Raw genomic sequence first — 222513 nt, forward strand, 5'->3', positions numbered from 1 at the left:
AAAGGCTCGGCATCAGCGAAGTCGACGACGGCATTTGGCTCGTCTCCTTCATGCACTATGATCTGGGATATATCGACTTGGAACAGAGGACCTTGCAGACCATCGACAACCCGTTCGGCACGAGGTTGTCACCCATGTCTTAGGTACATTCTGTTACCTATGTCTCCGGGCCGTACATTTGTTTTTCTGGTCGGAGTGGCAGGATTTGAACCTGCGACCCCCTCGTCCCGAACGAGGTGCGCTACCAGGCTGCGCTACACTCCGTGACCAGACGCGGGCTTATAGCCGCCGCATCTGGTTCCTGCAAGCGTCAATGGCAGCACTTCTGTCGCATTTCGCCAGCTTTCTTCGCGAGCCTGTTTCAGCGCCTCGAATAAACGCCGCTTAAAGGCTTCCGTGGTAGGGCACCCCTCGGCAAACGTTTGCGCGATTTGTGTTTCCAGCCGCCCGGAGATTTTCAGTCTTGACCCTCAGGATCGTTGGCGAAGCACGGCTCGACAGGTTCGGATTGCCGGAGCTTGTCGTGGTGGTGGAGAGCCCGGTATCGTCGCAGCGGCGCCGGCAGACGTTCGACGCCGTGCTGCGCCGTAGTCCGGAAGTCGGCGCCTACAACCAGATCTTTTGACAAGGGCATCATGAGCCAGCGCATCGTCAGTTTCGTCATGAGCGGCGGCGTCGGCTCGCGGCTCTGGCCGCTGTCGCGCGAGGACAATCCCAAGCAGTTCCACGACCTTTCGGGCGACGGCTCGATGCTGGCAAAGACCTTGCGCCGGCTGGCGTCACGGCCCAGCGGCGATACGCCCATCTTCATGATCGCTTCCGAACGCCATGCCGAGCGCGTCCATGCCGATCTCGCCGGCATAAACCTTGCCGGCGGTGGGCCGCTGTTCGAACCTACCGGCCGCAACACCGCCGCGGCGGTGGCGCTGGCAAGCCTGCGCACGCTCGCCGAATTCGGTGACGAACTGGTGCTGGTGGTGCCGTCCGATCACGAGATTTCGACCGCGCGGCAATTCTGGCAGAGCGTCGAGGCGGGCACCGCCGCTGCCAGCGCCGGGCGGCTGGTGGTGTTCGGCCTCAAGCCGACACAGCCGGAGACCGGCTATGGCTACATCGAAGTCGCCGCCGAAAGAGCAGGCGTGTTCGATGTCTCGCGCTTCGTCGAAAAGCCGGACCTTGCCACCGCCCAGGCCTATCTCGAAGCCGGCAATTTCCACTGGAACACCGGCATCTTCCTGTTTCGCGCCGGCGCCATGCGTGATGCTTTCGCAGCTTTCGAGCCGAAGATCTGGCAGGCGACCGAAGCTGCCTACAAGGCTGCGACATCGGACCTTTCCGGCTTCTACATGCCGCTGGACCTCTACGGCGCCATTCCTTCGGTCTCGATCGACTATGCCATCATGGAGCGGGCAAAGGACATCGCCATGGTGCCGGCCAGCTTTCGCTGGAACGATCTCGGCTCCTGGCAGTCGCTGCTCGATGTCGGGCCTGCCGATAGCCAAGGCAATGTCATCGCCGGCGACGTCGTCGCCATCGATTGCGAGAATTCCTACATTCGCAGCGATGGCCGGCTGCTGTCGGCCATCGGCATGAGAGATGTCGCCATCGTCTCGACATCGGACGCTACCTTCGTCGCCCCGGTCAGCCATAGCCAGCACGTCAAGAAGATCGTCGAGCAGCTCGAAAAATCCGGCCGGTTGGAAACCCGCTTCACGCCTGCCCACGACCGGGTCATCGAAAGCGGCGCTTGGCGTCGCCGCGTCCATCACTGGCTGTTTCAGGAGACGCTTCCGCTGTGGTCGACATCAGGCGTCGACGAACGCTATGGCGGATTCCACGAGGCTCTTGGCTTCGACGCCACGCCGCTGATGAAGCCCAAGCGCATGCGCACGCAGGCCCGCCAGGTCTACGCCTTTGCGGTCGCCAAGCAACGCGGCTGGGACGGCCCGGCCGACCGGCTCATCGCCCACGGCATCGACTTCATGGCCGGAAGCGGCCGAACGGCAAGGGGCGGCTGGGTGCGTACCCTCGACATCGACGGTTCGGTCGCCGACCCGGTCGAGGACGCCTACGATCATTCCTGCGTGCTTCTGGCGCTGGCGCATGCCCACATGTCGGGCCATCCGGATGCGCTGCGGCTCGGCGAAGAGACCTTCGCCTTCCTCGATGCCCATCTCGAGGATAGCCGCATGACCGGCTTTCTCGAAACCTCGGACGGGCAGGGCGAGCGGCGCTCCAATCCGCACATGCATTTTTTGGAAGCCTTCCTCGCCTGGCACGAGGCGACAGGCGAGCGCGCTTATCTGCGCCGCGCGGCACGCATCATCGACCTGTTCCGCAACCACTTCTTCGATCCCGAAAGCTGGACGCTGGGTGAATATTTCGACGCCGGCTGGAGGCCCGTGGCGGGCGAGAAGGGTACCTGGACCGAGCCCGGCCATCATTTCGAATGGGCCGCGCTGCTTGTCGATTTCGCCGCTCTTAGCGGCCAGGCCGAACTGAGTGGCTTCGCCAGGAAACTCTATGCCTCGGCCATCGCCAATGGCCTCAACCGCGCCACAGGCCTTGCCTATGGCGCCGTCTCCCGGCAGGGTCTGCCGCTGGACCTGGTCTCGCGTAGTTGGCCACAGGCCGAAGCGGTCAAGGCGGCGATTGCGTTGGACGGTTCTGGCGGACCCGATCTCAAGCCGGAGATCGAGGAACGCGTAGGCCGGCTGTTCCGCTGGCACATCGACCCGGCGCCGCTGGGTCTGTGGATCGACCGCGTCGACGAGCGCGGCCGCTCGCGGGCATCAGATGTGCCGGCCAGCATTTTTTATCATCTCGTGTGCGCGCTGACGCAGTATCTGGATGGGACTGCCGAGAAGGGCGGCTGAGAAAGAGGCGCTGTCCCGACGACATTTTGCTCAATACGGGCTGGCCACATCCCCGGTCTCGACATAAACCGCCTTCATCTGCGAATAGAGCGCCAGCGCGGCCAGTGAATTTTCTCGCCCGATGCCGGATTGCTTGATACCGCCGAAGGGGATTTCGACCGGGGTCAGGTTGTAGGCGTTGATCCAGCACGTGCCGGCCTGCAGCTCGGCGATGACGCGGTGGGCGCGCGACAGGTCGCGCGTGAACACGCCGGCCGCGAGACCGAACTCGGTGTCGTTGGCGCGCTCGACCACCTCGTCCTCGCCGTCGAATTTCAGCACGCTCATGACAGGCCCGAAGATTTCCTCGCGCGCGATGCGCATGCTGTCGCTCACCCCGGTGAACACCGTCGGCTCGACGAAGAAGCCGCCTTCAAAACCTTGCAGCGAGGGCACGTTGCCACCGCAGGCGAGCGTGGCGCCTTCTTGCTTGCCCGCCGCGATGTAGGAGACGACCTTCTCCTGCTGTGCCTTGCTGACCAGCGGCCCCATCTGGGTTTCGCCATCGAGCGGATCGCCGATGCGGATCTTCTTGGTTCGCTCGACGAGCCGGTCGACGAAGCGGTCATGGATGCCCTTCTGAACGAAGACGCGCGTGCCGTTGGAGCAGATCTGCCCCGTCGAATAGAAATTGCCGAGCATGGCGCCGCCGATGGCATTCTCGAGATCGGCGTCGTCGAAGACGATCAGCGGCGACTTGCCGCCGAGTTCCATCGTCGCGTGCTTCATCTTCGAGCCGGCGAGCGACAGCACCTTGCGGCCGGTCGGCACCGAGCCGGTCACCGACACCTTGGCCACGACATCGTGGCTGACCAGGCTGGCGCCGACATCGCCATAGCCTTGCACGACGTTGAACAGCCCGTCGGGCAGGCCTGCCTCGCTGTAGATCTCGGCCAGGGCCAATGCCGACAATGGCGTGTTTTCCGATGGTTTGAACACCATGGCGTTGCCCATAGCGAGCGCGGGCGCGGATTTCCAGCCGGCGATCTGGATCGGGTAGTTCCAGGCGCCTATGCCGACGCAAACGCCGAGCGCCTCGCGCCGCGTGTAGGCGAAGGGCCCGCCCAGATCGACAGCCTCGCCATTGTAAGCTGCAACCGCGCCGCCGAAATATTCCAGGCAATCCGCGGCCGATGGCGCATCCGCCACCAGCGTTTCCTGAATCGCCTTACCGGTGTCGAGCGTCTCGAGGCGGGCAAGATCGGCGTTGCGGGCGCGCAAGATGTCGGCGGCGCGGCGCAGGATGCGGCCGCGCTCCACCGGCTTCAGCCGCGCCCAAGCCGGTTGCGCGGCACGCGCAGCCTCGATGGCGAGTTCCAGCACGTTCGGCGTCGCCGAGCGCAGCAGGGCGATGGTCTCGCCGGTTGCCGGATAGATGACCGGCAGTGGCGCGCCTTGCTCGTCGTCTATGTAGCGTCCGTTGACATAGTGCGATGCCGTTGGCTGGGCGCGCATGGGCTTCTCCAAATCGTCTTAGCGGCATGCCGATCGTGCGGTTGCACGATCATGCTCTATCTGTCGGACGCCTGCCAGCGGGGATTGATCCATGGTTCCTGGTTGGAAGGCGCCAGCGGCGTGCGGCCGAGAATGTGGTCGGAAGCCTTCTCGCCAGTCATGATCGACGGCGCGTTGAGGTTGCCGTTGGTGACGCGCGGGAAGATAGAGGAATCGGCTACCCGCAGGCCCTCGACGCCGATCACGCGGCATTCCGGATCGACGACGCTCGTGACCTCGTCGGCGCGGCCCATCCGGCAGGTGCCGCAGGGATGATAGGCGCTTTCGGCGTGATCCCTTATGAAGATGTCGAGGTCGTCGTCCGATTGCACGTGGCTGCCGGGCGAAATTTCCTGGCCGCGGAAGCCGTCGAAGGCCTTCTGGCCGAAAATCTCGCGCGTCAGCCTGATGCAGTGGCGGAACTCGCTCCAGTCGTCTGGATGCGACATGTAGTTGAAGTGGATCACCGGTTTCGAATTCGGGTCCGGCGAGCGCAGCGTCACCGAGCCGCGCGATTTCGAGCGCATTGGCCCGACATGCGCCTGAAAACCATGCGACTTCGCCGCCGCCTTGCCGTCATAGCGCACCGCCGCCGGGATGAAGTGGTACTGGATATCAGGATAGTCGACCCCGGCGCGCGAGCGCACGAAGGCCGCCGCCTCGAAATGATTGGTAGCGCCAAGGCCGGTCTTGAAGAACAGCCACTGCGCCCCGATCATCGCCTTGGAAAACGGGTTGAGTACCGAATTCAGCGTGATCGGCTTTGTCGATTCCTGCTGGATATAAAGTTCCAGATGGTCCTGCAGGTTGCGGCCGACGCCGGGTCTATCGGCCACCACCGCGATGCCGTTTTCCCTGAGATGTTCTCCAGGCCCGATGCCCGACAGCATCAGGATTTTCGGCGAATTGATCGACGATGCCGCGACGATCACCTCACGTCGCGCCTTAACGACTTGAATCTGTTTGCGAGCTTCGATTTCGACCCCGATGGCGCGTTGATTCTCGATGATCACCCGTCGCGCAAAGCCCTTGACCAGGCTTACGTTTTTGCGCCTGAGCGCCGGCCTCAGATAGGCTGATGCCGCCGACCAGCGGCGGCCGCCGAAAATGGTCTGCTCCATCGGGCCGAACCCCTCTTGCCTGGAGCCATTATAGTCGTCGGTCAGTTCGAAGCCGGCTTGGCGGCCCGCCTCGACGAAGGCGCCATAGAGCGGGTTTTTCCGCGTGCCGCGCCGCACGTGCAGCGGCCCACCACGGCCCCGCCAGCCGTCCTCGCCGCCCTCCGCATCTTCCATGCGCTTGAAATAGGGAAGCACGTCGGCGAAACCCCAGCCGGCGGCTCCCTGTTCGGCCCAGTGGTCGAAGTCGCGGGCGTGGCCGCGCACATAGACCATGCCGTTGATCGAGGACGAGCCTCCAATCACCTTGCCGCGCGGCGTCGCCAGCACGCGGCCGCCGAGATGCGGCTCGGGCTCGCTGGCAAAACCCCAGTCGTAGAGGCTCATGTTGAGCGGGATCGACAGCGCCGATGGCATCTGGATCAGCGGCCCGACATCGGAGCCGCCGAATTCGATAACGATGACCGAGTGCTTGCCATCCTCCGACAGGCGATAGGCCATGGCCGAGCCGGCGGAGCCGGAGCCGATAATGACGAAATCCGCTTCAAGCATTGTTCATATGCGCCCATCGTTCACATGTGTGATGAAATCGGCGAGCGAGACATTGCCGCCGGTAGCCACCACAAGGACGGTCTTGCCGGCCACATCCACCTTGCCGCCGAGCAGTGCCGCCAGCGAGGCAGCTCCGGACGGCTCAAGCACCAGCTTCATCCGCTCGAAGGCGATTTTCATTGCCCGCCGCACCAAGGCGTCGTCGACAGTGATGCCGCGAACGCCGGCGGTTCTGACCGCCGCGAACGGCGCGTCGCCGGGCCGCCGCGACATCAGCCCGTCACAGATCGAATTCGGGGCGAGCGGCATGGTCTCGATGCTGCCATGCGCCAACGAGGCGCCCATGCCGTTGAAACCTTCGGGCTCGACGCCGATGATTTCCGTGGCCGGCGACAGATAGTGGAAAGCGAGCGAAACGCCGCCGATCAGGCCGCCGCCGCCGACCGAGCAGAACAGCACGTCCGCCTTCGCGCCCTTGGCAGAAAGCTGCTCCAGTGCCTCCAGCCCGGCACCTGCCTGGCCGGCCACGATTTCCGGATCGTCGAAGGGATGCAGCAATGTCAGCCCTTCGGTCTCGGCGATCTCGCGCGCCTTGGCGGCAGCGACTTCCTCACGCGCGCGCTCGCCGTGATCGGTAAGTACCACGCGCGCGCCGTAGCCTGCTGTGGCGTCGCGCTTGGCGGCCGGCGCGTCGATCGGCATGACGATGGTGACGGGAATGCCGAGCGCCTGGCCCGCAGCCGCCAGTCCTTGCGCGAAATTGCCGGAAGAATAAGCGACGACGCCCTTCTTGGCTTCGTCGGGCGACAGCCGCTTCAGCCGCCAATAGGCGCCCCGAACCTTGAACGATCCCGCCCATTGCAGCGATTCCGCCTTGACGAAGACGCGAGCGGCGCCGGTTTCCCTGGCGAGCGCCGCCGATTCCAGCAGCGGCGTGATCTGCGTCGCCTTGGCGGTGACCGCATAGGCTTGCTTCAGGTGGTCGAGTGAGGGGACAAGCGTAGTCATCATTCGCCTCGCGGATACCGCTTGCTCTCTTCGAGATTGTCGAGGTTCATGTGGTTGCGCATGTAGCGCTCGGACGCTTTCTGCAGCGGCTGGAAATCCCAAGGGTAGTAGGCGCCGTTGCGCAGCGCCCGATAGACGACCCAGCGGCGCGCCTGGCTTTCGCGCACCGCAGCGTCGAAGGCGGCCATGTTCCAGCGCGCCCGCACCTTGTCCATGAACGCCGCGACCAGCGGTTCGTTGGCCGGATCTGCCGCGAGGTTTTCCCGCTCCAGCGGATCGGATTGGAGATCGAACAGTTGCGGCGCATCGAGCTCGCAATGGACGAACTTGTATCGGCCCTCGCGGATAGCCACCAGAGGCGCGTATGAACCCTCAGCCGCATATTCCATCAGCACAGGCGCGCTGCGCCGCTCACCGTCGATCAGAGGCAGCAGCGATTGGCCATCGGTCCATGGCGCGACGGCATCGATGTCGATGCCGGCGAGGTCGCAAAGCGTCGGCGTCACGTCGAGATTGGAAACCGGCGCTTCGATCAGCCCGGCCGCAACGCCCCTGCCGGCAATCATCAGCGGCACCCGCGCCGAGCCCTCGAAGAAGCTCATCTTGAACCATAGGCCGCGCTCGCCGAGCATGTCGCCATGGTCGGAGCAGAACAGGATGGTGGTGTCGTCAAGCATGCGCGTTCGCTTGAGGACGTCCAGGAGCTCGCCGAGCTTGTCGTCGACATAGGAAATATTGGCGAAATAGCCACGCCGCGAACGGCGCACCTGCTCAGGGGTGATCTGGAACGACGGATAATCGCTGGCGACATACAGCCGCTGCGAATGCGTATCCTGTTCGTCATACGCAATGAAATTGGTTTCCGGGTCGAGCGCCTGGCAATTTTCGTAGAGATCCCAGTACTGCTTGCGCGCGACATAGGGGTCGTGCGGATGTGACAGCGAAACGGTCAGGCACCAGGGCCGGCGCTCCTCATCATCCTGCTCCCGCGAAAGCTGGTAGAGCTTCTGCGTGGCGAGGAACACGACCTCGTCGTCATATTCCATCTGGTTGGTGGTTTCCGCAATGCCGGCCCCGGTCACCGAACCCAGATTGTGATACCACCAGTCGATGCGCTCGCCGGGCTTACGATAATCCGGCGTCCAACCGAAATCGGCGGGGTAGATGTCCGTGGTCAGCCGTTCCTCGAAGCCGTGCAACTGGTCCGGCCCGACGAAGTGCATCTTGCCCGACAGGCAAGTATGGTAGCCGGCGGCGCGCAGATGATGAGCGAAGGTCGGGATCGACGAGGCGAACTCGGCGGCGTTGTCATAGACTCCGGTGCGCGACGGCAATTGGCCGCTCATGAACGAGGCACGGCCCGGCGCACAGAGCGGCGAGCCGGTGTAATTGTTGCGGAAGCGCGCCGAGCGGGCGGCCAACGCCTTCAGATGCGGCGCGTGCAGGAAGTCAGCCGGCCCGTCCGGAAAGAAAGTTCCGTTGAGCTGATCGACCATGACGATCAGGAAGTTAGGGTGCTTGCGTGTCACTGCGTCTGCCGTCCGCTGAGTTTCGTTTCGAGATAGTCCTCGACCAATGCGATCGCGGTCGCGGCATCGGGCACGCCGTCCTTGAGCGCGCGCCTGATATAGAGCCCGTCGATCATCGCCGCCGTCGCTTCGGCGACGCGGTCGGCCTCGGCTCGGGACAGGATGCCGGCCAGCCCGCTCATCAGGTTCGAATGCAGCCGCCGCGCATAAATTCTGAGCAGCCGGCGCAGCGCAGCCGATTTCTGCGCCTCGACATAGAAGGCGAGCCAGGCGGCGATCGTTTCGGCACGGAACTGGATCTCGGAGAAGTTGACGGCCACGACCGCCGAGACGCGTTCGCGTGGGGAACCGGTGGATTGAAGCGCGCGCCGCATGTCCGTGGTCAGTTCGGCCAGGATATGCCGCATCGTCGCGAACAGCAGCTCATCCTTGACGCCGAAATAGTGATGGGCCAGCGCCGACGACACGCCGGCGCGCCCGGCGATCTCCGACATCGTCACGTCAAGCGAGCCGCGCTCGCCGATCGCCGAGATCGTCGCGTCGATGAGCGCTTTGCGGCGCAGTGGCTCCATTCCGACTTTCGGCATGCTGTTCCCATTGTTTCGGTGAAGATTATTTTTTATTGACGGGTCAATCAACAAAAATTCAGCCCAAACAACAACCGATTGTCGGCTCTGGCTCATCCCGCGGACTGGAAAACGGTTCATTATTGAACAATATTGAGTGCTCAGGCCGCGATATGACGTGTTAGGATCCGCGGCAAATGGAGGTTGCCATGACCGCATGCATCGTTGGCTGGGCGCATTCGCGCTTCGGCAAGCTTGAAGGCGAAACATTGGAGAGCCTGATCGTCAAAGTGGCAACCGAGGCGCTCGACCATGCCGGCATTGGCCCGGACGACGTCGACGAGATTGTGCTCGGACATTTCAACGCCGGCTTTTCCGCACAGGATTTCACCGCCAGCCTTGTCCTCCAGGCCGACGACCGGCTGCGCTTCAAGCCGGCGACGCGCGTCGAGAACGCCTGCGCCACCGGTTCGGCCGCTGTCCGGCAAGGCGTCCGCGCCATCGATGCCAATGCCGCCCGCATCGTGCTGGTGGTCGGCGCCGAGCAGATGACGACGACGCCCGGCCCCGAGATCGGCAGGAACCTGCTGAAAGCCTCCTATTTGCCCGAGGATGGCGACACACCGGCCGGCTTTGCCGGCGTCTTCGGCAAGATCGCACAAGCCTATTTCCAGCGCTACGGCGACCAGTCGGATGCGCTTGCCATGATCGCCTCCAAGAATCACAAGAACGGCGTCGACAATCCCTATGCGCAGATGCGCAAGGATTTCGGCTACGAATTCTGCCGCCAGGAGAGCGAGAAGAACCCCTTCGTCGCTGGCCCACTGAAGCGCACCGACTGCTCGCTTGTCTCCGACGGTGCCGCTGCTATCGTCCTCACCGACACAGCGACGGCACTGAAGATGCGCCGCGCCGTCACCTTCCGCGCCAATGAGCACGTGCAGGATTTCCTGCCGATGTCGAAGCGCCACATCCTGACCTTCGAAGGCTGCGAGCAGGCCTGGAGCCGGGCGCTCAGGAATGCCGGCGTGACGCTTGATGATCTCTCCTTCGTCGAGACGCATGACTGCTTCACCATCGCCGAATTGATCGAATATGAAGCCATGGGCCTGGCGAAGCCTGGGGAGGGCGCGAGGCTGGCGCTGGACGGCACGACCGCAAAGGACGGGCGGCTGCCGGTCAACCCGTCCGGCGGCCTGAAGGCGAAGGGTCATCCGATCGGCGCCACCGGCGTGTCGATGCATGTGCTGAGCGCCATGCAGCTCGTCGGTGAGGCCGGCGGCATCCAGGTGCCCAACGCCAAGCTTGGCGGCATCTTCAACATGGGCGGCGCGGCGGTCGCCAACTACGTTTCCATTCTCGATCGGATTCGGTAAAAGCGACCCGCATCCGCGGGGGCAACATGACAAATCCGGTTCTGATCGAAGTTCTGCGTGGCGCCATCGTCGAGAGCGCGCACCGAGGCGCGGTCGCGGTTTTCGACGCCGATGGCAAGCCGGTTCTCGAGATCGGCGACACATCGAGGCCGGTGTTTCCGCGCTCCGCGGTCAAGGCGATCCAGGCGCTGCCGCTGGTCGAAAGCGGTGCTGCCGATGCCTACGGCTTCGGTAACCGCGAACTGGCGCTGGCCTGCGCCTCTCATTCGGGCGAACCGGCCCACGTCGAACTGGCGCGGTCGATGCTCGCGAGGGCCGGGCTGGACGGGTCGGCGCTTGAATGCGGCGCGCATTGGCCGTCGAGCCATGACGCGACGATCGCACTCGCCCGCGCCGGCGGTTCCCCGAACGCCCTGCACAACAATTGCTCCGGCAAGCATTCCGGCTTTCTTTGCACCTGCGTCCATTCAGGCATCGAGCCTCACGGCTATGTCAGGGCGGATCACGCCTTGCAGGAGATGGTGCGCGATGCCATGCAGGCGGTGACAGGAGCTCGCCACGGCGCCGACGAGCGCGCGACCGACGGCTGTTCGATCCCGACCTACGCGGTGCCGCTCAGGAGTTTTGCGCTTGGCTTTGCCCGCATGGTGACCGGCAGGGGCTTCGCGCCCGAGCGCGCCAGGGCGGCAAAGCGATTGTTGTCGGCTTGCATGGTCGAGCCGTTCTTCGTCGCCGGCACAGGCCGCGCCGATCTCGCGCTGATGCAGGCGGCGCCTGGCCGAATATTTGCGAAGGGCGGCGCCGAAGGGGTCCATTGCGCGGCGCTTCCCGAGCTTGGCCTCGGCATCGCACTCAAATGCGATGATGGTGCCGGCCGGGCCGCCGAATCCATGGTGGCCGCAATCATCGCCCGACTGCTGCGCGCGGACGAGGTTTTGGCGGCGAAGCTGCTCGAAATGGCGAATGCACCCATCGAAAGCCGGATAGGCGCCAAGGTCGGTGCGCTCAGGCCGACGGCGGCACTGGCCTGAGCCGGACGCTCTCAACTGACATGATTGCGCTCGACGGTCAGATGCGGAAAGCCGGTGTCGGCTGACGCGGCGAGATCGCCCGTGGCCGGGTCGGCCCAGCGCTGCCCGACAATGGCGCCATTGCGTGCGCCGTCGATGACATTGTCGGAGATGATGGCGGTTCCGGCACCGTCGACCACGCTGACGACGATGCCGGTGCCCGCTTTGCGGATGATGTTGCCGGTGGCCACGACGTTGCGCAGATACGGTCCCCAGCCGATCGACATGCCGTAGAGCGGCGCATTCTCGATGACGTTGTTGGACACGGTGGTGTCGGCCTCGACGCCGATGCCGACGCCGAATCCCGGCGGGTCGGCGGGGTAGGGGCCTGATGTCGACAGGTTGCGCACGATGTTGCCCGAGCAAACACCCATGCGTCCGCCTTCGTTGAAATTGACGATCGAGATGCCGTTGGCGGCACCATCGACGATGTTGTTGCTGATAACGGCGCCCTCGAACGAGAATTCGGAATAGACCGCCGTTTCGCCGGAACGCATGCAAGTGTTGCCCGATACTTGCAGATTGCTGGCGCTGTTGGCGCGGATGGCGGAGAATGCGCAGTCCGAAACAATATTGCCGGAGACGATCACGTTGGCGGCGCGGAAGGCATTGATGCCATTGCCGTTCTGGCCAGTGCCGCCGCCGCGCGCCGCGATGCGTTCGACCCGGTTGCCGGTGACGATGGTGCCGTCCTCCGCCGCTTGCCAGCGGTGCACGAGGATGCCGCCATTGGCGCAGTCGGAGACGGTGTTGCCTGTGATCGCCAGCCCTGCGGCCTCGACCGAATAGATGCCGGCGTCCGCCGCTCCGGATATTTCCGTGCGCTCGACCCGGCCCGCCGCGTGCTCGAGCGCCAGCCCGTTCTTGCCGCTGCCGGTTATCTGGCAATTATCGACGATGAGATGCGCCACGCGGCGCAGATCGAGCAGTCCTTGCGCGTAGTCGCCCATCGAGCGGTTTGAGCCGTCGAGGACCAGGCCGCTGAGCTCGATGTGATCGGCTTGTTCGGCCATGAACAGGTGGCCGTCGCCACCATAGACGATGCGCGTTGCGCCAGGCACGCCGGTAAGGCGCACCCGGCCGGGCAGCGTCAGGTTGGACACGACATAGGTGCCGGGCTGCAGGAAAACCGGCATGTCGCGATCGCTGGCCTCGCGCAGCAGCTTGGCGAAAGCCTTGCTCTGATCGTCAAAGGTGCCGGGTTGCACGCCAAGCTCGGTGGCGTTGATCGATCCGCGCATCGAGGCTTTCTCGACGCCGGGCAAGCTCGCGGCGGCTGCCTTGCCCAGCGAAAGCCCGAACACGGCAAAACCGGCTGTCCGGACAAGCAGCTTGCGTCTGTTCAACATCGGCACAGGTCCTGGCTTTTGCCCATCTAGTGGCAGGATTCGTGCCAGTCAGGCACCTGCGTCCCCGGCGAGGGCAATGACTTGTGAAGTCGTGAGGGCGGGCATAAGTTCAAGGAATGAGCAGAGCCTTTACCCGCGAGGAAGACAGCGAAAACGCCATCGCAGGCGTCGGCGAACGGCCGATCAGTCAACACCGCAACCTGGTGACGGAGCGTGGCCTGGCAATGATCGACGAGAATCTGGCCGATCTGCGCGACATATTGGCCAAAGCCGAGCGGCGGGGAGACCGCGAGCGCATCGCACTGGTATCTCGCGACCTGCGCTATTGGACCGCGCGGCGCGAAAGTGCCGAGCTTTCGGTGCCCGAGCCCGGGAGCGACGTCATCCGCTTCGGCATGGGCGCCACGCTCGAAGCCGACGACGGCAAGAAGGTGCACTGGAAGATCGTCGGCGAGGACGAGGCTGATCCATCGAAAGGCAGCATTTCCCATGTATCGCCAATGGCGATTGCTTTGTTTGGCAAGAAGGTCGGCGATGTCGCCACCGTCAATGGCAAGGAATGGGAAATCGTCAAGCTGAGCGCGGGCGGCTGAACCCCAACATCAGTCCTCGGTCTTCACGATGTGGTCGCGAAAGAACGCGACTGCACCCGCTTCATCGATCTCGCCGGCGGCGATAGCCATCACGAATTCATAAAGCGTGCCGTTGTCCGCCGTCAGGACCTGACCGTTGACGATCAGGAAGGCGCCGGCGGCGACAATAGCCGTGCGTTTGTTGCCGTCGACAAAGGCATGATTTCTGGCAATGCCGAAGACATAGGCTGCTGCAAGATCTGCAATCGACGGAGTGCCGTAATTAGCCTTGTTCTCGGCCCGGGCCAGTGCCGATTCAAGTGCATTTTCATCCCGCAAACCTTGTGCGCCGCCATGCCGGCGCAATTGTTCGGCATGCATCGCCTCCACCGCGCGGCGCGACAGGAACTCCCAGTTCATTCGGCGAGCTTCTGAAGCGCGACCTTGTACTTGTCCATGACCTTGCGAGCAGCTTCCATCTGCCGCTCGAAACTATCGTCGACCGGTTTGAGGACGATGTCCTTGTCTGTTTCGAGAACCTGAAGCTGATCACCGGCTTTGAGATTCAGGCGGTCGAGTAGCTCCTTGGGCAGGATCACACCTTCGGAATTGCCGATCTTGCGAATGGTGGTGTTCATGCTGGATTGCTCCTGTTGCAACGTCAATTATAACTCGACCGCCGCACCGTTGCAACAGATATTATAACTTACGAATGGGAGGAAGGCCCGGACACACTCGTTGCCGATAACTCAGGACGCCAGCAGCCGGTCGATCAGCCGCTCCGCTGCTTGCGGGATCACGGTACCGGGCGGGAAGATTTCCGCCGCACCCGCTTGCAGCACGGCATCATAGTCCTGCGGAGGGATCACGCCGCCGGCAACGATCAGCATGTCGCTGTGGCCGAGCCTCTTCAGCGCATCCCTGAGCTCCGGGATCAGCGTCAGATGTCCCGCCGCCAGCGACGACGCGCCGACAATGTGCACATCCTGCTCGTGGGCGAGCTTCGCGATCTCCTCCGGCGTCTGGAACATGGCGCCGACGGTGACGTCGAAGCCGAGGTCGGCAAAGGCTGTGGCGATCACCTTCTGGCCGCGGTCATGTCCGTCCTGTCCCATTTTGGCGACCAGGATGCGCGGCTTGCCGCCGGTCTTCTTTTCGAACGCGCCGATCTTCTCCTGCAGCCGGTCGACGGCCGGATTGTCGCCGAGCGCCTGGCGGTAGACGCCGGAAATCGTCTGCACCGACGCGATGTGGCGGCCAAAGACCTTTTCCAGCGCCAGCGAAATCTCCCCGACCGTCGCATTGGCGCGCGCGGCGTGGATGGCGAATTCGAGCAGGTTCTCGCCGCTCTCGGCCGCGCGGGAGAGCGCTGCGAGCGCATTCTCGAGCACCGCGACGTCGCGCGTGCCCTTCAGCCGCTGCAGCTTCGATAGCTGCCGGGCTCTTACCTCGGCATTGTCGATCTTCAAGACGTCGACTTCGATATCCGCACCGGGCCGGTGCGCGTTGACGCCGACCAGCACCTGCTCGCCTGAATCGATGCGCGCCTGGGTGCGGGCGGCCGCCTCTTCGATGCGCAGCTTGGGAATGCCCTTCTCGGTGGCCGCGGCCATGCCGCCGAGCGCCTCGACCTCCTCGATATGGGCAAGCGCACGCGCTGCCAGATCATGCGTCAGCCTCTCGAGATAAGCCGAACCGCCCCACGGATCGATGATGCGCGTGGTGCCGGATTCCTTTTGCAGGATCAGCTGCGTGTTGCGGGCGATACGGGCCGAATGATCCGTCGGCAGCGCCATGGCCTCGTCGAAGGAATTGGTGTGCAGCGATTGTGTATGGCCCTGTGTGGCGGCCATCGCCTCGATCATCGTGCGGATGATGTTGTTGTAGGGATCCTGCGCCGTCAGCGACCAGCCAGAAGTCTGGCAGTGGGTGCGCAAGGACAGCGAACGCTCGTCCTTCGGCGAAAAATTGTTCATCATCAGGCTCGACCACAGAAGCCGCGCCGCCCTGAGCTTGGCGACTTCCATGAAGAAGTTCATGCCAACAGCCCAGAAGAAGGACAGGCGCGGGGCGAAGCGGTCGATGTCGAGCCCGGCCGCGACGCCGGCGCGGGCATATTCGATTCCGTCGGCAATCGTATAGGCGAGCTCCAGGTCCGCCGTCGCGCCGGCCTCCTGCATATGGTAGCCGGAGATCGAGATCGAGTTGAATTTCGGCATATGCCTGGATGCGTAGGAGAAGATGTCCGACACGATCCGCATCGAGGGCTTCGGCGGATAGATATAGGTGTTGCGGACCATGAACTCCTTCAGAATGTCGTTCTGAATGGTCCCTGCGAGATCCTTCTGCGCAACCCCTTGTTCCTCGGCCGCCACGATGTAGAGCGCCATGATCGGCAGCACCGCGCCGTTCATGGTCATCGACACCGTCATCTCGCCGAGCGGAATGCCGTCGAAGAGCTGGCGCATGTCGAGGATGGAATCGATGGCCACGCCCGCCATGCCGACATCGCCGGCCACCCGCGGATGATCGCTGTCATAGCCGCGGTGCGTGGCGAGATCGAAGGCGACCGACAGGCCTTTCTGGCCGGCGGCAAGATTGCGCCTGTAGAAGGCGTTGGACTCTTCCGCCGTCGAGAAACCGGCATATTGCCGGATCGTCCACGGCTGCTGGACATACATGGTCGGATAGGGTCCGCGCACGAAGGGCGGCATGCCCGGATACGTGTCGAGTTGCGGCAGCCCCTTGAGGTCGCCCTGATTGTACAGATGTTTGACGGCAAGGCCTTCCGGCGTCATCCGCTGGCCCTTGATCTCGACCGGCGCCCGCCGCGGCGGCGCCCAGCCGACCTGGCTGAAATCCGGAATCAAGAAGCGGCTCCGATCGATTGATCGATGCGGACCGGAAACAGCGGCTCGCACATGACGATGCCTTCCGTGAACGCAGGTCGCCGCTCCGCGGCCAGCGTCTCGACAGCGCGCTCGGTTTTCTGCGGATAGAGCGTGGCGCCGACGATGGCGCGCTCGCGGGATCGGAAGGCGGCAGCACGCTGGGCGGCGGCGGTGCGAACACGTTCCTGTATGCGTCCGTCCTGAAGGCTGGACAGCACGCCGCCCTCGGCCTCGATCGCCTGCAACTCGGACCAGGCCGCTTCGCAGAGGCCAGCGGTGAGCGCTTCGACGCCACCGGAGCCGCAGGCGGGATCGGCGACCTGATCGATGTGGCTTTCATTGGCCATGATCAACTGCGCATTACGGGCCACGCGGCGTGCGAAAGGCGCCGGCAGGCCATGCGCGACGGTGTGCGGCAGGATGGCGATCGAATCGGCTCCGCCCGCCGCCGCGGCGAAGCAGGCGATCGTCGTGCGCAGGATGTTGGTCTCCGGGTCCAATGCCGTCATCATCCGAAACGACGTCTCGGCGTGAATATTGGCCGTCGAAGTCGGGATCGAGCAGGCTTCCTGGACGCGAGCCCACAGCCTGCGCAAGGCCCGGACCTTGGCCATCGACAGGAACTGATCCTGGTCGGCGCTCAGCGCAAACCCGATATGGGGCGCTGCGTAGACGAGCGGTTGCCGCGCTTTCTCGAACATCCTGAGATAGGAGACGGCCGAAGCGAGCATGATGCCAAGCTCCTGCGCCTCCGTGGCGCCGGCATTGTGGAACACCCGCCCATCCGCCTCGAGCAGCACGCCGGGCACGCCCATCGAAAAGAAATGTGCCAGCGATTGCGGCATGGATTCCTGCAGCGCCTCGATCGACATGCGCAACCGGCCGGTTCCGGCCAGGATCGCCGCCGGATCGATCCCGAAGGAGAGGTTGAGCTTTGCCGGATCGGAGCGGCGCTTGCCAAGGAACGCCACCAGCCAGTCGGCCATGGGGCGGCTCCATGGGTGGGCGTCGATCCGGATCTGGACGCGGTTTAACGGGATGCCGTCCAGAACCGTCTCCAGCGCCTGCGCCGTTCTCGGCAGGCCGTAGCCGAAGGCGTTCGGGGCACCTTCGAAGACGAGCGACAATCCCGTCGCGCCCTGCGCGACGTCCTCCAGCGCCTGGGCTTTGGCGCGACCAATGTCGGGATCGTCGATGCGCTGGCTGACGATCCACGGCGATCCGGGGTTGGCGCGCACGATCGGCTCGGCCGCCGCCGCGCGCTCATAAAGCGGTTCCACGCGGATGCCGTCATCGGTGTGCGAGACCAGTTTTTCCTCGAAAGATGCGCCGGCGAGCGCCTTTTCAGCCAGGGCCAGCCATCGCTGCCGGTCGGCATTCGGAACTTCGTTATCCCTGGTCAAGGCTCCGGCGCTCATCCACTGTCCTCGTCACTATGCGGCCGCATCAGCCTGGAGCACTTCAGTCTACGGGTCCCGGTGCGATACCGCAATGCAATGCGCTTCCAAGACTCGAATTCGATCCCTCGAGCGTACACCAGCCTTCGAGCACGAAGCATGAACGATTGCCAAACATGGGCAAAATCCGCAAGCTCCAAAAAAGGCCATTTTCGCTGATCGCCATTGTCGCTGTGCAAGGGCCCCACTATACCTTCGGGCAAGGGGCTGGTTTTATACACAGCAGTTTGCGGAGACCGGACATATGGCTGACGACACCATTTTCATAGGCGCCAGCCGCAAGCCCGACGACAGCTATCAGCGTCCCGAAAACCTGCTTTTGCACTATGGCAACCGTCACGGCCTGGTGACCGGTGCCACCGGCACCGGCAAGACGGTCACCTTGCAAATATTGGCCGAGGGATTCTCCAATGCCGGCGTGCCGGTGTTCTGCGCCGACATCAAGGGCGATCTCTCCGGTATAGCCATGATCGGCACGGCGCAGGATTTCCTGGTCAAGCGCGCCGAGCAGGTCAAGCTCGACCCCTATGACTTTCAGGAATTCCCCGTCATCTTCTGGGATCTGTTCGGCGAACAGGGCCACCCCATCCGCGCCACCATCTCCGAGATGGGCCCGCTGCTCTTGTCGCGGTTGATGAATTTGTCCGAAGCCCAGGAAGGCATCATGAACATCGCCTTCCGCATCGCCGATGAGGAAGGCCTGCTGCTGCTCGATCTCAAGGACCTGCAGGCGCTGCTCGCCAATATCGCCGGGCGCGCCGAAGAGATCAGCGCCCGCTACGGCAATGTGACGAAACCCTCGGTCGGCGCCATCCAGCGCACGCTGCTGGTGCTGGAACAGCAGGGGGCGGCGAATTTCTTCGGCGAGCCGGCATTGCGCATCGCCGACATCATGCGCACCACCCGCGACGGCCGCGGCGCCATCAGCGTGCTGGCCGCCGACAAGCTGATGATGAATCCGCGACTCTACGCGACGTTCCTGCTTTGGCTGATGTCGGAACTGTTCGAGGAGCTGCCCGAAGTGGGCGATCCCGACAAGCCGAAGCTGGTCTTCTTCTTCGACGAGGCACATCTGCTTTTCGACGACGCGCCGAAGGTGCTGATCGACCGCGTCGAGCAGGTGGTGCGTCTGATTCGCTCGAAGGGCGTCGGCGTCTATTTCGTCACGCAGAACCCTCTGGATATTCCTGAGAAGGTTCTGGCCCAGCTCGGCAACCGGGTCCAGCATGCGTTGCGCGCCTACACGCCGCGCGAGCAGCAGGCGGTAAGGACCGCGGCCGAGACGTTCCGGCCAAATCCGGATTTCGATTGCGCGACCGTGATCACGCAACTGGGCACCGGCGAAGCGCTGGTTTCAGTGCTGGAAGCCAAGGGCATCCCGTCCATGGTCCAGCGCACGCTGATCCGTCCGCCATCGTCACGACTTGGGCCCATAACCCCAGCCGAGCGGCGGAAGCTGATCCAGGAAAGCCCGGTGATCGGTCAGTACGATGAGGGTGTCGATCGCGAATCGGCTTTCGAGATGCTGCAGAAAAAGGCCAAGGACGCGGCGGATGCCGAGGCACAGCAGGCCGACGCCGGCCGTTCACGCTGGACCATTCCGGGCTTCGGCAATGATGCTCCGCCGCCGCAACCCGGCGGCAGACGCCCGCCTCAACCGCGCCCGTCCAACCGCCAGACGGTGGCGGAAGCCGCGATCAAGTCGGTGGTGCGCTCTGTCGGCTCGTCGGTCGGCCGCGCCATCGTGCGCGGGATACTCGGGAGTCTGTCGAGGGGCAGATAGGGAAGCGCGATCGCGCAACGGCCATGCAGGGATAGGCTGATGTGGAGGTGAAGGCGGCGAGTCGCCGCATTCACCCTCGCTCCCATCAGAAAATCGCGTCGGTCACCGCTTTCACCGGGCCAAGCAGCACCGATCCGTCCGGCACGCCGGCATCGATCGGGATGGCTTTGTGATTCGCGGTCGCCACCATGGGCTGGCTGGCGTCGCTGGTCACGATGACCGGGGTCTTCGAAGGCACGCGATCATATAGGTCTATAATGTCCTGGTTCATCAGGCGCACGCAGCCCGACGACACCGACTTGCCGATCGAACGCCATTCCGGCGAGCCGTGCAGCCGGTAGAGCGTGTCGACGTTGCCCTGGAAGAGATAGAGCGCACGTGCACCGAGCGGGTTTTTCAGCCCGCCCGGCATACCGCCATTGTCAGCGCTGTATTGCCTCAGTTCCGGCTGCCGGGCGATCATCTCGTCCGGCGGCGTCCATTTCGGCCACTTCTGTTTCCACTGGACGACGGCATCGCCCGACCATTCGAAGCCGGCGCGGCCGAGGCCGACGCCGTAGCGGATCGCCTGGCCGCCCGGACGAATCAGATAGAGGAAGTGGCCGGTCGTATCGACGACGATGGTTCCCGGCTTCTGGCCGGTCGGGTCGGGCACGATCTGGCGCAGGAATTGCGGATCGATCCTGTCGACGGGAATGGCCGGCACTTCGAAACCGCCATCGCTGACGGCGGCGTACATCGTCACGTAGTCGGCGAGCGGCGGCTCGACATAGGCCGGTGGCGGTGGCTCGACTGGCCCGGACCCGGTGGTGGCGCATGCGGAAACCGCGATCGAGGCGGCGCCCAGGGCTGCGGCATTGAGAAAGCCGCGACGGCTCAGGCGATAGGATTCGATTTCGGCTGGGAACATGGTTGCCTTCTTTAAGTCTGAAATCGCAACAAAGCATGAATATGCCGACCGTTGCGAGGGTGCCTGATCAACACTTGGGCGCGATAGGCGGTTCCGAATCTGGCCTCAAGGTGGACAAACAAAGGCGAAGCTGTGACCGCGTCGCCACTGTGGCGCTACGGTCACAGGAGCGAAAACCAGGATTACTTTTGGGCCGCATGCGTTAGCCACCTGTGACAAGGGCATCGAGCGACGGCAGGATCAGGGCCGGTGGAAAATCTCGATACTCCTCCGGCTGGTTGGAGCGGTTGATCCACACGGTGCGGAAGCCGAACTTGGTCGCGCCGGCAATGTCCCAGCGGTTGGACGACTGGAAGGAGACCGCACCCGGATAGAGGCGCCAGCCTGTCGTGACCATGTCGTAGACCGACGGATCGGTCTTGAAGCGCCGTACCGCATCGACGGAATAGATATCGTCCAGCACCTGATCGAGCGCCGCGGATTTAACGGCTGCCTCCAGCATTTCCGGTGAACCGTTGGACAGGATTGCCAGCTTGGCGCCGGACGCCTTCAGCGCCTTCAGCACGGCGGGCACTTCCGCATAGCAGTCCAGCCGCCAATAGGCATCCAGCAATACCGCCTTGAGGCCGGGATCGGCAGAGGGCACCTTGTGCAACGCGAAATCAAGTGCCTGCTCGGTGAGTTGCCAAAAATCGGCATAGGCGCCCATCAACGTACGCACCCAGGAATATTCGAGTTGCTTGGCGCGCCAGATCTCGGACAGCAACTGGCCGTCCGGTCCGATGGCGTCGGCGTGGCGGCGCACGGCGGCATGAACATCGAACAGTGTGCCGTAGGCGTCGAAAACATAAGCGGCGTATTGCATGGCAACAGTTTTGAGGCGAGGCGGGGCAAGGTGCAAGTCTTGATTGCAGCGCGCCGTCCGTGGCCTCAACAAAACTCCCCGATGCTGGTTGACGACGCCGGCCAAAGCGTCATCCAATGCTGCAACACGAGATTGGTCGGAACGGGACAAAGCAATGACACTGGCGGCTGCCGCACTTTCCGCGACATGGACTTTCGTCGACGGCGACTGGTACGAGGGCAATGTCGCCGTTTTGGGCCCGCGCAGCCACGCAATGTGGCTCGGCACCAGCGTGTTCGACGGCGCCCGCTGGTTCGAGGGCGTCGCTCCCGATCTTGAGCTTCATGCCGCGCGCGTGAATGCCTCGGCGATCGCGCTCGGTCTCAAGCCTTCGATGACGGCCGAGAAGATCGTCGGACTGACCTGGGACGGATTGAAGAAATTCGATGGCAAGACGGCTGTCTATATCAGGCCGATGTATTGGGCCGAGCACGGCGGCTATATGGGCGTGCCGGCCGATCCCGCGTCGACCCGTTTCTGCCTGTGCCTCTACGAATCGCCGATGATCTCGCCGACCGGCTTTTCCGTGACGGTTTCGCCGTTCCGGCGCCCGACTATCGAAACCATGCCGACCAACGCCAAGGCCGGCTGCCTCTATCCCAACAATGGCCGCGCCATCCTCGAAGCCAAGATGCGCGGCTTCGACAACGCCCTGGTGCTCGACATGCTGGGCAACGTCGCCGAGACCGGAACCTCGAACATCTTCCTGGTCAAGGACGGCCACGTCCTGACGCCGGCGCCGAACGGCACCTTCCTGTCCGGCATCACCCGCTCGCGCACGATGACGTTGCTTGGCGAGTACGGGTTCAAGACCACCGAAAAGGCGCTGTCGGTGCGTGAATTCCTCGAGGCGGATGAGATTTTTTCGACCGGCAACCATTCCAAGGTCATTCCGATCACGCGCATCGAGGACCGCAGCCTGCAGCCCGGGCCGGTGGCCAAGAAGGCGCGGGAGCTCTATTGGGATTGGGCGCATTCGACGTCGGCGGGCTGATCCGTCCAGACTTTTCGTCGCAATGCGCCCGGTTTCCGGAAACTGTGTGACAGTTCTCCGGAACCCGCTTAGAAAGAGCACCCGGCGCTTCACTTTTCGGAGTTGTCCGAACCCAATCCAGACCTATCTTAGTCCGGTATCGACACCGGATTTTCCTTGAGGGAGTACCTTCCATGGCTTTTGAATTGCCCGCTCTGCCTTACGACTATGAGGCCTTGCAGCCCTACCTGTCGAAAGAGACGCTGGAATATCACCACGACAAGCACCACAAGGCCTATGTCGACAACGGCAACAAGCTTGCCGCCGAAGCCGGCCTTGGCGATCTGTCGGTAGAAGAGGTGGTCAAGCAGTCGTTCGGCAAGAATGCCGGCCTCTTCAACAATGCCGCCCAGCACTACAATCACATCCATTTCTGGAAGTGGATGAAAAAGGGCGGCGGCGGCAACAAGCTGCCGGGCGCGTTGCAGACGGCTTTCGACAGCGATCTGGGTGGCTACGACAAATTCAAGGCCGACTTCATCGCCGCCGGCACGACCCAGTTCGGTTCCGGCTGGGCCTGGGTTTCGGTCAAGGATGGCAAGCTGGCGATCTCGAAGACGCCGAACGGCGAGAATCCCCTCGTCCATGGCGCGGCGCCGATTCTCGGCGTCGATGTCTGGGAGCACTCCTATTACATCGACTATCGCAACGCCCGGCCGAAATATCTCGAGGCCTTCGTCGACAGCCTGATCAACTGGGATCATGTTCTCGAACTCTACGAAAAAGCGAAAGCCTGATCGAGATTCAGAAAGCCCCGGCACTCCCGGGGCTTTTCTTTTTGTGTGCCGAGATCCCACAGCAGTAAAGGTCTGGCAAAATCGTTGGGGGAAGGGAATATTCCTCCCTTCACGTCCGTTAACGTCCTGTCCCGAAATGCCTTCATCATGGAGCCAATTGAATGAGAAAGCTTGTCGTCGCCATCTCTATGCTCGCGTTCGCCGGTTCGGCGGCCTTTGCCGACCCGATCCTCGACCGCCAGGCCCTGATGAAGGAGCGCGGGAAGATCGTCGGCGGCCTGTCGAAAGTGGTCAAGGGTGAGGAGCCCTTTGATGCCGCCGCCGTACTGACTGCGCTGCAGGCGCTCCAGGCGAACGCGGAAAAATTCGACGCCGACGTCCTGTTCCCGGCGGGCAGCGACACGGGCGACACCACGGCGGCGCCGAAGATCTGGCAAGACATGGCCGGCTTCAAGGCGACGGAAGACAAGTATCTTGCCGACGTCAAGGCCGCGGTCGCTGCGGCCCCAGCCGACGTGGAGTCCCTGAAGACGCAGATCGGCGTCATCGGCTCCGACTGCGGCACCTGCCACAAGGGCTACAGGGTCAAGAAAGGCTGATCGCCGGCCATGGCATGGCTGAGGAAGTTTGTCGGCGCCGCACTCGTGCTCGGCGGCGTCGGCGCGGTTGCCGCGTGGACGCTTTCGGCGCCGGTGAAGCTCGACGCGGAAACTATGGCCAAGCTCGCGCCTGGTGACGCGGCCAGAGGCAAGCGCATTTTTGATGCCGGCGGCTGCACCTCCTGCCATGCAAAACCCGGTTCGAAAGGCGATGAGCGGCTCGAACTTGTCGGCGGCCTTGAACTCAAGACCCCGTTTGGCACGTTTGTGCCGCCCAACATTTCGCAAGACCCGAAGGACGGCATCGGCGCGTGGTCGGCCGAGGATCTCGCCAATGCCATGCTGAAGGGTGTCTCGCCGTCGGGCGAGCATTTCTATCCGGCATTTCCCTATACGTCCTACGCGCGCATGAAGCCCGCCGACATTGCCGATCTCTATGCCTTCCTGAAGACGCTGCCGGCGGTTGCCGGCCGAGCGCCGGCCAATTCATTGAGTTTCCCGTTCAACATCCGTCGCGGCATCGGCTTGTGGAAACGGCTCTATCTCAGCGAGCAGCCTGTTGTGTCCCTGCCCGAAGGCGCGCCTGGTCCTGTGATTGCCGGTCGCTACCTGGTCGAGGGACCGGGTCATTGCGGCGAATGTCACACACCGCGTGACCTTGCGGGGGGGACAAAGAAGAGCGAGTGGCTGGCTGGAGCCACAGCCGCCGAAGGCAGCGGCATCGTCCCCAATGTCACCTCCGGGGAGGGCGGCATCGGCGACTGGTCGCAGGCCGATATCGCCAACTATCTCGAAACCGGCTTCACGCCCGATTTCGATTCCGTTGGCGGGGCCATGGTCGACGTGCAGAGGAACATGGCCGAACTGGCGCCCGAGGACCGCGCGGCGATCGCGGCCTATCTCAAGGCGGTTCCGCCGCATCCGAACGGCTATCCGGCGCGCAAAAAACCGGCGAGCTGACTACGGGTGGCGATCGCCCAGGAAGTCGAAGCCCGCCGCGAAGAAATGATTGTAGTTGCAGGTCAGTTCCTCGCCGGCCGCGATGTCGCGCAACGCAAAGCTTTCCTCCGGCGAGGATACGTCGCAATTCGGCTCGTCGGCGTGGTTCATGTAGCGTGCATCGTCGGCCTCGAAGACGATGTAGTTCGGATCTCGCCTGTCCGGATAGGCATAGCGATCGAGATAGCTCTTCACCGGTCCTGTCTGGCTCTCATAGGTCTCGACCTCGATGAGCCGGTCGAATCTCGGATCCAGCTTCCAGATCATCGTGCCGCGGGAAATGGGATTCTTGGCAAAGACACCAATGCCCTGGATGGGGGATTTGTCGAGATAGACGTCGACGAGCAGCATGGCAGGCCCTTGTGCGATTGTGGGCTGTCATGGCCCGGGACAAAACGCGCCTTGGGTAGCGCGCGGGCATCGCAATTGCGAGCGAAAACCAGCAACACGGAATTCAAAAACCAATGATTGCCCGGCTCGCCGAGAAGGCCGCGCCGGTCACCGTTTCGCGTCAGCGCTGCTGAAGCGCCAGCCGCACGCCCAGGCCGCAATAGATGCCGCCGACAATCTTGCCCTGCCATTTTAACACCGTGGGATTTCGACGCAGGAAAGTGCCAAGCCCGCCTGCGCTCACCGCGAAAACCACTGTGCTGAAGAGGCCCAGCAGAACAAAGATGATCCCCAATACCGCCAGCTGGAGCATTACCCATCCGTTTTCGGGCCGGACGAACTGTGGCAGGAACGCGAGGAAGAAAAGCGCCGTCTTGGGGTTGAGCATCTCAGTCAGTATGGCTTGCCGAAATGCCTTGCCCGCTGAGATTGGGAACCTGCCGGCGGCGAGATCGGCCGGCGTCTTTTCCATGATCGCGCGAATGCCGAGATAAACGAGATATGCCGCACCGAGATACTTCACGGCGCTGAACAACACCGCCGATGCGGCGACGATCGCCGAGATGCCGACCATGGCCGTGAAGGTGTGAAACACGTCGCCGGCCGCGATCCCTGCGCCGGTTGCGATGCCGGCTTTGGTTCCCGAACTCGTTGCCCGCGCGACCGTCAGCAGCGTGGCGGGGCCGGGAATAAACACAAAACCGAGCACCACGGCGACATAGGTGGTCAATGTGGCCAGGTCGATCATTGCTCGCATCCTCCTCGGCGTTCGTCGCCGATCAAGTCACGCCAGGGGCCGAAGGGCAATGACCGCTTCAGCCCTGCGGCCCTGTTGCCTTGCCTGTCACTTTCAAGGCGAATGAATATGTGTAGGCGATCTCCTCCAGCCGGGAAAACCGGCCGGACGCGCCGGCATGGCCCGATTCCATGTTGATCTTGAACAGGACCGGATTGTCGCCCGTCTTGCGCTCGCGCAGCCGCGCCACCCATTTGGCCGGTTCCCAATAGGTGACGCGCGGGTCGGTGAGACCGGCTAGCGCCAGGATCGGTGGATAGCAGAGCGCGGCGACATTGTCATAGGGCGAGTAGGCGGCGATCGTCCGGTAGTCGTCCGCCGACGCGATCGGATTGCCCCATTCAGGCCACTCCGGCGGGGTCAGCGGCAGGCTGGCGTCGAGCATGGTGGTGAGCACGTCGACGAAAGGCACCTCGGCAACGATGCCGCCGAAACAGTCCGGCGCCATGTTGGCGACCGCGCCCATCAGCATGCCGCCGGCGGATCCACCTTGCGCGACGATGCGGTCATGCACAGTGTAGCGTTCGGCGACCAGATGGCGTGCACAGGCGATGAAATCGGTGAAAGTGTTCATCTTGTGCGCCCGCTTGCCGTCATCGTACCAGCCATAGCCCTTGTCCTTGCCGCCGCGGACGTGGGCGATTGCAAAGACAAAGCCGCGGTCGACCAGCGAGAACCAGTTGGTGTTGAAGGCCGCCGGCACCGTGATGCCATAGGAACCGTAGCCGTAAAGCAGGCAAGGCGCGGAGCCGTCCAGCGGGGTATCGCGGCGGTACAAGAGCGAGACCGGCACCAATTCGCCATCAGCCGCGGGCGCCATCAGCCGACGCGTGACATAGCGCTCCGGGTCGTGGCCGGACGGCACCTCCTGGGTCTTGAGCAACACGCGCTCGCGGGTGCGCATGTTGTAGTCGAAGACCTGCGCCGGCGTCGTCATCGATGAATAGGTGAAGCGCATGATCTCGGTGTCGTATTCCAGGGATCCCGACAGGCCGAGCGAAAACGCCTCCTCGTCGAAGGAGATCAGGTGTTCCTCGCCGGTTGCACGGTCGCGCACGACGATGCGCGGCAGGCCCTCCTTGCGCTCCAGCCTGACCATATGGTTCTTGAAGCCGATCACCGACAGGATCAGCCGGCCGGCCTCGTGCGGAACCAGTTCCTGCCAGTTGGCGCGGATCGGATCGCTCGCCGGCGCCGTCATGATCTTGAAGTCCTTGGCCCCATCGGCGTTGGTCAGGATGAAGAAAATGTCGCCGCCTTCCTCCATCTCGTATTGAAGACCGGTCTCGCGCGCCGCCACCAGCTTCGGCTCGCCAAACGGCTCGTCCGCGCTCAGCAGCCGGTATTCCGATGTCTCGTGGTCGTTGATGGCAACCATGATCCATTCATTGGAGCGCGTGCCGCCGACATTCATGAAGAAGCCGGGATCATTTTCCTCATAGATCAGCCGGTCGCTTGCCGGATCCTGCCCAAGCGCATGGAACAGCACCTTGGAGGGACGGTGGTTGGGGTCGAGCCGGGTGTAGAAAAACCCGTCATTGGCGGCGTTCCACACCCCCGAACCGCCAGTGTCTGGAACCGTGTCCGCGAGTTCCTTGCCGTCGGAGAGGTCGCGCACCCGAAGCGTATAGAATTCGGAGCCCTTGTCGTCGAACGCCCATAAAAGCTTGCCATGGTCGGCCGAATGATCGACGCCGCCAAGCCGGAAATAGGCCTTGCCTTCGGCCTCGGCATCGCCGTCGAGCAGGATATGCTGCGCGCCGCCGTCCCGCGGCATGCGGAAATAGCGCGGCTGCTCGCCGCCGAGTTTGAAGGAGGAGCCATACGCGTAGGGTCCGTCCTTCATCGGCACGGAAGAATCGTCCTCCTTGATGCGACCCTTCATCTCCTTGAACAGCCGCTTCCGCAAATCGGCCGTGTCGGCCATCAGTTTCGACTGGTAGGCGTTCTCGGCTTCGAGATGGGCGCGGATGCCCGCATCGAGCAATGCGGGGTCCCTGAACATCTCCTGCCAATTGTCGGCCCGCAGCCAGGAATAGTCGTCCGTTCGCGTGATACCGTGATGCGTGTCGAAAACCGGCCGCTTCTCGGGCGTTGGCGGGGTGACATCCGGGAATGCAGAAGTTTTGGTCATTGCGTCTCGCTTTGGAAATGTCCTGAATGGCCAATGAACACGCCGATCAGCGCGGGTTCAAGAGCCGGGTCTTATTGCTGCGCCGGGCTCCAGAAAGCGGGCCAGGAGGAGAAATAATGTATATCTATGCTCGCACCGTCGCGGCTCTCGCCGTCGTTTCCGCAACTATGGCCATCGCCGGCCAATCTCATGCGACCGTATTCGCCGCTTGGCAAGTGGCCAACGTGCCGTTCGGCGACACGCTCGACGTGCGCAAATATCCCTCGGGCACGTTCCAGAAACAGGCCGCATATCCGAACGGCACCGTTTTGCAGATGACCGGGCGATGCACCGGCGGGACGAACCTGCTCGATATCGCCAATCAGCCGGCATGGAAGCAGCAGCAGGCGGTTCGCTATCGCTGGTGCGAAGTCTGGCATGATCCGGCGAAGAACGGCGGTTTCGTCACCGGGTGGGCCTATGGCAAATACATCGCCCCGTATTGAGTGATCCGAGCTGGTCGGCTGCACGACGCGTGAGGGCCGGCAATGGCCGAGGTGGGGCAACCTCTGGTTTTGCGAAAGGGGGTGAGCAACCAAGATTGCCGGCGCGATCTCCAAGCAAAGCAAAGCACTCGGAGATGCTTTGTGAGTTAGCGCGAATGTAACGGTTAGCTAACGCTGCGTCACCGGTCGCTGGTTTCGCCTGCGAAATATCGAAAAATTACATCGTGCACGAAAGATTGAAGCTGATCCGGAAATATTTGATCAACATCGTTCAATATAGTGCAAGGATCGAATTGACTTACTTGCTAGGTAGGTTCATTGATGCCCCCGCGACACGAATCGCAGAAGCTCTGTCTGCACAAAATTCGTGCAATGCCTTGCCTGTAAAAAAGGGCGCACTAAACTAACTCTCGTTGGGGCCTGAAGACCATGGATATTGTCGAAACACCTTCCAGAAACAGCGACGCGCTGATCGAGCTGACCGCCGACGTGGTGGCCGCCTATGTCAGCAACAATCCCGTGCCGGTCGGCGAACTGCCGAACCTCATCTCCGATGTCCATGCTGCTCTCGGGCGTGTGGGCGGAACCGCCGAACAGCCGCCCGCCGACAAGCAGAAGCCGGCAGTGAACCCGAAGCGCTCGGTTCATGACGACTACATCGTTTGCCTTGAAGACGGCAAAAAGTTCAAGTCGCTCAAGCGTCACCTGATGACCCACTATGATCTGACGCCGGATCAGTATCGCGAAAAGTGGAACCTCGACCCGAGCTACCCGATGGTTGCTCCGAACTACGCGGCCGCCCGCTCCCAGCTCGCCAAGAAGATGGGCCTCGGCCGCAAGCGCAAGGCCCGCTAAGCATTTGCTGCCAGGGGAGTACACTTGGTATCGCAGAATGCGGCTCAAACGATAGATAGAGCCGGACGGACAGTTCAACCGGATCGATATCGGCGCCTTCGGGCGCCGTTTTACTTTGCCGGCCGGGCCGGGACAGAGCTGGTAACAGTGCGCGGTACGATGCGATCGGCTGATCGCGGAGGCGGTATCAGGCCGTCTGCTCGAGCGCGGCCTCTGCGTCGCGCCTGATGCGCTTGACCATCGAGCGAAGGCCGTTGGCGCGCTGCGGCGACAGGTGCTCGTCCAGGCCGAGCGCCTTCAGCGTCGCTTCCGCATCGATTTTCTGGATTTCGCTGGCGGTCTTGCCGGAGAACAGCGCCAGCATGATCGCCACCAGCCCGCGTACGATATGGGCGTCCGAATCGCCCCTGAAGGTGATGACCGGATCGCCGCCCGGTCCCCGTTCGGTGGTCAGCCAGACCTGGCTGACGCAGCCCGGCACCTTGTTGGCGGCGGTGCGTTCCTCATCCGGGAATGGCGGCAGCGCCTCGCCGAGTTCGATGACATAACGATAGCGGTCCTCCCATTCGTCAAGGAATGAGAAGTCGTCGCGGATCGTCTGGATCGTGGTCGTCATGACAGGGATATAGTCATCCACCGTCGCCGCGTCACGGAAAAACAAGGACACCGCGGGCGTCGAGAGGCAGACTGCCCGCGGTGCGCCGTCGAAACGGCTTAATTCTTTACCGGCAGGTTGACCGTCTCGGGCAAGACGACCTCTTCGGGAACGCTGCCGGTCATTGTGGAGATGTCGGGGCCTGCGGACTTGTCGTCCAGCATGGCGGCCGCGATCTTGGCTGTCTCCTTGGCCCTTGCGGTGATGGTGTGCATTGCCGACTTGCCGGTCTCACAGACATCGGGCTTGCGTTCGCAAATACCGGCGATGTCGCCGACCGCGTCGCGGGCTGCGAACAGGGCCTGGATCGGTCCTACGCTTTCCTGGCCCGGCTCGCCGGGACCGACGCCCAGCGGCAGTGCCAGCAGCACCAGCGAAAACCAGAAAGCCATTCTCATCAGGAAGAACATGCTCGCCTCGTGTCGTGACCGGATCATGCAGCCATGAGCATGACCTCTTTTGTGGGCGGGATATTGGCACACAGGCGCAAAGGACGGCTTGCGGGTTAGCCGAGAATTTTCTTCAAATTTGAGGCAAATTCGAAACGAAGCGTTTTGCTGTCGATTTGTCTCAGATTGGAACCATTTTTCTTATCATCCATCAGCCATATATTCCTTTGTTTCTATTGCGTTTTCCACAAAATCAGGCGGTCGGTGCGCTGCGGCTGGCCACGCTGCGGGCGGCCCCTGCGGATAACCCTCCGTTTACTATGGTGGCATTTGCCCGCCTTTTCGGGCGCTCCCATCCCGATATTCGCCGTGGGCCGGGCCTTGGGTCGGCCCTGCCTTATCCATTCTTTAAAGGCTGGGTGCGAGTTTCAGAGTCAATCAAAACGATCTGCAAAAGCAGAGCTGTTCACGACGAGTGCGGGTGCGTTGAGTTGATGCCGATCAAGGCCAGATACGTTGAATTGCCTGGGGCAATGGCCGCCGGTTGTGAACGTATGGTCCATCCCTCCATTCTTGGGCTGGACGACCGCGAGCGTCAGCGTCGCTTTATCGGCGCCATGCTGGCCGCTCCGTTCTTTGCCGCCGGTGCCGCGGTCACGCTCGTCACGTCAGGCATGGGCGCAGCCGTCACCGTGGCCGCCATCTTCGCGGCCTTTGGTCTTTGCTGGTTCATCGCCTTGCTGGTGGCCGCGACCGGCAGGATGGATCTGGCCGGCCGGGCCGCGCTGGCGATCGCGGGAGTTGCGCTCGTCGGTCTTGTTGCCGCTGCCGGCGGGCTGAGCTCTCCGGTCGCGATGCTTTTCGTGGCGCTGCCGTTCGAAGCCTGGTGGATCGGCGCCTCGCGCCGCGCGGCGCTGTGGGGGGCCGTCTGCGCCATCGTCGCCATTATGTTGCAGCCTGTGACGGCAACCGTCCTCCCGCACGCCGCGGCGCCGGTCGCCGCGTGGCACTGGCTGCTGCCATTGGCCTGGGCACTGACGCTGGTGCCGCGTATATCGGCGGTTCGCAACGCGGCGGCTGCGGCCGACGTAGGGGACACCGGCGATCGTCTGGAAGACATGATCGACGCGGTGGTCCTGCGCGTCGCCCGCCATGGCGAGGTTATCGATGCCTCGGCAAAGGCGCGTACGCTGTTGAAACTGCCCCCGGAACTGCTTTGCGGAACCGGGCTTTTCGATCGCGTGCATCTCTCGGATCGCGTCTCCTATCTTAGCGCCTTGGCCGACATGCGAGACGGGGCGCTGTCGCGCAGGCTGGAGTTGCGCGTCAGGCTGCCGCAGGACGGCAATGGACAGAATGGCAATGGCCCGGCAGACAACTATCGGCCGTTTTCGCTCGAACTGATGCGCGCTCAGGAGCAGGGCGACGTTTTCACGCTTGTGCTGCGCGAGAACGACGAGGTCGCCCGGTTGCGCGAAGACCTCGGCGCCGCCAATGACGCGGCCGCCGCCGCCGAAGTGGCGAAAGGGCGCTTCCTGGCGGTGGTGAGCCACGAACTGCGCACGCCGCTCAATGCCATCATCGGATTCTCCGACATGCTGCTGCACGAGATGTTCGGCGCCTTCAAGGATCCACGGCAGAAGGAATATGTCGGTCTGGTGCGCGATTCCGGCCAGCATCTGCTTGCCGTCGTAACCTCCATTCTCGACGTGTCGCGGATCGAATCGGGCGTCTATGCGACCGAACCGGAGCCATTCCGCTTCATGGAAGCCGTCGACATGTGTCAGCAGATGATGCGGCTCCAGGCGCAGGCCAAGAACATCGATCTCAAGGCGCAGATCGCGCCGGACGCCGGCGAAATCAACGCCGACCGGCGCGCCGTGCAGCAGATCCTCATCAATCTCGTCTCGAATGCGATCAAGTTCACGCCCGATGGCGGCGATGTCGTCGTCGGTGCCAAGCGGATCGGTTCGCGCCTGCATTTCTGGGTGCGGGACACCGGCATCGGTATCGCCGAGGAAGATTTCGCCAATCTCGGCAAGCCGTTCATGCAAATCCAGAACGACTATACCCGTCGTTTCGAGGGGACCGGCCTTGGCCTGTCGCTGGTCAAGGGACTGGTGGCGCTGCACGAAGGCACCATGTCGATCGAAAGCATGCCGGGCGAGGGCACCACGGTCACCATCAGCCTGCCGGTGAACGGGCCGAAAGGGCGGCCGGCGGACAAGGCCGGGGTGCTGACGATGCCGCTGGCCAGGGCGAAAGGGGACGGAAATGGCGCGCTCCGCAAAACAGCCTAAGGCGGCCAAGCGCCGCAGCAACGCCTTCCAGGACGGAGCCGTCGCCCTCGGCGGCATGATTTCGCGCAATCCCGTCCTGGCGGGAGGGTCGACGGCATTCCTGGTGACGCTGTTCTACGTTTCGGCGAATGCGCTGTGGTACCAGCCTTTTCCGCATGCCGGCGCCTTCTTCGCGACCCGCAGCATGCAGGGCGTTCCGCACGCGGCCGCTGATGAGCCGGAGACCACCTTCAACATCGTGCGGCCAGGTACCGCGCCGGCGCCGGTCAAGGGCGATCCGGTGGTGGAGCAGGTGCAGGGCATATTGAAGGATCTCGATTTCTACGCCGGCACGGTCGACGGCATTTCCGGACCCAACACGCGCAAGGCGATCCAGGCCTATCAGCAGAAGGTTGGGCTCAACACGTCCGGCGAGATCGACGCGCTGCTGCTCGATCAGCTGGGCGCGACCCCGAAAACCGCCGCCGTGCCGAAACCGCAACCGCGTCCCGAAGTGTCGCAGGCGGTTCCAGTGTCGCTGCAGACCGATACGGCTTCCCAAGCGCCGGATCCTCGCATTGTCAAGATACAGGCCGGGCTCAAGGCCTTCGGCAATGACGACATGCAGCTCGACGGCGTCGTCGGCGCCCGTACCAAGGCGGCCATCAAGGAATTCCAGTCGCTGTTCGGCCTGCCGCAGACCGGCGAGCCCGACGAACTGGTCTATGTCAAGATGCGCGAGATCGGCCTGACCAACTGACGGCGCAAACAACGGCTCGCCCAGCGGTGTAAATACCGATAGATAGCCCGCATGCTGTCCGGACTTTTCTCATGCGCGTGACCACGGATCTCTGGGTATCGGCCCTGTTGCGTCGGGTTTTCGGCGCGGGCGGGTTTGCCGCCGTGGTCAAGCGCGGCGCGACCGAAGCCGGCGCCGTGTTCGTCCTGACGCGGAGCCGGCTTGGTGAAATCGCTCTCTATGGGCCGGCGCCACAGACGAGCTACGATTCGGCCAAGCCCGACGACCGTTTCTTTAGCCTTCTCGCCACCGCCGCCGATGCTTCGGTGCTGGACGCCAGGCTGGAACGCGAGAAGAAATTCGATCCCGACATCTGGGTGGTTGAGATCGAGGCCGGCGCTGTTCCTGTCGAGGAGCTTATTTCCGTGAAGATGTCCTGAGGCCAGGGAAGGCCGCTGCATCGTCACTGTTCGACGCCTCGCGGCTGGCGCTGTTGGTGGGGGCGGCGTCGCGAACCACATCGGACAGGGTCACGGCCTTCCATTCCCGCACCTTGTCCAGCGCCGCGTCGCGGTGCAGGAGCCGGTAGCGATCGAGGAAGGTTCGGATCGCCTGCGGATGTGGAAACTCGCGGGAGTAGACGGCAACCGTGATCAGGAATGCCCGGTCCTCGCTGAGGTCGAGCGAGCGCAGCGCCGCCAGCAGCGGCATGTAATTCTGGTTCGCCGTCAGCAACCTGGCCGTCGAGAAATCGATATCGAGCGCATCGGCGAGCGCGGTCTGGAAGAAGGCGGCGTTTCCGGTCAGCGCCGTCTCGCGCAATTTGGCATAGGTGTCGGCTCCGGTGAACGGATCGACCTGCGCCGCCTGCGCCTCCTCGCCGGTCCGCATCATGGAGCGCAGTCTGCGCCGCGCATTTTCGGCACCAACGCCCGGCGTCTGCTGCTTCGCCGCGCTGTCGGCGGCCGGCGCCTTCGAGGGAGCGGTTTGTGCCGGAGAGGCTTCCGCTTCCGGATCGCGCACCCGCACCAGCGTCGGCCTTTCCAGTGCCCTGATCAGATCGGCGATAGTCGGATTAAGGTTCTTGCGGCGCGCGATCGCGCGCGCATGCGGCAGCCCGTGCCGGCCGATCAGCGCAATGAGGTCGATGTCACTGACTGCGCGCGAGCGGATGAGCAAGGGGGCGGCGATGCCCACCGGCTCCTCGCACAGGCGCCGCACCAGCCCGGCCGGAGCATATTCGCATTCAGAGAGGGCCGCCGCCACGTAGCGGCGCGATTCGGCGGACACGTTGTCGAACAGCGGCAGCGTCAGATCTTCGAGCTGGCCAATTTCACGGCGGGATGGCCGGGTGAGCGAGCAGAACGCAGACACCGCTGCGCGGAACAGCCTTTCGGCCTTTCCTGATTCCGTCCCTGCCGCGATTTGCCTGAAGTCCGAAGATGACACGAGGGATACGCCCGATACTCTATACACGCTTGACCATGCTCGACCGGAACCGTGTCGGTTTCGCGATTGCCTCGGTCAGGATGTCCTGACCTTAGAACAAAGATCAATTTAGCCGGGATCCGTTAGCGCTCCGTTAACCCTCTGCCGGCCTTAACAGCGACCCGTATTTGAAGAAAAAGTAACGCTAAAGCTTAGCATGTTGTGCCGGGTCGCCTTGCCCGGCGTGCCGATTGGATCGTATTTCACGCGAACAAAAGAGGAACATTTTCCTTGCTCGCCAAGACAGTTCGTGCGATCTATGCACGCATGAACGACGATGACCTCCAGCTACAACGCCGAGAGTTGCGGCATGCTCCGACAGTACTTTCTAACGTACACCCCACGATAGTGGGGAAGGGCTGCGCACGTTCTCGTAATATTCTATTGCGCGCTATGACATCCGGTCTCTACGATAGCTTACCGAGTCAAATACATTTGGCGGTAGGCATGAGTAAAAAATTCTTTGAAGAGCGCGGCGACCAGTCAGCAGTCAAGGCGGAGATTATTCAAAAATATTTCGCAACCTGGGCAAATATCATTCTGCCGACCGCTCAGCGATACGGTGGCGGCAAGATAGCCTATATCGATCTTTACGCCGGCCCCGGTCGATACAAGGACGGGGCGGCTTCAACTCCGCTGCTGGTGCTTCAAAAAGCGATAGAAAACCCCAGCCTCAGCGGTGCCTTGGTTGCACTGTTCAACGATATGGACGTCAACAATACCCAGACTTTGCAGTCGGAAATCGATGCACTGCTAGGAATTGAAAAATTAAAGTATAAACCAGAGGTGAATTGCAACGCAGTAGACCATGACGCCGAGGAGTATTTCGCGACCACGAAGCTTATACCTTCGTTTACGTTCCTCGATCCTTTCGGATACAAAGGACTGTCGCTACGTCTTGTAAACGGGGTCATTAAGGATTGGGGCTGCGACTGTGTGTTTTTCTTCAACTACAATCGTATCAGCCTCGGTATCTCCAACCCCATGGTTCAAAGTCACATGGCGGCGCTTTTTGGCGACGATCGAGCGGCCGAGCTCAGGAAGAACGTGGAAGGGGTGAAGCCAGCGCTTCGAGAGCAGATGATACTCGAAGAGTTGACGCAGGCTCTGACTGAGATGGGTGGGAAGTTTGTCCTGCCGTTCCGTTTCCGAAACGACAAGGGGCGGCTGACGCATCATTTGGTCTTCGTGTCGAAGAGCTTCAAGGGATATGCGACGATGAAGGGGATCATGGCATCCGCAAGCTCGAAAGCGGATCAAGGAGTCGCATCTTTCGCGTATTCGCCTGCCGATAGCTCAATGCCGCTATTGTTCGAGCTTACGCGCCCGCTCGATGACCTGGAAGGTTTACTGAAAAAGGAATATGCGGGCAGAACAGTGTCCATGCTCGACATCTACGAGAGCCATAGTGTTGGTCGGCCATATCTGAGCAAGAATTACAAAGACGTTTTGAAAAAACTTGAAGATGCCGGCGACGTTTCGGTCGTCGACCCAGATGGCAAACCTCGCCGTAGCAACTCATTCGCCGACCGTCTGATGGTCAGTTTTCCCAAGGTTAAGAAGTAGATGGCCAATAACTCACGGATTGAGTGGACCGAGGCTACGTGGAACCCCGTCGCAGGGTGCACCATCGTGTCGCCGGGCTGCACGAATTGCTATGCCATGAGAATGGCGGAACGCTTAGATTTGATGGGCCAAGCGAAATATCGGGCGCTCACAAGGCGGAGCGGGGGCCGGGCCAAATGGAACGGAACTGTACGCGTAGATGAGCATGCGCTGACGATCCCACACTCTTGGAAGACTGGACGAATGATATTCGTTAATTCCATGTCTGACTTATTCCACGAGGGTATTCCCATCGAGTTCATTGGCAAAGTCTTCAAGGTGATGAAAGACTGTCCGCAGCACACGTTTCAAGTTCTTACAAAGCGTTCGAAACGGCTCCTAGAAGTTGCTGACGGGCTTGAGTGGCCCGCTAACGTGTGGATGGGAGTGAGTGTAGAGAACCACCAATACGTCAACCGGATTGATGATTTGCGCCGCACTCCCGCAGCAGTAAAATTCCTGAGCCTAGAGCCCCTCGTCGGCGATCTAGGTTCACTTAATTTGTCGGGGATCGATTGGGCCATTGCTGGAGGCGAAAGCGGTCCTAGCGCTCGTCCGATGGATCCAGCGTGGGTGCGCTCGATCCGGGATCAATGCGTAGATGCTGATGTCGCGTTCCACTTCAAGCAATGGGGCGGAGTCAATAAAAAGCGAACAGGGCGAGTCCTTGATGGTAGGACGTGGAATCAATTTCCGCAGTCAGCAGCAATTTAAAGCGGGACGAAGACGCGCTCAAGGAATAACCTTGTTTTAGTCCGTCACACCAGCATCATGATGGCATCAAGGATGGCTTCGTAAACGCTGCCAGTGCCTTCCTCAATTTCGCTGCTGGTAATCCCTGACGCCTTTCCATCCTCAAATAGCTGCTCGGTCAGTTCGGCAACCGAAATCATATCGGCTGTTGCATGAACCTTGGTGGACAACCACTCGTCGAGGAATTTGTACCGCGTGTGCTCATCACACTTAAGCTGACTGTGGTTGTTGGGTTCCATTAGCAAGTAAACAAAGTCTGATTCCAACAGGCTCATTGACTCCACCAGCTCCTCAGACGAAAGAGCGTCAAGGGGAGACAATTTTCGATGAGTCAACTGACGAACCTTTGGCACTATCTCTATTCCAGTCCCAATTTTGTCCCATCGGTTGTTGGTGTGGCTGCAGCATTCGCCGGCTCTTGGGGAGCACAGGTTGCGATTTTGCGTCGCGATCAACGGAAAGAATTGTTAGCCACATTGAGAGCGGTGAACGAAGCGCAAGCGCTCTGTTTCGCCATCGGCAACACCTTCATGTCTCTTAAAAAACAGCATCTGATCGGAATGTTAGAGCGGTTTCGCGAGACCGAAAAAAGCTTCTTGGCCTTTCTTGAGAAGCTTCACGCAGCTGAACCGGACCCACAAATTGAGAAATTTCACTGTCAAACGGAATTGCATACGTTGCCGATATCAAAGGTGCCGATAGAGCGACTGGAAGCCGTCGTCTTCGAAAAGCTAAGCTTAGATACGAAGACACTGAATCTAGTCATCGAAATAAATAAAGGAATTGATGCCCTCAACACCTCGATAGCGTTCAGAAACGAACTGGTGCGGAGATGGTATGAGGGACCAGCGATGAGCCATGACGAAGTGACGATTCGCTACCTCGGTGTTCATACTTCAAATGGCGCGGATGAAACGTACAAGCAGACACTTTTTGCCATCGAGATATACTGCAACGATTGTATCTTTTTCAGCATGCTCCTTTCCAAAGCTCTTAATGAACACGGCAACACAGTTCGTAGAAATAGATATCGTGTTTTCAGGCCGTTGCCGAAGATCGCAGAAGCTGACTACTCGTCTGAAAAAGCCCAGCGGCTGATTCCAGATTCGAAGGAGTACGACGACTGGCTAAGTGGGTTTCAACCCCAGCCAACGTTTGGAGAGAAATTTAAGGCGATCTTCAGCCTCAAAGTGACTACTCGCCCCAAAAATCCTGAAGCGTAGCGTGACGCAATTTATCGTCACCGCGACGGTGTTTGATGTGCGCCTTGATACCAGGCTTCACCCATATCGTTGCCGGTCGCCTTTCGCCCGTCGGGGCTGGAGCCTCACTCGATGACTACTGCACTGTGCACCGGATATCAGCAGGGACCCAACGCGACGAAATTGCCGAACGGGTGATGGCCCTGTTCCAAGGGGTCACGGGCCTCCCGGACCTTGCAGCCGGTCTGGAACCTTTGGCGGAAAAACTTCCCCGCAGAGCCTAAAAGCAAAACGGTCTGGTTGATACAGAGACCGACCAGACCGGGCGCGGGCGTTTTAGGTTTCGGGCAAAACGTTTAGGCACTGCCAGCGAATTTAGCTGAAAAATCAACCCATTATTTTAACGCTCCGTTAACCCTCTGCCGGCCTTAATGATATTTGGAGGCGTTGCGTTGTGCTCCGGGGCAACCGAGAGGAATACGCGAACCATGGGCATGGTACTGTCTTTCGTGCCGAGAACGGCACCGACCAATCGAGCAAAGCAAACCACCGAAATACCGGCGGCGGTGATCATCTTTCCCGGTATCCGCTATGAGCGGTCCGCCGCGGGGGAAGCGCGGCCTGCCGGCCCTGACAAGCCGGGATCGCCACGCACGCCAGTGCCGCACCACTGAACGTTCTTGAGGCCGAGGCGGGAATCATCCCTGCGGCACCGCCCTTGATTGTTGTGATGCTGACTGTCCGGGCCGCCGTCTAAAAGTCCTGCAGCTCGCACGAACTCTGCTCCAGAAAGCGCGACACGATCGACTTCCAGCTGTCGTCCGGCACGAAGCTGCGGATGACGAATATGCCCTCGTCGATCGGCGCTTCGACGAAGATCGCTCCCTGAAGCTCCTCGGGAAGGTCCCTGCGTATGTCGATCATCTGCGCCGGCGTCAGCACCACGGCATCCAGCTTGCTCCCGGTCGCCGTGTGGTCGTTGAATGAATAGATGTTGTGGCCGTTGCGGTCATAGACCGACACCGACCAGAAGGGCACATTGCCCGGCGCCCTGATCCTCACCATTCCCTCATCGAGGTCGAACCGGCAAGCCGTCGCATAAAACAGCGGGTCGACCGATTTCACCACCGGCGCGCCGCCCGCCTCGGCATCGAGCCGGGTCATCCGGTAGAGATCCGACGCCATCGACAGCCGTGACCAGGCATCGCGTTCCGAGAATTCAGGCACCAGAAGCAGCACGACGATATGCACGATGCCGGCGCCGACGAGGCCGAGCAGGACGGCATGTAGAAGTCTGCGCGTCGCGGCATAGACACTACGCATCGCAGCTGACCTTGGTGATCTTGGGCAGCGACACATCCGACAGGCCGGTGCTGCTGGCGATCGGCGTGTCGTAGAATGTCAAGACGAAATACATCCTGCCGGAACCGTCGGTCAGCAGCCAATTGCCGGGCATCGGGTGATGGCCGACGGAAATGAGCACCGAATTGTCGGATCGGCGCAGCACGCCATAGGATTGAAGCGCGGCAAGCCGCGATTTGCCGGTCTCGACCACGCCGAGCGATTGGTCGGCGGCATAGAGGGTCCAGAATCGGGCGGTCGGAAATCCGCCTTCGATCGTGTAGGTACATTCGCGCCTGAGCTCTCCGCCAGCTGCGTCGTCCTCGGCGACAAAGGACAGCCCTTCGGCGCGGCCAAGCGCGAGCACGCCCTCGCGCGCCACGCGGGCCTTGGAATAGGGGTCGGCTGCGGGTGTACCGATGTCGGGAAAGGCGGTCCACTGGCCGATCCTGATCGCCCCGACGCCGTCCTGCATTTTCAGCGCATACCAGACGCTGGCGCCGCCGCCGCCGATGGCTATGGCAAGCGAAAGCAGCGTCAGGAAGGCGTTCTTGAGCATGAAAGGCCGGGCGCATGAAGAATTGCCGCTCGGGGATATCGCGGCGCGGGGTCGTGTGGCAAGCCGCAGGACGCGGATTCGCAAGGTGTGGCTTTTCCATCTTCCCGAAGACAGAAGGGAAGAGGCGCCGCGATCACAGCGCCGACAGCGTTTCGGGCGGAGCAGATGCACCGAGCCTGCGCGCCGTTTCGAACAGGTGGGTCATGTCCCTGAGCGTCTGTGTCGTCCGGCTGGACAGCACCGGCGGCCGTTCGGCGGCGGCATCGGCCGCTGCCTGTTCCTCGCTCTTCTTCTGCGCTTCCGCGGCCTTGGCCGCGATCTCCTCGTCGACGAAGGGCTTGTCGATGCCGGGGATAGGCTTGAGGTCGATGTTCTGATGCGCATAGACCATGAGCCGCTGCCACACCATCGCCGGCAGCGAGCCGCCTGTCATGTTCTTGGTCGGCGTGAAATCGTCGTTGCCCAGCCAGACGGCCGCCGTGTAGTTGCCGGTGAAGCCGACGAACCAGGCATCGCGGTAGGATTGCGTCGTGCCGGTCTTGCCGGCGACGACGATGTTGGGGATCTGCGCGCGCCTGGCGGTACCCATCGCCGGTACCGCGACAAGCATGGTGTTCATCGATTTCAGCGCCTGCTCGGACAGCACGCGATGCGGCGGCGGCGCATCCTTGGCGAAATCGTAGACCACCTCGCCGGTGCGGGTGACGAGCTGCGTGATCCCATGCCTGGAGCCGACAAAGCCGTTCTGCGCGAACACGCTGTAGCCCGTCGCCTGGTCCATCACTGTCATGCCCGAGGTGCCGAGCACCATGGTCTTGTGCGCTTCGAGCGGCGATTCCACGCCGAACGATTCCGCCATCGCCTTGATCGGCCCGATACCGAGATAATCCTTGGCAAGCCGCACGGGCACGGTATTGATCGACTTGGCCATGGCCACGATCAGCGGGACCTTGCCCGCCGACTCGCCACCGTAATTGTGCGGCGACCAGTTGCCCCAGCTGATCGGCCCGCCTGATACGATCGAATTCGGCGTAAAGCCGTGCTCCATCGCCGTTGCATAGACGTAGGGCTTAAAGGAGGAGCCGGTCTGGCGCAGTGCCTTGGTGGCGCGGTTGAACTGGCTGGCGCCATAGTCGCGGCCGCCGACGATCGCGCGCACCGCGCCGTTGGTCTCGATGACCACCACGGCGCCTTCGGTGACGTTGTACTCCTTGCCGAACTGGCGCAGGTGGAACTCCACCGACTCTTCTGCCGCCTTCTGGATGTTGGCGTCGAAGGTGGTGTGCGCCACCAGCGAGTGCTGCCCGGGCTTGGCGATCTTCTTGACCTCGTCGAAGGCCCAGTCGAGGAAATAATCGGGGCTCTTCTGTTCGCCGCGGTCGACGACATCGGCCGGATGCAGCCTTGCCTGCAGCACCTGGCCCTCGGTCATGAAGCCGGAATCGACGAGATTGGACAGCACCACATTGGCGCGCGCGCGCGCCGCCGGCAGGTTGATGTGCGGCGCGTATTTGGTCGGCGCCTTGAACAGGCCTGCAAGCATCGCCGCCTCGGCGAGATTGAGGTCCTTGACGCTCTTGCCGAAATAGAAGTCCGCCGCCGCCTCGATGCCGAACGTGCCGCCGCCCATATAGGCGCGGTCGAGATAGAGCTGCAAGATTTCCTTCTTCGACAGATTGGCTTCGAGCCACAGCGACAGGAAGGCTTCCTTGATCTTGCGCTCGAAGGTGCGCTCATTGGTCAGGAACAGGTTCTTGGCCAGCTGCTGCGTGATGCTGGAGCCGCCCTGGACGACCGAGTTTGCCCGCACATTTTCGAAGATTGCGCGCGACAGGCCGAGAACGTCGATGCCGTAATGGTCGAAGAAGCGCCGGTCCTCGGTGGCAAGCACCGCCTTGATGACGTGGTCCGGCATTTCGTCGACCGGCACGGAATCGCGCTGGATGATGCCGCGCTGGCCGATCTCGTCGCCATAACGGTCGAGGAAGGTAACGGCGAAGTCGCCCTGGGCGCGCCAGTCGCCGGCCGTGTCCTGGAAGGCGGGAATAGCCAGCGCCAGCATGACGACGATGCCGCCGGCGCCAAGCGTGAAACCTTCGCTCAAAAGCTCGACGATGCCACGGCGCCAGCCGTTGACGCGGAAACGCCGGGAGAAAATCGTCGCGCCCTCCCAGAACTGGCGCGCCTTGAACCCGATCTCGTAGAGAGAAGAATCGATCCATGCGTCGAGCGCCAGCAGCCGGGCGGCGATCGCACCTCTTCTCTTGCGTGGTTCAGGACTGACCATTCAAAAACCCGGACGGCTATGGCGCGGCCTGAAAACCAAGCGGGCAGTTTCAGGGCGACGCCGCCCTGACTATTCATCCATTTGCGGACGCCCACAAGGGTGGCGAGGACACACCTGCAGGGTTTGTTGATGGGGGCGGTACAAACCGCCATTCACCCGCCTGACGCTGATCAGGCGGGTGAAGATGGGGTTGCCGTTCCGGGCTCAGGCCGCCTCGCGCTTCAACGCCTGCGCCATGCAGTGGATGCCGCCGCCGGTCTTGGAGATCTCGCTCATGTCGACGGCCGCCACTTCGAAGCCGCGCGCCTTGAGTTGACCGATCAGCGACTGGCTGGATGTCGGCGCGATCACCCTGTCCTTGCCCAGCGACATGAAGTTGCAGCCGAGCGCCATCGTGTCCTGGAACGGCACGTCGATGATCTCGTGCCCTTTGCCCCTCAGCCAGTCGACGATCCCCGGCTCGGCGCAGGCGAGGCAGACGGCGGTGAGCTTTTCCGCGATCGGCACCACCATCAGGTCGATATGGACATAGTACTCGTCGATGAAGGCGATTCGTGTTTCCCAACCCTCTTTTTCGAACCAGGCCTGCACCTGCCGGGCGCCTTCTTCCTGCGTGCGGGCGCCGCCGCAGCCGATCAGCACCACGCCGTCCTCGATGACGTTGAAATCGCCGCCCTCGAAGGTGCCCGCGGTGACCATGTCATAGATCGGGATGCCGAGTTTTTCATAGGTGCGGATGGCGGCGTAATTCTCGCCGCGCCGCCACCAATTGGCCATGGCGGTGATGATGGCGCCGTAGGGCGTCATTACGCTGGAATCGCGGGAGTAGACCTGCATCGGCAGCTCCGGCGTCGGCTCGTGCCAGTGGATGTTGACGCCGAAATGCTCGTAGGCCGCGACCAGATCCTTGTGTTGTGCCTGCGCGATCTGGATGTTGCAGGGCGCCTCGCGCAGGTGCTTGCGCGACAGGGAGCTGGTCGAGAGATGGCGCAGGAAATTGGGCGAGCCGAGCAGCACGTCGGTCAAGACGTCGGTCTCGTTGGCGAAACCCCATGATGTCAGCGGCTTGGTGCCGCCGGCTGGGTTGCGGCGCTGCAGCGAAAACGGCTCGGCGATGATGCGGTCATGAACGGTCATGCGGTTCTCCTCGTATGGGCGTTTGCGGTCATTGCTTGCTTGGTATCCACCAGTCGCGGCCGCGCGGCGTGGTGACATATTCCGGCCAGCGGAAGTTGATGGGCGGATCGTAGTCGCAGAGCGGCGCGATCCAGGTCGAACCGCCAATGCCGCCGCCGGTTCGGGTGACGAACTCGTCCATCGCCATGTCGCGCGCGGCCTTGTCTTCCAGCAGGCGAAGGGCGGATAGCGCGACGGTCTTCGCCGCGCAGATGACCATCGGGTCGATGGTCGCCGGGATGCCACCCAGCGCGTTCATCGCCCAGGCTGGAAAAACATGACCGTTTGCCGAACGCAGGGCAGGGCGGGCGACATAGAAACGCGCCGTCGGCGCGTGCCAGCTCATATCGGTGTAGTCGTCCGAGGTCGAGTTCACCTGCGACGGCGGCAGGTCGCGGCGCAGGATCGCCTCTGCCTCCTGTGGTGCAATCAGCCGCTCCAGCTCGTCGATGAAGGGGTTTTCGCTCGCCACCCCACCGACATTGACCTGGATCTCGCGGGCGATCTTCTTCGCCGCCTCGTCCCAGCGGGGCGGGCCGACGCTCGCCAACGCCTCATAGGCGATCCCGGCCATGGCATGATTGGCCAGCCCCGGCCGCGACTTCGAAACCCAGTGCCGTTCGTAGCGGCAGCCGCTGATCGCGGCGGCGGCCGAGGCGTTTCGGTCGAGCACGGCGGTGACCTGCTCGGCCATGGCGATGGTCGGAACACGGATCATGTACTGGATCTCGGCAAGGCCTGCCGGCAGATTGTCGGCGGTGGCCTGGCCCGCCGTCAGGATCGCCTCGCTGATCGACCAGCCGCCCTGGTGCGGCAGCATGGAATCGCGCAGCGCCTTGGAGGCCATGTACATCGTCATCAGCGCGTCGTTGGCGCCGGGCGCGCGAACCGCCGAATGTGCCTGCGGGATCGGGGCGCCGTCGCCGGCGGCGCGTGCCCAATTCTCGGGCTCATCGCAGATGAAGCGATAGATCATCGCGTAGGCAGCGCCGCAATGGGTGTCCCAGCGCGCAGTGTTGCAGAGCGGCAGCATGTAGAAGGGATGGAATGAGATCATGCCGGCAAGGCCGTCATAATAGCCTTTGGCTGCATGGATCGGTTTCGAGCCGCGCACCTTCTCCGCCGGCTCGCCGGTGAAGCGCAGCGTGCCTGCAATGCCGTGGCGCTGCATGGCGGCCTTTGTGGCGAGCAGACCGCCCAGGCTGGCCATGCCCAGGCCCGAGTGCGGATCGGTATGGCCGCCGGCTTCGGAGCCGAGCCCTGGGCGGGGCCGCTTCACCGTGGCAGCGTCCTGGCAGTTGCCGGGCACGGCGTCATATTCGGCATACATGCCGATGGTCGGACCGTCCCCATTGGTCCAGTGGGCGCAGAAGGCCGTCGGCATGCCGGCGGAGCCTTCCTCGACCGAAAACCCCTCGCGCTTCAGCGAATCGACGTACCAGTCTGCCGACTGGTACTCGCGCCAGGCGGTCTCGCCGAAGTCGAAGATGGTGCGCGTCCAGGCCGACAGCAGCGGCTGGATGCCGTCGAGGCAGGCAAGAGCGGTTTCTTGCGCCGATGTCGTCACCGGTTTCTCCATGCGCCAAAGAAAGCAGTGAAGCGGCTCGCCAAAAAGTGATATGTTTTCCCGGTTCGTGCAAATTCGGTTCACCTCTTGAGAATTCCATCGACGCAGGCGCTGCGCGCCCTCGACAGTTTCGCCCGTCATGGCAGCGTCTGGCGCGCCGCTGACGAATTGCACCTCACCCGCAGCGCGGTCAGCCATCAATTGCGCTTGCTCGAACGCGACCTCGGCTTCGATCTGCTGGAGCGCATCGGCAAGGGCGTGGCGCTGACGCCGCGCGGCCAGCGCTATGCCGCGGACGTGCGCAAGGCGCTGACCGTGCTCGGCGACGCGGTGGCGCAAAACGCCGGCACCGGGGTCGGCGGCTCCTTCGCAGTCTCATGCACACCAGGCTTTGCCTCGCTGTTCTTGTGCACCCATATCGGCGAGTTCCGGCAGATGTATCCGGACGTGGCGCTGAGCATACTGACGCCCCGGCGGCTCGACGACGTCAGCAATCCGGACGCCGACGCCTTCATTGCCTTTGGCGTCGGCAACTGGCCGAACCGCGTGGTGGAACTGCTGTGCGAAATCTCGTTCACGCCGCTCTGCAGCCCGACGCTACTCAACAAAGTGGGCGGCTTTTCCAAGCCGGCCGACGTCCTGCGCGCCAACCTGCTGCATCTTGGCGATACGGAGGACTGGGCGCGCTGGCTGGCGCTGGCCAAGGTCGAGAACCCCGACACCGAGGGCGGCATCTTCTTTTCCGACATGAACCTCGTTTTCTCGGCGGCGATTGCCGGCCAGGGCATCGCCATGGGGGACGAGCTGACCAGCCGTCGGGCGCTGAGTGAAGGCCGGCTGGTCAAGCCGTTCGAGACCTCGATCCCGTCGCCGCGTTCCTATTTCCTGGTTTCCGAGCACGCCAAGGCGGGTCACCCTGTGCTGGAGGCGTTTGGGGGATGGTTGAGATCGAAGCTATCGGAAAACAGGCTGCGGACATATTGAGATCAGCCGATCTCCCTACGAGGGGTGAAATCGGCGGCTCCAGCGTCGCCGGTATTCACCATAGATGAATCAAATTTGCCGATCCGGCGAAAACTATTCGGTTGCGGTGAGCCTTCGCGCTGCCTACGATTTCCCAGCCACCAAGGAAGAGGCAGGATGCAGCAACCCGGCCGGGCCGCAGAGATCAAGGCGAACGGGATCGGCAAGAGCTTCGGCTCGTTCCGTGCGCTGGACAATCTGACGCTCAATATCGGCCGCGGCGAGTTTTTGACGCTGCTTGGCCCCTCCGGCTCCGGCAAAACCACCTTCCTGATGATCCTGGCCGGCTTCCTGCAGCCCAGCGAGGGCCGCCTGTTCAGCGACGGCGTCGATATTACCGACCGGCCGGCCGAGCAGCGCGCCGCCGGCATGGTGTTCCAGGGCTATGCGCTCTTCCCGCATATGAGCGTCGAGCAAAACATCGCCTTTCCCCTCAAGGTGCGCAAGAAATCTGCCGCCGAAATCAAGCGTAGCGTCGGCGAGATGATAGAGCGCGTCGGTCTGCTCGGCCACGAGAAGAAGCTGCCGGCGCAGCTTTCCGGCGGCCAGCAACAACGCGTGGCGCTGGCCCGCGCGCTGGTGTTCGAGCCGGGCGTGCTTTTGCTCGACGAGCCGTTCTCGGCGCTGGACAAGAGCCTGCGCGGCCAGATGCAGGCCGAGATGAAGCGCCTGCACCAGGAGACCGGCACCACCTTCGTCTTCGTCACCCACGACCAGAGCGAGGCGCTGGCGCTGTCCTCGCGTGTCGCCATCTTCAACCATGGCAAATTGTTGCAGGTCGGAGCGCCTGACGAGGTCTATGACCGGCCCGCCAACCGCTTCGTCGCCGAGTTCCTGGGCGAGATCAATATGCTGCCGCTGAAGGGCGTGCGCGTCGCCGACCATGGCGCGACCGCGCTCTGCGAAGACCGGGCAATCAAGCTGCGCGGCAACGCCGAAGCAGTGGATGGCAATGCCATCCTGGCGATCCGGCCAGAACATATGTCGATAGCGCGCGAGGCGGCGGCAGGCGAGAACGGCATAGCTGCCACCGCGATCGGATCGACCTATCTGGGCGCGGCGACCAAACTCGACCTTACGACACGCCAAGGTGCGAAGGTGACCGTCTCTGTGCCGAACGAGGTCGCGGCCGCGGCACTCAGCAAAGGCAATTCCGTCTGGCTGACCTGGCCGGCGGAAAAGGGTTTCCTCCTTCCGGACGGAGGGCAATGAGCACCGGCGCGGCCTGAATTCGCCGCACCGGATTCCGGATTCGATCAACGAAAACAAAGGGGAACTAACATGAACGATACCAAGAAACAGGCCATCGAAACGCTCTCCGAAAGGACAAGGCGCGGTGAGATCTCGCGCCGGCAATTCACGCAACTTGCAGGCCTCGTGCTTGCCGGCACGCCGCTGCTGCTGCGCTCGACCAAGTCCTTCGCCGCCGCGAAGGAACTGGTGCTGGTCAACTGGGGCGGCGACGCCATCACGGCTTACGACGCCGCCTATGGCCAGGCTTTCACCAAGGACACCGGCATCACCGTCAAGATGGATGGCTCCGGCCCGACCGAAGGGGCCATCGCGGCACAATTTAAAAGCGGTGCGCCGACCTGGGATCTTGTCGACGTCGACCCGTTCTCGGCCATCACGCTTGGCGCGCAAGGCATGCTCGAGCCGATCGACTACACAATAGTCGACAAGAAGAAGATGCGGCCGGGCTTCGGCTGGGATTACGCCGCCTCGACCTATTTCTTCTCCTATGTGATCGCCTACGATTCGCAGAAATACGGCAGCAATGCCCCGACCGGCATGGCCGATTTCTTCGACGTGAAGAAATTCCCCGGCAAGCGCTCCCTCTACAAATGGGGCGTGTCGAGCTGGGAGGCGGCTCTTCTCGCCGACGGCATCGCGCCGGCGTCGCTCTATCCGCTCGACCTCAAGCGCGCGCATGACAAGATCGCCGCGTTCAAGGAGAACGTCGTCGCCTATTGGGGCGGCGGCGCGGAAAGCCAGAGCGTGTTGCTCAACGGCGAAGCCTCGATGGCGATCGTCTGGTCGACGCGAGCCTCGCTGATCGAGCAGGATTCGGGCGGTCAGATCAAGTTCATCTGGGACCAGGGCCTGATTTCGCCCGGCGCACTGGCCGTGTTGAAGAACAACCCCGGCGGCAAGGACGCGGCGATGAAGTTCATCGCCAGCGCGCAGGACCCTGCAAAGCAGCTTGTCATGTTCGACAAGCTCGGTCAGGGCCCGGCCAACCCGGCTGCCGACGCTCTGGTTCCCGCCGACAAGAAGCGCATCAACCCGGTCGATCCCGAGAACATGAAGAAGCAGATCCCGCTCGACATGGACTGGTACGCCAAGAATTACGGGGCGGCGCTGGACGAATATACCAAGATCATCTCCGCCTGACCGGCGCTGGGCTGACATGAGAGGCGTTCTCTCGGATAGGATGGGCGCGGCGCTGCTGATGGCGCCGCTGCTCCTGTTCCTTGGCCTCGCCTATGCCTGGCCGTTCCTCGGCGTGGTGAAGTGGAGCTTCACGCTGCCGACGCCGGGGCTTGGCCAGTACGGCGCGCTGATAACCGACCCGCTGGTACAGTCGGTGTTCGTCCGCACGCTGCGCATCGCGGCGATCGTCACCGTTGTATCGGTTGCCGCTGCCTACGCCATCACCGTGGTCTGGGTGCGCGGCAGCCCGGCGCAGCGGGTGCTGGCCGAATTCTGCATCCTGGTGCCGTTCTGGATATCGGTGCTGACGCGCGCCTTCGGCTGGGTGGCGCTTCTCTCCAACCGCGGCCTGATCAACACCTGGCTGCAGTCGATCGGCTTCATTGGCGAACCGCTGACGCTGGTGCGCAACGAATTCGGCGTCATCGTCGGCATGACGCACTTCCTCATTCCTTTCGCCGTCTTTCCGCTGGCGTCTTCCATGCGCAGCCTCGACGAGCGTGTGCTGCTCGCCGCGCGCGGGCTGGGTTCCAGCCGCATGCGCACCTTCTGGACGGTGTTCGTGCCGATGACGCGCTCCGGCATCATCGGCTCCGCGCTGATCGTCTTCGTCTTCTCGCTCGGCTTCTTCGTCACGCCGGCGATCCTTGGCGGTGGCCGCAGCGTCATGATCGCCGAACTGATCTATCTCCGCATCTTCCAGAGCCCGGACTGGGGGCTGGGTGCTGCCATCAGCGTGGTGCTGGTGTTGTTCGTCGGCATCCTGATGGCGCTGCTTTTCCGCTACGTCAGACCGAAGCAATTGGTGTAGCCTATGCCGACCTATCGCCCCGGTCCCGTCTCGCTTGCCCTCGCCGTCCTGGTGGCGCTGTTCCTGCTCCTGCCGCTGCTGGCCGTGATCCCGGTGTCGCTGACGCCGAGCCGCATGCTGGCGATGCCGACCGGCGAATTGTCGCTGCGCCACTACCGCTCGCTAATCGAGGATCCGCGCTGGCTCCAGTCCATCCTGCTCTCGATCAGGATCGGCATCGTCAGCAGTGTCATCTCGACGGTGCTGGCACTGTGCTTCAGCCTTGGCGTGTGGATGTTCCAGCCGCGCTTCACCGCGGCTCTGGTCGGCTTCGTGCTGTTGCCAATGGTGGTGCCGCCGGTGGTCTCGGCGGTGACGCTCTATTTCCTGCTCACCTCGATCTCCGGCGTCAGTTCCTTTTTCGGCTACGACACGTGGCTGGGTGTGGCCATGGCGCATTCGGTGATGACGGTGCCCTTCGCCACGGTGCTGATCCTGGTCTCCCTCAGCCAGCTTGACCGCCGTATCGACCTCGCAGCGCGTGGCCTTGGCGCCAGCGTTTGGGAGCGCGCCACGCGCATCATCATGCCCAACATCAAATTCGGCATCGTCACCGCGGCACTGCTGTCCTTCGTGCTCTCCTGGGAGGAAATCGGCGTCACGCTGTTCATCACCTCGGTCAACGCCATCACGCTGCCCAGGTTGATGTGGATGGGTCTGCGCGACAATATCGACCCGGCGATCGCGGCACTTTCAGTGATCCTGATCGTCATCACCGTGCTGGTGCTTGCAGTGCGCAGCGTTGTGGTGCGGCTGCGTGGAGGACAATGACCGGGGGCCTGTCTGCCTCAGGGGATTGTCACAGGGGTAAAACTGCTAGCAGAAGCGCACCGAGACCCGGCCGAACCTGCCCAAATCGCCGATGACTTCGTCGCCGGCCTCGACATTTATCGGCGTCACGCAGGTGCCGGTTATCACCACTTGCCCCGGCTGGAGCGTTATGCCCAGCCCCGACAGTTCGTTGACGATCCAGGTCAGCGCAACACGCGGATCGCCCAACACGGCTGCTCCTGATCCGATATGCTGCGACTTTCCAGAGACAGAAGCGGCCACCGGGTGCTTCGCGAAATCTACGTCACGCCAATCGTCTTCCGCCGCCTCGCCGATGACGAACAGATTGGCACAAGCATTGTCGGCGATGAGCTGCGGCGCGCCGACAGCGCAGAAATCGTCATAGCGGGAGTCCGGTATTTCGATCGCCGGATGCAAACTCGCCACGGCGTCCACTACATCACCGATTTCATAAGGCGCCGGGCGAGGCGGCAACTGACGGCCGAACCGGAAGGCGAATTCGATCTCGGCGACACGCATCTTGCTTGTCGCCAGGGAAACGGAGCCACCGACCTCGACCGCCTTCTCGGCGAGGAGGCGCCCGGCCATCGGGCCGTCGACGTTGATATGCCGCTGGCCGGCCAGGCTGGTTGCCGCGATCTTCCAGCCGAAGAGCGGAGCCACTGAGCGATCCATGACGTGCGACTGGATGGCGTAGCCTTCGGCCCGCGTCTTCGGCCGCAATTCCTCGGGTATGGCGTCGAGGCGGGTGCCCTTGTCCCAATGGCCTACCAGGAGGCGCGACGCGGCCCTGGCCTTTTCTGGATCGAGCATGATCAGCTCCTGAAATTAGGAAATGCGGCGCTGCCGGGCGTTGCTGATGCTTGCGGTTCGCAAAGGGTACCCGCTATTCATCGTCGCTGACGAGATTGGCGGGAAGTCGTATTTTCGATATCATCGACATTCATCATCGTGACAACGAATCGGCAATCGTGTTCGTTCGGTAAATGGCTATATATGGCAAAGCGTCTGGAGTGCGGAAGAGCTTCTGGCGAGCAGGGTCGATAGCGCACCGGGTGAGGGAGAAACGATGACGGCGCCCGGCGATTTGCAACAGGCACTGTTTCTGAGGCTAAAAAGCGATCCGTCCCTGTCGGCTCTGCTGGGCGGCGCCGGACTGCGCGAACAACCAACCGACAACGTCGCCTTTCCCTACGTGACATGCGGCCAGACCTGCGCCTTTGACTGGGATACCGGCGCCGAGAACCGCGACGATCAACTTATTACGCTGCATGTCTGGTCGAAGGCCCATGGGGAAGCCGAAACGCGGGCTATCATGGATGCCATCGAGGCGCGCCTTGCCGACGCGGTGCTGGAGGTCGGTGCTCGCGGCCAGACACGCCTGTCGCTCGAATTCAGCGAGGCGCGGTATGACGAGGAACTGCTTGTCCATCACGGCCTGCTGCGTTTTCGGGCACTGACCCAGGAAAACGCCTGACGCGCGCTTTCAATATGAACGAAACGGAGTCTAGACTGGAACTTCATGGGTTTCATCGGGTTGGGCGGTGAAATCTCAATTTGTTTGTCTCGCATTGCAGGGGTGGCGAGCATGGTTTCAGCGGCGATCACCGTTCATTTCACGTTCAGCGCCGATGCGTTACAACGCTGGCCATGAGAACGCTTCGCTCCCATTTCCGAACCGCGACCCTGGCGCTCTGCGCCGGGCTGCTTGCGGTGCCGGCAAGCGTTGCGCCGGCAGCCGCGCAGGATGAATCGATTGTCGTGGCGGCGGCCGACTGCTACGCGATCGGCCAGCAGGTGGCCGAGCAGAATGGCGGGACGCTTGCCAAGGCCTCGCAGTCGACGCGAGGCGGGCAGCCGGTCTGCGTCATCGTCGTGCTCGTTCCGGGCAAGAACGGGCAGCGTCCGCGCCGCTCCGAGATCGTCGTCCCGCAGAACTGACCCCCGTCGTTTCCCAGGCCGGCGGAATCGGCCTATAGCTGAAGCAATCGGTCAACAGGCAGTGGTCTTCGCATGCGCGTACTGGTCGTCGAGGATGACAAGGATCTCAACCGGCAGATATCGGATGCGCTGGTCGACGCCGGCTATGTCGTCGACCGGGCATATGACGGCGAGGAGGGCCATTTTCTCGGTGACACCGAGCCCTACGACGCGGTCGTGCTCGACATCGGCCTGCCGCAGATGGACGGCATCAGCGTGGTCGAGCGCTGGCGGCGCGGCGGCCGCAAGATGCCGGTGCTGATCCTGACCGCCCGCGACCGCTGGAGCGACAAGGTCTCCGGCATCGACGCCGGCGCGGACGACTATGTCACCAAGCCGTTCCACATCGAGGAGGTCCTGGCGCGGGTCAGGGCGCTGATCCGCCGCGCCGCCGGCCACGCCTCATCCGAACTGACCTGCGGGCCGCTACGCCTCGACACCAAGGCCTCGAAGGCCGATGTCGCCGGCGTGCCGTTGAAGCTGACATCGCATGAGTTCCGCCTGCTTGCCTACCTGATGCATCACATGGGCGAGGTCGTCTCGCGGACCGAACTGGTAGAGCATCTCTACGACCAGGATTTCGACCGCGATTCCAACACGATCGAGGTGTTTGTCGGACGGCTCCGTAAGAAAATGGGCATCGACATGATCGAAACCGTGCGCGGCATGGGTTATCGCATGCGTGAGCCGGAGGCGTAAGGCGGAACCGCTCCCTACCAACCCAACCGTGAGCAAGCGGCTCTCACTGCGCTTGTGGCCGCGCTCGCTGACGTTCCGCGTCATCGCCTTTTCCACGGTCTGGGCGATCCTGACCCTCATCGTCATTTTCACCCTCATTACCACGCTCTACCGCCAGGCCAGCGAGCGCGGTTTCGACAGCCTGCTTTCTGCGCATCTGTTCAACCTGATCGGCTCCATCGGCATTTCCGACACCGGCGCGCTCGCCGGCGCTCCGGATCTCGGCGACCTCCGCTTCTCGGAACCGAATTCGGGCTGGTACTGGTCCGTCGAACCCGCTTCGGAAGGCGTGCACGGCAATCTCCACTCATCGTCGATGACCAGGACGATCCCGTCGCCCGATGTGGCGGACGTTCCCTTCAACGCCAATTTCCAGCGCAGCTACGCGGCGCAAGGCATCGATGGCGAGGAGTTGGTCGTGTTCGAGAGCGAATTCGTTCTCGATGCCAAGAACCGCGCCGCCCGCTTTCGCGTCATGGGCAACAAGACCGAACTGGAACAGGAGATCGCCACCTTCCAGCGCCGCCTCCTGACCTACCTTTCCCTGTTCGGCGTCGGCATGATCGCCATCAACGCCATCGCCATCCTGCTCGGCCTGCAACCGCTGCGAAGGGTCAGGAACGCGCTCGCCATGGTGCGCGAAGGCACCGCGCAAAGACTTGACGGCCAGTTTCCAGCCGAGATTGAACCGCTTGCCAACGAAACCAATGCCTTGATCGAGAACAACCGGCGTATCGTCGAGCGCTCGCGGACTCAGGTCGGCAATCTCGCCCATTCCCTGAAGACACCGCTGGCGGTGCTGCTCAACGAGGGGCGGGCGCTTGGTGGCGCCAAGGGGCAACTGATCGCCGAACAGGCCGCTTCCATGCAGAAGCAGGTCGATCACTATCTCCAGCGCGCCCGCGTCGCGGCGCAGCGCGACAGCGTCGTCTATCGCACGCCGATAGCGCCGTTGGTGCAGCGCATGGTCAGGGTCTTGCAGAAGCTCAATCCGCAGACCAACCTGTCGTTGTCGCTGCCGCCGATCGAGATCGTCTTTGCCGGCGAGCGCGAGGACCTCGAGGAGTTGCTCGGCAATCTGCTCGAAAACGCGATGAAATGGGCGAAGAGCGCGGTTTCGATTTCCGTCGTTCCCGTGGGTGACAAGGACGACAACATGTTCGAGATCGCCATCGAAGACGACGGACCGGGCATACCCGAGGAAAAAGCGCGCGAAGCGTTGAAACGCGGACGACGCCTGGACGAGACCAAGCCGGGCACGGGTCTCGGCTTGGCCATTGTCGCCGACCTCGTCAACGAGTATGGAGGCATACTGCTGCTCGAACGGTCCGGCATGGGCGGATTGAAGGCGGTAGTGCGATTGCGGAGCCTTCAGTGATGCCTTTCCCCGGCCGATCGACATTGACGGGCTGGGCATGTTATGGCGGCGCACCGATTGGCTCCGTAGCGGGCCCAACGGCCAAATTTCCGACAAATATCAACATTATAGGCTCGCCGACTTCTCCGATGACGCGGCCCCCGGCTCATCCATGACAGGCTCCAGCTCAAGAAAACCGGTTGTTGGCATGAAGATTCGCGTCGCGCTTGTTTCCGCATTGATGGCCGTTTCTGGCTGCACCACCTTGGGCGGCAAGGCTCCCACCATCGCTGCGACGCCGGCCTCGACGCCATCCGGCGGCGGCAAAGTCGCCACGACGATTATCTCTGCGATGGGCGGCGGCCTCATTGGCGGGTCGATCGGCAGCGGGCTTAGCGACGCCGAAAAGCGCAGCGCGCTCGAGGCTGAATACAAGGCGCTCGAATACACCACGAGCGGCCAGAAGGTGACGTGGAAGGGCACCCAGGCGTCCCGTTATGGCGAAGTGGTTCCGGCTCAGCCCTACCGCGTCGGCTCACAGGACTGCCGCCAGTACACGCAGACCGTCTTTACCGGCGGGGCAGGGGTCACGGCGCGTGGAACGGCTTGCCGCAACGCCGATGGCAGTTGGACGCCGCTCACCTGACAGGCTAGCCGGTCCATTTCGGACCCGGCCGGTTGATGTCGATGAAGGATATGCGGCGCGCCCGCCGTCAAAGCGTCGCAGTATGCTTGTGTTGGCAGGGCAAGGCTCTGCCGTTATTGGAAGAACCATGCTGTTCTGGGTCATAGCCGCAATCCTAACGCTGGGCGCCAGCCTGGCGGTGCTGCTGCCGCTGGCCGGTGGCGCCAGGAGCGCGTCTTCGAGCGGCGAGCACGATCTGGAAGTTTATCGCGACCAACTGTCCGAACTCGACCGCGATGCCGCCCGTGGCCTGATCAAGCCTGCCGAAGCCGATGAGGCGCGCGCCGAGATCGCCCGGCGCATCCTTCGCCTCGACAATGCGGACCAGGCCGGCAGCGCATCCGTCGGACGTACATGCGTCGCGACGCGGCTTGTCGCCACCGCGGCCGTGCTGGCGGTGCCGCTGGTCAGTTGGGGCCTCTACATCAACATAGGCTCGCCCGATCTGCCCTCGCAGCCGCTCAGCGAGCGCCTGGCCAAGAATCCGGCCGACAGCTCGGTCGACGAACTTGTGGGTCGCGCCGAAGCCCATCTTGCCGCCAATCCGTCCGACGGCAGGGGATGGGACGTGCTGGCGCCGGTCTATCTGCGCATGCAGCGCTTTTCCGACGCGGTCGCCGCCTATCGCAACGCCATTCGCCTCGACGGCGACAGCGCCGTTCGCCGGGCCGGTCTCGGCGAGGCGATTGCCAGCGCCGCCGGCGGCATCGTTTCGGCGGATGCCCAGGAGGCTTTCGAAGCGGCCCTGAAGCTTGACCCGGCCAATGCCAAGGCCAGCTTCTACCTTGCCATGGCCTTGGCCCAGGAGGGTCGCAGCAAGGAGGCGGCCGCGGCCTGGCAGGCGATGCTGGGCACGCTGCCGAAGGATTCGCCATGGCGCGGCGCGATCGAGCAGGCGCTGGCCAAGTCCGATAGTTCCGGCGCCGGCAATGCAGGCGTCGCTTCGAGCGAGCCGGCAAACGGACCGACCGCGGGCGATATCGATGCCGCTTCATCGATGTCGCCGCAGGACAGGGAAGCCATGATCAACACCATGGTCGCCGGGCTCGACGAGAAGCTGCGGCAGAATCCGCGCGACCCGGAAGGATGGATGCGGCTCGTTCGTTCATACATCGTGCTGGGCAAGGCCGACCAGGCGCGCGAGGCGTTGAGCCGAGCTATTGCCGTCTTTGGAGCCGACAGTGACGAAGCCAGGAAATTCACCGCTTTTGCCGCTTCGCTCGGCCTGACGGCGACGCAATAGGGCTGGACCGGACAATGACACGCAAACAGAAACGATTGTCGGTGATCGCGGGCGGCCTGGCCTTCCTCGGCGCCGCCACCGGCCTGACATTCTATGCGCTCGGCCAGAAGGCGTCCTATTTCTACATGCCCGCCGATCTGGCCACGGCGACGGTGCAGCCGGGCCAGCGCATCAGGCTGGGCGGCCTGGTGGAAAAAGGCACGATCCAGCGCGGGCAGGGGGCGACAGTGGCGTTTTCTGTGACCGACACCCATAAATCGGTCAAGGTCACCTATACAGGCATCCTGCCTGACCTATTTCGCGAGGAGCAGGGGGTCATCACCGAGGGCACGTTCGGCCCGGATGGCGTCTTTGTGGCCGACAGCGTTCTGGCCAAGCACGACGAGCGCTACATGCCCAAGGAAGTGGCCGATGGGCTGAAGGCCAAGGGCGTTTGGCAGGAGAGCAAGAGTGAATAGGCAGGCTCGATATAGCCGGGTTGGCGATCATGGTTGAGACCGGACATTTCGCGCTGGTCCTGGCCTTCGCGCTGGCGCTGGTGCAGACGGTGGTGCCGCTGTTTGGCGCCCGCACCAACAATCAGCGCCTGATGGCGGTCGGCGCTCCCGTCGCGATCACCGGCTTTGCCCTGACGGCGCTGTCCTTCGCCGCACTGGTCAGCGCCTATGCGAGCTCCGATTTCTCGGTCGCCAGCGTCTGGGAAAATTCCCATTCGCTGCAGCCGATGATCTATAAGATCACTGGAACCTGGGGCAATCACGAAGGCTCGATGCTGCTCTGGGTGTTGATCCTGACCTTCTTCGGTGCGCTGGTCGCCGCCTTCGGCTCCAACCTGCCGGCGACGCTACGCGCCAACGTGCTTGCCGTGCAGGGTGCGATCGGCGCGACATTCTTCCTGTTTATCCTGGCAACGTCCAATCCCTTCGCCAGGCTTTCGCCGGCGCCCATCGAAGGGCGCGATCTCAATCCCATTTTGCAGGATCTCGGCCTCGCAGTGCACCCGCCACTGCTCTATCTCGGCTATGTCGGCTTCTCGATCTGTTTCTCGTTCTCGGTAGCCGCGCTCATCGACGGACGCATCGATGCGTCCTGGGCGCGATGGGTACGGCCGTGGACCCTGGTGGCCTGGATGTTCCTGACCGGCGGCATCGCCATGGGCTCGTATTGGGCTTATTACGAGCTCGGCTGGGGCGGCTTCTGGTTCTGGGATCCGGTCGAGAACGCCTCCTTCATGCCGTGGCTGGCGGGCACCGCGCTGCTCCATTCGGCCATCGTCATGGAAAAGCGTTCGGCGCTGAAGATCTGGACGCTGCTGCTCGCCATCCTGACCTTTTCACTGTCGTTGCTCGGCACCTTCCTGGTGCGTTCGGGCGTCCTGACCTCGGTGCATGCCTTCGCCACCGATCCGACGCGCGGCATCTTCATCCTGTGCATACTGACGCTGTTCATCGGTGGATCATTGACGCTGTTTGCACTGCGGGCCTCGAGGCTGACGGCCGGCGGCCTCTTTCATCCGGTTTCGCGCGAAGGCGCGCTGGTGCTGAACAATTTGTTCCTGACCACGGCCACCGCCACCGTGCTCGTCGGTACGCTCTATCCGTTGGCCGTCGAGGCCCTTTCGGCCGACAAGATTTCGGTCGGCGCGCCGTTCTTCGACCTCACCTTCGGACCGCTCATGGTGCCGTTGCTGGCCATGGTTCCGTTCGGGCCGCTGCTGGCCTGGAAGCGCGGCGACGTCTTCGCCGTCGCGCAGCGCCTGATGGCAGCTTTCGCGGCGGCGCTTCTGGCAACGCTGGTCACCGCCCTGTTCATCAACGGCGCTTCGGTATTCGCAGCCCTTGGCGTGGGTCTTGCCGTCTGGCTGATCCTCGGCGCTCTCACCGACCTCGCCGTCAAGGCGGGGTTCGGCAATGTGGCTGCGAGGGTCATGGTCAGGCGCCTGCTCGGCCTGCCGCGCTCGGTCTTCGGCACAGCGCTTGCCCACCTCGGTCTTGGCCTGACCACGCTTGGCATCGTCGGCACGCTTTGCTTCGGCACCGAGAAGATACTGTCGATGCATGCCGGGCAAACCGTCGAATTGTCCGGCCACACTCTGCGTTTCGTCGGGCTCCATCCGGCGCAGGGACCGAATTACAGCGAGGATCGCGGTCGCTTCCAACTGATCGGCGTCGGCGGCAGTCCGGTTGGCGAAATCAGCTCGGCCAAGCGCTTCTATCCGGTACGCCAGACGACGACGACGGAATCAGGCATCAGGACGATGGGCCTTTCGCAGCTTTACATTTCGCTCGGCGACGAGGGCAATGACGGATCGGTCGTGGTGCGCCTGTGGTGGAAACCGCTGGTGACGCTGATCTGGGGCGGCGGCCTGGTCATGATGGTTGGTGCGGCCATGTCGCTGATGGACAGGCGCCTGCGCGTCGGCGCACCCTCGCGCCGCCGCAAGCAGGCCGGCGCCATGAGCCCCGCGGGCCTGCCATGAAGGCGAAGTTGTCCATCGCGTCGCTCGTGATGGTGCTGGCGCTGTCCTTTGCCGGCACGGCGCTGGCGGTGAAGCCCGACGAGATGCTTGCCGATCCGACGCTGGAAGCGAGGGCGCGAGCGCTGTCGGAAGGGCTGCGCTGCATGGTCTGCCAGAACCAGTCGATCGACGAATCCGATGCCGATCTTGCCCGTGACCTGCGCGTTCTGGTGCGCCAGCGCCTGGTCGCTGGCGATACCGACAAGCAGGTGATGGACTATGTGGTTTCGCGCTACGGCGAGTTCGTGCTGCTGAAGCCGCGCTTCGACCTGCGCAACGCTCTGCTTTGGGGCACGCCGGTGATCCTGCTTTTGGCCGGTGGCCTGTTCGTCGTGCTCAGCGCGAGATCGCGCCGGACACTGGCGACAAAATCCCTCTCCGCCGACGAGCGGGCGGCACTGGAGGCGATCCTGCGCCGCGATTGAGTGCAGGCGGCGATCGTTCGCCAACATTACCAAAGTTTCATGCGTCGGAAATGGCGTCGTAATGTACGCCGCTCTAATTCTCTTCCTCAGGATGCCGACAAGGCGCGTCCCTTCGAAAAGAGGATACGAGACCCCATGAATATTGCCCCCAATTCATATTCCCGCACCCGCAAGCGTCTCCTGGCTGCCGTCGCTTCCGTCGCCGTTGCCGGCGCGATCGGCGTTGGCGCGTTGACCAGCGGAACCAGCCCCGTTCTGGCCGATGCCGTGCGCGTCGAGGCGCCGCAGGTCCCCAGCTTCGCCGATGTCGTCGAGCGCGTTTCGCCCGCCGTTGTCAGCGTCAAGGTCAAGGCCAAGGTCCAGCCCACCGCCGATGACGGCTCCGACGACCAGGACGGTTTCGACAATTTGCCCAACAATCCGCAGCTGCGCCGCTTTTTCAAGGAATTCCGCGGCTTTGGCGATCAGGGCGGCCAGAACGACGATGGCCACCGCCGGTTCGGGCATCGTGACCGCGGTAATGGCGAGCCGCGCCCGGTGGCTCAAGGGTCGGGCTTCTTCATCTCCGAGGATGGCTATCTCGTCACCAACAACCATGTCGTCGAAGAGGGCACCGCCTTCACCGTGGTGACCAATGACGGCAAGGAACTCGACGCCAAGCTGGTCGGTACCGACCCGCGCACCGACCTCGCGGTGCTCAAGGTCGAGGGTGGCGGCAAATTTACCTATGTCGACTTCGCCGACGACTCCAAGGTTCGGGTCGGCGATTGGGTCGTGGCCGTCGGCAACCCCTTCGGTCTCGGCGGCACCGTCACCGCCGGCATTGTCTCGGCGCGGGGCCGTGACATCGGCGCCGGTCCCTATGATGATTTCATCCAGATCGACGCCTCGGTCAACCGCGGCAATTCTGGCGGCCCGACCTTCAACCTCAGCGGTCAGGTGGTCGGCATCAACACCGCTATCTTCTCGCCTTCCGGCGGCAGCGTCGGCATCGCCTTCGACATTCCTGCCTCGACCGCCAAGCAGGTCGTCGAGGATCTGATGAAGAGCGGTGCCGTGCAGCGCGGCTGGCTCGGCGTCGAGATCCAGCCGGTCACATCAGACATCGCCGAATCGCTCGGCCTGAAGTCCAACAACGGCGCACTGGTATCCAGCGCACAGGACGACGGCCCCGGCAAGAAGAGCGGCATCACCGCCGGTGACGTGATCACCCAGGTCGACGGCAAGGATGTTGCTTCGCCGAAGGAGCTCGCCCGCCTGATTGGCGCCTATTCGCCGGGCAAGTCGGTTGACGTCACGGTCTGGCGCGACGGCAAGAGCCAGAGCGTCAAGGTGGAGCTCGGCAAGCTGCCTTCAAGCGACAAGCAGGCCTCGGCCGACGACAAGCCTGCGGCTCCGGCTAAGGCCGATACGCTCGCCGATCTCGGTCTGACCGTCACCAAATCCGAGAACGGCAAGGGTTTGGTGGTGACCGATGTCGATCCCGACAGCGATGCCGCCGACCGTGGCATCCAGCCGGGCGACATCATCACCGCGGTCAATTCGATGGAAGTCAACGGCACCGACGACGTCACCAAGGCCATGGACGAAGCGGTGAAATCCGGGCGCAAGGCCGTCCTGATGCAGATTACCCGCGACGACAACAACCGCTTCGTGGCGCTGCCCGTCGCCAAGGGCTGACAACGACTTTTCCAGTGCGGCGGTTTCAAACACCCCCGAGCCGCCGCACGGGAAGTATGGAGCCGAGCACGTTAGTCAGTCATCGTGCTCCCCTCCGGCGGCAGCGGGCTTCCCATCGCCCGCTGCCGCACTCACCCCGCGGGCCATGCGCTCAGGCTGAGCGAACAAGCGGAGCGCTTTGGTGGCAACGGCATGCCGGCAGCATGCTGGGACAGTAACACCAGAGAACCAAGACTTTATCGCGCGCGGCCTGGATCATCTTGATCGCGATGCGCTTTGGCGAAGGCTAAAATGCAGATGCCGGCTACTCAATCTTCCAGCGAAATCGCGTATAACGGTCCTATGAAGATTCTCGTCATAGAAGACGATCGCGAGGCTGCGGATTATCTGCAGAAAGCCTTTACCGAGGCCGGGCACACCGCGCATGTCGCGGGTGACGGCGAGACCGGCTTCGCGCTCGCCGATGCCGGCGACTACGACGTGATGGTCATCGACCGGATGATGCCGCGCCGCGACGGCCTTTCGGTCATCGCCGGCCTGCGCTCCAGGGGGAACGCCACGCCGGTACTGATCCTGTCGGCGCTGGGCGAGGTCGACGATCGGGTCACCGGCCTACGCGCCGGCGGCGACGATTATCTGACCAAGCCCTATGCCTTTTCCGAGCTGCTCGCCCGCGTCGAGGTGCTGAACCGCCGGGCCAGCGCCAAGGAAGCCGAAACCGTCTACCGCGTCGGCGATCTCGAACTTGACCGGCTTTCGCATTCGGTCAGGCGCGCCGGACGCGAGATCACGCTGCAGCCACGCGAGTTCCGCCTGCTTGAATATCTGATGCGCCATGCCGGTCAGGTGGTGACGCGCACCATGCTGCTCGAAAATGTCTGGGATTATCATTTCGATCCGCAGACCAACGTCATCGACGTCCATGTCTCGCGACTGCGCGGCAAGATCGAAAAAGGCTTCGACAAGCCCATCCTGCATACGATTCGCGGCGCCGGTTACATGCTTAGGGCCGGTTAGGCGGCGGCATGGCCCTTTCCGTGCCTGCCATCATGAAGACGACGGCTGCGCGGCTCTCGGCGCTCTATCTCTTGCTCTTCGCGCTCTGCGCCGTACTGCTTGTCCTCTACATGACCTCGCTTTCGGCGCGCATGCTGACCGCGCAGACGCAGGAGACCATCAACGACGAGGTGCTCGGCCTTGCCCGCGCCTACCAGCGCGGCGGCCTGCCGGTCCTGGTGCGCGTGGTGGAGCAGCGCTCGCGCCAGCCCGGCGCCAATCTCTATTTGATCGCCGACGCCAACGGCCAGATCCTGACCGGCAACGTGCAGAGCCTGGAGCCGGGGGTCATCGAAACCGAAGGCTGGACGACCGAGCCGTTCTCCTACCGTCGTTTCGGCGAAGGCGAGCTCGACCGGCAGCGCAGCACACCTTCCGATCAGACCACGCCCCAAGCCGGCGATACGGCGGTCCGATCCGAAGGTGAGAAGGGCCACAATGCGATCGCCCTGGTGCTGCGCCTGCCGAACCAGATGATCATGCTGGTCGGCCGCGATCTCGGCGAACCTGAGCGGTTCCGCGCCGTCATCCGCCGCTCCCTGATGCTGGCGCTCGGCATGATGGGGCTGGGCGGGCTGTTGATCTGGTTCTTCGTCGGCCGCGCCGCGCTGAAGCGCATCGATGGCGTTTCGGAAGCCAGCCGCCGCATCATGGGCGGCGATCTTTCGGGCCGGCTGCCGGTGACCGGTGCCGGTGACGAATTCGACCGGCTTTCCGAGAACCTCAACGCCATGCTGGCCAGGATCGCCATGCTCAACGAGGGACTGAAGCAGGTTTCCGACAACATCGCGCATGATCTGAAGACGCCGCTGACCCGGCTGCGCAACCGCGCCGAGGCGACGCTTTCGGGCAAGCACAAGACATCGGACTACCGCCAGGCGCTGGAAGGCACCATCGCCGAGTCCGACCAGCTCATAAAGACCTTCAACGCCATCCTGATGATCTCCCGGCTGGAGGCGGGTTATTCCTCCGAAAGCACCAGTCGCGTCGATCTGGCCGCAGCCGTGCGCGATGTCGTCGAACTCTACGAGCCGGTGGCGGAAGAGGCTGGCGTTTCGCTCGAAGCCGCGGTCAATGGCGCATTCCTTGTCGACGGCAACCGCGAGCTGATCGGCCAGGCGCTGTCTAACATCGTCGACAATGCGATCAAGTACTCGACCGATTCCACCTCCAAGCCGACTGTCCGCGTGACGCTCGAACGCGCGCATGGCGAAATCAGGCTTGTCGTCGCCGACAACGGCCAGGGCATTCCGGACGATGCCGATCGCGCCCGGGCGACGGAACGGTTCGTGCGGCTCGAGAAGAGCCGTTCCCAGCCAGGTTCCGGGCTTGGCCTCAGCCTCGCAAAGGCGGTCATGACATTCCACTATGGCCGGCTTGATCTGTTGCCTGGTAATCCCGGATTATCCGTGGTCATGAGTTTTCCCGCGCGGGAGGATCATTGATGACGGCGGCTGCAAAGCGGACGGCGAAGGACTGGCTGTTGAAGCCCGCGGCAAGGCTTGCTCCTCTGGACGACAGCCGGGCCCGGCAGGAGCTGGCCGAGATCGCCACCTTGGCACCCGAAGAAGGATTGACACGGCTGGCGAAATTCCTGGCTGGAACGGGTGAGGCGCAGGACTTCCTGGCCGCTGTCTTCGACCTCTCGCCGTTCCTGCGTGACATGGCGCGTCGCCGGCCGCAGATATTGGATGGGCTTTTCGACCAGCCGGTCGAGGCCCGGCTGAAGGCGATCATCGTGGCGATCGACCGGGCATCGTTCTCCGAGACGATCTCCGAATCCAGATTGATGATGGAACTGCGGCAATGGAAGGCCGATGCGCATTTCCTGATCGCGCTGGCCGATCTGGCCGCCGAGGCCGAGACCTCGCTTACGGTGCGGCGGTTGAGCGACCTTGCCGATGCGTGCACGCGCGCCGCCGTCGATTTTCTGCTGCGCGACGCGCATGGCCAGGGCAAGCTGAAGTTGCCGGATCCCGCCAATCCCTCGAACCGGTCGGGCTGGATCCTGCTCGGCATGGGCAAGCTTGGCGCGCATGAGCTCAATTTTTCCTCCGATATCGACCTCGTGGTCTTCTTCGACCCGGAAGCGTCGGCCGTCGTCGATCCGCTCGATGCGACGGAGCTGTTTTCGCGGCTGACGCGCCGTCTGGTGCGCATCCTGCAGGACCGCACCGAACATGGTTATGTCTTCCGCACCGACCTCAGGCTGCGTCCCGATCCCGGTTCGACCCCGCTGGCGATCCCGGTCGAGGCGGCGCTGCGCTACTACGAGGCGCGCGGCCAGAACTGGGAGCGCGCTGCCATGATCAAGGCGCGTCCTGTGGCCGGCGATCTGGACGCCGGCACCGCTTTCCTCAAGGAGCTCCAACCTTACATCTGGCGCAAATACATGGACTATGCCGCGATCGCCGACGTCCACTCGATCAAACGCCAGATCCACGCCCACAAGGGGCATGGCGAAATCGCGGTCAAGGGCCACAACGTCAAGCTCGGACGCGGCGGCATCCGCGAGATCGAGTTCTTCGTCCAGACGCAGCAGCTCATCGCCGGCGGCCGCTTCCCGGAACTGCGAGGCCGCGAGACCGTGCCGATGCTCGGCCAACTGGCCGCGCGCGGCTGGATCACCGCCGAGGCACGCGACGCACTGGCCCGGCAATATTGGTTCCTGCGCCGGGTCGAGCATGCCATCCAGATGGTGGCCGACGAGCAGACGCACACCCTGCCGGAGGATGATGAAGGGCTGGAGCGAATCGCGCGCATGCTGGGCTTTGCCGATGCGGCTGCTTTTTCCCTGGGCTTCCGCGCCTCGCTGCAGCAGGTCGAACGTCACTACGCGGCGCTGTTCGAAACCGCGCCGGAGCTTTCGGCAGGCATCGGCAATCTGGTCTTCACCGGCGACGTCGACGACCCCGATACGCTGCAGACGTTGCACGGTCTCGGCTTCCAGCGAACGAGCGACATCTGCCGCGTGATCCGTGGCTGGCATTTCGGTCGCTACCGCGTCACCCAGTCGGCTGAGGCGCGCGAGCGACTGACGGAACTGACGCCGGCGCTGCTCAAGGCTTTCGGCCAGACGCGTCGGGCCGATGAGGCGTTGATCCGTTTCGACGAGTTCCTCGCCGGCCTGCCTGCAGGCATCCAGCTCTTCTCGCTGCTCCAGTCCAATCCGGCGTTGCTGAAGCTTATGGCGACGATCATGGGCGCCGCGCCACGACTGGCCGCGATCATCACGCGCCGGCCACATGTGTTCGATGGCCTGCTCGATCCCGCTCTTCTCACCGAATTGCCGGATCGTGGCTATCTATCGGCACGGCTTACCGCTTTCCTCGAAGGCGACCGCGCCTATGAGGACGTTCTCGATCGTTTGCGCATCTTTGCCTCCGAGCAGAAATTCCTGATCGGCGTGCGGCTGCTCGCCGGCTCGATCGATCCGGCCCGCGCAGGCCGCGCCTTTTCTGACCTGGCCGACCTCACCATTGAGGCCGCGTTGCGCGCGGTTATGGCCGAATTCGAGGCGCGCCATGGTACAATCGCCGGCGGCGTGGTTTCGCTGCTCGGCATGGGTAAGCTCGGCAGCCGTGAATTGACGGCGGGGTCGGATGTCGACCTCATCCTGCTCTACGATCACGATGCGGACGCCGAGGAATCCGACGGTGAAAAACCGCTGGCGCCCTCGCATTACTACACCAGGATGACGCAGCGCCTCATCTCGGCCGTTTCCGCGCCGACCGCGGAAGGCGTGCTCTATGAACTCGACCTGCGGCTGCGGCCGTCCGGCAACAAGGGGCCAGTGGCCACCCACGTCGACGCCTTCAAGAAATACCAGCGCCAGGAGGCCTGGACCTGGGAGCACATGGCGCTGTCGCGGGCGCGCGCCATTGCCGGAGATGCCAGGCTCTGTGCCGAGGTCGAAGCCGACGTTGCGGCGGTGCTCGGGCAATTGCGCGACGCAGCAAAGGTGAAAGCGGAAGCGTCCGACATGCGCACCATGATCGAAAAGGAAAAGCCGCCGCGCGACCTCTGGGACATCAAACTCATTGCCGGCGGCCTGATCGATCTCGAATTCATCGCCCAGGTGGCCGTCGTCACGGGCAATGTCGAGTCCGGCCGCAGGGTCACGGCAACCGCGGAGGTATTGTCGCGCCTTGCGCCACAATTCGCAGCCGCCGATGTCAGGGAGGAGCTTGGCGAGGCCTACCGCCTCTATCTGGCGCTGACCCAGATGATCAGGCTTTGCCTCACCGGCCAGTTCGAGCGGGACGATGTGCCGCCGGGGCTTTCGGATCTGCTTCTGGCGGTCACCGACTTGCCGGATTTCGGTGTGCTGGAAGCACATCTCAAGGAGACGTCGCGGAAGGTCAGGAAGGATTTCAACCTTCTGCTTCGTGCCGGGCGGCCGTGATCAACGGCCGTGCGGATCGCATCGGGGGTGACGATGCAACAGGAGAAGACCATGAGAAAGACAACCAAGCTCGCGTTCGCCTTCATCGCGTTGGCAGGAGCCGTCGGCACTGCGGCCTATGCCGAGAACATCGACAGCGCAAACATGCGTGAGCGCACGATGATGCGCCTCAACAAGGCGATGAAGGACAATGACGGCACCATCAGCTTCGACCAGTTCTCAAGCGTCATGGATTCGCGGTTGAAGAAGCTGGTCGCCGACAATGGTGGCAAGCTCACGGTGGAGCAGCTCGCCGCAGCGCTGGAAAAGGCCCGCTTCGAGCACATGGCCAGGCGCATCATCGCGCGTTACGACAACAAGGGCGACGGTACGCTGACGACGGACGACATCGCCAGTCGCGACAAGAAGCTCTTTGCCCTGCTCGACAAGAACAACGACGGAAAGATCAAGAAGGGCGAACTGCCAAAGGGCGGCCGCTTTGGCTTACACCGTCAGTGGGATGACGAAGGCGACGACGGCAGCATGCAATAACGCCTTCCGGCACGGGCTTCGGCGACATCGCCGGAGCCCGTTGCTTAAGCCGCGACCTTGACCACGGGCGTCGCCTTCTTCACGGGAATGCGCACCGACACGATCGTGCCGACACCTTCGGTTGAGCGGATTTTCAGGGCACCGCCTTGCAGTTCGGCCAAAGAGCGCGAGATGGCGAGGCCGAGGCCGGACCCGGCATGGCTCTTGGAGAACTGGTTCTGCACCTGTTCGAAGGGCCGTCCGAGCTTGCCGAGCGCCTCCTTCGGGATGCCGCAGCCATTATCCTCGATCGTCAGCACCAGCGCCCCTGAGGTATTACGGGCCCTGACCGATATGTGGCCGCCTTGGCCGGTGAATTTCACTGCGTTGGACAAAAGGTTTATGACGATCTGCTTGATCGCTCGGCGGTCGGCAAACAGCGTCAGCGCGTCGGCGATGCGGGTCTCCACGGTGATCGCCTTCTGTGCGGCCTGCAGCGAGACGACCCTGACCGTCTCGCTGATCAGCGGGCCGAGATCGATCTCTTCGCGGTCGAGCGAGAATTGGCCGGCCTCGATTTTCGACATGTCGAGAATGTCGTTGATGACGCCCAGGAGATATTTGCCACTGCTGTTGATGTCGGTGGCGTATTCCTCGTAGCGCTCCGATCCCAGCGGGCCGAACAGCCCCTGTTCCATCAGCTCGGAGAAGCCGATGATGGCGTTCAAGGGCGTGCGCAGTTCATGCGACATGTTGGCCAGGAATTCGGACTTGGCCCGGTTCGCCGCTTCGGCGCGCTCGGTTTCCTTCATGTATTTGCGGTTGAGCTCGACCAGTTCGCGCGCGCGCTCCTCTTCGGCCCGGCGGGCGAGGCTGAGATCGTGTATGGTCGCCATCAGCCGGCGCTCGCTGTCGACCAGCTTTTCTTGATGCAGCTTGATCTGGGTGATGTCGGATCCGACCGAGACAATGCCGCCGTCGCGGGTTCTGAGTTCGTTGACCTGCAACCAGCGGCCGTCGGCCAGCTGCCGTTCGAACGTCGCGCCGCCCTGCGGTCCATTGCTGTTGGCAAGCCGCCGATCGGAAGCGAAAGCGAGCATGCGCTCTTCCAACGTGGCGCGCACGGCGCCTGGCATCACGTCACGGTCCGAAAGGCCATTGTCCTTCTGGTATTTGGAATTGCACATGATCAGCCGCTCGGCGGCATCCCACAGCACGAAGGACTCGTTGATGTTCTCGATCGCCGTCCTCAGGCGCAAATCGGCTGCCTCGGAACGAAGCGCCAGGTGACGCTGCTCGGTGACGTCGACGGCGATGCCGATCAACTGGATTTCGGGTGCTTCCGGATCCATGACCTGCGCCCTTGCGCGCATCCATACCCACTGCCCGTCGGCATGCCGCATCCGGAACACCTGATCGATATGATCGATCTCGCGCGCGACGATCTTGTTGGCGAGCTGGAACAAGTCGCCATCATTGGGATGGATGATCTCGTCGACCTCGCCGAAGGACAGCATCGTGTCGCATGGCTCGTAGCCCAGCATGTCGTACATCGAGCGCGACCAATACATCTTGCCGCGCACCATGTCCCAGTCCCACAAGCCGCAGCGGCCGCGTACCAGCGCCATGTCGATGCGTTGATGCGCTTCGAGATAGATGCGGTCGGCCGCCTGCGCGCGCGCCGCCTGGCCGAAATAGGCATAGAGGATGATGATCAGCACGCCGGCCGTCAGTACGAACAGCGTCACATTCAGCGAGACTGTCTTGCGCCAGGCGTCGAAAACCGCGTCCTGCGGCACCAGCGCCGCTGCCGCGCCTTTGCGACCGTTCGTCAGGCTGACCGCTGCATACCAGTCCTGCCCGCCAATATCGACCTCCATCACTCCGGCGCGGTCGCCGAACATGAACAGAGGCTGGCCGCCCTGGGCGAGGCTATCCAGCGAACGGCCTTGCCAGGACATCGAGCGCGGCGTCACCGCGGTGATCTTGAAGGCGCTGTCGGTGATGACAAGAACGTGGCCGCGGCTCATCGCGCCCTGGCGGCTGGTCGTTTCCAACAGGTCCTGGATGGCGCCCGGCGCGGTGTCGGACGTGGTGGCCAGCGAACTCGCCAGTTGACCGGACGCCAGCATCAGGATCGCCTTGGCGTTGCGCTCGATATCGTCGCGTTCGTTCATCAGCGACAGGACGCGCAGCGCCGCGATCGCGATCAGGAAGATGACGATGAGAGCCGGTATCGATCGGCGCAGCAATGGCTCCGCCGCCAGAAGCCGCTTGTAGGCCGGTTCGGCGATGAGCCGCGTATTCCCGGCAAGGCCGTCGCCTCGCGGCGTCTCGCGACGCGCAAAAGCTATCCCTCCGGGCGCGCCCCACGCGTCCGCCTTCGCCATAAATGGCACTCCCCGATTTGCCTATGCTTGATGATCCGGCAAACGCCGCACTTCCGAATCGCCATTAAAGAATCAAAGGTGATTCGCCTTGTCCAGTGGTCCGGCGAAAAAAGATTAAAAATCGACTAAAATAGCGGCTTTTCCGCCAACCGAGCAAAGGCATGCGATGGCGATTACCGTGGAAAGGGAATAATATTAGAAATCACGCATATTCCGTGCGGGATTGCACATTGGGAGGAAAGCATGAATCGCAGATCTGCAATTGCTCTCGGCGTGTCAGCGGCAGCGGTAACGCCTTTGTTCGCCCTGGCGGCGTCGGCAAAAACGAGGACATACGGCCCGAAGGAGGGCAAGGAGATTGCGCCCGGCATCAGAGTGGTGGAGGTAGGCACGGGAAACTCAGACATTCCTGCCTACAAAAGCATCTCAATCGTCGATGTCGTGTTTCAGCCCGGCACACATGCGCCGGCGATGGTGATGGACAACGACATGGTATGCACCATCACTGCGGGCGAATTCACGATCAAGAAGGCCGACAAGGAGTTCAAGCTCAAGGAAGGCGACATATACACTTGCGCCAAGGGCAAGACCGACGAGGCGACGAATACGAGCGCCGAGGTCGGCGTGCATCGCATCGCCATGTTGATACCCGCGTAGGGAGGCGGGAATCCGTTCGAGCAGCAGAAGCACAGCCTGACGGGCCGGTGGCGTTGCCTTGGCATTGCCGCCGACCACCATGGTGGCCGCTTGGGTCTGGCTCACGCCAGCGTACGCTCGACAATATCGCTTAAATCCGCCGACAGGTTTTCGGCATTGGCAATCGAAAGCAGCGCTTCCCTGGCCTTGGCCTGCCTGCCAGGTTCGAGCGAACGCCACGACCGGAGCGCCGTTGCCAATCTTGCCGCCACCTGCGGATTGCGTTTTTCGACCTCGAGCACGGTCTGCGTGAAGAATCGGTAGCCTTCGCCGTCGGCGCGGTGGAATCCGGTCTGGTTGGCACTGGAGAATGTGCCGATCAACGAGCGCACCCGGTTCGGATTGGCCATCGAGAAGGCCGGATGCGTGGTCAGGGCGCGAACCGTCTCCACCGCCTGCGGACCGGGTACGCTGGCCTGAATCTGGAACCATTTGTCCATCACAAGCGGGTCGGACGCATATGTCGCTTCGAAAGCCGCCAGTGCCTTGTTTGCCTCCGGCGAACCATGGTGGCGGTGCGCGAGCACGGTCAGTGCCGCCGCGCGGTCAGTCATATTGGTGGCCGACCGGAAGTGCTCCGCCGCAAGCCCGGCGCCATCTGACAGCAGCGAGAGATAATCGAGCATGACGTTGCGCAGCGCCCGCCGTCCGGCGGAAGCTGCGTCCGGGCTGAACGGGCCGGCGTCGGCAAGCCGCTCGTAGAGGCCGGCGAACGCGTCGCGGTTAGCCCTGGCGATTGCCAGCGCCAGCGCCTCGCGCGCAGCGAAGATGGCGTTGGGTTCGATGTTCTTGCCGATGTCGCGCGCTATGTCGGTCTCGCCCGGAAGCGAAAGCGCCAGCGCCCGGTAGGCCGGCTCCAGCGTCTCGTCGCTCGCGATCCTGCCGGCAAGCTCGGTCAGCCGCGCGGTGAAGCCAGGCTCGGCGCCGTCGAGAATCTGGCGGAAGGCCAAGATCAATGCATCCGTAAGCAGCGTGTTGAAGGTCTGCCAGCGCGAGAAGCTGTCGCTGTCGTGGCCGGCAAGGAAGAACTGGTCGTCGGTCTTCTGCTCGACGGCAAGCGTTATCGGCGCCGAGAAGCCGCGGTTCAGCGAAATCGCCGGACGCTCGGCGACGCCTGAGAAGCGCACCACATGCCGGCGCTTGCGGATGTGGATGATGCCGTCCTCGACGCTGGCGCCGTCGACCGCGTCATAGGCGACCGGCTCGCCGCCGGCGCCAATCAGACCGAAGGCGAGCGGTATGTGCATCAGTCGTTTGCGGCTTTCCGACGGGGTCGGCGGCACCGATTGCTCGATTTCCAGAGTGAATTCCCGCTCCGCCCGGTTATAGGTCGAGCTCACCGCCAGGTTAGGGGTGCCGGCCTGATGGTACCAGAGCGCGAATTGCGACAAGTCGCGGCCGGACACCTCCTCGAACACTGTCAGGAAATCCTCGATCGTCGCCGCCGTGCCGTCGTGCCGCTCGAAATAGAGGTCCATGCCGGCGCGAAAGCTATCAGGCCCGAGGATGGTACGGATCATGCGCACCACCTCCGAGCCTTTTTCGTAGACGGTCGCCGTGTAGAAATTATTGATCTCGCGATAGCGGCGCGGCCTGACCGGATGCGCCAGCGGCCCCTGGTCCTCGGGGAATTGATGCGCGCGCAGCGTGCGTACCTCGGCGATGCGCTTGACCGCACGCGAACGTTGGTCGGCGGAGAATTCGTGGTCGCGATAAACGGTCAGCCCTTCCTTCAGGCAAAGCTGGAACCAGTCGCGGCAAGTGATTCTGTTGCCTGTCCAATTGTGGAAATACTCATGCGCGATGATCGCCTCGATATTGGCGAAATCGGCGTCCGTCGCGGTCTCCCGGTCGGCCAGCACATATTTGTCGTTGAAGACGTTGAGGCCTTTGTTCTCCATCGCCCCCATGTTGAAGTCGGACACGGCGACGATGTTGAAGACATCGAGGTCGTATTCGCGGCCGAATGCCTCCTCGTCCCATTGCATCGATCGCTTCAAGGCATCCATGGCGTAGCCGGCGAGCTTCTCCTTGCCGGGCTCGACATAGATGCCGAGCTCGACCGTGCGGCCGGACATGGTGACGAAACTGTCGGCGACCCGGCCGAGATTGCCGGCGACCAGCGCGAACAGATACGATGGCTTGGGGAAGGGATCGTGCCAAATGGCATAGTGCCAGCCATCGCCGAGATCGCCCTTGTCGACCCGGTTTCCGTTGGACAGAAGCAGCGGCGCCTCGTCGCGGCGGGCTTCGATCCGCACGGTGTAGACGGAAAGGATGTCGGGGCGGTCGAGGAAATAGGTGATGCGGCGGAAGCCCTCTGCTTCGCATTGCGTGCAATAGACGTTGCTTGAGCGGTAGAGGCCCATCAGCGCTTCATTGCCCGACGGCGCCAGCTCGGTCTCGATCGACAGCCGAAAGCGACGCGCCGCCGGGGGCCTGAGGATGGTCAGTCGGTCGGGCGTCACGGCAAAATCCGTCGGCTTGGCTTTCCTGCCGTCGATCTCGACGCGCCTGAGCGTCAGCCCGTCGCCATCCAGCACAAGCGGCGTAGAGGCCGCGACGCCATCCCGGCGCTCGACGGTCAAAATTGCCGTGACGATCGTCGCGCCTGGCGAAAGACGGAATTCAAGGTTCGTTTCCGGAATGAGATAGTCGCTGGGGCGATAGTCTTCGAGTTTGAAGACCTGGCCAGTGTCGGTGCGCATTCCTTGGTTCCTGTCTTTCCGGGCCTGTCCTGCCCGTCCAAAATTTTGAAGTCCGCGCTCTTTACACGAACCGGCGGCTCGACAAAACTGCGACAAGGTCTATTCAGACCTTCCTTTCCAGCATCGCGAGGCAGTCATGGCCGCCGTCTACGACGTCAGGCATATCGAGAGACCGGCAACGCCGGCGCGCACCTGGGCAACCACGCGGGAAGCGGCGGGAGCGTGACAGCAGGCCGCGACAACAGTGACAATACCGTAGGGCACAACACGCTCACCGGCATTATGCTGAAGATCGTCTCGGTGGCGGTCTTCGTCGGCATGTCGACCTGCATCAAGGCGGCGGGCACTGTGCCGGCGGGACAGATCGTCTTCTTCCGCTCCTTCTTCGCTATCTTTCCGATCATTGCCTTTCTGGCTTTCAAGGGAAATCTCGGCACGGCTTTCAGTACAAGCCGTCCGTTCAACCACATCGCGCGCGGCGTCGTCGGCGTCTGCGCCATGGGGCTCGGCTTCTTCGCGCTGACGCGGTTGCCGCTGCCAGAAGCAATCACGCTGAATTACGCCCAGCCACTGTTGGTGGTGGTGTTCAGCTCGATTTTCCTCGGCGAAGCCATTCGTGTCTATCGCTGGAGCGCGGTCGCCGTCGGCCTCGTCGGTGTGCTGATCATCTCCTGGCCGGAGCTGACGCTCCTGAGTTCCGGCGAGGCGCTCGATGACCAGGAGGTGCTCGGCGTCATCGCGGCATTGATAGCGGCGGCGATTTCGGCCGTCGCCATGCTGCTCGTGCGCAATCTCGTGCAAAGCGAGCGCACCGCCACGATCGTGCTTTGGTTTTCGGTCACCGCGAGCGTCATGGCGCTGCTGTCGCTGCCGTTTGGGTGGCAGGCGCTGACGCCGGGGCAGGCGGTCCTTCTTGTCGCCGCCGGCTTCTGCGGCGGCCTTGGCCAGATCCTGATGACCTCGGCTTACCGCCATGCCGAGGCATCGGTGGTGGCGCCGTTCGAATACACCTCGATGATCCTCGGCGTCTTGGTCGGCTATCTCGTCTTCGGCGATGTCGCCACGCTGAACACGCTGACCGGCGGTCTGATCGTCGTTGCCGCCGGCATCTTCATCATCTGGCGCGAACGTCAACTCGGCCTGGAACGCACCCGCACGCGCAAGGCCGCCCCGCCGCAGGGGTGATCAGCACCGTTAGGCCCGCTCTTTCGCCAATCTTACCAGCGCCGTCCGCGTCTGCTCGTCGGCCGGAAAGAAGGACTCGATCGCCAGCTCCGACAGCGTCACGTCCAGCGGCGTGCCGAACACGGTGATGGTGCTGATGAACGACAGCACCTGATCCCCATGGGCAAGCCGCAGCGGATGCACGATGCCGCTCGGCTCGACCCGCGCCGGCCGCCCACTCTTCAGGCCGGAGGGATAACCGCGCAACTCACGCTCCAGTTCGATCAGCACCGGATCGCCTGACGCGTCGTTCTGGTGCTTCAGGCGTTCCAGCAGGTGCGCCCGCCACTCCGCGAGATTGACGATGCGCGGCGCGACACCTCCAGGGTGCAGGCTGAGCCGCAGCACGTTGACTGGCGGCTTGAGCAGCGAGGGCTCGGAAACGTCGGCCAGGAACGGCCCAATGGCAGTGTTTGCCGAAACGAGGTTCCAGTGCCGGTCCACCGCGAGCGCCGGGAACGGCTCGTGCCCTCGAAGCACCGTCTCGACCGCCGCCATGGCCGGTGCCAGCGAAATGTCGGTCAGCGGCCTTTCGCTGAAGCTCGGCGCAAAGCCCGCCGCCAGCAAGAGCTGGTTGCGCTGGCGAAGCGGGATCGAAAGCTGCTCGGCCAGGTGTAGCACCATGTCGCGCGACGGCGCGGCCCGCCCGCTCTCGACGAAGCTCAGATGCCGCTGCGAGATATCGGCTTCCGTGGCGAGGTCGAGCTGGCTCATCCGGCGTCGCGTGCGCCATTCACGGATGAGGCTGCCGGCGGAGGTTTGAGGAGATATCATGAGGGCATGGTTAGGGCGACGGCAGGCGCATTTCAATTACCCGCGAGGTCATGGAGAGGTGAGCGCTCTTAGCTTCGCCTTCACCTCGAGAAAATCCCGCCAAGCCAGCTTCTTGTGCGCCGGCGTCCTCAGTAGATAGGCCGGGTGCAGCGTCGGCATCGCCGGAATAACGACGCCGGACGCTGTCGTGTGGGCGCGCCAGTTGCCGCGCAGCCGCAAGATGCCTTCGCTCGTATTCAGAAGGGTTTTGGCCGAGGGCCCGCCGAGATTGACCAGCACCTTCGGCTTGACCAGTTCGATCTGCCTTTCGATGAACGGCCGGCAGATCTCGGTTTCGTGCGGCGTCGGCGTGCGGTTTCCCGGCGGCCGCCAGGGGATGACATTGGCGATGTAGACGGATGTCCGGTCTAGCCCGATCGCGGCCAACATGCGGTCTAGCAGCCGGCCGGAGCGGCCGACGAAGGGCAGGCCTTCTATATCCTCGTCACGGCCGGGCGCCTCGCCGACCAGCATCACCGATGCATCCGGGTTGCCGTCGGCAAAGACCAGGTTCTTGGCGGTGAACTTCAGGTTGCAGCCGTCAAAAGTCGACATGTGCTGGCGAAGCTCGTCCAGCGTCGAGGCAGCCGAGGCCAATTCACGCGCCAGCGCCGCCTGCGCCTCGTCGGATACCGCCGAAATGGGCGGGCGCGCCGGCGGAGCGTTAGGCACGGCGCTCGCATCGAGACGCGGTTGGGCGGGCCGCTCCGGTGCTCTGCTATCGCTCGGCGCGGCAGCCGGCATCCGCTCCGCCGGCTTGGGCGCGGCTTCCGCGAAGCGGTTCACCGGCGCGTCCTCCAACGCCTCGTCGACGCCCGCGCTGGCATAGAAGGCGAGCAGCTCGGCGATATCAGGTCGGCTGTTTGGGGAAGCGGCAGTCATGGCGCCACCATCGTTCGACTGGTCGCATATTGCAAGTTGGTGATTGGGGACATTGGCACAACCGGGCAATGACGGCCTGTCTGTGGCAGCGTCATACGCTCACCGCAACCTAACCCGTCGGTATGCGCGGGTCCTGCACCAGATAAAAGGTCCAGCGCGGCGTATAGTCGGTGATCAGGAATTCGAACCTGGCGGTCTTTAGCGGGTCGACCTTGCCGTTCTTGAACAGCAGACGGTCATACGGTTCAAAATCGCGGTCGAAATCGGCAAAATTGCTCGACCAGATATTGTCAGGCGTCTTGTTGCGCTGGTCGAACGAAAGCCCGTCGCCGAAGACGCTCGGCTGATTCAGGACCTCCTGAAGCTCGAACTGGAATTCGATCCAGGCCTGGCCGCTGTTGTTGAGCACGTCCAAGCGCAAATACATGATGCCGTTGGCGAACTCGCCCGCCTTGCCGAACGCCTGGATCGGCTTGGTTGCACGGATGGTCAACGTCACCGGCGTCGCTGAATTCAGCTCTTCGGTGATGACGAGCGGATCGTCCTTGGTGCCGGTGCCGGAAGCGCCGGTGATTTCGAACCCGCCAAGCTCGTCGGAGAAGGAGTAGGCACCGGTGGCCCAGACCTTCACCTCGTCTGCAAAGGCATGGACCGGCGCCAGCAGGGGGAGGGCCGAAAGGAACGCCCGGCAGGCCCTGCCGGGCGTCGATGGGAAGCGCGTTGATGAGAAGCCGGCTGGCCCAGGAATGCGCATGGTGCGAAGTATGGCCGATAAGCAAGCCGTCGAACAATTAAAAACGTACGCGTTGCGGGCAGGCCGGCGCAAAACGGGTGTCCTTCGGCACGATGCGCGACTTTTTGGCCAAATCCGCGTTGTCACAGACGCGCCGGTTTCCTGTCGCGACTTGATGCGCTATGCAGCGCATGAGCCAGCAAGATACGCGCAATAGCGACAAGCCAGTGCGGAGGGGTTGATGAGCGATATCGAACGCGAAAGCATGGAATTCGACGTGGTGATCGTCGGTGCGGGCCCGGCCGGCCTCGCCGCCGCCATCCGCCTGAAGCAAGTCAATCCCGAGCTTTCCGTGGTCGTGCTGGAAAAGGGCGGTGAGGTTGGCGCCCACATCTTGTCAGGAGCCGTCGTCGATCCAATCGGCATCGACCGGTTGCTGCCGGGCTGGCGCGACGAACAAGACCATCCATTCAAAACGCCGGTCACGGCGGACCATTTCCTGGTGCTTGGCCCCGCCGGCTCTTTCCGCCTGCCCAACATGATGATGCCGCCTCTGATGAACAATCACGGCAACTACATCGTCTCGCTTGGCAATGTCTGCCGCTGGCTGGCCGCCAAGGCCGAGGCGCTCGGCGTGGAAATCTATCCGGGGTTCGCCGCGGCCGGCCTGCTCTATAACGAGGAAGGCGCCGTCACCGGTGTTGTCACCGGCGACATGGGCGTCGAAAAGGATGGCACACACGGCCCGGGTTTCGCGCCGGGCATGGCGCTGATGGGCAAATATGTGCTGATCGGAGAGGGCGCGCGCGGCTCGCTCGCCAAGCAGTTGATCGCCAGGTTCAGGCTTTCCGAGGGCCGCGAGCCGGGCAAATACGGCATCGGCCTCAAGGAACTGTGGCAGGTCAAGCCGGAGAAGCACAGGCCGGGTCTCGTCCAGCACTCCTTCGGCTGGCCGCTCGATCTCAAGACCGGCGGCGGCTCTTTCCTCTATCATCTGGACGACAATCAGGTGGCGGTGGGCTTCGTCGTCCACCTCAATTACAAGAACCCCTGGCTGTCGCCGTTCGAGGAGTTCCAGCGCTTCAAGACCCACCCGGCGATCAGCGGTACTTTCGAGGGCGCCAGGCGGTTGGGCTATGGCGCGCGCGCGATTACCGAAGGCGGCTGGCAGTCGGTGCCGAAACTGTGCTTCCCGGGTGGCGCGTTGATGGGCTGCGCCGCCGGGCTCGTAAACGTCCCGCGCATCAAGGGCTCGCACAATGCCGTGTTGTCGGGAATGCTGGCGGCCGAGCATGTCGCCGAGGCAATCGCCGCCGGCCGCGCCAATGACGAGCTCTCCGCTTACGAAGCCGCGTGGCGGGCGACAGACATCGGCAAGGATCTGAAGAAGGTGCGCAACGTCAAGCCGCTGTGGTCGCGCTTCGGCACCATCGCCGGCGTCGCCATCGGCGGCCTGGACATGTGGCTGAACACTTTGTTCGGCTTCTCGCCCTTCGGCACGCTGAAGCATGGCAAGGCCGACTACGCCACGCTAGAGCCCGCCGCGAAGCACAAGAAAATAAACTATCCCAAGGCCGATGGCGTGCTGACCTTCGACCGCTTGTCCTCGGTGTTCCTGTCCAACACCAACCACGAGGAAAACGAGCCGGTGCATCTGCTGGTGGCGGACATGGAGCTGCAGAAGCGTTCCGAGCATGACGTCTTTGCCGGACCTTCGACGCGCTACTGCCCTGCAGGCGTCTACGAATGGGTCGACAAGGACGGCAATGCCGCTGCCGATCCGGCGGCCAAGGACGTGCGCTTCGTCATCAACGCGCAGAACTGCGTCCACTGCAAGACCTGCGACATCAAGGATCCGAACCAGAATATCGACTGGGTGCCGCCGCAAGGTGGCGAAGGCCCGGTCTATCAGAACATGTGAGCCGTGCCGGGCCAAGCCGTCACGAAGAACATGCGAGCAGCGGCGGACTTGTCTGTCACCGTCGACCGCCTGCCTCGATCAAGCCCGTTGAAGCCTTCCGCCGAGTGTGGTCTGCTCGGCTCCGACAAAGGAGGCGGACATGCGCCTGACCAGCCCCACGATGCTCGCCATGGTCTTCATGCTGCTTTGCGCATCAGCCGCGTCGGCGGGCACAAAGCTCACCGTTCACATCCGCACCTACGATGTCGCTGGAAATACCGGAGCCGCCCTTGTCGAGGCGATGGACCGGCTGGGACCCAAGCACGGCTATATGACGCGCGCCATCGCCGAAACCGGTTACGCCGTGCATTGGGATCTCGATATTGTCCGGGAGGATGGAGCCTGCCATCTGCGGCAGGCCAACGGGACGCTCAACCTGACCTACACTTTCCCGCGGCTCTCGTCGGCAAGCGCAGTCCTGCGCGAGCGTTGGGACCGTTTCATGGTCGGCGTTCGCAAGCACGAGCAGACGCATGGCGGTATCGCGAGGCGGATGATGCGGGCCACCGAGACCGCGCTTGCCGGACTGCGGCGCCCGGACAACTGGTTCTGCACCGGCACGCACCTCGAGGCGCGGCGCCGAATCAAGACCATCTATGTCGAATACGAAGCCAGGCAGAACGCTTTCGATGCGCGCGAGCATCGCGGCGGCGGGCCTGTCGAGCACCTTGTCGAAGCGTTGACCAAACCCTGAGAATGCCGAAGCATCAACCGCGCGGATTGTTTTCAAGGTCGCTCGCCGCGAGCGCGCTCTCATGCTCGTCATGGGGCAGCCTGTCGTCGGGGCGAAGCGAGAACTCCACGAATACGGGAAGATGGTCGGAGCCGGTATCTTCCAGTCGCGTTGACGACAGAATGGTCACGCCGCCCTTGCTGAACGCCTGGTCGATCGGGAGGCCTGCATAGCGGCGCAGGAAGTCGGGCAGCTTCCGGTGAATCCAGGTCGACCCGGCCGACGGCATGACCGTCAGTCCGCCGAGAGCGGCGACGCGCCGCACCGCAGCGCTCCATGGCACCGCGTTGCAATCGCCGGCCATGATGGCGGTTTGGCCGAGCGATGAAAGCTGCTCCGAGAGTTCGCCGATCTGCCAATACTGTTCCCGCGGCCACGGCCAGCTGAGATGGATGGCGGCGACGTCGGCGCTCCTGCCGCCGAAATCGATGGTCGCAACGGCCATTGCGCCCCGGCGCTCGCAATGTGGCGCGGTGCCGGCGAGAAAGGGCCGCCGCGAGAGCAGCGCGACGCCGAATACGCCGTTGGGATAGGGACAGAGGATCCGGTATGGATAGGCGCTGGCGATGTAGCCAAGCTCCGTCGCCCACATCGCCGACACCTCGTCCAGGGTGATGACGTCGGGATTGGTCCGGCCGATCAGTGACAGCACTTTTTTCGGCGTCGGGTTGTCGTAGCGCAGATTCATCTGCAGCAGGCTGTAGACTACCTGGTCGGTGGGTTTGGCGACCGCCTGAACCGGCCACGGCCGGGGCAAGGCGGTCGAAGCGGTGGCAAGAGCGGCCACGGCAAAAACCAGGGCCGCGGCCGCTTGCAGGCGAAACGATGTCGCCAGCAGCGGCAGCGCGCAAAGCGCCATCAGCACGGCGAGGTGAATGCGGAAATGCGAAAAGGAATCGAGCGCCGGGTGCAACGCGCCTAAGAAGCCGGCCACCAGCGCGACCGAGAGCGTCATCATCACGATGAATACCAGTGAAGCCGCCATGTCTCGACTGCGTTTCATCGGATCAGATCTGCATGAGTTGCCTGCGATGGTCCCCGCCCGGTTATCGGCAAAAATGCGGCTCAATCAAGATAGCGAATTGCCGGCAAGATGGCGAATCGCCGGCAAGACGGCGAATGGCTCTGGCGGCGCGCAGATCGGCTACTGGAAGGCCGTTTCCGAAAAACTTCTGAGCTTGCGCGAATGCAGCCGCTCCATCGGCATTTCCGAAAGCTTTTCCATCGCCCTGATGCCGATGGTGAGGTGCTGCGCCACCTGCCGCTTGTAGAATTCGGTCGCCATGCCGGGCAGCTTCAGTTCGCCATGCAGCGGCTTGTCGGAGACACACAAGAGCGTGCCGTAAGGCACGCGGAAGCGGAAGCCATTGGCCGCGATCGTTGCCGATTCCATGTCAAGTGCGATCGCCCTCGACTGCGAAAGCCGCTGCACCGGTCCGCGCTGGTCGCGCAGTTCCCAGTTGCGGTTGTCAATGGTGGCGACAGTGCCGGTGCGCATGATGCGCTTGAGATCGTACCCCGACAGGCCGGTGACTTCGGCCACCGCTTCCTGCAATGCCACCTGGATTTCGGCCAGCGGCGGGATCGGCACCCAGACTGGCAGGTCGTCGTCCAGCACGTGATCCTCGCGCACGTAGGCATGCGCCAGCACATAATCGCCCAGCGCCTGCGTATTGCGCAGACCCGCGCAGTGGCCGAGCATCACCCAGGCATGAGGCCTTAGCACAGCGATATGATCGGTGATCGTCTTGGCGTTGGAGGGTCCGACACCGATATTGACCATGGTAATGCCGCCATGGTTCGGCTTCTTCAAGTGGTAGGCCGGCATCTGCGGCAGGCGCTGTGGCGCCATCCCTTCGCTCGGGGCGCTCTGCCCGGCTTTGGTGACCACGTTGCCCGGTTCGATGAATTCGGCATATCCGCCGCCGCCACTCTCCATCAGGTCACGGGCGCGCGCCACGAACTCGTCGATATAGAACTGATAGTTGGTGAACAGCACGAAATTCTGGAAATGCTGCGGCGTGGTCGCGGTATAGTGCGACAGGCGGTGGAGCGAATAGTCGATCCGCTGCGCGGTGAAGGGCGCCAGCGGCCTTGGTTCTCCGAACGCCACTTCGAACGTGCCGTTGGCGATCTGGTCATCTGTACCGTCGAGATCTGGCACGTCGAACAGGTCTCGGATCGGCCGCTGGATACGCTCGGCCGCCGTTCCGTCGACATGGGTGCCTTCGAGAAAGGCGAAATGCAGCGGGATCGGCGTTGTCGATTCCGAGACCGTGACCGCGACCCCGTGGTTGCGCATGATCAGACGCAATTGCTCGACCAGATAGCTTTCGAACAGGCTCGGCTGGGTGATGGTGGTGGAAAAATGCCCCGGCGTCGGCATGTGGCCATAGGCTTGGCGTGAATCGATCTGGGTGAACGAGTTCGTTGTGACGCCGATCTCCGGGTAGAAGGCGCGGTAGCGCTTGCTGCTGTCGCCGCCGGCGGCAAGCGCCGCGAAGGAGTCGCGCAGGAACTTGGTGTTGCGGTCATAAAGGGCTTGCAGCGCCGCGACCGCCTTTTCGGCGGTGTCAAAGCTTTGCCGGCCAAAAGGCTCGGGCATGACGACAGATTCGATGGCTTGGGGGTAGATTCGCTTTTCCATGGCTCAATATAGAGATTTGGAAAGGCGGTTGGGAGGGGTGTCCCGATCGAAGGCGCAATTTATCCGCGCTGCAGGCTGACCAGCAGCACGAAACCGACGCCGGACTTCTTCAGTGCTGGCGCGTCGATCGTGGAACCGGCATCGGCACGCATCATCGGCACGGCCAGGACCGGCGCGGCAAGAAACGCCAGGATGAGCGCCGCCCGCGGCAGAAGCCGAACGGTTTTGAAGAGGTTGGCGGCGATGCGGTTCATGGTCTTTGCTTTTCTTTCGAGGTCTTGGTTTGGTCAGGTCTTTGGTTTCTGTCTCAGGGGCGAAGGGTGGCCGGGCAGGCGAGGCGGCAGGTTCTGGAACTGGCCTCGTTCCAGGAACGGGCCGGACGGCCCGCTTCGGCGACGAGGATGGCGAAGAACATTCCAAACAGGCTCACCAGCAGGCAGACGATGGTGAAGCGGCGGGCGAGCATTGGTCGTGTCTCCTTCAACACGCAGGAGAATGCCCGGGCACGACTGAACCGGCTCTGATGCCGACGTTCATCTGCCGTTCAAATTGGTTGATGGGTTTTGAGGCGGGGCTGGCTATAAGGAGCATGGCCGCCGGCACAGCATGCCAGGATCATGAAATGAAAACGGGGCCTGCCGGCCCCGTTTTCATGTCGCAAGGATGGGGTCGATCAGAGCTTGTGCCAGGTCTGGCTCTTGCAGATCAGCCCGCCGAGCACGCAGCCGCTCATTTTCAGCGAGGTGCCCGACAGTGTCGCCTTGCCGGAGTAGGTCTTGTCGTTTGCCGGGTCGGTTATGCTGCCGGCGTATTTGTTGTCGCCGGACGCCTTGAGCGAACCGATGGTCTTGCCGGCATATTTGCCGGACTTCAGCGTGATGGAAAATGAACCCGAGCCCCCGATGGCCGCGGTATCGCCGGCCTGCGTCTTCCAGTTTCCCTCGATCGGATCGGCCCAGGCCACACCGGTCAGGATCAAAGTGGCCGCCAGGGCCAGGCTTGCTTTTCGAAACATCTTTCCTCCCTTGGATACCCGGCAGGAGGCTCCGCCTCGCCGGTCTGCCGCTTACGCAAACGTAAGCTAATCCAGCTCCCCGCAAAACAAAAGCGGTGCCGCAGCGGAAGCTTTGGCAATTCAGAAGCGCCGACGGAAGCAATGTCGGCAGGGAAATGAATGTATGCATGCGCGGCGTTTGTTTCGCGTGGTTAGCGGAGTGTTGATTCCGCTCGCGAAAATTTTCGTCAAATTTGGCGCTATCCGGCTGAATCGCTGGCTTTGTATCCTTAACGAATTTCCACGTTTACCTATTGTTTTAGCTTTGTTTTCCTCAAATTAAGCACGCCATTTAACGACGGATTCAAGCCTGCGCGGCATTCTCGAAAGCATCGAAAGAGCAGCCCGGGCAGACAAACGGAGGCAGCTCTCGGGAGCCAGACAGGGCCGGAAGAGAGGATTGAAAATGGCACGTTTTGAAATGCTTGAAGCAGGCTTCGGCGCCATGGGGGCAACTGCCCAGGCCGACATTCTTTTCGAACTGGGGATGATGTATGCGACGGGCCGCGATTGCGAGACCGATGTCGTCGCCGCCCACAAATGGTTCAACATCGCCGCGATCAAGGGTTCGGCCCGCGCTGCGGAATTGCGTTCGGAACTGTCGGCTGCGATGTCGAAGGTCGAGATCGCCAAGGCGCTGCGCGAAGCCCGCGAATGGATGACGATGCACTGAATTTAGAGATAAGGCAGGGCGGCCTTCTGGTCCGCCAGGCAAGGACAAGGCCGCGGTAAGACGGCCACGCGACAAAACCAAGAACGCGGCACGCCCGACAGGGCCAGCGGCGCGGCGGCCATGATCCGGTTTTCGGAAAGATCAGGGCCAGCAGGAAGACAGGGAAGGCGAGTTGGGTTCGAGTGCGGGGGCGCTTGAGAAACAGCTCGACAGGCAAAGCCGCGACCGGCCGGAACAAGGCCGGCGCGGCTTTTGCCTTTTTGCTCCAGAGATGCTCCGCAGGCCTAATCGAGCGCCGCCAATGCGCCTAGACAGGCCACACGAAGGATGAAATTGTCCGGCCTCTCTGGAAGAAGCGTGGCCGGGGCGGCCGCGCGTGAGTGGAGGAGTCATACCGCAATGAAAAAATTAAGTATTTTGAACGCGGCCATCTTCGGCCTGATGATGAGCGCGCCGGTCGCCTATGCCGACGACATCACCTTTTCGGTGGTCGGTCCGATGACCGGACAGCTCGCCACCATTGGCGATCAGTTCAAGCAGGGCGCGCAGGCTGCCGCCGACGCGATCAATGCCGCCGGCGGTGTCGACGGTCGCCAGGTCAAGCTCGATATCGAGGATGACCAGTGCGACCCGAAGCAGGCGGTTTCGGTCGCCAACCGTATCGTCGCCAATGGCGTCAAGTTCATCGACGGCCACGCTTGCTCGGGTTCGAGCATTCCGGCTTCCGCCGTCTATGCCGAAGCCGGTGCCCTGATGATGAGCCCGGCCTCCTCGAACCCGGTGCTGACCGACGCCGCAGCGAAGGCCGGCTGGCCGACGATCATGCGCCTCTATACGCGTGACGATGCGCAGGGTGCCTTCATCGGCCCCTGGATCGCGAAGAAGTATGCCGGCAAGAACGTCGTCATCCTGCATGACAAGAGTGCCTACGGTCAGGGCGTTGCCGATGCGGTCAAGGCCACGATGAATGCCGGCGGCCTGAAGGAAGTGGACTATGAAGGCATCAATGCCGGCGAAAAGGACTATTCGGCGCTCGTCACCAAGCTCAAGGACCTCAAGGCCGACGTTGTCTATTTCGGCGGTTACCACCCGGAGGCTGGCCTGATCCTGCGCCAGTCGGCGGAACAGAGCATCAAGTTCCAGCTGATCATGCCGGATTCGATAGCCTCGCCGGAATTCTGGCAGGTTGCCGGCCCGGCCGGCGAAGGGACCATGTTCGTCTTCCCGTCGGATCCTCAGGCAAAGCCGGAAGCCAAGGCAGCCGTCGAGAAGATCAAAGCCGGCGGTTTCGTGCCGGAAGGCTTCACGCTATTCTCCTACGCCACGATCCAGGCCTTTGCGGAAGGCATCAAGCGTGCCGGCAGCGATGATCCGGCCAAGGTCGCCGAGGCGCTGAAGAACGGGCAGCCAATCAGCACGGTTGTCGGCAATGTCACCTTCGACGAGAAGGGCGACCTCAAGAACGCCAGCTACGACATCAACCAGTGGCACGACGGCAAGTATGCGCCGATCCAGCCGTAATCGCTGCCTATATCGATGAAATGGCCGGGCTCGTCCCGGCCATTTCATTTCTGCCTGTGTGTCTTGCCATGGACATATAACGGCGGTCGACATTCTACGGCGCCTCTCTCTGTCCGGCAGGACAGGGACGCTTGGCATCCGGCAGCGAGGCTGTCAGCCTTGCATATCCTCGAACCGCACCAGCACAGTGCCGTCGGTAACCTGCGCGCCCTCGGTGGCGATCTCGGCGATCACGCCATCATGCGGCGCGGCGATGGTGTGCTCCATCTTCATCGCCTCGAGAATAAGCAGCGGTTGCCCCTTCATCACCGTATCGCCCTTTGTCGCCCGCACAAGCTTGACCAGTCCCGGCATCGGCGCGCGCAAACTGCCTGACGCCGCCGCCGCATCATCGCCTCTGGCCAACGGGTCCGGCACCGCGAACGTATAGCCGGCCGCGCCTTCGAATATCGTGATGTGGCCTGGCCAGCGGGCGAGGCGAGGAACGGCGCGAAGGTCATGCGAATTGGCGCTGTCATAGGGTGCATGGAGCGTCACCTGGGAACGCCGGTCTGGTCGTACCGAAACCCTTGCCAGAATATCGTCCTCGCCAAACTTCAGCCGGATCTGTCGTGCCATGCCATGGAAATGCGTGTAGCCGGCAAGTGACGACCATGGATCATCCGATGCCGGCAGCGCGCCCGCCCCGGAGGCCGCTATGGCCGCGGCCGCGACCGTTTCGCCGCTCGGCGGCGCAATCTCGGTCAGCGCCTGCTGGTGGCGGCCTATCAGGCCGGTATCGACGTCGCCCGCCGAAAAGTCCGGATCGGTCACCAGCGCGGCGAGGAAGGCGGTATTGACGATCGAACCGGCGACTTCGGTTCGCGCAAGCGCCGCGCCGAGTGCCTCCAGCGCAGCCGGCCTGTCCCCGCCATGCACCACCAGCTTGGCGATCATCGGATCATAATAGGGAGAAATGGCGTCGCCGGCCCGCACCCCGGTTTCGACACGCATGGCGGCCCCTTGGGGAACCATGTCGGGAAATTTCAGATGATGCAGCGTGCCGGTCGCAGGCAGAAACTCCCTTGCGGCATCCTCGGCATAGAGGCGCGCCTCGAAGGCGTGGCCGGCTAGCTTTATCTCGCCTTGCGTTTTCGGCAGCTTCTCGCCGGATGCGACCCGCAACTGCCATTCTACCAGATCAGTGCCGGTGACCATCTCGGTGACCGGGTGCTCGACCTGCAACCTCGTGTTCATCTCCATGAACCAGAAGCGGTCAGGCGTCAGGCCTTGCGAGGCATCGACGATGAATTCGATGGTGCCGGCACCGCAGTAGCTGATCGCCTTGGTGGCCTTCACCGCCGCCTCGGTCATCGCCTTGCGCAACGCCTCCGTCATGCCGGGGGCGGGGGCTTCCTCGATAACCTTCTGATGGCGTCGCTGCGCCGAGCAGTCGCGTTCGAACAGATGGACGGCATTGCCGAAATTGTCGCCGAAAACCTGCACCTCGATGTGGCGCGGTTTGTCGATATATTTTTCCACCAGTACACGGTCGTCGCCAAAAGCGGATTTCGCCTCGCGTCGTGCGCTCGACAGCGCTTCGGAAAACTCGTCGGGGTGCTCGACCCGGCGCATGCCCTTGCCACCGCCGCCGGCCCGCGCCTTGATCAGCACGGGGTAGCCGATTTCGCGTGCCTTGGAGGCCAGGACCACGATCTCCTGTGCCTCGCCATGGTAGCCCGGCACGACGGGCACGCCGGCCTTTTCCATCAGCCGTTTGGCGGCATCCTTCAGCCCCATGGCGCGGATAGAGGCCGCCGACGGGCCGATGAAGGTGAGCCCCGCGGCCGCCACCTGGTCGACGAAATCAGGATTTTCCGACAGGAAGCCATAGCCGGGATGAACGGCTTGCGAGCCTGTCGCCAAGGCGGCCGCGACGATCTTGTCGCCGCGCAGATAGCTGTCGCTGACAGGCGAGGCACCGATATGTACCGCCTCGTCGGCCATCTCGACATGCAGGGATTTCGCATCGGCATCGGAATAGACGGCAACCGTGCGCACCCCCATCTTGCGCGCCGTGCGGATCACCCGGCATGCGATCTCGCCCCGATTGGCGATCAGGATCTTTGTGAACATGGAGCCTCCGTAGCCTGCGTTTGCCTCGAGGAAGCAAGGGCCTCACGGTATAGTTCGGCCATTCGTTCGTCGAAGCAGCAGAAGATGACGGTCTGCGGCGTCGTATTTCCGCTCAGGAAGCTGGTTACGGCGCAGACTGCAATTGCTGCCGCCTCATCCCTCGGATAGCGGTAGATGCCCGTCGAGATCGCCGGAAAGGCGACCGAGCGGCATTCCTTCTCGGCGGCGATTTCGAGCGAACGCCGATAGCAGGAGGCGAGCAACTCCGCCTCGCCCTTGCCGCCGCCCTGCCAGACCGGACCAACCGTATGGATGACGTAGCGGGCCGGCAGCCGATAGCCCTTGGTCAACTTTGCATCGCCGGTCTTGCAGCCGTTGAGCGTGCGGCATTCGGCGAGGAGGTCCGGCCCCGCCGCCCGGTGAATGGCGCCGTCGACCCCGCCGCCGCCGAGCAGCGAGGAATTGGCCGCGTTGACGATGGCATCGACATCCAGCTTGGTGATGTCGCCGACGTTAATGCGGATCCTGTCCTGCACCTCGCCCATTTCACATCCTGAACACGCCGAAGCGCGTTTCCTCGATCTCCGCTTTGAGCGCGGCCGAGAGGCTGAGCGCCAGCACCTCGCGCGTCTTGGCCGGATCGATGATGCCGTCGTCCCATAGCCTTGCGGAGGAATAGAGCGGGTGGCCTTCATGCTCGTATTTCATCAGGATCGGCTTCCTGAACTTCGCTTCTTCCTCAGCGCTCCATTCGCCGCCCTTGCGCTCGATACCCTCGCGCTTGACCATGGCCAGCACCGTCGCCGCCTGCTCGCCGCCCATCACCGAAATGCGGGCGTTCGGCCACATCCACAGGAAGCGGGGCGAATAGGCGCGCCCGCACATGCCGTAGTTGCCGGCGCCGAACGAGCCGCCGATGATCACGGTGACCTTGGGCACGCGGGCGGTGGCGACTGCCATCACCAGCTTGGCGCCGTCCTTGGCGATGCCGCCTGCCTCATATTTGCGCCCCACCATGAAACCGGTGATGTTCTGTAGGAACACCAGCGGGATTTTGCGCTGGCAGCACAGCTCGATGAAGTGCGCGCCCTTCAGCGCGCTTTCGGAAAACAGCACGCCATTGTTGGCGATGATACCGACCGGCATGCCGTGAAGATGGGCAAAGCCGGTGACGAGCGTGGTGCCGTAATACTGCTTGAACTCATCGAACTCCGAACCGTCGACGAGGCGCGCGATCACCTCGCGCACGTCATAGGGCTGGCGCAGATCCGTCGGCACGATGCCGTAGATCTCATCTGCCGGATGAAGCGGCGGAATCGGTTTCTGGACGGCAAGGCTTACGGTCTTGTTCCGATTGAGGTTCTTGATGATGCGCCGGCAGATGGCCAGCGCATGTTCGTCGTCGAGCGCGTAGTGGTCGGCGACGCCGGAGAGCCGTGTGTGGACGTCGGCGCCGCCGAGATCCTCGGCGCTGACATCCTCGCCGGTGGCGGCCTTCACCAGCGGGGGGCCGCCGAGGAAGATGGTCGCCTGGTTGCGCACCATGATCGTCTCGTCCGACATTGCCGGCACATAGGCGCCGCCCGCCGTGCACGAACCCATGACGCAGGCGATCTGCGGGATGCCTGAGGCGGACATGTTGGCCTGGTTGTAGAATATGCGCCCGAAATGCTCGCGGTCGGGAAACACCTCGTCCTGGTTGGGCAGGTTGGCGCCGCCGCTGTCGACCAGGTAGACGCAAGGCAGATTGTTCTGCAGCGCGATCTCCTGCGCGCGCAGATGCTTCTTCACCGTCAGCGGGTAATAGGTGCCGCCCTTCACCGTGGCGTCATTGACGACGACCATCACTTCCGTGCCTTCGACGCGCCCGATACCGGCGATGATGCCGGCGGAGGGAATGTCCTCGCCATACATCGACCATGCGGCGAACTGGCCGATCTCGAGAAAGGGCGACCCGGTGTCGAGCAATTGCGCCAGCCGCTCGCGCGGCAGCAGCTTGCCGCGCGCGACGTGTCGCTCGCGCGCCTCTTCCGAGCCACCGCGCTCGACGCTCGCGGCCTTTTCGGCGATATCGCCGACCAGCGCCCGCATGCGTTCGGCATTGGTGTGGAAGGTATCGGAGGAAGGGGAGATCTGGGTCCGGAGGACGGCCATGCTATACCCCCTCCGCCATGATCTCGCGGCCGATCAGCCATCGCCGGATTTCGCTGGTGCCGGCACCGATTTCGTAGAGCTTGGCGTCGCGTAGCAGCCGGCCGGTCGGATAGTCGTTGATGTATCCGTTGCCACCCAGAAGCTGGAGTGCGTCAAGCGTCATCTGCGTTGCTTTTTCGGCGGCAAACAGAATGCAGCCTGCGGCGTCCTTGCGGGTGGTCTGGCCGCGGTCGCAGGCGGCGGCGACCGCGTAGACATAGGCGCGCGCGGCGTTCATCGTCGTGTACATGTCGGCGAGCTTGCCTTGCACCAACTGGAATTCCCCGATCGCCTGGCCGAACTGCTTGCGCTCATGCACATAGGGCACCGCGACGTCGAGACACGCGGCCATCAGGCCGATCGGGCCACCGGCCAGCACCGTGCGCTCATAGTCGAGACCAGACATCAGCACCTCGACGCCACACCCTTCCTCGTGCAGCACGTTGTCGAACGGCACCTCCACATTATCGAAAACCAGTTCGCCGGTGTTGGAGCCGCGCATGCCGAGCTTGTCGAGCTTTTGCGCGACCGAAAATCCGGCAAAGGCCTTTTCGACGATGAAGGCGGTGATACCGCGGGCATGGCGCTCCGGATCGGTCTTGGCATAGACCACCAGCGTCTCGGCGTCCGGGCCGTTGGTGATCCACATCTTGGTGCCGTTGAGCACGTACCGGTCGTTGCGCTTTTCGGCGCGCAGCCTGAGCGAGACGACGTCGGAGCCGGCGCCGGGCTCCGACATGGCTAGCGCGCCGACGCGCTCGCCCGAGCAAAGCGGCGGCAGGAATTTCTCCTTCTGCGCCGGCGTTGCCCAGCGGTTGATCTGGTTGACGCAGAGATTGGAGTGGGCGCCGTAGGACAGGCCGACCGAGGCCGAGGCCCTTGAGATCTCCTCGACCGCGATCACGTGGGCGAGATAACCCATGCCGCTGCCGCCGAACTCCGGATCGGCGGTGATGCCGAGGAGGCCGAGATTGCCGAGCTCCGCCCACAGATGCGCCGGGAATTCGTTCGAGCGGTCGATTTCCGCCGCGATCGGCGCGATCCTGTCCTGGGCGAAGCGCCGCACCAGCTCGCGCAATGCCTCGACATCCTCGTCATGCCCGAAGCTGAGCGTGTTCGTGTACATCCGGTTCCTCCTGCCGCATGACCCCCGAAAATCGACTTGGATTTTCGGAAAAGATCATGCGCGAAACTAAAATCCCACGGCGTCGTTTGCGCGTCCAAACGGACGTGCGGCGCTGTACGTGTCGATCCTCGCGCCGACGAGCCGCATCGTCATCGAAAGATATGTCGCTGTGACTTCTGCGATCGACAGCCGCTCGCCCGGCCGGAACCAGACGATGACACCGGTCATCATCTGGATCAGCGCCATGGCGGTGAGGCCGGTGTCTTCGACGACGAACACGCCTGCCTCGGCGCCGTCACGCAGAATGGCGCGCAGTTCCTTCTCATAGGCCGTGCGCATCCGCAGTATCTGGGTCAGTCTTTCGGGCGACAGGCTGCGCAGCTCCATGTTCGAAACATGCGTCGCATGGCGGCGGGCGATGTGGAAGGCGATGTGGTTCTCGACATAGGCCGAAAGCCGGCTTGCCGGATCGGCATCGGCGGGCCGTGCGGCGTTCCAGGCTGCGATCAGCTCTTCCATATGCTCGCGCATCAGCGTGAACAGCAAATCCTCCTTGGTCGGGAAATAGCGATAAAGCGCGGCTGCCTGCACGCCTACTTCGGATGCCAGCTGGCGCATCGACATCGCCTCATAGCCGAGCCGCGCGATCAGGTTGACCGCCGCCTCGCGGGCTGCCGCCTCGGTCTTCCCGCCATCGGATCCTGTCGTGCGCGCCAAAAGAGCCTCCCTTGTTGCGAATTAATAAAACGAACGTTCAATTAATTCAAGAGGTATGCCGAAGCCGCATCAGGCATCGATCCGGAAGCCGGTAACAGGATTGCTGGATACCGCATCCTCGACGTCAACCCCGGAAACGGACGCTCCCGGCGGTCCTTTCCAAAGCCGGCCGATCATGGTCGAGACGGCTTCGCCTGTGCCGGCAATCTCAGCGGTCACCGAGCCATCCGCTTCATTGCGCACCCAGCCCGCAAGCCCAAGGCTGGCGGCCTGGCTTCGGACCCAGATCCTGTAGCCGACGCCTTGCACCTTGCCGTGGGCCCGCACACGCACTGCCTTGCGATCGTCAGCCATTGCGTCTCTCCCGAGGCTCGTCTGCTGGAATCTGGCGCAGGCGACGGGGAATGCAACAGGCCGGTCGAACGAGGATGGAGGGGGCCCGAGTCGAACTCGAATTTAATTGACTCAGTCCACTAAATTTCTAACACTGTGGCTATCATCACCCAAGGGCTGAACGCAGATGCTGGACCAACGCAGTGCTTTGGTGGCCGATATCAGGCACTTCAACCGTTTCTACACCCGCACTGTCGGCCTTCTCGACGAGACCTTGACGCAGAGCCCGTTCACGCTCACCGAGGCGCGCGTCCTGTTCGAGCTTGGTCATCGGGATCGCCCGGCGGCGGCGGAAATCGCCGGCGAGCGAGGCTTCCTTTCGGAGACATTCGACATCGATGTCGGCCCGGCCGCCTCCGACATCGCCAGGCAACTGCGTCTCGACGCGGCCTATCTGACGCGGATCCTGCGAAAATTCGCCGGCGAAGGCCTGACCGAGACCCGGACCGATCCGGTCGACCGGCGAAGGCGTATCCTGTCGCTGACGGCAAGGGGGCGGGACGCCCTTGCCGGTCTGCAGGCCGCGGCGGACCGCGACACTTCCCGGCTTATCGAGAACCTGCCCGACCACCGCTTGGCCGAACTCGGCGACGCCTTGCGCAAGGCAGCGGAGCTGCTGGGCGATCCGGCGGCTGAAGGCCAGGCGGCGCCCCCCGTCGTGACGTTGCGTCCGCATCGCGTCGGCGACATTGGCTGGGTGGTTCAGCGTCAGGCCCAGCTCTATGCCGAGGAATATGGCTGGAGCATCGAGTTCGAAGCCTTGGTTGCCGAAATCGGAGCCGACTTCATCCGCAATTTCAAGCCAGGGCGCGATTTCTGCTGGATCGCCGAACGCGCCGGCCTCCCGCTTGGCGCGGTGTTTCTGGTTCACCAGGACGACGAGGTCGCGAAACTGCGGCTGCTGCATGTCGAGGCTGCGGCGCGCGGGTTGGGCATCGGCAAGCGCCTGGTTGCGGAATGCGTGAACCAGGCGCGCGCCTGCGGCTACATCAAGCTCGTTCTGTGGACGAATGACATTCTGGTCGCCGCCCGCGCGATTTATGAGCGCGCCGGGTTCAGACTGGTTTCACAGGAGCGCCATCACAGTTTCGGCAAGGAACTCACCGGCCAGAACTGGGAGCTCGATCTCTAACCGGCCGGCAAGTGTCGCCGCGATGGCAACGCTCGTTTAGTTTCCACGGGCGGCGGCCAGTGCGCCGGGCAGTTCCTCGGCAAAAATGTCAAGCTCGTGGTCCAGTCCGACGCTGACGCGGATGCAACGATCGAGCCCCGGCGCCATCGGCTTGCGGATGAAGACGTCGCGCGACAACAGGCCTTGCAGGATCTTCAGCGCGAAAGCGCCGTCGCGGCAGCAATCGATGGTGACGAAATTGGTCGCCGACGGCAGGGGCGTCAGCCCGTTCTGTTCGGCTATCTGCGCGATGCGCCGGCGCCCTGCCGCCACCCGCGCCACCACTGAATCCAGATAATCCTGGTCGGCGAGCGCCTCGACGCCCGCCACCTGCGCCATGCGGCTGACGCCGTAGTGGTTGCGGATCTTCTCGAAATCGCTGATCACCTGGGCCTCGGCGACCGCATAGCCGCAGCGTATGCCGGCAAGCCCGTAAGCTTTCGAAAAGGTGCGCATGCGGATGACGTTCGGCCGCGAGACGTCGATGGGCGGCAGTGCGGAGGCCGGCCCCAATTCTCCATAGGCTTCATCGAGCACGAGCATGGTGGTTTCCGGCAGCGCTTCGATGAAGCGCGTCAGCTCGGCCGCTTCCCACCAGCTCCCCATGGGGTTGTCCGGATTGGACAGATAGACCAGCGGCGCTTTCTCCCTGGCGGCCGCAGCCAGCAGCCCTTCCAAATCCTCGTGGTCGTTCGCATAGGGCACGGTGACAAGCCTTCCGCCGACACCGGCAATGTGGAAGTTGAAGGTGGGATAGGCGCCGAGCGAGGTGACCACCGCATCGCCAGGCGCAACATACATGCGCGCCACCAGACCAAGCAGGCCATCGATGCCTTCGCCGACCACGACGTTCTCGACCTTGAGATTATGATGCGCTGCCGCGGCCACCTTCAGGTCGTGATTGTCCGGATCGCAATACATCCACATGTCGCGCGCGATCTCGGCCATCCGGGCGATGACGCGCGGCGAGGGTCCGAAGCTGCTCTCATTGGCGCCGATGCGGGCGCGGAATGCACGCCCGCGCTCGCGCTCCTGCGCTTCGGGGCCGACAAACGGCACGGTCGACGGAAGCGCTGCAACGAGCGGCATAAGGGGAGGGCGCAGACGCATGGCAAAAGCTCGCGTGAGGGAAGGGGCTTCTTGCTAGCGCGGTCAGTAGGCGGGTGCAAGTTGCGCGCAATGAGCAATCGTTGCCGCCCGCCTGATCCAAACACCTGATGCATCCCAGAGCAATCATCGTCCGCTGCGGAATCGCGCAGTCGAAACTCCCAATGAAAAAACCCGGCGGTTGCCCGCCGGGTTTCTATATTCGAAGCGATAGCTGTTAGAACGAGCGCTGGAAGCGGAGCATGCCGCCGACGCTGTTCTTCTTATCGGCAGGCGTAAACGATGGGTTGACGAAGCCAGCATCGTCAAACCGGCCGGCATGGAGGTAGTCGACTTCGGCCGTGACGGTGAAGCCGGGAACGACGTCATAAGCAACGTTCGCCGCAACGCCGACGTTCTTCCAGTCGTCAGCAGACACCTGAAGGTTGAACGAGGTCTTCTCGTTGAACTTGTAGGTGCCGCCGCCCCAGACTGCCCAGTTGCCGCCCCACGCCTTGTAGAAGCCGCGACCATGGGCTTCGACAAAATTGCCGGCGTCGTCGTTGAGGTTGTCATCGGTGCCGTAGCCGCCCATGATGAACAGCGACAGTGCGTCGCTGACATTGACGTCCAAGCGAACCTTGCCGGCGACTTCCTCGTAATTGCTGTCATAAGCGACGACGCCGGTGATGGCGCCCCAACCCTGCGTATACTTCACGCCGCCGACGACATGCGGAACATAGCTGTCGATCGTGTCGGTACCGGTGCCTTCTTCGAGCGAGACCACGGCCGAGAAGCCATTGCCCGCGTCGAAGTAGTACTGGACGACGTTGGTGTCGAAATCGCCGTAAGGAACCAGCGTATCCTGGATGACGTTGCCGGCGTAGCCGACGAACGTATCGAAGGCCGATTCGTCCTTACCAACCCGGAGACCACCGAGCTGGATCCAGGCGAAGTTCAGCGAGACGTCCCGGTTGTGGGCGGCGTTGATCGGCTCGTCGAAGGCATTGTCGTCGCCGAAGTTGAAGCGGGTCTCGGTGTAGGTCTTCAACGTGCCGAGTTCGGTTTCCTGGCCGGTCCAGGTCTTCAGCGTGAAGCGCGTGTTCTTGTAGTAGGTGTTGTGGTCGTCGCCATCCTGGTGATCGGCAGCCTTCGCACCGTCGAACGAGCCGGTGTCGCCCACGCCGATGTCGTAACGGACATAGCCGCCGACGCGCAGGCAGGTCTCGGTGCCGGGGATGTAGAAGTAGCCAGCGCCGTAGACGTCGCAAATCTTGACGTATTCAGCGGGCTCCGGCTCGGCGACGACGACGGCGTCGGCGGCGCGCGCACCGGAAACTGCGATCAGGGCCGCAGCGGAGCCGAGAAGAAGGCTCTTGATGTTCATTTTCTGACCTCCAGTCAGAATCGAACGAAACAACCGTTTTGGTGGTGCGTGTTTTTGCAGCAAACAATTGGTATTGCTGCGTTTTTCCGGGAATCCCTGGGTTTTTTCACAAGGAAGGGGCATTCACCACAGACGTTTGCTGGCGAAGGCGTGCCCGGAACCGGATTTGAGATAACGCTCAATGAAGTCGCCTTGGCTTGATTCGAGAACGCCACATAGGTGACGATCTGCCATGGCAGGAACTTGGATCTGTGACTGGATTTTCCGTGATTGTGCTCGGCAAGCCGTCGCTTCAAGTCGGACGTGATGCCGACATAACGCTCACCGTCGGCAGTCTTGCTTTCCAGCAGGTATACATACCACACGACCGGCCCTCCTTTGCCAAGGCTTCGGAGGGCATCCTGCTTCGCGCTGAGGTCTGGTCTGGGCTTGTCCTGCGAAGCTCGAAGAGCGAAGCAGGATGGCGGAGAGGATGGGATTCGAACCCACGAGAAGCTTTTGACCTCTACTCCCTTAGCAGGGGAGCGCCTTCGACCACTCGGCCACCTCTCCGTTGCGCCGCTGGATAAAGAAAAGCGCCGGCACAATCAACAAGCCCCAGCCAATATCTCGGAAAAAGAAGCCATTATACGGAAAAATAAGAACGCACCGGCCTGCGGCCTTCCGCGATGCGGCGGTTCTGCGGCGATTCCCTGGCTGGCGGCTCAAGGCCTCGCCATGATTCCGTCAGCCGATCGCCGGATTCGCCCGTAAACAAGGGGCTGGGGCGGGCCGAAGGTTAATGAGAGCTTTCTGAGTGAGGCCAAATCGTGTCATTTGTGCAACAACGCTGGGGGATAGCAGCCGCACAGCCCTTTCGCCGGTACGATCGTGGTTGAACCCCGTCTGCTCATGGGTAATGTCGATTTCGAAGGAGCGGCGCGGTGCGCATCTTTTTCGGTAGTGGGGATGGGGCAGGGAACGCTGTCCTTCAGCAAAGAATACCCAGACCCGTTTTTTAACTTTTGACTGGAGGTCAGAAAATGAACATCAAGAGCCTTCTTCTCGGCTCCGCTGCGGCCCTGATCGCAGTTTCCGGTGCGCGCGCCGCCGACGCCGTCGTCGTCGCCGAGCCGGAGCCCGCTGAATACGTCAAGATTTGCGACGTCTACGGCGCTGGCTACTTCTACATCCCCGGCACCGAGACCTGCCTGCGCATCGGCGGCTACATCCGTTATGACATCGGCGGCGGCGACGTCGGCACGTTCAACGGTTCGAAGACTGCGGACCACCAGGACGGCTCGGTAAATGATGCCTGGCACAAAAATGCCCGCTTCACGCTGAAGACCTGGACCGGCCAGGAAACCGAGCTCGGCACCTTGAAGACCTACACCGAGACCCGCTTCAACTTCGGCAACGACAACGCAATCGAGCCGTTCAACACCGCCCATAACAAGGACGTCTCGCTGAACTTCGCCTGGATCCAGCTCGGTGGTCTCCGCGTTGGTAAGGACGAATCGGCCTTCGATACGTTCGTCGGCTACGCCGGCAACGTGATCCAGGATACGCTTGTTCCTTACGGCGATTTCGACACCAACGTCGTCCAGTACTACTTCGACGCTGGCAACGGCTTCTCGGCCGTGGTCTCGCTCGAAGAAGGCGCGGGCGTTGTCGGCACGATCGACAGCTACGTTCCGCATGTCGTCGGCGGTCTGAAGTGGACGCAGGGCTGGGGCGCCATCAGCGGTGTCGTCGCTTATGACAGCAACTACGAAGAAGTTGCCGGCAAGGTTCGCTTGGACGTGAACGTCAACGACGCACTGTCGCTGTGGGTCATGGGCGGTTACGGCACCGATGACAACCTCAACGACGACGCCGGCAATTTTGTCGACGCCCATGGTCGCGGTTTCTACAAGCAGTGGGGCGGCAACTGGGCTGTCTGGGGCGGCGGTACCTACAAGTTCAACGAGAAGACCTCGTTCAACGCGCAGGTGTCGTATGACGATTGGAAGAACCTGGGCATCGCGGCGAACATCGCCTACGACGTCGTCCCGGGCTTCACGGTCACGGCCGAAGTCGACTACCTCAATGCAGGCAGGTTCGACGACGCCGACTTCTCCAACTGGACCGGCGCCGACAAGAAGAGCAGCATCGGCGGTATCCTCCGCTTCCAGCGCTCGTTCTAAGGGCTGGTTCCATACAGGTGAAATCCAGCCCGGGCGCATCAACGCCCGGGCTGTTTTTGTTTCGTGACTGGATCAAGGCAAACAGAAGGAACAGGGGGTAACGGTAGCTGAATAGAGTCCGTGGGATGGTTTCGTGGGATCCGCTGATGGCGGATGAAATCACAACTGCGTGATTCAAATCTCTTGAAAGGACGCTCCCAAGCGGATAGGGCTGAATCTATCCCACTCGGGGGTGTGGCAAATGATGACGACCGAAGCGATTCAAGAGGGCGAGCCCTCCGATCATTTTTCGATGTTTTCTTCTCAGAACTCAAAGTTTAACTACACCTACAATAGGATACGAGAAGTAAAATCGCATAGGGTTGGAGATCTTTTTTCGGCATATCGAGATATATTGTGGGATGATGGGCGACATAAATACAATGTCAGCTCGTTCATCGGCGAGATAGACGAGATTCTGCTCGGGGAGCGTTTCAGCGCCTTTGACCAGAGTACCCTGGACAACCTTATCGGCACCTTGCGCCAGCGCGGCAACAGCAACGCAACCATCAATCGGAAGATGGCTGCCCTCAGCAAACTGCTGCGCAAGGCCTACAAGATGGGAGATATCCACAGCCTGCCCGAGTTCCGCCGCCAGAAGGAGCGGTCGGGACGGATTCGTTTCCTTGAAAGGGACGAGGAGGCCAGGCTGTTTGCTGCCATCAGGAGCCGCAGCGAGAATGCCTACCGGCTTTCCGTCTTCCTGGTCGACACTGGCTGCCGCCTTGGCGAGGCGCTCGGGCTGATCTGGAACGACATCCAGGAGCATCGCGTCTCCTTCTGGATCACCAAGTCCGGCCGAAGCCGCACCATTCCGATGACCGAGCGTGTCAAGGAAGTGATCAAGCTGCCTCCCGGCGAAGGCCGTCGGCCGAAAGGCCCGTTCACCACATTCAGCCAGGCTCAATACCGTGCCATCTGGAACGATGCGAAGGCCGAAGTCGGTCTGGCCGCCGACGACCAGGTGGTGCCGCACATTCTGCGCCATACCTGCGCCTCGCGTCTTGTTCAGGGCGGTATCGACATCAGGCGCGTGCAGATGTGGCTCGGCCACCAGACCCTGTCGATGACGATGCGCTATGCGCATCTGGCCACCAATGACCTCGACGGCTGCGTCACCGTGCTGGAAGTACCCCGGTCTGGCGGCGCCGACAGCGTGAAGGCAGCGCCCGAACCGTCCCCGCGCGCTGCCGCGCGCGGTGCGGCAGACCAGCCGGCAGCCGTGAAGACCACGGCTAAGGCAATGAAGAAGGCCTCAAAGTCCCGATAAGTTCACGCTTTGAAGACGCTGTGGACAACCAATTCCGTGGATCCCCCGATCTGCGGGTTATTTCAGGCATGCTATTCCGGCTTCGGAACCTACCTTGGTCGCCCTGCTGTCGTTTGCCTCGCCGGCAACGGTTTTTAAAGGCGAGTCGGCAGCCGCTCGGCTCTGTCGAGGAAAGCGGCGATGTCGCCCGGCAAGGTTCCGGTTTCGAGAAAAGGGGCGTGACCCTGGCCTTCGACGGTGATCGTCTGCATTGCCGGATGGCGCTCCCGCATCTGCCGCTGTGTGCCCACCGACAGCAAACTCGAATTGGCGCCGCGTATGGCGAGCATGGGAAGGGCCGAGAGGGCGTCGAATTGCGGCCACAGCGCCGGCAGCGGCTGCGTCAGGTCGAGATTTGCAACCGTGTCGACCAGCTTCGGGTCGAAATCCGGCAGCAGGCCCTGATCCGTTTCGCGGTAGAGCGCCAGCACCATGCGCTCCCAGTCCGCATCGGCGAGCGCTGAAAAATCCCGGCCGTGAACGCGGCGCTGGGCTGCCACTGCTTCGGCGAAGGTCTTCGGCTTCGGTTTGCGTTCGAGATACGACTGGATATGGGCAAGGCCGGCCGGCTCGATCACCGGTCCGATATCGTTCAGCACGATCGCTTTCAATATGGCCGGCCGCAGCGCACCCAGGACGTGAATGATCAGGCCGCCGCGCGAGGTGCCGACGAAGGCGGCTTCCTCGATTCCCAAGGCCGCCAGTCCGGCAAGAATGTCGCCGGCTTCGACGCCGACATTATAGCGGCTGACATCGGGATCATAATCGGACTGCCCGCGGCCGCGATAGTCAAAGGCGACGACCTTGCGTGGGCTCCCCGCTTTGCCGGCCAAATAGAGCGCGAGTTCGTGGAAGTCGCGTGCATTGCGGGTGAGCCCGGGCAGACAGACGACTGGCCAATGTCGCGAATTTGCGTCGCCATAGATCCGGGCATGGAGCTTCAGCCCATTGGGTCCCGCGTAGAAGAAATCGGAGAAACCTTCGCTCGCCATTGGAATGCTGCCCCTTGCTCTCGCCGGATGGTCCGTCTGCTACAGGCGAGGGAAGGGATGGTCAAATGGAGCAGTTACTTCTCCTCTTGCGGGCCGAAGGTGGCGAGGCCCTTCACTCAGCCAAGGCGAGTGGATCCGCGCGAGGCCAACTCCTCTCGCAAGGAAACGAAAGCCGTCAACTTCGCCCGTTCACAAGATCTCCCACAATGTCATACTTGCCGGAAATGCGCATCTTGTACACCTCGTAGTTCTCCATCACGCGCTGCACATAACTCCTTGTTTCCGTGTAAGGAATCCGTTCGATCCAGTCGACGACGGCGTCGATGTCCTTGCCGCGCGGATCGCCGTATTTCGCCACCCATTGGGCAGCGCGGCTGGGGCCGGCATTGTAGCCGGCGAAGGTCAGCACATAGGAGCCGTTGAAGCGATCGAGCTGCTGGCCGAGGAAGGCTGAGCCCAGCGTCGCATTGTAGCCGGCATCGGTGGTCAGGCGTGCCTGAGAGAATTGCAGCCCGGCCTTCTTCGCCAGTTGCTTGGCGGTTGCCGGCATCAGCTGCAGCAGCCCGCGCGCGCCGGCGCTCGATATGGCGCCGATGTTGAATTCGCTTTCCTGGCGGGCGATGGCATAGGCCAGCGCCTTGCCCGAACCGGAAATATCGGCGCTGTCGGGGATGACCCCCAAAGGATGCGACAGCGCTCCGACGTCGATGCCACGCGCGCCGGCGATCTTGCCGATCTTGAGCGACATGAAGTGGTTGCCCTGCTTTTCCGCCAGCACGGCCAGCAGCGCCAGTTCGCCCGGGCTGGTCAACTGTCCTGCAAGGTCACGATAGAGCGTCTCGGCATAGCGGTCGTAGCCCGCCTCCTGCAATCGCTTGATGGCGGCGACGGCCTCGCGGCCCGCGAAACTCTGGCGATCGGCGGCGCTCGGCGTGGGATAGGCGATGTTCAGCGCCGGACGACCAATGCGCTCGGCGGCGAGCTGGCCGTAGAATGTCGTGCCGTAGGCCGCCGCGCGCGCAAAATAATCCTTTGCGTTACCCGGACCACCAACTTCGGCGGCGCGGCCGAGCCAGTAATAGGCGCGCGACAATGTCATCGGCCCCTGCGCAAGGTCGGCAATGCGCGCGAAATGGGTTGCCGAAAGCCTGGGATCGTTCAGGCCGCGCAGCGCGTACCAGCCGGCATGGAATTCGGCTTCGGCGGCGTTCGCGGTGCTTTCGGCCGCATGCATGGCGACGATCTTGTAGGCGGCCTTCATGTCACCCTTGTCGACCAGCTCGCGCGACAGTACCCGGCGCTCCACCCACCAGGCATCCGGGTCGACCAGCGCTTCGCGATCCGTCGGCGCCTTCATCACGATGGCGGCGGCGTCGGCAATATTGTCTTGCTTGCGCAGATATTCGGCTTGCGCGAAGAAATAGCCGGCCGAACGCTGTGAAGCCGGTACCGCCTTGAGCAGCTTGGGGGTGTTCTTGTCGCCCTTGTCGGCCGCCGCCCAGGCGGTGGCCAGTTGCTCCGCTTGCGCCGGGCCGGCGACGCGCTGCGCCGCGCCGACCCGGTCGGCGTAGAACATGCGCTCCATGCGGAATCGGTGATCGGCGGCCGGGATCAGCCCGCCGAACTCCTTGATCAGCGCTGTCTCGTCCTTGGCCTCCAGGATCGCGGTGCGCCAGAACGGCACCAGCACCGAACGCGCCGCCTCTGCCTTGCCCAGGGCCACATAGGCGCGGGCAAGAAGCATCACGCCTTCGAATGTCTGCGGCTGGCTGCCGTCGAACGCCTGCACAACGATGTCGGGGGCGGGGTTCTCGCGATAGAGTGCGCGTTCGCTGTTCTTGCGCAGCGCGGTTGTCCCCGGCCAGTTGGGCAACATCTTCGCTGCGGCCGCAATGTCGCCGCTCGGCACCTTGTCGCCGCCATAAAGCGCGATTGCCCAGGCAAGGATGTGCTGGTCGAGCGAACCGGCGGAAAGGGCATCGCGCGCGGCGCGGGCACCGGGAATGTCGCCCGCCGCCAGTGCGTCCAGACCGCTCTTCAACTGCACGATGCTGGCAGAGGGGGCCGTATCGCGTGGACCCGCATCTTGCGAGCTTTGCATGCCGGGCATCGGAATGGCCGATGTCAACTGCACGTCGACGCTGCCGCCGATCGCCATCTCGGGCATCAGCGCGACGACCGCGCCCAGGAGCGCGAAAAGATGAGGCCGCCTAGTCGGCATCGTTCAGCCTTTACACATCACCAGCAGGCGCGGAAGCTTCGCGACCTGGACCAGACCGTAAACTTAGGTCATGAAGGGCCAGTTAACAAAAGGTTATCGAGGCCGTTCGAATTGCGTTTGCTGGCAGCATGGCAATGCTTGCCGCGCAACCATGTCGAGACTATGGTGCGCCGCCTCGCTTTCGGTTAGAAGGCGCGACATTAAGACCAGAGACGAAAACACCCATGCCTATCGCCCAAAAGTGGCTACCGGTTTTGGGATAACGATATGCGTGAACAAGAAGTCCCAAGGAGTTGGACGAACATGCTGAGAGGCTCGCTGACCGCGCTCGTGACACCGTTCGAAAAGAGCGGGCGTTTCGACGAGAAAGCCTTTCGCGCCTTTGTCGACTGGCAACTTGCGGAGGGCACGACAGGCCTTGTTCCCGTTGGCACCACCGGCGAGTCGCCGACGCTGTCGCATGACGAGCATCGTCAGGTGGTCAAGGTCTGCATCGAGGCGGCCAGGGGCCGCGCCCCGGTCGTCGCCGGCGCTGGCTCCAACAACACCGCGGAAGCGATCGGCCTGGTCCAATATGCCGAACAGGCAGGCGCCGATGCTGCACTTGTCGTCACTCCCTACTACAACAAGCCGACGCAGCGCGGCCTCTATGAGCACTTCGCCGCCGTCGCCAGGGCAACCAAGCTGCCGATCATCATCTACAACATCCCGCCGCGCTCGGTCATCGACATGATGCCGGAGACGATGGGCCGGCTGGCGCACGACTTCAAGAATATCGTCGGCGTCAAGGACGCGACCGGCAAGGTCGAACGGGTTTCCGAGCAGCGTATGACCTGCGGCAAGGATTTCATCCAGCTTTCCGGCGAAGATGCATCCGCGCTCGGCTTCAACGCGCATGGCGGTGTCGGCTGTATCTCGGTGACGGCCAACGTCGCGCCGCGGCTTTGTGCCGAATTCCAGGAGGCGACGCTGTCCGGCGACAGCGCCAAGGCGCTGGAATTGCAGGATCGCTTGCTGCCGCTGCACAAGGCGATCTTTATCGAACCCGGCGTGTCCGGCGCCAAATATGCGCTTTCAAAGCTCGGCAAGGTCGAGAACGTGCTGCGCTCGCCGCTGGTCACGGTCGAACAATCGACGGCCGAAAAGATCGACGCGGCGATGAAGCACGCCGGCTTGATAAATTAGGGATGAGGCGCCACCTCTCCGCATTATGAATCAAGTCAGAAAAGCCGATCCCAACAACAAGACCGTTGCGGAAAACCGCAAGGCGCGGTTTTCCTATGAGGTGCTCGACACGATCGAGGCCGGCCTGGTGCTGACCGGCACCGAGGTCAAGTCGCTGCGCCAGGGCCAGGCCAACATCCAGGACAGCTATGCCTCGGTCGAGGGCGGCGAGATTTGGCTGATCAACTCCTATCTACCGGAATATCTGCAGGCCAACCGCTTCAACCACGAGCCGCGCCGGCGCCGCAAACTGCTGCTCAACAAGCGCGAGATGGCCAGGCTGTCGCAGAGCGTCGACCGCGAAGGCATGACCCTGGTGCCGCTGAAGATCTATTTCAACGACCAGGGCCGGGCCAAGCTGCTGCTCGCCGTCGGTCGCGGCAAGAAGCTGCATGACAAGCGCGAGACGGAAAAGCAGCGCGACTGGTCGCGTGAGAAGGGCAGGCTCTTGAAAGAGCGCGGGTGACCGCCACCAGGCGGTAGCCAAGCGGATAAGTGTTTGGCTTTCAGGGTTCTAGCCAAGGAGCCAGAATACCGGAGGGGACAGTCTTGAAGAACCGGATCATCCTCTGGGGATCGGTCAGCCTGGTTTTTGCAATGCTCATGGTCGCTGGCGGCTTCTTCTATTTCCATGCGTTTTCTCCGGATCGCGGCAAATATCCTGTCAGGGGCATCGACGTTTCGCATCATCAGGGCCGGATCGACTGGCGACGCGTTGCCGCCGCCGATGTCGCCTTTGCGGTCATCAAGGCGACCGAGGGCGGCGATCATGTCGACGATGCCTTTGCCATCAATCTGCGCGAGGCTCGTGCTGCCGGGCTCGCTGTCGGCGCCTATCACTTTTTCACCTTCTGCCGGCCGGGCGCCGACCAGGCGAAGAATTTCATCGCCGTGGTGCCGCACGACCAGCCTTTGCTGCCGCCGGTTGTCGACATCGAGTTCGGCGGCAATTGCCCGCAGCGTCCTTCGCCCGAACAACTCGACACCGAACTCCAGGCCTTCCTCGGTCCCGTTGAAGCCGCCTTTGGCAAGAAAGCCATCATCTATCTGACCGACGATGCAGCAACGGCCTATGCAGGACAGATCGCCGCCCGTCCGCTCTGGCTTCGCTCACTGCTGCTCGAGCCGGGTCGCGACGATTGGGTCTACTGGCAGTACCACAACAGGGGCCGCGTCGAGGGCATCGTCGGTGACGTCGACCTGAACGTCCTGCAAGGCGGTCAGGAGAAACTGTCCGCATTGTTCGCGCCGGCGTTGTAAGCCAATTCCAGACCCTACGAATCCAGGAACGCCGCAATTTCCCTGAAAACGCTGACGAACATCGCTTCGGTCAGCACGCCGGTGTTGGTGTTGTAGCGCGAGCAGTGATAGCTGGAAAACAGCGTGATGCCCCCGGCCTCCTGCCGCCCGCCATGCTTGAAGGGATAGGCGGCGACGCGCTGGCCCAGTGCCCGCACGGTCGACTGGTGCGCGATCGAACCAAGTGTCAGCACGGCCCGCAAATTGGGAAACCGTGTGATCGTCGGCACAAGGAAAGTCCGGCAGGTGGCGATCTCGGCGCCCACAGGCTTGTTCTCGGGAGGCACGCAGCGGACGGCGTTGGTGATTGCCGTTCCAACGAGCTCCAACCCATCGTCAGGCCGCGCCTTGAACTCGCCGCGCGCCAGGCCGTGCGCGATCAACGTGCCGTAGAGCAGGTCGCCGGCATAGTCGCCCGTGAAAGGCCGGCCCGTGCGGTTCGCTCCGCGCAGGCCGGGCGCAAGCCCGACGATCAGCAGCCGGACCGAATCGTCGCCTTCGGGCGGCAGGAAGGTCGGAACCGGCGCGTTGAACCACGATGGCTCGCGTTGCCGCCACTCGGCAATGAAACCATGCAGCCGCGGACAGAGCGGGCAATCGCGATCGGGTTCCGGGGAGGCGGCCAGATGTGCGGCCAACGCAGCCGCCCTCAGTACTCGTCCTCTTCCGTCTCGGCCGGTTCGGGTCGGCGCACCGGCCTTTCGGAGGGATCGCGGCCCACCTCGTTCTTCAGCGTCATCAGGTCGATGAAATGGTCGGCCTGGCGACGCAGATCGTCGGAGATCATCGGCGGCTGCGAGGCCATGGTCGAGACAATCGACACCTTGCGCCCGCGCCGCTGCAGCGCCTCGACCAGCGTGCGGAAATCGCCGTCCCCGGAGAAGATGACATAGTGGTCGACGACATCGGCCAGTTCCAGCGCATCGACGGTCAATTCGATGTCCATGTTGCCCTTGATCTTGCGGCGGCCGGTCGAATCGGTGAATTCCTTGGCCGGCTTGGTGACGACCTTGAAGCCGTTATAGTCGAGCCAGTCGATCAGCGGCCGGATCGAGGAATATTCCTGATCCTCGACCAGGGCGGTGTAATAGTAGGCGCGCAGCAGGTAACCGCGTTTCTGGAAGCTCGACAGGAGCTTGCGATAATCGATGTCGAAACCGAGCGCGCGCGACGTGGCGTAGAGATTGGCGCCGTCGATGAACAGGGCGATCTTTTCACGGGGGTCGAACATGGAAAAATTCCTTTTCGAAATAAGCGGCCGTCAAAACGAAATGCGACTATCAGTAGGGTTCGCAATAAACCGGCTGACCTTACGCTTTTCGAAATAACGCCAGTTTTGTGGCAATCCAAGGGTTCGTTGCCGCACTGCAAGCAATTGTGATCGCCGGCTTGGTACCGGGCGCACCGGAGCTCGACCGAAACCGGTTTCGGGGGAAATCCGACAAAGCAATGACAGATCGTCCGTTCTCCGGCCCCGGCATTCCATAATGCTTGTATTTCCGCGGCGTTCGGGTTATTGACCGCGCCTGTTTTCCATTAAATCCAGGCATGAAAGGGGCAATCCATGGCCCGCGTAACCGTTGAAGATTGCATCGACAAGGTCGACAACCGCTTCGAGCTGGTGCTTCTGGCCGGCCACCGTGCTCGTCAGATCAGCCAGGGCGCGCAGATCACCGTCCCGCGCGACAATGACAAGAACCCGGTCATCGCACTGCGCGAGATCGCCGACGAGACGTTGTCGCCCGACGACCTCAAGGAAGACCTGATCCATTCGCTGCAGAAGCATGTCGAAGTCGACGAGCCCGAAGCCGATGGCGAGGCGATCGCCGATCAGACCGGCGCAGCCGTCACGGCCGCCGATACCGATGATGCTGAGGACAACATCGCCTTCGATCGCATGACCGAGGAAGACCTGCTGGCCGGCATCGAAGGCCTGGTGCCGCCGGAAAAGAGCGACGACTACTAAGACTGCTTTGCGGAGGCGCCTGGAACAATCTTCCGGCACTTCCGTCCCGGCAGTTTCGTGGCTATCTATGACATGCGCCGTGCAGCAGTGCGGCGCATGATTCATTTCATCGCCGAGAGATTCCGCCCATGATGCGTCAGTATGAGCTTGTCGAGCGCGTCCAGCGCTACAAGCCTGACGTCAACGAGGCGTTGCTCAACAAGGCCTATGTCTATGCCATGCAGAAGCATGGCCACCAGAAGCGCGCTTCCGGCGACCCCTATTTCTCGCATCCGCTCGAAGTCGCCGCCATCCTCACCGAAATGCACATGGACGAGGCGACGATCGCCGTCGCCCTGCTGCATGACACGATCGAGGACACCACGGCGACCAGGGCCGAGATCGACGAACTGTTCGGGCCCGAGATGGGCAAGCTGGTCGAGGGCCTGACCAAGCTCAAGAAACTCGACCTCGTCTCCAAGAAGGCCGAGCAGGCCGAGAATTTGCGCAAGCTTCTGCTGGCAATCTCGGAAGATGTGCGCGTGCTTCTGGTCAAGCTCGCCGACCGCTTGCACAATATGCGCACCCTCGACCATGTGCCGGAAGCCAAGCGCCTGCGCATCGCCGAGGAGACGATGGATATCTATGCGCCGCTGGCCGGGCGCATGGGCATGCAGGGCATGCGCGAGGAGCTGGAGGAGATCGCCTTCCGCTACATCAATCCGGAAGCCTATCGCGCCGTCACCGCCAGGCTCGCCGAGATTTTCGAGCGCAACAAGGGCGTGCTGTCCGAGATCGAGAAAGCGCTGTCGGCTCTGTTCGAGAAGCATGCGATCAATGCAGGCGTCAAAAGCCGGCAGAAGAAGCCGTGGTCGGTGTTCCGCAAGATGGAGGCCAAGGCGCTCTCCTTCGAGCAATTGTCCGACATTTTCGGCTTTCGCGTCGTCGTCGACAATGTCGAGGACTGCTATCGCGCGCTTGGCGCCATCCACACCGCCTGGTCGATGGTGCCCGGCCGTTTCAAGGACTACATCTCAACACCGAAGCAGAACGATTACCGCTCGATCCACACCACCATCGTCGGGCCGTCGCGCCAGCGCGTCGAGCTTCAGATCCGCACCCGCGAGATGAACAAGATCGCCGAATATGGCGTCGCCGCCCATTCGATCTACAAGGATACCGGCGGCAAGGCGAACGGCACGGCCCATTCGATCTCGAAGGAAACCAATGCCTATGCCTGGCTGAGGCGCACGATCGAACAGCTCGCCGAGGGCGACAATCCCGAGGATTTCCTCGAGAACACCAAGCTGGAACTGTTCCAGGACCAGGTGTTCTGCTTCACCCCCAAGGGCATGCTGATCGCGCTGCCGAAAGGTGCCACGCCGATCGACTTCGCCTATGCGGTTCACACCGATGTCGGCGACACCTGCGTCGGCGCCAAGGTCAACGGCCGCATCATGCCGCTGATGACGGAGCTGAAGAATGGCGACGAGGTGGAGATCATCCGCTCCAAGGCGCAGGTGCCGCCGGCCGCGTGGGAATCCGTCGTCATCACTGGCAAGGCGCGCGCCGCCATTCGCCGCGCCACCAAGAACGCCATCCGCAAGCAGTATTCGGGTCTCGGCGCGCGCATTCTCGAACGGGCTTTCGAGCGGGCCGGCAAGAATTTCACCAAGGAAAACCTGAAGCCCGTCCTGCACCGGCTGGCGCGCAAGGACATCGAGGACGTGCTGGCGTCCGTCGGCCGCGGCGAATTGGCGTCCACCGACGTCATGAAAGCCGTCTTCCCAGATTACAAGGACGAGCGCGTCACGCCGGCGGCGCCCAAGCAGCGCGAGGAAGGCTGGTCGAAGATCCGCAACGCCGCCGGCATGCTGTTCCAGATCCCGGGCCGTGCCGCGCGCAAGGACAAGGACCAGCCGCGCGACGGCGCGGTGCCGATCCGTGGCGTGCGCGGTGACCTGCCGGTGCGTTTCGCGCCGGAAGGGGCGGTGCCTGGCGACCGCATCGTCGGCATCGTGCAGCCGGGCACCGGCATTACCATCTATCCGATCCAGTCGCCGGCGCTGCAGGCTTTCGACGACCAGCCCGAGCGCTGGATTGACGTGCGCTGGGACATCGACGAGCGCACCAAGGAACGCTTCCCCGCGCGTGTTTCCGTCACCGCCATCAATGCACCGGGATCGCTCGCCGACATCGCCCAGGTCGTTGCCTCGAACGATGCCAACATCCATACGCTGTCAATGGTGCGCACCGCGCCCGATTTCACCGAAATGCTGATCGATCTCGAAGTCTGGGATCTGAAGCATCTCAACCGGCTGCTGTCGCAGCTCAAGGACAATTCGAGCGTCAGCGATGCACGGCGTGTCAATGGCTAACTCGGCTGATCTACACGGGGATAGACGGATGAATACGGACGAAGTGCTGGATATTTTTCGCCAGGCTGGTGCTGTCCTGGAGGGGCATTTCATCCTGACGTCGGGTCTGCGCAGCCCGGTCTTCCTGCAGAAGGCGCGCGTGTTCATGCATGCCGATAAGACCGAGCGGCTGTGCAAGGCGCTGGCCGAAAAGATCCGCGCCGCCGTGCCGGGTAAAATCGACTATGTCGTCGGCCCGGCCATCGGCGGGCTGATCCCGGCCTACGAGACTTCGCGCCATCTTGGCGTGCCGGCGATCTGGGTCGAGCGGGAAGGGGGCGAGTTCCGGCTGCGCCGCTTCGAGATCGCGCGCGGCGCGCGTGTCGTCATTGTCGAGGACATCGTCACCACTGGATTGTCTATCCGCGAGACCATCGACTGCCTGTGCGAACTTGGCGCCGAGGTCACGGCGGCGGCCTGCATCATCGACCGCTCCGCCGGCAAGACCGATGTCGGCGTGCCGCTGATCGCCCTCGCCGAGTACGAGGTGCCGGCCTATCCGGCCGATCGGCTGCCGCCGGAACTCGCCGCCATACCGGCGATCAAGCCGGGCAGTCGCAATATCTGAGAGGGGCGGGATGATCATCAGTATCGATCATTTCGTGCTGACGGTGGCCTCACTCGAGGCGACCTGCGCCTTTTACCAGCGCGTTCTGGGCTTTAAGCGCATCGATACGCCGGGCCTGCCGACAGCCCTGGCTTTCGGCAACCAAAAGATCAATGTCCACGAGGTCGGCCGCACCTTCGAGCCGAAGGCGAAGTCGCCGACGCCCGGAGCCGGTGATTTCTGCCTGATCACCGATCGGCCGCTCGGCGAACTCCTCGCCAGTCTCGAAGCCGATCGTGTGGCGGTGGAACTTGGACCGGTCGAGCGGGTCGGCGCACGCGGTCGCATGATGTCTGTCTATTTCCGCGATCCCGAGGACAATCTGGTCGAGGTCAGTGAATATCTGGAATAGGCGCCGTTAAATCCGCGCGAGATCGAGCAGCATTGCGCAGCGCCGACTCGTTGGCATGCCGTGCGCGGCTTCCTGTCTCAGCCACCCGGCGAGCCGCGCATCGATCTGCGCATCCTCCAGGACGCGGAATCCGAACTTTCTGTAGAACGGCGCGTTCCAGGCAACATCGCGAAATGTCGTCAGCGTGATCGTCGCAAGGCCGCGGCGCCTGGACTCCTCGATAACGGTCTCCAGCAGGGCTCGGCCGATGCCCGAGCCCTGCCACTCAAAACGAACGTCGAATTCCAGGATATGCAATGCATCGTCCTCAACGCTGGCGCTCAAGAAGGCGATGGCGCGGTCGCGCTTGTCCGTGGCGACCCAGCATGTGCCCTCGGCGATCATTGCGAGGTGCCGCTCGACGCTCATATTGCCGTCGTCGGCGATCCAGGCGAGGTCCGGTATGGAACGAAACGCCAGCCCGGCGGATTGCTCGATATCGGGCAACTCTTTCGCGTCGTCCTCTCGCGCTGGTCGAATGGTGGTCATGCCGGCCATCCTTCTCTTCTCCTCAGTTTCGCCTCAATGGCGATCTTGTTACCCCCTGCGGCAGACCATCGCGGCAGCGTTTCGTTGTTCCGAAGCCAGCCTGTCGCTATATCAAAGTCGTTGTTGCCTTTCTGCGCCCCGGAAGCGCAAGATAAGTTGCTGTGACCCGGCTTGGGGTGGCAGACGGCGGGTATTGGTAGATCAGGAATTGGAATAGAGTGCTTTTTCGACGCCGCGAGCCTGATGGCCTCTTGGAGCGGGTGCGTACCTATCTATGGCCGCGCCGGTCGTTTTCGCGCTCGCTGCAGTACTTTTCCAAGCGCATCCTGCGGCTGAAGGCCACGCCGCATGCGGTGGCGGCCGGCGTCGCCGCTGGCGTCTTTGCTTCGTTCTTTCCGGTGGGTTTCCATTTCGCCATTGCCGCGGTGCTGTGCTGGCTCATCGCCGGTAATCTGGTGGCGGCCGCACTTGGCGCAGTATTCTTCGGCAATCCGCTGACGTTCCCGCTGCTGTGGGGCGCCTCCTGGGAGACCGGCAAGCTGATCCTGCACAGCCGCCTGCCAGCGCACGGCCCGCCAGCACATCTGGGCGAGATGCTGCACAACCTTTCCTTCGCGCAATTGTGGGCCCCGGTGCTGAAGCCGATGCTGATCGGTGCGATACCGCTTGGACTGGCGTTTGGGCTTCTGTTCTACGCCATCACGCGCTGGGGCATGAACGCCTTTCGCGAGCAGCGGCGCAAACGGCTGGCAGAGCGCGCGGCCCGCCATGAGCAATCGTCTCACCCAAACGCAAGCATCGGTTCCACCGCGCGATGATCATCGGCATCGGCAGCGACCTGATCGATATCAGACGCATTGAAAAGTCCTTGGAGCGCCATGGCCAGCGCTTTATCCAGAGGATCTACACTGAGGTCGAGCAAGCCCGCTCCGAAAACCGTCGGGCGCGGGCGGCCTCCTACGCCAAGCGCTTCGCAGCCAAGGAGGCCTGCGCCAAGGCACTGGGCACCGGCCTGGCGCAGGGCGTGTTCTGGCGCGACATGGGTGTCGTCAATCTTCCGAGCGGCGCGCCCACCATGGCACTGACCGGTGGCGCCGAGGCGCGGCTGAACGCGATTCTGCCAAAGGGCCATCGGGCGATGATCCATCTCACCATCACGGATGATTTTCCGCTTGCTCAAGCCTTTGTGATCATCGAAGCGTTGCCCGTCGAACAAGCGCCACATTGATTGCATCTGACCACCGGCATGACGTTGCCCAGCGCGCGCCGAGACTCTATACCATCCAACGCACAATCGAGGACGACATGAGCGTGGCTGAAAAACCCCAGAAGAAATCCGGCGGGCTTGGCGAAACCGTCAGCGTCATCGTCCAGGCGCTCTTGCTTGCCTTGGTCATTCGCACGCTCTTGTTCCAACCCTTTTCCATCCCGTCGGGTTCGATGCGGCCGACGCTGCTCGAGGGCGACTATCTCTTCGTCACCAAATGGTCCTACGGCTATTCCCGTTATTCGCTGCCCTTCGGCCCGGACATCTTCTCGGGCCGCATCTGGGGCTCCGAGCCGAAGCGCGGCGATGTGGCTGTGTTCAAGTTCCCGCCAGACCCGTCCGTCGACTATATCAAACGTGTGGTGGGCCTGCCTGGCGACAAGATCCAGGTGAAGGACGGCCAGCTGTTCATCAACGGCGTCGGCGTGCCGCGCGTGAAGACCGGACAGATCGACAATCCCGACATCACCGAAAAGGATTATCCGATCGACGTCTATCGTGAGACGCTGCCCAACGGCGTCAGCTACGACACGCTGGATCTGTCGCCGAACTCGATCGGCGACAACACGCGCGAGTTCGATGTTCCGCCCGGTCACTATTTCATGATGGGCGACAACAGGGACAACTCCGCCGACAGCCGATTCTCCGTCGGCTACGTTCCGGCCGAAAACCTGGTTGGCCGGGCCAACCTTGTTTTCTTCTCGATCGCCGGCAAGGCGAGCCCGCTCGAAATCTGGAAGTGGCCGTCGCTTATGCGTGCTTCGCGCCTCTTCCACTTCGTTAATTAGGGTCATGGCGGCGACAAGACGGCTGACCGCCGACGCGCTCGCCGAAGCGCTGGTGGAGCGCACGGGCCATGCCTTTGCCGACCGCAGGCGCCTGCAGCGTGCCTTGACCCATGCCAGCGCCCGCGGCGCCAATGCCGGCACCGACTATGAGCGCTTTGAGTTCCTGGGCGACCGGGTTCTCGGCCTCGTGGTGGCCGATATGCTGCTGGCCGCGTTTCCCGATGCGGCGGAAGGCGAATTGTCGCTGCGGTTCAACGCGCTGGTCAATGCCGAGGCGCTGTCGGAGATCGCCGAACATATTGGTCTGCCGGAGCTGATCCGCGCCGGATCCGACGTTCAAGGGCTCGAGGGACGCAAGCGCGTCAATCTGCGCGCCGACGCGCTGGAATCACTGATCGCCGTGCTCTACCTCGACGGAGGGCTGGAAGCGGCGCGCGCTTTCATCCACAAATATTGGCAGCCGCGCTCGCAGGCGTCGGGCGCCGGCCGACGCGACGCCAAGACCGAGTTGCAGGAATGGGCGCATCAGGCGGCAAGCGCCGTGCCCGTCTACCGCATCGATAGCCGCGAGGGGCCGGATCACGATCCGCTGTTCACCGTCAGTGTCATGGTTGGTGGGTTTCAGCCGGCTGTCGGCAGCGGCCGCTCCAAACGCGAGGCCGAGCAGGCCGCCGCCGCCGCCCTTCTCATTCGTGAAGGTGTCTGGATCGATCAGGGAGACGCGGCATGACAGCCACGGAAGACACGGTTCCGGCCGCGCCTGCGGCCGTTACGCATTCCGGCTTCGTAGCGCTGATCGGTGCGCCCAATGCCGGCAAGTCGACGCTGGTCAATCAGCTTGTCGGCGCCAAGGTGTCAATCGTCACCCACAAGGTGCAGACGACGCGTGCCATTGTCAGAGGCATCGCCACGCACGACAACGCGCAGATCGTCTTCGTCGATACGCCGGGCATCTTCAAGCCGAAGCGGCGTCTCGACACGGCAATGGTGACGACAGCCTGGGGCGGCGCCAAGGATGCCGATATCGTGCTGCTCCTGATCGATGCCGAGCGTGGCATTAGAGGTGATGCCGATGCCATTCTCGAACGCCTGAAGGATGTGCGCCAGCCGATGGCGCTGATCCTCAACAAGGTCGACCGCGTCAAGCCGGAGGCGTTGTTGACGCTGGCGGCAGCAGCGAACGAAAGAGTGCCGTTCAAGCGCACCTTCATGGTTTCGGCGCTGACCGGCTCGGGCTGCAAGGACCTCCTCGATTACCTTGCCGAGGCGCTCCCGGTGGGGCCCTGGTATTATCCGGAAGACCAGATCTCCGATCTGCCGATGCGCCAGCTCGCCGCTGAGATCACTCGCGAGAAGCTCTATCTCAGGCTGCATCAGGAACTGCCCTATTCCTCGCACATCGAAACCGAGAAATGGGAAGAGAAGAAGGACGGCTCGGTGCGCATCGAGCAGGTCATCTATGTCGAACGCGACAGCCAGAAGAAGATCGTGCTCGGCCACAAGGGCGAGACCATCCGCGCCATCGGCCAGGCGGCGCGTATGGAAATCGCCGGCATCCTCGAGCAAAAGGTGCATCTGTTCCTGTTCGTCAAGGTGCGCGAGAACTGGGGCGACGATCCCGAGCGCTACCGCGAGATGGGGCTCGAGTTTCCGCACTAGGATGGATGGTTAGCAAGTCGAATATCGACGCAGCTTTGGTCAGCCGGTTGATCGCGGCGCAGTTTCCTCGCTGGAGGGATCTTGCGGTTCGGCCGATTGAACCTGGCGGATGGGACAACAGAAGCTTTCGTCTCGGCGACGAGATGACCGTTCGGTTGCCCAGTGCCGCCGCCTATTCCCTGCAAGTGGAGAAGGAACATCGCTGGCTGCCGAGGCTGGCGCCGCTGTTGCCGCTGCCCATCCCTATACCGCTGGCGATGGGAGCCCCGGCCGAAGGCTATCCGTGGCATTGGTCCGTCTACAGGTGGATCGAAGGTGAGACTGCAAAGCGCGAGCGTATCGCCAACCTGTCGGAATTCGCGGCGGACCTGGCCGGCTTTCTGGTTGCGCTGAAGCGGATCGACCCGGCTGGCGGACCGGGGCCGGGCCAACACAATTTCTTTCGCGGCGGGCCGCTGAACGTCTATGACGGGGAGACGAGACAAGCGATCGCGGCGCTCGACACCCGTATCAACGCCGGCGCGGCAAGCGCTGTCTGGGAAACGGCTCTTGCCGCCCCTTGGCAAGGCCCGCCCGTCTGGTTCCACGGCGATGTCAGCTGGGGCAATCTTCTGGTTGAACACGGCAGGCTAAGCGCGGTGATCGACTTCGGCACCTCCGGCGTCGGCGAGCCCTCATGCGATCTGGCGATTGCCTGGACATTGTTCGAGGGAAAGAGCAGGGGGGCCTTCCGCGCTGGCCTCGGCGTCGACGACGCGACCTGGGCGCGCGGCCGCGGCTGGGCACTGTGGAAGGCGCTGATCACCGCCGCCGGCGAGATAGACGTCAACTCGGCCGAGATCGAACAATCCTGGCGCGTGATCGACGCGGTGCTGGCCGACCACAAGCGCCGGTAATAATGACCCAAACCGTTGGCTGGTGGCTATCGACCAGGGACGCCGAGGTTCCGTTGGGTCGACTTCTCAGTTGGCCAGCGCGGATTCTTGCAGACGAGTCCGCCGACGTCGGATTGATCTTCCCATCATGGCCTGTGGTCCGTCCCGGCGTGTCCGTGACCCGCTGAAAAGACTCCTTCGAGGGGATCGGCTTCGGTTTCACGTGGCTGGGGAATGGCTAGGTAGAAACGACCATGGAAGTGGGTTTATTTACGCGAAGTTTCTCAAACAATTGGTGTTCGTAGAATATCATCATAAAATTGGAACATACAGGGAATTATTACGGAAATATGACAATGTTCCACTTGTGCGGTGCCGTAGTCTGAAGTGAATTCTCCAGTGCTATTTCTGCAACACGGATTTAATCTATGTCATCAATCCCGAATGTTTGTGAAATTGTCATTGAAGGCGGAAGATTGATGGGTATGTTCGCCGCGAAAAGGGGACGCGGTGCGGGCCTTTTTCGTTGTGGTGAGGCGGGAAAATATATCCGCCAACCAAAATCCGAAGCCATTTTTAACTTTGACTGGAGAGGTCAGAAAATGAACATCAAGAGCCTTCTTCTCGGCTCAGCCGCGGCACTGATCGCGGTCTCCGGCGCTCGCGCCGCTGACGCTGTCGTCGTCGCCGAGCCGGAACCCGCTGAATACGTCAGGATCTGCGACGTCTACGGCGCCGGCTACTTCTATATCCCCGGCACCGAGACCTGCCTGCGCATCGGCGGCTATCTCCGCTATGACATAGGCGTCGGGGACAGCGGCACGCTGGATGGCGTCAACAACGTTGCCGATCACATGGACGGCGATAGCCACGACACCTATTACAAGAACATGCGCTTCGCGCTGAAGACCTGGACCGGCCAGGAAACCGAGCTCGGTACGTTGAAGACCTACACCGAGACTCGCTTTCAATTTGGCAACAGCAGCGGCGACTATGAGACTGGCGGCACTGGCTGGCAGGCCGGCAACAAGGCGACCACCCTCAACTTCGCCTGGATTCAGCTCGGCGGCCTGCGCGTCGGTAAGGATGAAACGGCATACGATTCGTTTATCGGCTATGCCGGCAACGTCATCCAGGACACGATCATCCCGTACGGTATCAAGGATACCAACGTCGTGCAGTACTATTTTGACGCTGGCAGCGGCTTCTCGGCCGTGGTCTCGCTCGAAGAAGGTACCGGCGTCAACACGATCGACAGCTATGTTCCGCATGTCGTCGGCGGCTTGAAGTACAAGGGCGACTGGGGTGCGGTCACCGGCGTCGTCGCCTATGATAGCAATTACGAGGAAGTGGCCGGCAAGGTTCGCTTGGACGTCAATGTCGGCAAGGAACTGACGCTGTTCGTCATGGGCGGCTACGGCACCAACGACAACATCAACGACTTCGGCACGGGCCGCACCCAATACAAGCCGTGGGGCGGAAACTGGGCGATCTGGGGTGGCGGCACCTACAAGTTCAACGACAAGACCTCGTTCAACGCCCAGATCTCCTATGACGACTGGAAGAACCTCGGCGTCGCTGCCAACGTCGCATACACGATTGTGCCCGGTTACACGATCACGGCTGAAGTCGATTACCTCAATGCAGGAAAATTCGACGACGCCGACTTCAACAACTGGACCAAGGCCGACAAGAAGAGCAGCGTCGGCGGCATCCTCCGCTTCCAGCGCTCGTTCTAACGGATCGACTGACCCCACCAGACCCGCCCGCAGCTGTGCTGCGGGCGGCTTTTTATGCACCCTTGCGAGAGCCAGCCCAGGCACCAAGCCCGTACCTTGATTTCGCCACCCGATCGGTGAAATGCTCCAGGCATGGAATGGCGCGACGAGGGAATCATTCTCGGCACCCGCAAGCATGGCGAAACCAGCGCCATCCTCGAGGTGATGACGCGTGCGCATGGCCGCCATCTCGGCCTCGTGCGTGGCGGGCGCTCGCGCAAGCAGCAGCCTGTTCTCCAGCCCGGCAACCGTGTCGACCTGCTTTGGCGGGCGCGCCTTGATGAGCACCTCGGCACGTTCCAGGCCGAAGCGATCGAGATGAATGCGGCCAGGTTGATGGAGAGTGCGGTCGCCGTGTATGGCCTGCAGACCATGGCCGCGCATCTGCGCCTGTTGCCCGAGCGCGACGCCCATGGCGGCCTCTACGAGGCGCTGTCGGTGATGATCGTGCATCTCGATGACGTCGATGCGGCCGGCGAACTGGTGGCCCGTTTCGAGCTCCTGATCCTCGACGAACTGGGTTTCGGTCTCGATCTCAGCCAGTGCGCCGCGACCGGCACGCGGCAGGATCTTGCCTATGTCTCGCCGAAATCGGGCCGAGCGGTGTCGCGGGAAGCCGGCGCGCCTTGGCGCGACAAGATGCTGGCGCTGCCGGCCTTCCTGCGTGGCTCCGGCCTGCGCGCCGATCCGGCGGCGATCCAGGATGCCTTCCGGCTCACCGGCTTCTTCTTCACCCGTCACGTCTACGAGCCGCGCGGCATCGAGCAGCCGGACGCGCGCTCCGGCTTCCTCGCCGCGCTGCGCAAGCACCACACGACAAAAGGCCTGTCGGGAGAAACCGCCGCGAGAGAAATCATCACATGAGCGAAGTGGAACTTTATCCAGGCCGGGTCTCGCCGCTCGGCCTCGGCACCATTCCGCATGCCGACATGCTTGCCTACACCGGCCTGGAACTTTTGCAGCGCATCATCGATGGCAAATATCCGGCGCCGCCGATTTCCTTCCAGCTCAGCTTCCCGTGCCGTGTTTCGGGGTGTGCCGAACGAGCGCCACCTGAACCCGTTGGGGGGCGTGCATGGCGGCTGGGCGGCGACACTGCTCGATTCGGCGCTTGCCTGCGCCGTGCAGACGCTGCTCGCAAAAGGCGAGGCCTATACGACGGCGGAATTCAAGGTGAACCTGACGCGGCCGATCACGCCCAGGACCGGAGAGGTGGTCTGTGAGGGCAAGGTTATTCACAAGGGTCGCACGCTGGCGGTATCCGAGGCGACGTTGAAGGATGCCGGCGGCAAGTTGCTGGCTTTCGGCACCGAGACATGCTCGATCTTCCCGGCCGCCAATCTGGCGGCACGATAAGGATCGTCCAAACACGCACTGGACGACCGGTGAGAACAGCAGGCGCCTATCCGGCTTTTTGCCGTTCCACGAAATCGTCCAGGATCGCGCGCTGGCCTTTGAGTATCTTGAGACCGGCCTCCAACTCTGAAAACCAACCGGCCCGGTCAACTTCGGGAAATGCCTTCATGGATCCCGACCTTGGCGGCCACTCCATGGTGAACATGTTGCTTCTGATGGCATCGGTGTCGACATCGGCCTCGACGCTCCACGCACTCACGATCTTGCCGCCAGGCTGCCGATAACTGCCGACAGGCTGGAAGTCGCCGTTGATGGCGACGCCGAGTTCTTCTTCCGCCTCACGTCGGGCGGCTTTCAACTCGTCCTCGCCTTCGTCGACGAGCCCTTTGGGGATAGACCATGCCCCCTCGTCTTTTCTTGCCCAGAACGGTCCACCCGGATGGACGAGCAGGAACTGGAGGGCCCCGGCGTTTCGCCGGTAGATCAGCAGTCCTGCGCTTCGTTGCGGCATACGTATTCCCATGACGTCGCTTGGAGAACCCTTTGCGGCCAAGGTATCATAGGCCATCGGCTGCGGGTTTGGCAGGCAATGTTCCGGAAACCGGCCATTCGCAAGCGATGCCGAGGGCCAATGGGCGCAAGCCGCTGGCTTTCGACGCCGAAACATGCTCGATCTTTCCAGCCGCCGATCCGACGGCCGTTGGCTGGTCGTTTGCAGGCCACATTTGATTGTCAGTAGCAACTGGTCTGGTTTGGGGGAGCCGCCATGTTTGAAAGCCTGATCGGCCTTGTCGCCATCATCGCGCTGTTCGTCATCATTTCGCGCCAGCAGAGCCGCATCGGACTGATCGAGCGTGAGCTAGGCGCACTGCGGAGCCTCGTCCTTTCCGGCGCCGTGCCGCCTCTCGCCAAGCAGTCCGAACCGGCGGCGACCGAGGGCCAGCCGGCCGAAGCCGTTGTTGCTGCGGCCGTGGTCGTTTCGCCAACGGCCAGCGAGGCAGCCACCGGGCAGGCGCTGCCGGCTCTGGAAACCGACGCCGCGACGGACGAGGTCAAGCCGGGACCATGGACACCAGGCGAGGCGGCGCCCAAGGTAGCAGAATCCGAGCCTGTCGCAGCGGTGAAAGCGCCCGGCAAACCCGATATCGAAACGGCGCTCGGCACCCGCTGGGCGGTCTGGGTCGGCGGTTTGGCACTGGCGCTGGGCGGCCTGTTTCTCATCCGCTACACGATCGAAGCCGGAATTTTCGGCCCCGGTGTGCGGCTGACCATGGCCGGGCTGCTCGGCCTTGTGCTGATTGCAGCCGGCGAATTCATTCGCCGCACCGGCTTCAGGGTGCCCGTGCAAGGCGCCGCAGGCGCCTACATCCCGGCGATCCTGACTGCGGCGGGCGCCTTCATCCTGTTTGGCGCCGTCTATGCCGCACATGGCATCTACGGATTTATCGGGCCGGCGCTCGCCTTCACGCTGCTCGGCGCCATCGGCATAGCGACGATTGCCGCCGCCCTTGTCCACGGCCAGGCGCTGGCTGGTATCGGCCTGGTCGGCGCCATGGGGACGCCGATGCTGATCGCTTCTCGGGCGCCCAATCCCTGGGCCCTGTTCGGCTATCTGGCGATCGTGCTTGCCGCCAGCGGCGTCATTGCCCGCATGCGCGATTGGAAGTTGCTGATGACGGCGGCCTTTGTCGGTACCGGCATCTGGACGATCCTCTACATGACCGATGCGCCGGGCGCGAATTTATCCGTGATCCTGTTCGTGAACACCGTCACGCTGGCCGTGCTCGCCTTCGTCTGGCTCGGCCGCCGCAGCGACGAAAGCGGATCAGGCAGGGCTTTCGACTGGCCCTCCGTCGCGCCGGGCTTGTTTGTTGCCCTCTCGGCGCTGGACCTTTCGGTCGATGCGGCCTTCGTCGCTGCCGGCGATGCCTTGCCGGGAGCCGTCGTGCTCGCCGCGATGGTGGCCGTCGCGCTCTACCGCCCCCCGGCGCTGCCACTGCTCTATGCGGCGGGACTGGTGACGGTGCTGATCTATCTCGGCATCATCCCGCCGACTTCGATCGCTTCCGATTTTTCCGGCGACGTCTTGGGTATCGACGCCGTGCCCCTGGCGACATCGAACGCACTGACCTTGCGCATCGGTGTTGCGCTTGGCCTTGTCTTCATCTGCGCCGGTTTCTGGGCCGCCCGCAAATTTGCCGCCGCGCCCCACTTCCGCGCTGCGTCATGGGCGGCGTGGGGCGTCATCGTGCCGTTGGTCGTCCTGCTGGCACTCTGGTTCACGTTCGGCAATCTCGACCGCGATCTTGCCTACGCCGCCGTGGCGGCGCTGCTGGTCGTGGTTTTCGCTGCCGTGGGCGAGTGGATCGCGCGCGGCGAGCAACCGCCGTTGCAGGGCAGGGCCGCCGTATCCTTCGCGCTCGGCGGAGCCGCGCTCGCAGGCCTGCTGATGCTGCATATGGCCTTCAGTTCCGGCTGGACAACCATCCTGCTTGGTGCGGCCGCAATCGTGCCGGCGCTGGCCACGCGCTGGCGTTCCTATCCGGTGCTCGGCTGGATTTCCGTCGGCGCGGTCGCGGCGGTGCTTGGTCGTGTCATCTTCGATCCGACCGTCGTTGGCCCCGAGTTCCTGTCGACGACCCCGGTCTTCAACTGGCTGCTGCCGAGCTATGGCGTGCCGGCGCTCGCCTCCGCTTTCGCCGCCTGGCAACTGGCCCGCACCACCGACGGCCGGCCGCGCCTGGCCATGGAAGCTTCGGCGGCGCTGTTTGCACTGCTGACGCTTGCCATGCTGGTGCGCCACGCCATGCATGGCGGTGTCCTCAACAGCGATGCGCCCACACTTGCCGAACAGGCCATCTACACGCTGATCGCGATCGGCGCCGGCGCCATACTCGTGGCCATCGACAGGCGCTCGCCAAGTTCCGTGCTGCGCTACGGGTCCATGGCGGCGGGCGTGATCTCGGTCGCCTTCATCGTCGTGCAGCATTTCCTGGTGCTGAACCCGCTTTTCACCGACGAGTCGACCGGGCAGATCCCGGTCTTCAACCTGTTGTTCCTCGCTTATCTGCTGCCGGCGGTCGCGGCCGGAGGGCTTGCGCTCTATGCCCGCAACAAGCGGCCGAAATGGTATGCCGCCATGCTGGCGCTGGTGGCGGCACTGCTTGCCTTCGCCTATGCCACGTTGTCGGTGCGGCGCCTGTTCAAGGGCGAGTTCATCGGCTTGTGGAGCGGCCTTGGCCAGTTGGAAACCTACACCTATTCGGCACTCTGGCTGATCATCGGCGTGGCGCTGCTGACCGCCGGCGTCTGGCTGAAATCACAGGTGCTGCGCATCGCCTCGGCCGCATTGATCGCGGTCGCCGTACTGAAGGTGTTCCTCTTCGACATGTCGGAGCTGGAGGGTGTGCTTCGCGCACTGTCCTTCATCGGCCTTGGCGCCGTGCTGATCGGCATCGGCCTGTTTTACCAGCGGCTTTTGACCAGGGCGGCGAAAGAGACTTGAGGGTTAGCATTGTTTGAATATTCAAAATGGAATATATGAATATTCCACGGGAGATATTCAAATGCCGCTCTATATCCGCGACGATGAGGTAGATGCTCTGGCGACGAAATTGCAGCGCGAGACGAATGCGCCGAGCAAAACGGAAGCCGTGCGAACCGCGCTTTTGCACGAACTTGAACGAAGCCGCGCCCGCAAACCGCTGCGGGAGAGGATTGCCGTTCTTCAAGCGCAAGCAGCGGCGTTGGGGCCGTCCGACACCACCTTCGATATGAAGGCATTCATGGACGAGATGTGGGAAGACTGATGTTTGTCGACGCATCGGTTGTCGTTGCAATTCTCGCCAAGGAATCGGGTTGGGAGGAATTGCTGAAGCGGATCGCCGACGTCGACGGTCAGCTGTACATTTCAGCGCTTGTTCGGCTCGAAGCTACGCTTGCCCTCGGGCGAGTGAATGCCGGTGCCAAAAAGCCGACTCCCGGAATGCTGTCTGCGGCGCGCAATCTGGTCGATGCGTTCATTGTTGAGATCGACGCTCGCAATGTAACCATCAACGAGGATATCGGTGGGCGCGCCATTGATGCCAGCATCCGGTACAGCAAAGCGGTCGGTCATCCGGCCGACCTTAATTTTGGTGATTGCTTTTCCTACGCCTGCGCCAAGGCTCTTGATGTTCCGTTGCTCTTTAAAGGCAATGACTTTCTCAAGACCGATTTGGCGTAGTTGGCCTCCTGTTGATTGCGGGAATAAACCCGCCGCTCCCATCGTTACATCATTGCTTGGGTGACCGGGGCGGTGGACCGCTTCGCACTGGCTGCTTGCGTCGCGCCGCGAAGGCGCGTTCAATCTGATGAATAGGGCAATTCCGAAAACCAGCGGTCATGGACGAAAAGAAGGCAGCAATCCTCGGCGAAATACCGCGCCTGCGCCGCTACGCACGCTCGTTGTTGCGCGACCGCGATGCCGCCGACGATCTCGTCCAGGACTGTCTCGAACGGGCCCTCATGCGGCTCGACAACTGGCAGACGGGAGAAAGCCCCAGGAGGTGGCTGTTTACGATCATGCATCATTTGTTCATTGACCAGATGCGCAAAGTGAACCGGCGCGGCGAAGCCGCGATGCTGCCGCTGGAAGCGGGCGAGGCGATTGCACAGCCGGCCGAGCAGGTGGAAAGCATCGCCTCGCGCGAGATCGTTGACGCATTGCAGGCGATCAGCCCCGACCGCCGTGCAGCGCTCGTTATGGTCGCGATCGAAGGCTTTTCCTATGCCGAGGCCGCCAACATCCTGGGCGTGCCGGCCGGAACGCTGATGTCGCGCATTGCGCGCGGGCGCGAGGAGTTGCGCGGACTGCTGGACGACACGGCACGCCGCCGTTCGATAAGGATCGTCTAGAAATGATCCGCCGCGATTTCTCCGAACGCGACATCCACATGGCACTCGACGGCGAGTTGCCGGCCGATGAGCGCGCCGCCTATGACGCATGGCTCGACGCCACTCCCGAGATGAAGGCGAAAAGCGCCCGTTTCATCGCCGACAGGACGGCATTGCGAGATGCCTTCGCTGGCGTGATCGACGAGCCGGTGCCGGTGCGGTTGCGCAAGGTGGTGCTTGGCGAGACGCCAGCCAGGACGCCAATGCCACGCTCGCGCTGGTGGCTTGCCGCCGCCGCTGCCGGTCTACTGGCCGCGGGCGGGTTTGGCGGCTACTTTGCCGGCAGCGACGGTATTGGCCGGGAAGATCAGGCCGAGGATCAGTTGGCCGAGCAGGCGATCGCCGCGCATGTCATCTATGCCGCCGAGAAGCGGCATGCGGTGGAAGTGCCGGCAAGCGACAGGGACCATCTGCTGACCTGGCTGTCCAACCGGGTCGGATTGAAGCTGGTTGCGCCGGACTTGACCGGCAGCGGGTTCCAACTGGTCGGCGGCAGGTTGCTACCGGCTGGCGAGAGCAAGGCGGCAATGCTGCTCTATGAAGACGACAAGGGCGAGCGCATATCGCTCTTTGTAACGGCCGAATCGGTGGAGAACGCCAGGGGGACCTACGCTTCGGCGCAAGCCGGCCCGCAGGCGGTCTACTGGCTGGACAAGGGCTATGGCTGCGCTGTCGTCGGCTCAGTGCCGCGCGAGCAATTGGCCATCGTGGCCAAGAGCGCCTACAGCCAGCTTCTGGCCGGCCTGGCGAGTTGAACAGCATCGTTTTTGGCGCCGCCGCCTACTCGAAAACGGTGACCTGGTTCAAAGCCTTTGTCCTCCCGGGCTGGCGCCGAATCTGTCACAATTCGGCCCTAATCGAGGTGCGATAGCGCTGGATGGGCGCTGCCGTTTTGGGCTGGTGTCTGGACGTTTCGAATAGGGCCTTCATCACAACCCAATCGAGGTTTTCCAAGCCCGCATGCCTGCCGAGATCCGCACGGCCCGCGCGACTGACGTCGATGATCTCGCCGCCATCGAGAAAGCTGTTTTCTCCAGCGACCGCATTTCCCGTCGCTCCTTCCGACAGTTCATCGAGCGCGAGACCGCCGAGACGCTGGTCGCCGAAAGAGATGGCCGCGTCGCCGGTTATGCGATTGTGCTGTTTCGCAAGGGCAGCGGCGTGGCGCGCCTTTATTCGATCGCCACCAGTCCCTTTTTTGGCGCCCTCGGCATCGGCCGCCGGTTGCTAGTGGCGGCGGAGGAGGCGGCCTTCGAACACGACCGCATGATGCTGCGCCTAGAAGTGCGGGAGGATAATGCCCGCGCCATCGGCATCTACGAGCAGGCCGGCTACCGCAAGATCGGCCGCGAACCCGGTTACTACGAGGACGGCGCCACGGCACTGCGCTACGAGAAGACCTTGCGCGGCGAACTTCCGGCCGCCACGAGCGTGCCATTCTACCAGCAGACCTGCGAATTCACTTGCGGTCCCTGCTGCCTGATGATGGCCATGGGCAATTTCGATCACGACTTCGTACCGGACCCGGTCAGGGAAATTCGTCTTTGGCGCGAAGCGACGACCGTCTTCATGATGTCGGGCCCGGGTGGCTGCGAGCCGTTCGGCCTCGCGGTCGCCGGCTATGAGAGCGGCCTTGCGGCCGAGATTTACGTGTCGTTCTACGGCGCGTTGTTCCTCCAGTCGGTGCGCAGCGCGGACAAGCGCCGGGTGATGGAACTGGCCCAGGTCGACTTTCGCCGACGCGCGGAACTTTACGGCATCCCGGTGAATTACCGTTCATTCACCATCGACGACATTCGCGCCGCGATCGCGAAAGGAAAATTGGTGCTGGTGCTGATCAGCGGCTTCCTGATGTTCGGCAAGAAGGTGCCGCACTGGGTGTTGGCCATCGGCGACGACGGCGACCATATCCTGATCCACGATCCCTGGGTTGAGGACGAGAGGCAGGAGACCATCCTTGATGCCGCCAACATTCCCGTGCCTTACGGCATCTTTATGAACATGGCGCAGTTCGGCCGCGACGGACTGCGCGCCGCCATCACTCTGGGGAAGCGCTGATAACAATGACCTGGGTTATCTTAACTGGCCGGCAGAGCGATCTCGACCAGGTGGCGACACCGCACAAGATTATCACGAACCGCGACTATCTCGCGCATCCGGCGCTGTTTCGCGGCCAGCGTCCCAAAGTCATCAACCTGTCGAACAATTACGGCTACCAGAGCCGCGGCTATTATGCCTCGCTGCTGGCGGGTTCGCGCGGTCACAAGGTCATCCCGACCGTCGAAACCATGATCGATCTGTCGGAGCGCAAGCTTTACGAACATGCGCTGCCCGAACTGGAGCTGGCGCTCAACAAGTGCCGCAAGGATCTTGGCGGCGCTTTTCCTGCGAAGGTCTGCATCTTCTTCGGCATTGGCCCGTCCAAGGTGTGGGACCGATTCGCCAAGCTCCTGTTCGACTGGTTCCGCGCGCCGGCGCTCGAGGTCCACATCAAGGATAGTGCCGAATGGGCTTCGATCCGCAAGATCGGCTTTCATCCCCTGGCGCGTATGACCGAGGAGGAGGAGAGCTTCTTCCTGCAATGCCTGGACACCTATACCAATCGCGAATGGCGCGACACCAAGGGCCGCACGCCGGCGCGCTACACTTTCGCCACGCTGGTCGATCCGCATGAGGAATTGCCGCCCTCGGAAATCTCCTCGCTGCGCTACTGGGCCAGGATCGCCGAAAAGATGGGCGTCGAAATCGAGCCGATCACCAAGAGGGACCTCGCCAAGCTCGCCAATTACGACGCGCTGTTCATCCGCGAGACCACCTCGATCTCCAACCATACCTATCGTTTCGCGCGCCGCGCCCAGCAGGAAGGCATGCCGGTCATCGACGACCCGCTGTCGATGATCCGCTGCACCAACAAGGTCTATCTCAACGAGCTGATGGCCTACAACAAGGTGCCGGTTCCGCCGACCGTGATGATAGCCGGCACTTCCGACCTTGAACTCGCGGCGCAGACGCTGGGTTTTCCGCTGGTGCTGAAGATCCCGGATTCCTCCTTCTCGCGCGGCGTCAAGAAATGCGCCAATTTCGAGGAATTGAAGACACTCGCCACCGAATGGCTGGAGGATTCCGATCTTCTGATCGCGCAGAAATTCATCCCGACCGAATATGACTGGCGTGTCGGCGTGCTCGGCGGCCAACCGCTGTTTGCCGTACATTACCTAATGGCCAAGAAGCACTGGCAGATCGTCAACCACAAGGCCAGCGGCAAGCCCGACCAGGGCGGCATCAAGACCTTCACGCTGAAGGAGACGCCGCCCCATGTCGTCGAGACGGCAGTCAAGGCGGCGCGCTGCATCGGCGACGGCCTCTACGGCGTCGACCTCAAGGAGACCAAGGACGGCGTCTTCGTCATCGAGGTCAACGACAATCCCAACCTCGATCATGGCTGGGAGGACTCCGGCGAGAAGGACGAGGTCTGGGTACGGCTGACCCAATGGTTCCTGGAACGTTTGGAGCGGCCGGGCCGATAATCATCCAATCGGGGGCAGAGATGCTGTTTTTGGTGACCGAGGATTTTCGCGGCTGCGACCGCAAGGAGATCTACCGCCGCTTCCGCGATTACGGTCGCCTGAAGCCCGAGGAGCTTCTGGTGCACCATAGCTGGATCGCGGCGGACATGAGCCGCTGTTTCCTGCTGGTGGAGACCGACGACGTCACGCTGCTGCAGCGCTGGGTGATCGAGTGGGCGGATCTGGTGGAGTTCGAGATCGTGCCCGTGGCGGCGAACAAGGACATGGTCGAGGCATTGAGCGGGCACCTCTGACCATCGCCGCTTGCTGGCTCAGCGGAGCGCCGGCGAGTTCACCACGCGCTGGCATTCATCGACCAGCCAGTCACGGAACGCCGCCACGACGTCCCTTCTTGCGCTCCGCTGCGGAATTGTCAGGCAATAGGGCTGGCGCAGCGCAATCGCCTTGGCGACAGGCCGGACCAGCCGGCCGTCCTCCACGGCCTCGGCGCAATAGATCCCTTGCGCCAGCGCCACGCCCAGTCCCGAAATGGCGAGGTCGAGCGCCGCGCGCGAGGAGTTTGCCGACAGGCCGCGCTGAATGCCGCGCCCAGGCGCTATGCCGGCCGCCTCGAACCAACTGCGCCATGAGGGAAAGGATGCGCCGGTCGGTCCCCAGTCGGTGTGGATCAGGGGCAGCCCGGCGAGCGGACCGCCATCCGCCTCCAGCACGCTGGCGAGCTTTGGCGCGCAGACGGGATAGACCGCGTCCTGGACAATGTCCTCGATCGGGTGCTCACGATAGTGCGGACCGTAGGAGAGCCTGACGTCGATCAGGTCGCGGTCGAACGACACCGGGTCGTCATCGCCCCTGAGAGATATGTCGACGGCACCGTGGATGGCGATGAAGCCGGCAAGGCGCTCGGAAAGCCAGCCCATGGCCATGGACGGCGGGACCGAGACGACGAGCCGCGGGCGGAACGCATCGCCTGCAAGCTGGCGCGAGACGCTGCCGATTTCCTGGAAGGCCATGGTCAATCGAGGCAGCATCTCGACGCCAGCCTCGCTCAGGACGACACGCCGGTTGGCGCGGTGGAAGAGCTTGCGGCCAACTTGCTCCTCGACGATGCGGATGAGCTGGCTGACTGCGGCGGCCGAGACCGAAAGCTCTTCCGCCGCCGCGGCGAAGCTGCCGGTGCGCGCAGCCGCCTCGAAGGCCTGAAGACCTCGCAACGATGGCAGTGCAACCATGGCGGTGACCAAAAAGATAAGTTCAGCTTATCTATATTGCAGAAATCCTCGTTGTTAAAAAGGTTTCTTGCTGGGGTATGCTGACCGAATGAATTCAATCGGCCGAAATGCCCCTATGGATCATCGTGACGTGATCGCCTCGCTGACGAACGAGGAGCGCAGTCGGCTGACCGGCAAGTCGGATGGGCCTGGCCTTGTTCAGCTCGCGTTCCACCTCGGCGCGATCATGCTCCTCGGATGGTTGATCGCCGCCAAGGTGCCGTTTTGGCCGCTGCTGATGCTGCCGCAAGGCATACTGATCGTGTTCCTATTCACGCTGCTGCATGAGACGGTGCATCGCACGGCTTTCGAAAGGCAATGGCTGAACGACGCAGTCGCGCGCGTCTGCAGCCTCGCGATCGCGCTGCCGGCCGACTGGTTCCGCTATTTCCATTTCGCCCATCACCGTTTCACCCAGGATCCCGAACGCGATCCGGAGCTGGATTTCCCGAAGCCGGAAACCTGGCGGCAGTATCTGGTCCACGTTTCCGGACTTCCAGTGTGGTTGGGGCATCTGAAGACGCTCCAGGCCAATGCCATGGGACGTTGCCAGGACAACCACGTGCCCCCAAAGGGGCGTCCAAAGGTGCGCGCCGAGGCGCGCGCGATGATTGCCTTCTACGCCGTCGTGCTGATGCTCGCGCTGTGGTTCAAGGCAACGGTGCTGCTCCATGTCTGGATCTTTCCCGCGCTGCTCGGCCAGCCGTTCCTGCGGCTCTACCTGTTGGCCGAGCATGGCCGCTGCCCCTTCGTCGCCAACATGCTAGAGAACACCAGGACGACGCTGACCAACTGGGCTGTGCGCAAGCTTGCCTGGAACATGCCCTTCCATGCCGAGCATCACGCCTATCCGGGCGTGCCCTTCCACCGGTTGCCGGAGTTTCACGCGCTGATCGAGCGGCATCTGAAGGTTGTCGAGCCGGGTTATGTCAGCTTCCACGAAAAATACATCGAGACGCTGCGCTGATTTATGGCGTCAGCCGGTCTGGCTGCGCACCGCGCTCGATTTCAACAGGTGCTGAATCTCCGCCGCCTTTGACGGCACGCCGATCAGATAGCCTTGCGCCTCAACGCAGCCGTTTCGGCGCAGCATGTCGAGCTGTGCTTCGGTTTCCACGCCTTCGGCGGTGACGGTGATGCCCAGTTCGGCGCCCAGCCCGATGATCGTGCGCACGATCGCTGCGGTGTCGAGATTGCCGATGTCGGAGATGAAGGAACGATCGATCTTGATCTTGTCGACGGGAAAGCGCCTGAGATAGCCGAGTGAGGAATAGCCGGTGCCAAAGTCGTCGAGCGCGATGCGGATGCCGAGTTCACGCAACTGTCGCAGCGTCTTCAGGACGGCTTTGCTCTCGTCCATCAGCACGGTTTCGGTGATCTCCAGTTCCAGTCGTCTGGCCGGCACGCCCGAAAAGGCCAGGGCAGAGATGACGCTGCGAGCAAAGCCGCCGCTTTTGAGCTGCACGGCGGAGACATTGACCGCAATGCGCAGGCCAGGTGGCCAGGCTGCCGCCGTCGCACAGGCCTTTCGCAGCGCCCATTCGCCAAGCGGCACGATCAGCCCGGTTTCCTCGGCGACCGGAATGAATTCGTCCGGCGCCACAGTGCCGCGCGACGGCGAATGCCAGCGCATCAGGGCCTCGGCGCCGACAATCTCGCCCGAAGCTATGGCCATGATCGGTTGGAAATCGAGATCGAATTCCCGGCTCGGCAGCGCCGTATCGAGATCGGCTTCGAGCGCCCGGCGCGCGCGCACCGTGGCATCCATGCCGGGCTCGAAGAAACGGTACAGGTTGCGCCCTTCGCTTTTTGCCCGGTAGAGCGCCATGTCGGCGTTTGTCAGCAATGTATCGGCGTCCCTGCCATCGCCGGGAGAAAGCGCGATGCCAACGCTGACGCCAACATGCATGTCCCGGCTCTTGTCATGAAATGGTTTGGCGATGGCCTCGACAATGCGTTTCGCCAGTTTTTCCGCGCTCGCCAGGCCCTCGACGTTGAATTGGACGATCACGAACTCGTCGCCGCCAAAACGGGCGACGATATCTGCGTCGTTGTCCACGCAGCGCAGCAGTCTTGCGGCCACGCCTTTCAGCAGCCGGTCGCCAGCCGGATGTCCCAGCGTATCGTTGACGACCTTGAAGCGGTCGAGGTCGAGCGAGAAGATTGCCAGCGGTCCCGCGGCCGCATCCTCCAGTGCCCGGTCGAGCCGGTCGCGAAACACCGAGCGATTGGGCAACCCGGTCAGCACGTCGTGATGCGCAAGATGGGTCATGCGCTCCTCGGCAAGCCTGCTCTCGGTCACGTCATCGAAAGTGGCGACCCAGCCGCCGCCGCTCATCGGCCGGCGGGCAACCATCAGCGTTCGTCCGTCGGCGAGCCGGCGGGGGGTCGACCGCGTCTGGCCGGCCAGCACGCGAGCCTCGGTCCTCGAAACTTCGTCCTCGACATCTATGGGCGCATAGACCCCAAGGCGCACCAGCCGTTCGAGGAGTTCGCGGTGAGTCATGCCGAGCGGCAGATCCACCTCGGTCACACCATAAAGCTCCAGGATGCGCTGATTGCGTACGATCAGCCTGCCGCCGGCGTCATACATCAGCAGGCCCTGCGACATGTTCTCGAGCGCCGCGTCGAAGCGGCGATGCTGTTCCTTGAGATCCTGTTCGGCGCGCCGCTGCTCGGTGATGTCTTCGTAGATCGAAACCCAGCCGCCCGATGCCAATGGCCGGTGCGAGATGCTGATGATGCGTCCATCAGAGAGCGCCTCCTCATAGGTCGAGGGTTTCGCTCCATCGATATAGGGCTTGCGGATGGCGTAAAGTTCTTCGGCGCTTTGCGAGGCGATGCCGACATCGACGCTGTGCCGCAGGATGTCGATGAAACGGATCCCCGGCTGCGCCACGTTGGCGTCGAGGCAGAAGATGTTGATATAGTTGCCGTTGCAGATGATCATACGCTCGTCGGCGTCGAACATGCAAAGACCATGCGACATGTTCTCGACGGCGGCCGAAAAGCGTTCGTTTTGTTCGCGCAGTTCGTCTTCCATATCACGACGATCCACGCCTTCGGCCCCCTGTTCAGGGACGGTCGAACCATCCTTGTCGTCAACGACGGGCATGAGGCGTGCCTGCGGCTCGTGATCGAACACCGCACTGTCGGCTGTTCCGGTTAATTTAGCGTTTTCTATCCTACCGCCGTAGCAACCTTGCGCCGCGACTTCTCGATCGCGAAAAAACGCTTCAGGAAGGCATTCTGTGCCCAGGTTACCGAGCGCGGCGTGAAATCGAAGCGCTCGGCACTGAAGCCGCGTGGACGACCGAAGAACTCGGTCGCCTCCGCGGTCGAAAAGCCGGCGAGCAGCGTTGCCTCGAAATAGGCGGCGATCTGGTCCGCGCGCTTGATCTCCTTGCGCAGGCCGGCGCCTGGTTCCGGCGGTAGCGAGAAGCGCAGATGGATGGCGCGCTGCAAGCGCAGTTCACAGTCCTTGTAGCTGCCGCCCATCACCGATTTGAACGGCGAGATCATGTCGCCGATGACATATTCGGGCGCATCGTGCAGCAATGCCATAAGCCGGGCGTCCGCCGGCGCATCGGGCATCAGGTCGCAAAACAGCGCTTCCACCAGCAGCGAATGCTGGGCGACCGAGAAGGCGTGCTCGCCGCGGGTTTGGCCGTTCCAGCGCGCGACGCGGGCGAGCCCGTGGGCGATGTCCGAAATCTCGATATCGAGGGGTGAGGGGTCGAGCAAGTCGAGCCGGCGGCCGGACAGCATGCGCTGCCAGGCGCGTGGCGGCGCACCGATGCGGTCGGCCGCCATCAGGCCTCCTCCGTGCCGGCGGCTTCCTGGGGAAAGCTGAATTTGGCGAAAGGTGGAATGGCCACCGTAACCGGCACGTCTCCGGCCAGGATCGGCTGGCCGGCGTCGAGCGCTGTCTTGACCCTGTCGATACGGGCGATGCCGAGGCCGATCGTGCCGGCATTCGAGCCGAGAGTGCCCACCGATCGCCCGTCGACGGTCAATTCGGCGCCGGCCTCAGGCAAGGCCCGTTCGGCCCTGACGATCAGCACCCGCCGCCTTGCCGTGCCACGATGCTGCATGCGCGAGACGACCTCCTGGCCGACATAGCAGCCTTTCCTGAAGCCGACGCCACCGGTCTCGTCGAGCAGCACGTCATGCGGGAAGGCGTCGCCGAGCTGGTAGTCGGTGCCGCTCTCGGCAATGCCATGCGCGATGCGCAAGGCCTGCCATGCGGCACCGTCGTCAGTCTCTTGAGCGCTGCCATAGGAGCGGGTGACGCTTTCATCGCGAAAGCGCCGGTCGGCCAGCACGGTTGAATCCTTTGAGGGAGCTGACTCATTTCCCCAGGCAATGGAGACAAGCGTCTGTTCGGATTTGGCAATCTCGACCTTGGCGCGCAACTTGTACAGCATCAGCCGGCGTACGAAATCGTCAGCGATGTCGGCGCGGCATTCGAGGCGGAACGCGTTTTCGCCGGCCCGTGAGATCAGGAAGTCAAACAGGATCTTGCCTTGCGGTGTCAAAAGCGCGCCCGGTTTTGCCTCGCCGGCGCCGAGCGCGTCGAGATCGGTGGTCAGGATGTTCTGCAGGAAGTGTTCGGCATCCGGACCGGAGACGGAGATCAGCGCGCGGTCTTTCAGCAGGGCAAAGGGCATGGGGCGGATAAAAGCCTGATCTTGCAAAACAGATGGCCATTACGTAAGCCGCTGACACTTCCCCTGCAAGAGATCGATCAGCATGGCCAACACCTACGACCTCATCCTGACAGGCGGCATGGTGGTCAACCATGACGGCGAGGGGCAACGCGATGTCGGCGTGAAGAATGGGCGCATCGCCGCCATCGGCGATCTGCGCCAGGCCTCGGCCGGCGAGACGATCGACTGCCGGGGCCTGCATATCCTTCCGGGCGTCGTCGACAGCCAGGTGCATTTCCGCGAGCCGGGACTGGAGCACAAGGAGGATCTGGAGACTGGATCTCGGGCGGCGGTGCTCGGTGGCGTCACCGCCGTGTTCGAAATGCCCAACACCAATCCATTGACCACCAGCGAAGAAACGCTTGCCGACAAGGTCCGACGCGGCACCGGCCGTATGCACTGCGACTTCGCCTTCTGGGTCGGCGGCACCCGCGACAACGCCAACGATGTCGCCGAGCTCGAGCGCCTGCCGGGCGCGGCCGGGATAAAGGTTTTCATGGGCTCGTCCACCGGCGACCTGCTGGTCGAGGACGATGAAGGCGTCGCGTCGATCCTCAGGAACACCCGCCGCCGCGCCGCTTTCCATTCGGAAGACGAGTTCCGGCTGCGCGAACGCCTTGGCGAGCGCATCGAGGGCGATCCTTCATCGCATCCGGTCTGGCGCGACGAGATCGCCGCCCTGCGCTGCACCGAGCGGCTGGTGCGCGTCGCGCGGGCCGCCCGTGCCCGCATCCACGTCCTGCACGTCTCCACGGCCGAGGAGATATTGTTCCTCGAACAGCACAAGGATGTCGCCACCTGCGAGGCGACACCGCACCATTTGACACTGTCGGCGGACGACTACAAACGGCTCGGCACGCTGATCCAGATGAACCCGCCCGTCCGTGCCCCGCGCCATCGCGACGGCGTCTGGCACGGCATCGCGCAAGGCATTGTCGACGTACTCGGTTCCGACCATGCCCCGCACACATTGGCCGAAAAAGCAAAACCATATCCGGCATCGCCCTCGGGCATGACCGGGGTGCAGACGCTGGTGCCGATCATGCTCGACCACGTCAACGCCGGCAGGCTGACCTTGCAGCGCTTCGTCGATCTTTCAAGCCACGGCCCGCAGCGCATCTTCGGCATGGCCAGGAAAGGCCGTATCGCCGCCGGCTATGATGCCGATTTCACAATTGTCGACATGAAGCGGCGCGAGACCATCACCAATGCACAAGCCGGCTCGAAGGCCGGCTGGACGCCTTATGACGGCAAGGAAGTCACCGGCTGGCCGGTCGGCACTGTCATTCGAGGCCAGCGCATCATGTGGGAGGGCGAGATCGCGACGCCGGGCCAGGGCAGGGCAGTGGAGTTCTCCGAAGCGCCGTCCGCGTAGCTATTTCACATCATTGGATTTCTTAGGCACGATCCACTAAATTGAGTGGTTATGCGCACAGATATCACGCCAATGATTGTTCCCGCTGAGTTTCCGGAGCTCCAGGCACTCGTCTGGAGCCGCGATGTAACGCGCCCAATTCCTGCCGAGGAAGCTTTCGCCATCTACGAGCGCAACTGGCGGTTTGTCGATCAAGAGCGCCTTACAACATCTGAAAGGCTGCTTATCCAGAACTTGGCGGAAAAATTCGGCCAGGGCATTCTTTTGACCACTGGCTGAAGTTTCGTTTCCTTCCTGATTTCTCCGCAACTGGAATATTAACGGGCCCGATGCAGCCATTCGACGAGGCGATCCGCACGAATAGGCACTCGCGTGTCCGAGTTTCAGTCGCCGGCGACGAAAAACGTCCATTGCCCAGCGGGCGTGATGCCGACGCGGTAGAAGATGTAGGCGCCGAACTGCTTCATGTCGTCGAAGTCACTCGCGGTGACGATCTTGAACAGCTCGACCCGTTGCCTGGCGTCGAGCTTGTCCAGGGGTAGAGCGAAGAAATACGGCCAGACATAGAGCTCTTGTGGCGTCCCGGCATCGACATGGACATAGCCGGCATTGAGCACCTCCTCCAGTATGGCAAGAATCTCCTGGCCATCCTGGTCGCCGGAGAGCCCCTTGAGGAAGGTAATGGCATCGCCATCTATGTCGGTCAGTGACAATTGGGTCATGCCGTCGCCCTTGCCGATCAAAGGCCTCAGTCTTTCGACGTCGCCGCTCTCGCAGGCTTCGATGATCAGGTCATGCATGCGCCGCACCGGTTCAGGCAGCTTGCCGAGGTCGTAGACGACCTCCGGCGTGGGCGCGTCGGGATCGACGCGCGGCCTGTTGGTGGCACCGTCGCCGTTCGGCGGGGTGACCGGCTCGGCCTTGTCCGGAGCGGTTGGCTGGCTGGTCGAAGATGGCGTTCCGACCGGATCGGGTATCGGCACGGTGCTTCCCGGCGACGACACGTCGTCGTCCACCATCGGTTGGATCGGCGACGGGAATTCTTCGCGCTTGATCTCGCTCAGCGCATAAGCGGGGCTGCTTGCCAGACACGCAACCAAGGGAATTGCGGCACTGCACGCGGCGAAACAGATGCAAAGGACCAAGCCGCGCGGCTTGCCTGACATCGAAAAATCCACTGCCCGTTTCTCCCTGCTTCCGGGCATGATGCCCGAGCGGCATTTGCCGTCAAAGAACCGGACGTCGGTTCAGTGCCGCAGCCGTTCGGGTTCGAAGGCGCCAGCAATCACCTTTTCACGCATGCGGTCGAGCAGGGCAAGGGCCGATGTCTCGCCGTTGGCGCGCAGCATTTCGCCGAACGCGGTTTCAAGCGCCGCTTCGGCGATGATCTCGGGTTCTATGCCTGCCGAAAGACCTTCGGCCCAGGCCTCGCTGTGGCTCTCCACCGCGGTCAGGCGCTTTTCTTCCCTGACCAGCGCGTCGATGTCGTTGACACCATGTTCCATAAGCGATGTCCACCCTTGCAAGCAGCGATCCGTCGATGGATCAGGCTTGATCTGTTCCGTTTACACGCAGCCGCAAATAAGTCTTTGTAAATACGACATTTTTTTGATCGTTCTTTACAGGAGGCCGGTTGCGCTTGCGAAGCTGCATTCAATCCTGGTCAAACTTAGCCGATTAGGCGTGCCTGCGGGGTGAAAACCTTCAGTTTGAGTTAATTCCACATCCGCGCGCTAACGTTTCATTAACGCTGTTGCATAAGCGCAACAAAAGGATTGCACCATGACAGTTCTCGACACAAGCTGGATATGCCCGCAGTCGCCGCCAATGGACCGGATATCTGTTGATGAAGGCCGGATGCGCTCTTGCGAGGGCACTTTGGGCGATATGCGCTAGTTGCCGTAGCGCGAGGCGATGTCGCGCGACAGGGTCTCGCCTTCCTTCATGTAGCGGCCGATGGCTTCGGTCGCCGACGCGGTGCATTGCGTGTAGGTGCCGCCGAATGAGCGGTAGCCGCGATTGAAGCTGGCGATGAAGCGGGCGCGCCGTTGCGGATCCGGGTTCTCCGATTCGAGCAGCTTCTGCATCTCGCCGCGCCACTGGTCGCCCTTTTCGCCGCACAGATTGCGCAGGAAATGCAGCGACCCCAGAACCTCCGCCAGCCGCATCAGCCCCGGTTCGAAGGGTGCCTCGGCGCTGAACGCCGGTCGTGCCGCCACAGGGCTGACGGCAAGGCATGTCGCGAGAAGGAGAGGAAGGCAACGCATAAGTCAATCTGGCCAAACAATTTGCCGCCTGCAAGGCGATTGTGCCGGGCGAATTCCGGATTTCAGGGTCGCTCAGGGGTTTGCGACGGCCGTCCGAGCAGTTCCTCGGCGACCGCGAGCACCGAACCGGCAAGCGGCAGATCAGCCATTTCGGCCAGCGTGTAGAAGGCGGCGGTCTCGGCGTCGTCGCTGGCCACGGCCTCGCCCCCGGCATGGGCCGCACCGAATACCGTCAGCAGGTAATCGACCGGATGCCCGTCGAGCGTGCCGTCGATGAGGATTTCGCGCAGCCGTCGGTAGTTTTCGGCCTGCAATTGCGTCTCCTCCAGCAATTCGCGCCGTGCCGCCTGTTCCAGCGTCTCACCGGCTTCGACCTTGCCGCCCGGGAATGCATAGAACCCTTGCGAGGGTTGTCGCGCCCGCTTGACCAGAAGCACGGCGTCGCCGCGCACAACGGCGACCGAGACCGCGGGAATGACTTTTCGCACTTCGTCCATGGATATCCGATCGCCCTGATTTACGGCAGCCTGTTGTGGACCGGCCGACGCCGGACAGCTTTAACGGTTGCAGTGCAGCTGTTCCATCGCCACTTTCGAAACCGGACATCAGGACCAATAGACATGTGCGGACGTTTTGCCTTGACCGCGACACCGGACCAGACAGCCGCTTTCCTCGGGCTGGCGGAGGTGGAGCAGTTTCCTACGCGCTACAATATAGCGCCGACGCAGCCGGTGCTGATGGCGATCTCAGGCCCGCCGCGGGCGCCGGGTTCCAACCTGCCGGACCGCCGGCCGATGCTGGTGCGCTGGGGCCTGATCCCCGCCTGGGTAAAGGAGGTCGGCGAATTTCCGCTGCTGTTCAACGCACGCTCCGAAGGCGTGATCGAAAAGGCCTCGTTCAAAGCCGCCATGCGCCATCGCCGGGCGCTGGTGCCGGCATCAGGTTTTTACGAATGGCGCCAGGCGCGGCCCGGAGAGGCGGGCGGCAGGAAGGGGCAGCCTTACTGGATCAGGCCGCGGCATGGCGGGTTGGTCGCCTTTGCCGGGCTGGTTGAAACCTATGCGGAACCGGGCGGCTCGGAGTTGGACACCGGCGCCATTCTAACGGTCGAGGCCAATGCCGACATCGCGCATATCCATGACCGCATGCCCGTGGTGATCGCACCTGAAGACTTCACCCGCTGGCTCGATTGCCGCGGACTTGAGCCGCGCGACGTCGCCGACCTGTTGCGGCCGGCGCAACGCGACTTCTTCGAAGCGATTCCGGTCTCCGACCTCGTCAACAAGGTCGCCAACACCGGGCCGGAGATTCAGGAGAAGGGGGAGATCGGGCCCGAGCCCGAGAAGGTCAAGCGCCGGAAACCCGGCGCGGACGACAGTCAGATGACGCTGTTTTAGCAGGAACTCTGTTCGAGGTGCGGTTTGGCGCCTCGTTCCGACCCTTGGGCCGATCGCGCACTGCTTCAGGCAGCGCGGGGCGATACGATTTTCTGCACCGGCTTTTTCTTCTTCGCGGTGTGGAGTAGGGCGGCGACGATCGCGGCCGGGCCGATTGCGCGATAATGGTTTGCCAGCGCTGGTTGCTTGGCGCGGTTGGCTTCCTGCTTGCTTCGAGGCATGTGTCTCTTCCCAGATAACGTTTCCGTGTCTGCGTTTGGCGGCCGAATCCGACCAAATCGTGACGCAGGTTGATCTAGCCGGCGTATGTTTCATGACTGTGCCGACATGTTTAATAAAATGTTTCAGTGGCTGATTCCGTGTGATCGGGCGACGCATTTGCCAGTTCTGGCGTCGTTTTTCTCGGGATAAGCGACTTGACGGCAACACTGGCCAAGGCGATAAAGCCGCCTATGAAAACGTCTTTCGCCATTTGTGGCATTTGCATTATTGGCTAGCTTCGCGCTGGTCCGGACGTTTTCGCCTCATCTTCCCCTAGATTGGACAAACGCCCCGGCCAGCAGGCTGGAGTCCGTTTTGCGCCTCGGCGCGGAGCTGGCTTCATCCAGGCAAAAGTTCTGAACCGGAAAGGCATGGAATGTCTGACGCACCGAAGGGCCTGCGCCTCTACAACACGCTGACGCGCGCGAAGCAGGATTTCGTCCCGATCGACGCGCTGAACGTGCGCATGTATGTCTGCGGTCCGACCGTCTACGACTTCGCCCATATCGGCAATGCCAGGCCCGTAATCGTCTTCGACGTGCTGTTCCGGCTGCTGCGCCATCTCTATGGCGAGACGCACGTCACCTATGTGCGCAACATCACGGATGTCGACGACAAGATCAATGCACGCGCACTGCGCGATTTCGGCAGCGAGATATCAGCCGGCAGACTGTCGCTTAACGAGGCGATAAGGCGGGTGACGGAGAAGACCGCGGGCCAATTCCACAAGGACGTCGCGACGCTCGGCTGCCTGGAGCCAACAGTCGAGCCGCGCGCCACCGAGTTCGTCGAGCCCCGTGCCGACGGCAAGGCAGACATGATCACCTTGATTCAAAGCCTGATCAAACGCGGCCATGCCTATGTTGCCGCAGGCGAAGTGCTGTTCGACACCGCTTCGATGCCCGACTACGGCCAGTTGTCGAAGCGAAATCTCGACGAGCAGCAGGCCGGTGCTCGCGTTGCAGTCGACGCGCACAAGAAGAATCCTGGCGACTTCGTGCTGTGGAAGTTGTCGTCCCCGGAGGAGCCGGGCTGGCAGAGCCCATGGGGCAGGGGCCGGCCGGGCTGGCACATCGAATGCTCGGCCATGTCCGCCGCCTATCTGGGCGAGGTCTTCGATATTCATGGCGGCGGTCTCGACCTGATCTTCCCGCACCACGAGAACGAGATCGCCCAGTCACGCTGCGCGCACGGCACCGATGTGATGGCCAACATCTGGATGCACAACGGCTTCCTGCAGGTCGAAGGGCAGAAGATGTCGAAGAGCCTCGGCAATTTTTACTCGATCAACGAGCTGCTGGAGACCGAAACGTTCGGCGGCCGCAAATGGCCCGGCGAGGTGCTCAGGCTGGCTATGCTGATGACCCATTATCGCGAACCGATCGACTTTTCCGTGCGCAAGCTCGAGGAAGCGGAGAACACGCTGCGCAAGTGGAAACGCGCGGCCGATCTGGCGCCGGCGGTCGGGCAATTGCCGGCCGAGGTCGTGCAGGCGTTGTCGGATGATCTCGCCACCTACGCCGCCTTCCAGGTTTTGACCCAGTTGGCCGGCGAGGCGGTCGACTTCGGCGGCGATGGCGAAAACGCCGCAGCGGCCTCGCTGAAGGGTGCGCTTGCCTTCCTGGGTTTCGATGTGGGGGCGGCCAAGGTCGACGAAGCCGCGGTCGCCAAGGCGATCGCCAGGCGCCTGGAATTGATCGCCGCCAAGAACTGGGCCGAAGCCGACCGCATCCGCGACGAGTTGTTGGCGCAAGGCGTACAACTGAAGGACGGCAAGGACCCGGTCACCGGCGAACGTGTGACGACGTGGGAGGTGAAGCGGTGAGGGCGACTGTTCTTGTGGCGGGAATGGAGAGGTTGGCGCGAAGCACCCCCCTCTGTCCTGCCGGACATCTCCCCCTCAAGGGGGGAGATTGGATATCACCGAGGCTTTCGCCAATCGCTGACGTTGGAGGTTGGGCACCGTCAGCGAAACTGCCGATCTCCCCCCTTGAGGGGGAGATGTCCGGCAGGACAGAGGGGGGCGCCTCGCCGTGATCCATTATCGTGTGTCTCCTGTCAATCGAGGCAATGCGCGCAAGATGCGCAAGGCTATGACCGACGCCGAACTGAAGCTTTGGAATGAGATACGCGCACACCGACTCATGGGGCTGGCGTTTCGACGTCAAATGCCAATAGCGGGCTACATCGTCGATTTTGCTTGCCCTAACAGGAAGCTGATCGTTGAGCTGGATGGTTCTCAGCACGCCTCTCATGAGGTCTCGGCGTCTGACACCGCGCGAACAGCCAAGCTCACAGCGCTCGGCTGGACCACCCTGCGCTTCTGGAACGATGACGTGATCCGCGATATCGACAATGTCTGTCAGCATATCGTGATTGCGGCCGGCCTGGCTGGCGCGGAAGTGCCGGAACCAGCAACGGAGGAGTTCGTTTCATGATCGACCATCTCGGCATCGACGTTGCCGATTTCGAGGCTTCGAAGGCTTTCTATGACAAGGCGATGGCGCCGCTTGGCGCCTCGCTGCTCCATATGGTGCCGCTGGAATACACCGGCGGCGCCAAGGTCGGTGGCTACGGCCGCGATCGGCCGGTGTTCTGGCTGCAGGAAGGCAAGGAGGGGCAAAAGGCCCACCAGCACGTTGCCTTCACCGCGCGCAGCCGCGCCGAGGTTGATGCTTTCCATGCTGCCGCTCTCGCCGCCGGCGGCAAGGACAATGGCGGGCCGGGCCTGCGCCCGCACTATCATGCGGACTACTATGGCGCCTTCGTCTTCGATCCCGACGGCAACAATGTCGAGGCCGTCTGCCATGATGCGGAGTGACCTGCCATGAGCCTCGACAACCGGCCGATCTACACCGGCGGCTGCCAGTGCGGCGCCGTGCGCTTTCGCGTCGAGGGCGCACTCGGCGATGCCTCGGTCTGCCATTGCCGCATGTGCCAGAAGGCGAGCGGCAATTTCTACCTTCCGCTGGTCTCGGTGCGCGGCGCCAAGGTGGACTGGACGCGCGGCGAGCCCAAGCGCTTCCGCTCGTCGAACGCTGCCTGGCGTGGGTTCTGCGCCGAATGCGGAACGCCGCTGACTTTCGAGGCGCCGGACGGCATGGCGCTGGCGATTGCCGCCTTCGACGCTCCGGCTGATATCGCGCCGACCATCCAATGGGGCACCGAGGCAAAGCTGCCTTACGTCGATTCCATTCCAGAATTGCCGGGCGAGGATACGATGGCGGATATGGGTTCGGCCCCCTATCTGGCAGAGCTTGTCTCCTACCAGCATCCCGACCACGACACCGAGCAATGGCCGCCGGAGAAAACATCATGAGCGAGACCATTCGAACCGGCGGCTGCCAGTGCGGCGCCGTGCGCTTCCGCATCAAAGGCAAGCTTGGACGCCCGTCCATCTGCCACTGTCGCATGTGCCAGAAACAGTTCGGTTCCTTTTTCGGCGCCCTGGTGACAGCGCCGAAGGACGGCGTCGAATGGACCCGTGAGGAGCCGAGCTATTTCCAGTCCTCGGTCAACATCGATCGCGGTTTCTGCGCCCGCTGCGGCACGCCGCTGACCTACCGCCAGCCCGGCGGCTTCGAGATCGCCATCGGCGCCTTCGACGATCGCTCCGACCTGGCGCCGCAGATCCAGGTCAATTACGCCGGGCGGCTGCCTTGGGTGGAGACGATCTTCGACCAGCCCGTCCACCAGGATCCAGACTATTACGCTAGGCAGGAGGAGATCATCTCCTTCCAGCATCCCGACCATGAAACGACGGACTGGCCGTCCAAAGGTTTGCAACTATGAGCTCTGAACTGCGCACGCTTTATCCCGAGATCGAAGCTTTCGAGAGCGGTATGCTCGACGTCGGCGACGGCCACCAGGTCTATTGGGAACGCTCCGGCACCAAAGGCGCCAAGCCGGCGGTATTCCTGCATGGCGGGCCGGGCGGCACCATCTCGCCAAAGCATCGGCGGCTGTTCGATCCCGATCTCTACGACGTCATCCTGTTCGACCAGCGCGGTTGCGGCAAGTCGACGCCGAATGCCTCGCTGGAGGCCAACACCACGTGGCACCTGGTCGCCGATATCGAGCGCTTGCGCGAAATGGCCGGCTTCGACAAATGGCTGGTCTTCGGCGGTTCCTGGGGTTCGACGCTGGCGCTCGCCTACGCCGAGACGCACCCGCAACGCGTCAGTGAGCTCGTCGTGCGGGGCATATATACGCTGACCCGCCCCGAACTCGAATGGTACTATCAGTTCGGCGTCTCCGAGATGTTTCCCGACAAGTGGGAGCGCTTCCTGGCGCCGATCCCCGAGGCCGAGCGCGGCGACATGATGGCCGCCTATCGCAAGCGGCTGGTGGGGTCCGACAGAAACGCGCAGATCGAGGCGGCCCGCGCCTGGAGCCTGTGGGAAGGCGAGACGATCACGCTTTTGCCCGAGCCGGAGACCAGCGGACCGTTTGGTGAGGACGACTACGCCGTCGCCTTCGCCCGCATAGAGAACCACTACTTCGTCCATGCCGGTTGGCTGGAGGAGGGACAGTTGCTGCGCGATGCCTGGAAGTTGAAGGACATTCCCGGCACCATCGTCCACGGCCGCTACGACATGCCGTGCCCGGCACGCTACGCCTGGGCGCTGCACAAGGCCTGGCCGAAGGCGGATTTTCACCTGATCGAGGGTGCCGGCCATGCCTATTCCGAGCCAGGTATATTGGACCGGCTGATCCGGGCGACGGATGGGTTTGTGGGGAAAAACTGATGTCGGCGCTCACCCCCCTCTGGCCTGCCGGCCATCTCCCCCTCAAGGGGGGAGATTGGCCATCACCTGGGGTTTCGCAAATTTTCAGCGCCGCAGGTGATGGCGGGACATTCGAACTGCCGATCTCCCCCCTTGAGGGGGAGATGTCCGGTAGGACAGAGGGGGGCGTTCAAGCGCCCACAGGACGATGAAAAAGCAACGCCTCTACCTCTTCGACACAACACTTCGCGATGGCCAGCAGACGCCCGGTATCGACTTCTCGGTCGAGGACAAGATCGCCATCGCCAAGCTGCTCGACGAATTCGGCCTCGACTATGTCGAGGGCGGTTACCCCGGCGCCAACCCGACCGACACGGCCTTCTTTAGGGAGAAGCGCACCGCGCAGGCAAAGTTCGTCGCCTTCGGCATGACCAAGCGGGCGGGGGTGTCGGCTTCCAACGATCCTGGGCTTGCCGCACTCGTCCAGTCGCGGTCGGACGCCATCTGCTTTGTCGCCAAGAGCTGGGACTATCATGTCCGTGTGGCGCTCGGCTGCACCAATGAGGAGAATCTGGAGTCCATCAAGGCCTCGGTGGAAGCCGCCATTGCCGCGGGGAAGGAGGCGATGGTCGATTGCGAGCATTTCTTCGACGGGTTCAAGGCCAATTCGGATTATGCGCTGGCGTGCGCCAAGACCGCTTATGATGCCGGCGCGCGCTGGGTGGTGCTGTGCGACACCAATGGCGGCACGCAGCCCTCGGAACTACGCGCAACCGTCGAAAGGGTCGTCGCCGCGGGCATTCCCGGCGACCATCTCGGCATCCATGCCCATGATGACACCGGCCAGGCGGTGGCGAATTCGCTGGCCGCGGTCGAAGCGGGCGTGCGCCAGATCCAGGGCACGCTGAACGGCATTGGCGAACGCTGCGGCAACGCCAATCTGATCTCCATCGTGCCGACGCTGGCGTTGAAGCCGGCCTTCGCCGACCGTTTCGAGACGGGGATTTCCGCCGAGGCGCTTACCGGCATTTCGCGCTTGTCGCGCGCCTTCGACGAACTCTTGAACCGCGCTCCGGAGGCGCAGGCGCCCTATGTCGGCGCTTCCGCCTTCGCCACCAAGGCCGGCATCCACGCTTCGGCGCTCGCCAAGGAACCTGCGACCTACGAGCATGTGCCGCCGGAAGCGGTTGGCAACCGCCGCCGCGTCATGGTTTCCGACCAGGGCGGCAAGGCCAATTTCCTGGCCGAGCTGAAGCGGCGCGGCATCGATGTGCCGAAGGACGATCACCGGCTCGACGCATTGATATCGGTGGTCAAGGAGCGTGAGGCCTCCGGCTATGCCTATGAGGGCGCCGACGCCTCCTTCGAGCTTCTGGCACGCAAGATGCTGCACGGTTTGCCCGAGTTCTTCCATGTCACCTCGTTCCGCTGCATGATCGAACGCCGCTTCGATGCCAATGGCCAGTTGAAGACGGTGTCGGAAGCGGTGGTCAAGGTGCTGGTCGAGGGCGAGGAGAAGATGTCGGTGGCCGAGGGGCACGGCCCCGTCAATGCGCTCGACATCGCGCTGCGCAAGGATCTCGGCAAATACCAGGGCGAAATCGCCGATCTGGAACTCGCCGACTTCAAGGTGCGTATCCTCAATGGCGGCACCGAGGCGATCACTCGCGTTCTGATCGAATCGCATGATGCGACCGGTGCCCGCTGGTGGACGGTCGGCGTTTCCGAAAACATCATCGACGCCTCGTTCCAGGCGCTGATGGATTCCATCATCTACAAGCTGATGAAGAACCGGGACATGGCGGGTCTGGTGGCGGCGGAGTAAGTTTGAACCATCAGCGAAAGTCCATTGATCCATCAGAACTTTGCGATGGTCTTGCCAAGGTTACTGGGCCATAGCGTTGGGCCATGGCCGCTGAAGCAATTACCCAGGACGCAGTTTCAAAAGCCCGCCGCGGCTTCCTGCTGGCGCTGGGTGCCTATTTCTTGTGGGGTTTGCTGCCTTTCTACATGAAAGCGGTTGCGCACCTGCCGCTTGCCGAGGTGATTGCCCACCGCATCGTCTGGTCGGTGCCGATCGCCGCCGCGGTTCTGGTCTGGGCCGGCCGCACGGCGGATTTCAAGGCGGCAATCCGTTCGCCCCGCACGATCGCCATGGCGGCGCTGACGGCGGCGCTGATCTCGGTCAATTGGGGCGTCTACGTCTGGGCGATCGCCGTCGACCGCACCGTAGAAACCGCCCTTGGCTATTACATCAATCCCCTGGTCAGCGTCGTGGTCGGCGCCCTGCTGCTCGGCGAGCGGCTCGATCGGCTGCAGATCGCGGCCGTGGTGCTTGCGGCGATCGCGGTCGCCGTGCTGACGATCGAGGCTGGCAAGTTGCCATGGGTATCGCTGGCGCTGGCCTTTTCCTTCGCCGCCTACGGTTTTTTCCGCAAGACGCTGCCGATCGGCCCCAGCCAGGGTTTTCTGCTCGAAGTGCTTCTGTTGTCGGTGCCGGCCTTGGGTTATATCGCCTGGCTGATCGCCACCGGACAGGACCATTTCGTTTCCGGCAACGGCGTCGATGCGGCGTTGCTGGCCGGTTGCGGGCCGGTGACCGCGGTGCCGCTGCTGCTGTTCGCATTCGGCGCCAGGCTTTTGCGTCTCTCCACCATAGGTATCATGCAATATATTGCGCCGACCATTGTGTTCCTGATCGCCGTGCTGATCTTCAAAGAGCCGTTCGACACCACCCAGGCTGTCGCCTTTGCCCTGATCTGGGCGGCGCTGGCCATGTATTCCTGGTCGATGCTGGCGACGGCGCGCCGGGCTACATCTGCCCGAGCCGCCTGACGAAGAGATAGGTCGCTCCGGCGATCAGCATCGAAACCGCAGTCACCACCCAGAAGCCTATCGGCGTGTTGACCAGCGGCAAGCCGCCGACATTCATGCCGAACAGGCCCGAGATGATCGTCATTGGCAACAGCACCGCGGTCATCACCGACAGCACGTAGAGCAGCCGGTTCGACTGCGTCGTCAGCTTGGCCATCAGCTCGTCCTGCAACAGCCTGGCGCGCGCCTGCAACTGCTCGCCATCATAGTGCAGCGTCTGCGCGCGGTGCGAAAGCCGTGCTGCCATGTCGTTGATCGAATCGGGCAGGTCGTTGCGGTGCGAATGGTCGAGATGGCGAAACAGATTGGTCAGGGTCGCCATCTGCCGGTGAATCACCACCAGGTGCCGGCGCGCATCGACGAGCGCCTGCCGCTCATTGTGCCATGCGTCGCAGACGATGCGGTCCTCGATGCCGTCGAGACTGTCGCCAAGTGCAGCGAGTTCCACCGCCATGCCGTCGAACGACTGGCCCACGACCGCCTCGATCAGCTCGGCCGGCGAGCGAAACTTGCGCGAGCCGTTCTCGATCGCCTTGCGGATATTGTCGACCGACTGCAAGGGCTGCTTGCGGGCGCCGACCAGCATGGTGTCGTTGAGGGCGAAACGGAAATGGCCAAGCCCGCCGGCTTCCGCCGAATAGTCGTGACGCAGGTCCGGCAGGTCGCCGTAGAGCCAGTCATCCTCGAGGTCGATGTGGCAGCCATGGCTGGCGGACAGGAAGGCCTCGCGCACTGGCGCCGGCAGGGCCTGTTCGGCGGCGATCTCGTGGCGTGCGCGCATGTCGGAAAGCTGGTAGCTGCGCCACGTCCATTGCGCGCCGGCGGCATCCTTGGTGCGCAGGCCGTCGGCGGTGAAATGATAGATGAAGAACAGCCCATGCTCGTCTGGCAGGTAGGGCGACAGGTCGGTGCCTTCCGGGGCGAGAGCAGTATCCATGGTGTAGTGCCGGATGCATATTTCGAGCATCGCACCGCTTGGCGGCGCGTGATTGCAACATCTAGCATGGGCGGCGGGGTTTCGTGTGACGGTTCCTTGACAGCCGATCACACTCTCTCGAGCGGCCGCGTCAGTGCGGCGGCGCCTTTCGCCGCCACCGCATTGCGACTGCCACACTTAGCGCTTCGGACCGAAACCGGGATAAGGGTTCAGCGGCACGATTGCGGCAATGTCCATCATGCCGGCCTTGACCAGCGGCAAGCTGCCGAGATGACTGCGCACGTCGGCATCGCTGGCCGCCTCGAACATCATGCCGCTCCCGGGAATGTCGCCACGGTTCCAGACCTGGCGAACCGCGCCCTGGGCATAGAGCGTGCGCCGCTGCTCGGCCTCGCCGGGCAGCAGCGGCGCGAAATCGGCATCGGTAAACTTTTCGGTGTTGCGGGTGAGAAGGGCAAAGAACTGCATGTCGGTCTCCTGTTTGTCAGCGGTTGATGACAGCAGGTATCGCGCTGGGTGGTCAGACTGTCAAAGACCGATTAGGCTAAAGTTGAGACCTTTGGGGACTGGATGCCGCGAAGCAAAAAATGTTCGACTTGCGCCAGATCAGATATTTCGTCGCAGTCGCGGAAACCGGCAATGTCGGTCGCGCCGCCGAACTGCTGCATATTTCGCAGTCGCCGCTGAGCCGGCAGATCATGCAGCTTGAACAGCAGCTTGGCGTGATCCTGTTCGAACGGGTAAAACAGCGCGTCCGTCTCAATGCCGAGGGCCGCGCCTTTCTCGCCGAGGCCCGCGCGCTGCTGTCGAACGCGCGCCGGCTGGAGGAACTTGGTCGAAACCTTGCCAGCGGGTCTGTCGGGCGTCTTGCCATCGGTTATGTCGAAGGCGCCGTGCATTCCGGGCTTGTCGCCGCGATGCTGCGCCAATTCCGCCGCGACCGGCCGGATTTTCATCTCCAGTTGAGAAGCCTGCGCTCGGCGGCGCAGATCGAGGAACTGCGGCAGCGGTCGTTGGATCTGGGCCTGGTCTATTCGCCGCCCGCCGCGGACGATCCCGATATCGCCAGCACGCCGCTGCGCCACGAGCCGCTGGTGCTGGCGATGCCCGAAGACGATCCGCTCGCCGAAGTGGCCGATATCCAGCCGCACTATCTCGACGGCCGCGTCTGGATCACCGTCGTGCGCCAGCCCGACGACACCAATCGCGGCCAGTTCCTGGCCGCCTGCGCCAAGGCGGGTTTCCTGCCCGATATCGCCTATGAGACGGCGGACCCGTTGACCTCGCTCGGCCTTGTCAGCGCCGGGCTCGGCCTTGCCACCGTGCAGGCGAGCCTGCGCACCGCATCGCCGGCCGGGATCCTGTTTCGGGACCTGCCATGGTTCGAGCGCAAGGTCTCGATCCATCTCGCCTGGCGGCGCCAGGATCGGCGGGCGGTAATCGATGATCTGCGGCTGGCCGGCAGTAGGGCAGTAGGTTCTGTCTTCAGCTACTGCCTTACATCTTGTCTATCACCGACTGCACGCCCTCCGTCGGCGCATCGACCGAGGAGCCTGCCACCATGATGGCGGCGACGATTGCCTCGGGGTCATTGACGACCAGCGGCTTGACCCGCTGTGCGGTGTGAATGAAGCCTTCGGTTGCCATATGGTCGATAAGCGCCAGCATGGGATCCCAGAATCCGCCGACATTGCCGAAGACGATCGGCTTGCGGTGATGGCCAAGTTGCGCCCAGGTCATGACCTCGACGATCTCCTCGACTGTGCCGATGCCGCCCGGCAGCGCCACAAAGGCGTCGGATTTCTCGAACATCTTATGTTTGCGCTCGTGCATGTTTTCGGTGATCACGAGCTCGTCGAGCCGGTCTAGCGCGGTTTCGGTTGCTTCCCTGTTGATCAGGAAGCGGGGAATGATGCCGGTGACCTTGCCGCCGGCCTTGAGCGCGCCTTCAGCGACGGCGCCCATGATACCTTTGGTGCCGCCGCCATAGATCAGCCTGAGGCCGGAGCGCGCAAGCGATCGCCCGAGCAGGTGACCAGCCTTGGCATAGGTTTCATCACGGCCCGGAGACGAGCCGCAATACACGCAGACGGATCGAATCGTATTCATGCCGATGATTGGTGATTGGGTCTGAAAGCGCGGTCAAGCCCTAAGGGCCGAGAAGTCCGGGCTTTTTCTTGTCGGTGATGGTAAAACAGGCTAGACCGGCGTTAGGTGGCTAAGGGGCAGGGAAGTAGATGGCGATCAATCCGTTGAAGGCGTTTCTGTTCGCGGCGGGTGGGACCGTTGCGGTCGCGGGAACCGCCTATGTGTCGGGCGCGCTCGACCCATATTTCAATCGCACGCCGCCGGCGGACGTCGCGGCGCAGGCTCCGCCTGTGGCGCCGAAGCCGGCCAATCCGGGCACGGAAGCGCGGCTGCCGCAGGCTGCGGCACCGTCCGCTCCCACCTCTGAGGCAACCGCGCCTGCCGTCGCGGGTCCGATCGCCCCGACCTTCGACGTGGTGCGCGTTGAAGGCGATGGTTCGATCGTCGTCGCCGGCAATGCCGCGCCCAATTCAAAGGTCGAGATCCTCAACGGTTCGACCGTGATCGGCTCGACGGTCGCCGGTCCGGATGGCGCCTTCGTCATCGTGCTCGATGATCCGCTGAAGCCTGGTGACTATACGATTGCCTTGCGCTCCACCGCCGGCGATGTCGCGACCGCTTCCGCCCAGACGGCCGTCGTCTCCATTCCCGCCAATGCGAGCGGCCAGGTGCTGGCCATGGTCGAGGAACCGGGCAAGCCGGCCGAACTGCTGACCGTGCCCCAGCCGCAGACAACACCGGAAGCGCCTGCAGCCGCGGCTCCGGCGCCAGGCGCGTCCGCCGCCATCGAAGCAACGCCTGCTCCTGCGGCGCCGACAACGCCGCCCGCGCCATCCGTGGCCGAACCCAAGATCGTCGTCGAAGCGGTCGAGATTGACGGCAGCAAGATCTTTGTCGCCGGCCTCGCCGACCCGGGCCGCAAGGTGCGCGCCTATGCCAACGACATCCTGCTTGGCGAGGCGCAGACATCGCCGAATGGCCATTTCCTGGTTGAGGCGAGGCGCGACGTACCGGTCGGCAGTTACACCATCCGTGTCGATGGCCTCGATGCCGACGGGGTGAAGGTGGTGGCCCGCGCCGCCGTACCGTTCGAGCGCGAACCGGGCGAGGCGGTCGCCGCCGTGGCGCCTGCTGGATCCAAGGCGGCCGATGCAAAGCCTGCCGAACCGTCGGCTGCCGCTGAAGCGCCCGCCAATCCGGCGGAACCGGCTCCGGCCGATGCAGTGGCCACGCCGCCTTCCGATGTGGCCGAGACCGTTTCACCCAAGCTCGAACATGCCAATGGCGCCGTGATCATCCGCCGTCATGACACGCTGTGGCGGATTTCGCGGCGCGTTTACGGTTATGGCATGCGCTACTCGACCATCTATCTCGCCAACCAGGACCAGATCCGCAATCCCGACCGCATCTGGCCGGGACAGGTGTTCAAGGTCCCGCCACGGTCTAAGGAAGGCGAGGCCGCCGACCTCAAAGCGATGGGTGACCAGATGACGACGCATTCGGCGAAGACGGAGTAGGCAAGCGTCAGCGGGGCGGCTGCAAGCCGTTCCGAAGCCGATCCTTCGCAGCCCTCCGCCTGCAATCTCCCCATCCGGCCAGCTTGCCTCGTCATCGTTCATCGTCTATCGCCGATGAACGATGACCGAATCCCTGCCTGAACCGGACCGCGCGACGAGCGCGCCAACCTCTTGCACCACCGACAGCCACTCCATCGCGGCCCGCTTCGCCGCGCTCTCGCACCCTGCGCGCATCGAGATCCTGAAACGCCTGTCCGCCAGCGGTTTCTGCTGCTGTCGGGACGTTGTCGACCATCTCGATCTCGCCCAGTCGACCGTCTCGCAGCATCTGAAGATCCTGGTCGAGGCGGGGCTGGTGCGCTTCGCGCCTGACCGCCAGCGCTCGCGCTACGAGGTGGACCAAGCCGCGCTTGCCGGCGTGTCGGCTTCGTTGAGCGCGCTCGTCGTTTCCTGCTCGACCAGCCGCTGACCCTCTCACCCAAAAGGCAAGAAAAGTGGCCGAAAAAACCGTCTCCGCCGATTCCCCGACCTTCAAGACGCTGCTTAACCTCTGGCCCTATATGTGGCCGGCGGATCGTGCCGATCTGCGGGCGCGCGTCACCTGGGCGACAATTCTGCTGGTGGTTGCCAAGCTGACATTGGTCGCGGGACCCTATTTCTTCAAATGGGCGACCGACGCCTTGGCCGGTGACGGCAGATCGACGCCGCCGCTGCCCGCCTTCCTGCTCGCCCCAGTCATGTTGGTTGTCGCCTACAATGTGGTGCGGCTCGTGCAACTCGGCTTCAACCAGTTGCGCGACGCGCTGTTTGCCCGCGTCGGACAGTACGCGGTGCGCCAGCTTGCCTTCCGCACCTTCGTCCACATGCACCAGTTGTCCCTGCGCTTCCATCTCGAACGGCGCACCGGCGGCCTGTCGCGCATCATCGAGCGCGGCACCAAGGGCATCGAGACGATCGTGCGCTTCATCATGCTCAACACGGCGCCGACCATCCTCGAATTCGCGCTGACCACGGGCATCTTCGCCTACACCTATGGCTGGAAATACGTAGCCGTGGTGGCGGTCACCGTCTGGCTCTATGTCTGGTTCACGGTTCGCGCCAGCGACTGGCGCATTTCGATCCGCCGCGACATGAACGACAGCGACACCGACGCCAACACCAAGGCGATCGACTCTCTGCTCAATTTCGAGACGGTCAAATATTTCAACAACGAGGCCATGGAGGCCGAGCGCTTCGACCGCTCCATGGCGCGCTACGAGATGTCGGCGACGAGAATCTGGACGTCGCTCGGCTGGCTGAATTTCGGCCAGGGCGTCATCTATGGGCTGGGCACGGTCATCGTGATGTGCATGTCCGCGCTCGAAGTGCAACGTGGCACGCAGACCGTCGGTGATTTCGTCTTCATCAACGCCATGCTGATGCAGCTCTCGGTGCCGCTCAATTTCATCGGCTTCATCTACCGCGAGATTCGCCAGGGCCTCACCGATATCGAGCAGATGTTCGACCTGCTCGACGTGCCGCAGGAGATCGTCGACAAATCTGATGCCAGGCCGCTCGCGATCGAGGCCGGCAAGGTCGAATTCCGTGACGTGCATTTCTCCTACGACCCGAACCGCAAGATCCTGAAAGGCATCAGCTTCGAGGTGCCGGCCGGCAAGACCGTCGCCATCGTCGGTCCTTCGGGCGCGGGCAAGTCGACCATCTCGCGGCTGCTGTTCCGCTTCTACGACATCCAGTCGGGCCAGGTGCTGATCGACGGCCAGGATGTCAGGGAGGTGACGCAGGAGAGCCTGCGCGCGGCGATCGGCATGGTGCCTCAGGACACCGTGCTGTTCAACGACACCATCGCCTACAACATCCGCTACGGCCGCATCGGCGCCAGCGAGGAGGAGGTGCGCAAGGCGGCCGAACTCGCCCAGATCGGCCCCTTCATCGAGCGGCTGCCCGAGGGTTACCGCTCGATGGTCGGCGAGCGCGGGCTGAAGCTTTCCGGCGGCGAGAAGCAGCGCGTGGCGATTGCCCGCACCATCCTCAAGGCGCCGCCAATCCTGATGCTCGATGAGGCGACTTCGGCGCTGGACAGCCATACCGAACAGGAAATCCAGGCCGCGCTCGACCTGGTCAGCCGGGGCCGCACCACCATCGTCATCGCCCACCGGCTGTCGACGGTGATCACGGCCGACGAAATCATCGTGCTCAAGGACGGCCAGATCGCCGAACGCGGCACACATGCCGATCTGATGCGCAAGCACGGGCTTTACGCCTCGATGTGGGACCGCCAGCGCGAGGCGACCGAAGCCGAGGAGCGTCTGCGCATCGCCCGCGAAAGCGACGAACTGGGTGTGGTGGTGCGCAGGCGCACGTCGGAGCTGTCGTAGCGGCGTTGGCTATCTCCGTCGCTTTCGCCAATCAGCGTGTGACCGAAATGTAAGACGGCCATCCCGCGCCAGGCGAGGAAACAGCGACGCCCAGCACCTGACCAGTGCGGGCGTCGCTTGTCATGTGGTCGAAGCCGCGCCACTCGGCTGCGGTGATGAACAGCGTCCTGCCGTCGACACCGCCCAGCATGCAGGCGAAGCAGCCGCGATCGGCGGTCACGGTCTGCATCACTTCACCGCCTTCGCGTACCTGCGCACAGCGCTTGTTGGGAACATCCGCGTACCAGACCGCCCCTTCGGCATCGAGGCAGATGCCATCGGGATAGCCGTCGACATCGGCCCACACCCGCCGATTAGCCAGAGTGCCGTCGGCGGCTATGTCGAAGGCGGTCAGCCGGTTGGAGTGGGACTCGGCAATGATCAGCGTCCTGTTGTCCGGGGTCACAGCCATGCCATTGGCAAACGCGATATTCCCAGCCACTTGCATGGCCGTCCCGTCCGGCGTGATCAGCACGATCGTGCCCGGGCCGAAATGCTGGCCGGGTGCCGGCGCCGGGCCGCCGCCATTGACATAGATATTGCCGCGCCCATCGACGACGATCTCGTTCCAGGGGCTTTTCGAAAGGTCGCGCAGATCGGCATGGGTGACGAGCCTGCCATCCACCTCCTGCCTTAGCAGCAGGCCTTCGCGGCCTGAAATCACGAGCAACCTGCCATCCGGCAGCCAGTCGATGGAGTAGGGCAGGACCGCTGGCACGGTGAGCATCACCCTGCTCTTGCCCTCGTCGCTCACGGCGACGATCTCTCCGGTACCCCAGTTGCAGAGCCACAGGCGTCCCTCATGCCAACGCGGCGATTCCCCGAAAGCGAGGCCCTTGGCGATAATCTTGGCGTTCTCGGCAACGGATGACATTGGCTGGCTCCTTGGCTGCGTGACCCACGTCACCGTTCCGAAGGCGTCGCGGGGCACTGTCCTCCCAAGGACGGGCGAGCGTATGGCTTGCCGACATGGCGGCCGACAATTCTAAAAGGCTACTGCGCGCCCCTCTCTCGCCATTGTCGCGTTGCGGGCAGAGGGTGTTTCGGTTATTGAGGCCGAACCTGAAACAGGGACTGCCCCATCCCATGAGCCTTGTCGATACGGTCAAGAACGCGTTCGTACCGATCCATCGCGAGGGCTATCCGTTCATCGCCGCCTTCGGCGCGGGCACGCTTTTCCTCGGCTATTTCTCCTCGATCCTGTTTTGGATCGGGCTCATCCTCACCGCCTGGTGCGCCTATTTCTTCCGCGATCCCGAGCGGGTGACGCCGGTCGATGACAGTCTGGTGGTGAGCCCCGCCGACGGCGTCATCTCGGCGGTCGGCCCGGCCGTGCCGCCGCGCGAGCTTGGCCTCGGCAATGCCGAAATGACCCGCATATCGGTGTTCATGAACGTCTTTTCCTGCCACGTGAACCGCGCCCCGGTGCGCGGCAAGATTTCCCGTATCGAGCATCGGCCGGGGAAATTCCTCAATGCCGAACTCGACAAGGCAAGCACCGAGAACGAGCGCAACGGGCTGGTCATCGACAGCCCCAACGGCACCGTCGCGGCAGTGCAGATCGCCGGCCTCGTGGCGCGGCGCATCGTCTGCTGGGCCGAGACCGGCGGCTCGATCGCCATCGGCGAGCGTTTCGGCCTGATCCGCTTCGGCTCGCGCGTCGACGTCTTCCTGCCGGAGGCGGCGACACCACGCGTGGCCGTCGGCCAGACGGCGGTCGCCGGCGAAACGGTGCTGGCGGAATTCGGCGGTATCGCCGCCACGCCTCTCGTGCGGATCTCCTGACCGGTGGGCGCGCCGTTCAAGAAATTCGAGGCGCATGCCAGCGGCGGCCCGCGCATCCGCGAAATCCCGATGCGCATGGTGCTGCCCAATCTGGTTACGGTGCTCGCCATCTGTGCCGGCTTGTCCGGCATCCGCTTCGCTTTCGAGAACCGCTTCGAGCCCGCGGTGGTCATGGTGCTGCTCGCCGCGTTTCTCGACGGCATAGACGGCCGACTGGCGCGGATGCTGAAGGCGACGTCGAAATTCGGCGCGCAGATGGATTCGCTGGCCGACATCGTCAATTTCGGCGTCGCGCCCGCGCTGGTGCTTTACGCTTTCCTGCTCGACCGCGCGGGATCGCCGGGTTGGATTGCCGCCCTTTTGTTCACCATCGCCTGCGGCATGCGGCTCGCCCGCTTCAATGTTCTTGACGAGGAAAAGGCCGAGCGGCCGGCATGGCAGACCGAATATTTCGTTGGGGTACCGGCGCCGGCGGGCGCCGTGCTGGTGATGCTGCCGCTTTATCTGTATTTCCTGCGGCTTGGGCTGGAGCCCGGCCGCCCGGCCGCCTTCATCGCCACCGGCTTCACCATACTGGTCGCCTTCCTGCTGGTCAGCCGTTTGCCGGTCTATTCGGGTAAGAGCGTCAAGGTGCCGGGTGACAAGGTATTGCCGGTCATCCTGGGGGTCGTGCTCTACATCCTGCTCTTAATGACCTATCCCTGGTACACGCTGACGGCCTCCGTCGCCGGTTATCTCCTCTTCCTGCCCTTCAGCGTGCGTGCCTATTCGAAGCGCGCCAGGCTGGAAGGCGAGCAGGTGCCGCCTTCGGATATAGGATAACGCTGTTATCCCTCTTTGAAGTCGGGGATGTCGCCGAAGGCGACAGAGGGTGCATTGAAGGCCAGCGCTTTGCGCCCGGGCCTGCGATTTAGGCGAGACGACCCTTCAGGCCGTTCGCCTACGCCGCCGCACTCAGCCCCAGACGATCGATGGCCAGTCTGCGGGCCGACACGTAGTCGGTCTTGCCCGAGCCCAGCGCCGGGATCTCTTCCACCTTGACGATGTCGTTGGGCACCATCAGTTCGGCCGCCCCGGCCTTCTTGCCGAATTGGCGCAGTTCCTCGGCACTCGCATCGTCGGCGGTGGTCACCAGCACGATGCGCTCGCCGCGCCGTTTGTCGGGCACCGCCACGGCGGCATGGCGCTCTTCCGGCCACAGCGACTGCACCAGCATCTCGACCGCACCCAGCGACACCATCTCGCCGGCGATCTTGGCGAAACGCTTGGCCCGGCCGCGAATGGTGATGAAGCCCTCGCGGTCGACCGAGACGATGTCGCCGGTGTCGTGCCAGCCTTCGAGCCGCTGCAATTCGCCCGGTCGGTCGGCGGTCATGTAGCCCATCATCACATTCGGACCGTCGAGCCACAGACGGCCGGCGCCATCGATGCCTTCGACGGGTTCGAGCTTCATGCGGATGGCCGGCAGCAGCCGCCCGACGGTGCCGTCGCGGCTATGGATGGCGGTGTTGACGGCAACCACGGGCGCGGCCTCGGTCAGCCCAAAGCCTTCGATGATCTCGGCCTGGAAACGCTCGCGATAGGTGCGGCGGGTTTCCGGCTTCACCGCTTCGGCGCCGGCGACGACGAAGCGCAGGCTGGAAAAATCGCCGTCCTTGGCGGCGCGCGCGTAATTGGCGAGGAAAGTGTCGGTGCCGAACATGACCGTCGGCTTCACCTTACGGGCGATCTCGGGGATGATCTTGTAATGGAGAGGCGAAGGGTAAAGGAACAGCTTTACGCCTGTAACCAGCGGCAGGATGGTGCCGCCCGTCAGCCCGAAGGAGTGGAACACAGGCAATACGTTGAGCAGGATATCGGCCGGCGAGATGGTGATACGGGCTTCCGCCTGCATGGCGTTGGCGTAAAGGTTCTTGTGCGACAGCACCACCGCCTTCGGCGTGCCTTCCGAACCGGAGGTGAACAGGATGACCGCGGGTTTGGCTGCGTCCTGGCGCTGCAGCGGCCAGCGCCACAGCAAGGCGGCGGTAAGCTTTTCCAGCGCTGTCACGCTTGCGCGTGTATCCTCCAGCCAGAGAAATTTGGCGCCGCCCTTTTCGACCGCCGTCACGATATCGCCGAGGTCGGCCTTCTCGATGAAGGCGCGGGAGGAGACGACCGTGCGGATCACCGCCGTGCGGATGGCGGCGGTGACGCTGGCCGGACCCGCGGTGTAGTTGATCATCGCGGCCACCCGCCCGGCCGAGAGCAGCCCGACCAAGGACAGCACCACGCCATTGGCGTTGGGCAGGAGCAGGCCGACCGCTTCGCCGGGCGCCGTCACCGCCTCGAAACGCCTGCCCAGCACGCGCGCGCCGATGAGCAGTTTTCGATAGCTGAGCGCGCCCGAGACGACGTCCTCGATGATCGGATGGGATGCGCCGACCCTGGTTGCGGCATCACGCATGGCCAGGAACAGGCCGCGATCGAGATCGGCGGCTGCGAAGCGCGCCTCGGCGAAGCGGTCGAACAGCGCGTTGGTGTTCGAGGCCTGCTCGGGAATGCGCGCCACCAGCTCGGCGATGGTCATTGGTTCCAATGCGCTGATCGACAGGCGCGGGAACCAGCGCCGGGGCACGATGCTGGCCGGCGTCAACGAGACCGGAAGGTCGCGGGCGCCGCCGACGAAGATCGGCACGATGCGGGCATCGGCCTGCATGGCGATGCGCGTGACAGCGCGAAACAGCCGGAACGACTTGACGTCGGGCTCGACCGCGTCCGGCAGGTAGACGGCAAGCCGGCCCTTACCCTTCAGCACGCGCACCAGCCTGCGGCTGACGAAGACGTGCTCGGCGTTGAAGGCGATGGTGCGGCCGAGCTCGCGCCACGGCTCCAGCCATGGCGCCCTGGCCGAGGCTCCGTCGAGGATGTGCAGCGTGTCGTCAGGCAGCAGCGACAGCATCAGCGCCGGTTCGAAGTGCGACTGATGTGAGATGACATAGATGACTGGCGCCGCCGCATCGCGCGCGATTGCCATGCGGCTGTCGCTGATCCGGTAGGCGAGCTTGAACGGCACGTAGAGCAGCGCCTGGGCAAAGCGCAGGCCGAGGCGGAACTTTTCCACTACCCCGATCAGCAGCCAGGCCACGACCAGACCCGCAAGCAGCGCCAGTGTCAGGATCATGCCGCGTCTCTCCCAACGTTCCTTGCACCTCGGCTCTGCGGCCGCTTCGGCAAGAACCTAGACGATGTGCGGGCAAGGTCAATGCGCAAGGGCCTCTTGCCACCTCTCACGAAGGGAAGGCAAAAGCGGCATCCTTTACGCCGCCTTCAGTCTCCCGCTGATGAAGCGGAATTCCTGCGTTTTGCCGCCATAACCGTAGGCGGCGGCCGGCACTTCGTGGACGAAGGCGTAGCTTTCTTCGTGCACGGACCCGAGCAGGCGCCCGAAGGCGGCGAAGATCGCCTTGAGATAGGCTTCCAGCTCGAGCTTGGTGTTGGTGCCGTCGACCACCTTGATGTCGAGCCAGAACGTATTGGTCCCATGCTCGGCCAGCGACGTGCCGCCGGCGAACCAGTGCTGCGGATCGAGATAAGAGACGGCAACCGCCGTTATGGTCGGATCCTTGCGAAGGTGCGTGGCGGTGAGTTCGGTCGCCTCCTTGGCGATCCTGGCGGACAGCGTCGCGTCGGGCTTCCCGGTGACGCTGACGTTGATGATGGGCATTGTCCTTCTCCTTGGTTCTGGCGGCCTCTGTCAGCCGATGACGCAACCCTGTCATCAACCAGGAAACATGAAAATCGAATTGTTTTCAGAGAATACTTCGATAATATCGAATTATGAAAACGCTCGATCCCGACCTCTTGAGGACATTCCTCGCCTTCGCCGACGGCGGCTCGCTGGCGCAGGCGGCCTCTATCGTCGGCCGTTCACCGTCGGCTGTGACGGCGCAGATGCAGCGGCTGGAAGAGGCTGTCGGCGAACCGTTGCTGGCGCCGCAGGGCAGGGGCCGCAGCCTGACGCCGACCGGTGAGGAGCTTGTCGGCCATGCCCGGCGTATCCTTGCAGCGCATCGTGAAGCCTGGCTCGGCCTGAAGGGCGCAAGGGCCGACGGACGCATCGCGATCGGTACGACGCAGGATTTCGCCGACAGCGGCTTGCCCGATTTGCTGCGTGCCTTCGCCGAAAGCCATCCGCGCGTCAGGATCGAGCTGCGCGTCGGCCGCTCCGCCGAACTGGCGCAAGCCCTTCAGGGCGGTAGCCTGGATCTGGCGATCGTTATGCGGCAAGCTGCGACGCCGGACGAAATCGGCATGCTGCGCGAGCCGATGATGTGGCTCTGTTCGCAAAAAGGACTGGCAGCGCGACAGGACGAGTTGCCGCTTGCACTGCTCGATCCGCATTGCGGCTTCCGCGAAGCGGCTATCTCGGCGCTCGATGCGGCCGGCCGGCGCTATCGCATCGCGGCCGGCAGCGCGAGCTTGGCCGGGCTGCGCACGGCGGTCAAGGCCGGCATCGCGCTGACGCTGCGCACCGCGCGCTTTGCCCATTCCGGCATCGTCGAAGCACCGCGCACGTTCGACCTGCCGCCCGTGCCCGTTGCCGAATTCGCCATCCGGCTGCGCGCCGATGCCGAGAACCCGGCGCGGGATCTGGCCGCACTGCTCGGCACCGGCCTAGCTCTGCCAGGACTTTTTGGCTGACAGCCGCCTGTCGTCCCGCGCGGGCCAAAGAAAAAGCCGACCTTGCGGTCGGCTTGGAGTAGGACGGACCGAGGGGTTTGGGGGGACTCGGGGGGTGGTCCGTCGGCTCAACAATGCCTGAACGGGATGATGGTTCCGTGACTGCGCAAATTTTTTTGGGCTCGGCTTTCACAACGGCCCTGGCGCTTGTTGCTGCTTTGCCGACAGCCAGTCGCGGCCGGCATGGGCAAAGACCGCGCAAAGCACGATCGCGCCGCCGATCATGCTGGCCATGGGCGGTATCTCGGCCAGGAAAAGGAACGCAAACAGGATCGCGAACGGCACTTCGGCAGAGCCGAGCAGGCCGGATTCAGCCGCCGGGATGAGCCGCGCGCCTTCCGTCCACAGGACGGAGGAGAGCGCAAAGCTCGAGCCGAAGGCAACGAGCAGCACGGCATCCCTTGCCGAGACGGCAAGCGGGTCGGTGACGAACCAGCCGAGTATGAACAACAGCAGGGCCGAGACCGCGCCTGCCCAGACCGCCGGCGTGTCGCGGAAGGCGCGCACCATGATCATGTAGAGCGCGCTGCCGATCGTCATCAGCAGCGCCAGCCCGTCTCCGAACAGATTGCCTGTGCCGAAGCTCGACCAGACCATGACCGCAACGCCGCAAAGCGAGACGGCGGCGGCTAACATCGTCTGAAGGCGGAAGGGCTCGCGCACCAGCAGGAAGGCGAGCAGCGCGGCAATGAAAGGCGACGTCGCGTAGATGACCGTGACATTGGCGACGAAGGTGAATTTGAAGGCGCAGATGAAGGCGATGCTGGCCAGCGCGCCTTCCACCGCCAGCAGCCAGCCGCGCCAGCCGAGCCGCAGCGTTTCGCGGTTGCCGGAGCGGTGGCGGCGCCACCGCACATAGAGGCTGATCAGGATCGAGCCGACGAAACCGCGCCAGCAGGTGATGGTCAGCGGATCGGCATGGATCGATTTGGTCAGCACGCCGGTCAATCCGAACACCGCCGCCGATGACGACACCAGGATGATGCCAAGTGTCCGTTCTGCGGTGTCGGTGGCGGCTGCTACATCGGTCATGAAAGCCAATTTACGTGGTTCTGTCCTGACATCGTAGTGTCAGCAGTCTGGCCCGTCACAGCCGTTTGCGGAAATGCTCGCCGCCGACGATCAGGAGCCCTGCGGTGATGATGAGAGCAGCGCCGAAAAACACTTCGCGACGCGGCACGTCGCCCCAGATGGCGAAGCCGAGCGCGAAGGCCCACAACAGCGAAGTGTATTCCAGCGGCGCGATGATCGAGGCCGGCGTCCGTTTCATGCCTTCGAAGAGAAGATACTGCGCCAAGCCGCCGAGCGCGCCGACGCTGGCAAGCAGAAGCAGTTCGCTCCAGCCGGGCATCTTCCACCAGAGCAGCGCGGGCACCGCCGAGAATATCAGGAAATAGAAATTGTTGAGCAGGAGCTGGATCATCGAGCGCTCGGCAAGTGCTGTCTTGCGCAACAGCACGATGGCGACGCCCCACAGGAAAGCGGCGGCCAGCACCAGCAGCACCGGCACGGACAGGCCGAGATGGGCAGGGTCGCAGGCGACGAAGACGCCGGCGAAGCCGATCGCCACCGCCAGCCAGCGCAGCATTGGCACTTTTTCGCCAAGCATCACCACCGAAAGCACGGTGACGATGATCGGGGCCGCGTAATAGACGGTGGTCAGTTCGGCGAGCTGCAGGCTGCGCGCGGCATTGTAATAACAAAGCCACGCCGCCAGGGTGAAGACGCTGCGCAACAGCATCGGCCACACGATCGGCGACCGCGCCGTCTCCGCATAGAGATGCCGTCCGCCGATCGCCGCGCAGGCGGTCAGTATGGTGATGCTGCGGAAGAACAGGATCTGCCAGACGCTCATGCCGGCTACCAGCAGCTTGATCGAAGCGTCCTGCGTCGAAAAAAGCAAATAGGCGGCGCCGGTCAGGAGGATACCGGCGAGAACCCTTTCGCGTGTTTCGAGAATGGCGACATCGGCCATGCGACAAGCGGCCTTGTGTGAAAACGGCTCCGGCCCCTGTCGGCTCCGCTCCCGCCAGCTATAGGGGCGAAACCTTGCATGGCGCTGCTCCAGCGCCGTGCTTGCGTTGGGGCAGGGCCGATCCCGATGCGGCTTCTGGCGCGGCGCGACTGATTGGTTTAGCATCGTCTCACAAAGCCGGCGCGTAAGGTTCGGCGAGCCAAGGGAACGGTGCGGATCAGGAAGCCAGCGCTCGCATAAGAGACGCCATTCGCATCATGCGCGGCGGGCCTGACAGCTGGCACTTACGGATATCGAAACGCCGACATCAGGGGGAGAACGCAATGCAGAAACTGCAATCGCAAGGCGTCCATCACATCACGCTGGTCGGCGCCGATCGCCAGACGTCGATCGATTTCTGGGAAGGCGTGCTGGGCATGCCTTTCATTTTCGAGCAACCCAACCTCGACAAGGCAGCCGAAAGCCATCTCTATTTCGATCCGGGCGACGGGCGGCTGATCACCATCTTTACCGACGAGACCCGCACGCCGGCAAAGCGCCGCACGCCGACCGACACGGGCTGCGTCCACCACATCGCCTTTGCCGTGTCGCGCGTGACCTTCCTGCAGGCGGTCGCCCGGCTTGACGAGCGCGCCATCAAGCACAGTGGCGTCAAGGACCGCGGTTTCATGGATTCGATCTATTTCGAGGATCCGCTTGGCCTGCTGATCGAACTTGCTTCCTACCGTTTCGAGCCGCCGGCCGGCTTTAGCCATGCCGACGTGCTGATGGAAGCGCACAAGCTCCGCGTCGCGCGTGGCGACTACAACATCGCCGAGGCGCATCTGGCCGACGCCATCCAGGCGCTGGTCGAGCGCTTGCGCGCGACATTGTCGGCCGACAGGGCGCCGCGCAATCCGTATTGATTTTTGAATAAGCAAAGGGAGGAACACATGGCAAAGACAGCGACGAAGGGTGCGAGGAAGCCGGCAGCTAAGGGCACACCAAAGGCTATGGCAAGACCAGCAGCAAAAGCTTCAACCAAGCCGGCGCCAAAAATATCGGCAAAGCCTTCGGCCAAGGCGGCGTCAAAAGCAGCAACCGCCGGCAAAACCGCGTCCAGGACCAAGGGGAAATCGGCGAAGAACCCCGCCCTGATGATCAGCATGCTGAAGCCCAGCGTCAACAACATGACGGTTCGGGTGTTTGCCCGCGCCGCCGGGCTGGACCATGCCGAGGCCGACGCCTGGGGCAGCACGCGTTCGCCCGAATTCATGGCGCGCAACCCGGCCCATCTGACCCCGATGATCGAGGACAAGGGCCTGCCGCGAGGGGTGCTTTGGGAAAGCTGCGCCATCATGCAGTATCTCGCCAACAAGCACGGGCTGGAGAAATTCTACCCCAAGGCGCCTGCCAAGCGGGCGATGATCGACAGCGCCATGTTCTACCTGATCGGTACGCTCTATCCCTATGTGGCGCGCGCCACCTATCCGGCGCTCGGTTTCCCGCAATATGCCGGAGAGGTCGGCCACAGCGACGCTCATCCCGACAGGAAGGCCGAGGCGCAGAAGGCGGCGATCGCAGCCATCTCCGAACCGCTGGAGGTGTTCCACTCCTTCTTCAGGGACGGCAAGCCCTTCATTGGAGGCAAGAACCCGTCTATCGCCGACATCCGCCTGGCGGCGACACTCGAATTTCTCGCCGTCATCGACTATGCCCTGCCGGAATGGGCCAGCGACTACATGGCCGCGATGGAGAAGAAGCTCGGCAAGGCCTATGCAGACCCGGCCAGCGACGTACGCGGCTACATTGCCCATGTGAAGTCACAGCCACGGGTGTGAGATCGCTTCGGCGCCGCAGGCCGGTTGAAGGCGGCCGGCCGCCAAGATGAACTGCAATGTCCTTCGCGGCTCCTTTGCCTGGAGGACAGAGGAGGGCACCGTCCCGCCAGCGTGTCGCGGACTGCCGGTCACTCCGGTGCTACCAAGCGACGCTTACTGCGTCGCTTGGTAAAGCTCCGCCGCCGCTGCCTTGAGCGCCCGCCTTCCGTCCGGCCTGAAATACATCATGTGTCCTCCGTCCAGCACATCGACGCGGATGGGCTTTGCACCGGCCAGCGTCGGTACCTGGTTCACCAGATAGCGAGATGCCAGATAGGGCGTGACGAGGTCGGTGTAGCCGTTGACGATGACGACGCCGAGTGCGGGATTGAGCGAGCGCGCCCGCTGCAGATCGTTCATCACGCCGGCATAGCCTTGCCGCGATGTGCCGTAGTCCCAATTGCGGCTGATCTCGCCATTGAGCAGCCGGTAGCTGACATCGGTGTGGTAGTTCAATTCGTCCCGGGCATAGCCGACAAAAGCCGAGGTCAATGCTGGAACGCTGCGGTCGAGCACCGGATCGGGTCCGGCGGTGCGAGCGCTTTCAGGAGCGATGTCGGCCGTGCCGATCATGGCGTCATAGGGGCTGAGTACCTTGCTTTTCGAGCGGGCGAACTCCCTCGCGAAAAGGCTGGTCGGTATACGCGCGAAATTCCGCTGCACGAGGTCGAGGGGCAGGCCGGTGATCTCGGCCACCCGCTGGCTCGCCAGCCGCCCGCCTTGCTCCAGCCCGCTGGCCAGCGCCGTGAGGTAGTCGCCAAGCGCATAGCGCTCGACCGCGGCCAACTGCGCCCGCAGCGCCTCGCCGGTAACGCCGTCGGCACTGAGCCGCACCGACGCCAGCGAGGGGAGTTCGAGAGCCCAGTGCAGCGGCTCGAATTCGTCGGGTTGCACCAGCATGAATTCCAGCGCCGGCGAGATCAGCACGATGCCGCTCGGGCTAAGGCCGACATCTTCCTGCAAAGTCCTGGCGAGCAGCGCCGCGCGAAACCCGCCATAGCTCTCTCCGGCCAGGAAAAGCGGCGAGCTGCTGCGGCCGTTCTGGGCCAGATAGAGCCGGATGAAGGCGCCGATCGAGCTGGCGTCCTGGTTGACGCCCCAGAAGTCGTGGGTGTTCTGCCCGGGAGCCTCGCGGCTGTAGCCGGTGCCGACCGGATCGACAAACACGAGGTCGGTCATGTCGAGCCAGCTGTCCGGATTGTCGACGATCTTTTGCGGCGGCGGCAGGAATTCGCCATCGGCTCCGGTCGTGATGATGCGCGGACCGAGCGCACCGAGATGCAGATAGGCGGAAGCCGCCCCAGGGCCGCCATTGAAGACGAAGGTAATGGGGCGTGGTGCCGTTTTTGCCGCGTCAGCCGGTGGCCGCAGCGTATAGGCGACATAAAAGATCTCCGCCGTGACGTCGGCCTTGCCTGAAAGCAGCGACAGCGTGCCGGTCTTGGCCTGATAGTCCAGCTTGCGTCCGGCAACCGTGATCGAATGGCTGGTGACCTGCGGCGGCGGCAGCAGCGACAGCACACCGCCGGTCGGCGCCGGCCTCTCCGGCGTTTCAGCCAGGACAGGCTGTGCGAAGGCAGCAAGCATCAGCAGGATGAGAGAGATCAGTTTCAACTTGAACGGCATGACGCCTCCGCGAGAACGCTTGTCGCATAGCTATAGCCGATGCGATCGAAGTCAAAGGAAAGGCTTGTCCGGCAACGAATCCGGGTCAGCGGGTTCCGTGCAAGCCTTCTCGACGCGCTATTGAGAGAGCATTGAATGAAAAAAACCGCCTGTACGGCGGGTCCGTGGCGCAACTCAGCACCATAACCAGAAATGTACCATAGCTGCCTTCACCCTGTCAAGAAAAAATTCCTATCAGGAGAAACCGTTGGCACACCCGACTGCCCATCGCCAGCCTTGTTGACCCGAGTCGGTCACCAGAAAATGGGACGACGGCACTCGCACGGCTCAGACGGTCTTTGAGACCTCGTCCGTCAATGTCCATTTGGGATAGTGATTGCGCGCCTGTGTCCCAACGCGATGATTATGTTTGCTTTCCGGTGTGATCGGGTCAAATCTCGGTGGGTTGACGCATGCCAGCGCCAGAAACGATCGTCGAAAGGGGCAGCGAAATGGACGCCACCGCACTGAAGGCCATGCAGGCGCCGCTGAAAGAGACCTATCGCGATGATGCTTCGCGCGCGCTCATCACGCTCAGGGCCAGAGGCAGTCTCGATGACCAGTCGATCGCCTGCAAGGTCGAGACGGGCAGGGCTCTCGCGATTGCCGGTCTGCATCCCGCAACCGGCGGCTCGGGGCTCGAGCTTTGCTCGGGCGACATGCTGCTGGAGGCACTTGTGGCCTGCGCCGGCGTGACGCTCAAGGCGGTGGCGACGGCGCTCGAATTCAAGCTCGGCGCCGCCACGGTCGAGGCCGAAGGCGACCTTGATTTTCGCGGCACGCTTGGCGTTGCCAAGGATGCGCCGGTCGGTTTTCGCGCCATCAGGCTGAATTTCAGTCTCGACACCGATGAGCCGCAGGAGCGCATCGATTCCTTGCTGAAGCTGACCGAACGCTACTGCGTGGTGTTCCAGACCATCAACCAGAAGCCGGAACTGACGGTCAGCGCACGGCGCTGACGCCGCATCGCGCCTTACTGCGCTGCCGGTTCCTCCGCGTCGCCCTCATCGGTGAAGGGTGACGCGCTCGGCACGCATTGCAGCGACCAGCCGGTCGGGGCCGGCTGCTTCTGGTATTCGGTGATGGCGGCGGTGCATTGTTCGCGCTTGTCGAACGTGCTGGGCAACACGACCATGCCGCCTTGCGGGCCGGCGATTACCAGGTACCAGACCAACGCTACGCTCGAAGCCATGGGAATTTCCTTGCTCTGCCCAGCCGGGCTTGTTGTGGGAATCTATGCGATCCTATCAACTCTGCGGAAATGACGAAAGCATGACCGCGACTCAGCTTTCCGCCGCCACATCACAGCCGCGTGATGTGGCGGGGCGGGCGAGGTCTGGTCAATTCGTTGCGAAACAATAGAACAGGCCGTCGCCGCCGGTGCCTTTCAGCGCCTCCTGGCCGCAGCCGCCGCGCGAAGCATGCGAAGAGTTCCAGGATTTGGCGGCAGCTGAATCGTCGAGCCCGGTGCGGTCGTGATGGCCCATCATGGCTGCCCCTTCCGTGCCGCTCATCGTCCAGTCACCGCAGGTCTGGTCGGCGATCCTGGTGCCGTCGGGTTTCGAGCCGGTCAGCATATCGTGGCGGTTCGGCGTGTCGCCGCGGCCGTTGACCATCTCGCCTTTCTCGGTGAGCGCCGTCTGCTTGGTGATGCCGTTGGCATCGCCGTGCAGCGAGGCGACGTCGTCGGCTATCTTGACGCCCTTGGCATTCACCCACGGTCCCTTGCCGATGCGGTCGCGCGCATCCTCGGTGCTGGTCGACAGATATGCGGCCCAGGTCTTGCCGGTGACGCCGGCTGCTTCCGCCAGCGAGGCGCAATGCGCGTCGGCGCCCTTCAGGCCGCCGAGGTCGGCCCCCTTGCCCGAGCCGACGCTGGTGACGAAGAAACTCATCTTGGCATCTTGTGACAAGGCTGTGCCGGCGGCCAAGGCGGAGATAGTGGCGGTGGCGGCGATGAGAATAAGTCTGCGCATGTCGGTCCTCCGGGTTTGAGCTTCGAATGTACATTCGAGGAACGCCGCCCGGAGCCGAATTCTTCCGACAAAAAAGATGCGGCTATTCCGGCTGTCGGTAGGCGACGAAACGGTTGTGCTTGGCCTGGAAGATCAGTCCTGTCTCTTTCAGGTCGGGGCTTGCCAGCGGCACGATGCGTTTGGCGATCTCGGAAGGATGCGGCAGCGTTTCCGGGTCCTCGCCGGGCACGGCTTGCGCGCGCATCACGGTACGGGTGGCGCCGGGGTCGGCGGCATTGACGCGCAACGGCAGGCTCTGCGTCTCATGTGCCCAGGAGCGCATCATCGTCTCGACCGCCGCCTTGGAAGCCGCGTAGGGCGCCCAGAAGGCGCGCGCCGAGTGAGCAGCGTTGGACGACAGGATGATGGCCCGGCCGGCGTCGGAGAGCCGCAGCAGTGGGTCGACCGAGCGGATCAGCCGCCAGGTCGAGGTGACGTTGATGGTCATCACCTTCTCGAAGGTTTTCGCCTCGACATGGCCGATCGGCGAGATCACGCCGAGCACGCCCGCATTGGCGACGAGAATGTCGAGCTTGCCCCACCGCTCATGGATGGCGCCGCCCAGGCGGTCGATGCCGACCATGTCGGCAAGGTCGAGCGGCACCAGCGTCGCTTCGCCCTTGCCGGTTTTGGCGCGCTCGGCCTTGATCTGGTCGTCGAGTTCTTCCAGCCCGCCCACGGTGCGCGCCACGGCAATGACGTGGGCGCCGGCGGCAGCCAGTTCCCTGGCGATGAAGTAACCGATGCCGCGCGAGGCGCCGGTGACGACCGCAACGCGGCCGGAAAGGTCGAAGGTCATGCGATAGATTCCGGAAATATGGCTATGGCAACTGGCAGTGCGGCAATCCTATGCGCCGCTCGTCGCCAGCAGCGACAGCGTGCGCACATTGTCGTGGCCTTCGAAGTCGAGCAGGCGGGTCGGATACTGGCCGGTGAAGCAGGCGTCGCAGAATTGCGGCTGCTCGTTGTCGCGGTTGGCCTCGCCGACGGCGCGATAGAGTCCGTCGATCGACAGGAAGCCGAGCGAATCGACGCGGATGAATTCGGCCATCTCCTCGATCGACATACGTGATGCCAAAAGCTTCGATTTTTCCGGCGTATCGACGCCGTAGAAGCAGGAGGCGCTGGTCGGCGGCGAGGCGATGCGCATATGCACTTCCTTGGCGCCGGCGTCTCGCACCATCTGCACGATCTTCTGGCTGGTGGTGCCGCGCACGATGGAATCGTCGACCAGCACGACGCGCTTGCCCTCGATCATGCGGCGGTTGGCGTTGTGCTTCAGCTTGACGCCCATGTGGCGGATCGAATCGCCGGGCTGGATGAAGGTGCGGCCGACATAGTGGTTGCGGATGATGCCGAGCTCGAAGGGGATGCCCGCGGCTTGCGAAAAGCCGATTGCCGCCGGCGTGCCGGAATCCGGCACCGGCACGACGATGTCGGCCTCGACGGGATTTTCCTGCGCGAGTTCCGCGCCGATGCGCTTGCGCACCTCGTAGACGTTGCGGCCTTCGACCGAAGAGTCCGGGCGTGCGAAATAGACATATTCGAAAATGCAGAAGCGGGTCTTCTGCGGCTCGAACGGGAACAGGCTCTCGATGCCCTTGGAGGTAACGACGACCATCTCGCCTGGCTTCAGGTCGCGCACGAAACGCGCGCCGATGATGTCCAGCGCGCAGGTTTCGGAGGCCAGGATCCAGGCACCGTCGAGGTCACCCAGTACCAGCGGGCGGATGCCGAGCGGGTCACGGCAACCGATCATCTTCTTGGCCGTCATCGCCACCAGCGAAAAGGCGCCCTCGACCTGGCGCACCGCATCGATGAAGCGCGAGTTGAGATCGCGCTCCTTGCTGGTGGCGACGAGGTGCAGAAGCGTCTCGGTGTCGGAGGTCGAGGAGAAGATCGCGCCTTGCTTCTGCAGCGCGCGCTGCACGGTCATGGCGTTGGTCAGATTGCCGTTATGGGCCACGGCAAAACCGCCATCGGCCAGTTCGGCGAAGAAGGGCTGGATGTTGCGCATGCCGGCCCCGCCGGTCGTGGCGTAGCGCGTGTGGCCGATGGCGCGATTGCCTTGCAGGCTGTCGATGACGCGCTGCTTGGTGAAGGTGTCGCCGATCAGGCCGACATGGCGTTCGACATGGAACTGGGAGCCGTCGTAGGAGACGATGCCGGCCGCTTCCTGGCCGCGATGCTGCAGCGCGTGCAGGCCGAGCGTGACGATGGCCGCCGCGTCCTGCCGGCCGAAAATGCCGAACACGCCGCATTCGTCGTGGAAGTGATCGTCAGCTTCCGCGGAAAGCACGTGGTCTGCGTCTGCCATGGGGCTCAAGCTCCGCTAAAATCGCCATATAAGGCGACAGCGTCGTAAAAGCAACGCGCCCGGCGATGGTTCACGATCACCGCCAGTCTCGGGCGCCTGTTCCGCGGCGCCCGATCACTCATCAATTCGCCGGCGCCGCCGGGGCCGGATTGGCCGGTGCGTTGTCCGCGGGAGGCGTTCCGGCATCGCTGTCGTCAGGAGCCGGCGCATTGGCATCGTCCCCTCCCGCCGGGGCATCCGTGGCCGGTGCGTCCGGTGCGGCGGGCGTTTCGGCGGCCGGCTGATTCGGATTGAGCTTCTTGAGGATGGCGTTTTCCGGATCCTCGGGCAGCAGGCTTTCAAGCTTGGCGCCGATCTGTTCCAGCAGCGGCCGCGACTTGGCCTCCGTGACCCAGGCCGGTGCCTTGGCGCCGGCCAGCCAATTGAAGAACAGCAGGGCCACGGCAACCACCAGAATGCCGCGGGCGGCGCCATAGAGGAAGCCGAGCGTGCGGTCGAGCGCGCCGATGCGGGAATCGATGATCCAGTCGGCGAGCTTCATGGTGATGACGCTGACGACGATCAAAGCGATGATGAAGACGACGCCGGCGGAGGCCGCCATGGCGATCTTTTCATTGTCGATGTAGGGTTTCAGGTAGGGCAGCACGGGCTTGTAGAAAAAGAACGCCGCCGCGGCTGCCGCCGCCCAGGACACGATGGACAGGACCTCGCGTGAAAAGCCGCGAACCATGGCGAGCATCGCCGAGACCAGGGTGAAGCCGACGAGAATTCCGTCAAGCAGCGTTATCGGCATCTTTGTCGCCCCCACTCCCTGTCGCTCACCACCAGGTGAGCCCGTCATTCTTCGTCGTTGGCGCGGCTGCGCCGTGAGCCGGCTATGCGCGCCACGAGGTCGGCGAGCTCGGTGGGCTGGAAAGCGCCGGCCCCGATTCCTCCGGCAAGTTCCTCGCTGCCCAAGGGCAGAACCGCGCTTGCGAAACCCAGCTTTTCGGCCTCCTTGAGACGCTGCTGCGCATGCGCAACCGGCCTCACGGCGCCAGAAAGGCTGATTTCGCCGAAATAGACGCAATCGGCGGGAAGGGCAAGACCGGTGAGCGAGGAAACCAGTGCGGCCGCCACCGCCACATCGGCCGCGGGCTCGGAAATGCGGTAGCCGCCGGCTACGTTCAGATAGACGTCTTGTTGGCCGAAGCGCACGCCGCAATGCGCCTCGAGCACCGCCAGGATCATCGACAGCCGGGCGCCGTCCCAGCCAACGACGGCGCGGCGCGGCGTGCCGAGCGAGGAGGGTGCAACCAGCGCCTGGATTTCGACCAGCACCGGCCTTGTGCCTTCCATACCGGCGAAAACCGCCGCTCCAGGCGATTTCGCGTGGCGCTCGCCGAGGAACAGCTCGGACGGATTGGCAACCTCGCGCAGCCCCTTGTCCGACATTTCGAAGACGCCGATCTCGTCGGTCGGGCCGAAGCGGTTCTTGACGGTGCGCAGGATACGGTAGTGATGGCCGCCTTCGCCCTCGAAATAGAGTACGGCGTCGACCATGTGCTCGACGACGCGCGGGCCGGCGATCTGGCCTTCCTTGGTGACATGGCCGACGAGCACGATCGCAGCACCGGTGGATTTCGCATAGCGGATCATCGCCTGGGCGGCGGCACGCACCTGGGTGACGGTGCCGGGCGCCGAATCGGCGAGGTCGGTCCACAGCGTCTGGATCGAATCGAGGATCACCAGGTCCGGCCGCTTGCCGTCGGCGATCGTGGCAAGGATATCCTCGACATTGGTCTCGGCCGCAAGCTCGACCGGTGTGGAAGCGACGCCGAGGCGCTGCGCGCGCAGCCTGATCTGGGCGACCGCCTCCTCACCCGAGACATAGACGATGCGGTGGCCCCTCGAGGCAAGGGCAGCAGCAGCCTGGGTGAGCAGCGTCGACTTGCCGATACCGGGATCGCCGCCGACCAGCAGCGCCGAGCCGCGCACGAAGCCGCCGCCCGTGGCGCGGTCGAGCTCACCGATGCCCGACACGATGCGCGGCGCGTCCTCGATATCGCCGGAAAGCGTGGTCAGCACCACCGCGCGGCCCTTGCGGGCGTTGCGCGTATTGGCCGGCCCGGAACCGATGCCGCCGGACGTACCTTCCTCGACCAGCGTGTTCCATTCGCCGCAGGCGTCGCATTTGCCGGCCCAGCGCTGATGCACCGATCCGCAGTTCTGGCAGATGAACTGGACGCGGGACTTAGCCATTAGCGAGGCCTGCTTCGGGATCGCCGATGCTGGATCGGTGGGCGGGCCAGAGGGGGGGGTGACGGAGCGCGACGGTGAGTCAAAAAGCTACTCAAACCTTTCAGCGATATGATGTTCCTCCGCCAGATCCGAGAAGCGGGTGAATTCGCCGTGGAAGGCGAGCGTGACCGTGCCCGTCGGTCCGTGACGCTGCTTGGCCACGATCACCTCGGCCTTGCCGCGCATCTCGTTCATCTCGTTTTCCCACTTGATGTACTCGTCGGTGCCGAGCTTCGGCTCGCGGTTCTTGAGGTAGTATTCCTCGCGGTAGACGAAGATCACGACGTCGGCGTCCTGCTCGATCGAGCCGGATTCGCGCAAGTCCGAGAGCTGCGGGCGCTTGTCGTCGCGGCTTTCAACCTGTCGCGAGAGCTGCGACAGCGCGATGATCGGCACCGCGAGCTCCTTGGCCAGTGCCTTGAGGCCGGTGGTGATCTCGGTGATTTCCTGCACGCGGTTCTGCGAGGCCCTGGCGCTGGAGCCCTGCATCAGCTGGATATAGTCGATGACGATGAGGTCGAGGCCGCGCTGGCGCTTCAGGCGCCGGGCGCGGGCCGAGAGCTGGGCGATCGAGATGCCGCCGGTCTGGTCGATGAACAGCGGAATCTTCTGCATGGTCTGCGAACAGGCGACCAGCTTTTCGAAGTCCATTTCGGTAATCTCGCCGCGGCGGATCTTCGAGGAGGAGATTTCCGTCTGTTCGGAGATGATACGGGTCGCGAGCTGTTCCGACGACATTTCGAGCGAGAAGAAGCCGACGACACCGCCATTCGCCGCCTTGAACGACCCGTCGGCCTGCTGCGCCGGCACATAGGCCTCGGCGACGTTGAAAGCGATGTTGGTGGCGAGCGACGTCTTGCCCATGCCCGGACGGCCGGCAAGGACGATCAGATCGGACGATTGCAGGCCGCCCATGCGGCGGTCGAGGTCGCGCATGCCGGTGGCCAGCCCCGACAGGTGGCCGTCGCGCATGTAGGCGGCGTTGGCCATGTCGACCGCGGTCTTGACCGCGTCGGTGAAGCTCTCGAAGCCGCCGTCATAGCGTCCGGTTTCGGCCAGCTCGAACAGGCGCCGTTCGGCATCCTCGATCTGCTCGGACGGCGACATGTCGACCGGCGCGTCATAGGCGATGTTGACCATGTCCTCGCCGACGGTGATCAGGGCGCGACGCGTCGCAAGGTCATAGATGGCGCGACCGTAATCTGCGGCGTTGACGACCGTGACGGCTTCGACCGCCAGGCGCACGACATATTGTGCTACCGTCATGTCGCCGACCTTCTCGTCGGCCGGCAGGAAGGTCTTCAGCGTGATCGGCGTTGCCACCTTGCCCATGCGAATGAGCTCTGCCGCGATCTCGAAGATCTTGCGATGCAGGGGTTCGTAAAAGTGGCTGGCCTTCAGGAAGTCGGAGACGCGATAGAAGGCATCGTTGTTGACCAGGATCGCGCCGAGCAGCGCCTGTTCCGCCTCGATGTTGTTCGGCGCCTCGCGATAGAGCGGTTGCTCCGCCACGCCGAATTTCCGCGCTGCCTCTGCCATGATGTCCCCGATTTCGATCCCGGTCTCTCGATATCAGAATCGGAAAATTGAGTGCTGACTTATCTGCAACAGTTATCACCCAAGCAGATTTGATGCCCACTGTTCACAGAAACAAAAAACCGTCCACAGGACAGTATTCCCGTGCCCTGATTCCGATTGACTCGACAAGGTGCTGATTCTACGCGACGGTTTGGAACAAAGCAAGAACGATCGTCACCCGAATCCCTACGCTGTATCGAGCACATCGCCCCAGTCCGACCGCCGTGCCGCCTTGAACAGTTCACCGTCACGCTTGCTGAAAAGCGTCTCTCCGGCACTGCCGTCCGGCCGGCAAAGCTTGAGCGCCGCCTTGCCCGAGCCGGTTTTCGGTGGCGCGATCACCCGCGCCGCGCGGACTGGCGCCGGCTGCCTCGAAGCCGCGACATAGATGAACTTCTCGTCCTCCCATGGCACTTCGGCGTCCTTGGCCAGCCGGTGCAGGCGCGAGCGGGCGACGCGCCGCGAAAAGTGGCACCAGTCGGGCGGGATGAGCGGGCAGGGGGCTTCGTGCGGGCAAGGTGCCAGCACATGCGCGCCCGCTTCTGTCAGTTGCCGGCGAACCGCGAGAACACGCTGCCAGCCCGCCGGCGTGCCCGGCTCCACGATCAGCAGCGTGTCTGTCGTGAGCTGCCACAGCCGATCGACTATTTTGGGCAGGGATGCCGGTGCGATCTCATCCAGCACATAGGCGCAGGTGACGAGATCCGCCGGCTGCGAACCGTCAAGGTCGATGGTCACATCGCCGGCCTGCCAGGCGATCCGGGCAGCGATTGCATCGGCGGCAAGCGCCTCGCCGACCTTGCGCACCGCAGCACTGGCCTCCAGCAAAACCGCATGCTGAAGATCGGGCCACAGGTCCGCCGTGGCCCAAAGCACGGTGCCCGGGCCGGCGCCGACATCGAGCAGGGTTTTCGGCGCGAATTCCGGCTGGGCTTCGTTCACCGCGTCGAGGCTGGCGCGGACGGCGGCATAGGTCGCCGGCAGCCGCGTCGCCAGATAAGCCTTGACCGCCATATCCTGCGCCATATGCAGGCGGCCGTCGCGCATCTCGGCGCGGTATCGGTCCGACAGGGTTTTCGCCGCCTGCCTGAGCACCGGCAGCGGCACGTTTTCGAGGGCACGGTCGACGGCCTGTCGAAGCGGGGCGGGCAGTTCCACGGCTCATGCCCCTCGTGGTGCGAGCAGGATGACAGAGGCACCCAGTATGCAGAGCGCCGCCCCCGCAAGGTCCCACCGGTCGGGACGCACGCTTTCCACCAGCCAAAGCCAGGCCAGTGACGCCGCGATGTAGATGCCGCCATAGGCGGCATAGGCGCGGCCGGCCGCGCCGGTGTCCACCAGGGCCAGAAGCCAGGCGAACACAAGCAACGAAACGAACCCTGGTAGCAGCCACAGCGGCGATTTCTCCAGCCGCCACCACGCCCACACCGAAAAACAGCCAGCGATCTCGGCGAGCGCCGCGGCTGCATAGAGGAGGTAGGTCATGAAAAAGGCCTCGCGACGATCACGAGGCCTTTTTCAGGGCACGAGCCGGGAATGGCAAGCGCCAATGCGGCAAAGCGGTCTGTTCCTATTCCGCCACCTTGCGGCGCCGGGCGGGCTTGGCGGCCTCTTCGACCGGAGCCGCTTCGCGATGGCCCATGTCGCGCATTTCGAGCGCCTTTTCACATTTGACCATATAGTCGCGCGCCATCGGCAGGGTGTCGTTCTTCCTGGCAAGCTGGATCTGGAAGATGACCAGATCCTGCCAGCGGAAGGCGGCTTCCGAGGCTGCCAGATAGAATTCCCACATGCGGCAGAAGCGTTCGTCATAGATCGCCTTGGCCTTGTCGCGGTTGGCGGCGAAGCGCTGGCCCCAATGCTTCAACGTGTCGGCATAATGGAGCCGCAGGATTTCGATGTCCGTGACGACGAGGCCTGACTTCTCGATCGCCGGCATGACTTCGGAAAGCGCGGGAATGTAGCCGCCCGGGAAGATGTATTTGCGGATGAAGGCGCTGGTCGCCCACGGCACGCCGGAGCGGCCGATCGTGTGCAGGAGCATGACGCCATCAGGCTTCAGCAACGTCGCGCTCTTGTCGAAGAAAGTGCGGTAGTGATTGACCCCGACATGTTCGAACATGCCGACCGAAACGATGCGGTCGAAGCGTTCGTTGAGTTCGCGGTAATCCTTCAGCTCGAAGTGAACGTGGTTTTCCAGGCCCTGGGCATGCGCCCGGTCGGTGGCGACGCCGTGCTGCTCGGTCGACAGTGTCACGCCCTGTACGTCGACGTCGAAGGCCTTGGCAAGGTAGAGGCCTAGCCCGCCCCAGCCGGAGCCGATGTCGAGCACCGTCTGCCCGGCCTTCAGCCTGAGCTTGGCGGCGATGTGGCGCTTCTTGGCTGCCTGCGCCTCGTCCAGCGTCATGTCCGGCTGCTCGAAATAGGCGCAGGAATACTGCATGTCCTCATCGAGGAAGAGCCGGTAAAGGTCACCCGACAGATCATAGTGGCGCTGCACGTTGCGGCGCGAACGCGACGCGGTGTTGATCTGCTGCAGGCGGCGGAAAGCGTGGCGCAGGCCTTCGATGGCTTTCGACCACGTCGCGTCGATGCCGCCGCTGCCCATGTTCTGGAAAGCGATGCGCATCAGGCCAAGGACGCCGCCCTCGAGGATGTCGAGTTCGCCATCCATGTAGGCTTCCGGCACGGCCAGCATCGGGTCGAAGGTGATGGCGCGCTCGGCGTGCCTGGTCTTGATGTGCAGATGCACCGGCTCGCCGCTGCCGTCACCGAACACGAATGTCGTGCCCTGTGGGCCGGTCACCTTGAGATTGCCTGTGCGCACCAGGCGGTCGAGAACGCGTTTCAACAGAATATTCATGACCCAAATGTCCCCTCTCGGTCAGACAGGCTGTCCTACTCTGCATCAATATATAGGGTTTCGAAAAGTTCCTTTTGGCACAAAAATGCCCAGGTGGTGGACCCGGGCATTGGTCCAGTCTGACTTGAACTGCCAGTCTGACTGGAGCTGCCAGTCTGATCGGAGCTGCCAGTCTGATCGGAGCTGATTGGCCGAAGCCGAATGCGGCGCGCCGGCAGGCGCGCCGCGCCGATGTCAGGCGTTCTCTTCGCCGCCCTCGAACTCGGCGTTCGGGTCGAAGAAGTTCTCCGGCCGGGCATTGTCGTTGATGTCCTCGCCATAGATGGCCTCGGCGGTGGTCAGCGTCTCGCCCTTGGCTTGGCGCTCGGCTTCGTCGGCCGTGCGGGCGATGTTGAGCGTGATCGTGACCTCGACTTCCGGATGCAGCGCGATCGCCACATTGGTCACGCCGATGGTCTTGATCGGCTGGTTGAGCTGGATCTGGTTGCGGTTGACCGAAAAGCCCTCTGCCGTCAGCAGGTCGGCGATATCGCGCGTCGACACCGAGCCGTAGAGCTGGCCGGTCTCGCCGGCCGAGCGAACGGCGATGAAGCTCTTGCCGTCGAGCTGTTCGGCGACCTGCGAGGCTTCGGACTTCCGCTCGAGGTTGCGGGCTTCGAGCTGCGCGCGCTGGCCTTCGAACTTCTTCTTGTTGGCCTCGTTGGCGCGCAGCGCCTTGCCCTGCGGCAACAGGAAATTGCGGGCAAAGCCGTCCTTGACCTTGACGGTGTCGCCCATTTGGCCGAGGCGGGAAACGCGTTCGAGAAGAATGACTTCCATGGTTTTGTTCCTTTCGTTAGGGCGCCGATCGAGAGATCGGCACCGAATTCTCTGGAACAGGTCAGGAAGCAAAAGGGCGTTGCCGCCGGTGTCGCTGTCCTGCCTGTCGCGGCAGTTAGAGGCTTTTGGCCTCAACTCGGGATTTGATGCGCAATCCAGCGGCGCCCGTCGCCGTGGAAGAGAAGCGGGCGGCAGAGCCGCCCGCGTCAAGGATTAGCGAACCACGTAGGGCAGCAGGCCGAGGAAGCGGGCGCGCTTGATCGCCTTGGCGAGCTCGCGCTGCTTCTTCTGGCTGACGGCGGTGATGCGCGACGGCACGATCTTGCCGCGCTCGGAAATGTAGCGCTGCAGGAGGCGCACGTCCTTGTAGTCGATCTTGGGCGCGTTGGCGCCCGAGAACGGGCAGGTCTTGCGGCGGCGATGGAACGGGCGCCGGGTCGGGATCTGGTTGATGTCGACCATTATTCTGCACCCCCCTCAAAGCCTTCGCGCGGACGGCGCGGACCACGATCGCCACCGGCGTCGCCGCCGAAGCTGCGTGGCGGACGATCGCCGCGATCACGGTCGCCGAACGAGCGCGGACCGCGGTCGCCGCGGTCACGGTCGCCGAAGCCGCCGCGTTCCGAGCGCTCTTCGCGCTTCTGCATCATGGCGGAGGGACCTTCCTCATGCGCATCGACCTTGATGGTCAGGAAACGCAGCACGTCCTCGGACAGGCCCATCTGGCGCTCCATTTCGTTGAGCGCTGCCGGCGGGCAGTCAAGATCCATCAGCGTGTAGTATGCCTTCCGGTTCTTGTTGACCCGGTAGGTGAGGGACTTCAGTCCCCAGTTCTCGACCCGGCCGACGGACCCGCCATTGGCGGAGATGACGCCCTTGTACTGTTCGACAAGCGCATCGACCTGCTGCTGCGAGAGGTCCTGCCGGGCAAGAAACACATGTTCGTAAAGAGCCATTATGTCTTTTCGCCTTTCTTCGTTTCTCTCCCGGTTCCCGGCGGCAAAAGCCTCTGCAACTTCTCTGACCCGCCAGGAGCGGGGAAGAAAGGAGCATGACGAGACGGTCGAGAGCGGAGACACGGGAGGCGGAAGCGCTTCTGGCTTCACGCGAAGGTTTTCGAAAACCTCCGGCCCTCCGTTCAGCCCCCAGCTGGGACCGGCAGATTGGCGGCGTCTATATAGCAATCCACGTGGAAGGCAAGAGCAGGCGGCAATCCCGGATGTCGCAGGGCCGGAAAACCGGCATGTGCGGCGATAGGACTCCGTGGTTCCCGGAAACCAGGCCTTAACCACCATGACAGGTTGTATGGGGTTGCGGCCCCGGCATCAACCGCCGATTCATCATGTCTGGCGCAAAAAGCGGCATCCCGCTGTCAGCAACGGGCTAGGCATTTCCGGGGGTAAGGATGCTTCTCAAGAAATTCTGGCGCTCGAAAAGCGGCAACTTCGCGCTTTTGCTCGGGATCGGCTTGCCGGCCATCCTGTCGGCGGTGGCCTTCGCAGCCGATGTCTCCACCATCATGCGGGCCAAGAGCAACCTGCAGAATGCGCTCGACGCGGCAAATCTCGCCTCCTCGCATCTCGGCGATCTGGACATCACCCGCACCGACGCCTTCAACCGCTATTTCCAGGCCAACGTAGCCGGACATGGCGAACTCACAAATGCGCGGGCCACGTTGACGGTCGACAGGGGCGTCAACTTCGTCAAGACGAAGGCCGTCGCCTCGGCTGACGTCGATTTGAACTTCGCCTTCCTGCTCGGTGAGAGCAGGCACATCGTGGTCGATGCCTCGGCGGTCGAATCGAACAACCAGCTCGAAGTCGTGCTGGTTCTGGACAACACCGGCTCGATGGCCGGCGCCAAAATTGCTGCCCTCAAGACAGCGACGGACAATCTGCTCAAATATCTGGAAGCGGCGCAATCACCGACGCGCAAGGTCCGCGTGGCGCTGGTACCCTTCGTCACGGCTGTCAATGTCAACGGCGACGGGTTCGACCCGTCCTGGATCGACATGGACGGCAAGTCATCCACCAATGGAATCAATTTCCCCGTCATCAACGACAAGCGTCCCAATCATATGGCGCTGTTCAGGCAGTTGATGAAAGATCCGGCCTCTGCCGCCAAATTGACGGGGTGGAAGGACGGCAAGGGGGAGGATACGGGTTGGAAAGGCTGCGTCGAGGCGCGGCCTGGTGTCCTTAATATCGCCGATACGCCGCCTGATCCACGTTACCCTGACACTCTGTTCGTGCCTTATTTCGCGCCGGACAGTCCGGGAAAGGGGACGAGACCTTCCAGCGGCTATTCAAACGATGCCTATCACTACAACAATTCCTTTATCGACGACGCCCCTGATGAGGCCAAACTTGCTCGGAATGGCGGACTGAATATTCTCGGAATAGACCTGAGCGGCTTGCTTGGAAGTGCTGCCGGGCTTTTGCGGGGTGATCTTGAAACAGTCGCCAAATATGTGGCGCCGCAGAACACCGCCATTGCCACCGCGGTCACAAACGATCCAAACGCCTTGCAATTGACGGTGGGGCCAAACCGGTCCTGTCCCTCGCCAATCGTCCCCTTGACCGAAGACTTTACAAAACTTCGCAACGAGGCCGCCAAGATGCTTGCATGGGCGGGGTCCGGCACCAATGTTTCCGAGGGCCTGGCCTGGGGCCAGCGGGTGTTGTCGCCGGGTGCGCCATACGCCGAGGGTACGCCTTGGAAGACGCCTGGGGTGAGCAAGATCGTCATGTTGCTCACCGACGGCGAGAATGTCGTCTACGGCGCCAGCAACGAGACGACCAAGTCAGACTATACGTCCTATGGTTTTCTCGCGGGCTCAACCTATGGCGCTGCCGGTCGGCTTGGATCGGACAATCAGACCACCGCCGCGCGCAATGTCGACGGATGGACCAAAAGCGTCTGCACGCAGTTGAAGAAGCAGGGCGCCGAAATCTACACGATGGTGCTGCAATCCGATACCGCCGCCAACCGCACGCTTTACAGCGCCTGCGCCTCGGATCCCAGCGACTACTACGCCGTCAACGATCCAAACAAATTGCCGAACGTGTTCCAGCAGATCGCCAACAAATTCTCGAAATTGCAACTGACGAATTGAACGCTCGACCCCGCTGGGCGGCATCCTGGAAGGATGCCGCGAATTTCAGCTCATATGGGCGACGACCTTGTCCACCGTTTCGGGGAAGAAGTCGGGCGCCGCGTGGCGTTTGCCGAACATCATGTCGTATTGCAGCAGCCGGAAGTCGCGGATCGCCGGGTCGATCTGCTTTTGCCGCGCCCAATCGGGCGTGGCTTCTCCCGCCGGCGTCAGCAGCAGATTGCGGTCGACCACGCGGTAGCGTTCGCGCATCTCGCCCAGGAAGCCGGTATAGTAGGGGTGGGTGATGCCGGCCGTTTTCAGGATGTGATAGGGCAGGAAGGCGGGGCTGACGGCGCCCATGTCCTTGGCAGGGCCTGTGCGGTTCGACCAGATGACCAGTGGCGTCTGATGATGCTCCAGCGCCGCCTCGGCGGAAGCCTCCTTGCGCGGCGCGACATTGTCCTTCATGAACCCGGTCTCTACATATACCGGCCCAAGCGGCGGCAGATGGTCGCCGAAGAAGGCGATGACGGTGGGGCGAGAGCGTTTCTTTGCCCATTCGATCAGGCGTTCGAGACCGCGGTCCGCGTCGGCCGAGCCCTCGGTGTAACTCAGCAGCGATTCACGCGCCCATTGGCTGATCGGCGCCTGCACGGTGTGGGTCGGGTTGTAGTAGCGGTTCGGCTCGTAAGGGCCGTGGTTCTGCAGGCTGACGGCAAAGAAGAACACCGGGGCATCGCTGGCATCGGCCTCGCTGATGATCTCGTCCGTCATCGCCGCGTCGGATGCCAGCGGCCCGCGCTTTTGCATCGGCGGCAACGTCTCTTCCGATCTGAAGTCGTCGAAGCCGAAATCGGCATAGACCGCGCCGCGGTTCCAGAACCAGTTGGTGCCCGGATGGATGGCGCGCGCCCTGTAGCCCTCCCTCTTCAGGAAAGTCGCCAGCGACGGCGTCGGCGTGCGCACATATTGCTGGTAGGGGATGCTGCCGGCCGGCAGGAAGGCGTTGGAGAAGCCGGTCAGTGCCTCGAACTCGATATTGGCGGTCATGCCGCCGAATTCGGGTGAGAACATGGAGCCCGAACGCAGCGCCCGCACATTGGGGATCGGATCGGGCGTGATGGTGACCCCCGGCAGCTTGGTCGGATCCCAGAAGGATTCGCTCATGACGACGATGATGTCGGGCTTTTCCTGGGGCACCGAGGCGGTCACCTGCGGCCTGTCGATGGCCGCGATCGCCTTTTCCGAATAGCCTGGCGGCGCCGAGACATGCGCCATCGGCACGTTCAGCGCGAAGGCGAGCGCAAAGCCGTTGGAGGCGTAATTTTCCTTCTGGTCCCACATAATCGGGATGATCTGCAGCCGGTCCCGGGTCCAGGAGAAGGTGGCATAGTCCATGATCGAGACGAAGAAGGCGAGCAGCGGCACCGCCAGCGTCAGCCGGGCGAGACGGCCCTTGCGGCTGAGTATGGGCACCTTTCGACGCCAGACCCGCCAGCCATAGATGAGCAGCGACAGGCCGGCGACAATGCCGACAATCATGGCAAGGGCAGTCATCGGGCGGTCACGCACCAGAAGCGGCAGCAGCGCCACGATCTGGCGGGAGTAGAGGAAATCGGTCGGGTAGAGGGGATCGCCGAGATAATGCGATTTCTGGTGACCGATGAAAGCCAGCGAGAGCGTCAGCGGCGCGACGATCATCAGGCTTTGATAGCTGCGGCCGAAAACGGCATCGAGGCCGACCAGAACCAGTGCGAACACCACGATCGTGGTCCAGCCCGGCTTGAGCGGCTGCAGGAAGAAGGAAACCGTGCCGGCGAAGTCGCCGCGCACGATCAATTCGATGGCGAACACCAGGACGGCCGCGATCAGCAGGCTGGTCAGCCCATAGCGTATGGTCGGCCACTTCCGTCCCGGCAGGTAGCCGGTGGAAGGATCGTCTTCCAGAAACTGTGGCGCGGCTTTGCCTGCGCCTTTCGAAATCCTAGCCACTTTAACTTCCCCACCCAGCGACAGACCCGTCACTCGATTGTCATGGAATTGTCACGCAAAGCTAGCGCCTGTGGCGGAAATAAGAAGAGCCAGCAAACGATTCGTGAGCGGTTTTCATCAGGAGTGATCGCCAAAAAGCCTTTTGGAACAGGCACTCGGCCGGCAAAGCTGCCAAGGGGCCGGGTCGAACCGGGCTTGACTTGGCAGGCCGCGTTGCGTCACAGGCAGGAAAATTCGTGTATCAGGCAAGCAGAACCGAGCTTTGGGAGCCCACACATGGCCGTTGCATTCACCTTTCCGGGACAAGGCAGCCAGGCTGTCGGCATGGGCAAGGACCTCGCCGATGCCTTCCCCGAGGCGCGCAGGGTTTTTAGCGAAGTCGACGACGCGCTCGGCGAAAACCTGTCGAAGCTGATCTGGGAAGGGCCGGAAGAGACGCTGACGCTCACCGCCAACGCGCAGCCGGCGCTGATGGCCGTATCGCTGGCCGCGATCAGGGCCTTGGAAGCGCGCGGCTTCTCGCTGAAGGACAAGATTACCTACGTCGCTGGCCATTCGCTGGGCGAATATTCGGCGCTTGCCGCCGCCGGCTTCGTCTCGGTTGCCGATGCCGCCAGGCTGCTGCGCATCCGCGGCAATGCCATGCAAGCGGCGGTGCCCGCCGGCGAAGGCGCCATGGCGGCGATCATCGGACTGGAGCAGGCCGATGTCGAAGCCGCCTGCGCCGAGGCTGCCAAAGGATCGGTCTGCCAGATCGCCAACGACAATGGCGGTGGCCAGCTGGTGATTTCCGGCGCCAAGGCAGCGGTCGAACTGGCTGCCAAACTGTGCACGGAAAAAGGCGCCAAGCGAGCGCTGATGCTGCAGGTCTCCGCGCCCTTCCATTCGGCGCTGATGGCGCCCGCCGCCGAGATCATGCGCGAGGCGCTGGCCGGGGTAACCAAGAACGCGCCTGTCGTGCCGCTCGTCTCCAATGTCACGGTCACTCCGACCAGCGATCCCGAAATCATTGCGCGCCGTCTGTTCGAACAGGTGATCGGCCGCGTGCGCTGGCGCGAGACGGTGGAGTGGTTCGGCGCGAACGGCGTCACCACGCTCTATGAAGTCGGCGCGGGAAAAGTGCTTTCAGGGCTGGCCCGGCGCATCAACCGCGAAATCGCCACGGCATCGGTCGGTTCCGCGGCCGAGGTCGAAACCGCACTGGCGGCGCTCGGGTGAGGCGCCGCGTGTGAATTTGATGGCGCGGCTTGTATCGCTGAAGATATTCCGTTGGTGATGGCAATCGGATGCCCGCGAGACGTATACAGATAAGGTTGCTCGCTGAGCTTCCGAAACCAAAGAGGAAAACACATGTTCGAACTGACCGGCCGCAAGGCACTTGTCACCGGCGCGTCAGGAGGCATCGGCGAGGCGATCGCCAGGGTGCTGCATGCGCAAGGCGCCATCGTCGGCCTGCACGGCACGCGCGTCGAGAGACTGGAGGCGCTGGCCGCCGACCTGGGCGACCGGGTGAAGCTGTTTCCGGCCGACCTGTCGAACCGCGACGAGGTCAAGGCGCTCGGCCAGAAAGCGGAGGCCGATCTCGAGGGCGTCGACATCCTGGTCAACAATGCCGGCATCACCAAGGACGGGCTGTTCGTGCGCATGTCGGACGCCGACTGGGACAGCGTGCTCGAAGTCAATCTGACGGCCGTGTTCAGGCTGACGCGTGAGCTGACCCATCCGATGATGCGCCGTCGCCACGGCCGCATCATCAACATTACCTCGGTGGTCGGCGTCACCGGCAATCCCGGCCAGACCAACTACTGCGCCTCCAAGGCCGGCATGATCGGCTTTTCCAAATCGCTGGCGCAGGAGATCGCCACCCGCAGCATAACCGTCAACTGTGTCGCCCCGGGCTTCATCGAATCGGCGATGACCGACAAGCTCAACGACAAGCAGAAGGAGGCGATCATGGCCGCTATCCCGACGCGCCGCATGGGCACCAGCGCCGAAGTGGCGTCCGCCGTCGCTTATCTTGCCTCCAACGAGGCCGGCTACGTCACCGGCCAAACCATCCATGTGAACGGCGGCATGGCGATGATCTGATCGGGTCGGCCAAAGCATGCATTTCGGGCCGGGCCCGGGCATTCGCGGTGGCTTTGAGACGGCGACAGGCAACGCCTGGGTGGGCTGTGAAAAGCGACCATTTCGGCTTGGACGCCCACGATTTTTCGTGTAATGCGGCCCGCAACCCGGCGGTTCGGGCAAAAACCGGTCTGCGGCCATTGCGTTTCCGGCGGGACCATCTTTCAGCTTGATTAGCGGCATTCCGCCCGCTAACGAAGACAGACAACCAAAAGACGAGGATGCCCCAAATGAGTGACACCGCAGAGCGCGTCAAGAAGATTGTCATCGAGCACCTGGGCGTCGATGCCGACAAGGTGACGGAGCAGGCGAGCTTCATCGACGATCTGGGCGCCGACAGTCTCGACACGGTCGAACTCGTCATGGCGTTTGAAGAAGAATTCGGCGTCGAGATCCCCGATGACGCGGCTGAAACCATCCTGACGGTGGGCGATGCCGTGAAGTACATCGACAAGGCTTCGGCCTGACGCTTTCCGCAGTCATCACCGGGGAGGACCTGCGATGAGGCGTGTCGTCGTCACGGGCCTTGGGTTGCTGTCGCCGTTCGGCATGGGCTTCGAGCACAGCTGGAAGGAACTTCTGACCGGCCGCAGCGCCGCCAAGCGCATCACCGAGTTCGAGGTGGAGGATCTTGCCTGCAAGATCGCCCATGTCGTTCCGCGTGGTGACGGCAGCAACGCCACCTTCAATCCCGAGGCGGTGCTCGAGCCGAAGGAACTGCGCAAGATCGGCGACTTCATCCTGTACGGGATCGCAGCCGCCGACGAGGCGCTGAAGGATTCCGGCTGGCAGCCGAAGACCCATGCCGAGCAGTGCGCCACCGGTGTCCTGATCGGTTCAGGCATTGGCGGCATCGAAGGCATCGCCGAGAACGCGATGATCCTGAAGGAGCGCGGCCCGCGCCGCATCAGCCCCTTCTTCATCCCCGGCCAGATCATCAATCTCGTCTCCGGCCAGGTTTCGATCCGGCATGGGCTGAAAGGTCCCAACCATGCCGTCGTCACCGCTTGCTCGACCGGCGCGCATGCGATTGGCGATGCTGCCCGGCTGATCATCTGGGGCGATGCCGACGTCATGGTCGCCGGCGGCGCGGAAGCGCCGGTGACGCGACTGTCGATCGCTGGCTTCGCTGCCTGCCGTGCGCTGTCGACCGAGCGCAACGACGCGCCGCAAACGGCTTCGCGGCCCTATGACCGTGATCGCGACGGCTTCGTCATGGGCGAGGGCGCCGGCGTCGTCGTGCTTGAGGAACTCGAGCATGCCAAGGCGCGCGGCGCGAAGATCTATGCGGAAGTGACCGGCTACGGCCTGACCGGCGACGCCTATCACATCACCGCACCGGCTGAAGATGGCGACGGCGCATTCCGTTGCATGACGGCGGCGTTGAACCGGGCAAAGCTGACGCCCGCCGATGTCGATTACATCAACGCGCACGGCACTTCGACCATGGCCGACACGATCGAGCTCGGCGCGGTCGAGCGGCTGGTCGGCAATGCCGCATCGAAGATTTCGATGTCGTCGACCAAGTCGTCGATCGGCCATCTCCTCGGCGCGGCAGGGGCTGCCGAAGCGATCTTCTCGATCCTCGCCATCCGCGACAACATCGCGCCGGCGACCATCAACCTTGACAATCCGGAGCGTGAGACCGCGATCGACCTGGTGCCGAACAAGCCGCGTGCCCGCCAGATCGACGTGGCGTTGTCCAATTCCTTCGGCTTCGGCGGCACCAACGCTTCACTGGTCTTCCAGCGCTACAATGGCTGACCGTCCGCCTGCCGGACGGCGCTTCGGCGTGTCGTCAATTTTGCCATATTCGCCCCTACTCTGCCGCAGGGGATTCGTTGAGAGATCAAACGGTAGGGCGAAATGAACACAAATCCGGCCGGCAACGGAGAGTTCGGGCAAGGGCAGGCGACATCGGGGCCGATCGTACCGAAGACAGCCGCCGAAGCCTTGCGGCCGGAGGCCGGCACGCCGCCGCCGAAGCGCTCGCGTGCTTCGCGCAGTCAGGTCGTCGTGTTCATGAACTTCGTCATCTCCTTGGTGATGCTGATGGTTCTGGCGGCGGGTATCGCGCTTTACTTCGGCAAGCAGGAATTCACCGAGCCCGGCCCATCGGCCAATGGCGACACCTTCCTGGTCAAGCCGAACACCGGCGTCCAGGATATCGCCGACCAGCTCGAGCGGCGCGGCCTGATCAGCGACGCCCGCATATTCCGTCTTGGCGTTAGGGCCTTCGGCAATGATTCGGCGCTGAAGGCCGGCGAATACGAGATCAAGCCCCGGGCGTCCATGCGCGACATCATGGAATTGCTGAAGAGCGGCAAGTCGGTCATGTACTCGCTGACCATTCCCGAAGGGCTGACGGTCGAGCAGGCGCTGGCGCGCATCGCAGGCGAGCCCGCCTTGAGCGGCGACATGCCGGCCACCGTGCCTCCAGAGGGCAGTCTCGCCACCGATACGCTGCGCTTCACGCGCGGCGCCACGCGCCAGCAGATGATCGACAAGCTGCTGGCCGACCAGAAGAAGCTGGTCGAGGAGGTCTGGCAGCGGCGCGCCGCCGACCTGCCGCTCGCCAGCATTGACGAGTTCGTCACGCTGGCCTCGATAGTCGAGAAGGAAACAGGCAAGGGCGATGAGCGCTCGCGCGTCGCCGCGGTCTTCCTGAACCGGCTGGCCAAGGGCATGCGCCTGCAATCCGATCCGACCATCATCTACGGTCTGTTCGGCGGCAAGGGCAAACCCGCCGACCGGCCGATCTATCAGTCGGACATCCAGAAGCCGACGCCCTACAACACCTATGTGATCAACGGCCTGCCGCCGACGCCTATCGCCAATCCCGGCCGCGCGGCGCTGGAGGCGGTAGCCAATCCATCAAAGACCGACGACCTCTATTTCGTTGCCGACGGCACTGGCGGACACGTCTTCGCCGCCACGCTTAACGAGCACAATGAGAACGTTGCGCGCTATCGAGCCCAGCAGAAGAAGCAAGTCGACGACGCGGCCAAGGCTGATGCCAAGGTGGAGGGGCAGACCGACGCGCCCATTGACGGCGACGCGGGGGCGGCCCAGTAGCGGCGCACGGTTTTTCCAGCTCGTCCACGCTATCGGTTGAAGACAGGAGCGTTTGGATTTATCGGGGCGCCTCGTAAGCCGATTGGCAGGCGGGCATTTCGGCTTTCTGAAGGTGCGCGAGGCCGGATCAAGCAGTATCCGTAGTACGCGCCAGGGGGTATGCAGGCACCATGAATTTGCAGAGCATGACCGGGTTTGCGCGTGCTGTCGCCGAACATGGCGGCACCTCGATTGCCTGGGAGGTCAAATCCGTCAACGGCAAGAGCGTCGAGGTGCGGCTGCGGCTGCCGCAGGGCTTCGAGCGGCTGGAGCCGGCCATCAGGCAGACGCTTCAGAAACGTTTCGCGCGCGGCAATTTTCAGGCGACGCTGACCATCACGCGCGCCGTCGGAATGCAGTCCCAGCCCGTTGTCAACGAGGCCTTCCTCAAGGACCTGGCCGGGCTCGCCAAGCGGATCGAGGAACAATTTGGTGTTGCTTCTGCGACCGCCGACGGATTGTTGTCGCTGCGCGGCGTGCTCGATATTCCCGAGACCACCGAAACCGAGGATGTGCGCACGGCGCTCGACAACGCCGTCATGGCGGCCCTCGATGTGGCGCTGGAGGGGCTGGAGCGGTCCCGCCAGGGTGAGGGCGCGGCACTTCGCACGCTTCTGCTGGGCCACATCGACGCCATCGAGGCGCTGACGCTGGGCGCTGAAGCGGATCCGTCGCGCGAACCGGCGGCCATCCGCGAGCGCCTCGCCGAACAGGTGCGGCTCTTGATGGATGCTTCGGCCAACCTCGATGTCGGCCGCTTGCACCAGGAAGCCGCCTTCCTCGCCACCAAGGCCGATATTCGCGAGGAGATCGACCGCTTGAAGACGCATGTGACGTCCGGTCGTGCATTGCTTTCCGGCGGCGGCGCCATCGGACGCAAGCTCGATTTTCTAGCACAGGAATTTAACCGCGAATCGAATACGCTGTGCTCAAAGTCGAACGCTGCCGCGGTCACCGCCATTGGACTGGAACTGAAGGCCGTGGTCGATCAGTTCCGTGAACAGGTCCAGAATCTGGAGTAGCCGATGGTCGCCAGGGATTTAGGGTCCCGCATTCGCCGCCGGGGCCTGATGCTCGTGCTGTCGTCGCCGTCGGGCGCCGGCAAGTCGACGATTGCGCGCAACCTTCTGGAGAGCGATTCCAGCCTCGAACTGTCGGTCTCCGTCACCACCAGGCCGCGCCGCGGCTCGGAGATCGAAGGCGTTCACTATCATTTCCGCACCATGCGCGAGTTCGAGCGGCTGCGCGATTCGGACGCCCTGCTCGAATGGGCGGAGGTGCATGGCAATTGCTACGCGACACCGCGCGAACCGGCGGAACTTGCGCTCGCTCAAGGGCGCGACATGCTGTTCGACATCGATTGGCAAGGCGCCCAGCAGCTCAAGGAGAAGATGCGCGCCGACATCGTCTCGATCTTCATCCTGCCGCCGTCGATGAAGGAGTTGAAGGCAAGGCTGAAGCGCCGCGCCGAGGATCAGGAAGCGGTGATCGAGACGCGGCTGAAGAACGCGCGCAACGAGATCGAGCACTGGAAGGAGTATGATTTCGTCATCGTCAACGATGATCTCGATCGCGCCTTCGCCGAAGTGCGCGGCATCGTTGTCGCCGAGCGGTTGCGGCGCGATCGTCGGCCCGGGTTGTTCGACTTCGTCTCGGGACTTTTGGACGAGAAGACGAGCTAGCCTTTCCTTTGCCCACGAAGATGGGCCGGCGGACAAGCCGAAGGCCGGCAGCACCAAACGATGTGCCCGGGCAGGTCGCGCCTGCAAGATGCGCTTTTCGGCGCCATAAATCAGACAATTGACGAAGAGGGCAGCGCCCCTAGTTTCTCCCGCACGAACGCGTCCGCGGCGCCGGTAACGGCCGGGGCGGCAGCGTTTCAGCGTACCGCCATGAGGGAGAGCAGATCTTGAAACGCTTCTGGCTGGGCGTTCTTGCCATCATCATTGTCTGCGGCGCCGGATTTTTCGCCTATGCCTGGAAGCCGGCGATCGATCCTGTCGAGCCGCCGCAACGATCGTCGTTCGACCCGGCGTTGATCGAGAAAGGCGCTGTACTGGCCTCCGTCGGCAATTGCACCTCCTGCCACACCAGGCCCGGTGAAAAGTCCTATGCCGGCGGGCTCGCCGTGCCGACGCCGTTCGGCACCATCTATTCGACCAACATCACGCCAGATCCGCAGACCGGTATCGGCCGCTGGCCGCAGGCAGCCTTCGACCGCGCCATGCGCGAAGGCGTCGACCGCGAGGGCAGGCATCTCTACCCGGCCTTCCCGTTCGATCATTTCACGCGTGTCTCCGATGAGGACAACCGCGCGCTCTACGCCTATCTGATGACGCGCCAGCCGGTGAACAACCGGCCGCCTCCGAACGAGCTGCCTTTCCCGCTCGATGTGCGCCTCGTGCTGGCCGGCTGGAAGCTGCTGTTCTTCGACAGGGGCGCCTATCAAAACGATGCGGCGCAAAGCACGCAGTGGAACCGCGGCGCCTATCTGGTCGATGGGCTCGGTCATTGCGGCGCCTGCCACACGCCGCGCAATCGACTCGGCGCGGAAGAGAAGGGGTCGCACATGGCCGGCGGCGAGGCCGAAGGCTGGACGGCCTTTGCGCTCGACGGCACTTCACCGGCGCCGATACCGTGGACGCATGACAGCCTGTTTGCCTATCTCAGGCAAGGCTGGCATGCCGACCACGGCGTCGCCAATGGCCCGATGGGCGAAGTGACGGGCAATCTCGGCCGGCTTCCCGATGCCGACATCGACGCCATGGCCACTTACGTCATGTCGCTCATGGGCGAACCATCCGCCGAACGGACGGCCGCCGCGCAGGCCATCCGCGGCCGCGCCGCGGCCGACCCGGCGTCGACCGCCGGCGTGGCGCCGACATCCGCCGATACGCCGGCGGCGCGTGGAGCCGTCATCTACCAGGCGGCATGCGCCACCTGCCACGACGGCAGCCGTCCGCCGCCTTTCGGCGGTATCAATTTCCATCTGTCGAGCGCGGTCAACGCGCCAGATCCGCAGAACGTCATCAACACCGTGCTGTTTGGCCTGCCGGCGGCGAGTGGGCGCCCGAGCGCCATCATGCCGGGATTCGCAGCGACGCTGAAGGACGACCAGGTGAACGACTTGCTGGCCTATCTGCGCGATGCCTTTGCCGGCAAGCCGGCCTGGCAGGATGCGGCCGCCAGGATCGCCGACACCAGGAGCGGAAAATACCAAGTCAGCGTCCGGCCCTCGGACGGCATCGAGCGCGGCCCGGACAATGTAGGAGCGAAGGACAGATGATCAATTTCAACGTCAACGGCATCTCTCACGACGTCGACGTCGATCCGGCGACGCCGCTGCTTTACGTGCTGCGCAACGATTTGAAGCTGAACGGCGCCAAGTTCGGCTGCGGCCTTGGCCAATGCGGCGCCTGCACGGTGATGGTCGACGGCAAGCCCGTCTTCTCCTGCCTGACGCCAGCGATGCTGGTGGAAGGCCGCGAGGTCAAGACGGTCGAGGGCTTGGGCACGATCGAGAACCCGGGTCCGATGCAGAAAGCGTTCATCGAGGAGCAGGCGGCGCAATGCGGTTATTGCATCGCCGGCATGATGATGCGGGCGCAGGCGCTGCTCGAGGCCGAACCCGATGCCGGTGACGCCGATATCAGGCAGGCGCTGGAACCCAACCTCTGCCGCTGTGGCACGCATATGCGCATCCTGCGGGCAGTGAGCCGCGCGCGCGACCTGATGAAATCGAAATCGGCCGGCTTGGCGCCGGCCGCGGCCGCGGGGAGGGCATGATGAACGCGCCGACCTTTCCCGACCTGACACGACGCGGCTTTCTCGCCGGGACCGGCGCGCTGGTCGTGTCCTTCACCATTCCCGTGCAGGCTCAGGAGGCCGCGCCCACGGCGCAGACGCCCGCGACGCCGGCGCCGGCCAAGAAACTGCCGGGCAGCCTTGCCGATACGCCCTCGCTCGACGCCTGGATCAGGTTGGATGCCGACGGTTCGATCACCGTCTTCACTGGCAAGGCCGAACTCGGTCAAGGCACCAGGACGTCGCTACGCCAGATCGCCGCCGAAGAACTGGAGGTCGAGCCGGCGGCCATCAAGCTCATCACCGCCGACACCGCGCTGACGCCGAACGAGGGCTATACCGCCGGCAGCCAGACGATCCAGAACAGCGGCACCGCCATACGCTACGCCTCGGCGCAGGTGCGCCAGATCCTGGTCGCCAAGGCCAGCGAGAAGCTCGGCGTTCTGGCCGACCAGCTCAAGGCGGCAAGCGGCAGGATCACCGGGCCGGATGGGAAGTCCGTGGGCTATGGCGAACTGGTGGTGGCGGATTTGCTGCATGTGGACGCATCGGCCGACACAGCGCTGAAATCGCCGGACAGCTATCACGCGATCGGCAAGCCGTTCGCCCGCGTCGATATTCCGGCAAAGGTGACGGGCGGCGAGGCCTATGTGCAGGACATGCGGCTTCCCGGCATGGTGCATGCCCGCGTCGTTCGCCCACCAAGCTATTTGGCCAAGCTCGTCAGCGTCGACGAGGCCGCCATCAAGACGATGCCGGGCGTGGTGGCGGTGATCCGCGACGGCGACTTCCTGGCCGTGGTGGCCAGGCAGGAATTCCAGGCGGTCCAGGCCATGCGCGCCATGGCCGCCAAGGCGAAGTGGCAGGAGCAGCCGGCCTTGCCGGACCAGGACAATATCCCCGCCTTCCTCGAACGCTCGGTCGCCGAGGTCGGCACCGTGACTTCGGTCGGCGCGGACACGGCAGCCGGCGCAAAGACGCTGCAGGCGCAGTTCACCCGCGCCTACCAGATGCATGGGTCGATCGGCCCCTCCGCTGCCGTTGCCCTGTCGGACAAGGGTCTCATCACGGTGTGGACGCACACTCAAGGCGTTTATCCAGACCGCAAGGCGATCGCCGAGATGCTCGGCGTCGGACCGGAAAAGGTGCGCTGCATCCACACCGAGGGATCAGGCTGCTACGGCCACAATGGCGCCGACGACGCGGCGGCCGACGCCGCGCTGATCGCGCAGGCGCTGCCCGGCACGCCGGTGCGCGTGCAGTGGATGCGCGATCAGGAGCATTTGTGGGAGCCCTATGGCCCTGGCATGCTGACGCGCGCCAGCGCAACGCTGGACGCCGGCGGCAAGATCGTCAACTGGCACTATGACCTGTGGAGCAACAGTCACGGCACGCGGCCGGGAACGGCAGGTTCGCTGATCGCCGGCCGGCTGGTGGCGAAGCATTTCCCGCCCGATCCGGCCAAGCTGCAGATCTCGCCGCTCGGCAATGGCGACCGCAACGCCATCCCGCTATACGACGTGCCGAACCAGCGGGTGAACTGGCATTTCGTCGCCGACATGCCGGTGCGCGTCTCGTCGCTGCGCGGTCTCGGCGCCTACTGCAACGTCTTCTCGATCGAAAGCTTCATGGACGAGCTGGCGCTCACGGCCGGCGCCGACCCGGTGGAATACCGGTTGAGGCACATGAAGGACCCGCGCGCCAGGAAGGTGATCGAGGTTGCGGCGCAAGAATTCGGCTGGAGCAATGATCCTATGCCGGAGGGCCGCGGCCGGGGGTTCGCCTTCGCCAAGTACAAGAACCACGCCGCCTATCTCGCAGTCGCGCTTGAAGCGGAGGTCGATCGCGACAGCGGCGCCATCGCCATCTCGCATGTGGTCTCGGCAGTCGACTGCGGCGAAGCGGTGGCGCCGGATTCGATCGTCAACCAGACCGAAGGCGGTATCCTGCAGTCAATGAGCTGGACGCTCTACGAGGCCGTCCATTTCGACGACACCCGCATCCTGAGCGCGGATTGGTCGGCCTATCCGATCCTGCGCTTCAGCGCCGTTCCCGACAGCGTGGAAGTGCATGTCGTCGACAATCCCGGCACGCCCTATCTCGGCGTCGCGGAAGCAGCGCAAGGCCCGACCGCCGGCGCGATCGCCAACGCCTTCCGCCATGCGGCGGGAAAACGCATTTATGACCTGCCCTACACGCGCGAGCGCGTGAAAGCGGTGTTGGGCGTGTAGTTCGAAGCATGCGCCCGACAAGGATCGGATTGCGCCGCGCTTCCACGGCCGGCGGCATTACACCGCATTGGTCAGCCGCACGAACTCCTCGACATCGAGCGTCTCGGCGCGCCGGGTCGGGTCGATCCCGGCGCGTTCGAGCAGGGCCTCGCCGCCGAGGCTCTTAACGCTCTGCCGCAGCATCTTTCGGCGCTGGCCGAAGGCGGCTTCCGTGACGCGGCCGAGTTTTTTTACGTCGGCATATAGCGGAGTCACGCGCGGCTCGAGATGCACCACGGAAGAGGTCACCTTGGGCGGCGGTGTGAACGCCTGGGGCGGCACGTCGAACGCTATCCTGGCCTGCGTGCGCCACCCCGCCAGCACGCCGAGCCTGCCATAGGCTTCGCTGCCAGGCGCGGCGACGATACGCTGGGCCACCTCGCGCTGGAACATCAGGGTCATCGAGGCATAGAAGGGAGGCCACTCCGCGACGGTCAGCCAGCGGACCAGCAGTTCCGTGCCGATATTGTAGGGCAGGTTGGCCACGATCCTGACCGGCCCGCCGTCACCGGCGGTCGCGGCAAGCGTCGGGAAGTCGATCTTCAGAGCGTCGCCGGAAACGACCTCCAGCCGGCCGGGATAATGGGCCGATATCTCGGCGAGGGCCGCCAGGCAGCGTTCGTCGCGCTCGATGGCGACGATCTTGCGCGCGCCGTTGAAAAGCAGGGCCCTTGTCAACCCGCCAGGGCCGGGGCCGACCTCGATTACGGTCGTCTCCGCCAGGCTGCCGGCGGCGCGCGCTATCTTGCCGGTCAGGTTGAGGTCGAACAGAAAATTCTGGCCCAGTGCCTTCTTTGCCTGCAAACCGTGGCGCTCGATGACCTCGCGCAGCGGCGGCAGCCCATCCATGCTCATGAGTTGAGCCTCATTGCGTGACAAATTTGGCGTCGGTGTCGGCCAGCTGCCGTGCAAGCCGCAGCGCCGCCATCAGGCTGTCGGGCCGGGCGATGCCCTTGCCGGCGATATCGAAGGCGGTGCCGTGGTCGGGCGAGGTGCGGATAAAGGGCAGGCCGAGCGTGACATTGACCGCCTCGTCGAAGGCCAGCGCCTTGGCCGGTATCAGCGCCTGGTCGTGATACATGCACAGCGCCACGTCGTAGCCGGCCCGGGCCCGGGCATGGAACAAGGTATCCGCGGGCAACGGCCCGAACGCGTCGATGCCTTCGGCTCGCAGGATCTCGATCGCCGGTCGGATGATGCGCTGGTCCTCCAGGCCCATGGAGCCATCCTCGCCCGCATGCGGGTTGAGGCCGGCGATGGCGAGCCGTGGGTTGGCGATGCCAAAGCGGTCCCTGAGGTCGGCGGCGGTGACCCGCGTCGTGGCGAGGATCAGGTCTGTGGTCAGCGCCTTCGGCACTTCGGCCAGCGCGATGTGAATGGTGACGGGAACGGTGCGCAGGTCGGGGCCTGCCAGCATCATCACCGGCATCGCTTCCACGCCGCTGTGGCGCGCCGCCAGATACGCCAGATATTCGGTGTGGCCAGGAAAGCGGAAGCCGGCGTCGTAGAGCGGCTTCTTGGCGATCGGGCAGGTGACGACGGCCGCGGCGTCGCCGGCGAGGCTGGCGGCCACCGCCCGATCGATCGCTTCGATGATGCCCGCCGCATTGGCCGGGTCCGGCTGGCCGGGGCTGTCGATGAAGCGGGCAGCCAGCGCAACGACCGGCAGTGCGTGGCCAAAGACCTCGCTTGCCTGCGCTGGCGTCGTTTCCTCGATAGGCAGCGAAACGCCGAGGCGGCGCGCCCGCGAGGCGATCAGCGCGGGATCGGCGAGGAGATAGAAGGGCGGAAGGGCCGCGGCGGTACGCGCCAGAAACGCGGCAATCGCGATTTCCGGCCCGATGCCGGAAGGATCGCCGACGCTCAACGCCAGCGCGCGCATCGCCCTGTCCACCTCAGCGCTTGACGATGCGGGCTTTTGCCTTCAGCTCGTCGACATATTTCTTGCTGAGATCGTCGGCCGCCTTGTCGTTGGAGCCTTCGCTCTGGAACACCATCTGGGCGACCTTGTCGTCCGACACCTCGCGCGACGAACAGATGCCGATGAACTCGACACCGCGCTCCGTTTGGCGGGTAGGCGTGGCGCCGCCAACCTTGGTGGCCTTGATCTGCTCGGCCCAGTCCGGCGGCAGTTGCGGCGCCAGCACCCGGCCGAGATCGCGAACCGTGACGTCGATCAGGCCCTTGGCGAACTGCCGCGTCGTGTTGCAGCCATTGAAGCGGGCACGCATGGCGTCGGCTTCGCGCTTGCGCTTGCCCAGCGTCGCGCTGCGTTCGGCCGCTGGCACGACGAAGATGACCTGCTGGAGCATGTATTCAGTGGCGCTCGGCTTGGAGCCGCCCTTGTCGAGCATGCGCCTGACCGCGTCCTGCTCGGTCACGCTGCCGCCCTCGCCGGAGCGGTACCGCGCGCTCAAGGCCTGATTCCAGGCCATCTGGGCGCGGATGAACTCCTTGAAATGGCCCTTGCTGACGCCGGACTTTTCCATGACGCCGTCGAGCTGGCTGAGCTGCATCTTGTTGCTCGAGGCAAAGCGCTGGTACGCGGCCTCGACCTGCGCGTCGCTGATGTGAATCCCAAGCCGTCTGGCTTCGGCCATGCGCAAGGTCTGATCGATCATTTCCTGGCCGGCGTCGCCCTTCTTGCGCTGCAGCTTGAGGAAGGCGGCGCGATGCGCGATGTCGCCGCTGGTGATCGGTATGTCGTTGACGACGTACTTGATCTCGCTGGCGAAAGCCGGCGGCGTGATGACGGTCATCGACACGGATGTCGCCACCACAAGCAGCGCCAACCCTGCTGAAAAGAGGTATTTCCTCATCGCAAACATCCCAATTCTATCCCGGTCCCGCCCAACTTCATCCTTCTTCGGGGTTTGTGAAGTCCCTGCCAGCCCTATGCGGCGAAACGATGTCGCGGACTACTGGGTGGTGTCGAAGGCGCTGCTCGACGATCCGAAATCGCCGAGGGTGCGGAACGACAGGTTGAAGCCGACACTCTGCGTCACCTCCCTGGTGTGCAGGTCGCGCGACTGCGAGTACGTCATCAGATAGGTGAAGCAGGAATCATTGTAGGCGAAACCGACCCCGTCCTTGACCAGCAGGCTTTCCTCGAGGTCATAGGTTCCCGTCCCGAACACGCGCCAGTTCTCGGCAAGATGCGTGGACGCGCCGAGCGTGACCTCGTGGCGGTCGGTGGTGAAACCATAGAGCGGCTGAGCCTGGATGAAGGCGTATTTGGCGCTCAGCGACACCGGTAGGCCGGAATAGGCGGCCTTTACCTCGGCGCGGCGAACCTCGAAGCTCTGCTCGTCGAAACGGCCGCTGACTGAGGCGGCGAACCCGTTCGGGCTGCTGACGCCAAACAGGCCGACATAGTCCGACTTGGTGTTTTCGAGGCCCGAATAGGCGCCGACATTGACCAGGTCCGGCGCGTCGAAGGAGTTCTCGCCGCCGATCTGGTAGGACTGGCCGAAGATGGCGTTGGTGCCCCAGCCGTTGATGTAGGAACCGGAATAGCGAAGGCCCACATTGGCGCGCGAGCCGCCTTCGATGCGGTCATAGCCAGAGAACTTGTCGCGCTCGAACAGGGTGCTCGCGTCGAAAACCATGCTCTGCGCATCTTCGTTCGGGACGGCAAGGCCGCCGACATATTGTTCGTTCGGGCGCAGGAAGACCTGCGCCATCGGCTCGAACACATGACTGGAGCCGCTGGCCATCGAAAACAGCAGCGGCCAGCTCATCTCGAGCCCGGCGGTTGCCATATAGCGGGCGAAAGACGAGCGCATATCATCCTGCTCGCCCAAATTCGTCGCCATCTGGTTGACGGCCGCGAGTGAAGCTGATGACGCGTTGACATAGTCGACGTCGCCCTGCAGCGCCAGCAAGGGTGTCAGCACCAACCCGTCATCGGTGACAAATGACCGCTTCCACTCGGCTTGGGCGGTGAGCCGGCCTGATTCGCCCTCGATGCCGCGCACACGTTGGGTGCCTGAAGGGGGGAAGTAGGGGGTGAAATAGGTCTCGTCGAGGTCATCGCGGCGGATGACGCGCGAATTGACGTTGAACGACAACTGGCCGCCTGCGACCGACGTATCCGGAATGTAGGCATAGTCGAGCGAGGGCAGCACCCAGGGCTGCTGGCCGCTTCGCGCAGCGATATTGCTGTCCAGGGTGTCTTCCTGCACCTCGAAATGCATGGCGCGCAGGTCGAAATAATTACGGCCGTCGAGCCCCGTCAGGTAAACCGACGACTGGTGAACGGACCCGTTGTATTTGTCGATGGCGTAGGTGTTCGAGAAGTTCTTGTCGGTCTGCAGCAGCACGTCCCAGCCGAAATTCCAGCGCGAATTGATGGCGAACTGGCCTTGTGTGCCCATCATGCCGCGGAATTTGTTGGGATCGCCGGCCTCGCCCGAATCGATATTGCGGCCGGCGGCGTCGATGAAGGCATCGGGATCTCGCTGCTGAATGCCCGCGATCTTCAGGCTGTATTCGCCATTGTTGAAGCGCTGGCGCCACTCGGCCTCGCCAAGAAAGCCCTGCTTGGTAAAGCCGGTGCCGGTGACGGTCAGGTCGTAGGTCGGCGAGAGCGCGAAATAATAGGGGACCTTCACCCCCACGCCCAGATCGCTTTTGAAGACGATGCCGGGGATCAGGAATCCGCTCTTGCGCTTCACCGTCGGGTCGGCGATCTCGAACGCCGGCAGGTAGGCGAGCGGGAAGCCGAAGAATTCGAAATTCGCGTTCTCGAAACGGACCGTCTTCTTTTCGCCGTTCCAGATGATCTTCCTGGCCTTCACGCGCCAGGTCGGCGCCTTGTCGGGCTTGTCCTCGCAAGGTTCGCAGGCAGTGTAGACGCCATTGTGGAAGGTGGTCAGCACGCCGCCCATGCGTTCGGCGCTTTCGGCGGCGAAATAGGCCTTGTCGATGGTTTCGACGCGGAGCGCGTTGACGAAACCGTCGGCGAAGTCGTCGGTGATGTCGATATGATCCGAATTGATCTTGGTGCCGTCGCTATTGATCACCTCGACATTGCCGCTTGCGACCATGCGCTTGGTGTTGCGGTTGTACTCGACCTTCTGCGCGACAAGTCGGTTGCCGCCATAGTCGATCTGCACGCCGCCGACGGCGGTCACGGTCTGATTGTCGTTGTTATAGACCAGCGTATCGGCCGCCAGCAGCATCTGCGAGCCGGACGGCACCTTGGTCGCCATGTCGCCGACATCCTGCGCGATCGCAGGCAGCGGAACCGCGCATGCAAACAGGCATGCCAAGGCGGTCGCCGCATAAAGGCGCGCCAAACCGGCCTGCCTGTTACTGGGCAAAAAGGCCTCCCTCACTAGCCGTCTTCCTTGTATAGCAGGAAAGTCACCCCGAAGAACATAGCTACCACGACCGGCACCCAGGCAGCTACGACAGTCGGCACGAACCCCGCCACGCCGAATGCCTTCACCAGCACCGAAACGACATAAAGCAGAAACCCGGCAACGACGCCACCCAGAATCATCGTTGCCGATTGCCCCATCCTCGCAAATCGCATTGAAACTGTTGCCGCAATTAGCGTCATGGCGACGAGCAGGAACGGCAACGCCACCAGCGAATCGAACTGCATGGCAAAGGCATTTGCCTTGAGGCCGAAGGAACGGGCAACCTCGATTTTTCCCGGCAGATCGTAGAATGGAATGGTCTCCGGGCGCGCCAGCCGCTCCTGCACGAATTCGGGCTTCAGATTGGTCGGCACGCGATCGTTTGCCGCAGGCTGGATGGTGCCGTTCCTGAAGGTCTTGACGTCCTGCAATTCCCAGTAGCCGTCCCGCAGGTAGGCGCGCGCGGCATCCTTGCGCTCGACGATATCGCCTTGCGGGTCGAGGATGAAAAAGACAGCGTCAGCCATCTCCAGGCCCTGGTTGAGGATGGCGCGCGCTCCGATGATGGTGTCTCCGGAGCTGGTTTTCTGCCGGATCCAGGGCGCGGCGTCGGCCGACACCGTATTCGACTTGCCCGAGCGCAACTGGGTTTCGATCTGTTCGGACCAGGAAAAGGCGTGCGCTGCGAGCGGGTTGATGAGACCGACCGACAGGACGCCGAACAACAGCGCTCCGATGCAGCACGGCAGAAGGAACTGCCAGGCCGAAACGCCGGCTGAGCGCGCTATGACCAGTTCATACCTGCGGTTGAGCGAGACCAGCGTCGCCATCGCCGAGAAGAGACCGACAAACGGCACGGTCTGCAGCATGATCATCGGCATCCTGAGTCCGGAAATGGCCAGCGCCGTTCCATAGGTGAAGCCGGGCAGGCCGGTCGTGCGGCCGGAAAGCTCGGTGAAATCGATCAGGAACACCAGCGCAAGCAGGCCGATGAAGAACCACACGGTGATCGTGACATAGCGGAAGAAGAAGTAGCGTCCCAGCGTCCAGCCCATCAGCTGACCCCCTGGCCCGAGGCGCTGCGCCTGGAGAGGCGCAGCTTGACGGCATTCCAGGCGTCAGCCATCCGGCTTGCGAGATTCGTCAGCCAATCTGCCCAGGCCACTGGCAGTTCCATCGTCCGGTTGGATGCGATGAACCAGATTGCCACCGCCGACGACACGATGGGCACGCCGTAGACCATATACGCATATTGCGGGACCTCGTCGGCCTTGCTGGCGGCGAAGAAGCCCAGCCAGCGCACGAACAGCGATATCGCGATGGCCGTGATCAGCGGATTGACGCGCGCCTCGCGATGCGAGCGTGCGTCTCCGGCGACCGCGAGTGCGATCAGCGCGAAGACCATGGAATAGAGCCATTCCGAGAACCGCTGGTCGACCTCCGCCCGGTACTCGTTCGGGCGCTGCTGGTAGACCTTGTCATTGGCACTCGGGTTGAGCAGGTACTGGGTCGTCTGGTCTTTTGGCATCAGCGTCACCTCCGACGCTGCCGCCATGAAGGCCGACATGTCGAAGGCGTAAGAGGTGAAGCGGATGACCGAGAGGTCGCCGGTCAGCGTCTTTCGATGGATGACGCCGTCATTCATCATCAGCACCTTTTCGCCGCCGCGTTCGACGATGCTGCCGGTCTTGGCATAGTAGACGAGGTTGACGCCTTCCTCGCGCGAATCCGCGACGAAGATGCCGCCCAGCCGGTTGTCGGGAAGCCGCTCGCCTATCTGCAGGAACAGCCCATCATCGATCTTGCGGAATGTGCCCTCCTGGATGATCAGCGACAGAAGATCCGCGCGTGACTCCGCCACCAGCATCCGGTTCTTCTGGCGCGCGTAAGGGTCGATGCCGTTGTCGACGGCGAAGGAAAAGACGCTGGCCGCGGCCGCGAGAATCATGATCGGCCGCACGATGGTCCAGCGCGAGGCGCCCGCTGCGTTGACGACGGCGAGCTCCGAATCCGAATTCATGACGCTGAGCGTCTGGGCAACCGCCACGACGAGCGCGAAGGGCACCACGATCGGAATGATCGAGGGAAGAATGAGGGCCGCAACCTCGAAGAAGGTCAGCGCCGACTGGCCGCTGTCGGTGACGAGGTCGATCTTGGCCAGCACCTGCGTCGTCCAGACAATGGCCAGCGTCCAGGCCAGCGCTGCAATAAAGACCACGAAAGCGCGGCGCATGATGTAGCGTTCAACGACCTTCATGAAGGCTTTTCTCAATTTTCTCGAACGGCATCATGCCACCGGATAAGGGTAGCCGTCCGGCGACGCCCGCACAACTGGCTGCGTCGGGCTCTGTCAGGTAGACGATCCGGTTCCCGTCCCACATCGCGCGCCACGTTGGGCCGGAGTGTCGGCGGGATTGGATAAGAAAGGGCGAACATCGATGGTTAACAACAGGTTGCGGCCAAAAAGCGGAGCCGTGCCGCGACGAATCGCCGTTGATTCATGTGCCATATGGGGAGCACGTTTGGCAAAGTCTTGCCAAATGCCGGAAAACGACCAAATGTCGCGGATCGCTTCCAACCGCTTCGCGCGAGCCGCGCATTCCCCGAAAGCAGGACATGATGAACCAGAGACCCTCGATCGCCTTCGCAAAATTCGCTGCGCCGCAGACCGCCGCGAACCGGAAGGGGACGGTCGTCGTGCTGGCGGCGGATGATGGCGGCCTGAGCGAAACCGCCGCGGCGTATGATCCCGGCAAGACGCTGGAACGGGCCTTCCCTGTGGCCGAATTCACGGCCAAGTTCGCCAGCGTGGTGGAAGTGCTGACGCCACAGGCAAGCTCGCTCGACAGGCTGGTCGCGATCGGCGCCGGCAAGGTATCCGGGCTCGACGAATACGCCTGGACGAAGCTTGGAGGCACCATCGCGGGGTCGCTGCGCAAGGCGACGGACGTGGCGGTGGTGCTCGACGTGGTCGGCGCCTCGTCAAGCGGTGCGCAGGCGGCCAGCCTTGCCGCGGGTATTCTTCTGCGCAGCTATTCCTTCGATAAGTACAAGACCAGGAAAGACAAGGACGATGGCCAAGGCGACAAGGCCGAGCCGAAAAAGCCGGCCAAGATAACCATCCACACCGCCGATCCGGCGGGTGCGAAGAAGGCCTTCGCCGAGACCGAGGCTGTGATCGACGGCGTGCTTTTGGCGCGTGACCTCGTCAACGAGCCGGCAAACGTCCTGGGACCGGTCGAGTTTGCCGCCCGCGCCAAGGAACTGGAGGCCCTCGGCGTCAAGGTCGAGATCCTGGCCGAGAAGGAAATGAAGAAACTCGGCATGGGGTCGCTGCTCGGCGTTGCGCAAGGCTCGCCGCGCGGCGCCCGCATGGCCGTCATGCAGTGGAACGGCGGCAAGGCCAAGGACAGCCCGGTCGCCTTCATCGGCAAGGGCGTCACCTTCGACACTGGCGGCAATTCGATGAAACCGGCATCCGGCATGGAGGACATGAAGGGCGACATGGGCGGCGCCGCGGCGGTGACCGGACTGATGCATGCGCTCGCCGCCCGCAAGGCGAAGGCCAATGTCGTCGGCATCATCGGGCTGGTGGAAAACGCCGTCGACGGCCATGCGCAGCGTCCCGGCGACATCGTTACCTCGATGTCGGGCCAGACCATCGAGGTGCTCAACACCGATGCGGAGGGGCGCCTGGTGCTGGCCGACGCGCTCTGGTACTGCAATGACCGCTTTCAGCCGAAGTTCATGGTCAATCTGGCGACGTTGACCGGCGCGATCATGGTCGCGCTCGGCCAGCACTATGCCGGCCTGTTCTCCAACAATGACGAACTGGCGGAACGCCTGGCGACAGCCGGGCAGTCGACGCAGGAGCGGCTGTGGCGCATGCCGCTCGGTCCTGAATATGACAAGCTGATCGATTCCAAGAATGCCGATATGAAGAACATCGGCGGCCGCTATGGCGGCGCCATCATCGCCGCGCAGTTCTTGCAGCGCTTCGTCAAGGACACGCCCTGGGCCCATCTCGACATCGCAGGCACCGCCATGGGGGCGCTGTCGAACGAAATCAACCAGTCCTGGGGTTCCGGCTTTGGCGTGCGGCTGCTCGACCGGCTCGTGCGCGACCACTACGAGAGCTGATCGGGACCCATGGCCGACGTGCTGTTTTATCACCTGACTGAATCGACGCTGGAGGATGCGCTGCCCGGCCTCCTTGAGCGCAGCGTCGATCGCGGCTGGCGCGCCGTGGTGCAGACCGGCACCGAGGAGCGGCGCGACGCGCTCGACCAGCATCTGTGGACGTTCCGTGACGATTCTTTCCTCGCGCACGCCACCGACCGCGAAGCCCATCCCGCCGAGCAGCCGATCCTTTTGACCACCGGCGAAGCCAACCCGAACGCGGCGCAGATACGCTTTCTGGTGGACGGAGCGGCGCCGCCTGACCTTGGCGGCTACGAGCGCGCCGTATTCCTGTTCGACGGTCACGATGCCGCCCAGGTCGAGGCCGCCCGCGGGCACTGGAAGACGATGAAAGACGCCGGCCACGCGGTGACCTACTGGCAGCAGACGCCCGACCGCCGCTGGGAACGCAAGGCTTGAGGGACGTCAGCGGCGGCTGATCACTGCCTTGTTGATAATGTGGATCGCGATCATCGAGCCGGAAGAAACCTGTCGCTCGTCACATGAGCAGCCTTACTTCTTCACTTGCGGATGGATCGTCTCCCCGCGCTTGAGCATCTCGACAAAAGTCTCGATCTTCTTCCTGCGCCCGGCTTCGGTCTTCATGTTGTGGATACGGAAGGCGAGCGCGAAGCGGTTCTGCGCGCTGAGTTTTTCGAGCATTTGCCGAGCCTCTGGCTCGGCATCGATCGCGGCCTGCAGGTCATCGGGAATTTTCATGTCCTTGCCGCTGGCATAGGCACGCGCCCAGCGGCCATCGGCCTTGGCGGCTTCGACCTCGGCGAGCCCATGCCGCGTCATCCGGCCGTCGTCGATCAGCCGGGCGACATTGTCGATGTTGATCTGGCTCCAGATGCTTTTCTTCGTCCTCGGCGTGTAACGCTGCAGGAAGCTCTTGTCGTCGAGCCCCTTGCGCACCGCGTCGATCCAGCCCCAGCACAGCACGACCTCGATCGCCTCCTTTGCCGAGATCGACTTCAGTCCCGAGCCGGTCTTGTGGATTTTGATCCAGACCTCGGTTTCCCTGTCATGATGTTCACCGAGCCAAGTATAAAAGCTCTCGGCGTCCTCGAATTCGTGCACCTTGTCGGGGTCGACCTTGACCGGCGCCATTTGCGGCCTCGTCCATGCTTTGCGATTGCACTTTCAATGCGGCATTTCCCTCTGGATGACAATCGGAGGCGAAGATGACGGCTGTCGGATGAGGGCAGTTCTGCGGTGGCCCGCAGGCGCGGACCACCGCGGGTGTCGTTTCACTGCCCGCCCATTTCCTTCTTGAACGTGTCGAAATCGACCTGCATGCCATTGAAGATGGTGCTCCAATGGCGGGTCAGCGCCGCCATCGCCACCGCCTCCTGGATTTCCTCATCGGTAGCGCCGGCGCGCTTGGCGTTTTGCGTGTCCGACCAGATGCAGTAGTTGCACGGGATCTGCGCCGCCACTGCCAGCGAGATCAATGACTTTACCTTTGGCGGCAGCGCCGTCTTGTCGCTGAGTTCGATGGCCTTGACCTCGGCCCAGGCGCCGGGCAGACCGGCTTTGGGAAGTTGCTTCACAAAGCTCGGCACGCCGCCCATGGTCGACTGGATGTCCTTTATGGTTGCATCGTAGTCGTCGGCATAGGCAGGGGCCGCGGCGAGGACGCAGGCCAGGGCGGTTAGAGCCAACGCACGATGGAGGGACGAATGCACGGATTTGGCAATGCGATGGTGTGACATGTTTTCCTCCTCTGGTCTTTGTTAGCCTTACTGTGTAAGGTGAAGTGAAAAATGAACCTTACGCTGTAAGTTGTCAAGCGCGGCCATGGACTCATCGATCAAAAAAAAGCGAGCACGCGGACGGCTGTCCCGCGAGATGATCGAGAATGCCGCTTTCGAGGTGATCGAGAAGGAGGGCCTTTCCGGTTTTTCGATGCGCAAGCTCGCCGCCGTGCTCGGCTGCGAGGCGATGAGCATTTATCATCACTTCCCCTCGCAAGCGCACCTCTATGAGGCGTTGGTCGATCGCCAGGTCAGCGGGATGGTTATCCCCGACGACAGCATGCCGTGGCGCGACAGGATTCGGATGGTCATGCATGAGTTTCGCCGTGTTGCGAGGGAGCACCCGGCCTTTGCGCCATTCCTTGTCGTCTACCGGATGAATTCGCCGCCTTGCCTTGCGATGCTGAACGGCGTCATCGGCCTGTTCGAGGCTGGCGGTTTCGGCCCGGAACTCAGCGCCAGGCTGTTTCGCACCGCCAGCTATTATCTCATGGGCGCGATCCTCGACGAGACCGCGGGCTACGCCAAGGGCCCGTCGGCGGTGACCACCGTCGACGACGAGCAACTGGCGAAGGATTTCCCCAGTGTCATGGCGGCCGGGACCTATTTCGGCACCGGCGGTTTCGACAAGACATTCGAACTCGGCCTTGACATGCTATTGGACGAAATGGAGCGCCTGCGCGACAGCGCCAATGCAGCCTAATTGTCCGGCAACGTCCGATTACAAGGTGATTCCCTGAATGCGCTTTCTGTTCCTGTTGATCCTGCTCGCCGGCATCGGCGTCGGCGCCATCTATCCATGGGCGATGACTAATTTCTCCGGTCACCAGATCGGCAGCTGGCGGGTCTATGAGGGCGGCCGCTTCAGGCAGGTCACAGTGCCGCTTGCCGCGCGCGATGCGCCGGTCAGGGTGCTGGTCGACTTGACCGCGAGGGCCGAGCGCATCGTTTCGCAGCAGCGCACGGTGCTGACGCTGACAGCCGCCTCCGGCGGCCGCACGGTGCTTGCCTCGACGCTTCAGTTCAATCATTCCGACAATCCGCGTCAGGCGAGCCCGCAACTGCCCGACAAGATCTTCCGCGATGAGGCTGGCGTGATCCGGACCGTCGGCCCCGGCCCCTATGTCTTCACCGTCGGTCCCGGCGACGCTGACGACATCCCGATACGCGCGGTCGATCTTGTCTTGCGCTCCGGTGTGGGCGAGACCGACAGCCGTGCGCGACCGGTTGGCTTCGCGCTGATGGCGATCGGCTTGATCGGCTTCCTGCTGTCCTTGCGTTCTGCCGGCGGCCGGCCGCAAAATCCGAATTCACAGCCACCGCCGCCACGTTGGGGCAGGGGTTCCACATGAACTATCGCCACGCCTATCACGCCGGAAATTTTGCCGACGTCCTCAAGCACGTCGTGCTGACGCGGCTGCTTGAATACCTGAAGCAGAAGGACAAGGCGTTCCGCGTCATCGACACTCATGCAGGCATCGGCCGCTACGATCTGTCCTCGCCCGAGGCGCAGAAGACCGGCGAATGGCAAGGCGGCATCGGCCGGCTGGTCGATGCCGCGCCCGAAGCCCAGGCCGCAATGCTGCTCGCGCCCTATCTCGACGCGGTGCGTGCGTGCAACGCAGACGGTCCATTGAAAAAATATCCGGGCTCGCCGCTGGTCGCGCGGCACCTTCTGCGTAAGCAGGACCGGCTATCGGCGATCGAGCTGCACCCGAAGGATGTCGCGAAGCTGAAGACGGAATTCGCCGGCGATTTCCAGACAAGGGTGATCGAGCTCGACGGCTGGCTGGCGCTCGGCGCACACCTGCCGCCGAAGGAAAAGCGCGGACTGGTGCTGATCGATCCGCCATTCGAGGAAGAGGGCGAGTTCGGCCGCCTCGTCGACGGGCTGGCGAAGGCGCACAAGCGCTGGCCGGGCGGCATCTATGCGCTGTGGTATCCGATCAAGGACCGCAAGGCGGTGATTGGCTTCCGCAAGGCGCTGAAGGAAACCGGCGTTCCGAAATTGCTCGACATCGAATTCGAAATCCGGCCCGCGTCGCAAGAGCCCAGCCTCGACGGCAGCGGCCTGGTCGTGGCCAACCCGCCTTTCACGCTGGAAGGTGAATTGCGCATTCTCCTGCCGGCCCTGCACAAATTGCTGGTCTTGGAAAAGCCGGCCCACTGGACGCTGAACTGGCTGGCAGGGGAGTAGCAGCGGGATGCAGGCTGCGAGCGGCGTCCTTACAAATGCGCCAAGACAAACAGTTAAAGCGGGTCTGCGGCCGGCCCGGCTCCGCTCTGCTGGAATTGGTGGCCGGCTTCTGCCTCGCCATCGGCGCCGCGGTGCCCTATGCCGCCGGCGCGCTCATCCTGTTCACGGTGGCGGCGAACCTGCTCGTCCTGCCCTTCTGGCGCCATCACGGGCCGCAAAGACAGGCGCTGAGGTCCGCCTTCCTGGTCAACATCGCCGTTATCGGCGGGCTGCTGCTGGCGGCGCGCCCCGGCTGATGGCCGGCGGCCAAAGCCGGCGGCCACGCCCTGGAAACCATTGTCAATGCAATCGCTTGACCGCCGCCCGGCGAATCCCGCACAGTGCGCGCAATCGACCTTGAGAGGCTGCCATGACTCGCTTCGCCCGCTCCGCCCTTGCCGCCCTGATCTCGCTCTGCACGCCATTTGGCACATCGCTTGGCTTCACCCAGGCGGCGCAAGCCGCCGATCTTGCCGTCTATTCTGACGAGGACAGCGGCATTTGCGGCGAAGCCTGGGTGCTGAACAAGATCACCAGCCGCTTCTCCTATCAGGTGCGGCACGTCCCGCACCTGCCGGATGTCGCGATCACCGATTTCCACCGCATCCACCAGCACCGCTACTTGCCGGCCAGCGAGGAATGGCCGATCGGCCGGCGCTATTGCGGCGCCACGGTCGCCCTGTCAGATGGCCGCGACCGCGCCATCTGGTACCTGATCGAGGAAGGCCAGGGCTTTGCCTCGATCGGCGACAATGTCGAATTCTGCGTCTCGGGCTTCGACCGCTGGATGGTCTACAACGGCCGCTGCCGCATCCTGCGCTAGCGGGCGGTTTCCAGTCTCGATTTCGTTAGAGCCTGCGGCTCAAGCCGCGGCCCTTTTCTGCGACTCGGGGTATCGGCCCTGACGAAAATATGTGCCGCGCGGCACGCGCCGACAATGTTTGCCAATCGCAGTGCTATTTCCTGCCTCGCGTCGCCTCGGCTTCACCGATGATCTTTCGAAGAAAGGCAACGTGACCGCGAAAAGCGCGGCGACCGATCGTCGTTGCTTTGATCCGTGTCCGCGGCCGCCGCCCGACGAAAAGCTTTTCAACATCGACGTAGCCCGCTTTGGCCAGCGTATCGAGATGCGCGCCGAGATTTCCGTCGGTGGTTTCGATCATGGCTTTCAGTTGCGTGAACTCCAGCGCCTCGCGTCTTTCCAGCGTGTTCAGGGCGGCCATGATCCTGAGACGCGTACTCTGATGGATGATGTCGTCGGCACTCATCAATTGGCTCCAATGCTGCGGACCTTGAGCTGTCACCCTACGGCTCTGCAGCTCGGGCAGTACTAACCATTCGCCTTTGTGAAAGACATCGAACACACTTGTCAGAATACTCTGGCATGCAGAGTAATCTGTCAATTCAGTGATGAAGCCAGGCTTGACAAGGTGATCGCCAGATCGGCGCATCGCATTGCACTTGTAATCCGAAGGGACCGGTCGCCTGCAAAAGATGATCATTCTCTATAAGCCGCAGCTCATGATATTCGCAGCCGAAGATCAATGCGCGAAGCTGCTTCCTGATCTTTGCAGCTTCATGGCAGGCGCGCCCACGCAGCGCATCGAGAATGTCGATGCCAAATTGCTGGCGATATCGGAAGATAACGCCATATTTTTGCGATGATGAGTGTGATCATGTGTCGATCGCAACGAAAATTTAAGCTGAGAAAATCATATCATTGCTTCGCTGGCTAGCGAGGCGCGAGTCAGATAAGCATGACACGCCGGGCCATTAACGGTCGTCGGCATAACGCAAGGGGCATCGCATGGCTAAGCAGTCATCAAAAGCGCCGGCATCCAAGGCACCGGCAAAGAAAGCACCTGTAAAAGCGGCGGCGGCGAAAGCCGCGACCGCGGTCAAGAAAGCAGCACCCGCTGCCAAGCCGAAGGCGGCAGCGCCGAAGGCAAAGGCGGCACCGGCCAAGAAGCCGGCAGCCAAGGCCGCCGCGAAACCGGCGGCGAAGAAGGCAGCGCCCGCCAAGGCCAGCGCCGCATCCGCAAAGAAGGCTGCACCGGCCAAGAAGGCCGCTCCGGCAAAGAAAGCCGCTCCGGCCAGGAAGCCGGCTGCCAAGGCCGCGACCAAGCCCGCTGCCAAGAAGGCAGCCCCTGCCAAGGCTCCGGCCAAGGCTGCCGCGGCGAAGTCTTCGGCACCGGTGAAGAAGGCGGCGCCAGCCGCCAAGAAAGCAGCGCCAGTGAAGGCCGCGAAGAAGTAGTCACGTTTCTTCGCGCCGGGGACCGTGTCGGCAGAAATGAGGGCAGGTGCCGTTGAGGCCTCGCGCCCTCTGCTCTGGCATTGGGGCGCAACGAGAGGGGCGGACGTCAGATATCTTTCGCAGCTCCCAGGACTTCGCCGCAGGGCGAAGTCCGGTGGGCTTTTTGTTGCGCGCTATCGTGCGGCGGCGGAACGATCGTTGGTCTTGTCCGGCCTGTCGGAGTGTTGCCGTCATCACATGTGGCGCATCCTGATCAAGGCGTACAAGAGACCAGGGCATGCAGGAGTGGTCGCCGGCTGCTGGCGGCTGGTTTTTCCGCTTCTGGCTGTTGCGCGGGGGAGGGCGCCCGGTCAACAGTGACGGGCTGCCAACAGGAACCCGATCATGCCGAAGCTGCTTTACGCCTCCACGTCCCCCTATAGTTCCAAGGTACGAATGGCGGCCCTTTATGCCGGCATCGCGGTCGACCTGGCGCCTGTCAAAACCGAAGACAAGCCGGCGGAACTGATCGGCGCCAATCCGCTGGGCAAGATCCCCGTGCTGGTGCTCGATGACGGCCGCTCGATCCACGACAGCCGAGCCATCACCCAGCAGCTCAACCGGATGTCGAAGAGCGCGCTGTTTCCGCGCAATCCCGACAAGCGGCTGGAAGCGGAAGTGCTGGAAGCGTTGGCGGACGGCATCTGCGACTGTGCGCTGTCGATGGTTTATGAGCGCCGCACGCGGCCCGAGGAGATGGTCTACCAGCCCTGGCTCGATCGCCAGTGGGCGAAGATCACCGCCGCGCTCGATCTACTCAACGCCAATCCGCCGAAACTGCCGAAGAAGATCACCGCCGGCCAGATGGCGCTGCGCGCCTGCCTTGGCTACCTGGCGCTGCGTTTCGCCGGGAAATGGGAAAAAGGCCGCAACCGGCTGGTCCGCTGGGCCGCGCGCTTCGATGAGAAATTCCCGGACCTGAAACCCTGCGTTCCCGCGTGAGCGGCCGACAATAAAAAAGCCGGGCGCGAGGCCCGGCTTCTTCGTGTCGTGGCTTGAACGACTTAGAACTTCATACCGACGCCGAAGGTGACGCGGTTGTCGGTGGCCTTGACCTTGCCGATGCCATCGAAGTCCTTGCTGCCGAAGTCGGTGTAGCGGTATTCGACGCGGCCGAACACATTGTCGGTCAGCTTGATGTCGGTACCAAGACCGGCGGTCCAGCCGATCATGGTGGCGCGGTCGCTGGCGCCGAGGACGCTGTCCTCCACCTTCAGGCTCCTGCCGGCGAGACCACCGGTGCCGTAGAGCAGGATTTCCGGGGTCACAGCGTAGCCGAGACGGGCACGCAGCGAGCCTTCGAAGCCGGCCTTGGAGTCGATGCCATTGTCGTCGCCCTTGACGCCGTTGTAGCCGAGTTCGGCTTCACCGCCGTAGACGAAGTTCTCCTGCTGCCACTGATAGCCGCCGAAGACGCTGCCGATGAAGCCCTTGGTATCGGTTTCAACGTCGAAATCCTTTTCCTTGGTACGGCCGCTGAAGCCATAGCCAAGATTAAGACCGGCATAGGGGCCGGCCCAGGACGCGACGGGCAGTTCGGCGACCGGGGCAGGGGCCGGCGGCTCTTCCTGGACCACATCGGCGGCATAGGCAGTTCCACTGAGGGCGAAGAGCCCGAGCGCTACGGCCAGCGGCCGTGCGAATTTGAGATTGGCTTGCATTGTTGTTTACTCCTTAAGCCACAGGACACAGGCTTGTTCTTACGATCGCCCATCAACCCGTCCGGGGGGTGAAACGGATCTGGCGTTCGTCGGTTCCAAATGTCGTGTCGAAATACGGCTGAAGCGAACCTGAACTTGGGTCATTCCCCGGCGCGAATGAGGCAGAAATTTGGCGTTGCATCTTCGCAACAGCGAAATGTCAGCAGATTGGCCGTGCTGCACCGCAGGTGGCTTGGTGCAAGGAGTCCAGCCTCCTATATTGTGTTGAGGCCGGCTCATTGCCGGCCGGCTCGAAATGCCGAACCGGCCGTTTCGCCACAATGTTGCCGCAGCTGCGAACGCCATTTAACGGGTGGCGGGCCATAATTTGCCGGCGCCCTCCTTCGCGCCGAAACCGAGGATTGACAACAGATGAGCAAAGCCACCGCGGCGCTGGTGACGGGCGGGGCAAAACGGATCGGTAGCGCGATTGTCGAGGATCTCGCCGCCCACGGTTTTGCCGTCGCCATTCACTGCAACCGCTCGCGCGATGACGCGGATGCGATTGCCCAGCGGATCAACCGCGCCGGCGGCCACGCCGCCGTGGTCGCCGCCGATCTGACCGACATGGCCGAGGTCGGCGACCTGGTCGGCCGCGCCGAAGCCGCGCTCGGGCCGATCTCGCTGCTGGTCAACAACGCTTCGCTGTTCGAGGACGATTCGGTCCTTGACTTCGACTGGCAGGGCTGGGACCGCCACTTCGCCATTCATGTGAAGACCCCGGCGCTGTTGGCGCAGAACTTTGCCCGGGCTCTGCCAGACGGGCAGGAGGGACTGATCGTCAACATGATCGACCAGCGTGTCTGGCGGCCGACGCCGCGCTACTTCTCCTATGCGCTGTCGAAGTCCGCCTTGTGGACGGCAACCCAGATGATGGCGCAGGCGCTCGGCCCGCGCATCCGCGTCAACGCCATCGGTCCCGGCCCGACCTTGAAGAACGCGCACCAGGACGACAGCGACTTTGCCGCGCAGCTCGCCGGTCTCATTTTGAAACGCGGCCCGCAATTGCCGGAATTCGGCGCCACAATCCGCTATCTCTGGGAAGCCCGCTCGGTTACCGGGCAGATGATCGCGCTTGATGGCGGCCAGCATCTTGCATGGCGCACGCCTGATGTGACAGGCATGACGGAATGAGTCCCGCAGAGCAGAAACACAAGGTGCGTGGCGGCGCCGACGACCTGCCTCCCGAAATCGACCTCGAGGACGAGGCGGCGGAGGAGATCGTCGAACCGGCCGGCCCGGACGTCGCCTTCACCGCCATCGACTGGACGCCGCATGCCGGCGATGCCGACGGCATGGTCGGCGCCGAAGTGATCCAGACGCTGGTCAAGCGGCTGCCCAATGCGCCGGGCGTCTACCGCATGATGAATGCCAATGGCGACGTGCTCTATGTCGGCAAGGCCCGCAGCCTGAAGAAGCGCGTCACCAATTACGCGCAAGGCCGCTTCCACACCAACCGCATCGGCCGCATGGTGCGCGAGACCGCGACGATGGAGTTCGTCGTCACCCGCACCGAGATCGAGGCGCTGCTGTTGGAGGCCAACCTCATCAAGCGGCTGCGGCCACGTTTCAACGTGCTGATGCGCGACGACAAGTCGTTTCCCTACATCCTCTTGACGGGCGACCATGTCTCGCCCGGCATCTACAAGCATCGCGGCGCCCGTTCGCGCAAAGGTGATTATTTCGGCCCCTTCGCTTCCGCGGGCGCGGTCGGCCGCACCATCAATTCCTTGCAGCGCGCCTTTCTCCTGAGGAGTTGCACCAACTCCTTCTACGAGAACCGCACGCGGCCTTGCCTGCTCTATCAGATCAAGCGCTGTGCCGGTCCGTGCACCGGCGAGATTTCGCATAGCGACTATGCCGAGCTGGTCGCCGAGGCGAAGGATTTTCTTTCCGGCCGCAGCCAGAAGGTGAAGACCGAGATTTCGGCCGCCATGCAGCAGGCCTCGCAAGACCTCGATTTCGAGCGCGCCGCCATCTATCGAGACCGGCTGGCGGCACTCTCGCACGTGCAGAGCCACCAGGGCATCAATCCGCAGACCGTCGACGAGGCCGATGTCTTCGCCATTCATCAGGAGGGCGGCCAGGTCTGCATCCAGGTGTTCTTCTTCCGCACCGGCCAGAACTGGGGCAACCGCGCCTATTTCCCGAAGGCCGATCCGGCGCTGGAAGGCGCAGAGGTGCTGGGCTCGTTCCTGGCGCAGTTCTATGACGACAAGCCGACGCCGCGGGCCATTCTGCTGTCGCACGCCGTGGAGGACCAGGAACTGTTGGCCGAGGCGCTCTCGACCCGCGCCGGCCGCAAAGTATCGATCTCGGTGCCGCAGCGCGGCGAGAAGAAGGACCTGACCGACAACGCGTTGCAAAATGCCCGCGAGGCGCTCGGCCGTCGGCTGGCCGAAACCTCGACGCAGGCCAGGTTGCTCGCCGGCTTCGCCGAGACCTTCGGGCTCGAAAAGCCGCCGGTGCGCATCGAGGTCTACGACAATTCGCACATCATGGGCACCAACGCCGTCGGCGCCATGGTCGTCGCCGGGCCGGAGGGTTTTGTGAAGAACCAGTACCGGAAATTCAATATCCGCTCGACCGAGATCACGCCCGGCGACGATTTCGGCATGATGCGCGAAGTGATGGAGCGGCGCTTTTCACGATTGCTCAAGGAGCATGGCGATGTGACGCCCAACGATGCCGCGGCAGGCGAGGCGGACAGCGATGAGGGCGACATGTCGGGCGGCTTCCCTGCCTGGCCCGACGTCATCCTGATCGATGGCGGCCAGGGCCAGATGAGCGCGGTGCGCAAGATCCTCGCCGATCTCGGCATCGAGGACCGGGTCGTGGCCATCGGCATCGCCAAGGGCCAGGACCGCGACGCGGGCCGCGAGCGCTTCTTCGTCAAGGGCAGGGACTCGTTTTCGCTGCCGGTACGCGATCCCGTGCTCTATTTTGTCCAGCGCCTGCGCGACGAGGTTCACCGTTTCGCCATCGGCTCGCACCGGGCTCGCCGCAAGAAGGAGATGGTCAAGAGCCCGCTCGACGAGATCGGCGGCATCGGCCCCAGCCGCAAGCGGGCGCTGCTGATGCATTTCGGCACCGCCAAGGCGGTCGGTCGCGCGGCAATCGAGGACCTGGTAAAGGTCGACGGCATTTCCGAGCAGGTGGCCAGACTGGTTTACAACCATTTTCACGAGAACTGATGCATGTCGCCCGAAAGCCACCGTCGGCTCCCGGGCGAAGCAAGGGGCGGCGCGGCGTAGCCCGCGAGATGACAAGATTGGCCTATTTTTGCTGGCCAATCGATTTTGGCCTGTTGACCCCCTACATCAGCTTCTGATTTGAGTACGCAGGCAGAAAGAGTTCCCCCGGATATGGCTCAGCGCGCGTTCAACCTTCCGAACATCCTCACCTACGCCCGCATTATCGCGGTGCCGCTGGTGGTGCTGTGCTTTTTCCTCGAGGGACATCTGAAGTCGAGCGACTTCGCCCGCTGGTCGGCGCTGATCATTTTCCTGCTGGCGTCCATCACCGATTATTTCGACGGCTATTTCGCCCGCGCCTGGAAGCAGACCTCGAACATCGGCAAGATGCTCGACCCCATTGCCGACAAACTGCTGGTCGCGACATGCCTGCTGCTGCTTGCCGCCGACACCGACCGCCATGCCGGCATTGCCGGCTGGTCGCTGTGGGCGGCGATCATCATCCTGTGCCGCGAAATCCTGGTTTCGGGCCTGCGCGAATATCTGGCGGCGCTCAAGGTCTCCGTGCCGGTGACGCAGCTTGCCAAATGGAAGACCACCATCCAGATGGTCGCTATCGCCTTCCTGCTCGCCGGTCCGGCCGGCGACAAGATTTTTCCGCTGACCACACAGACCGGCCTGGTGCTGTTGTGGATCGCGGCCCTGGTCACGCTTTACACCGGCTATGACTATTTCCGCGCCGGCCTCAAGCACATCATGGACGAATAGGATGACGAAGCTCATCTACTTCGCCTGGGTGCGGGAGCGAATCGGCAAGCCGGACGAAGACGTGGACTTGCCGCATAGCGTCGACACGGTCGCGGACCTGTTGCGCTGGCTGAAGTCGCGCGGCGAGGAATACGACCATGCGCTGCAATATCCCGACGTGATCCGCGTCGCCATCAACCAGGAACATGTCGAGCACGGCGAGAAGATAGCAGGCGCGCGCGAGATCGCGCTGTTTCCGCCGATGACCGGGGGCTGAGATGGCCGGCGCGGTCGTACCCGTCGTGCGCGTTCAGCGCCGAGATTTTGACGTTGCCGCCGAAATCGCCAGACTGACGCAAGGCCGCGCCGACATCGGCGCTGTGGTCACCTTCTCGGGCCTGTGCCGTGACGAGCAGGGGACGCTCTCGGCCCTTGAGCTCGAGCATTATCCGGGCATGGCCGAGGCCGAAATCGCCCGCATCGCGGCCGAAGCGGTTCAGCGCTGGCCGCTGCAGGGCATCACCGCCATCCACCGTCATGGCAAGATCCGGCCAGGCGAGAACATCGTGCTGGTGGTGGCGGCCTCCGTGCATCGGCAAGCCGCGTTCGAGGCGGCGAATTTCCTCATGGATTATCTGAAGTCGCAGGCTCCCTTCTGGAAAAAGGAGCATCATGCCGACGGCTCCGATGGCGGCTGGGTCGAGGCCAAGGAGAAAGACGAGCAGGCGGCAGGGCGCTGGAAAAGGCCACCGTCCGAATAATTTTGCATCAGCCACGCATTGACCGCAATCCTTTGGCCAATTCGTTGTTGGTCAGCCTGGGCTGTGGCCAGCCCGGGGAAGGGAGATGGTCGTGCTGGACAGGATAGCGGAGTTCTTCGTCTTCGGTTTCGTGCCTCTGGTCGTCGGTATACTGGCCGTGCCGGAACTCTCCGTGGCCGCCGAAAAAGCCCTGAAAGGCGAGGTGACCTACCGCGAGCGCATCGCTTTGCCGCCCAATGCCGTGCTCTCGGTCCAGCTTGCCGATGTCTCGTTGGCCGACGCGCCCGCCAAAATCGTCGGCGAACAGAAGCTGACGCCGGCAGGCCAGGTGCCGATCAGCTTTGCGGTCAAATTCGATCCGTCCCGGATCCAGCGGCGGATGACCTATGCGTTGCAGGCCCGCATCACCGTCGGCGACAGGCTCCTGTTCATCTCGGATGAGCGCCATCAAGTCGATCCGCTGACCGATGCGCCGCAAACAATCATGCTCAAGATGGTGACGCCAAGTCCCGAGCCCACTGCTTCCGTTCTCGATCAGCTTTGGCTTCTCGATTATGTCGACGGCGTAGCCATCACCGCATCGCAAGCGACATTCCGGGTGAGTGAAGCAGGCAAGGCCGACGGCAACGGTCCCTGCAACAGCTATTTTGCCACCGCCAACCTCGATGGCCAGAAGATCGCGATCAGCGACATCGGCTCGACCTACAAGGCCTGCGCGCCCGAGGTGATGGCGGAGGAAAAGGCGCTGTTCGAGGCTCTGGCAAAGGCGGCTTCGTATAAAGTCGATGCCGGCAAGTTGACCATCGCCGACGGGAACGGCCGCGAAATCCTGCGTTTCAGCGCCGCGAGCTGATGCCGTGAAAGGGCTGTCGGCGGAGGTCAGCCGCTCATTTTTTCGAACACGGCGCCATAGTGGTAGGGCGGCACCTCGACCAGCTCGATGAATTTGAGGCCGGCCGCCTCGACGGCCGTGATGGTCTGTTCCGGCGATATCCTCAATTCGGTCTTCGGTCCGCGGGGCTCGCCGAGCACCGTGGTTTGTTCACGCGGCTGCTGATGCCAGTTGACGACAACAAAGCGTCCGGCAGGGACGAGCGCTTCGCTAACGGCTCGCGCCAGCCGTGGCCGGTCCGGCACGCCGTGGAAGGCGTTTGCCATGAAGATGAAATCGACGGGGCGGGATATCAGGCTCGCGAGTTCATAGGCATCGCCCGCTACGAGATCGAAATTCCTCGTGCCGTTTTCATTGAGCCGGCGACGGGTGACGTCGAGCAGGTCGGTATCGATATCGATGCCGACGACATGGCGGGCGACCCTGGCGATGGGCAACGTAAACCAGCCGTCGCCACAGCAGAGGTCGGCCACCTCCATGCCCGGCTTCAGTCCCGTTGACGAAAGCACGGCACCGGGGTCGGGCCACAGCACCTCCCACCAGCCGCTCGATGGCATCTCGGTGCCCTGGAAGAAGCCGGGAATGGTGCTGGTCATGCTTCGCCGGCTCCCTGTGCCTGACCGACTTTAGCGCGGGCAAGGGTTCAACGGCAGTGCCGGATCGATCCGTTTCAATGAAAAAGGCCGGCAATCCGCCGGCCTTTTTCGGTCACAATGCCAGGGTCGGCTCAGCCGACGATCTCGGTGTCGGAGAACCAGTACTTGATCTCCTGCGCAGCGGTTTCCGGCGCGTCCGAACCGTGCACCGAATTCTCGCCGATCGACAGCGCATGCACCTTACGGATGGTGCCTTCGGCGGCGTTGGCCGGGTTGGTGGCGCCCATCACCTCACGGTTCCTGGCAATGGCGTTCTCGCCTTCCAGCACCTGCACGATCGTCGGCGCCGACGACATGAATTCCACCAGCTCGCCGAAGAACGGACGATCCTTGTGGACGGCGTAAAAACCTTCCGCCTCGCGGCGGCTCATCCAAACGCGGCGCGAAGCGATGACGCGCAGACCGGCATCTTCCAGCATCTTGGTGATAGCGCCGGTGAGATTGCGCCGCGTTGCGTCCGGCTTGATCATGGAAAAGGTGCGTTCGAGCGCCATTGGGTCGTCCTTGTCTGGTTGGATTGGGAGTGGCGGGCTCTATACAAGCCGGCCGGCTCATTGCCAAGAGGAAGTCGACAGAGGTGTCGACAGGGGAAGTCGACGCCATGCGCGTTTGCGTGCCGGGCCGATATCGGCGATGCCGCCAGCCCGAGATCGGACGGCTGCAATATTAGGCTTTGCTTGCTATAGTCACATGTCGGCGCCGCGCTGAGGTCGGCCCGGATGGAGACCATGACCATGACAGACGATCGCCAGGAGCGCATTCGCAGCCGCGCACATCATATCTGGCAGGAAGAAGGGCAACCGGCCGGACAGCATGAGCGCCATTGGCAACAGGCGACGGCCGACATCGACCAGGAGGATGCAGGGTCATCCGCGGTGAAGAAGCCAGCAAGAAAGGCGGCCGTCGCCGGCAAGGCAAAAACCGCGCCCAAAGAGGCCAAGACCGCCGCCAAGCCCGGCAAGCCAAAAAAGGCGGCTAAATAAGACCTGGCCATAGCGGAGCCGATGGCTCGTCGCTGGCCCTGCCGCAAGGTCAGGCGCTAAGGTTTCACGCGGCCGCCGCAACCGCCCGACCCAGCCCGCCATGCAGGTCGAGGCAGCGGGCGAACCACTGCGCCACGACATCGTGGTCGTCGAGCAATGGGTAGGGCGAGGCGATGCGTGCCCATTGCAGCGCGCCGAACACGATATAGTCGGCAAACAGGGGCGAATCTCCGCCTATGAATGGCTGATAGGCGAGCATCGAGCGCAGCGGCTCCAGGGAAGCCCTGAAATTGCCAAGCCCGGCATCCCGCGCGGCCATCACCTCTTCCAGGCTCTTGCCCAGGCGCTGCTCCCGGCTCTGGCGGAAATAGGCGGCGTTCTCCGTATCCTGCATGGCATAAAGGTCCATGATCGCGGCGGTGGTCACATAGGGATGGATGGTCAGTTGCGACCAGCGCTCGATGAAGCGCGCCATGGCCTTGCCGCCTTCGCCGCCAAACAGCGACGGCCGGTCCGGATAGGTTTCGTCGAGATAAAGCGCGATGGCGAAGGAATCCGCGACGACCGTCTCGCCGTCGCGGATCACCGGCACGAGTTTCGATGCGCCGCCCTCGACGCGGGGCACTTCGAGAAAACGTGTCGGCACCGCGCTGATCTCCAGCCCCTTATGCGCCAGCGCCATCGTCGCCTTCCAGCAATGCGGGCTGAAGGGGCGGGTGGCGTCGCGTCCGACGAGATCATAAAGCAGAATGGTCATTGGCGGCGGCTTCCTTGCGGTTTAGGTATCCCGCAACGCCTCGACACAGGCCGGCGGGAGAAAAGATGAAACGGCACTTCATGATGTTTGCGGCCTATAATCAATGGGCCAATGGCCGCATCTACGATGCCGCCGCCGATCTCGACGAAGAGGAATTCAATCGCGACGTCGGCGCTTTCTTCGGCTCGATGAAGGGCACGCTCAACCATCTCCTGGCCGCCGATCGCATCTGGATGAAGCGCTTTACCGGCGAGGGCGATGCGCCGACGGCGCTGGACGCCATACTGTACCAGGCGTTGCCGGGCCTGCGCATGGCGCGCGAGGCGGAGGACCGGCGGATCGTCGACTGGGTTGGCGGTTTGAGCGACAAGGCGCTGTCGGGCCGCTTTATATACATGACGGTATCGGACATGCGCACCGTCTCGCAACGGCTGGCTCCGGCGCTCGACCACGTCTTCAACCACCAGACCCACCACCGCGGCCAGGCCCATATGATCCTGACGGTTCTGGGCCGCCCTTCCGTGCAGCTCGATCTGGCGCATTTCCAGCGCACCGAGGAAGGGCGCGCATACGCCTGATTTCGGCCGCCGGCTGCGATAGAGCAGTTTTCACCGTTTCACGGAAACTGCGAACTGAGGGCCGAAAGACGTTGGAGCGCGTTATGACCGACGACGCGTGTTTTACAGATATTGGCCTTCCAACCGGGCCGCCTAAGTCTGCCGACCCGAAAAATTAGCTTTTCTAGTTTGCACGGAGCCGATTTCCCTAAAAAATATTTGACTGCAAGTCTTGATTCGTTTTGAGATTTGCTGGTCCGTTTGGGGGACGCGGTTAAATAAATGCATCGACGAAATTCTTCTCTGGGGTAGATGATTTTGTCGCAAATAGGGTGAAAGATTTGTCAAATATCGAGGATAAGACCGTTATCGAGCTGACCGCTGACATTGTCTCGGCCTATGTCGGCAACAACCCGCTGCCGGTTTCCGGCCTGCCTGACCTGATTGCCAGCGTCAGTGCCTCGGTGCGAAAGCTCGGAGGTGCCGTTGTCGCGGAAAGCCCAAGCCTGGTTCCTGCGGTGAACCCGAAGAAGTCGGTTTTTCCCGACTACATCGTCTGCCTGGAAGACGGCAAGAAGTTCAAGTCGCTCAAGCGGCACCTCAGGACGGACTATGGGCTGAGCCCGGATGAGTATCGCACCAAATGGGGCCTGCCGCCCGACTATCCGATGGTCGCTCCGAACTACTCAGCGACACGGTCAGCGCTGGCGAAGTCGACGGGACTTGGCCGCAAGCCGGCAGCGCCGGCCCCCGTGGCCAAGGCGACAAAGCGCGGCAAAGCCAGCGCCTGAGCGCGGCCGACCGCAGCCGGAAGCCTCTGAGCTGCGATGTTGACGGCGCCATTGCGCGCGCCGTTTTCATGCCTTGCGTGGCCAACCGGCCCGCAAGGTCTTGCGAAGCGCCGGTCTCCCGTGCAAAAGCGCGGCCATGCTTATCATCAACGACCTCTCGCTGCGCATGGCGGGGCGCTTGCTTCTCGACCATGCCTCGCTGACCTTGCCGGCCGGCACCAAGGCCGGACTTGTCGGCCGCAACGGTACCGGCAAGACCACGCTGTTCAAGGCCATAACAGGCGATTTCCCTTCCGAGACGGGCTCGATCAGCCTGCCGAAGAACACGCGGATCGGCCAGGTGGCGCAAGAAGCGCCCGGAACCGAGGAGCCGCTGATCGAGATCGTGCTCAAGGCCGACCTCGAGCGCACGGCGCTGCTCGAGGAGGAAAAGACGGCGACCGATCCGCACCGTATTGCCGACATCCATATGCGGCTGGCCGATATCGACGCGCATTCGGCCGAGTCGCGCGCCGCCACCATTCTCGCTGGTCTCGGCTTCGACGACGCCGCGCAGCGCCGTCCGGCCTCCTCATTTTCCGGCGGTTGGCGCATGCGCGTGGCACTCGCTGCCGTGCTGTTTTCCGAACCCGATCTTCTGCTGCTCGACGAGCCGACCAATTATCTCGATCTCGAAGGCACGCTGTGGCTTGAGAACTATGTTTCCAAATATCCGCACACGGTGCTGCTGATCTCGCACGATCGCGACCTGCTTAACCGCGCCGTCAATTCGATCGTCCATCTCGACCAGAAGAAGCTGACCTTCTGGCGCGGCGGCTACGATCAGTTCGAACGCCAGTACACCGAGCAGAAAGAACAGCAGGAAAAGGGCCGTATCAAGCAGGAAGCCGCCCGCAAGCATATGGAATCCTTCGTCGAGCGTTTTCGCGCAAAGGCATCCAAGGCAAGACAGGCTCAGTCCCGCATCAAGGCGCTTGAAAAGATGAAGCCGATCACGGCCATCGTGAACGACACGGTGCGGCCATTTTCTTTCCCGGAGCCGGTGAAGACGGTGGCCTCGCCGATCGTCGCGCTGAACAATGTCAATGTCGGCTATACACCCGGTGAGCCGATCCTGAAGAAGATGACCTTGCGCATCGATGCCGACGACCGCATCGCGCTGCTTGGCGCCAATGGCAACGGCAAGTCGACCTTTGCCAAGCTGCTCTCCGGCCGCCTGAAGCAGGAGACCGGCACCATGACCGTGGCGCCCGGGCTGAAGGTGGCGATCTTTGCACAGCACCAGCTCGACGATCTCAGGCCTGAGGAAAACGCCTATGAGCATGTTCGCAGGCTGATGCCGGAAGCGCCGGAATCGAAAGTGCGCGGCCGTGTCGCCCAGTTTGGGCTCACCACCGAAAAGATGAACACGGCGGCGAAAGACCTGTCCGGCGGCGAGAAGGCGCGGCTGTTGATGGGTTTGTCGGCCTTCGAGGGGCCGAACCTGTTCATCCTTGACGAGCCGACCAATCATCTCGACATCGACAGCCGCGAATCCTTGATCCATGCGCTGAATGAGTTCCCCGGCGCCGTCATCTTGATCTCGCACGACCGCCATCTCCTGGAAGCGACGGCGGACCGGCTGTGGCTGGTCAAGGATGGCGCCGTCAACCCCTATGACGGCGACCTCGAAGACTACAAGACGCTGGTCACAGGCGTGTCCGGCGACCGGCGCGAGCGGCGCGAGGCGGAAAAAGCCTCGAAGGCCGACCGCCGCCGCGAGGCGGCCCAGCGCCGCGCCGCCTTTGAGCCGCTGGCCAAGGAAATTCGCGCCACGGAAGCGCTGATGGACCGCATCCGCAAGCGCATCGACGGCATCGAGGACGAACTGGCCAACCCGGCGATCTACGAAAAGGATCCGTCGACGGCGACAAGGCTGGCGAAGGAGCGATCGCAACTCGCCCAGACGCTCGCCGGCCACGAGGAAAAATGGCTGACCATGTCGGCCGAGTATGAGGAAGGCACGGCGGAGTAGTTACCCTCCCCCTTGTGGGGAGGGTCGATCCGCGAAGCGGAGCGGGGTGGGGGTCTGCGCCACAACCCACCCCGGCGCTACGCGCCGACCCTCTCCTTCAAGGGGACGGTCAGATCTGGCCCTACACGCCTTGTTCGAAAACGGCTAAACAAGTGCCATGAACCAGCACGCCAGCCTTCGCATCGGCCATTCGGCCTGTCCGCATGATTGCCCGTCGACCTGCGCGCTCGAGGTCGAGTTGCTTGACGGCAACCGCATCGGCCGCGTCCATGGTGCCAAGTCCAACAGCTATACGGCCGGCGTCGTCTGCGCCAAGGTTGCTCGTTACGCCGACCGCGTCCACCATCCCGATCGCTTGCTGAAGCCGCTGGTGCGCAAAGGCGCCAAGGGCGAGGGCGCCTGGCAGGAAATAAGTTGGGAGGCGGCGCTGGACCTCGTCGCCGAAAAGTTCATCGCGGCCGAGGAAAAATACGGCTCGGAGACGGTCTGGCCCTATTTCTATGCCGGCACGATGGGGCTGGTGCAGCGCGACGGCATCGAGCGGCTGCGGCATGCGAAGAGATATTCGGGCTTCTTCGGCTCGATCTGCACCAACCTGGCCTGGACCGGCTGGATGATGGGGGCGGGCGCGCTGCGCGGTCCCGACCCGCGCGAAATGGTCAAGTCCGATTGCGTGGTGATCTGGGGCACCAATGCCGTGGTGACCCAAGTCAACGTCATGACCCACGCCATCAAGGCACGCAAGG

218 protein-coding genes, 2 tRNA genes and 2 pseudogenes (1 of these 222 only partly in view) are annotated in these 222513 nt (G+C 63.1%); 124 read left to right on the forward strand and 98 right to left on the reverse strand.

Annotated elements, in window-relative coordinates:
- Positions 1-187 precede the first annotated feature (187 nt).
- Positions 188-264 (reverse strand) — tRNA-Pro (locus FJ986_RS00010).
- Positions 265-463: 199 nt separating this feature from the next.
- Between FJ986_RS00010 and FJ986_RS30330 the strand changes: the two genes are divergently transcribed.
- Positions 464-625: a hypothetical protein gene (locus FJ986_RS30330; RefSeq protein WP_181170896.1), complete on the forward strand. Its 162-nt coding sequence runs from the start codon at positions 464-466 to the stop codon at positions 623-625.
- A 10-nt stretch (positions 626-635) separates the two neighbouring features.
- Positions 636-2876: an AGE family epimerase/isomerase gene (locus tag FJ986_RS00015; protein WP_140494790.1), complete on the forward strand. Its 2241-nt coding sequence runs from the start codon at positions 636-638 to the stop codon at positions 2874-2876.
- A gap of 30 nt (positions 2877-2906) precedes the next feature.
- Here FJ986_RS00015 and betB read toward each other — a convergent pair whose 3' ends face one another.
- From betB to betI, 5 genes are read right to left on the reverse strand one after another with little or no spacing between them, the layout of a single operon-like run.
- On the reverse strand, positions 2907-4370 hold the full coding sequence (gene betB / locus FJ986_RS00020) for a betaine-aldehyde dehydrogenase (RefSeq protein ID WP_140673065.1): 1464 nt from the start codon (positions 4368-4370) through the stop codon (positions 2907-2909).
- Positions 4371-4426: 56 nt separating this feature from the next.
- Positions 4427-6079: a choline dehydrogenase gene (betA, locus tag FJ986_RS00025; protein ID WP_140673067.1), complete on the reverse strand. Its 1653-nt coding sequence runs from the start codon at positions 6077-6079 to the stop codon at positions 4427-4429.
- 3 nt (positions 6080-6082) lie between these two features.
- Positions 6083-7090, reverse strand: a complete 1008-nt coding sequence (locus FJ986_RS00030; protein ID WP_140517944.1) for a threonine/serine dehydratase — start codon at positions 7088-7090, stop codon at positions 6083-6085.
- A complete protein-coding gene (gene betC / locus FJ986_RS00035; RefSeq protein WP_140559422.1) occupies positions 7087-8616 on the reverse strand; it encodes a choline-sulfatase in 1530 nt (509 codons plus the stop codon). Before betC ends, FJ986_RS00030 begins: the two co-directional genes overlap by 4 nt.
- Positions 8613-9203, reverse strand: coding sequence for a transcriptional regulator BetI (gene betI / locus FJ986_RS00040; protein ID WP_140494780.1), 591 nt, complete (start codon positions 9201-9203; stop codon positions 8613-8615). Before betI ends, betC begins: the two co-directional genes overlap by 4 nt.
- A 188-nt stretch (positions 9204-9391) precedes the next feature.
- Between betI and FJ986_RS00045 the strand changes: the two genes are divergently transcribed.
- Together FJ986_RS00045 and FJ986_RS00050 are read left to right on the forward strand one after the other, a co-directional pair.
- On the forward strand, positions 9392-10558 hold the full coding sequence (locus FJ986_RS00045; RefSeq protein ID WP_140673069.1) for an acetyl-CoA acetyltransferase: 1167 nt from the start codon (positions 9392-9394) through the stop codon (positions 10556-10558).
- A gap of 26 nt (positions 10559-10584) precedes the next feature.
- Entirely contained in the window at positions 10585-11589 is a 1005-nt protein-coding gene (locus FJ986_RS00050; RefSeq protein WP_140673071.1) for an asparaginase, read from the forward strand.
- Between the two features lie 11 nt (positions 11590-11600).
- Here the strand turns inward: FJ986_RS00050 and FJ986_RS00055 are convergent, their stop codons facing one another.
- The gene (locus FJ986_RS00055) at positions 11601-12977 is read right to left on the reverse strand and encodes a TIGR03808 family TAT-translocated repetitive protein (RefSeq protein WP_140517948.1); all 1377 of its coding nucleotides are present in this window, start codon (positions 12975-12977) and stop codon (positions 11601-11603) included.
- Between the two features lie 116 nt (positions 12978-13093).
- Between FJ986_RS00055 and greA the strand changes: the two genes are divergently transcribed.
- Entirely contained in the window at positions 13094-13570 is a 477-nt protein-coding gene (gene greA, locus FJ986_RS00060; protein WP_140494772.1) for a transcription elongation factor GreA, read from the forward strand.
- 9 nt (positions 13571-13579) lie between these two features.
- Here greA and FJ986_RS00065 read toward each other — a convergent pair whose 3' ends face one another.
- The 4 genes from FJ986_RS00065 to FJ986_RS00080 all read right to left on the reverse strand — a co-directional run bounded on the left by FJ986_RS00065 (position 13580) and on the right by FJ986_RS00080 (position 17858).
- Positions 13580-13969 (reverse strand): type II toxin-antitoxin system death-on-curing family toxin, encoded by a 390-nt coding sequence (locus FJ986_RS00065; protein WP_140517949.1) that lies wholly within the window; start codon positions 13967-13969, stop codon positions 13580-13582.
- On the reverse strand, positions 13966-14187 hold the full coding sequence (locus FJ986_RS00070) for an AbrB/MazE/SpoVT family DNA-binding domain-containing protein (RefSeq protein WP_140494768.1): 222 nt from the start codon (positions 14185-14187) through the stop codon (positions 13966-13968). The genes FJ986_RS00065 and FJ986_RS00070 overlap by 4 nt, the downstream gene beginning before the upstream one ends.
- Before the next feature lie 111 nt (positions 14188-14298).
- Complete coding sequence (scpA, locus tag FJ986_RS00075) at positions 14299-16419, reverse strand: methylmalonyl-CoA mutase (RefSeq protein WP_140673073.1); 2121 nt, start codon at positions 16417-16419, stop codon at positions 14299-14301.
- Complete coding sequence (locus tag FJ986_RS00080; protein ID WP_140494764.1) at positions 16416-17858, reverse strand: methylmalonyl-CoA mutase subunit beta; 1443 nt, start codon at positions 17856-17858, stop codon at positions 16416-16418. Before FJ986_RS00080 ends, scpA begins: the two co-directional genes overlap by 4 nt.
- A 283-nt stretch (positions 17859-18141) precedes the next feature.
- Between FJ986_RS00080 and FJ986_RS00085 the strand changes: the two genes are divergently transcribed.
- A complete protein-coding gene (locus FJ986_RS00085) occupies positions 18142-19680 on the forward strand; it encodes a helicase HerA-like C-terminal domain-containing protein (protein WP_140555863.1) in 1539 nt (512 codons plus the stop codon).
- 85 nt (positions 19681-19765) lie between these two features.
- On the opposite strand, the gene FJ986_RS00090 is transcribed toward FJ986_RS00085, so the two are convergent.
- On the reverse strand, positions 19766-20590 hold the full coding sequence (locus tag FJ986_RS00090) for a L,D-transpeptidase (RefSeq protein ID WP_140673075.1): 825 nt from the start codon (positions 20588-20590) through the stop codon (positions 19766-19768).
- A 202-nt stretch (positions 20591-20792) separates the two neighbouring features.
- Entirely contained in the window at positions 20793-21455 is a 663-nt protein-coding gene (locus tag FJ986_RS00095; RefSeq protein ID WP_140517954.1) for a haloacid dehalogenase type II, read from the reverse strand.
- Between the two features lie 154 nt (positions 21456-21609).
- Here FJ986_RS00095 and FJ986_RS00100 point away from each other — a divergent pair, with 154 nt between their 5' ends.
- The 4 genes from FJ986_RS00100 to FJ986_RS00115 all read left to right on the forward strand — a co-directional run bounded on the left by FJ986_RS00100 (position 21610) and on the right by FJ986_RS00115 (position 24823).
- A complete protein-coding gene (locus FJ986_RS00100) occupies positions 21610-22488 on the forward strand; it encodes a branched-chain amino acid aminotransferase (protein WP_140517955.1) in 879 nt (292 codons plus the stop codon).
- Between the two features lie 173 nt (positions 22489-22661).
- Entirely contained in the window at positions 22662-23264 is a 603-nt protein-coding gene (locus FJ986_RS00105) for a superoxide dismutase (RefSeq protein ID WP_140673077.1), read from the forward strand.
- A gap of 161 nt (positions 23265-23425) precedes the next feature.
- Positions 23426-23863 (forward strand): cytochrome c, encoded by a 438-nt coding sequence (locus FJ986_RS00110; protein WP_140494752.1) that lies wholly within the window; start codon positions 23426-23428, stop codon positions 23861-23863.
- Between the two features lie 9 nt (positions 23864-23872).
- Positions 23873-24823: a cytochrome c gene (locus FJ986_RS00115; RefSeq protein WP_140673079.1), complete on the forward strand. Its 951-nt coding sequence runs from the start codon at positions 23873-23875 to the stop codon at positions 24821-24823.
- Here the strand turns inward: FJ986_RS00115 and FJ986_RS00120 are convergent, their stop codons facing one another.
- The 3 genes from FJ986_RS00120 to FJ986_RS00130 form a co-directional block, all read right to left on the reverse strand.
- Positions 24824-25213, reverse strand: coding sequence for an SET domain-containing protein-lysine N-methyltransferase (locus FJ986_RS00120; protein ID WP_140494748.1), 390 nt, complete (start codon positions 25211-25213; stop codon positions 24824-24826).
- 160 nt (positions 25214-25373) lie between these two features.
- Positions 25374-26000, reverse strand: a complete 627-nt coding sequence (locus FJ986_RS00125) for a LysE family translocator (RefSeq protein ID WP_140494746.1) — start codon at positions 25998-26000, stop codon at positions 25374-25376.
- A 67-nt stretch (positions 26001-26067) separates the two neighbouring features.
- Positions 26068-28182 (reverse strand): S9 family peptidase, encoded by a 2115-nt coding sequence (locus FJ986_RS00130; RefSeq protein WP_140494744.1) that lies wholly within the window; start codon positions 28180-28182, stop codon positions 26068-26070.
- A gap of 116 nt (positions 28183-28298) precedes the next feature.
- Here FJ986_RS00130 and FJ986_RS00135 point away from each other — a divergent pair, with 116 nt between their 5' ends.
- Entirely contained in the window at positions 28299-28667 is a 369-nt protein-coding gene (locus FJ986_RS00135) for an SH3 domain-containing protein (RefSeq protein WP_140673360.1), read from the forward strand.
- A 429-nt stretch (positions 28668-29096) separates the two neighbouring features.
- Positions 29097-29522: a MucR family transcriptional regulator gene (locus FJ986_RS00140; RefSeq protein WP_095089970.1), complete on the forward strand. Its 426-nt coding sequence runs from the start codon at positions 29097-29099 to the stop codon at positions 29520-29522.
- Positions 29523-29709: 187 nt separating this feature from the next.
- Here the strand turns inward: FJ986_RS00140 and FJ986_RS00145 are convergent, their stop codons facing one another.
- Together FJ986_RS00145 and FJ986_RS00150 are read right to left on the reverse strand one after the other, a co-directional pair.
- Positions 29710-30138 carry a SufE family protein gene (locus tag FJ986_RS00145; RefSeq protein ID WP_140495047.1) on the reverse strand — a complete coding sequence of 143 codons (429 nt, stop codon included), beginning with the start codon at positions 30136-30138 and terminating at the stop codon, positions 29710-29712.
- A 98-nt stretch (positions 30139-30236) separates the two neighbouring features.
- The gene (locus FJ986_RS00150; RefSeq protein ID WP_140517959.1) at positions 30237-30587 is read right to left on the reverse strand and encodes a DUF5330 domain-containing protein; all 351 of its coding nucleotides are present in this window, start codon (positions 30585-30587) and stop codon (positions 30237-30239) included.
- 533 nt (positions 30588-31120) lie between these two features.
- Between FJ986_RS00150 and FJ986_RS00155 the strand changes: the two genes are divergently transcribed.
- The 3 genes from FJ986_RS00155 (at position 31121) to FJ986_RS00165 (ending at position 34024) form a co-directional block, all read left to right on the forward strand.
- Positions 31121-32866 carry a PAS domain-containing sensor histidine kinase gene (locus tag FJ986_RS00155; RefSeq protein ID WP_140673081.1) on the forward strand — a complete coding sequence of 582 codons (1746 nt, stop codon included), beginning with the start codon at positions 31121-31123 and terminating at the stop codon, positions 32864-32866.
- Positions 32841-33605: a peptidoglycan-binding protein gene (locus FJ986_RS00160; RefSeq protein ID WP_140673083.1), complete on the forward strand. Its 765-nt coding sequence runs from the start codon at positions 32841-32843 to the stop codon at positions 33603-33605. Before FJ986_RS00155 ends, FJ986_RS00160 begins: the two co-directional genes overlap by 26 nt.
- 71 nt (positions 33606-33676) lie before the next feature.
- Complete coding sequence (locus FJ986_RS00165; protein ID WP_140494737.1) at positions 33677-34024, forward strand: DUF1491 family protein; 348 nt, start codon at positions 33677-33679, stop codon at positions 34022-34024.
- Here FJ986_RS00165 and FJ986_RS00170 read toward each other — a convergent pair.
- Positions 34002-35033, reverse strand: a complete 1032-nt coding sequence (locus FJ986_RS00170; RefSeq protein ID WP_140629390.1) for a hypothetical protein — start codon at positions 35031-35033, stop codon at positions 34002-34004. The genes FJ986_RS00165 and FJ986_RS00170 overlap by 23 nt on opposite strands.
- Before the next feature lie 486 nt (positions 35034-35519).
- On the opposite strand from FJ986_RS00170, the gene FJ986_RS00175 reads away from it, so the two are divergent.
- Positions 35520-36638 carry a three-Cys-motif partner protein TcmP gene (locus FJ986_RS00175; RefSeq protein WP_140673085.1) on the forward strand — a complete coding sequence of 373 codons (1119 nt, stop codon included), beginning with the start codon at positions 35520-35522 and terminating at the stop codon, positions 36636-36638.
- Positions 36639-37391: a phage Gp37/Gp68 family protein gene (locus FJ986_RS00180; protein ID WP_140655868.1), complete on the forward strand. Its 753-nt coding sequence runs from the start codon at positions 36639-36641 to the stop codon at positions 37389-37391.
- Positions 37392-37435: 44 nt separating this feature from the next.
- Here the strand turns inward: FJ986_RS00180 and FJ986_RS00185 are convergent, their stop codons facing one another.
- Positions 37436-37705 carry a hypothetical protein gene (locus FJ986_RS00185; protein ID WP_246670983.1) on the reverse strand — a complete coding sequence of 90 codons (270 nt, stop codon included), beginning with the start codon at positions 37703-37705 and terminating at the stop codon, positions 37436-37438.
- A gap of 51 nt (positions 37706-37756) precedes the next feature.
- Between FJ986_RS00185 and FJ986_RS00190 the strand changes: the two genes are divergently transcribed.
- Entirely contained in the window at positions 37757-38653 is an 897-nt protein-coding gene (locus tag FJ986_RS00190; protein ID WP_140673087.1) for a hypothetical protein, read from the forward strand.
- A 732-nt stretch (positions 38654-39385) separates the two neighbouring features.
- Here FJ986_RS00190 and FJ986_RS00200 read toward each other — a convergent pair.
- The 5 genes from FJ986_RS00200 to FJ986_RS00220 form a co-directional block, all read right to left on the reverse strand.
- Entirely contained in the window at positions 39386-39955 is a 570-nt protein-coding gene (locus FJ986_RS00200; RefSeq protein ID WP_140629392.1) for a DUF1254 domain-containing protein, read from the reverse strand.
- The gene (locus FJ986_RS00205; RefSeq protein ID WP_140673089.1) at positions 39948-40532 is read right to left on the reverse strand and encodes a DUF1214 domain-containing protein; all 585 of its coding nucleotides are present in this window, start codon (positions 40530-40532) and stop codon (positions 39948-39950) included. The genes FJ986_RS00200 and FJ986_RS00205 overlap by 8 nt, the downstream gene beginning before the upstream one ends.
- 133 nt (positions 40533-40665) lie before the next feature.
- A complete protein-coding gene (locus FJ986_RS00210) occupies positions 40666-42819 on the reverse strand; it encodes a penicillin-binding protein 1A (protein ID WP_140494725.1) in 2154 nt (717 codons plus the stop codon).
- A 204-nt stretch (positions 42820-43023) separates the two neighbouring features.
- Entirely contained in the window at positions 43024-43956 is a 933-nt protein-coding gene (locus FJ986_RS00215) for a dimethylarginine dimethylaminohydrolase family protein (RefSeq protein WP_140673091.1), read from the reverse strand.
- 28 nt (positions 43957-43984) lie between these two features.
- Entirely contained in the window at positions 43985-45574 is a 1590-nt protein-coding gene (locus tag FJ986_RS00220) for an amidohydrolase (RefSeq protein WP_181181837.1), read from the reverse strand.
- Positions 45575-45649: 75 nt separating this feature from the next.
- Between FJ986_RS00220 and FJ986_RS00225 the strand changes: the two genes are divergently transcribed.
- From FJ986_RS00225 to FJ986_RS00245, 5 genes are all read left to right on the forward strand, one after another.
- On the forward strand, positions 45650-46546 hold the full coding sequence (locus tag FJ986_RS00225; protein WP_140553936.1) for a LysR substrate-binding domain-containing protein: 897 nt from the start codon (positions 45650-45652) through the stop codon (positions 46544-46546).
- A gap of 156 nt (positions 46547-46702) precedes the next feature.
- Positions 46703-47797 carry an ABC transporter ATP-binding protein gene (locus tag FJ986_RS00230; protein ID WP_140494713.1) on the forward strand — a complete coding sequence of 365 codons (1095 nt, stop codon included), beginning with the start codon at positions 46703-46705 and terminating at the stop codon, positions 47795-47797.
- Positions 47798-47866: 69 nt separating this feature from the next.
- Positions 47867-48979 carry an ABC transporter substrate-binding protein gene (locus FJ986_RS00235; RefSeq protein WP_140494711.1) on the forward strand — a complete coding sequence of 371 codons (1113 nt, stop codon included), beginning with the start codon at positions 47867-47869 and terminating at the stop codon, positions 48977-48979.
- Between the two features lie 16 nt (positions 48980-48995).
- On the forward strand, positions 48996-49829 hold the full coding sequence (locus FJ986_RS00240; RefSeq protein ID WP_140517968.1) for an ABC transporter permease: 834 nt from the start codon (positions 48996-48998) through the stop codon (positions 49827-49829).
- Positions 49830-49832: 3 nt separating this feature from the next.
- Positions 49833-50639, forward strand: coding sequence for an ABC transporter permease (locus tag FJ986_RS00245; RefSeq protein ID WP_140517969.1), 807 nt, complete (start codon positions 49833-49835; stop codon positions 50637-50639).
- A gap of 45 nt (positions 50640-50684) precedes the next feature.
- Here the strand turns inward: FJ986_RS00245 and FJ986_RS00250 are convergent, their stop codons facing one another.
- Entirely contained in the window at positions 50685-51473 is a 789-nt protein-coding gene (locus FJ986_RS00250) for a fumarylacetoacetate hydrolase family protein (protein WP_140517970.1), read from the reverse strand.
- A 256-nt stretch (positions 51474-51729) separates the two neighbouring features.
- On the opposite strand from FJ986_RS00250, the gene FJ986_RS00255 reads away from it, so the two are divergent.
- The 14 genes from FJ986_RS00255 to FJ986_RS00320 all read left to right on the forward strand — a co-directional run bounded on the left by FJ986_RS00255 (position 51730) and on the right by FJ986_RS00320 (position 67278).
- Positions 51730-52137 carry a DUF3168 domain-containing protein gene (locus tag FJ986_RS00255; RefSeq protein ID WP_140494704.1) on the forward strand — a complete coding sequence of 136 codons (408 nt, stop codon included), beginning with the start codon at positions 51730-51732 and terminating at the stop codon, positions 52135-52137.
- Positions 52138-52310: 173 nt separating this feature from the next.
- Complete coding sequence (locus FJ986_RS00260) at positions 52311-52601, forward strand: hypothetical protein (protein WP_140494702.1); 291 nt, start codon at positions 52311-52313, stop codon at positions 52599-52601.
- Between the two features lie 72 nt (positions 52602-52673).
- On the forward strand, positions 52674-53339 hold the full coding sequence (locus FJ986_RS00265; protein ID WP_140494700.1) for a response regulator transcription factor: 666 nt from the start codon (positions 52674-52676) through the stop codon (positions 53337-53339).
- 28 nt (positions 53340-53367) lie between these two features.
- Positions 53368-54756, forward strand: coding sequence for an ATP-binding protein (locus FJ986_RS00270; RefSeq protein WP_281406974.1), 1389 nt, complete (start codon positions 53368-53370; stop codon positions 54754-54756).
- A 187-nt stretch (positions 54757-54943) separates the two neighbouring features.
- Positions 54944-55381, forward strand: coding sequence for a hypothetical protein (locus tag FJ986_RS00275; protein WP_140517972.1), 438 nt, complete (start codon positions 54944-54946; stop codon positions 55379-55381).
- Positions 55382-55508: 127 nt separating this feature from the next.
- Entirely contained in the window at positions 55509-56663 is a 1155-nt protein-coding gene (gene ccmI, locus FJ986_RS00280; protein ID WP_140673097.1) for a c-type cytochrome biogenesis protein CcmI, read from the forward strand.
- A 14-nt stretch (positions 56664-56677) separates the two neighbouring features.
- A complete protein-coding gene (ccmE, locus tag FJ986_RS00285) occupies positions 56678-57121 on the forward strand; it encodes a cytochrome c maturation protein CcmE (protein ID WP_140494692.1) in 444 nt (147 codons plus the stop codon).
- Positions 57122-57150: 29 nt separating this feature from the next.
- Positions 57151-59142: a heme lyase CcmF/NrfE family subunit gene (locus FJ986_RS00290; RefSeq protein ID WP_140494690.1), complete on the forward strand. Its 1992-nt coding sequence runs from the start codon at positions 57151-57153 to the stop codon at positions 59140-59142.
- Positions 59139-59606 (forward strand): cytochrome c-type biogenesis protein, encoded by a 468-nt coding sequence (locus FJ986_RS00295; protein WP_140494688.1) that lies wholly within the window; start codon positions 59139-59141, stop codon positions 59604-59606. The genes FJ986_RS00290 and FJ986_RS00295 overlap by 4 nt, the downstream gene beginning before the upstream one ends.
- A gap of 135 nt (positions 59607-59741) precedes the next feature.
- Complete coding sequence (locus tag FJ986_RS00300) at positions 59742-61286, forward strand: Do family serine endopeptidase (RefSeq protein WP_140494686.1); 1545 nt, start codon at positions 59742-59744, stop codon at positions 61284-61286.
- 342 nt (positions 61287-61628) lie between these two features.
- Positions 61629-62303 (forward strand): response regulator transcription factor, encoded by a 675-nt coding sequence (locus FJ986_RS00305; protein WP_181165141.1) that lies wholly within the window; start codon positions 61629-61631, stop codon positions 62301-62303.
- A gap of 8 nt (positions 62304-62311) precedes the next feature.
- Positions 62312-63787 (forward strand): ATP-binding protein, encoded by a 1476-nt coding sequence (locus FJ986_RS00310; RefSeq protein WP_140673099.1) that lies wholly within the window; start codon positions 62312-62314, stop codon positions 63785-63787.
- Positions 63787-66747, forward strand: a complete 2961-nt coding sequence (locus tag FJ986_RS00315; RefSeq protein WP_140673101.1) for a bifunctional [glutamine synthetase] adenylyltransferase/[glutamine synthetase]-adenylyl-L-tyrosine phosphorylase — start codon at positions 63787-63789, stop codon at positions 66745-66747. Before FJ986_RS00310 ends, FJ986_RS00315 begins: the two co-directional genes overlap by 1 nt.
- A 51-nt stretch (positions 66748-66798) precedes the next feature.
- Positions 66799-67278 (forward strand): DUF4179 domain-containing protein, encoded by a 480-nt coding sequence (locus FJ986_RS00320; RefSeq protein ID WP_140520713.1) that lies wholly within the window; start codon positions 66799-66801, stop codon positions 67276-67278.
- 44 nt (positions 67279-67322) lie between these two features.
- Here the strand turns inward: FJ986_RS00320 and FJ986_RS00325 are convergent, their stop codons facing one another.
- Complete coding sequence (locus FJ986_RS00325; protein WP_140567695.1) at positions 67323-69647, reverse strand: PAS domain-containing sensor histidine kinase; 2325 nt, start codon at positions 69645-69647, stop codon at positions 67323-67325.
- 243 nt (positions 69648-69890) lie between these two features.
- Here FJ986_RS00325 and FJ986_RS00330 point away from each other — a divergent pair, with 243 nt between their 5' ends.
- On the forward strand, positions 69891-70304 hold the full coding sequence (locus tag FJ986_RS00330; protein WP_140673103.1) for a hypothetical protein: 414 nt from the start codon (positions 69891-69893) through the stop codon (positions 70302-70304).
- A gap of 101 nt (positions 70305-70405) precedes the next feature.
- Here FJ986_RS00330 and pepN read toward each other — a convergent pair whose 3' ends face one another.
- On the reverse strand, positions 70406-73051 hold the full coding sequence (pepN, locus tag FJ986_RS00335; protein WP_140580866.1) for an aminopeptidase N: 2646 nt from the start codon (positions 73049-73051) through the stop codon (positions 70406-70408).
- A 282-nt stretch (positions 73052-73333) separates the two neighbouring features.
- On the opposite strand from pepN, the gene FJ986_RS00340 reads away from it, so the two are divergent.
- Complete coding sequence (locus FJ986_RS00340) at positions 73334-74236, forward strand: DMT family transporter (protein ID WP_224617863.1); 903 nt, start codon at positions 73334-73336, stop codon at positions 74234-74236.
- A gap of 9 nt (positions 74237-74245) precedes the next feature.
- Here the strand turns inward: FJ986_RS00340 and FJ986_RS00345 are convergent, their stop codons facing one another.
- From FJ986_RS00345 to FJ986_RS00355, 3 genes are all read right to left on the reverse strand, one after another.
- Entirely contained in the window at positions 74246-75049 is an 804-nt protein-coding gene (locus FJ986_RS00345) for a helix-turn-helix transcriptional regulator (protein WP_140517980.1), read from the reverse strand.
- Between the two features lie 48 nt (positions 75050-75097).
- Positions 75098-75970, reverse strand: coding sequence for a uracil-DNA glycosylase (locus FJ986_RS00350; protein WP_140673105.1), 873 nt, complete (start codon positions 75968-75970; stop codon positions 75098-75100).
- Positions 75971-76079: 109 nt separating this feature from the next.
- Positions 76080-76724 (reverse strand): hypothetical protein, encoded by a 645-nt coding sequence (locus FJ986_RS00355; protein WP_140517982.1) that lies wholly within the window; start codon positions 76722-76724, stop codon positions 76080-76082.
- A gap of 220 nt (positions 76725-76944) precedes the next feature.
- On the opposite strand from FJ986_RS00355, the gene FJ986_RS00360 reads away from it, so the two are divergent.
- Together FJ986_RS00360 and FJ986_RS00365 are read left to right on the forward strand one after the other, a co-directional pair.
- Positions 76945-78624, forward strand: a complete 1680-nt coding sequence (locus FJ986_RS00360; RefSeq protein WP_140517983.1) for an electron transfer flavoprotein-ubiquinone oxidoreductase — start codon at positions 76945-76947, stop codon at positions 78622-78624.
- Between the two features lie 139 nt (positions 78625-78763).
- A complete protein-coding gene (locus tag FJ986_RS00365) occupies positions 78764-79357 on the forward strand; it encodes a DUF922 domain-containing protein (protein ID WP_140673107.1) in 594 nt (197 codons plus the stop codon).
- Positions 79358-79370: 13 nt separating this feature from the next.
- Here the strand turns inward: FJ986_RS00365 and FJ986_RS00370 are convergent, their stop codons facing one another.
- The 5 genes from FJ986_RS00370 to FJ986_RS00385 form a co-directional block, all read right to left on the reverse strand.
- Entirely contained in the window at positions 79371-80381 is a 1011-nt protein-coding gene (locus tag FJ986_RS00370; RefSeq protein ID WP_246681748.1) for an endonuclease/exonuclease/phosphatase family protein, read from the reverse strand.
- A gap of 159 nt (positions 80382-80540) precedes the next feature.
- Complete coding sequence (locus tag FJ986_RS00375) at positions 80541-82001, reverse strand: AMP nucleosidase (protein ID WP_246671782.1); 1461 nt, start codon at positions 81999-82001, stop codon at positions 80541-80543.
- A 101-nt stretch (positions 82002-82102) separates the two neighbouring features.
- Positions 82103-82297: a hypothetical protein gene (locus FJ986_RS00380; protein WP_140494649.1), complete on the reverse strand. Its 195-nt coding sequence runs from the start codon at positions 82295-82297 to the stop codon at positions 82103-82105.
- Positions 82298-82350: 53 nt separating this feature from the next.
- A complete protein-coding gene (locus FJ986_RS30335; RefSeq protein WP_181167195.1) occupies positions 82351-82509 on the reverse strand; it encodes a hypothetical protein in 159 nt (52 codons plus the stop codon).
- A 207-nt stretch (positions 82510-82716) separates the two neighbouring features.
- Positions 82717-83058: a DUF2147 domain-containing protein gene (locus FJ986_RS00385; RefSeq protein ID WP_140555823.1), complete on the reverse strand. Its 342-nt coding sequence runs from the start codon at positions 83056-83058 to the stop codon at positions 82717-82719.
- A 445-nt stretch (positions 83059-83503) separates the two neighbouring features.
- Here FJ986_RS00385 and FJ986_RS00390 point away from each other — a divergent pair, with 445 nt between their 5' ends.
- Positions 83504-83770: a sel1 repeat family protein gene (locus tag FJ986_RS00390; RefSeq protein ID WP_010915070.1), complete on the forward strand. Its 267-nt coding sequence runs from the start codon at positions 83504-83506 to the stop codon at positions 83768-83770.
- Between the two features lie 399 nt (positions 83771-84169).
- On the forward strand, positions 84170-85291 hold the full coding sequence (locus FJ986_RS00395) for a branched-chain amino acid ABC transporter substrate-binding protein (protein ID WP_140673111.1): 1122 nt from the start codon (positions 84170-84172) through the stop codon (positions 85289-85291).
- A gap of 153 nt (positions 85292-85444) precedes the next feature.
- Here the strand turns inward: FJ986_RS00395 and FJ986_RS00400 are convergent, their stop codons facing one another.
- From FJ986_RS00400 to FJ986_RS00425, 6 genes are all read right to left on the reverse strand, one after another.
- Positions 85445-87406 carry an acetyl/propionyl/methylcrotonyl-CoA carboxylase subunit alpha gene (locus FJ986_RS00400; protein ID WP_140673113.1) on the reverse strand — a complete coding sequence of 654 codons (1962 nt, stop codon included), beginning with the start codon at positions 87404-87406 and terminating at the stop codon, positions 85445-85447.
- Positions 87388-87951 (reverse strand): O-acetyl-ADP-ribose deacetylase, encoded by a 564-nt coding sequence (locus FJ986_RS00405; protein WP_140673115.1) that lies wholly within the window; start codon positions 87949-87951, stop codon positions 87388-87390. Before FJ986_RS00405 ends, FJ986_RS00400 begins: the two co-directional genes overlap by 19 nt.
- Before the next feature lies 1 nt (position 87952).
- Positions 87953-89560, reverse strand: a complete 1608-nt coding sequence (locus FJ986_RS00410) for a carboxyl transferase domain-containing protein (RefSeq protein WP_140673117.1) — start codon at positions 89558-89560, stop codon at positions 87953-87955.
- A gap of 1 nt (position 89561) precedes the next feature.
- Positions 89562-90725: an isovaleryl-CoA dehydrogenase gene (locus FJ986_RS00415; protein WP_140555818.1), complete on the reverse strand. Its 1164-nt coding sequence runs from the start codon at positions 90723-90725 to the stop codon at positions 89562-89564.
- A 66-nt stretch (positions 90726-90791) separates the two neighbouring features.
- Positions 90792-91442, reverse strand: a complete 651-nt coding sequence (locus tag FJ986_RS00420) for a TetR/AcrR family transcriptional regulator (protein WP_140555816.1) — start codon at positions 91440-91442, stop codon at positions 90792-90794.
- 69 nt (positions 91443-91511) lie between these two features.
- Positions 91512-91796 carry an acylphosphatase gene (locus FJ986_RS00425; protein ID WP_140494632.1) on the reverse strand — a complete coding sequence of 95 codons (285 nt, stop codon included), beginning with the start codon at positions 91794-91796 and terminating at the stop codon, positions 91512-91514.
- A 166-nt stretch (positions 91797-91962) separates the two neighbouring features.
- Between FJ986_RS00425 and FJ986_RS00430 the strand changes: the two genes are divergently transcribed.
- Positions 91963-92967 (forward strand): bifunctional helix-turn-helix transcriptional regulator/GNAT family N-acetyltransferase, encoded by a 1005-nt coding sequence (locus FJ986_RS00430; RefSeq protein ID WP_140520698.1) that lies wholly within the window; start codon positions 91963-91965, stop codon positions 92965-92967.
- 36 nt (positions 92968-93003) lie between these two features.
- Here FJ986_RS00430 and FJ986_RS00435 read toward each other — a convergent pair whose 3' ends face one another.
- The 4 genes and pseudogenes from FJ986_RS00435 to FJ986_RS00450 form a co-directional block, all read right to left on the reverse strand.
- Positions 93004-94116, reverse strand: coding sequence for a pyridoxal phosphate-dependent aminotransferase (locus FJ986_RS00435; RefSeq protein WP_140520697.1), 1113 nt, complete (start codon positions 94114-94116; stop codon positions 93004-93006).
- 214 nt (positions 94117-94330) lie between these two features.
- Entirely contained in the window at positions 94331-95479 is a 1149-nt protein-coding gene (locus tag FJ986_RS00440; RefSeq protein WP_140520696.1) for a porin, read from the reverse strand.
- Between the two features lie 123 nt (positions 95480-95602).
- Positions 95603-95844 (reverse strand): annotated as a pseudogene (locus FJ986_RS00445) (GIY-YIG nuclease family protein).
- A gap of 96 nt (positions 95845-95940) precedes the next feature.
- Positions 95941-96031: transfer RNA gene (locus FJ986_RS00450), tRNA-Ser, on the reverse strand.
- Positions 96032-96501: 470 nt separating this feature from the next.
- Between FJ986_RS00450 and FJ986_RS00455 the strand changes: the two genes are divergently transcribed.
- Both FJ986_RS00455 and FJ986_RS00460 read left to right on the forward strand, forming a co-directional pair.
- Positions 96502-97644 (forward strand): porin, encoded by a 1143-nt coding sequence (locus FJ986_RS00455; protein ID WP_140494624.1) that lies wholly within the window; start codon positions 96502-96504, stop codon positions 97642-97644.
- Positions 97645-97885: 241 nt separating this feature from the next.
- On the forward strand, positions 97886-98953 hold the full coding sequence (locus FJ986_RS00460) for a site-specific integrase (protein ID WP_140517794.1): 1068 nt from the start codon (positions 97886-97888) through the stop codon (positions 98951-98953).
- A gap of 134 nt (positions 98954-99087) precedes the next feature.
- Here FJ986_RS00460 and FJ986_RS00465 read toward each other — a convergent pair whose 3' ends face one another.
- Positions 99088-99984 carry an alpha/beta hydrolase gene (locus FJ986_RS00465; RefSeq protein ID WP_140494621.1) on the reverse strand — a complete coding sequence of 299 codons (897 nt, stop codon included), beginning with the start codon at positions 99982-99984 and terminating at the stop codon, positions 99088-99090.
- A gap of 175 nt (positions 99985-100159) precedes the next feature.
- The gene (locus tag FJ986_RS00470; RefSeq protein ID WP_140672023.1) at positions 100160-102205 is read right to left on the reverse strand and encodes a lytic transglycosylase domain-containing protein; all 2046 of its coding nucleotides are present in this window, start codon (positions 102203-102205) and stop codon (positions 100160-100162) included.
- Between the two features lie 303 nt (positions 102206-102508).
- Here FJ986_RS00470 and dapA point away from each other — a divergent pair, with 303 nt between their 5' ends.
- The 3 genes from dapA to FJ986_RS00485 all read left to right on the forward strand — a co-directional run bounded on the left by dapA (position 102509) and on the right by FJ986_RS00485 (position 104689).
- Entirely contained in the window at positions 102509-103390 is an 882-nt protein-coding gene (dapA, locus tag FJ986_RS00475) for a 4-hydroxy-tetrahydrodipicolinate synthase (protein ID WP_140494617.1), read from the forward strand.
- A 25-nt stretch (positions 103391-103415) separates the two neighbouring features.
- Positions 103416-103895, forward strand: a complete 480-nt coding sequence (smpB, locus tag FJ986_RS00480) for an SsrA-binding protein SmpB (protein WP_140494616.1) — start codon at positions 103416-103418, stop codon at positions 103893-103895.
- An 83-nt stretch (positions 103896-103978) separates the two neighbouring features.
- Positions 103979-104689, forward strand: coding sequence for a GH25 family lysozyme (locus FJ986_RS00485; protein ID WP_140494614.1), 711 nt, complete (start codon positions 103979-103981; stop codon positions 104687-104689).
- 14 nt (positions 104690-104703) lie between these two features.
- Here FJ986_RS00485 and FJ986_RS00490 read toward each other — a convergent pair whose 3' ends face one another.
- Entirely contained in the window at positions 104704-105366 is a 663-nt protein-coding gene (locus FJ986_RS00490; protein ID WP_224646739.1) for a uracil-DNA glycosylase, read from the reverse strand.
- Positions 105367-105377: 11 nt separating this feature from the next.
- On the reverse strand, positions 105378-105959 hold the full coding sequence (locus FJ986_RS00495) for an NYN domain-containing protein (RefSeq protein ID WP_140494612.1): 582 nt from the start codon (positions 105957-105959) through the stop codon (positions 105378-105380).
- A 333-nt stretch (positions 105960-106292) separates the two neighbouring features.
- On the opposite strand from FJ986_RS00495, the gene rpoZ reads away from it, so the two are divergent.
- The 4 genes from rpoZ to FJ986_RS00515 all read left to right on the forward strand — a co-directional run bounded on the left by rpoZ (position 106293) and on the right by FJ986_RS00515 (position 110049).
- Positions 106293-106694: a DNA-directed RNA polymerase subunit omega gene (gene rpoZ, locus FJ986_RS00500; RefSeq protein WP_140494610.1), complete on the forward strand. Its 402-nt coding sequence runs from the start codon at positions 106293-106295 to the stop codon at positions 106692-106694.
- A 128-nt stretch (positions 106695-106822) separates the two neighbouring features.
- A complete protein-coding gene (locus tag FJ986_RS00505) occupies positions 106823-109051 on the forward strand; it encodes a bifunctional (p)ppGpp synthetase/guanosine-3',5'-bis(diphosphate) 3'-pyrophosphohydrolase (protein WP_140494607.1) in 2229 nt (742 codons plus the stop codon).
- Positions 109052-109079: 28 nt separating this feature from the next.
- On the forward strand, positions 109080-109658 hold the full coding sequence (pyrE, locus tag FJ986_RS00510) for an orotate phosphoribosyltransferase (protein WP_140673119.1): 579 nt from the start codon (positions 109080-109082) through the stop codon (positions 109656-109658).
- A 10-nt stretch (positions 109659-109668) separates the two neighbouring features.
- Positions 109669-110049 carry a VOC family protein gene (locus tag FJ986_RS00515; RefSeq protein WP_140494603.1) on the forward strand — a complete coding sequence of 127 codons (381 nt, stop codon included), beginning with the start codon at positions 109669-109671 and terminating at the stop codon, positions 110047-110049.
- A gap of 6 nt (positions 110050-110055) precedes the next feature.
- Here FJ986_RS00515 and FJ986_RS00520 read toward each other — a convergent pair whose 3' ends face one another.
- Positions 110056-110586: a GNAT family N-acetyltransferase gene (locus FJ986_RS00520; protein ID WP_181173464.1), complete on the reverse strand. Its 531-nt coding sequence runs from the start codon at positions 110584-110586 to the stop codon at positions 110056-110058.
- Positions 110587-110795: 209 nt separating this feature from the next.
- On the opposite strand from FJ986_RS00520, the gene FJ986_RS00525 reads away from it, so the two are divergent.
- The 9 genes and pseudogenes from FJ986_RS00525 to FJ986_RS31135 all read left to right on the forward strand — a co-directional run bounded on the left by FJ986_RS00525 (position 110796) and on the right by FJ986_RS31135 (position 118300).
- Complete coding sequence (locus tag FJ986_RS00525; RefSeq protein ID WP_140673121.1) at positions 110796-111395, forward strand: DUF2062 domain-containing protein; 600 nt, start codon at positions 110796-110798, stop codon at positions 111393-111395.
- Entirely contained in the window at positions 111392-111805 is a 414-nt protein-coding gene (acpS, locus tag FJ986_RS00530) for a holo-ACP synthase (RefSeq protein ID WP_140494597.1), read from the forward strand. Before FJ986_RS00525 ends, acpS begins: the two co-directional genes overlap by 4 nt.
- A 77-nt stretch (positions 111806-111882) precedes the next feature.
- The gene (gene lepB / locus FJ986_RS00535; RefSeq protein ID WP_140494595.1) at positions 111883-112632 is read left to right on the forward strand and encodes a signal peptidase I; all 750 of its coding nucleotides are present in this window, start codon (positions 111883-111885) and stop codon (positions 112630-112632) included.
- 4 nt (positions 112633-112636) lie between these two features.
- On the forward strand, positions 112637-113362 hold the full coding sequence (gene rnc, locus FJ986_RS00540; protein ID WP_140494593.1) for a ribonuclease III: 726 nt from the start codon (positions 112637-112639) through the stop codon (positions 113360-113362).
- Positions 113359-114291, forward strand: coding sequence for a GTPase Era (gene era / locus FJ986_RS00545; RefSeq protein WP_140673123.1), 933 nt, complete (start codon positions 113359-113361; stop codon positions 114289-114291). Before rnc ends, era begins: the two co-directional genes overlap by 4 nt.
- Before the next feature lie 5 nt (positions 114292-114296).
- Positions 114297-115187, forward strand: a complete 891-nt coding sequence (locus tag FJ986_RS00550; RefSeq protein WP_140520688.1) for an aminoglycoside phosphotransferase family protein — start codon at positions 114297-114299, stop codon at positions 115185-115187.
- Between the two features lie 581 nt (positions 115188-115768).
- Complete coding sequence (locus FJ986_RS00555; RefSeq protein WP_140517808.1) at positions 115769-116905, forward strand: porin; 1137 nt, start codon at positions 115769-115771, stop codon at positions 116903-116905.
- Positions 116906-117037: 132 nt separating this feature from the next.
- The gene (recO, locus tag FJ986_RS00560) at positions 117038-117808 is read left to right on the forward strand and encodes a DNA repair protein RecO (RefSeq protein ID WP_140494585.1); all 771 of its coding nucleotides are present in this window, start codon (positions 117038-117040) and stop codon (positions 117806-117808) included.
- Positions 117805-118300: pseudogene (locus FJ986_RS31135) on the forward strand (PaaI family thioesterase). The gene recO and the pseudogene FJ986_RS31135 overlap by 4 nt, the downstream one beginning before the upstream one ends.
- Positions 118301-118346: 46 nt before the next feature.
- On the opposite strand, the gene FJ986_RS00570 reads toward FJ986_RS31135, so the two are convergent.
- Positions 118347-118811 carry an NUDIX domain-containing protein gene (locus tag FJ986_RS00570; protein WP_140520686.1) on the reverse strand — a complete coding sequence of 155 codons (465 nt, stop codon included), beginning with the start codon at positions 118809-118811 and terminating at the stop codon, positions 118347-118349.
- A gap of 255 nt (positions 118812-119066) precedes the next feature.
- On the opposite strand from FJ986_RS00570, the gene FJ986_RS00575 reads away from it, so the two are divergent.
- The 8 genes from FJ986_RS00575 (at position 119067) to FJ986_RS00610 (ending at position 127055) form a co-directional block, all read left to right on the forward strand.
- A complete protein-coding gene (locus FJ986_RS00575; protein WP_140673125.1) occupies positions 119067-121805 on the forward strand; it encodes a DUF2339 domain-containing protein in 2739 nt (912 codons plus the stop codon).
- A 61-nt stretch (positions 121806-121866) separates the two neighbouring features.
- Positions 121867-122109, forward strand: a complete 243-nt coding sequence (locus FJ986_RS00580) for a type II toxin-antitoxin system VapB family antitoxin (RefSeq protein WP_140520954.1) — start codon at positions 121867-121869, stop codon at positions 122107-122109.
- Positions 122109-122525 carry a type II toxin-antitoxin system VapC family toxin gene (locus FJ986_RS00585; RefSeq protein ID WP_140520684.1) on the forward strand — a complete coding sequence of 139 codons (417 nt, stop codon included), beginning with the start codon at positions 122109-122111 and terminating at the stop codon, positions 122523-122525. The genes FJ986_RS00580 and FJ986_RS00585 overlap by 1 nt, the downstream gene beginning before the upstream one ends.
- A 158-nt stretch (positions 122526-122683) precedes the next feature.
- Positions 122684-123196, forward strand: coding sequence for an RNA polymerase sigma factor (locus tag FJ986_RS00590; protein ID WP_140555800.1), 513 nt, complete (start codon positions 122684-122686; stop codon positions 123194-123196).
- A 2-nt stretch (positions 123197-123198) separates the two neighbouring features.
- The gene (locus tag FJ986_RS00595; protein ID WP_140555798.1) at positions 123199-123990 is read left to right on the forward strand and encodes an anti-sigma factor; all 792 of its coding nucleotides are present in this window, start codon (positions 123199-123201) and stop codon (positions 123988-123990) included.
- Positions 123991-124195: 205 nt separating this feature from the next.
- Positions 124196-125293, forward strand: coding sequence for a GNAT family N-acetyltransferase/peptidase C39 family protein (locus FJ986_RS00600; protein ID WP_140555797.1), 1098 nt, complete (start codon positions 124196-124198; stop codon positions 125291-125293).
- 5 nt (positions 125294-125298) lie between these two features.
- On the forward strand, positions 125299-126762 hold the full coding sequence (locus FJ986_RS00605; protein ID WP_140494569.1) for a RimK family protein: 1464 nt from the start codon (positions 125299-125301) through the stop codon (positions 126760-126762).
- Positions 126763-126782: 20 nt separating this feature from the next.
- Entirely contained in the window at positions 126783-127055 is a 273-nt protein-coding gene (locus tag FJ986_RS00610) for a DUF3303 family protein (RefSeq protein WP_140517813.1), read from the forward strand.
- A gap of 18 nt (positions 127056-127073) precedes the next feature.
- On the opposite strand, the gene FJ986_RS00615 is transcribed toward FJ986_RS00610, so the two are convergent.
- Positions 127074-127991: a LysR substrate-binding domain-containing protein gene (locus FJ986_RS00615; RefSeq protein WP_140673127.1), complete on the reverse strand. Its 918-nt coding sequence runs from the start codon at positions 127989-127991 to the stop codon at positions 127074-127076.
- Positions 127992-128106: 115 nt separating this feature from the next.
- Here FJ986_RS00615 and FJ986_RS00620 point away from each other — a divergent pair, with 115 nt between their 5' ends.
- Positions 128107-128997: a fatty acid desaturase family protein gene (locus FJ986_RS00620; RefSeq protein ID WP_140673129.1), complete on the forward strand. Its 891-nt coding sequence runs from the start codon at positions 128107-128109 to the stop codon at positions 128995-128997.
- Positions 128998-129006: 9 nt separating this feature from the next.
- On the opposite strand, the gene FJ986_RS00625 is transcribed toward FJ986_RS00620, so the two are convergent.
- The 3 genes from FJ986_RS00625 to FJ986_RS00635 all read right to left on the reverse strand — a co-directional run bounded on the left by FJ986_RS00625 (position 129007) and on the right by FJ986_RS00635 (position 132700).
- Positions 129007-131145, reverse strand: coding sequence for an EAL domain-containing protein (locus tag FJ986_RS00625; RefSeq protein WP_140673131.1), 2139 nt, complete (start codon positions 131143-131145; stop codon positions 129007-129009).
- A 65-nt stretch (positions 131146-131210) separates the two neighbouring features.
- Complete coding sequence (locus FJ986_RS00630) at positions 131211-131843, reverse strand: HD family hydrolase (RefSeq protein ID WP_140673133.1); 633 nt, start codon at positions 131841-131843, stop codon at positions 131211-131213.
- A complete protein-coding gene (locus FJ986_RS00635; protein WP_140673135.1) occupies positions 131843-132700 on the reverse strand; it encodes a folate-binding protein YgfZ in 858 nt (285 codons plus the stop codon). The genes FJ986_RS00630 and FJ986_RS00635 overlap by 1 nt, the downstream gene beginning before the upstream one ends.
- Before the next feature lie 82 nt (positions 132701-132782).
- Here FJ986_RS00635 and FJ986_RS00640 point away from each other — a divergent pair, with 82 nt between their 5' ends.
- Positions 132783-134114, forward strand: a complete 1332-nt coding sequence (locus tag FJ986_RS00640; protein ID WP_140673137.1) for a dihydroorotase — start codon at positions 132783-132785, stop codon at positions 134112-134114.
- A 51-nt stretch (positions 134115-134165) separates the two neighbouring features.
- Positions 134166-134393, forward strand: a complete 228-nt coding sequence (locus tag FJ986_RS00645) for a hypothetical protein (protein WP_140673139.1) — start codon at positions 134166-134168, stop codon at positions 134391-134393.
- Between the two features lie 104 nt (positions 134394-134497).
- On the opposite strand, the gene FJ986_RS00650 is transcribed toward FJ986_RS00645, so the two are convergent.
- The 4 genes from FJ986_RS00650 to FJ986_RS00665 form a co-directional block, all read right to left on the reverse strand.
- Complete coding sequence (locus FJ986_RS00650; RefSeq protein ID WP_181181838.1) at positions 134498-135292, reverse strand: hypothetical protein; 795 nt, start codon at positions 135290-135292, stop codon at positions 134498-134500.
- A 69-nt stretch (positions 135293-135361) separates the two neighbouring features.
- Positions 135362-135619: a hypothetical protein gene (locus tag FJ986_RS00655; protein ID WP_008874920.1), complete on the reverse strand. Its 258-nt coding sequence runs from the start codon at positions 135617-135619 to the stop codon at positions 135362-135364.
- 387 nt (positions 135620-136006) lie between these two features.
- Positions 136007-136381: a TIGR02301 family protein gene (locus FJ986_RS00660; protein ID WP_140494550.1), complete on the reverse strand. Its 375-nt coding sequence runs from the start codon at positions 136379-136381 to the stop codon at positions 136007-136009.
- 62 nt (positions 136382-136443) lie between these two features.
- Positions 136444-136878, reverse strand: a complete 435-nt coding sequence (locus FJ986_RS00665) for an NUDIX domain-containing protein (protein ID WP_140494548.1) — start codon at positions 136876-136878, stop codon at positions 136444-136446.
- Between the two features lie 123 nt (positions 136879-137001).
- Here FJ986_RS00665 and FJ986_RS00670 point away from each other — a divergent pair, with 123 nt between their 5' ends.
- Positions 137002-137778, forward strand: a complete 777-nt coding sequence (locus FJ986_RS00670) for an SOS response-associated peptidase (protein WP_140673141.1) — start codon at positions 137002-137004, stop codon at positions 137776-137778.
- 65 nt (positions 137779-137843) lie between these two features.
- Here FJ986_RS00670 and FJ986_RS00675 read toward each other — a convergent pair whose 3' ends face one another.
- Complete coding sequence (locus FJ986_RS00675; RefSeq protein WP_140494544.1) at positions 137844-137999, reverse strand: hypothetical protein; 156 nt, start codon at positions 137997-137999, stop codon at positions 137844-137846.
- 416 nt (positions 138000-138415) lie between these two features.
- Between FJ986_RS00675 and cysS the strand changes: the two genes are divergently transcribed.
- The 8 genes from cysS (at position 138416) to rarD (ending at position 145601) form a co-directional block, all read left to right on the forward strand.
- Positions 138416-139864 (forward strand): cysteine--tRNA ligase, encoded by a 1449-nt coding sequence (cysS, locus tag FJ986_RS00680; RefSeq protein ID WP_140673143.1) that lies wholly within the window; start codon positions 138416-138418, stop codon positions 139862-139864.
- 268 nt (positions 139865-140132) lie between these two features.
- On the forward strand, positions 140133-140477 hold the full coding sequence (locus FJ986_RS00690; protein WP_246674178.1) for an endonuclease domain-containing protein: 345 nt from the start codon (positions 140133-140135) through the stop codon (positions 140475-140477).
- A complete protein-coding gene (locus tag FJ986_RS00695; protein WP_140673145.1) occupies positions 140474-140860 on the forward strand; it encodes a VOC family protein in 387 nt (128 codons plus the stop codon). The genes FJ986_RS00690 and FJ986_RS00695 overlap by 4 nt, the downstream gene beginning before the upstream one ends.
- Positions 140861-140866: 6 nt before the next feature.
- Positions 140867-141358: a GFA family protein gene (locus FJ986_RS00700; protein ID WP_140494536.1), complete on the forward strand. Its 492-nt coding sequence runs from the start codon at positions 140867-140869 to the stop codon at positions 141356-141358.
- Positions 141355-141831, forward strand: coding sequence for a GFA family protein (locus tag FJ986_RS00705; RefSeq protein WP_140494534.1), 477 nt, complete (start codon positions 141355-141357; stop codon positions 141829-141831). Before FJ986_RS00700 ends, FJ986_RS00705 begins: the two co-directional genes overlap by 4 nt.
- On the forward strand, positions 141828-142787 hold the full coding sequence (pip, locus tag FJ986_RS00710) for a prolyl aminopeptidase (RefSeq protein WP_140517824.1): 960 nt from the start codon (positions 141828-141830) through the stop codon (positions 142785-142787). The genes FJ986_RS00705 and pip overlap by 4 nt, the downstream gene beginning before the upstream one ends.
- 187 nt (positions 142788-142974) lie before the next feature.
- On the forward strand, positions 142975-144591 hold the full coding sequence (cimA, locus tag FJ986_RS00715) for a citramalate synthase (RefSeq protein ID WP_140494530.1): 1617 nt from the start codon (positions 142975-142977) through the stop codon (positions 144589-144591).
- Positions 144592-144674: 83 nt separating this feature from the next.
- Complete coding sequence (rarD, locus tag FJ986_RS00720) at positions 144675-145601, forward strand: EamA family transporter RarD (RefSeq protein WP_140494526.1); 927 nt, start codon at positions 144675-144677, stop codon at positions 145599-145601.
- On the opposite strand, the gene FJ986_RS00725 is transcribed toward rarD, so the two are convergent.
- Complete coding sequence (locus FJ986_RS00725) at positions 145579-146577, reverse strand: transporter (RefSeq protein WP_140555777.1); 999 nt, start codon at positions 146575-146577, stop codon at positions 145579-145581. The genes rarD and FJ986_RS00725 overlap by 23 nt on opposite strands.
- A 177-nt stretch (positions 146578-146754) precedes the next feature.
- Positions 146755-147045 carry a muconolactone Delta-isomerase family protein gene (locus tag FJ986_RS00730; RefSeq protein ID WP_140555775.1) on the reverse strand — a complete coding sequence of 97 codons (291 nt, stop codon included), beginning with the start codon at positions 147043-147045 and terminating at the stop codon, positions 146755-146757.
- A 119-nt stretch (positions 147046-147164) separates the two neighbouring features.
- On the opposite strand from FJ986_RS00730, the gene FJ986_RS00735 reads away from it, so the two are divergent.
- A complete protein-coding gene (locus FJ986_RS00735; RefSeq protein WP_140673147.1) occupies positions 147165-148142 on the forward strand; it encodes a LysR substrate-binding domain-containing protein in 978 nt (325 codons plus the stop codon).
- Here FJ986_RS00735 and FJ986_RS00740 read toward each other — a convergent pair.
- On the reverse strand, positions 148075-148686 hold the full coding sequence (locus tag FJ986_RS00740) for a TIGR00730 family Rossman fold protein (protein WP_140494518.1): 612 nt from the start codon (positions 148684-148686) through the stop codon (positions 148075-148077). The two genes, FJ986_RS00735 and FJ986_RS00740, sit on opposite strands and share 68 nt — an antisense overlap.
- Before the next feature lie 128 nt (positions 148687-148814).
- Here FJ986_RS00740 and FJ986_RS00745 point away from each other — a divergent pair, with 128 nt between their 5' ends.
- From FJ986_RS00745 to FJ986_RS00755, 3 genes are all read left to right on the forward strand, one after another.
- A complete protein-coding gene (locus tag FJ986_RS00745) occupies positions 148815-150182 on the forward strand; it encodes an Ig-like domain-containing protein (protein WP_140673149.1) in 1368 nt (455 codons plus the stop codon).
- 121 nt (positions 150183-150303) lie between these two features.
- Entirely contained in the window at positions 150304-150651 is a 348-nt protein-coding gene (locus tag FJ986_RS00750; RefSeq protein ID WP_140494514.1) for a metalloregulator ArsR/SmtB family transcription factor, read from the forward strand.
- A 25-nt stretch (positions 150652-150676) separates the two neighbouring features.
- Positions 150677-152560, forward strand: a complete 1884-nt coding sequence (locus tag FJ986_RS00755) for an ABC transporter ATP-binding protein/permease (RefSeq protein ID WP_140494512.1) — start codon at positions 150677-150679, stop codon at positions 152558-152560.
- Between the two features lie 31 nt (positions 152561-152591).
- On the opposite strand, the gene FJ986_RS00760 is transcribed toward FJ986_RS00755, so the two are convergent.
- Positions 152592-153473 carry an SMP-30/gluconolactonase/LRE family protein gene (locus FJ986_RS00760; RefSeq protein WP_140555771.1) on the reverse strand — a complete coding sequence of 294 codons (882 nt, stop codon included), beginning with the start codon at positions 153471-153473 and terminating at the stop codon, positions 152592-152594.
- Between the two features lie 212 nt (positions 153474-153685).
- On the opposite strand from FJ986_RS00760, the gene FJ986_RS00765 reads away from it, so the two are divergent.
- Positions 153686-154384: a phosphatidylserine decarboxylase gene (locus FJ986_RS00765; RefSeq protein ID WP_140520667.1), complete on the forward strand. Its 699-nt coding sequence runs from the start codon at positions 153686-153688 to the stop codon at positions 154382-154384.
- Between the two features lie 3 nt (positions 154385-154387).
- Entirely contained in the window at positions 154388-155206 is an 819-nt protein-coding gene (locus FJ986_RS00770) for a phosphatidylcholine/phosphatidylserine synthase (RefSeq protein ID WP_140666238.1), read from the forward strand.
- Between the two features lie 118 nt (positions 155207-155324).
- Here FJ986_RS00770 and FJ986_RS00775 read toward each other — a convergent pair whose 3' ends face one another.
- Positions 155325-157547 carry an AMP-binding protein gene (locus FJ986_RS00775; protein WP_140673159.1) on the reverse strand — a complete coding sequence of 741 codons (2223 nt, stop codon included), beginning with the start codon at positions 157545-157547 and terminating at the stop codon, positions 155325-155327.
- 135 nt (positions 157548-157682) lie between these two features.
- Complete coding sequence (locus FJ986_RS00780; RefSeq protein ID WP_140494501.1) at positions 157683-158090, reverse strand: 4-oxalocrotonate tautomerase family protein; 408 nt, start codon at positions 158088-158090, stop codon at positions 157683-157685.
- A 113-nt stretch (positions 158091-158203) separates the two neighbouring features.
- On the opposite strand from FJ986_RS00780, the gene FJ986_RS00785 reads away from it, so the two are divergent.
- Entirely contained in the window at positions 158204-159067 is an 864-nt protein-coding gene (locus tag FJ986_RS00785; RefSeq protein WP_140673161.1) for a LysR substrate-binding domain-containing protein, read from the forward strand.
- Positions 159068-159235: 168 nt separating this feature from the next.
- Here FJ986_RS00785 and FJ986_RS00790 read toward each other — a convergent pair whose 3' ends face one another.
- Positions 159236-160138: a DMT family transporter gene (locus tag FJ986_RS00790; protein WP_140673163.1), complete on the reverse strand. Its 903-nt coding sequence runs from the start codon at positions 160136-160138 to the stop codon at positions 159236-159238.
- Between the two features lie 55 nt (positions 160139-160193).
- Entirely contained in the window at positions 160194-161081 is an 888-nt protein-coding gene (locus tag FJ986_RS00795) for a DMT family transporter (RefSeq protein ID WP_140673165.1), read from the reverse strand.
- A gap of 323 nt (positions 161082-161404) precedes the next feature.
- Between FJ986_RS00795 and FJ986_RS00800 the strand changes: the two genes are divergently transcribed.
- Entirely contained in the window at positions 161405-161986 is a 582-nt protein-coding gene (locus FJ986_RS00800; protein WP_140673167.1) for a VOC family protein, read from the forward strand.
- On the opposite strand, the gene FJ986_RS30655 is transcribed toward FJ986_RS00800, so the two are convergent.
- Positions 161884-162228, reverse strand: coding sequence for a hypothetical protein (locus FJ986_RS30655; protein WP_246681753.1), 345 nt, complete (start codon positions 162226-162228; stop codon positions 161884-161886). The genes FJ986_RS00800 and FJ986_RS30655 overlap by 103 nt on opposite strands.
- On the opposite strand from FJ986_RS30655, the gene FJ986_RS00805 reads away from it, so the two are divergent.
- Positions 162119-162901 (forward strand): glutathione S-transferase family protein, encoded by a 783-nt coding sequence (locus FJ986_RS00805; RefSeq protein ID WP_224706173.1) that lies wholly within the window; start codon positions 162119-162121, stop codon positions 162899-162901. The two genes, FJ986_RS30655 and FJ986_RS00805, sit on opposite strands and share 110 nt — an antisense overlap.
- Positions 162902-163054: 153 nt before the next feature.
- Here FJ986_RS00805 and FJ986_RS00810 read toward each other — a convergent pair whose 3' ends face one another.
- A complete protein-coding gene (locus tag FJ986_RS00810) occupies positions 163055-164566 on the reverse strand; it encodes a peptidase S10 (RefSeq protein ID WP_140520660.1) in 1512 nt (503 codons plus the stop codon).
- Positions 164567-165057: 491 nt separating this feature from the next.
- Here FJ986_RS00810 and FJ986_RS00815 point away from each other — a divergent pair, with 491 nt between their 5' ends.
- Entirely contained in the window at positions 165058-165564 is a 507-nt protein-coding gene (locus FJ986_RS00815) for an OsmC family protein (RefSeq protein WP_140494488.1), read from the forward strand.
- 14 nt (positions 165565-165578) lie between these two features.
- Here the strand turns inward: FJ986_RS00815 and FJ986_RS00820 are convergent, their stop codons facing one another.
- The 13 genes from FJ986_RS00820 to rpsF all read right to left on the reverse strand — a co-directional run bounded on the left by FJ986_RS00820 (position 165579) and on the right by rpsF (position 177433).
- Positions 165579-165797 (reverse strand): hypothetical protein, encoded by a 219-nt coding sequence (locus FJ986_RS00820; RefSeq protein WP_140494486.1) that lies wholly within the window; start codon positions 165795-165797, stop codon positions 165579-165581.
- A 148-nt stretch (positions 165798-165945) separates the two neighbouring features.
- Entirely contained in the window at positions 165946-166581 is a 636-nt protein-coding gene (locus tag FJ986_RS00825) for a hypothetical protein (protein ID WP_140673171.1), read from the reverse strand.
- 82 nt (positions 166582-166663) lie between these two features.
- The gene (locus FJ986_RS00830; RefSeq protein WP_140517841.1) at positions 166664-167419 is read right to left on the reverse strand and encodes an SDR family NAD(P)-dependent oxidoreductase; all 756 of its coding nucleotides are present in this window, start codon (positions 167417-167419) and stop codon (positions 166664-166666) included.
- A gap of 48 nt (positions 167420-167467) precedes the next feature.
- Entirely contained in the window at positions 167468-168937 is a 1470-nt protein-coding gene (purF, locus tag FJ986_RS00835) for an amidophosphoribosyltransferase (protein WP_140657933.1), read from the reverse strand.
- A 121-nt stretch (positions 168938-169058) separates the two neighbouring features.
- A complete protein-coding gene (locus FJ986_RS00840; protein ID WP_140494478.1) occupies positions 169059-169730 on the reverse strand; it encodes a CvpA family protein in 672 nt (223 codons plus the stop codon).
- A gap of 44 nt (positions 169731-169774) precedes the next feature.
- Positions 169775-171178 carry a DNA repair protein RadA gene (gene radA, locus FJ986_RS00845; RefSeq protein ID WP_140494476.1) on the reverse strand — a complete coding sequence of 468 codons (1404 nt, stop codon included), beginning with the start codon at positions 171176-171178 and terminating at the stop codon, positions 169775-169777.
- 87 nt (positions 171179-171265) lie between these two features.
- Positions 171266-172756 (reverse strand): replicative DNA helicase, encoded by a 1491-nt coding sequence (locus FJ986_RS00850; protein WP_140494474.1) that lies wholly within the window; start codon positions 172754-172756, stop codon positions 171266-171268.
- A 225-nt stretch (positions 172757-172981) separates the two neighbouring features.
- Complete coding sequence (locus FJ986_RS00855) at positions 172982-173953, reverse strand: small ribosomal subunit Rsm22 family protein (protein ID WP_140673173.1); 972 nt, start codon at positions 173951-173953, stop codon at positions 172982-172984.
- Positions 173954-173956: 3 nt separating this feature from the next.
- Positions 173957-174280 (reverse strand): YnfA family protein, encoded by a 324-nt coding sequence (locus tag FJ986_RS00860; protein WP_140517843.1) that lies wholly within the window; start codon positions 174278-174280, stop codon positions 173957-173959.
- A gap of 85 nt (positions 174281-174365) precedes the next feature.
- Positions 174366-175658, reverse strand: a complete 1293-nt coding sequence (locus tag FJ986_RS00865; RefSeq protein ID WP_140517844.1) for a cyclopropane-fatty-acyl-phospholipid synthase family protein — start codon at positions 175656-175658, stop codon at positions 174366-174368.
- A 234-nt stretch (positions 175659-175892) separates the two neighbouring features.
- On the reverse strand, positions 175893-176477 hold the full coding sequence (rplI, locus tag FJ986_RS00870) for a 50S ribosomal protein L9 (RefSeq protein WP_140494465.1): 585 nt from the start codon (positions 176475-176477) through the stop codon (positions 175893-175895).
- A gap of 213 nt (positions 176478-176690) precedes the next feature.
- Positions 176691-176939, reverse strand: coding sequence for a 30S ribosomal protein S18 (gene rpsR / locus FJ986_RS00875; protein WP_006203718.1), 249 nt, complete (start codon positions 176937-176939; stop codon positions 176691-176693).
- Positions 176939-177433, reverse strand: a complete 495-nt coding sequence (gene rpsF / locus FJ986_RS00880; RefSeq protein ID WP_140494463.1) for a 30S ribosomal protein S6 — start codon at positions 177431-177433, stop codon at positions 176939-176941. The genes rpsR and rpsF overlap by 1 nt, the downstream gene beginning before the upstream one ends.
- A 449-nt stretch (positions 177434-177882) precedes the next feature.
- Here rpsF and FJ986_RS00885 point away from each other — a divergent pair, with 449 nt between their 5' ends.
- Entirely contained in the window at positions 177883-179592 is a 1710-nt protein-coding gene (locus tag FJ986_RS00885) for a pilus assembly protein (protein ID WP_140517845.1), read from the forward strand.
- A gap of 45 nt (positions 179593-179637) precedes the next feature.
- Here FJ986_RS00885 and FJ986_RS00890 read toward each other — a convergent pair whose 3' ends face one another.
- Positions 179638-181566: an LTA synthase family protein gene (locus FJ986_RS00890; protein WP_224646406.1), complete on the reverse strand. Its 1929-nt coding sequence runs from the start codon at positions 181564-181566 to the stop codon at positions 179638-179640.
- Between the two features lie 276 nt (positions 181567-181842).
- On the opposite strand from FJ986_RS00890, the gene fabD reads away from it, so the two are divergent.
- The 10 genes from fabD (at position 181843) to FJ986_RS00940 (ending at position 192842) form a co-directional block, all read left to right on the forward strand.
- Entirely contained in the window at positions 181843-182784 is a 942-nt protein-coding gene (gene fabD / locus FJ986_RS00895) for an ACP S-malonyltransferase (protein WP_140517846.1), read from the forward strand.
- Positions 182785-182916: 132 nt separating this feature from the next.
- Entirely contained in the window at positions 182917-183654 is a 738-nt protein-coding gene (fabG, locus tag FJ986_RS00900) for a 3-oxoacyl-[acyl-carrier-protein] reductase (RefSeq protein WP_140494457.1), read from the forward strand.
- A 269-nt stretch (positions 183655-183923) separates the two neighbouring features.
- Positions 183924-184160: an acyl carrier protein gene (locus FJ986_RS00905; protein ID WP_006203723.1), complete on the forward strand. Its 237-nt coding sequence runs from the start codon at positions 183924-183926 to the stop codon at positions 184158-184160.
- 34 nt (positions 184161-184194) lie between these two features.
- A complete protein-coding gene (gene fabF / locus FJ986_RS00910; RefSeq protein ID WP_140494455.1) occupies positions 184195-185457 on the forward strand; it encodes a beta-ketoacyl-ACP synthase II in 1263 nt (420 codons plus the stop codon).
- A 102-nt stretch (positions 185458-185559) separates the two neighbouring features.
- Entirely contained in the window at positions 185560-186768 is a 1209-nt protein-coding gene (gene mltG, locus FJ986_RS00915; RefSeq protein WP_140494453.1) for an endolytic transglycosylase MltG, read from the forward strand.
- A 170-nt stretch (positions 186769-186938) separates the two neighbouring features.
- Positions 186939-187829, forward strand: coding sequence for a YicC/YloC family endoribonuclease (locus tag FJ986_RS00920; RefSeq protein WP_140673175.1), 891 nt, complete (start codon positions 186939-186941; stop codon positions 187827-187829).
- Positions 187830-187832: 3 nt separating this feature from the next.
- Complete coding sequence (gene gmk / locus FJ986_RS00925; protein WP_140494448.1) at positions 187833-188489, forward strand: guanylate kinase; 657 nt, start codon at positions 187833-187835, stop codon at positions 188487-188489.
- Positions 188490-188716: 227 nt separating this feature from the next.
- On the forward strand, positions 188717-190093 hold the full coding sequence (locus FJ986_RS00930; protein ID WP_140673177.1) for a c-type cytochrome: 1377 nt from the start codon (positions 188717-188719) through the stop codon (positions 190091-190093).
- Entirely contained in the window at positions 190090-190593 is a 504-nt protein-coding gene (locus tag FJ986_RS00935) for a (2Fe-2S)-binding protein (RefSeq protein WP_140673179.1), read from the forward strand. Before FJ986_RS00930 ends, FJ986_RS00935 begins: the two co-directional genes overlap by 4 nt.
- Positions 190593-192842 carry a molybdopterin cofactor-binding domain-containing protein gene (locus FJ986_RS00940; protein WP_140673181.1) on the forward strand — a complete coding sequence of 750 codons (2250 nt, stop codon included), beginning with the start codon at positions 190593-190595 and terminating at the stop codon, positions 192840-192842. The genes FJ986_RS00935 and FJ986_RS00940 overlap by 1 nt, the downstream gene beginning before the upstream one ends.
- 57 nt (positions 192843-192899) lie before the next feature.
- Here the strand turns inward: FJ986_RS00940 and rsmA are convergent, their stop codons facing one another.
- The 6 genes from rsmA to lptF all read right to left on the reverse strand — a co-directional run bounded on the left by rsmA (position 192900) and on the right by lptF (position 200504).
- The gene (rsmA, locus tag FJ986_RS00945; protein ID WP_140673183.1) at positions 192900-193736 is read right to left on the reverse strand and encodes a 16S rRNA (adenine(1518)-N(6)/adenine(1519)-N(6))-dimethyltransferase RsmA; all 837 of its coding nucleotides are present in this window, start codon (positions 193734-193736) and stop codon (positions 192900-192902) included.
- 10 nt (positions 193737-193746) lie between these two features.
- Positions 193747-194763, reverse strand: coding sequence for a 4-hydroxythreonine-4-phosphate dehydrogenase PdxA (gene pdxA / locus FJ986_RS00950; RefSeq protein WP_181181839.1), 1017 nt, complete (start codon positions 194761-194763; stop codon positions 193747-193749).
- A 13-nt stretch (positions 194764-194776) separates the two neighbouring features.
- Positions 194777-195709 carry a peptidylprolyl isomerase gene (locus FJ986_RS00955; RefSeq protein WP_181165136.1) on the reverse strand — a complete coding sequence of 311 codons (933 nt, stop codon included), beginning with the start codon at positions 195707-195709 and terminating at the stop codon, positions 194777-194779.
- 90 nt (positions 195710-195799) lie between these two features.
- Positions 195800-198220, reverse strand: coding sequence for an LPS-assembly protein LptD (locus FJ986_RS00960; protein WP_181171657.1), 2421 nt, complete (start codon positions 198218-198220; stop codon positions 195800-195802).
- Positions 198220-199305: an LPS export ABC transporter permease LptG gene (lptG, locus tag FJ986_RS00965; protein WP_181165175.1), complete on the reverse strand. Its 1086-nt coding sequence runs from the start codon at positions 199303-199305 to the stop codon at positions 198220-198222. Before lptG ends, FJ986_RS00960 begins: the two co-directional genes overlap by 1 nt.
- Positions 199302-200504 (reverse strand): LPS export ABC transporter permease LptF, encoded by a 1203-nt coding sequence (gene lptF / locus FJ986_RS00970; protein WP_140494430.1) that lies wholly within the window; start codon positions 200502-200504, stop codon positions 199302-199304. Before lptF ends, lptG begins: the two co-directional genes overlap by 4 nt.
- 362 nt (positions 200505-200866) lie before the next feature.
- Between lptF and FJ986_RS00975 the strand changes: the two genes are divergently transcribed.
- Complete coding sequence (locus tag FJ986_RS00975) at positions 200867-202387, forward strand: leucyl aminopeptidase (RefSeq protein WP_140673187.1); 1521 nt, start codon at positions 200867-200869, stop codon at positions 202385-202387.
- Positions 202388-202396: 9 nt separating this feature from the next.
- Positions 202397-202846, forward strand: coding sequence for a DNA polymerase III subunit chi (locus FJ986_RS00980; protein WP_140517858.1), 450 nt, complete (start codon positions 202397-202399; stop codon positions 202844-202846).
- 93 nt (positions 202847-202939) lie between these two features.
- Here FJ986_RS00980 and FJ986_RS00985 read toward each other — a convergent pair whose 3' ends face one another.
- The gene (locus FJ986_RS00985; protein WP_140517859.1) at positions 202940-203539 is read right to left on the reverse strand and encodes a YdeI/OmpD-associated family protein; all 600 of its coding nucleotides are present in this window, start codon (positions 203537-203539) and stop codon (positions 202940-202942) included.
- A 140-nt stretch (positions 203540-203679) separates the two neighbouring features.
- A complete protein-coding gene (locus FJ986_RS00990; protein ID WP_140555737.1) occupies positions 203680-204144 on the reverse strand; it encodes a carboxymuconolactone decarboxylase family protein in 465 nt (154 codons plus the stop codon).
- Positions 204145-204229: 85 nt separating this feature from the next.
- On the opposite strand from FJ986_RS00990, the gene FJ986_RS00995 reads away from it, so the two are divergent.
- The 5 genes from FJ986_RS00995 to FJ986_RS01015 all read left to right on the forward strand — a co-directional run bounded on the left by FJ986_RS00995 (position 204230) and on the right by FJ986_RS01015 (position 207245).
- Positions 204230-204889, forward strand: coding sequence for a TetR/AcrR family transcriptional regulator (locus FJ986_RS00995; RefSeq protein ID WP_140555735.1), 660 nt, complete (start codon positions 204230-204232; stop codon positions 204887-204889).
- Between the two features lie 37 nt (positions 204890-204926).
- Positions 204927-205538: a hypothetical protein gene (locus tag FJ986_RS01000; protein WP_140555734.1), complete on the forward strand. Its 612-nt coding sequence runs from the start codon at positions 204927-204929 to the stop codon at positions 205536-205538.
- Positions 205535-206383 (forward strand): 23S rRNA (adenine(2030)-N(6))-methyltransferase RlmJ, encoded by an 849-nt coding sequence (locus FJ986_RS01005; RefSeq protein WP_140584457.1) that lies wholly within the window; start codon positions 205535-205537, stop codon positions 206381-206383. Before FJ986_RS01000 ends, FJ986_RS01005 begins: the two co-directional genes overlap by 4 nt.
- 35 nt (positions 206384-206418) lie before the next feature.
- Entirely contained in the window at positions 206419-206679 is a 261-nt protein-coding gene (locus FJ986_RS01010) for a DoxX family protein (protein ID WP_181168496.1), read from the forward strand.
- Between the two features lie 113 nt (positions 206680-206792).
- Positions 206793-207245 (forward strand): hypothetical protein, encoded by a 453-nt coding sequence (locus tag FJ986_RS01015; RefSeq protein WP_140494414.1) that lies wholly within the window; start codon positions 206793-206795, stop codon positions 207243-207245.
- A gap of 133 nt (positions 207246-207378) precedes the next feature.
- Here the strand turns inward: FJ986_RS01015 and FJ986_RS01020 are convergent, their stop codons facing one another.
- The gene (locus FJ986_RS01020; protein WP_140584483.1) at positions 207379-207690 is read right to left on the reverse strand and encodes a transcriptional regulator; all 312 of its coding nucleotides are present in this window, start codon (positions 207688-207690) and stop codon (positions 207379-207381) included.
- A gap of 226 nt (positions 207691-207916) precedes the next feature.
- Between FJ986_RS01020 and FJ986_RS30340 the strand changes: the two genes are divergently transcribed.
- From FJ986_RS30340 to FJ986_RS01030, 3 genes are all read left to right on the forward strand, one after another.
- On the forward strand, positions 207917-208087 hold the full coding sequence (locus tag FJ986_RS30340; protein WP_181171800.1) for a hypothetical protein: 171 nt from the start codon (positions 207917-207919) through the stop codon (positions 208085-208087).
- A gap of 142 nt (positions 208088-208229) precedes the next feature.
- Positions 208230-208676: a histone gene (locus FJ986_RS01025; protein ID WP_140657910.1), complete on the forward strand. Its 447-nt coding sequence runs from the start codon at positions 208230-208232 to the stop codon at positions 208674-208676.
- Positions 208677-209060: 384 nt separating this feature from the next.
- Positions 209061-209657: a glutathione S-transferase family protein gene (locus tag FJ986_RS01030; RefSeq protein WP_140494408.1), complete on the forward strand. Its 597-nt coding sequence runs from the start codon at positions 209061-209063 to the stop codon at positions 209655-209657.
- A 62-nt stretch (positions 209658-209719) separates the two neighbouring features.
- Here FJ986_RS01030 and FJ986_RS01035 read toward each other — a convergent pair whose 3' ends face one another.
- On the reverse strand, positions 209720-210376 hold the full coding sequence (locus FJ986_RS01035; RefSeq protein WP_140673189.1) for an outer membrane protein: 657 nt from the start codon (positions 210374-210376) through the stop codon (positions 209720-209722).
- 411 nt (positions 210377-210787) lie between these two features.
- Between FJ986_RS01035 and FJ986_RS01040 the strand changes: the two genes are divergently transcribed.
- The 6 genes from FJ986_RS01040 to FJ986_RS01065 all read left to right on the forward strand — a co-directional run bounded on the left by FJ986_RS01040 (position 210788) and on the right by FJ986_RS01065 (position 215970).
- The gene (locus FJ986_RS01040; protein ID WP_140670137.1) at positions 210788-211549 is read left to right on the forward strand and encodes an SDR family oxidoreductase; all 762 of its coding nucleotides are present in this window, start codon (positions 210788-210790) and stop codon (positions 211547-211549) included.
- Positions 211546-213609, forward strand: a complete 2064-nt coding sequence (uvrC, locus tag FJ986_RS01045; RefSeq protein WP_140673191.1) for an excinuclease ABC subunit UvrC — start codon at positions 211546-211548, stop codon at positions 213607-213609. The genes FJ986_RS01040 and uvrC overlap by 4 nt, the downstream gene beginning before the upstream one ends.
- A 171-nt stretch (positions 213610-213780) precedes the next feature.
- Entirely contained in the window at positions 213781-214377 is a 597-nt protein-coding gene (gene pgsA, locus FJ986_RS01050; RefSeq protein WP_140494400.1) for a CDP-diacylglycerol--glycerol-3-phosphate 3-phosphatidyltransferase, read from the forward strand.
- A gap of 1 nt (position 214378) precedes the next feature.
- A complete protein-coding gene (moaD, locus tag FJ986_RS01055; RefSeq protein WP_140673193.1) occupies positions 214379-214633 on the forward strand; it encodes a molybdopterin converting factor subunit 1 in 255 nt (84 codons plus the stop codon).
- 1 nt (position 214634) lies between these two features.
- Positions 214635-215117 (forward strand): molybdenum cofactor biosynthesis protein MoaE, encoded by a 483-nt coding sequence (locus tag FJ986_RS01060; RefSeq protein ID WP_140673195.1) that lies wholly within the window; start codon positions 214635-214637, stop codon positions 215115-215117.
- Positions 215118-215202: 85 nt separating this feature from the next.
- Complete coding sequence (locus FJ986_RS01065; protein WP_224519189.1) at positions 215203-215970, forward strand: YbaY family lipoprotein; 768 nt, start codon at positions 215203-215205, stop codon at positions 215968-215970.
- Positions 215971-215996: 26 nt separating this feature from the next.
- Here FJ986_RS01065 and FJ986_RS01070 read toward each other — a convergent pair whose 3' ends face one another.
- Positions 215997-216605 carry a class I SAM-dependent methyltransferase gene (locus FJ986_RS01070; RefSeq protein WP_140520628.1) on the reverse strand — a complete coding sequence of 203 codons (609 nt, stop codon included), beginning with the start codon at positions 216603-216605 and terminating at the stop codon, positions 215997-215999.
- 131 nt (positions 216606-216736) lie between these two features.
- Positions 216737-217159 carry a nucleoside-diphosphate kinase gene (ndk, locus tag FJ986_RS01075; protein ID WP_010915217.1) on the reverse strand — a complete coding sequence of 141 codons (423 nt, stop codon included), beginning with the start codon at positions 217157-217159 and terminating at the stop codon, positions 216737-216739.
- Between the two features lie 240 nt (positions 217160-217399).
- Between ndk and FJ986_RS01080 the strand changes: the two genes are divergently transcribed.
- Positions 217400-217648, forward strand: coding sequence for a DUF2934 domain-containing protein (locus FJ986_RS01080; protein ID WP_226880360.1), 249 nt, complete (start codon positions 217400-217402; stop codon positions 217646-217648).
- 64 nt (positions 217649-217712) lie between these two features.
- On the opposite strand, the gene FJ986_RS01085 is transcribed toward FJ986_RS01080, so the two are convergent.
- Positions 217713-218405, reverse strand: coding sequence for a glutathione S-transferase family protein (locus FJ986_RS01085; protein WP_140673197.1), 693 nt, complete (start codon positions 218403-218405; stop codon positions 217713-217715).
- 65 nt (positions 218406-218470) lie between these two features.
- Here FJ986_RS01085 and FJ986_RS01090 point away from each other — a divergent pair, with 65 nt between their 5' ends.
- The 4 genes from FJ986_RS01090 to FJ986_RS01105 form a co-directional block, all read left to right on the forward strand.
- Positions 218471-218983, forward strand: coding sequence for a DinB family protein (locus FJ986_RS01090; protein WP_140494383.1), 513 nt, complete (start codon positions 218471-218473; stop codon positions 218981-218983).
- Positions 218984-219303: 320 nt separating this feature from the next.
- Positions 219304-219753, forward strand: coding sequence for a MucR family transcriptional regulator (locus FJ986_RS01095; protein ID WP_140494381.1), 450 nt, complete (start codon positions 219304-219306; stop codon positions 219751-219753).
- A 136-nt stretch (positions 219754-219889) separates the two neighbouring features.
- Entirely contained in the window at positions 219890-221767 is a 1878-nt protein-coding gene (locus FJ986_RS01100) for an ABC-F family ATP-binding cassette domain-containing protein (RefSeq protein ID WP_140494379.1), read from the forward strand.
- Positions 221768-221924: 157 nt separating this feature from the next.
- On the forward strand, positions 221925-222513 hold the start of the coding sequence (locus FJ986_RS01105; protein WP_140673199.1) for a molybdopterin oxidoreductase family protein. Its footprint extends 1520 nt past the window's final position; 589 of the gene's 2109 nt are visible here — the first part of the coding sequence; it begins with the start codon at positions 221925-221927; its stop codon lies off the right edge, out of view.

The organism is Mesorhizobium sp. B1-1-1 (assembly GCF_006442955.1).
Classification (GTDB): domain Bacteria; phylum Pseudomonadota; class Alphaproteobacteria; order Rhizobiales; family Rhizobiaceae; genus Mesorhizobium.

What these genes read in the sequence shown, in the direction of transcription:
- FJ986_RS00015 (WP_140494790.1), top strand. Translation starts at nt 636, where the DNA reads ATGAGCCAGCGCATCGTCAGTTTCGTCATGAGCGGCGGCGTCGGCTCG.
- betB (WP_140673065.1), bottom strand. Translation starts at nt 4,370, where the DNA reads ATGCGCGCCCAGCCAACGGCATCGCACTATGTCAACGGACGCTACATA.
- betA (WP_140673067.1), bottom strand. Translation starts at nt 6,079, where the DNA reads ATGCTTGAAGCGGATTTCGTCATTATCGGCTCCGGCTCCGCCGGCTCG.
- FJ986_RS00030 (WP_140517944.1), bottom strand. Translation starts at nt 7,090, where the DNA reads ATGATGACTACGCTTGTCCCCTCACTCGACCACCTGAAGCAAGCCTAT.
- betI (WP_140494780.1), bottom strand. Translation starts at nt 9,203, where the DNA reads ATGCCGAAAGTCGGAATGGAGCCACTGCGCCGCAAAGCGCTCATCGAC.
- FJ986_RS00045 (WP_140673069.1), top strand. Translation starts at nt 9,392, where the DNA reads ATGACCGCATGCATCGTTGGCTGGGCGCATTCGCGCTTCGGCAAGCTT.
- FJ986_RS00050 (WP_140673071.1), top strand. Translation starts at nt 10,585, where the DNA reads ATGACAAATCCGGTTCTGATCGAAGTTCTGCGTGGCGCCATCGTCGAG.
- FJ986_RS00055 (WP_140517948.1), bottom strand. Translation starts at nt 12,977, where the DNA reads ATGTTGAACAGACGCAAGCTGCTTGTCCGGACAGCCGGTTTTGCCGTG.
- greA (WP_140494772.1), top strand. Translation starts at nt 13,094, where the DNA reads ATGAGCAGAGCCTTTACCCGCGAGGAAGACAGCGAAAACGCCATCGCA.
- FJ986_RS00065 (WP_140517949.1), bottom strand. Translation starts at nt 13,969, where the DNA reads ATGAACTGGGAGTTCCTGTCGCGCCGCGCGGTGGAGGCGATGCATGCC.
- FJ986_RS00070 (WP_140494768.1), bottom strand. Translation starts at nt 14,187, where the DNA reads ATGAACACCACCATTCGCAAGATCGGCAATTCCGAAGGTGTGATCCTG.
- FJ986_RS00080 (WP_140494764.1), bottom strand. Translation starts at nt 17,858, where the DNA reads ATGAGCGCCGGAGCCTTGACCAGGGATAACGAAGTTCCGAATGCCGAC.
- FJ986_RS00085 (WP_140555863.1), top strand. Translation starts at nt 18,142, where the DNA reads ATGGCTGACGACACCATTTTCATAGGCGCCAGCCGCAAGCCCGACGAC.
- FJ986_RS00090 (WP_140673075.1), bottom strand. Translation starts at nt 20,590, where the DNA reads ATGTTCCCAGCCGAAATCGAATCCTATCGCCTGAGCCGTCGCGGCTTT.
- FJ986_RS00095 (WP_140517954.1), bottom strand. Translation starts at nt 21,455, where the DNA reads ATGCAATACGCCGCTTATGTTTTCGACGCCTACGGCACACTGTTCGAT.
- FJ986_RS00100 (WP_140517955.1), top strand. Translation starts at nt 21,610, where the DNA reads ATGACACTGGCGGCTGCCGCACTTTCCGCGACATGGACTTTCGTCGAC.
- FJ986_RS00105 (WP_140673077.1), top strand. Translation starts at nt 22,662, where the DNA reads ATGGCTTTTGAATTGCCCGCTCTGCCTTACGACTATGAGGCCTTGCAG.
- FJ986_RS00110 (WP_140494752.1), top strand. Translation starts at nt 23,426, where the DNA reads ATGAGAAAGCTTGTCGTCGCCATCTCTATGCTCGCGTTCGCCGGTTCG.
- FJ986_RS00115 (WP_140673079.1), top strand. Translation starts at nt 23,873, where the DNA reads ATGGCATGGCTGAGGAAGTTTGTCGGCGCCGCACTCGTGCTCGGCGGC.
- FJ986_RS00120 (WP_140494748.1), bottom strand. Translation starts at nt 25,213, where the DNA reads ATGCTGCTCGTCGACGTCTATCTCGACAAATCCCCCATCCAGGGCATT.
- FJ986_RS00125 (WP_140494746.1), bottom strand. Translation starts at nt 26,000, where the DNA reads ATGATCGACCTGGCCACATTGACCACCTATGTCGCCGTGGTGCTCGGT.
- FJ986_RS00130 (WP_140494744.1), bottom strand. Translation starts at nt 28,182, where the DNA reads ATGACCAAAACTTCTGCATTCCCGGATGTCACCCCGCCAACGCCCGAG.
- FJ986_RS00135 (WP_140673360.1), top strand. Translation starts at nt 28,299, where the DNA reads ATGTATATCTATGCTCGCACCGTCGCGGCTCTCGCCGTCGTTTCCGCA.
- FJ986_RS00140 (WP_095089970.1), top strand. Translation starts at nt 29,097, where the DNA reads ATGGATATTGTCGAAACACCTTCCAGAAACAGCGACGCGCTGATCGAG.
- FJ986_RS00145 (WP_140495047.1), bottom strand. Translation starts at nt 30,138, where the DNA reads ATGACGACCACGATCCAGACGATCCGCGACGACTTCTCATTCCTTGAC.
- FJ986_RS00150 (WP_140517959.1), bottom strand. Translation starts at nt 30,587, where the DNA reads ATGTTCTTCCTGATGAGAATGGCTTTCTGGTTTTCGCTGGTGCTGCTG.
- FJ986_RS00155 (WP_140673081.1), top strand. Translation starts at nt 31,121, where the DNA reads ATGGTCCATCCCTCCATTCTTGGGCTGGACGACCGCGAGCGTCAGCGT.
- FJ986_RS00160 (WP_140673083.1), top strand. Translation starts at nt 32,841, where the DNA reads ATGGCGCGCTCCGCAAAACAGCCTAAGGCGGCCAAGCGCCGCAGCAAC.
- FJ986_RS00165 (WP_140494737.1), top strand. Translation starts at nt 33,677, where the DNA reads ATGCGCGTGACCACGGATCTCTGGGTATCGGCCCTGTTGCGTCGGGTT.
- FJ986_RS00175 (WP_140673085.1), top strand. Translation starts at nt 35,520, where the DNA reads ATGAGTAAAAAATTCTTTGAAGAGCGCGGCGACCAGTCAGCAGTCAAG.
- FJ986_RS00180 (WP_140655868.1), top strand. Translation starts at nt 36,639, where the DNA reads ATGGCCAATAACTCACGGATTGAGTGGACCGAGGCTACGTGGAACCCC.
- FJ986_RS00185 (WP_246670983.1), bottom strand. Translation starts at nt 37,705, where the DNA reads ATGAGCCTGTTGGAATCAGACTTTGTTTACTTGCTAATGGAACCCAAC.
- FJ986_RS00190 (WP_140673087.1), top strand. Translation starts at nt 37,757, where the DNA reads ATGAGTCAACTGACGAACCTTTGGCACTATCTCTATTCCAGTCCCAAT.
- FJ986_RS00200 (WP_140629392.1), bottom strand. Translation starts at nt 39,955, where the DNA reads ATGCGTAGTGTCTATGCCGCGACGCGCAGACTTCTACATGCCGTCCTG.
- FJ986_RS00205 (WP_140673089.1), bottom strand. Translation starts at nt 40,532, where the DNA reads ATGCTCAAGAACGCCTTCCTGACGCTGCTTTCGCTTGCCATAGCCATC.
- FJ986_RS00210 (WP_140494725.1), bottom strand. Translation starts at nt 42,819, where the DNA reads ATGGTCAGTCCTGAACCACGCAAGAGAAGAGGTGCGATCGCCGCCCGG.
- FJ986_RS00215 (WP_140673091.1), bottom strand. Translation starts at nt 43,956, where the DNA reads ATGACCGTTCATGACCGCATCATCGCCGAGCCGTTTTCGCTGCAGCGC.
- FJ986_RS00220 (WP_181181837.1), bottom strand. Translation starts at nt 45,574, where the DNA reads ATGGAGAAACCGGTGACGACATCGGCGCAAGAAACCGCTCTTGCCTGC.
- FJ986_RS00230 (WP_140494713.1), top strand. Translation starts at nt 46,703, where the DNA reads ATGCAGCAACCCGGCCGGGCCGCAGAGATCAAGGCGAACGGGATCGGC.
- FJ986_RS00235 (WP_140494711.1), top strand. Translation starts at nt 47,867, where the DNA reads ATGAACGATACCAAGAAACAGGCCATCGAAACGCTCTCCGAAAGGACA.
- FJ986_RS00240 (WP_140517968.1), top strand. Translation starts at nt 48,996, where the DNA reads ATGAGAGGCGTTCTCTCGGATAGGATGGGCGCGGCGCTGCTGATGGCG.
- FJ986_RS00245 (WP_140517969.1), top strand. Translation starts at nt 49,833, where the DNA reads ATGCCGACCTATCGCCCCGGTCCCGTCTCGCTTGCCCTCGCCGTCCTG.
- FJ986_RS00250 (WP_140517970.1), bottom strand. Translation starts at nt 51,473, where the DNA reads ATGCTCGATCCAGAAAAGGCCAGGGCCGCGTCGCGCCTCCTGGTAGGC.
- FJ986_RS00255 (WP_140494704.1), top strand. Translation starts at nt 51,730, where the DNA reads ATGACGGCGCCCGGCGATTTGCAACAGGCACTGTTTCTGAGGCTAAAA.
- FJ986_RS00260 (WP_140494702.1), top strand. Translation starts at nt 52,311, where the DNA reads ATGAGAACGCTTCGCTCCCATTTCCGAACCGCGACCCTGGCGCTCTGC.
- FJ986_RS00265 (WP_140494700.1), top strand. Translation starts at nt 52,674, where the DNA reads ATGCGCGTACTGGTCGTCGAGGATGACAAGGATCTCAACCGGCAGATA.
- FJ986_RS00275 (WP_140517972.1), top strand. Translation starts at nt 54,944, where the DNA reads ATGAAGATTCGCGTCGCGCTTGTTTCCGCATTGATGGCCGTTTCTGGC.
- ccmI (WP_140673097.1), top strand. Translation starts at nt 55,509, where the DNA reads ATGCTGTTCTGGGTCATAGCCGCAATCCTAACGCTGGGCGCCAGCCTG.
- ccmE (WP_140494692.1), top strand. Translation starts at nt 56,678, where the DNA reads ATGACACGCAAACAGAAACGATTGTCGGTGATCGCGGGCGGCCTGGCC.
- FJ986_RS00290 (WP_140494690.1), top strand. Translation starts at nt 57,151, where the DNA reads ATGGTTGAGACCGGACATTTCGCGCTGGTCCTGGCCTTCGCGCTGGCG.
- FJ986_RS00295 (WP_140494688.1), top strand. Translation starts at nt 59,139, where the DNA reads ATGAAGGCGAAGTTGTCCATCGCGTCGCTCGTGATGGTGCTGGCGCTG.
- FJ986_RS00300 (WP_140494686.1), top strand. Translation starts at nt 59,742, where the DNA reads ATGAATATTGCCCCCAATTCATATTCCCGCACCCGCAAGCGTCTCCTG.
- FJ986_RS00305 (WP_181165141.1), top strand. Translation starts at nt 61,629, where the DNA reads ATGAAGATTCTCGTCATAGAAGACGATCGCGAGGCTGCGGATTATCTG.
- FJ986_RS00310 (WP_140673099.1), top strand. Translation starts at nt 62,312, where the DNA reads ATGGCCCTTTCCGTGCCTGCCATCATGAAGACGACGGCTGCGCGGCTC.
- FJ986_RS00315 (WP_140673101.1), top strand. Translation starts at nt 63,787, where the DNA reads ATGACGGCGGCTGCAAAGCGGACGGCGAAGGACTGGCTGTTGAAGCCC.
- FJ986_RS00320 (WP_140520713.1), top strand. Translation starts at nt 66,799, where the DNA reads ATGAGAAAGACAACCAAGCTCGCGTTCGCCTTCATCGCGTTGGCAGGA.
- FJ986_RS00325 (WP_140567695.1), bottom strand. Translation starts at nt 69,647, where the DNA reads ATGGCGAAGGCGGACGCGTGGGGCGCGCCCGGAGGGATAGCTTTTGCG.
- FJ986_RS00330 (WP_140673103.1), top strand. Translation starts at nt 69,891, where the DNA reads ATGAATCGCAGATCTGCAATTGCTCTCGGCGTGTCAGCGGCAGCGGTA.
- pepN (WP_140580866.1), bottom strand. Translation starts at nt 73,051, where the DNA reads ATGCGCACCGACACTGGCCAGGTCTTCAAACTCGAAGACTATCGCCCC.
- FJ986_RS00340 (WP_224617863.1), top strand. Translation starts at nt 73,334, where the DNA reads ATGCTGAAGATCGTCTCGGTGGCGGTCTTCGTCGGCATGTCGACCTGC.
- FJ986_RS00345 (WP_140517980.1), bottom strand. Translation starts at nt 75,049, where the DNA reads ATGATATCTCCTCAAACCTCCGCCGGCAGCCTCATCCGTGAATGGCGC.
- FJ986_RS00350 (WP_140673105.1), bottom strand. Translation starts at nt 75,970, where the DNA reads ATGACTGCCGCTTCCCCAAACAGCCGACCTGATATCGCCGAGCTGCTC.
- FJ986_RS00355 (WP_140517982.1), bottom strand. Translation starts at nt 76,724, where the DNA reads ATGCGCATTCCTGGGCCAGCCGGCTTCTCATCAACGCGCTTCCCATCG.
- FJ986_RS00360 (WP_140517983.1), top strand. Translation starts at nt 76,945, where the DNA reads ATGAGCGATATCGAACGCGAAAGCATGGAATTCGACGTGGTGATCGTC.
- FJ986_RS00365 (WP_140673107.1), top strand. Translation starts at nt 78,764, where the DNA reads ATGCGCCTGACCAGCCCCACGATGCTCGCCATGGTCTTCATGCTGCTT.
- FJ986_RS00370 (WP_246681748.1), bottom strand. Translation starts at nt 80,381, where the DNA reads ATGGCGGCTTCACTGGTATTCATCGTGATGATGACGCTCTCGGTCGCG.
- FJ986_RS00375 (WP_246671782.1), bottom strand. Translation starts at nt 82,001, where the DNA reads ATGCCCGAGCCTTTTGGCCGGCAAAGCTTTGACACCGCCGAAAAGGCG.
- FJ986_RS00380 (WP_140494649.1), bottom strand. Translation starts at nt 82,297, where the DNA reads ATGAACCGCATCGCCGCCAACCTCTTCAAAACCGTTCGGCTTCTGCCG.
- FJ986_RS30335 (WP_181167195.1), bottom strand. Translation starts at nt 82,509, where the DNA reads ATGCTCGCCCGCCGCTTCACCATCGTCTGCCTGCTGGTGAGCCTGTTT.
- FJ986_RS00385 (WP_140555823.1), bottom strand. Translation starts at nt 83,058, where the DNA reads ATGTTTCGAAAAGCAAGCCTGGCCCTGGCGGCCACTTTGATCCTGACC.
- FJ986_RS00390 (WP_010915070.1), top strand. Translation starts at nt 83,504, where the DNA reads ATGGCACGTTTTGAAATGCTTGAAGCAGGCTTCGGCGCCATGGGGGCA.
- FJ986_RS00395 (WP_140673111.1), top strand. Translation starts at nt 84,170, where the DNA reads ATGAAAAAATTAAGTATTTTGAACGCGGCCATCTTCGGCCTGATGATG.
- FJ986_RS00400 (WP_140673113.1), bottom strand. Translation starts at nt 87,406, where the DNA reads ATGTTCACAAAGATCCTGATCGCCAATCGGGGCGAGATCGCATGCCGG.
- FJ986_RS00405 (WP_140673115.1), bottom strand. Translation starts at nt 87,951, where the DNA reads ATGGGCGAGGTGCAGGACAGGATCCGCATTAACGTCGGCGACATCACC.
- FJ986_RS00410 (WP_140673117.1), bottom strand. Translation starts at nt 89,560, where the DNA reads ATGGCCGTCCTCCGGACCCAGATCTCCCCTTCCTCCGATACCTTCCAC.
- FJ986_RS00415 (WP_140555818.1), bottom strand. Translation starts at nt 90,725, where the DNA reads ATGTACACGAACACGCTCAGCTTCGGGCATGACGAGGATGTCGAGGCA.
- FJ986_RS00425 (WP_140494632.1), bottom strand. Translation starts at nt 91,796, where the DNA reads ATGGCTGACGATCGCAAGGCAGTGCGTGTGCGGGCCCACGGCAAGGTG.
- FJ986_RS00430 (WP_140520698.1), top strand. Translation starts at nt 91,963, where the DNA reads ATGCTGGACCAACGCAGTGCTTTGGTGGCCGATATCAGGCACTTCAAC.
- FJ986_RS00435 (WP_140520697.1), bottom strand. Translation starts at nt 94,116, where the DNA reads ATGCGTCTGCGCCCTCCCCTTATGCCGCTCGTTGCAGCGCTTCCGTCG.
- FJ986_RS00440 (WP_140520696.1), bottom strand. Translation starts at nt 95,479, where the DNA reads ATGAACATCAAGAGCCTTCTTCTCGGCTCCGCTGCGGCCCTGATCGCA.
- FJ986_RS00455 (WP_140494624.1), top strand. Translation starts at nt 96,502, where the DNA reads ATGAACATCAAGAGCCTTCTTCTCGGCTCCGCTGCGGCCCTGATCGCA.
- FJ986_RS00460 (WP_140517794.1), top strand. Translation starts at nt 97,886, where the DNA reads ATGATGACGACCGAAGCGATTCAAGAGGGCGAGCCCTCCGATCATTTT.
- FJ986_RS00465 (WP_140494621.1), bottom strand. Translation starts at nt 99,984, where the DNA reads ATGGCGAGCGAAGGTTTCTCCGATTTCTTCTACGCGGGACCCAATGGG.
- FJ986_RS00470 (WP_140672023.1), bottom strand. Translation starts at nt 102,205, where the DNA reads ATGCCGACTAGGCGGCCTCATCTTTTCGCGCTCCTGGGCGCGGTCGTC.
- dapA (WP_140494617.1), top strand. Translation starts at nt 102,509, where the DNA reads ATGCTGAGAGGCTCGCTGACCGCGCTCGTGACACCGTTCGAAAAGAGC.
- smpB (WP_140494616.1), top strand. Translation starts at nt 103,416, where the DNA reads ATGAATCAAGTCAGAAAAGCCGATCCCAACAACAAGACCGTTGCGGAA.
- FJ986_RS00495 (WP_140494612.1), bottom strand. Translation starts at nt 105,959, where the DNA reads ATGTTCGACCCCCGTGAAAAGATCGCCCTGTTCATCGACGGCGCCAAT.
- rpoZ (WP_140494610.1), top strand. Translation starts at nt 106,293, where the DNA reads ATGGCCCGCGTAACCGTTGAAGATTGCATCGACAAGGTCGACAACCGC.
- FJ986_RS00505 (WP_140494607.1), top strand. Translation starts at nt 106,823, where the DNA reads ATGATGCGTCAGTATGAGCTTGTCGAGCGCGTCCAGCGCTACAAGCCT.
- pyrE (WP_140673119.1), top strand. Translation starts at nt 109,080, where the DNA reads ATGAATACGGACGAAGTGCTGGATATTTTTCGCCAGGCTGGTGCTGTC.
- FJ986_RS00515 (WP_140494603.1), top strand. Translation starts at nt 109,669, where the DNA reads ATGATCATCAGTATCGATCATTTCGTGCTGACGGTGGCCTCACTCGAG.
- FJ986_RS00520 (WP_181173464.1), bottom strand. Translation starts at nt 110,586, where the DNA reads ATGGCCGGCATGACCACCATTCGACCAGCGCGAGAGGACGACGCGAAA.
- acpS (WP_140494597.1), top strand. Translation starts at nt 111,392, where the DNA reads ATGATCATCGGCATCGGCAGCGACCTGATCGATATCAGACGCATTGAA.
- lepB (WP_140494595.1), top strand. Translation starts at nt 111,883, where the DNA reads ATGAGCGTGGCTGAAAAACCCCAGAAGAAATCCGGCGGGCTTGGCGAA.
- rnc (WP_140494593.1), top strand. Translation starts at nt 112,637, where the DNA reads ATGGCGGCGACAAGACGGCTGACCGCCGACGCGCTCGCCGAAGCGCTG.
- era (WP_140673123.1), top strand. Translation starts at nt 113,359, where the DNA reads ATGACAGCCACGGAAGACACGGTTCCGGCCGCGCCTGCGGCCGTTACG.
- FJ986_RS00550 (WP_140520688.1), top strand. Translation starts at nt 114,297, where the DNA reads ATGGTTAGCAAGTCGAATATCGACGCAGCTTTGGTCAGCCGGTTGATC.
- FJ986_RS00555 (WP_140517808.1), top strand. Translation starts at nt 115,769, where the DNA reads ATGAACATCAAGAGCCTTCTTCTCGGCTCAGCCGCGGCACTGATCGCG.
- recO (WP_140494585.1), top strand. Translation starts at nt 117,038, where the DNA reads ATGGAATGGCGCGACGAGGGAATCATTCTCGGCACCCGCAAGCATGGC.
- FJ986_RS00570 (WP_140520686.1), bottom strand. Translation starts at nt 118,811, where the DNA reads ATGCCGCAACGAAGCGCAGGACTGCTGATCTACCGGCGAAACGCCGGG.
- FJ986_RS00575 (WP_140673125.1), top strand. Translation starts at nt 119,067, where the DNA reads ATGTTTGAAAGCCTGATCGGCCTTGTCGCCATCATCGCGCTGTTCGTC.
- FJ986_RS00580 (WP_140520954.1), top strand. Translation starts at nt 121,867, where the DNA reads ATGCCGCTCTATATCCGCGACGATGAGGTAGATGCTCTGGCGACGAAA.
- FJ986_RS00585 (WP_140520684.1), top strand. Translation starts at nt 122,109, where the DNA reads ATGTTTGTCGACGCATCGGTTGTCGTTGCAATTCTCGCCAAGGAATCG.
- FJ986_RS00590 (WP_140555800.1), top strand. Translation starts at nt 122,684, where the DNA reads ATGGACGAAAAGAAGGCAGCAATCCTCGGCGAAATACCGCGCCTGCGC.
- FJ986_RS00595 (WP_140555798.1), top strand. Translation starts at nt 123,199, where the DNA reads ATGATCCGCCGCGATTTCTCCGAACGCGACATCCACATGGCACTCGAC.
- FJ986_RS00600 (WP_140555797.1), top strand. Translation starts at nt 124,196, where the DNA reads ATGCCTGCCGAGATCCGCACGGCCCGCGCGACTGACGTCGATGATCTC.
- FJ986_RS00605 (WP_140494569.1), top strand. Translation starts at nt 125,299, where the DNA reads ATGACCTGGGTTATCTTAACTGGCCGGCAGAGCGATCTCGACCAGGTG.
- FJ986_RS00610 (WP_140517813.1), top strand. Translation starts at nt 126,783, where the DNA reads ATGCTGTTTTTGGTGACCGAGGATTTTCGCGGCTGCGACCGCAAGGAG.
- FJ986_RS00615 (WP_140673127.1), bottom strand. Translation starts at nt 127,991, where the DNA reads ATGGTTGCACTGCCATCGTTGCGAGGTCTTCAGGCCTTCGAGGCGGCT.
- FJ986_RS00620 (WP_140673129.1), top strand. Translation starts at nt 128,107, where the DNA reads ATGGATCATCGTGACGTGATCGCCTCGCTGACGAACGAGGAGCGCAGT.
- FJ986_RS00625 (WP_140673131.1), bottom strand. Translation starts at nt 131,145, where the DNA reads ATGCCCGTCGTTGACGACAAGGATGGTTCGACCGTCCCTGAACAGGGG.
- FJ986_RS00630 (WP_140673133.1), bottom strand. Translation starts at nt 131,843, where the DNA reads ATGGCGGCCGACCGCATCGGTGCGCCGCCACGCGCCTGGCAGCGCATG.
- FJ986_RS00635 (WP_140673135.1), bottom strand. Translation starts at nt 132,700, where the DNA reads ATGCCCTTTGCCCTGCTGAAAGACCGCGCGCTGATCTCCGTCTCCGGT.
- FJ986_RS00640 (WP_140673137.1), top strand. Translation starts at nt 132,783, where the DNA reads ATGGCCAACACCTACGACCTCATCCTGACAGGCGGCATGGTGGTCAAC.
- FJ986_RS00645 (WP_140673139.1), top strand. Translation starts at nt 134,166, where the DNA reads ATGCGCACAGATATCACGCCAATGATTGTTCCCGCTGAGTTTCCGGAG.
- FJ986_RS00655 (WP_008874920.1), bottom strand. Translation starts at nt 135,619, where the DNA reads ATGGAACATGGTGTCAACGACATCGACGCGCTGGTCAGGGAAGAAAAG.
- FJ986_RS00660 (WP_140494550.1), bottom strand. Translation starts at nt 136,381, where the DNA reads ATGCGTTGCCTTCCTCTCCTTCTCGCGACATGCCTTGCCGTCAGCCCT.
- FJ986_RS00665 (WP_140494548.1), bottom strand. Translation starts at nt 136,878, where the DNA reads ATGGACGAAGTGCGAAAAGTCATTCCCGCGGTCTCGGTCGCCGTTGTG.
- FJ986_RS00670 (WP_140673141.1), top strand. Translation starts at nt 137,002, where the DNA reads ATGTGCGGACGTTTTGCCTTGACCGCGACACCGGACCAGACAGCCGCT.
- FJ986_RS00675 (WP_140494544.1), bottom strand. Translation starts at nt 137,999, where the DNA reads ATGCCTCGAAGCAAGCAGGAAGCCAACCGCGCCAAGCAACCAGCGCTG.
- cysS (WP_140673143.1), top strand. Translation starts at nt 138,416, where the DNA reads ATGTCTGACGCACCGAAGGGCCTGCGCCTCTACAACACGCTGACGCGC.
- FJ986_RS00690 (WP_246674178.1), top strand. Translation starts at nt 140,133, where the DNA reads ATGACCGACGCCGAACTGAAGCTTTGGAATGAGATACGCGCACACCGA.
- FJ986_RS00695 (WP_140673145.1), top strand. Translation starts at nt 140,474, where the DNA reads ATGATCGACCATCTCGGCATCGACGTTGCCGATTTCGAGGCTTCGAAG.
- FJ986_RS00700 (WP_140494536.1), top strand. Translation starts at nt 140,867, where the DNA reads ATGAGCCTCGACAACCGGCCGATCTACACCGGCGGCTGCCAGTGCGGC.
- FJ986_RS00705 (WP_140494534.1), top strand. Translation starts at nt 141,355, where the DNA reads ATGAGCGAGACCATTCGAACCGGCGGCTGCCAGTGCGGCGCCGTGCGC.
- pip (WP_140517824.1), top strand. Translation starts at nt 141,828, where the DNA reads ATGAGCTCTGAACTGCGCACGCTTTATCCCGAGATCGAAGCTTTCGAG.
- cimA (WP_140494530.1), top strand. Translation starts at nt 142,975, where the DNA reads ATGAAAAAGCAACGCCTCTACCTCTTCGACACAACACTTCGCGATGGC.
- rarD (WP_140494526.1), top strand. Translation starts at nt 144,675, where the DNA reads ATGGCCGCTGAAGCAATTACCCAGGACGCAGTTTCAAAAGCCCGCCGC.
- FJ986_RS00725 (WP_140555777.1), bottom strand. Translation starts at nt 146,577, where the DNA reads ATGGATACTGCTCTCGCCCCGGAAGGCACCGACCTGTCGCCCTACCTG.
- FJ986_RS00730 (WP_140555775.1), bottom strand. Translation starts at nt 147,045, where the DNA reads ATGCAGTTCTTTGCCCTTCTCACCCGCAACACCGAAAAGTTTACCGAT.
- FJ986_RS00735 (WP_140673147.1), top strand. Translation starts at nt 147,165, where the DNA reads ATGTTCGACTTGCGCCAGATCAGATATTTCGTCGCAGTCGCGGAAACC.
- FJ986_RS00740 (WP_140494518.1), bottom strand. Translation starts at nt 148,686, where the DNA reads ATGAATACGATTCGATCCGTCTGCGTGTATTGCGGCTCGTCTCCGGGC.
- FJ986_RS00745 (WP_140673149.1), top strand. Translation starts at nt 148,815, where the DNA reads ATGGCGATCAATCCGTTGAAGGCGTTTCTGTTCGCGGCGGGTGGGACC.
- FJ986_RS00750 (WP_140494514.1), top strand. Translation starts at nt 150,304, where the DNA reads ATGACCGAATCCCTGCCTGAACCGGACCGCGCGACGAGCGCGCCAACC.
- FJ986_RS00760 (WP_140555771.1), bottom strand. Translation starts at nt 153,473, where the DNA reads ATGTCATCCGTTGCCGAGAACGCCAAGATTATCGCCAAGGGCCTCGCT.
- FJ986_RS00765 (WP_140520667.1), top strand. Translation starts at nt 153,686, where the DNA reads ATGAGCCTTGTCGATACGGTCAAGAACGCGTTCGTACCGATCCATCGC.
- FJ986_RS00775 (WP_140673159.1), bottom strand. Translation starts at nt 157,547, where the DNA reads ATGATCCTGACACTGGCGCTGCTTGCGGGTCTGGTCGTGGCCTGGCTG.
- FJ986_RS00780 (WP_140494501.1), bottom strand. Translation starts at nt 158,090, where the DNA reads ATGCCCATCATCAACGTCAGCGTCACCGGGAAGCCCGACGCGACGCTG.
- FJ986_RS00785 (WP_140673161.1), top strand. Translation starts at nt 158,204, where the DNA reads ATGAAAACGCTCGATCCCGACCTCTTGAGGACATTCCTCGCCTTCGCC.
- FJ986_RS00790 (WP_140673163.1), bottom strand. Translation starts at nt 160,138, where the DNA reads ATGACCGATGTAGCAGCCGCCACCGACACCGCAGAACGGACACTTGGC.
- FJ986_RS00795 (WP_140673165.1), bottom strand. Translation starts at nt 161,081, where the DNA reads ATGGCCGATGTCGCCATTCTCGAAACACGCGAAAGGGTTCTCGCCGGT.
- FJ986_RS00800 (WP_140673167.1), top strand. Translation starts at nt 161,405, where the DNA reads ATGCAGAAACTGCAATCGCAAGGCGTCCATCACATCACGCTGGTCGGC.
- FJ986_RS30655 (WP_246681753.1), bottom strand. Translation starts at nt 162,228, where the DNA reads ATGCTGATCATCAGGGCGGGGTTCTTCGCCGATTTCCCCTTGGTCCTG.
- FJ986_RS00810 (WP_140520660.1), bottom strand. Translation starts at nt 164,566, where the DNA reads ATGCCGTTCAAGTTGAAACTGATCTCTCTCATCCTGCTGATGCTTGCT.
- FJ986_RS00815 (WP_140494488.1), top strand. Translation starts at nt 165,058, where the DNA reads ATGGACGCCACCGCACTGAAGGCCATGCAGGCGCCGCTGAAAGAGACC.
- FJ986_RS00820 (WP_140494486.1), bottom strand. Translation starts at nt 165,797, where the DNA reads ATGGCTTCGAGCGTAGCGTTGGTCTGGTACCTGGTAATCGCCGGCCCG.
- FJ986_RS00825 (WP_140673171.1), bottom strand. Translation starts at nt 166,581, where the DNA reads ATGCGCAGACTTATTCTCATCGCCGCCACCGCCACTATCTCCGCCTTG.
- FJ986_RS00830 (WP_140517841.1), bottom strand. Translation starts at nt 167,419, where the DNA reads ATGACCTTCGACCTTTCCGGCCGCGTTGCGGTCGTCACCGGCGCCTCG.
- purF (WP_140657933.1), bottom strand. Translation starts at nt 168,937, where the DNA reads ATGGCAGACGCAGACCACGTGCTTTCCGCGGAAGCTGACGATCACTTC.
- FJ986_RS00840 (WP_140494478.1), bottom strand. Translation starts at nt 169,730, where the DNA reads ATGCCGATAACGCTGCTTGACGGAATTCTCGTCGGCTTCACCCTGGTC.
- radA (WP_140494476.1), bottom strand. Translation starts at nt 171,178, where the DNA reads ATGGCTAAGTCCCGCGTCCAGTTCATCTGCCAGAACTGCGGATCGGTG.
- FJ986_RS00850 (WP_140494474.1), bottom strand. Translation starts at nt 172,756, where the DNA reads ATGGCAGAGGCAGCGCGGAAATTCGGCGTGGCGGAGCAACCGCTCTAT.
- FJ986_RS00860 (WP_140517843.1), bottom strand. Translation starts at nt 174,280, where the DNA reads ATGACCTACCTCCTCTATGCAGCCGCGGCGCTCGCCGAGATCGCTGGC.
- FJ986_RS00865 (WP_140517844.1), bottom strand. Translation starts at nt 175,658, where the DNA reads ATGAATATTCTGTTGAAACGCGTTCTCGACCGCCTGGTGCGCACAGGC.
- rplI (WP_140494465.1), bottom strand. Translation starts at nt 176,477, where the DNA reads ATGGAAGTCATTCTTCTCGAACGCGTTTCCCGCCTCGGCCAAATGGGC.
- rpsR (WP_006203718.1), bottom strand. Translation starts at nt 176,939, where the DNA reads ATGGTCGACATCAACCAGATCCCGACCCGGCGCCCGTTCCATCGCCGC.
- rpsF (WP_140494463.1), bottom strand. Translation starts at nt 177,433, where the DNA reads ATGGCTCTTTACGAACATGTGTTTCTTGCCCGGCAGGACCTCTCGCAG.
- FJ986_RS00885 (WP_140517845.1), top strand. Translation starts at nt 177,883, where the DNA reads ATGCTTCTCAAGAAATTCTGGCGCTCGAAAAGCGGCAACTTCGCGCTT.
- fabD (WP_140517846.1), top strand. Translation starts at nt 181,843, where the DNA reads ATGGCCGTTGCATTCACCTTTCCGGGACAAGGCAGCCAGGCTGTCGGC.
- fabG (WP_140494457.1), top strand. Translation starts at nt 182,917, where the DNA reads ATGTTCGAACTGACCGGCCGCAAGGCACTTGTCACCGGCGCGTCAGGA.
- FJ986_RS00905 (WP_006203723.1), top strand. Translation starts at nt 183,924, where the DNA reads ATGAGTGACACCGCAGAGCGCGTCAAGAAGATTGTCATCGAGCACCTG.
- fabF (WP_140494455.1), top strand. Translation starts at nt 184,195, where the DNA reads ATGAGGCGTGTCGTCGTCACGGGCCTTGGGTTGCTGTCGCCGTTCGGC.
- mltG (WP_140494453.1), top strand. Translation starts at nt 185,560, where the DNA reads ATGAACACAAATCCGGCCGGCAACGGAGAGTTCGGGCAAGGGCAGGCG.
- FJ986_RS00920 (WP_140673175.1), top strand. Translation starts at nt 186,939, where the DNA reads ATGAATTTGCAGAGCATGACCGGGTTTGCGCGTGCTGTCGCCGAACAT.
- gmk (WP_140494448.1), top strand. Translation starts at nt 187,833, where the DNA reads ATGGTCGCCAGGGATTTAGGGTCCCGCATTCGCCGCCGGGGCCTGATG.
- FJ986_RS00935 (WP_140673179.1), top strand. Translation starts at nt 190,090, where the DNA reads ATGATCAATTTCAACGTCAACGGCATCTCTCACGACGTCGACGTCGAT.
- FJ986_RS00940 (WP_140673181.1), top strand. Translation starts at nt 190,593, where the DNA reads ATGAACGCGCCGACCTTTCCCGACCTGACACGACGCGGCTTTCTCGCC.
- rsmA (WP_140673183.1), bottom strand. Translation starts at nt 193,736, where the DNA reads ATGAGCATGGATGGGCTGCCGCCGCTGCGCGAGGTCATCGAGCGCCAC.
- pdxA (WP_181181839.1), bottom strand. Translation starts at nt 194,763, where the DNA reads ATGCGCGCGCTGGCGTTGAGCGTCGGCGATCCTTCCGGCATCGGGCCG.
- FJ986_RS00955 (WP_181165136.1), bottom strand. Translation starts at nt 195,709, where the DNA reads ATGTTTGCGATGAGGAAATACCTCTTTTCAGCAGGGTTGGCGCTGCTT.
- lptF (WP_140494430.1), bottom strand. Translation starts at nt 200,504, where the DNA reads ATGAAGGTCGTTGAACGCTACATCATGCGCCGCGCTTTCGTGGTCTTT.
- FJ986_RS00975 (WP_140673187.1), top strand. Translation starts at nt 200,867, where the DNA reads ATGAACCAGAGACCCTCGATCGCCTTCGCAAAATTCGCTGCGCCGCAG.
- FJ986_RS00980 (WP_140517858.1), top strand. Translation starts at nt 202,397, where the DNA reads ATGGCCGACGTGCTGTTTTATCACCTGACTGAATCGACGCTGGAGGAT.
- FJ986_RS00985 (WP_140517859.1), bottom strand. Translation starts at nt 203,539, where the DNA reads ATGGCGCCGGTCAAGGTCGACCCCGACAAGGTGCACGAATTCGAGGAC.
- FJ986_RS00990 (WP_140555737.1), bottom strand. Translation starts at nt 204,144, where the DNA reads ATGTCACACCATCGCATTGCCAAATCCGTGCATTCGTCCCTCCATCGT.
- FJ986_RS00995 (WP_140555735.1), top strand. Translation starts at nt 204,230, where the DNA reads ATGGACTCATCGATCAAAAAAAAGCGAGCACGCGGACGGCTGTCCCGC.
- FJ986_RS01000 (WP_140555734.1), top strand. Translation starts at nt 204,927, where the DNA reads ATGCGCTTTCTGTTCCTGTTGATCCTGCTCGCCGGCATCGGCGTCGGC.
- FJ986_RS01005 (WP_140584457.1), top strand. Translation starts at nt 205,535, where the DNA reads ATGAACTATCGCCACGCCTATCACGCCGGAAATTTTGCCGACGTCCTC.
- FJ986_RS01010 (WP_181168496.1), top strand. Translation starts at nt 206,419, where the DNA reads ATGCGCCAAGACAAACAGTTAAAGCGGGTCTGCGGCCGGCCCGGCTCC.
- FJ986_RS01015 (WP_140494414.1), top strand. Translation starts at nt 206,793, where the DNA reads ATGACTCGCTTCGCCCGCTCCGCCCTTGCCGCCCTGATCTCGCTCTGC.
- FJ986_RS01020 (WP_140584483.1), bottom strand. Translation starts at nt 207,690, where the DNA reads ATGAGTGCCGACGACATCATCCATCAGAGTACGCGTCTCAGGATCATG.
- FJ986_RS30340 (WP_181171800.1), top strand. Translation starts at nt 207,917, where the DNA reads ATGATCATTCTCTATAAGCCGCAGCTCATGATATTCGCAGCCGAAGAT.
- FJ986_RS01025 (WP_140657910.1), top strand. Translation starts at nt 208,230, where the DNA reads ATGGCTAAGCAGTCATCAAAAGCGCCGGCATCCAAGGCACCGGCAAAG.
- FJ986_RS01030 (WP_140494408.1), top strand. Translation starts at nt 209,061, where the DNA reads ATGCCGAAGCTGCTTTACGCCTCCACGTCCCCCTATAGTTCCAAGGTA.
- FJ986_RS01035 (WP_140673189.1), bottom strand. Translation starts at nt 210,376, where the DNA reads ATGCAAGCCAATCTCAAATTCGCACGGCCGCTGGCCGTAGCGCTCGGG.
- FJ986_RS01040 (WP_140670137.1), top strand. Translation starts at nt 210,788, where the DNA reads ATGAGCAAAGCCACCGCGGCGCTGGTGACGGGCGGGGCAAAACGGATC.
- uvrC (WP_140673191.1), top strand. Translation starts at nt 211,546, where the DNA reads ATGAGTCCCGCAGAGCAGAAACACAAGGTGCGTGGCGGCGCCGACGAC.
- pgsA (WP_140494400.1), top strand. Translation starts at nt 213,781, where the DNA reads ATGGCTCAGCGCGCGTTCAACCTTCCGAACATCCTCACCTACGCCCGC.
- moaD (WP_140673193.1), top strand. Translation starts at nt 214,379, where the DNA reads ATGACGAAGCTCATCTACTTCGCCTGGGTGCGGGAGCGAATCGGCAAG.
- FJ986_RS01060 (WP_140673195.1), top strand. Translation starts at nt 214,635, where the DNA reads ATGGCCGGCGCGGTCGTACCCGTCGTGCGCGTTCAGCGCCGAGATTTT.
- FJ986_RS01065 (WP_224519189.1), top strand. Translation starts at nt 215,203, where the DNA reads ATGGTCGTGCTGGACAGGATAGCGGAGTTCTTCGTCTTCGGTTTCGTG.
- FJ986_RS01070 (WP_140520628.1), bottom strand. Translation starts at nt 216,605, where the DNA reads ATGACCAGCACCATTCCCGGCTTCTTCCAGGGCACCGAGATGCCATCG.
- ndk (WP_010915217.1), bottom strand. Translation starts at nt 217,159, where the DNA reads ATGGCGCTCGAACGCACCTTTTCCATGATCAAGCCGGACGCAACGCGG.
- FJ986_RS01080 (WP_226880360.1), top strand. Translation starts at nt 217,400, where the DNA reads ATGACAGACGATCGCCAGGAGCGCATTCGCAGCCGCGCACATCATATC.
- FJ986_RS01085 (WP_140673197.1), bottom strand. Translation starts at nt 218,405, where the DNA reads ATGACCATTCTGCTTTATGATCTCGTCGGACGCGACGCCACCCGCCCC.
- FJ986_RS01090 (WP_140494383.1), top strand. Translation starts at nt 218,471, where the DNA reads ATGAAACGGCACTTCATGATGTTTGCGGCCTATAATCAATGGGCCAAT.
- FJ986_RS01100 (WP_140494379.1), top strand. Translation starts at nt 219,890, where the DNA reads ATGCTTATCATCAACGACCTCTCGCTGCGCATGGCGGGGCGCTTGCTT.